This window comes from Paraburkholderia edwinii, assembly GCF_019428685.1.
Classification (GTDB): Bacteria; Pseudomonadota; Gammaproteobacteria; order Burkholderiales; family Burkholderiaceae; genus Paraburkholderia; species Paraburkholderia edwinii.
The window spans coordinates 1,323,291-1,553,976 of record NZ_CP080095.1; the positions used below are offsets into that span (position 1 = coordinate 1,323,291).

Consider the following 230,686-nt stretch of genomic DNA (forward strand, 5'->3'; position numbering starts at 1 on the left):
GTCGTGAAGTCGGAGATCGATTGAAACCCGCGATCGTGGCCTTCTGCTGCCTTGCCTCTGCAATCCGGCAACTGAGTGCGCGATAAATTTTCTTCATTGCCCGCGATGTCCGACACCGCTCGAATCCGTATCTGGGACTGGTGGGTGCGAGTCACGCACTGGGTCATCGCGGGCATCGTGATCTGGAATCTGTTCGGCCCGACCGATCCGTTGCATCGCAAGCTCGGCTATGCGGCTGCTGCATTGGTCGGTGTGCGTATCGTATGGGGCATGATCGGCACACGTTACGCGCGCTTTTCTGCGTGGTGGCCTACCCGTTCGCGTCTGCTTGCGTATCTGCGCTCGCTTGCGTCAGGCAAGCCTTCGCGTCATCTGTCGCACAATCCGCTTGGCGCGTTGATGGCGCTGATGCTGTGGGTACTCGTAATCGCGCTGGCCTTGACGGGGTGGCTGATGCGGCTCGATGCGTTCTGGGGCGAAGACTGGCCTCAGGAAATTCACACGCTGCTCGCGGTCGCACTCGAAGTGTGCGTGTGTGTTCATATCGCCGCGACGATCGTGATGAGCGTCTGGACGCGCGAAAATCTGATTGCCGCGATGTTGACCGGCTACAAGCGCACGGACAAGAGTACCGACAAGTGCACTGACACGCGCAGCGACGCGCGCCATGACGAAGGGCGGTGAAGTTGGCGAAGGCAGCATGGCGCGTGTTGTGTTTGCAGCCTTCGCTTGCTACTCCTCTACGTGCCGCTGAGCGTGCTGCTCAGCGCCTTGCACTGCGTGGTTGCTTCCTTGCCTTGCGTTACTGGCCTGAACTACCCGGCGCGACGCCGCCATAACCGCCCGCGGCATTGTTCATTTGCGCGGCATTCGACGCTTCGATGCGGCGTTGAGTGGCTTGCAGATGGTTCGGATAGGTCACCTTTTCGCCGTTATAGCCGGCAGCCTCCAGTTGTGCGAGTTCCGCATTGACCTGCGCGCGCGTCACTCGTGACGACTGTGCATGCGCGCCGAACGAAACGAATACGAGCGCCGATGCGCAGACAGCAGCGAGACGGATGTTCTTCATCAAGTTCTCCTTTCCTCAAAGCAGTTGCTGATACAACGATAACGAGGGACCGGCCTTCGTCATTGCCTATGCCCGCGAACGGACATCGCGTCGACGATAGCGCGGCCTCTTTGACAACACTTCAAGGAACGAATGCTTCCCATCGAATCGCACTCGCTTCGCGGGCCGCATCATGCGCGGGTCGTGCGCGAAACCACGTTGACCGGAGCGAAAGTCATGACAACGCGTCCCCGTATTCGTGAGTGCAAATTTGATCTGGCGCAAACAGATGCGATTCGGTAACGATCGGTCATCACATCGTTCTACACATCGTAAAGGGGCTGCCGTAAACCGAAGGGAACGGGTTCATTCCGTGGCGCGCGACCTTTCGCTGCGCTTTCTTTCCTGAGGTTTTTTATGTTCAGAAATATCACGATCCGTATCCGTCTCGCGCTTGCGATGGGATTTCTCGGCTTGCTGATGATCGTCGGCGCAATCCTCGGCGTGGTTGGTATCGCAATGAGCAACAGCGACCAGAAAGAGCTCTATACGGATCAGCTTGCGTCGGCGACTGCGCTCGGCAAATACGATTTTTACGTTGCGCGCGGCCGTCTCGTGCTCGATCGCATCGCCGCGCAGCCCGATAGCCCTGACGTCGCGAATCTGCAGCAGCGCGCGAAAGAGCAGTTCGATGTCGCCGACAAGGCGTGGCAGACTTATCGCGCGCTTCCCGCCGGCGCCGACGAAGCGCGCCTCAGCGATGAAGTCGAAGCGAAGCGTGCCGAAGCGATGTCGGGACCGGTCGCGCAGGTGTATGCGGCGATCGACCGGCACGATACGGCGGCTTTAAGCGAACTGATTTCGCACAAGATGACCGCGCCGTTCAATGAAGTGACCGACCGCACCGCGCAACTCGAAGCGATGCAGGCCGAACAGGCGCGTGCGCTTTACGAGGCCGCGCAAAAACGCTTCGACGCGATTCTCGTGATTGCGGCCGCCGGTCTCGCTGTCGGTCTCGCCATGGCGGTGTTCGCGTGGTACACGCTGCAGAAGTCGATCGCGGGGCCGCTTGGCGATGCGTTGCGTCACTTCCGGCATATCGCCGATGGCGACCTGAGCCATCGCATCGAAGTGCGTTCGCGCGACGAGATGGGCCGTCTGATGGAAGGGCTGCAGTCGATGCAGACGCGGCTCACCGAGACGATCACCGTGGTGCGCGACAGCGCGCAGTCGATCGCTACCGCAACCAAACAGATCTCGGCCGGCAATATCGATCTGTCGCAACGCACCGAAGAACAGGCCGCGTCGCTCGGTGAAACCGCGTCGAGCATGACCGAACTGACGTCGACGGTGCGCCAGAACACCGAGAACGCGCGTCAGGCGACAAATCTCGCGCGCGAGGCGACGAGCGTCGCGCAGACGGGCAGCGAGGTGATCTCGCAGGTCGTGTCGACGATGGGCGAGATCAACGGCAGCTCACGGCAGATCGCCGACATCATCGGTGTGATCGAAGGCATTGCGTTCCAGACCAATATTCTCGCGCTGAACGCGGCCGTCGAGGCGGCGCGCGCGGGCGAGGAAGGGCGCGGCTTCGCGGTCGTGGCGGGTGAAGTGCGCACGCTTGCTCAGCGCAGCGGCGCCGCGGCCAAGGAGATCAAGGCGTTGATCGACAAGTCGGTCGAGCGCGTCGGCAACGGCACCGAGCTGGTCGGCCGCGCGGGCAGAACGATGGACGAAATCAATGAGGCCGTGCGGCGCGTGTCTGAAATTACCGTTGAGATTTCGGCGGCTTCGGAAGAGCAGAGCGACGGGATCGAGCAGGTCACGCAGGCCGTGACGCAAATGGATTCGGTCACGCAGCAGAATGCGGCGCTTGTTGAAGAGGCGGCGGCCGCCGCGGCGTCGTTGCGCGAACAGGCGGAGCGGATGAACGGCGTGGTCAGTGTGTTCAGGACCGGCGCGCAGTCGCGGGCGTTCTGATATGAAAAGGGCCGCTGCTTATGAGGCAGCGGCCCTTCGTATCAGTATCAGGTTCTGAATCTTGCGTCGCCGCGAAGATTCCGTTGTTACCACCCGGTGCGGACCCTGCCGCGCCGCTTCAGCTTACCGCTCGGCTTCCGCGCTCATTGCGCGCTCGCCGATCGACTCGTGAATGCTTTCAAGGTAACGCTGTGCATCGAGCGCGGCCATGCAGCCCGTGCCCGCGCTCGTGATCGCCTGACGATAGACGTGGTCCTGCACGTCGCCAGCGGCGAACACGCCCGGCACGCTCGTCGCGGTCGCGTTGCCTTGCAGCCCGCACTTCGTGATGATGTAGCCGTTCTTCATCTCGAGCTGCCCTTCGAAGATGTCGGTGTTCGGCTTGTGGCCGATCGCCACGAACAGGCCCTGCAGTGCGATGTCGGTCGTCTCGCCCGTTTGCGCGTGCTTGATGCGCACGGCGTTCACGCCGCCGTCGTCGCCCTTCACCTCGTCGAGCGTATGGTTCCATTTGATTTCGACGACGCCTTCCTTCTCCTTCTCGAGCAGGCGGTCGATCAGGATCGGCTCGGCGCGGAACTTGTCGCGGCGGTGGATCACGGTGACCTTGTTCGCGATGCCGGAAAGGTACAGCGCTTCTTCCACCGCGGTGTTGCCGCCGCCGACCACGGCGACGTGCTGCTGCTTGTAGAAGAACCCGTCGCACGTCGCGCACGCGGACACGCCGCGGCCCATGAACAGCTCTTCGGACGGCAGACCCAGATACTGCGCCGATGCGCCGGTCGCGATAATCAGCGCATCGCACGTGTACTCGCCCGAATCGCCGATCAGACGGATCGGCTTTTCATTGAGCTTCGCCGTATGGATATGGTCGAAGATGATCTCGGTGTTGAAACGCTCGGCGTGTTCGAGGAAGCGCTGCATCAGCTCCGGACCCTGCACGCCGTTCGGATCGGCCGGCCAGTTTTCGACGTCGGTCGTGGTCATGAGCTGCCCGCCTTGCGCGAGACCCGTGACGAGCACCGGCGACAGGTTGGCCCGCGCCGCATAGACCGCGGCCGTGTAGCCGGCCGGGCCGGAACCGAGAATCAGGACCTTTGCGTGTTTTGTCGTGGATGCTGGCATGATCGAAATCCGTAAAAAGCGTTCGGCCCGCGGGTGCAAGGCCGTTATCACCACTGTTGCGCAGTAGATAGGAACCAAACCGGCATTATAAAGGTCGCCAGGTTTGCCCGCCTCATCACGCTTTGCAATCGGCGTGATAGGGCGGCGGCCGGGCAAATGCGCTGTTGCGTGCGTTCATGCGACGCGAATCCTTTCAGAGCGGGCACAAAGCGGGTAAAAACGGCACAAAGCGGGCACAAGGTGTTGTCCGTTACCGTCACTTACAGCCTCGCGCGCGGCAGTGCGTTTACAATAGCCCTCGATCAACGACCGGCGGCCCAAGCGGCGCGCGAGCGCGGCCTGAGAGGGTTCATCGAGAGGACTCACTGAGAGGGCTCACTGAGCGGACGCATTGAGAGTGGCTCACTGAGCCGACTCAATACGAGAGTTCAATGCGCGAAGACTCGAGCGCAAGAATTTGAGCACGGCACGCCGGGCACCGGTCGCACACGCTAAGGATCAATGGCAAAAGCTACCTATTCCGCGAACGCGCAGGCATTGCCTCACCGGATGTCGCGCCTCTTCACCGAAATCCGCTGGATTCTGCAGGTTGCGCTCGGCGTTTTCCTGCTGATGGCTCTCGTCAGCTACAGCCGGCACGATCCGAGCTGGACGCATGCGGCGCAGGTCGACCGCATCGCGAACTGGGCCGGCCGCGTCGGCGCCTGGACTTCCGACATCCTGCTGCTGCTGTTCGGCATGTCCGCCTACTGGTGGGTCGTGCTGCTTGCGCGGCGCATCTCGGCGAACTATCGCCGTATCACCCGCAACGAAACCATCGACGAAGACGCACCGCGCGACCACACCTGGCTCGCCGAAGCGGGCGCGTTCGTGCTCGTTCTGCTGGCCTGCGACGGCATCGAAGCATTGCGCATGTGGTCGCTCAAGGTGCAACTGCCGCGTGCGCCGGGCGGCGTGGTCGGCGAGGCGGTGGCGCGCGCGGTGTCGCATGCGCTCGGCTTCACGGGCGGCACACTGGCACTGCTGATCGTGCTTGCAATCGGCTTGTCGCTGTATTTCCGCTTCTCGTGGCTTTCGGTGGCCGAGCGCGTCGGCGAATCGATCATTTCCGCGGTCACGCTCGCGAAGTTGCGCCGCGAGGCGGTGCGCGACCGCAAGGCCGGTGAAGCCGCCGCGGTGAAGCGCGAGGGCAAGGTCGAGCAGAGCCGCGTGAAGATCGAGGAGCACGAGCCGGTCACGATCGTGCCACCGGTGATCACGCCCGAGAAGTCCGTGCGTGTCGAAAAGGAACGGCAGGTGCCGCTTTTCACCGATCTGCCCGGCGACTCGACGCTGCCGCCGATCGCGTTGCTCGACCCGGCGTCCGCGACCCAGGAAACCATTTCGGCCGACACGCTCGAGTTCACGTCGCGCCTGATCGAAAAGAAGCTCAAGGATTTCGGCGTCGACGTGAGCGTGGTCGCCGCGTATCCGGGGCCGGTCGTCACACGCTACGAAATCGAGCCCGCGACGGGCGTGAAGGGCAGCCAGATCGTCAATCTCGCAAAGGACCTGGCGCGCTCGTTGTCGCTGGTGTCGATTCGCGTGGTCGAGACGATTCCCGGCAAGAACTTCATGGCGCTCGAGCTACCGAACCAGCGCCGCCAGACGGTGCGTCTGTCCGAAATTCTCGGCTCGGCCGTTTATGCGGACGCGGCCTCGCCGCTCACAATGGGCCTCGGCAAGGACATCGGCGGCAATTCGGTCTGCGCCGATCTGGCGAAGATGCCGCACCTGCTGGTAGCCGGCACGACCGGCTCGGGCAAGTCGGTCGGTATCAACGCAATGATTCTGTCGCTGCTCTACAAGGCGAGCGCCGACCAGGTCCGCATGATCCTGATCGATCCGAAGATGCTCGAAATGAGCGTCTACGAGGGCATTCCGCATCTGCTGTGTCCGGTGGTGACCGATATGCGGCAGGCGGGGCATGCGCTCAACTGGACCGTCGCCGAGATGGAGCGCCGCTACAAGTTGATGAGCAAGCTCGGCGTGCGTAACCTCGCCGGCTACAACAACAAGATCGACGAAGCGACGAAGCGCGAAGAAAAGATCCCGAATCCGTTCAGCCTCACGCCTGACGATCCGGACCCGCTGTCGCGGCTGCCGCATATCGTCGTCGTGATCGACGAACTGGCCGATCTGATGATGGTGGTCGGCAAGAAGGTCGAAGAGCTGATCGCGCGAATCGCGCAGAAGGCGCGCGCGGCCGGCATCCATCTGATTCTCGCGACGCAGCGTCCGTCGGTCGACGTGATCACGGGCCTGATCAAGGCCAACGTGCCGACGCGGATGGCGTTCCAGGTGTCGTCGAAAATCGACTCGCGCACGATTCTCGACCAGCAGGGCGCCGAATCGCTGCTCGGCATGGGCGACATGCTGTATCTGCCGCCGGGCAGCGGCTTGCCGATTCGCGTGCACGGCGCGTTCGTGTCCGACGACGAAGTCCATCGCGTCGTCGACAAGCTCAAGGAGCAGGGCGAGCCGAACTATATCGAGGGCATTCTCGAAGGCGGCGTGTCGGGCGAGGGCGACGAGGGCTCGGCGGAAGGCGCGGGCGGCGGCGCCGGTGGTGGTGAAGCGGATCCTCTTTACGACCAGGCGGTCGAAATCGTCATCAAGAATCGCCGCGCGTCCATTTCGCTCGTGCAGCGCCATCTGCGGATCGGTTATAACCGTGCCGCGCGGCTGCTCGAACAGATGGAGCAGTCAGGGCTCGTATCGGCGATGTCGTCGAACGGCAACCGCGAAATTCTTGTGCCGGCGCGCGAGGCCGAATGAGCGCCGCTTGAACGCCGCTGGAACTCCCCTTGAGCGGCGCGGGTTCTTCACATGAGCGTCGCCTGTTTGTGGCCACTTACATTCGGTCGGCGGCGATGCGAGCCGCGCTTCCTGTTTATCCACGGAGAGAAATCGATGCAGCATTACGTCGGCGGGCTTGACGCCCGCTTCGGTGATTCCCGCGCGCGCGGCAACTTTGCGCGCGCGTTTGTGCGCCGTGCCGGCCGCGTCATGGCGAGCGTCGCGGCTTGCGCGACGCTCTTCGTCGCGTCGCACGCGTTCGCCAGCGGCACCGACCAGTTGAAGCAGTTCGTCTCGCAGGTTCATTCCGCGCGCGGCGACTTCGTGCAGACGGAAGTGCGCGTGCCGAGCAACGCGAAGGGCGCAAGCGGCACGCTGTCGACGCAGGGCATGAAGGGCAACACCGTGTCGAGCGGCACGTTCTCGTTCGCGCGTCCCGGCAAGTTCATCTGGCAGTATCAGAAGCCGTATGAACAGCTGCTGCAGGCCGACGGCGACAAGCTCTATGTCTACGACAAGGACCTGAACCAGGTGACGGTGCGCACGCTCGGCGGCGCGCTCGGCGCGAGTCCGGCGGCGATCCTGTTCGGCAGCAACGATCTCGAGCAGAACTTCACGTTGAAGGATGCTGGGGTGAAAGCGGGTATCGACTGGCTCGAACTGGTGCCAAAATCGAAAGATACGCAGTTCCAGCGCATCGGCATCGGCTTTCGCGACGGGAATCTCGAAGCGATGGAGCTGCACGACGTGTTCGGAAATGTGACGCTGCTGAAGTTCTCGAATATTCAGAAGAATCCATCGCTGCCGGCCGATGCGTTCAAGTTCACGGTGCCGAAAGGGGCGGACGTGATCAACGGCTAGGTTGATCGGCTGCGGCGACCGGATTCATCCCGCCACTGCTCATGGGTGAACCGCGATGAACAAGTCGTCCTTTGTCTCCCCGGACCTGTCGTCCGAACGCCCGCAGCCGCTCTCGGGCAACGTGATGCCCCGATGCGGCGGCATCACCACGATGATGCGTTTGCCTAATGCGGGCTCTCCGCAAGGGCTCGACGCGTGTTTCGTCGGCGTGCCGTTCGATCTCGGCACGTCGAACCGCACCGGCGCGCGCTTCGGGCCGCGCCAGATCCGCAGCGAATCGGTGCTGCTGCGGCCATACAACATGGCCACCCGCGCCGCGCCGTTCGATTCGCTGCGAGTCGCCGACATCGGCGACGTCGCGATCAACCCCTACAACCTGCACGATTCGATCGCACGCATCGAAACCGCTTACGACGAAATCCTCGCGCACGGCGTCAAGCCGGTCACGCTCGGCGGCGACCATACGATCGCGCTGCCGATCCTGCGCGCGATGCATCGACAGCACGGCAAGCTCGCGCTGATTCACGTCGACGCGCACGCGGACGTCAACGACACGATGATGGGCGAGAAGATCGCGCACGGCACGCCGTTCAGGCGCGCCGTCGAAGAGGGTTTGCTCGACTGCGAGCGGGTCGTGCAGATCGGCCTGCGCGGCACCGGCTATGCAGCCGAAGACTTCGACTGGTGCCGCGACCAAGGTTTCGAGGTGGTGCAGGCGGAAGCCTGCTGGAACCAGTCGCTCGCGCCGCTGATGGCACGCGTGCGCGAACGGATCGGCGCTGCGCCGGTGTATATCACCTTCGATATCGACGGGATCGACCCGGCCTTTGCGCCCGGCACCGGCACGCCGGAGATCGCGGGGTTGACCGTGCCCCAGGCGCTCGAGATTATTCGCGGCGCGCGTGGGCTCAATGTGGTCGGCGCGGATCTCGTCGAAGTCGCGCCGCCGTACGACCCATTCGGCACGACGGCGCTGCTGGGTGCGAATCTCGCGTTTGAATTGCTGTGCGTGCTGCCCGGCGTTGAGTATCGGGCGGCGCGCGGGCGCTGATATGCGGCTGAAGCTTGCATGCCGTGCAAATCCATCGCCGGACAAAAATATTCGGCCGCTTCAATTATCCGCGTGTGCAAAGAGAAGCTCACTCGATAATCAGATGTCCGCGCCCCGCCGCAAGTCGTGCGGCAACCTGCTGCTCTGGTCAAAATTACTTACCCTATAAACGGGGCGCGACCCGATCGGCACTCCCCGCAAACGACGATCCTTTCATCCATAATGTGGTTCGACAAAAATATAAAAAACTAAAAGTATTAGAAAGTTATTCAGACCTTCACGCCGGCCGCTCCTGCAATTAAACATATCAATTACGAACACCTGAGCAGGCGGGTATTAAACAACCCCTTGACGATGGGCGCGCTTGCGAGCGCGCCTTTCGCATGCCTATTTGGGCCTGTTCTTCGCCGCGGGTATTCAACGGATGAAAGAACCGAGTTCCCATCGTCAGCACTACCATCAGCTCGATGCGCTACGCGGCGTCGCTGCGCTGTCGGTAGTGGTGAGTCATTTCGCCCTGGTTGGCCCGCTCGAGTGGGCCTCCCAGTCGCCTTTTCGCGTCAATTCTTTGGGTCATCAGGCAGTTATTCTCTTTTTTATATTGAGTGGTTTCGTTTTGACTTTGCAGTTGCGCTCCAGCCGAAGTATTTCGTATAGAGATTTCCTGGTCAAACGGATTTGCCGGATTTATTTGCCGTATCTGGTGGTGCTGGTCGCGACTTTCTCGATCGTGAACGCGATCGATGTAAAGCCGATCAAATGGCTGGGCGGCTGGGGTAATGAGGTGTGGAGTGGTCCGTTCACCGGCACGGAGATCGCGGATCACTTGCTCTTTATCGGGAAATACCGCGCAGGGCAGATGATTCCCGTTATCTGGACGCTGATCTACGAACTCCGGATTTCGATTGTCATGCCGCTTGTCGTCGCGTGGGTTGCGCGGGTCTCGGCGCGTACATCTATTACCGTCGCGCTGTGCGTTTCGATCGTGTCGTTCGTGCTGATTTACCTCGAAGGCGACGATCCGCAAGGCGCGAATTTCGGCGGCGACTGGCCGATGACGCTGCACTACCTCGGCATGTTTGTCGTTGGCGCGGTGCTCGCCGTGCATCGTGCGGCGTGGCGCCAGTGGCTGATGAAAACAGGCGGTCTGCGGCCGGTGATGGTGGTCTCGCTGCTGCTGTATTTTCTGTCGCGCGCGGCGCTGTCGATGAAGCTGGGTCCGGCCGGCCCGTTTCTGTACGACTGGCTCGTTGCCGCGGGTTCAGCGGGACTGATCTGCTCGTCGCTCGTGTCGGCGCGCTTTGCGTCGATACTCGAGAAGCGTCCGTTCGCGTTTCTCGGCCAGATCTCATACAGCCTGTACCTCACGCATACGATCGTGCTGTTGACGGTGATTCATCTGATGCCGTCTGCCGGCACCATGTGGCGCGCGATTCTGACCGCGGCCGTGCTCGAGATTCCGGTCGCGACCGCCATGTATCTTCTGATCGAGCGCCGTACGATCATGCTCGGCCAATTCCTGACCGCGCGTCGAAGTTCGAGCGCGGCGCGCGCCAATCAGACGTATTGAGAGGCCGACTCAAGGGGCGCCGGCTGGTCGGGTCAGGGGGGGCGTCAAAGGCGTCGAGGGAGCCCGTCGAGAGGGCCCGCCGAGCGGGCCCGCGAGTTACGCGTACGCCTGCCGACGCGTCGACACGAACGCCAGATAGCACAATGCGCCGATCGCAAGCGCCGGTAGCGTCGCCCCCAGGTTCGGCAGCCACTGGTTGATCGCCTGGTATGCGGCGATGCCGATCGCCCACGCGACGAATGCGCTCACGTGCCAGCCCGCGGAGTAGCCATAGCGGCCCTGCGTATCGGCGAGCGCGGCGGTATCGACACGGCGCTTGCGTACGATGAAGTGGTCGACGAGCACGACGCCGAAGAGCGGTGCGAACACCGAGCCGATCAGCAGCAGAAAGTTCTGGTACTTCGCCATCGGCACGGCGAGCGCGATCAGGGTGCACAGCGCTCCGAACGCGGCTGACAGCCAGGGCACGCTCGAGCGCGTCCAGAACGTGCCGGTCGATACCGCCGCCGAGTGAATATCGGCGAACGCGTTGTCGGTTTCGTCGATCAGCACGAGCAGCAGCGCGAGACCGCCGCCCGCCTGCGCAAGCGCCGTGGTGAGCAGCGCGTCGCCGCCGCCTGCCGCGAGTCCGTACACGGCGCCTAGCGCATAGAACCAGACATTCGCAATGCCGTAACCGAGCAGCGTGCCGCGGAACGTCTCGCCGGGCCGCCGGCCGAAGCGCGTGTAGTCGGCGATTAGCGGCAGCCATGACAGCGGCATCGCGACGACGAGATCGAGCGCGACGCCGGCTGGCATCTCGCCTGTGCCCGGACGATGCATCAGTGCGCCGAGGTCGTGCTGGGCGAGCACGGCCCAGGTCAGCCAGCCGGCGCCCGCGAGCAGCAGCCAGATGCCCCATGTGCGCAGAAAGCGCCGCACGAACGAGAGCGGGCCGCTGATCGCGAGCAGCGTCGCGAGCACGCCGAAGATGACGGTCCACACGAGCGGCATCGACAGGCCGAACGCCTGCTTTGCGAGCGCGTCGGCGGAATCGCGCATTACGATCACCTCGAACGAGCCCCATCCGACCAGCTGGATCGCGTTCAGCACGGCGGGAACCGAGGCGCCGCGCACGCCGAGCGTCGGCCGCAGCGACGACATTGCAGCGAGACCCGTATCGGTGCCGATGACGCCCGCGAGCGCAAGCAACACGACGCCGATCGCGGTGCCGATTGCGATCACCGCTAGCGCATGCGGCAGCGAGAGGCCGGGCACCAGCAGCGCGCCGGCCTGCGCGACGAGCAGGCCGATGCCGAGCGAGAACCACAGCGCGAATGCGTCGCCGGTGCGGAACGCTCGGCGGGCTTCGGGCACGGGTGAAAGCGGCGCGTAGGCGGAGCCGGTGTCAGTGTCGCCGGCAAGCGGTTCTTGAGCCATTGGATGTCGATCCTCCTGTCTTTATTTATTCCGATGTTCCGGTGCAAACCCGGCGCCTGGCTCTGTGGCGCCGCCGCTTTGCGCGCGGCCGGCGAGCCTGTGCCGGAAAGGCGAGATTATCGCAAACAGGATAGCGGAGGAACGTTTCGCAGAACTGTAGCTCGCAGGGCAGGCGAGTGAAGTTCAGCGTCTCGGCTCGTGCTTGTGCTGGAGCTGCTCGATTTTGTCCTGCTCATCGCTGAGGCGTTTCCATACCGAATCCGAAACGCGAAAGTAGCCCTTATCGGCGGATGCCGGCGACGTTGGGTTCACCGTACTGTATGTCGCATGACCGGTCTTCGGATCGATATCGGCACTCCACACAGGCGTACCGTCCAGCTTACGGATTTCGAGCCGATCGGGGCTGATTGCCGTCGCGTAATACCCGTCCCTGAACAGCCATGCCGCGTTGTTTTGCGATAGTGCTTTCGCGATGCTGCCTGCGCTCGCGCCTGACGAGCCGCTCGCGTCGCGAGGCGCGGACTGCGTCAGATGGTCCCGCAGCACGGAGGACATGTCAACCGCAGGCGCGCCGGGAAGATGCGTGATGAAGTTCGTCGCGCCTTGCGGAAGCGCCACGTCCGGATCCTGTTCGAACTCGTAGAGCTGGGTACGGTTGGCCACGTTGCTATCCGTATAGGTATAGAGGTTCGTGACAGGCAACGACGCACGCTGTCCGCGGCTATCGAGCACGTCCCAGTTCGAATACTGATCCTGCGGAATCGCGCTGACGTAGGCGGTTTTGTCCATGCCACCGTCCGTCAGGTATTTGCCGTCCTCCTTGTGTTTCAGATAGACGCCGACGCGTTCGAACACGCCGTTTGTATTGTTGGGATCGGACGGAATCGAACTCAGATAGGCGTAGCCCTTGCTGTCGATGCGCAGGACCTTGCTTGCGTCGCTTGCGAGATGGAAGCGCCCGTCATCGCCGATTGCGAAGCTGTCTTTCGCAGCCTCGCCATACGACGATGCAATCCCTGAATAGATGTACCCATCGGGCGTGTACGCATAGAGGCGCGTGTTCGTGCCGCTTGCCTCTGAGCGCAGTTTCAATGGGCCGCGATAGTCGAGCCCTTGTGCTTGCCGATCAGTCAGATCATGGATCTTCGACAGGGCCCGGTGATAGAACTCCGCATTGGACTGGGCCGGATCCTGCTTCGGGCCATACACTTGCTTGTTCTCGAACGGGTATGCCGTGGCAAAGGGCCGATGCGTGTCGTCGCTCCATGCCGGGCTGCCGACCGGAAAGTTCGCGAGTTGCGCCTGAGCGCGGGCCATGCTTGTGCGGTCGTATACGTCCCATCGGTAAGCGGCATTGGGCACATAAGGGCCCGCCTTGCCATCCTTCACCTCCCGGTAGCCGCGGATCTGCGTCCAGTCGATCCTGCGCATCGCGGCCACTTCGCGGTCTTTTTCTGAGCGCGCGTGGCTGCCGAGGCTCGCATTGACGTCCACCATATTCGGCGACGGTGCGATGTCGTAGATGTACTGGCTTTCGCTGCCGCGCCTGGTGTGCCCTAGCGCCGTATCGAGATCGCGGAACGTGGCGAGGTAGCCGCCGCGGTCGAGCTGGCCGTTTGCGACGTCGAAATTGTGCACATCGAGATTGACCTCGCGCAAGCCAATGTCGCCGGTGTCGAAGCCACCGCTTTTTTTAAGTTGCGCGGGGGAGATTGCCGATGGGCGATACAGTGCATGCGGCTGAAGATCGAGGTTCGCGTCACTTGAAGGGCTGCGCCTGAGATCAGTGTGCTGGCCCATCCAGATCGAGCCCGCCGGCGGGAGCGGATTGAAGTCGGGTTCCGGAGGAAGGCCGGGCTGGGCCGGCACGAGCGGCCGCCCGCCGGTCGCACCGTACTGCGCCTCGATGTCGGGCAGCGTATCGGCGAAGGAGGCGCTCGGCACGGCCGAAATACGCCTTGCTGCGTTGTTGAGCAGAAACGATGTGTCTGCCCATGTGAACCGGTCGTGCGGACCGTAGCCGTCGCGACAATAGCGGCTCAGCGCGCCGGCCATATCGTTAAAGCTGTTGTATTCGAAGGCGCCGTAGTTCGGGTCGTAAAGCTGATAATGGTCGGTCGAATAGTCGTCGGTTTGATGCATTCTTTGCACCAGGAGCGTATGGCCGTCGCCGTGCTCATATTGAAGGGATAGCTCGGCGAAATCGACCTGTTCACGTGTCAGACTTCCATTCTCGAAACCTAGAACGGGTGAGCCGAACCCCTCCCCGAGGCTTGCTGTGAGCTGCTCGGCATTCAGATCATTGTGCCCGGGCATTCTCACGTAGCCGGCAGGGGCGGATCTTGTTCTCTGGGTCTCCTGGAGATACTGGGACATATGCAGCGCGCCGTCCCTCGTTTGCCGGTTTGCAAAGAGCGCTGCCATGTTTCCCGTGGCGCCGATCAGGTCGGAAGCCGTGCCTGACGAGATTCGCTCCAACGCATAGGCAGACAGCCCCGCGCATCGACCCGCAAGGGCGCCTGGCTTCTGTGCCAGTGTCGACAGATATTCATAGTCGATGCCATTCTTTCGCGTAGCGCCCTGCGACAGCGCGGCAAATGCCGGGTCTTGCAAGGCCCTGGGGTCGGTGAGCAACGGGGGCGGGGGCGTGGTTGGAGCCTGTCGCTTTGTGATCTTGTGATCTTCCGGGGTCTTGATGGACGCTTCATGAAGCGTCCGGCCAGTACGATCGGACGATGTCGCGGCGCCTGAGGTGCGACGCGCTTCGGAGGGCTTACGCGCGGCAGGCCTCGGCGGGTATGGGCCTTGTTGAGGTTGCGTGGTTTCGTTGTTATCGGGTGCGAGCGGTGCGGCGAGGTAGTCTCGATGGTTTGCGGTAATCGATGTCATTTGCCTCTGCGATAAAAAAACCGCATGTGTGGTGGAAACAGTTAGGAATCAGAACATAGCGTGATGCCCCATGGGTAATGAACCGATAGTCGCTTGATGCTTGCATGACGGGACCGCATCGCTGGCGGCAAGTGGCTGTCATAATGCCGGAACGATGAGACTGTCCCGAGGTTGCCGCGATGCAAGCTGCGCGGCCTGCGCCGCGCGAAAGCCTCGAATTACACCCGGATCGCCATGTTCGAAGAAACCCGTGCCAACGTTCCGCTCGCCGAGCGCCTGCGGCCTCGCACCATCGATGAAGTGATCGGCCAGAAGCATCTGCTGGGGCCGAACAAACCGCTGCGCGTCGCCTTCGAATCCGGCGAAGCGCACTCGATGATTCTCTGGGGGCCGCCCGGCGTCGGCAAGACGACGCTCGCGCGCCTGATGGCCGACGCGTTTCACGCGGAGTTTATTGCGCTGTCCGCCGTGCTGTCGGGCGTCAAGGATATTCGCGAAGCCGTCGAGATCGCGCAGGTGCATCGCGCGCATGGGCGGCAGACGCTTGTGTTCGTCGACGAAGTGCATCGCTTTAACAAGAGCCAGCAGGATGCATTCTTGCCGCACGTCGAATCGGGCCTCTTCGTGTTCGTTGGCGCGACGACCGAGAATCCTTCGTTCGAGGTGAACAGCGCGTTGCTGTCGCGCGCGGCGGTGTATGTGCTGAAGAGCCTCGACGCGGACGAATTGCGCGAGCTGCTCGAACGCGCACAGCATGAGCTCGGTGGCCTCACGTTTACCGACGAAGCGCGCGACGCGTTGATCGGTTCCGCCGACGGCGATGGGCGCAAGCTTCTGAACAACCTCGAGATCGTCGCGCGGGCGGCGGCGCAGCAGAAGACCACGGACATCGACGGCGCGCTGCTCGGCAGCGCGCTCGCCGAAAACCTGCGCCGCTTCGACAAGGGCGGCGATGCGTTCTACGACCAGATCAGCGCGCTCCACAAGTCGGTGCGCGGCAGCAACCCCGATGGGGCGCTGTACTGGTTCTGCCGGATGCTCGACGGCGGCGCGGACCCGCGCTATCTCGCGCGCCGCATCGTGCGGATGGCGTGGGAAGACATCGGTCTCGCCGACCCGCGCGCGGGGCGCATCGCGCTCGACGCCGCCGAGACCTACGAGCGCCTCGGTACGCCGGAAGGCGAACTCGCGCTCGCGCAGGCGATCATTTATATGGCGGTCGCGCCGAAGTCGAATGCGGGCTATATGGCGTACAACGAGGCGCGTGCGTTCGTGGGCAAGGACCAGTCGCGCACGGTGCCGGTGCACTTGCGCAACGCACCGACGAAGCTGATGAAGGAACTCGGCTACGGTCACGAGTACCGCTACGCGCACGACGAGCCGGATGCGTACGCGGCCGGCGAGACGTATCTGCCGGACGGCATGCGCGAGCCGCACTGGTATCGGCCGACGCCGCGCGGTCTCGAAGGCAAGATCGGCGAGAAGCTCGCGCGGCTCGCGGAACTCGACGACGCGTGGCGCAGCGAGCACAAGCCGAAAAAGAGCTGAGGCCGGCACCGGGCGACCGGCGGTGCTCGCGGGCAGCGGGCGGGCACCGGCCACGCACCGGCCGTACGTGCCGGTGCGCTAGAATCGCAGCTTCACACAACGAATTTCCCCCTTGTCATGCTCGACATCCAGTTGCTGCGCAAAGATCTCGACGGCGTTGCGAAACGTCTCGCCGACCGCGGCTATGCCCTCGACGTCGCGGCGTTCTCCGCGCTCGAAGCGGAACGCCGCGCCATCCAGACCCGCACCGAAGAATTGCAGGCGCGCCGCAACAGTCTGTCCAAACAGATCGGCGCAATGAAAGGACGCGGCGAGGACACGTCGGCCGTGATGGCCGACGTGAGCGGTCTCGGCGACGAGATGAAGGCGTCCGCGGTGCAACTCGACGTGATCCAGACTCGCTTGTCGGATCTGCTGCTCGGCGTGCCGAACCTGCCGCACGAAAGCGTGCCGATCGGCAACGACGAATCGGGCAATGTCGAGGTGCGCCGCTGGGGCGCGCCGCGCCAGTTCGATTTCGAGGTCAAGGACCACGTCGATGTCGGCACGCCGCTCGGCCTCGATTTCGAAACCGGCGCGAAGCTCGCGGGCGCGCGCTTCACGATGCTGCGCGGCCAGATTGCGCGGCTGCATCGCGCGCTTGCGCAGTTCATGATCGACACGCACACGCAGCAGCACGGGTACACGGAAATCTACACGCCTTACATCGTGAACCCGGAGATTCTGTACGGCACCGGCCAGCTGCCGAAGTTCGCAGACGATATGTTCCGCGTCGAAAAGGGCGGCGGCGAGAGCACGGTCACGCAGTACCTGATTTCGACGTCGGAGATATCGCTGACCAACACGGTGCGCGAAAGCATCGTCGACGCGAACGCGCTGCCGATCAGGCTGACCGCCCATTCGCCGTGCTTCCGCTCGGAGGCGGGCGCATATGGCCGCGACACGCGCGGACTGATTCGCCAGCATCAGTTCGACAAGGTCGAGATGGTGCAGATCGTCGAGCCGCAGACATCGTATGACGCGCTCGAGCAGATGGTCGTACATGCCGAAACGATTCTGCAGAAGCTCGAACTGCCGTATCGCGTGATTACGCTGTGTACCGGCGATATGGGTTTCTCGGCGACGAAAACGTACGACCTCGAAGTGTGGCTGCCTGCGCAGAATACCTTTCGCGAGATTTCGAGCTGCTCGAATACCGAGGCCTTCCAGGCGCGCCGGATGCAGGCGCGCTTCCGCAATGCGCAGGGCAAGCCCGAACTCGTGCACACGCTGAACGGTTCGGGCCTCGCGGTCGGCCGCACGCTTGTCGCGGTGCTGGAGAACTTCCAGAACGCCGATGGTTCGGTGACGGTGCCGGCTGCGTTGCGGCCGTATCTGGGTGGCCTCGAGCGGTTGGAGGTGCCTGCGGCGGCAGGGGCAGCTGGCTAATCAGTGGACTGATACGGCAGCTTCTACCGGCCTTGCATCGTGCTCTTGTGCGCGATGTAAAAAGGGCTTGGAAACCGCATCCACCTGTTCTATAATCTTCGCTTCGCCAAGCAGCGACCCGCTTGGTGAGGCGGCTGGTGAAGCGTCCAAGTAGCTCTCAGGTATTGGCTTGAAGCGCTGCAAAGGCCGCTTCGAGCTTCCGCAGAATCCAAGGAAAGGTGGCAGAGAGGTCGAATGCGCCGGACTCGAAATCCGGTGTACGGTTATACCGTACCGTGGGTTCGAATCCCACCCTTTCCGCCAGGTATTAAAGTGAAGGCCCGTAAGTTAATGACTTACGGGCCTTTGTCTTTTCCAGTCGCTTATTTGGCCCGTCGCCGAGATCCGCTCAGCACAATTCCACCACCCGTTCATGCGTGGGGTTGTTGAAGAACAGGCGTCTCTCGGCCAGATAGGGCGCTGCAATCTGATACGCCGAACCTGTCCCATGCTCATGATGTGCCCACACGATGCTGGCCAGGATGTCGACGAATTGCAGCGGCAGGCTGTCCTTGCTTTCCCACGGCGTGGTTTGCAGCACAGTGTCGCCAATCGACGCGAGTTCCGTTGCAAGGTAGTCGTGCAGTCCATTCCTGTATTCAGCTTTCATCGACCGCGCATCCGGAATAAAGCTGACTGACTCGTAATCGCACATCAGGTCGAGAAGCAGGCACTTGACCAGATAGTTATATAAACCATTAGGATTGCGACGAAACGCTTCGTTCACGCTTCTCTTCCTGACCGTAATGGCAAGGAAGCGTATGTCGGGATGCTTTCTACGTACGTCGCACAGTGCCATTGCGAAGCGTTCACGCTCGCCGCTCGAAAGCGCGATGGACTTCAACTCGTTTTTCGCCGCGCGTCCGCGTTTCTTGTAAAGGCCTCGAACAACCCGATTGAGTACAGGCTCCTGGCCGTCTGGAATGACGGCGGCAGCCAGTGTGAAGCATTGGCTCGAGCCACCGTGGAGATACGGTTTGTTCAGCTTCCAGCCAAGACATCCACTTTCATCGAGATAGATCGTTACGCCCATAGGCTCGCAAGAAAAAATAGCCTCCCCGAATGGGGAGGCTATCGGATAGTGCGATACCCGGACCTGACGTACAGAACAGGTACGCTCACGGTTGCAGGCGCCAATTTTTCGCAGGCTACCCGGGCATATTTGAATCGCAACGCCGCTACACATTCAGTCTGCCATCGAGCGTCGCGCAGAGCAATCGTCGAGTGCAAAAAAAGTCACTGCAGAAGCGTGGCGACTCCTTCGTAGATCAGAAATCTCCCTCGAAACCCGTGTCTAATTTCCGTAATTCTTATGGATCAATCTATTGATTAGATTTGCTTAGATATTTCCTAAGATCCATTTGAAAATTCCGAACACCTTGGCGGTCACCACACACAGCGCCCAACTGCTGCTTCGACTCAAAGCCGCTTGCCCGACCCGAGGGTAATTTTCTTCAATACACACGCTTCGCCTCCCTATAACCTCTCGCCCGTGTCCCGATCGGACACACACGAGACCGCCGCAAAGGCAACAACAGTCTTCATCGGCAGCCTGACGGACCGGGCAGTGAGGCAACACAAGCTGTTCGAGGTCCCGGCCCAATGACATCGAGGCTTTGCCGGTGCAGGACCCAAACAAGGGAAGCTCAGCATGAGTCAACAGGAAATTCGATCAAGTCAGCATGCTGTTGAAGGACGGCGCTATCTGATTCCCGAAACGGAATATGGATACGACCATCCCGAAGTGATCTTCTGGACCCGTCACTTTATGAGCGAAGCCGAGAAACGCAACGTCTTCACCAATATCAAGACTGCGTTGCTCGATCGGAGATCGCATGGCGCCGCCCAAACGCTGGCCACCGCCTGGTACGATTTCACACGCTATGTGCCCACCTTTCTTACACGCGCCGTCGCCCAAAGCGGCGATCCGGAGCGTCAGCATCATCTGATTCAGATCGCGTACGACGAACTCGGTGGCCGCAACAAGGAGTTCATCCACTCGCGACTTTTCCTCAAGGCGATCGATGAGATCGGCGTGAAGGTCGTGGCCAGTGATTCAGGCGCATCGATTCGCGACGTCATTCAGGTACTCGACGCGACGCTCGCGCACACGGATAGCGAAGCCGGCATTATCGGCTTGCTGTTGAGCTTCGAAATCATCGCGGAAGAGAACATCGAGACGCTATTCGATGGCCTGTGCTACAGCGACGCCTGCAATGAGGCGCTGTCCGACTCGGCCTTCTTCAGGGTGCATCGCGCGGACGAAACCGAGCATATCCGGCATTCCGTGGCCAACTTCCTGCGGTTCTGCAATACGCAAGTCGAGCGCGAGGCGTTCAAGCAGTCGTTTGACCAGGGCATCGATTATTGGCGCCGATTCTGGGATCAGTGTGCGCGCCTGATTCATCTCGAGTCGAACTTGCGCACGTGCACGTGACGTATCCGTCCATCGATTGATAAAGAACAACACAAAAGGACACGTGCATGAAAACAGTCGTATTTATCGAAACGAATTTCAGCGGTCTCGATGCGATCGCCTGGTGCAAACAGCGCGGCTATCGGTCGGTGCTGGTGACCGACAATTTCGAGCGCTTCAGGAAGTGGTTTCCAGCGTCATCGCTCGCAAGGCTCGATCTCGTCGACAAGATTATCCATGTAGCGAACTCGAACGACCTCGAACTGGTGTCGAAGGCGCTCAGGAACGAAGTCGATTCGATCGACGCGTTGCTGACGTTCGCGGAAATCCGCACGCATATCGCGGCGCGTTTGTGCCGCGAGTTCGGTTTGCGAGGGGCGAATCCCGATGCAATCGAACTCGCACAGGATAAATACCGCTTCCGCCGAACGCTGCTCGCGAAAGGAGCAGACAGCGTGCGATGCAGAAAGATCGATAGCATTGAATTGCTGCCGGCGTTGCTGGCCGAGCCGGAAAGCGCGCCTGATTTCCCCTGCTTCGTGAAGCCCGTGCAGGGTCATTCGAGCATCGGTGCGATGGTCTGCCGTGGCCATTCGGATGTCGGCTCCGTGCTGCAGTCGTTGCGCCAAATCAACGAAGACTGGATCTCGCCGGCATTCGTCGTCGAAGACTATCTGGAAGGCGAACTCGTCAGCGCGGAAATCCTGACCACGGGCGCGGGGCAGCACCAGATCGTCGGTATCGCGGATCGCGATGTCGTAAACGGGTCCGTTGAAATCGGCGCTTCGTTTCCGTTTGTCGACGCTCACCGCGAAGCCGTCGAGCGAAAGGCTTGTGCGGCACTCGATGCGATCGGTTACGACTTCGGCGCGAGCCACGTCGAATTGATCGTTACGCGGGACGGGCCGCATCTGGTTGAAGTCAACACGCGCGTCGGCGGCAGCGGCCATTCGGTCATGCTGGATCTCGCGACATCACGGTCGATTGTCGGCGACTGCATCGAACTGTGCCTGGGCACGCTCGACATTGATTCGGGATCCGACGCCATTGGCGAAGCAGGCGGCCGAACGGGCGATGGAGCAGCCGCACGCCCCCCAATCGCTCGCGAACCGCAGCAACGCCTGTATCAGCCGCGCCGCGGGGCCGCATGGAAGTGCTTCGTCAGCACGACGCGTGGCAAGGTCGTCGCCATGCCTGCGATCGATGCGATCCGGGCGCAGCCCGGCGTGCACGAAGTCTGGCTGCATCGCGAGCCAGGCGACCCGGTGGTCGACGCGAACTCGAACTTCAGCTGGATCGCGCAGGTGATGTGCACCGGACGCGACCAGCACGAAGCCAAGCTGAACGCCGCGCGAGCCGTCGATTTCATCGCGACCCAAACAACCATCGCGTCGATCGGCTAGAGGCGGACGCAATGATCAAGCTCGATCGCGCCAGAGCCAACCTGTTGCTCAGCACTGCGGCATTCACCGTGTCATCGGCCGGATCGGTGCTGCTGCATATCGTGCTGGCCGTTTCCATCTATGCGAAGACCGGCTCCGGCCTGATGACGTCGGTCTTCATTTCGCTGCAATGGCTGCCGGCGATGCTCGTGGTGCTCGTTCGCAGCGACTGGAACGACGGCGTGGATCCGCGCGTGCGATGGTTCCGCCTCGAACTGGTCTCGGCGGCGCTGACCGTGCCCATCGCATCGATTCCCGATTCGGCTGGGTACGGGCCGATTATCGCGATTCTGCTTGTGCGCGGACTCGTGGACCAGGTGAACCGCATCAACAAGACCGTCGCGACGCGTGTGCTGTTCCCTCGTGCCAAAGCGACACACTACGCGTCGTTTCTGCAGTCGGGCTATCACGTCGGGATTGGATTTGCCGCTATCGCCGGCGTGCTCGTCGCCGATCGGCTCGAGGTTCGCGCCGTGGCGCTGCTCGATGCGATGACTTTCCTTGCGGCAGCCGGGCTCGTGTGGTTTACGCGCTGCATCGAGACGCGCGCGGAAGTGCCCCGCACCGCGCCTCAATCGCTCGTCGCACGCCTTGCCGAATATCGCAACGTGCTTGCCGGCGATCGGCGTCTTCTCGTCTGCGCGCTATTGCCGCCGCTGACCGCCACCTTCTTCCAGGGCACTTACAGCGTGTTGCAACCGATCTTTCCGGTGCAGCGCTTCGGCCTCGGTCCGGCGGCGGTGTCGATGTCCTATGTGCTCGCCAGCATAGGCATCGTTGCGGGCTCGGCGAGCTTCTCGTTCTTCTGCAGAAGAACGCGGCTGTTTGAGCAGCCGTTTGTGAAAGTGCGTCGACTGGCCGTCGCCTTGTCCGCGCTCGCCGCGCTGCTCTACGTCGGCACCGTCTGCGGCATGAGCGCTGTCACGAGTGGTGCGCTGTTCCTCGCGATGGTGGTCGTTTTCGAATTCCTGTGGATGATGGGTTACAGCGGCATGGTCGCGCTTGCGCCGAATGGTCGCCTCGGCTCGGTATTCGGCATCTCGTTCGCGCTCGGCTGTTTTCTTGCGAGCCTGCAGGCTGGGCTGGTCGGTGCGCTGATCGATCGCTTCGATGGCCGCTTCGTCGAACTGGTCAGCCTGTTGATGATGCTTTATCTGACGGTCGTCATATTTATCGCGTCGAGCGACCGGCAAACGGCGCGCGCTGTCTGAGCACACTTCGGCAATCAATGGAGAGACGAATATGGGTAACTGGATTCGCCGTCAGCTATGCGAATTAACCGAGTCAAATCTTGACTTGCTGCTGGACTTCAGAATTCCGGGAATTATCGTCGAGGGCTTTGTGCGACCCGATATCTGCGCGCAGGTCGCGGCACGCCTGCGCGAGCTGGAATTCGGCGATTACGCGCATCTGAACGATATTCCCGTGCATCACGTGGGCGTATGCCACAACCAGTGGGCGCACGACGACAAGTCCGTGTATTTCCGCAAGACGCAGGATGCGCAAGCGGCAATCGGACGCGTATATGAAGGCATCGGCGTCGATCCGGTGTGCATGGTTGCCGACGCCATCGCGGCGCGCGCGAACCGGCAAGTCGGTGTATTCGACGAACCGGGTTATGGCAAGTATTTCGCCGGCGCATTCCGGCGATTTCGTGGCCACGGACGTCTGCACGTCGACCATGCACCGAGCCATATCCGTCAGCCATGGGCCGTTACCCAGATCCAGCGGCAACTGACCTGGAACATCTATTACTGCATGCAGGGTCTCGGCGGCGAACTCGTGATCTACGACACCATTCATACGCCGCACAACGAGCGGTTCAAGGTACCAGGCGAATATTACTTTCCGTATGAGGTGCTCGAACGCGACGACCGCTTGCGTATCAAGCCTGCGGTCGGCGATCTGATCATTTTCAACACGCAGAACTTCCACGAAATTTTCGGCACGCCCGACGGAGAGCGCATCTCGCAGACGTCGTTTATCGGACTCAAGCAGGATGGTAGCCTGGGGTTGTGGTCATGACGGCCTATGTAGCCACGCGTATTTCCAGGCTGGCGCACGGCGTCGTGCGTGCCGGTTGTCTGCTTTTCGCGGCGAGCGTCAGCGGCTCAGCGGCGTATGCCGCGCCGGACGATACGCTCGTCTACTGTTCGGAGGGCAGTCCCGAATCGTTGAATCCGCAACTGATGCTGTCGGGCACGGCACGCAATGCGACTGCCACGACGATCTACGACCGGCTCGTGGACTTTCGCCCCGGCACCACGGAAATCGTGCCCGCACTCGCTGAAAGCTGGACGATCTCGGCCGACCAGAAAACGTATCTGTTCCGCTTGCGGCGCGGCGTGAAGTTTCACGGAACGGGGTTCTTCAAGCCAACACGCGATTTCAATGCCGACGACGTTGTGTTCTCGTTGAACCGGCAATGGAGAACCGATCATCCGTATCACAGGATGGGCGGCGGCAGCTATCAGTACTTCCAGGGTATGGGCATGGACAAGCTGATCGTGTCTGTCGAACGCGTCGACGCGCACTCGGTGCGCATCGTGCTGTCGCGACCGGACGCGCCATTCCTTGCGGACCTTGCGATGCCGTTCATGTCGATTCTGTCGGCCGAATACGGCGCGAAACTGCTCGAGCAAGGGCGCCCCGAAGACATCGACACCGAGCCCATCGGCACCGGTCCGTACGCGTTTCGCAGCTACGTCAAAGACAGCATGATCCGCTACGACGCGAATCCCCTGTACTGGCGTGGCGCGCCCGACATCGCGCATCTGGTGTTCGTGATCACGCCCAATGCGAGCGTGCGCGTGCAGAAGGTGCGGCGCGGCGAATGCCAGATCGCGGTCGCGCCGCCGCCAGCGGCGCTGCCCGCCATCCGCCAGGACAAGAGCCTCGTCTTGCGGGAGCAGGAGGGCCTCAACATCGGCTACCTCGCGATGAACACCGAAAAGCCGCCATTCAACAATGTGCTCGTACGCCGCGCAGTCGCACATGCGTTGAACCGTCAGGCCTATGTCGACGCGATTTTCCACGGCAATGCAAGACCCGCCATCAATCCGTATCCGCCAACGCTCTGGTCGTACACGGACCGCGTGCGCACCTATCCGCACGATCCGGCGAAGGCGCGTGCGCTACTCCGCGAAGCGGGCTACAGCGGCGGTTTCAGTGCAACGTTGTGGACCTTGCCGGTGAGTCGTCCGTACAACCCGAACGGTCGCACGATGGGCGAGATGATGCAGGCAGACCTCGCGCGTGTCGGCATCAAGGTCGAACTGGTCACCTACGACTGGCCGACCTATCTGAACAAGGTCAGGCGCGGTGAACACGACATGGCGCAACTGGGCTGGTCCGGCGATAACGGCGACCCCGACAACTTTCTCTACACGCTCTTTAGTTGCGACGCGGTGACCCGCGGTTCGAATAACGCGCGCTACTGCAGGACCGATTTCAACCGGCTGATCACGGACGCGCGCGCGACCTCCGACGTCAAGGCGCGCAGCGATCTCTACGCGCGCGCGCTCGCGATGCTGGCCGACGACGAACCGGTCGTGCCGCTGGTTCACTCGACCGTGTTCCGGCTCATGACCACGAGGGTTGCGGGCTATGTGATGAATCCGTTCGATATCGATTACTTCGCCGGCCTGACGCTAAAAGACTGAAAGACTGAAGACCGAAAGACTCTTGAACCACGCGACGGGAGAGACTCGAATGACCCTGTTCATCGCCATGTGCGTGTTTTCGCTGACGATGTCGATTTCCCCAGGACCGGTGAACATGGTGATCGTGTCGTCGGGGGCCAGCCACGGCTTCCGGCGCACGATACCGTTCGTCTCGGGCGCGACGATCGGCTTTACGCTGCTGCTGGTCGTGGTCGGCTTCTGGCTCATGCAGTTCGTGAGCGCGTATCCGGTTTTTCTGATGTATCTCGAACTGGTCGGCGCGGCGTTTATCGTGTACGTCGGGTACAAGATCGCATCGGCGTCGCCGGAAATCAGCGTCGCGCAGCAACGCACGCCGACCTTCGTCGAAGGCTTTCTGCTGCAATGGCTGAACCCGAAAGCGTGGATCGCTTGCGCATCGGGCGCGGCGCTGTTCTCGAGCACGCATGCCACGCTGGTCGCGTTTGTCAGCGTGTACTTCCTGATCTGCTATCTATCGCTCGCGGCATGGGCGGTATTGGGCGACCGTGTCGCCGTGTTGCTGCATAGCCGCCTGCGCATTCGTATCTTCAACCTGACGATGGGCGGCATGCTGATCGCGACGGCGGGCTATCTGATCTACGCGCAGGTCATGCGTCAGATGACGTAACCGGTGCCGTGTCCGGCATCTCATGTACGCCGGCGATACTGTCCCGGTGTGGCCGCCATGAATTGCCGGAACACACGCTGCAAATGCGCCTGATCGGAGAACCCCGCTTCGATCGCGACTTCGGCGATCGTTCGTCCGCGGCGCAGTTGCGTGCGGCAGTAGTCGATACGGCGGTTGATCAGATACATGTGCGGTGTCATCCCATAGCAGCGCTTGAACGCGCGAATCAGATAGGATGCCGACAATTCCGCCGCCGCACAGATCTCGTCGAGCTTCAGTGTGCGCGTGCAGTTTTCGCGAATATATTCGGCGGCGCGAGCCAGCTTGTAGTTGTGCTCGCTATTGGATTCGGGCACCGGATTCAGCCTGCGTTGCAGTTCGGCGAAGAAGGTCAGCAGGGCGCAGTGCTTGCGCAGCGGATCGACCGCGCCAGTTGTGAGCACCGTGTGAAGCTGGTTCAGTCCGCGGTACAGCTCGCCGCACGCGGTCAAGGCCGTCGAGAACATACGGAAATCGACCGACTTGCTGACACCGAGCTCGTGCTGCAGTCCGGCAAGCCACGGTACATCCACGTAAAGCATCCGGTACGACCAGGGCTCGCGGCCGAGCGGATTGCATGCATGCACGTCGCCGGGATTGATCACGACGACGCTTCCCACACCGATCGGCTCGCGCAAACGCTCGTTGATGTACGTGCACGCGCCATGCGTGATCACCCCGATCGAAAACGTCTCGTGCGTATGTTTCGCATAACAGACGTGACTGCCGTCATGCACCGCGCGCGCTTCGATGAACGGGAACGCGTCGTCGCGCCAGAAGCGCGGGACCATCGCATCGTGCAACGTTGAAGTGTCGACATTCTCTTTCATTCCAATGCATCACAAGGTTCGGATGTCATATCGAGCGGCGCCCGCCGCTTCTCTTCGATGAATCGCATCGATGATTCTCGCCGTTGATTTCCGTCGTTGACGTTTGTCATCAATTCCGCCGGGATCCGGCAACCGCTTAACGGTCGGGTACGTATTCTGCTACTCGCGGTCGCATAATGGGTGAATCTTGCGATGCCGTCTATGGCTGAATCCGGCATAAGATACGCATCATCCGCATACTTCCGATATTTCGATTCAATCAAGCCGCCCACTGGAAATTCAAACAGACAGTCCCATGGCAACCCGCGACAGGAAACCTGCATTAGTCGTCGCCGGCGACAAACACCAGATGCCGTCAGAACCACCCCCAATGGATGACGGAACATACAAGGCGCTCGTCGAAGGGAACGACCATTGCGCGCTTGCGATCCTCGATCGCGACGGCGTCGTGATCGGCTGGAATGTCGCCGCCGAGCGCTTGACGGGCCATACGCGCGCCGACGTGGCGGGACGTCATCTGTCGTTTCTGTACGCGGGCGCCGCGGCCGACGGCGGCCTTTCCGCGGAGGCGCTGGCGCGCCGCGATCTGCAGGGTGCTGCCTATCAGGGGCGTATCGAAGGCGAGCGCCGGTTGCGCCGCAACGACGGGACGCCGATCCATACCGGCGTGTCGATCAGTTCGGTGTCGCGCGAGGCCGGTGCGCTGGCCGGCTTCAACTGCCTGTTCACCGCGCGCGTCAACGACGTCGCGGGCGACGCGCTGCTAATCGATGCCAGTTCCGAGCGTTTCGCGCAGATTGTCCAGGACATCCAGGATTACGCGATCTTCATGCTCGATCGCGGCGGCCACGTGATGAGCTGGAATGCGGGGGCGCAGCATATCAAGGGTTACCGGCCCGACGAAATCATCGGACGGCACTTCTCGACTTTCTATTCGGCGGAAGACAAGGCAGCCGGCAAGCCCGAGCGCGAACTCGTGCTGGTCGAGCAGTACGGCCGCATCGAAGACGAAGGCTGGCGCATCCGCAAGGACGGCACGAAGTTCTGGGCCAATGTCGTGATCACCGCGCTGCGCGGCGCGGACGGACGCCTGCGCGGCTTTGCGAAGGTGACGCGCGACTTGACCGCGCGGCGCGCCGAAGAAGAAAAGCTGCGCCAGAGCGAAGAGCGCTTTCGCCTGATGGTCGAGTCGGTCAAGGATTATGCGATCTTCATGCTCGACGCGGACGGCAAGGTCGCGACCTGGAACGCGGGCGCGATGCAGATCAAGGGCTACCGGCGCGACGAGATCCTCGGCCGGCCGATCTCGGTGTTCTATAGCGCTGACGATAACGCCGCACTGAAGCCGCAGCGCGAGCTCGAGATTGCAGCCAAATTCGGCCGCATCGAGGACGAAGGCTGGCGCGTGCGCAAGGACGGCTCGATGTTCTGGGCCAATGTCGTGATTACCGCGGTGCGCGACAGCACCGGGCGGCTGCTCGGCTTCGCGAAGGTCACGCGCGACATGAGCGAACGCAAGCGCCTCGAAGAACTCGAGGTGTCGAGCCGCCGCATGAGCGAATTTCTCGCGACGCTGGCGCATGAACTGCGTAATCCGCTTGCGCCGGTGCGCAACGCGGTCAGCGCGATGCAGCTCGCGCCGAATACCGATCCGCTGCTGCGCCAATGCCGCGACGTGATCGACCGGCAGATCAACCATCTGACGCGCCTTGTCGACGATCTGCTCGACATCGGGCGCATCACGACCGGCAAGATCGAATTGCGCACGGCGGCGATCGAGATGCAGGAAGTGGTCGCGCGCAGCGTCGAAGCCGCGCGGCCGTTTACCGACGGGCGCGGACAGACCATCAAGGTCGTGATGCCGGCCACGCCGCTCATGGTGCGCGGCGATCTGACCCGGCTCGTGCAGGTGTTGCAGAACCTGTTGAACAACGCATCGAAGTTTTCGCCGAACGGCACGCAGATCTCGATTCACGTTGGAACCGAACGCCGCGCGGTTGTCGTGCGCGTGAAAGACCAGGGGCGCGGCATTCCCGAGCACGCGCTCAATTCGATCTTCGATCTGTTCATGCAGGAGGGGCACGCGCAGAACCCGACCGACACGGGCCTCGGCATCGGACTCACGTTATGCCGCTCGCTCGTCGAACTGCATGGCGGTGCGATTCAGGCCGCCAGCGCCGGGCGTGGGCAGGGCAGCACGTTCACCGTGCGGCTGCCGCTCGCGGCCGGCTCCGGCCCGGATCATGACGACGCGTTGCCGTCCGTCGCGCCGGGCGCGGACCGTACGGCGCTACGCGTGCTCGTGGTCGACGATAACCGCGATTCCGCCGATAGTCTGGCCGTGCTGCTCGAGATGAAAGGACACGAGGCACGCGTCGCGTACGACGGCGAAAGCGCGCTCGCCACGGCGAAGATATATCTGCCGCAACTCGTGCTGACCGATCTCGCGATGCCGAATGTCGATGGTTTCGGCCTGCTGCGCGAATTGCGCTCGAACCCGATGCTGTCGCTCACGCGTATCGTCGCGATGTCCGGTTTTGGCCAGTCGAGCGACCGTGAACAATCGCTTGCGGCAGGCTTCGATGCGCATCTCGTGAAACCGCTCGAAATGTCTGTGCTCAATGAGTTGCTCGAGAGCGTGTCGCGCCCTTCTTCGAATCGCTAATCGGACATATTCGATGCCGAATTAAGAATCCTCCGTTAAATAGCAAGGCTATTTAAGAATAAATGCGATTAATTCGGGGCCGCGATACGCGCCGCCGCGCATTAATCTGGGAAACTTTGTAATCGTCAGGCATTAAGGCCAAGAATCGCTTTACTATCGCCCTGTTTCTGCCTAGCATTAAGTTGCAATTTTTCCCTGAACAATTCGAATAGCGAAGTAAATGCCTACGCTGTCGCCTTGTGCGGCGTTGCACATTCTTGCGATTGCGCTGCACTGCGCACGCATCGGTCGAAATTCCACAGTTCCCAGTTAAGCGCAATCAGAACACGTTGTTGAAGTCGTCAGTGGTTCAAGCGATCGACGCATCGAGCAGTTGCCGGCAGCAACTGCATTGCTCCGGGCTCCGGCCGCCGTCATGCGTGTGCCGTCATGCGTCATCAGGCAGGCAAATCAGGTTGTCTTGTGCGAGCGTCGACGAGGTACGTAAGCCATGAACATCGCCATCTTTGCCGTCGCGAATGCGGTATCGCGTCTCAACCGGTTGCTGGGCACGCTGCTGGCCTCGTCCCGGGCTCTGCTGTTGCATCCACTGGCGCCTGCGCACGCAGGCACGCCGCTCGATGGAGCGGCGTCGCTCATTCATCTGTCATCGATCACCGGCCTCGAGCGGGAACCGCGAGCGGGAACCAGCGGCAATGCACGCCCCATCGTGCAGCGGACCGGGCGATTCGCGAAGGCGTGGCGCGCGATCTTCCGACGCGTTTCGGGAAAGGTTGCGCCCGATATGGCCGATGACTTTGCCGCGCTCGAACACGCACCGGTCGCAGCGTTCGTCGTCGACGCCGAGCGTCGGATCCTGCGCGCGAACGCGCAGGCCGAGCGGCTGTTCCAGTACCAGCGTGGCGATCTCGCTGGCCTCGCGGCGGAGTCGCTGGTTCCACATCTGCTCAGTGCCGCGCGCGAACGGCCGGACGCGCCGCGCGCGGCGGTGCAACCGTGTATGCAAGCGCTCATGCAACCCTCTGTGCAACCGGCCGCGCGTACCCGCGAAATGCGCGCGAAACGCCGCGACGGCAGCGAGTTTCCGGTGGAGATCGCGACCGGCACGCTGCGTTACGGCGGCCATGACGCGACGCTAGCGTTCGTCACCGACCGCACCGAGCGCTACGAACTGAGGCACGACCGCCAGGAGCTCGCGCATCTGACGCGCGTGTCGACACTCGGCGAACTGGCCGGCTCGCTAGCGCACGAACTGAATCAGCCGTTGACGGCGATCCTGAGCAACGTGCAGGCCGCGCAACGCTTTATCGATCTCGATCCGCCCGAGCTCATCGAAGTGCGCGAAATCCTCAAGGACATCGTCGACGACAGTCGCCGCGCGAGCGAAGTGATTCGCCGCATTCGCGCGTTCGTGAAGAAGGACGAACTGCAACTCGTGCGGCTCGATGTCGGCGACGTATTGCGCGATGTCGTGCAACTCGTGCGCAGCGACGCGATCGTGCGCGGCGTGCATCTGTCGGTCGACATCGACGACGATCTGCCGCCGGTGCGCGGCGACAAGATCCAGCTGCAGCAGGTCGTGCTGAATCTGCTCGTCAATGCGTTCGACGCGATGCGTGGTTGCGATGCGCTCGAACGCACCGTCAGCGCATTCGCGGGACTCGATCGCGACGGCAATGTGCGCATTGCGATTCGCGACTGTGGAGAAGGGATCGCCGCGGATCGGCTCGAGCGCATCTTCAAGCCGTTCGTTACGTCGAAAGCGCAGGGGCTTGGCCTCGGTCTGTCGATCAGCCGCTCGATCGTCGACATGCATCGCGGCCGCTTATGGGCTGAAAACAATACCAACAAAGGCATGACGTTCTACGTCGTGCTGCCGCCATGGAGCGGGCCGGAAACGGCGCGACAATCATGATATTCAACGAATGCAATGTGACGGGCGCACGTGATGCGATGGTCTATGTCGTCGACGACGAAGCGAGTGTGCGCCGCGCCCTGACCCGACTCATCCGGTCGGCCGGTTATCGCGTCGATGCGTATGGATCGGCTTGCGAGTTTCTCGCGCAGGCGCTGTCGTGCGCGCGTGACGAGCGCCGCCAGGCCGACGAGGTTCCGGCCTGCATCGTGCTCGATGTACAGATGCCCGATCTGAGCGGGCTTGAGTTGCAGCGCGAACTGCCCGCGTCATTGCCGACCGTCTTCCTCACGGGGCACGGCGATATCGCCATGACGGTCGGCGCGCTCAAGGCCGGCGCCGCCGATTTTCTGACCAAGCCCGTGTGCGACGTCGACCTGCTGCGCGCGATCGACGAGGCGCTCGTGCGGTCCGCCGATGCGCTGCGAAGTCTGCGCGAGTTGCGCGACTTGAAGAGCCGCGTCGAACGCCTGACGCCTCGCGAACGCGAAGTGATGGAGCTCGTCGTCATGGGTCGCCTCAACAAGCAGGTGGCCTGCGAACTCGGCACCGTCGAGAAGACGGTTAAGGCGCATCGCGCGCGCGTGATGCAGAAGATGGAAGTCAACTCGCTCGCGGAACTCGTGCGCGTGGCCGACAAGGTTGCCCGCGCCGGCGCCACGTTCAATCAGTCTTCGCACGACTAAACGCCTGCTTCACCGCCGGCCCTCGCCGCGCTCCACGCAATCCGGCCGGCCCGGCCGCCATCGAAAACCGCCCGGCGCCGTACGGGACCAAGGTCCAATACCGCTCGCGCACGCCGTCTCATAGTCTATTGCAGGGAACGCATTTGCAGACGTCGCATGCGCGTTGCCGGTCACCGGACTATTCAAAATGGGCGCTGCCAAACCATTCGTTGTAGTGGTTGACGACGATGCATCGGTGGGCCGGGCGATCAAACGATTGTTGCGCTCTGTCGGGATCGTGGCCGACACGTTTGCGAGCGGCGATGAATTTCTGGACATGTTGTCGTCCATGCCCTCGTATCGTCCCGATTGCGTGATTCTCGATGTGCAGATGCCCGGTTCGAACGGACTCGAGGTCCAGCGGCGGCTGGCCGGTCATGCTGTGCCTGTCATTTTCATCACCGCGCACGACGACGCCGGCGTGCGCGACGAAGCGCTTGCCGCGGGCGCTGTCGCGTATCTGCGCAAGCCGTTCAACGACGCGCTTTTCATCCGCACCGTCTGCGCGGCGCTCGATATCGAGGTGCCGCGCTGACGGGCCGCATGCCCTTCATCGCTCACGCACCGTACACGCGCAAACACAGGCACAAGCAAAAGCCATGGAAGCTATTGGACCAAGGTCCAATTGTCTTCGAAGAGGGCGACTTCCAATATTGACAGCATCGGAACTTGCCCCCTTTGGGACGGCAGGCGTCAAGGCATGCCCGCGCCGCGCGTAAGCGCCGAGGCGTAACGGCGACGCAGACAGATTATCGATTGAGGATTTGCAAACATGGAACCAGCAACGCGGATCGCGCCTTTGCTGGCCGCCTCCGTGCTCGCGCTTACCGCGATCGCGGTGGCGCTGCCGGCAGCGGCTCAGCAGCCGATCATCTATCCCGCAAAGGGGCAAAGCGCACAGCAGCAGGCAAGCGATATGGGGCAGTGCCAGGCATGGGCTAAACAGAACACCGGTGTCGATCCGGCCGCCATGGCGCAACACGCGGCGAATCAGCCGCCGGCGCAGCAGCCGAGCGGTGGGCGCGTGCGCGGCGCGGCAGGCGGCGCGGCGGTGGGCGCCGCAGTCGGTGCGATCGCCGGCGATGCGGGCAAGGGCGCCGCGATCGGCGCGGCGGGCGGTGCGGTCGGCGGCGGCATGCGCCAGCGCCGTCAGGCCCAGTCACAGCAGCAGCAACAGCAGGCAACGCAACAGCAGGCATCGCAGGAACTCGCGACTTACAACCGGGCACTGTCGGCATGCATGTCCGGGCGCGGCTACACCATTCAGTGACGTTCCGCGTGTCAGTCGATGAGCGTGGCGATCAGACGGAGCAAACATAATGAATCGATCGTTTGAGCGCGATGTGCCGGTGCCGCACGCCGTGTCGAGGGTCCGGCGTGCAAGCTGGTGGTTGCCGTTTGCCGCGGCCGTCGTGCTGCTGGGCGGCTGCAAGAAGGCGCCGCCCGAGGCGCAGCGGCCACCCGTCGACGTGACCATCGTCACCGTCGAGCAGAAGGCGACACCCGTCGATTTCGACTTCACCGCACAAACGGAAAGCTCGCGCGAAGTGGAAATCCGCGCACGCGTCGAGGGCTTCCTCGACAAGCGCATGTACACCGAAGGCGCGCTCGTGAAGGCGGGCCAGACGATGTTCATCATGGACCGCAAACCGTTTGAGGCCGCCTTGCAGACGGCCAAGGGCGAGCTTGCGCAGCAGCAGGCGCGCCTCACGGTCACGAAGGCGAACCTCGCGCGCGTGGTGCCGCTTGCCGCGCAAAACGCGTTGAGCAAGAAAGACCTCGACGACGCGGTCGGCAACGAGAAGGAAGCGGAGGCCGCGGTGATCGCGGCGAAGGGGCAGGTGCAGACCGCCGAGCTGAACCTCAGCTATACGATCATCAAATCGCCGTTGCTCGGCCTGTCGAGCTATGCGCGCCAGCAGGAAGGCAGCTATGTGACGCCGACTCAGGGAGGCTTGCTGACCTACGTGTATCAGCTCGATCCGATGTGGGTGAACTTCAGCATCTCCGAAAACGAGCTGTTGCGCTATCGCGAGCAGATCGCCAAAGGGCAATTGCGCTTTCCGCCGCAGAACAGATTTGACGTGACGGTGATCCTTGCCGATGGCTCGATGTACCCGCAGCAAGGACATATCGATTTCACGAACCCTGCGTTCAGCTCGGAGACCGGCACGTTCCTCGTGCGTGCGGTGTTTGCGAACCCGAATGGCACCTTGCGTCCGGGGCAGTTCGTGCGCGCGCGCGTGTCGGGCGCGGTTCGGCCGGATGCGATTCTCGTGCCGCAGCGCGCGGTGCTGCAGGGATCGAAGAGCCACTTTGTGTGGGTACTCGATAAAGAATCGAAGCCGCACCAGCGGGTGGTCGACGTCGGCGACTGGCACGGCACCGGCTGGTTCATCACGCAAGGCTTGCGCCCGGGCGAGCGCGTCATCGTCGACGGCGCGATTCGCGTGAACGCCGATTCGCGCATCAAGGTGACGGGAACCGCGGCACCGAGCGATCTGCCCGCATCGGCGCCGGTTCAGCAGGACGCCAACGCGCCAAAGCCGGCGGCGAGCGAGCCCGCGTCGGCCGCCGGGGCGAGTGTGTTGCCGCATGAGCGACGGCATGCGGTGCCCGATGTTCAACTCGCACAGCGGCGCGACGAGGAAGGCGCGGGCGACGGCGCGAACTTCGGTGCGAACACCCACGCGCACCCAGGCGCGAGCGGCCGTGCTGGCAACAGCGTGACCAGGTGAGCGAGCCGAGCCGATGAACATCTCCCACTTCTGCATCGACCGGCCGATTTTCGCATCGGTCATATCGATCATCATCACGCTCGGCGGCGCGCTGACGATGCTTGCGCTGCCGATTGCCCAATACCCGGACATCACGCCGCCGCAAATCACCGTCACCGCGACCTATCCGGGCGCGAGCGCGGACGTGGTCGCCAACAACGTCGCCGCGCCGATCGAGCAGCAGGTCAACGGCGCCGACAACATGATCTACATGAGCTCGTCGAGTTCGTCGACGGGCAACCTGACGATCAACGCGTATTTCCAGATCGGCACGAACCCGGAACTCGCGCAGGTCGACGTGCAGAACCGTGTGAATCTCGCCTTGCCGCAATTGCCGCAGTCGGTGCAGGCGCAGGGCGTGTCGGTGCAGAAGAAGTCGCAGGCGTTCATGATGGTGATCGCGATCTATTCGCCGACCGAGCGCTACGATTCGACCTATATCGCGAACTACGCAAACATCTACGTGCTCGATGCGTTAAAGCGCATTCCCGGCGCGAATCAGTCGAGCATCTTCGGCACCCCCGACTACGCAATGCGGATCTGGCTGCGGCCGGACCGGATGGCGCAACTGGGTATCACCGCGTCGGACGTGCAGAACGCGGTTGCAAACCAGAACCAGCAGTTCGCGGTCGGCCGCCTCGGTCAGTCGCCGACCGGCAACGCGGTCGAGCAGTCGTTCGCGGTCACGACCACCGGGCGCCTCACCGAACCGTCCGAGTTCGAGAACATCATCATCCGCGCGCAGAGCGGCGGCGCCGCCATCGTGCGGTTGAGGGACATCGGCCGCGCGGAACTCGGGCAAAAGGATTATTCGATCCGCAGCAAGTTCCAGGGCAAGCCCGCGACGGTGATCGCCGTCTATCAGCAGCCGGGCGCGAATGCACTCGACGTGTCGAACGCGGTGCGCAAGACGCTCGAGGAGATGAAGAAGACGTTCCCCGAAGGGATCGACTACAAGATCGCGATGGACACGACCGAGTTCACGCGCGCGTCGATCACCGACGTGGTTCATACGTTCTTCGAAGCGGTCATTCTCGTTGTGATTGTGGTGTTCGTGTTTCTGCAGAATCTGCGTGCGACGCTGATTCCCGTGCTCGCGGTGCCGGTGTCGATCGTCGGCACCTTCATGGGGATGGCCGCGCTCGGTTTCTCGATCAACATGCTGACGTTATTCGGCATGGTGCTCGCGATCGGTATCGTCGTCGACGATGCGATCGTCGTGATCGAAAACGTCGAGCGCAATATGACCGTGCTCAAGCTCGATCCGAAGACCGCCGCGAAGCAAGCGATGGACGAGGTGGCGGGCCCGGTTGTCGCGATCGTGCTCGTGCTGTGCGCGGTGTTCGTCCCGGTTGCGTTTATCGGCGGCATTACCGGGCAGATGTACAAGCAGTTCGCCATTACGATTGCGATCTCGGTGGTGATCTCCGGCCTCGTCGCACTGACCTTGTCGCCGGCGCTCGCCGCGTTGCTGCTCAAGCCGCATCATGGTGAGAAGCGCGGCTTTTTCCGCTGGTTCGAAAGGCAGTTCGCGCGGATGACAGCCGGTTATACGCGCGCGGTGCGGCTCATGATCAAGCGCTTCGCCATCGGCCTTCTGATTTTCGCCGGCATGATCGCGCTCGCCGTATGGATGATGCGCACCGTCCCTGGCGCATTTCTGCCGCCTGAAGACCAGGGCTATCTGCTCGGCGCGGTCATCATGCCCGATGCGGCGAGTCTCGATCGCACCGGCGAAGTGTCGCAGCACGTGACCGACTACTTCATGAAAGAGCCGGCAGTCGACAGCGTGACCATCGTCGACGGTTATAGCCTGCTCGACAGCCAGACAAAGAACAATGCGTCGACCTTCTTCATCGGCTTCAAGTCTTTCGACGAGCGCTATTCGTCGGCGAACATCCGCACGCAGAATGCGCGCGCGGTGCTCGTCAACGCGTACAAGGCGCTGTCGCAGGTGAAGGAAGGGATTATCGTGCCTCTCAATCCGCCGGCAATTCCAGGCCTCGGCACGACCGGCGGCACTGAAGTGTGGATCCAGAGCAAGGGCGATGCGACGGTCGCGCAGTATGCGGCGGTGGTCAACGAGTTCCTCGAGAAGGCGAAGCAGCGCCCCGAGCTGTCCGGCGTCACCTCGACGTTCAATGCGTCTTCGCAGCAATTGCTCGTGAACGTCGACCGCGACAAGGCCGTCACGCTCGGCGTGCCTGTCGAAGCCGTCTACAGCGCCATGCAGACGATGTTCGGCTCGCTCTATGTGTCGCAGTTCAATCGCAACAGCCGGTTGTGGCAGGTCATTCTGCAGGCCGAGCCGCAATATCGCCTGAAGCCGGAAGATCTGACGCAGGTGTTCGTGCGCAGCAATACCAACAACATGGTGCCGTTGAAGTCCGTGGTCACCTACAAGTACGTGACCGGCCCCGATCTGATCACGCGCTTTAACAACTATCCGGCCGTCAAGATCACGACGAACGCGGCGCCCGGCTACAGCTCGGGCCAGGTGATTCAGACGCTCGAGGAAATCGGCGCGCAGATGCCGGAAGGCTATGCGCTCGCATGGAGCGGCGAGGCGTACGAAGCGAAGCAGGCGGGCGGCACGTCGGGGCTCGTGTTCGTGTTCGGCCTCGTGATGGTGTTCCTGATCCTCGCCGCGCAGTACGAAAAGTGGAACCTGCCGGTCGGCGTGCTGATGGCGGTGCCGTTCGCGATCTTCGGTGCGCTGCTTGCGATTATGCTGCGCGGACTAAACAACGACGTGTACTTCCAGATCGGCCTGACGATGCTGGTCGCGCTTGCCGCGAAGAACGCGATTCTGATCTTCGAGTTCGCCGTGTTGAACCGGCAGTCCGGCAAGTCGGTGTTCGATGCAACGATGCTCGCCGCCGAAGAGCGTCTGCGCCCGATCGTGATGACCTCGCTCGCGTTCATTCTCGGGTGCGTGCCGCTCGCGATCGCCACCGGCGCATCGGCGAACAGCCGGCATTCGATCGGCACCGGCGTGATCGGCGGGATGCTCGGCGCGACGGCGATCGCGGTGTTCTTTATCCCGATGTTCTTCTACGTGCTGGAGACGTGGTCCGACAAGCGCAAGGCGAAGAAGACCACGGGTTCGGCAGGCGACGGACCGTCGACGCCGACTTCAGGGTCGGGACCGGCACAGGGTCCAGGCGCGGGCCCAAGCTCAGGCCCAGGCCCGGCCCCGGGCGGACCGCATGTGACGCCGTCCGCACGTCGCGAGGATGAATGACATGCGACACTCGCTACGCTCACTTGTCGCGGCATCCGTGCTTGCATTCACGCTGTCGGGGTGTCTGCTCGGGCCGAACTATCAGCGGCCGGCGATCGACACCCCGGCGACGTTCCGCTTCCAGGAAGGCGAAGCCGAAGACCTCGCGAATACCGAATGGTGGAAGCAGTTCAACGATCCGGTGCTCAACGACCTGATCGCCACGGCGCTTGCCGACAACAAGGATGTGAAGGTTGCCGCCGCGCGCGTCGACCAGTTTCTCGGCCAGTTCTGGAGCACGCGCTCGGCGCTGCTGCCGCAAGTCGGCGCGGGCTTCGATGCGTCGCGCCAGCGCGTCTCGCAGATCGGGCCGACGCCGATATTCTCGAACGGAGCGGTCTTCAACAACTTCGAGGCGCAACTCAACGCGTCATGGGAAATCGATCTGTTCGGACGCAACCGGCGCCTGACCGAATCGGCGCGCGCCAGCCTGCTGTCGACCGAGGAAGGGCGGCGCGGGACGATCCTGACGCTGGTATCGTCGGTCGCGTCGTCGTATATCGCGCTGCTGAGTTTCGATCGCCAGCTCGAGATCGCGAAGGCGACCACGCAAAGCCGCGCGGAATCGGTCCACGTGTTCCAGCTGCGCTTCGATGCCGGCGAGGTATCGCAAATGGAACTCGCGCAGAGCCAGTCCGAATATGAAGCGTCGGCCGCGGTGATTCCGCAGGTGGAAGCGGAGATTGCCCAGCAGGAAGACGCGCTGTCGGTGCTGCTTGGCCACAACCCCGGACCGATCCTGCGTGGCCACGATCTCGCGACGCTCGGCACGCCCGCGGTGCCGGCGGGCCTGCCGTCCGACCTGCTGCAGCGCCGTCCGGATCTGCGCCAGGCCGAGCAGGACCTGGTCGCGGCCAATGCGCTGATCGGCGCCGCGCGCGCCTTGTACTTTCCGCAGATTTCGCTGACCGGTTTGCTCGGCACGCAGAGCAGCCAGATCTCGAACCTTTTCACCGGACCGTCCAAACTGTGGTCGTTTGCCGGGACGGTCACCCAGCCGATCTTCACCGGCGGCAATATCGCGGGGCAGGTGAAGCAGGCCGAGGCCCAGCAGCAACAAGCGCTGTACACGTATCAGAAGGCGATCCAGACCGCGTTCCAGGAAGTGGACGACGCGCTGATCTCATCGCAGAAGCTGCGCGAGCAGTTCCTCACGCAAGGGCGCCAGGTCGACGCGCTGCGCACGTACTCGCGCATGGCGCGGCTGCGCTACGAAGGCGGCTATACGAGCTACATCGAAGTGCTCGATGCGGAGCGCAGCCTGTTCAACGCGGAACTGAGCCAAACGCAGACGCAGCAGGCCGTGCTGACGGCATACGTGTCGCTGTACAAGGCGATGGGCGGCGGCTGGGTCATCGATGCGGAAAACATGACGACGCAACAGTCGTCGCGCACCGACGCGCAGCCCGCGCCCGGCGATACACCGGCGGAGAACGTCAAATGAGTTCCGCACACGGCATGCTGGAAGGCACGGACCCGGGGTCCGGCGGCGCCGCAGGCTCCGGCGCCGTCGAGGGCGTGATCGCGTGTCACGAGTGCGACCTGCTGCAGCGTGAACGGCCGTTGCCCGTCAATGGCGTGCTGCGCTGTTGCCGTTGCCACGCGGCGCTGTACCGGCGTCAGACGGGCGGCCTCGACCGCTCGCTCGCGTACGCGCTGGCGGCGCTTGCGCTGTTCGTGCTCGCGAACGCATTCCCGATCGTCGGTCTGTCGGTCAACGGCGATCTCGTCGAGACCACGCTATTCGGCTCGGTTTACGTGCTGTATCGCGACGGCATGTGGCCGCTCGCCGTGCTGATCTTCGTGACGACGCTGCTGATGCCGATGCTGCAGGCGGCCGGCATCGTCTGGCTGTTGCTGCCGTTGCGGCTCGGCCGCCGGCCGTATCGCGCCGAATCCGTGTTCCGGATGCTGCATGTCGCGCAGTCGTGGGGCATGACCGAGGTGCTGATTCTCGGCCTGCTCGTCGCGCTCGTGAAGCTCGCGCATATCGCGAGCGTCGTCCCCGATACCGCGTTGTGGTCGTTCGGCGCGCTGATGCTGCTGCTCGCCGCGGCCGCCGCCGCATTCGATCCGCGCGATCTGTGGGCGCGGCTCGAAGGGCCGCCCGATGTCGCGCTGCATGGCGGGGGGGGCGCGGGTGGCTCTGCAGGTGGATCTGCGGGCGCGTCTTCAGGTGGCTCTGCAGATACGTCTGCCACGGCCACGCCCGCGCATTTGCCGGCATCGGCATCGTTCCCCGCGCGCACCGCTGCCGGTTGTCTGCGCTGCGTGTGCCACGACTGCGGCCTGCTGTCCGCGCCGCTTGCCGACGCGCATCAGCACGACTTGCGCTGCACGCGTTGCGGCAGCCGCCTGCATCTGCGCAAGCCGAACAGCCTCGCGCGCACATGGGCGCTCCTGCTGGCCGCGCTGGTGCTGTATCTACCGGCGAACCTGCTGCCCGTGATGCACACGAGCTCGCTGTTCGGCGCGCAGAAGGACACGATCATGAGCGGCGTCGTCTACCTGTGGACGTCCGGTTCGTGGCCGCTCGCGGCGCTCGTGTTTATCGCCAGCATCGCCGTGCCGATGCTGAAAATTCTCGCGATCGGCTTTCTCGCCGCTTCGGCGAACCTGCGTTCGCGCTGGCAGCCGGTGCAACGTGCGCGCATCTACCGGATCGTCGAACTGGTCGGCCGCTGGTCGATGCTCGACATCTACGTGATCGCAATCCTCACCGCACTCGTGCAGTTCAATGCGCTCGCGACGATTACCGCGGGCCCCGCAGCGATCGCATTCGGCGCAGTCGTCGTATTGACGATGTTTGCCGCGATGTCGTTCGACCCGCGGCTTACCTGGGATGCAAGGCAAACCACACATGGCACGTCCTCCTGATTCTCCACCGCCCGGGCTGCCCGACGCGGTCCCTGTTACGCGTTCGCGCTGGCGTGTCCAGTGGATCTGGATCGTGCCGGTGGTCGCGGTGCTGATCGGCGTCTGGCTTGCCGCGCAGGCGATCCTGCAGCAAGGCCCGACCATCACGATCAGCTTCAAGACCGGCGACGGACTCGAAGCCGGCAAGACAAAGATCAAGTTCAAGGATGTCGACATCGGCGTCGTGAAGAGCGTCGCGCTGTCGCCAGACTATTCGCGCGTGATCGCGACGGCCGAACTCTCGCGCGACGCGTCGAAGATGCTGGTCGACGATACGCGCTTCTGGGTCGTGCGCCCGCGCGTGTCGGGCGGCACCGTGTCCGGTATCGGCACGCTGCTTTCCGGCGCGTATATCGGCACGGATATCGGCGTGTCGAAGCGCGAGCGGCACGACTACACCGGTCTTGAAACGCCGCCCGTCATCGCGAGCGACGTGCCGGGCCGCGAGTACGTGCTGAAGAGCGAGGACCTCGGCTCGATCGCGATCGGCACGCCGATCTTTTTCCGCCGCCTGCAGGTCGGGCAGGTCACGTCGTACGAACTGGATAAGAACGGCAAGGCCATCACGATGCGGGTGTTCATCAATGCGCCGTACGACAAATTTGTCGTCGCTGATACGCGCTTCTGGCACGCGAGCGGCGTGGATGTCTCGCTGAACACCGAAGGCGTGAAGGTCAATACGCAGTCACTCGTGTCGATTCTGGTCGGCGGCCTTGCGTTCCAGACGCCGCCGGGCGCGCGCGACGACGAACCGCAGGCGCCCGCGAAGACGACCTTCGAACTCTTCAGCGACCGTGCCGAAGCGATGAAGATGCACGATCGCATCGTTGAAACCTACGCGTTCAATTTCAAGGAGTCGGTGCGCGGGCTCGTGGTCGGTGCGCCGGTCGAATTCCGCGGCATTCCGATCGGCGAGGTGGTGGCGATCCACACGCGTTTCGATCCGGTCACGAAGCAGTTCAGCATTCCGGTGACCATCAGGCTTTATCCGGAGCGCTTCACGTCGCGGCTGGAAAACGAACCGCGCGGCGGCAGGCTGTCGCGCTCGCCGCAGGAGATGGCCGATTTCCTCGTGTCGCGCGGCATGCGCGGTCAGCTGAAGACGGGCAGCCTGATTACCGGCCAGCTGTATATCGCGCTCGATTTCTTCCCGAACGCGCCCAAGGCGCAGGTGGACTGGGAACGCAGCCCGCCCGAGCTGCCGACCGTGTCGAGCGGGCTGCAGTCGCTGCAGGACTCGATTACCAATCTGATCGAGCGCATGAACAAGATCCCGTTCGAGGCGATCGGCAATAACGCGAAGCAGACGCTTGCGCGCGCCGATGTGCTGTTGAAGAACCTCGATACGCAACTGGTGCCGCAGGCGCGCGACACGCTGACGGCGGCGCGCACGACGCTCGATTCGGCCAATACCGCGTTGCAGCCCGATTCGGCGCTGCAGCAGGACACGGCCGATGCGATTCGCGAGCTGTCGCGTACGGCCGCGTCGCTGCGCGCGCTCGCGGAATATCTCGAACGGCATCCGGAGGCGTTGATCCGGGGCAAACCGGAGGACAAAAAGTGATGCGTTCGATGCACGTGAGAAGTGATGTCCGAGCACCGGCGCGCACTCGTGCGGCGCGGCTGTTGCTCGCGGCGTGTGCCGTACCCGTTGTGCTCTGCCTGTTCGCCGGTTGCAAATCGCCGAATTCGTCGTTCTATACGCTGAGTCCCGATGCCTCGCTGCGGACGACCGGCGCCCCGATGCAGACCGCAGTCGTGGTCGGTCCGGTGACGGTGCCGGAACTCGTCGACCGGCCGCAGATGGTCACGCGCGTGTCCGACAACGAAGTCGCGCTCAACGAATTCGCGCGCTGGGGCGAGCCGTTGAAAAGCGGCATCGCGCGTACGATCGCGGCCGACCTCGAACTGCTGCTCGGCAGCGCGGAGGTCTCGGTGGCCGGGCAGGCGGCGCTCGTGCGCGAAGCTTCGCGTGTGCGCGTCGACATCGTGCGCTTCGATGCGGTGCCCGGCGACGCGGCCACAGTCGACGCGCAATGGGTCGTGCGCGTGCCGGGCAAGCCTTTGCCCGTCTCAGGCCGTACCGTTGCGCGCGAGCCCGTCCCAACCGCCAGCAACGACGCGCTCGTCGCCGCGTATAGCCGCGCGCTGGCGACGGTCAGCCGCGACATCGCGGCGGCGATTCGCAGCGCATCGCCATCATGACGCGCGGGGCGCATGCCAGTTGCTGATGCATGTGTGCCCCGCGGTCGTCGCCAGTCGTCCCGAAGCGGTCCGCAAGTGACCCGAAAGCGCGGTTCCGGAGTGGTTCCTGAGCGGTTCCTGAGCAGTCACCGAGCGGTCACTGAGCGGTCCCGCAGCGCGGTCCAGAGCGCCCGAAAGCGCCGTCCCATGTCGTCCCACACGCGTCCCCATGAAAAGCCTGCTTTTACATGTCCTGGTGTTCCTTGGCGCTGCGCTCGTCGTCGTGCCGATGTCGATCCGGCTCGGCTTCGGCTCGGTGCTCGGCTATCTGCTCGCCGGCGTGCTGATCGGTCCGTCCGTGATGAAACTCGTGACCAACGTCGACGCGATCCTGCACTTCTCGGAGCTCGGCATCGTGCTGATGATGTTCGTGATCGGCCTCGAGATGCATGTCGGGCGCCTGTGGGCATTGCGGCGCACGATCTTCGGCTATGGCGGCATGCAGATGGCGCTGTGCGCGGGGCTCCTGACGGCGATTTTTCTCCTGTTCGGCTCGCACTGGCAGATTGCCTTGACGGCCGGCCTCGCGCTGGCGCTGTCGTCGACGGCAATGGCGCTGTCCGAACTCGAGCAGCGCGGGCAGATGGCTACGCTCGCCGGCGAGGCCGCATTCGGCATCCTGCTGTTTCAGGATCTCGCCGCGATCCCGCTCGTTGCGCTGCTGCCGCTTCTGAGCCCGATCGATACCGGCGCGAGCGCGACGGACAACTGGATCGCGGTCGGCAAGGCGCTCGCGATGCTTGCCGCGGTGGTGCTGGTCGGCCGCATCGCGCTGCGGCGCGGCCTGCGCATCGTGTCGCGTACCGGCGCGCCGGAAATCTTCACGGCGTTTGCGCTGCTGTGGGTGATCGGCGTCGCGATGCTGTTCCACACCGTGCATCTGTCGACGTCGCTCGGCGCATTTCTCGCCGGCGTGCTGCTCGCCGACTCGGGCTATCAACAGCAGGTCGAGCGCGATATCGCGCCGTTCAAGGGGCTGCTGCTCGGACTGTTTTTTATCGCGATCGGGATGTCGATCGACTTCAACGTGCTCGTGCACGATACGCGGCGCGTGCTGATCGTCGTTGCCGCGGTGGTCGGCATCAAGGCCGCGGCGTTGTGGCTGCTCGCGCCGCGCTTTAATGTGCCGCGCGAACAGCGCGCATACTTCGCGCTGCTGCTCTCGCAAGGCGGCGAGTTCGCGTTCGTCGTGATGGCGTCGGCGCTGGCCGTGCGCGTCGTCGAGCCGCGCGCATCGGCGATCGTGACGCTCGCGGTCGTGCTGTCGATGATCACGACGCCGCTGCTATTGCTGCCGTTGCGGCGGCTGATGGCGCCGGCGACAGGTGATGACGTGAGCCGCGCGGTGAACGCTGCGGTGAGCTCTGCAGTGGCTCCCGTAGCGAGTCCTGCAGTGAGCCCTGCAGTGAGCCCCGTAGCGAGTCCTGCAGCGAGTCCTGCAGCAAGCCCCGCAGTTAGCCCCGCCGCCAATCCCGCTTCGGCTCCCGCCACAAGCGCCATTTCAAGCCCGGAAGCGGCCGCGCACGCGTCCCCGGCGGTGCCGGCAGAGGGCAAGAACAGCCCGCGAAACAGCTCCTGAACCAGCATCGCCAACGGGGCCTGCATCAACCGCTGATAGCCCCGGCGCGCCCGGCCGAAAAATGCGTCGTCAAGAGACTCGGTACAATGGCTGGTCGTTAACCGGGTGCCGCGCCACGCGACGCGTGCCGCACACCGCACCGTTTTTGCGCACATGGCCATTACCTACAAGACTCCTGATGACATCGCGAAGCTGCGTATCGCCGGCCGGCTCGCTGCCGACGTGCTCGTGATGATCGGCGAACACGTGAAGCCGGGCGTATCGACCGACGAGCTCGATACGCTGTGCCGCGATTTCATCGTCAACACGCAGCAGGCGATTGCCGCGAACATCGGCTACATGGGTTTTCCGAAAACCATTTGCACGTCGGTCAACTCGGTCGTCTGCCATGGCATTCCGCACCGTAATGAGGTTCTGAAGGACGGCGACATCATCAATATCGACGTTGCCGTGATCAAGGACGGCTACTTCGGCGATACGAGCCGCATGTACACGGTCGGCGAGCCGAGCCGCGTCGCGCAGCAACTGATCGACACCACCTATGAGGCGATGCTCGCGGGCATTCGTCAGGTGAAGCCCGGCGCCACGCTCGGCGATGTCGGCAGCGCCATCCAGAAGGTTGCGCAACGCGACGGCTTTTCGATCGTGCGCGACTACTGCGGGCACGGCATCGGCAAGGTCTATCACGAAGACCCGCAGGTGCTCCATTACGGCCAGCCGGGGCAGGGGCTGCGCCTGAAGCCGGGCATGGTGTTTACGATCGAGCCGATGGTCAATGCGGGCCGCGCCGGCACCGTCGTGATGCGCGACGGCTGGACCGTGGTCACCAAGGACAAATCGTTGTCCGCGCAATGGGAGCATATGATCTCCGTCACCGACGACGGCTTCGAGCTGCTCACACCGTGGCCCGACGGCACCGGCCGCTACGAATCGCCGTGAAGGCGGCTTGCCCGCGATGTCTAAAATAAGGATTTGACTCGCCCGGCGCTTCAGTTAGGCTATACCGCCAAGCGGAAAGGGTCAGGTCGAAGCCAGGACATCACTTCGTGCCGATTTGCACGTGCCGGCTTGTAGATACCGGCTCTAACGTGCGGATACGGCAGGGTCGGGTGGGTTTGGGTTTTATACTGCTTCAAGGCTGCGTGCTGTTCGCGCGCCTCGATTCAGACCGGGGTTCAGGCGTGCCGCGCCCGGTTTTATGCTTTCAGATCCGGGGTCTACCTCTCCAATGAGTCCGTCACTCACCGTTGCGCGCATTACCGCCGACCAGGGCGATGTGTTTCGCGAGCTCCGTACCGCATCGTTACGGGAGGCGCCCTACGCGTTCGGCGCCACGCTCGAGGAAGCGTTATCCGCGGATGCCGCCACGTTCGACGCCAAAGCCGCGCTCAACGCGGCGTCCATCACGACCACGACTTTCATTCTTTACACCGAAGGCCATCCGGCAGGCGTGATCGACGCGTGTTTCGACGATACGCCCGCGCGCCGCGCATTCGTGAGCGAACTGTGGGTCGCGCCCGCGGTGCGTCATCTGCGCGGCGGCGAACTGCTCGTCAATACCGCGAGCGAGTGGCTCGCGCGCGGCGGCGCGGCGGAAGTCTATGCGTGGATCGCCGATAGCAATCGCAATGCAATGCGCTTTTACGAGCGGCTCGGCTTCGGCCCCACCGGCGACCATCGCCCGACCGCACGCGCGCAGGACCAGTGGGAATCCCAACTGGTGCGACATGTGACACCTCTGCCGGTGCCGCCGGCGGGGTGAGCAGGGCGTGGCGCCGCCAGGCGGCGCGCCATGGCCTATGCGTTTGCGCGGGGCTTGCTACGCGCCTCGTGTATTCATCTTATCCGTCGAGCTTATTCGTTATTGCGTGCCATCACGGCGATCGCAGCAATTGCGCCAATCACGCGTGTCCGTGCGTTTTACCCACATTGCTTCGCCCATTGCGCTGTCTGTGGTGAAAAGTTCGGGCGAAAAAGTTCGACGCGCGCCAGGACCCCTGTAAAATACGCAAAATTTTTTGCCGAACGCTATGTCGCCCAGGAAATCGCCTTTTTTCGAATTGCGCAGCGGTGCGGTGGACACGCTTCTGTTCGTGGTCAAAACCACCGACCTCGGCGAAATGCGCGCCGAACTCACGCGCCGCTTCGAGGCGACCCCCGAATTCTTCGCCAATGATGTTGTCGCGATCGACGTGCGCCGCCTCGCCGAAAACGAGCGTGTGCCGCTCGCCGATATCGCCGCGCTGCTCGACAGCGTGCGCATGCGCCCGATCGGCGTGGTTGCCGATGCGGCGCAGCACGTATGGGTGAGCGAGGCCAATCTGCCCCTGCTTGAAGCGCGTGACCGCCGGCCGGGTGCGAAGACAGCCGCGGGCGAAGAGGACGCGCAGGCGGCCGGTAAAGCGGCTGCGACGGGCTCCGGGCCGGTGGCGGATGATTCCACCGCAGCCTCGCCGGCAAGCCAGCCTGCGGCTTCAGCGGCAGCGAGCGCGCCCGCCGAACCGGTGCTGACGGGCGCATCGGGCACGTCGTCGCAAACCATGGTCGTCGACAAGCCGTTGCGTTCGGGGCAGCGGATTTACGCGAAGGGCGACCTCGTCGTGCTCGGTCTCGTGAGCCACGGCGCGGAAATCATCGCGGAAGGCAACATTCATATCTATGCACCGCTGCGCGGCCGCGCGCTCGCCGGCGTGCACGGCAATCACGATGCGCGCATTTTCTGCACCTGCCTCGAGCCGGAGCTGATTTCGATTGCGGGCATCTACCGCACGACCGAAAACCCGTTGCCGGCCGACGTGCAGGGCAAAGCGGTGCAGATCTGGCTCGACGAAGAAAAGCTGGTGATCGAACCGCTGCGGCTCACATAAGGTGCGCCGCGGTGTGCAGCATGCATGCACCGCATGAGCAACCGGATGCCGGAATATCAATTCACGAAATCGACGGATACAAGGTAAAGGCCAATGGCAAAAATCATTGTGGTGACTTCGGGCAAGGGTGGCGTAGGCAAGACGACCACGAGCGCGAGCTTCTCGTCGGGCCTCGCGTTACGCGGCCACAAGACCGCCGTGATCGACTTCGACGTCGGCCTGCGCAATCTCGACCTCATCATGGGCTGCGAGCGCCGCGTCGTGTATGACCTGATCAACGTGATCCAGGGCGAAGCGAACCTGAACCAGGCGCTGATCAAGGATAAAAAGCTCGAGAATCTCTACATCCTGCCGGCTTCGCAGACGCGCGATAAAGACGCGCTGACCATGGAAGGCGTAGAGAAGGTGATCAACGACCTCATCGCGATGGACTTCGAGTACATCGTGTGCGACTCGCCGGCCGGCATCGAATCGGGCGCGCTGCTCGCGATGCACTTCGCCGACGAAGCGCTGATCGTGACGAACCCGGAAGTGTCGTCGGTGCGCGACTCGGACCGCATTCTCGGCATTCTGTCGTCGAAGACCAAGCGCGCGATCGAAAGCAAGGAGCCGATCAAGGAGCATCTGCTGATCACGCGTTATAACCCCAAGCGCGTTAGCGAAGGCGAAATGCTGTCGCTGTCGGACATCCAGGAGATTCTGCGCATCGATCTGATCGGCGTGATTCCCGAGTCGGAGGCCGTGCTGCATGCGTCGAACCAGGGCTTGCCGGCGGTACACCTCGACGGCACGGACGTTGCGGAATCGTATAAGGACGTCGTGTCGCGCTTCCTCGGCGAACAGAAGTCGCTTCGCTTTACCGATTACCAGAAGCCAGGCCTGCTGCAGCGCCTCTTCGGCACCAAGTAAGGGAGCGCACGTATGTCGATTCTTTCGTTTTTGCTGGGCGAGAAAAAGAAATCCGCGTCGGTAGCGAAGGAACGCCTGCAGTTGATCATTGCGCACGAACGTGCTGGCGGCCATGCCCCCGCTGATTATCTGCCGGCGTTGCAACGCGAACTCGTTGCTGTGATTTCGAAGTACGTCAAAATCTCCGACGACGATATCCGCGTCAATCTCGAACGTCACGACGACCTCGAAGTGCTCGAGGTCAAGATCGAGATTCCTCAGGCCTGACGCGCGGAACCTGATCGCAGCTTGCGGCGCGGGCTTGCCGCAAGCAGGCGATCGTATCGGGCCGCGCATCGCATCGCATCGCTTATCGCACCGCTTATCGGGCCGTGCCTTTCACCGCTTATCGTGCTGCTTACGGCGGATCGCCGTTTAGCGGCGCGAGGTATCGGCGCCCTCGTCTTCGCGCGTGTCGGTGCCTGTTGGGTTCGCATCATTCGGGCGCGCATCCGTCGCTGCGCCGCCGTCGCCTGATCCTTCATCTGCGTTCGAATTCTCCGCCGGCACCACGCGCTCGAGCGGCTCCGGCACATGCTGCGCGGGCGCCGCGCCCCCGGCGGCGGCAGGCGGCGACGGCGGCACCATATAACGTCGCGCGAGCGTCTCGTAGAGCGGCGGCGTGAAGAAAGCCGACACGCGGCTCGAGACCAGCGCGGTCGCCATCAGCGAAATCACGAGCGCGTGCCCGTTGATCATCTCGACGACGATCACGAACGCCGTGATCGGCGATTGCGTGACCGCGGCCATATAGCCGACCATCGCGAGCGCGATCAGCATCTGCAGCTGCATGCCGTGAAACACCGTATGCAACACGTTGCCGAAGCCCGCGCCGATCGACAGCGACGGCGCGAAGATGCCGCCCGGAATGCCGGGCAGGTACGAGCCTACCATCGACACCATCTTCAGCAGCGGATAGAACATCGACAATTGCTCGCGGCCGTCGAGCAGCCCGCGCGCTTCCGCGTAGCCGCTGCCGAACGTGGTGCCGCCTGAGATCAGGCCGACCACGGCGATCAGGAGCCCGCACAGCGCTGCGAACATCACCGGACGCTCGGCATTGAGCCTGACGAGCGGTGCGGGCAGCCAGCGCGACGTGTTGAGCAGCAGCCAGCCGAAGATACCGCCCGCGATACCGGTTACCACCGCAGTAACCAGCACCGCGAGCGCAAGCGTATCGGGAAAATGCGCGCCGACCTCGATGGTGCCGAAGTACGTGTAGTTGCCGTTGAGCCCGAGCGCGATCACGCCGGCGATGATGATCGCCGTGATCAGCACGCCGCTCGCGCGCGCTTCGAAGCTGCGCGTGAGCTCTTCGATCGCGAACACGATGCCGGCGAGCGGCGTGTTGAACGCCGCGGATAGGCCCGCGGCGGCGCCCGCGAGCACGAGCTGGCGCTCGATCATCGCCGTCGAGCGCGGGTAAAGGCGCCGCAGGTTGAACATCAGCGCCGCGCCGACCTGCACGGTCGGACCTTCGCGCCCGATCGTGAAGCCGCCGAGAATGCCGAGGAACGATACGAGCACCTTGCCGAACAGAATGCGCAGCGTGAGGAGCCGCGCGCCTGTCTCGGCCGGCCGCGTATGCAGCGTGGCGATCACCTGCGGGATGCCGCTGCCTTCGGCGCCGCGAAAGAAGCGTCGCGTGAGCCATGCGGCTACCGCGGCGATCGCGGGTGTGATGAAGAGCGGTAGCCACGGGCGTTCATGCTGCTGCTCGAGAAAGGTGTTGTAGCCCCAGTCGATGAGCCGTGCGTAGTAGACAGCTGCGAGGCCGACCGCGATCGCGCCGAGCCAGAAGATGCCGTACTGGCGCCAGAGTCGTTTCGTACGCCGGACGATGTTCGACGACAATGGGATGGATGTCCTCAGCATGGCGTAGGCAAAAGTGCGCAAACAACGCGCGCGGTGGCGACGCGTGAATTATAACGGCGCACGATGCGCAATGTATCCTTGAAAGCCCGCTGAAATGCGATGGCTTGCGGATGTGCGTTGCACGAACGCGCATTGCGCGCTGGGTTTCCGGACGCGCAGCCGTGTGCCGCCGCCCTGCGTGCACGGGTCGGCTAAACTGCCGGGAGTGGGCGCGTGCCTGATCGGGCACGCGTTTACACGAACACTCTCGCGATCGGCAAGGTGACGCAACGCGACGCATCGCATTCGCGTGCCAGGGCCGACGGCCGACATCAGTGGCCGACGTCAGTGGCCGGTATCGGTCGATATATCGCCGCGAGAAAATGGGTCATCGATGAAGCGAATTCTCGTCATCAAGGTCACGTCACTCGGTGACGTCATCCAGGCGCAGGCGGTCGTGGCGGACCTCAAGCGCGCGTTTCCCGGCGTGGCCGTCGACTGGGCTTGCGACGACGCACACGCGGAAGTCGCGCGCTGGAATGAGAGCGTCGACCGCGTGTTGTGCGCGCCGCTGCGCCGCTTCAAGAAGGCACGGCGCTGGGCCGACTTCAAGGCGATTGCCGCCTCGATCGCCGAATTGCGCGCGTATCGCTACGACGTGGTGCTGGACATTCACGGCGTCTACAAGAGCGCGATTATCGCGTTTCTGACGCGCTCGAAAGTGCGCTACGGCTATCACTCGAAGAATCTCGGCGAGCAGGGTGCCGCGTTTGCCTACACGCGCCGCTTTGTGCGGCGGAACGATGTCAATGCATGGCAGGGCATGCGCGATACGGTTGCAGACGCGCTCGGTTATAAAGCCGAAGGCCCGGCGGTCTATCACCTGCGTATTCCACCGGCCGCGCAGCCCGTTGTCGATGCGGGTGGCAAACCGATCGCGGTGCTGTTCCACGCCACGTCGAAAGACGACAAGAAATGGCCGATCGCGTCGTGGGTCGCGGTGGCCGGCGATCTCGTGCGGCGCGGTTTTTGTGTTGTGTTGCCGTGGGGTTCGGAAGGCGAGCGCAAGGAAGCGGAGCAGATCGTTGCCGAGGTGCCGCAGGCGCAGGTTCTGCCGCAGCTGAGCGTAACCGGTATTGCGCAACTGGTCGATGCATCGGCTTTCGTCATCGGTGTCGATACCGGCTTCGTGCATCTCGCCCACGCGCTCGGCAAACGCACGGTCATGATCTTTATCGCGACGTCGCCGACGCACTTCGGCAACGAGGCGCCGTATCGCTCGACGTCGATTGGCGACGGTCGTTCGGTGCCGCCGGTCGAACGCGCAATCGAGGCGATCGACTATGTGCACAGCATTCCGCCTGCGGAAGGCGGCGCGCCGGGCAACACGCCGGTGCGCCCCATCGCCGCGTCCTGAACTTCTCCAGCCTTTTCAATCCGCGCACGCCAGGAAAGTGCACGCGAGGAAAGTGCTCGCCCGGAAAGAAAAAGAGGCGTAGCGCCCAGTCGCCCGATTCGATGGGCGCCTGAACCGCTACGCCTCGAGAACGCTCGCGCTGCTCACGCGGGCGGAGAGGAAACACTGCAATGAACAAACAATCAGGCACTGCAGTGATAGAGACTGCGCCGCGTGCGCAGAGTTCCATCGGACACGCTCGCGCACCCCTACGCCCATCGGCGCGCGATCAACGCGTCGAACTTCGATTACACGCTTGTTAAAACTGTCGCTTTTAATTGAGCCGGAAGCGGCGCCGTTGGCCAGGTCGCAAGCGCCATCGTTGGCTCGTGAGCCGCGCCGGCGCGTGAATGGCGAGCTTCAGCGCGCATCTTTACCGCAAGGCGCGCTTCGCGCCGCATCGACCGTGTAACAGATACTCCAAGGCTGCTTACAAATTGCAACGGTCCCCGTTCAGGCGTTCGTGTTCAATCGGAAGCATTCGAGACGCACTCGAATAACGACACTGACTCGATGGGAGAACGCTGTGAAACGTGAAGTGAAGCGCTTGATTGCGATGCTGATTGCAGGTGCGTTGCTGGCCACCGGATTGGGAGGGTGCATCGTAGTGCCGTACGACGGCGGCGGCGGATATCACCATCACGGGTACTACTACCGGTGATGCAGTTCATCGCGTGGCCGGCGTGAGGACCGACAGGGAGGCGGCATCGTGCCGGCCGCTGTCGCGATGACTGGTCCCGGGCGCAAGACAGCGCGCCCGGGTTTTTTCTTCGCTTTACATCAATCGCGCATCGCGCGTCTCACGCATGCAGAGCACGCCGAACAGGCTGACGAGCGCGGCCACCGACACATAGCCGCCGACCCACGAGAGACCGCCGTGCGCGGCAAGCAACTGCGCGATATACGGCGCGACCGACGCGCCGAGTATGCCGCCCAGGTTGTACGACACACCGGCGCCGGTGTAGCGCACGTTGGTGGGAAACAGTTCGGGCAGCAGCGCGCCCATCGGCGCGAACGTGACGCCCATCAGGAACAGCTCGATGATCAGGAACAGTTGCACGAGCGGCGTCGAGCCGCTGCCGAGCAGCGGTTCCATTGCGAAACCCGATGCGACCGCAACGAGAATGCCGACGATCAGCACGGGCTTGCGGCCGAAGCGATCGCTCGCCCAGGCGGACAGCGGCGTCGCGAGCGCCATGAACACGACCGCGACGCACAGCATGCCGAGAAAGCCCGGACGCGTAAAGTGCAGCGCCGACACCCCATACGACAGCGAGAACACGCTTGAGATATAGAACAGCGTGTAGCAGACGACCATCGCGAGCGAGCCGAGCAGCGTCGGCCACCAGTAGCGCGAGAGCAGCGTCGCAACCGGCACGCGCACGCGCTCCTGGCGCTCGATCGCCGCGCGAAACGCGGGCGTTTCCGCGATCTTCAGCCGGACATAGAGGCCGAGCGCGACGAGCACCGCGCTGACGATAAACGGCACGCGCCAGCCCCAGCTGCGAAACTGTTCGTCGGAGAGCGTCAGCGCGAGGCCGAAGAACAGCCCGTTGGAGGCGAGGAAGCCGACCGACGGACCCAGTTGCGGGAACATGCCGAACCAGCCGCGCTTGCCGGCCGGCGCATTTTCAGTGGCAAGCAGCGCCGCGCCGCCCCATTCGCCGCCGAGACCGATGCCCTGGCCGAAGCGCAGCACGCACAACAGGATTGGCGCGAGGCTGCCGATCGCATCGTAGCCGGGCACGAAGCCGATCAGCGTGGTCGACACACCCATAACGAGCAGCGACGCGACGAGCGTCGACTTGCGGCCGATGCGGTCGCCGAAGTGGCCGAACAGGAACGAGCCGATCGGCCGCGCGATAAACGCGATGCCGAACGTGACGAAGGCGGATAGCGCCTGCGCCGTTGCCGACCCATGCGGGAAGAACACCGGTCCGATCACGAGTGCCGCGGCGGTCGCGTACACATAGAAATCGTAGAACTCGATCGCGGTGCCGATGAAGCTCGCGAAGATGATGCGCGCGGTGCTTTGTGGCTGCCCGACGTTCGGGCCTGCGCTTGAAATCGGCGCTGAAGACATGCGTAAAACTCCGTATCGATGGTGCGACCGCGTGCAGGCGTGTTCGACGTATGGATCGCACGATACGCGCGCTGCCGGCCGTGGTCGGCGCACCTTTGTTGGATTGACATACCGGGTTGAGGCGGCTTGCGACGTGTGGTCTGCCACAGGTGGCCGCGATGCCTGTGCGGCATACCTGTCGGACTACTGCCGGTTCGGGCAGCCGCCAGACGATGCAAGGCGGACGGGCGAACGCGCGGATAACGCGGCACGCGGCGACCGGGCTATTCGGCGCGGGCGGATGGCCGCGCGGCGAAAGCGGTACCGGAAGTCTCCGGCAGGGAGTGCTCAAATTATATCGACAGCACAGCACGGCGACATTAAAGAGCGGATTTCGTTTGGCTTTCCTTTGTTTGCCGCCTGTTTGTTCTGCGCTTTTTTGTTCGTTTGTCTTTGGCGCGTCAGTCAAGGGTTTGCGCTTGCGGCGAGGCAAAGGTGCGTAACTGGAATTTGCCGTTATCGTTGAAGAGCCAGTCTTCGAACAACTCGAGGTGGCCTGCGCGGTCGAGCAGTTTCGCGGGCGGTTGCGGCAGCGGGGCGGAGCGGCGCAGCGTCGTGAGCGCGGTGCTTTCCGCTTCGTCGTCGCCGTTCGTGCGATACACGGACGACGCGACGATCTGCCCGCGACTGTCGACGACGAACGTCACGACGACGAGCGAGCGCAGCATCGCCTGCGGGGTGCCTTGCAGCACATAGGAGGGGTTACGCTCCATGATGCGCCTTGCGACCGCGCCGCGATACTGGTCGAGCGTCGCGCTGTTGATTGCCGCGAGCGGTACTGTTGTGACCGGCCGTTCTGCAGGGGTAAGCGTACACGCGCACGCGAACAGCGAAAGCAGCAATGCGGTGACGCGTGCGGCCGGAAATGCGCGTGGAACGGACGAGCGGTAACCGGTAAGGATTGCTCGACGGTCGTGATTGCGATCGGGCATCTTCGATCTCTGCTGTGACGGGGAGTCGCTAACAGCGATCGTAGGTCAAGCGCACTGCAATGCAATCGATGTTCGTACGGATGCGAGGGGCAACGAACGGTTGCGTCGCGTGATGCGCGGATGGTGCGTGGTGCGTCGTGGCGCGCCGCTTATGCGTGAGCGATGCGCAGCGCGGTTTCTCGCGTGAACGAGCGCGTTAGTGCCGGCCGCCGCCTCCACCACCGTGCCAGCCGCTGCCGCCACCGCCATGCCATCCGCCTCCGCCGCCACCATGCCAACCACCGCCGTGCCAGCCGCCGCCGTGCCAGCCGCCGCCGTGACCGTGCCAGTAGCCGCCGTAGTATCCGCGTCCGTAGTAGCCACGCCCGTAGTAGCCGCGCCCGTAGTAGCAACAGTTGCCGCCCCAGAAGCCGATGCTGACGCTTCCGAACGCGGGATAGGGATAGGGGTAGGCGTACGGGTAGAAGCCCGGGCCGTATGCATAGGGATACGCGTACGGGTAGGTGTAGGCGTAACCCGGATCGTACGGGTACGAGTCGTAGGGGCCGTACGGATAGCCGTAGTAATAGCCGGGGGCGGCGACGCAACCCGTCAGGATCGCGGCCACGGCCCCCGCAATGAGAGCAGTTTTGAGCATTGCAGCCTCCTTCCTTCTGATTGAGAAAGGCGATGCAAGGAAGGGATACGTCAATTGTATCGACGCTTCACCGATGTTGCTTCGTCGCCTGCAGCACGGCTTGCGTGTGCTCGCCGAGCGCCGCGACGCGCAGCGCGGGCTTGCCCGGTTCGTGTGCGAAGCGGATCGGGGTATTCAGATGACGATGTCCGTCGGCATCGGTCAGCAGCATGCCGCGCGCCTCGGCATGCGGGTGCCGCAGCGCCTCGCTGTAGTCGAGTACCGGCATGGCAGGCATGCCGCGGGCGGCAAGCCAGGCGAGCCAGTCATCGAGCGTGCGCTCGCGCAGGCGCTGCGTCAGAAACTCGCGCAGCGGGTTTTGCGCCGCGCCTGGTTTGCCGAGCGCGATGTCGATCAGATGGTGCTCGGCGAGCACCGCTTCGACTTCAGCCGACGACACATTCATACCGCCCGTCACGACCATGTCTTTCGCGCGGTCGACGGCGAACAGATAGCCGTCCGGGTCGAGATAGCCGACGTCGCCGGTGTGGACCCATTCGCCGCGCAGCGTTTTCGCCGTGTCGTCGGGACGATTCAGGTAGCCGGAGAAATTGCTTGGCGAACGCACGGTGATTTCGCCCGGCTCACCTGCCGGCAGCGGCGTGCCGTCCTGCAGGCTGCGGATGCAGATTTATGCGTAGCGCGCGGGGCGGCCGACCGATGCAAGTCGGCGCTCGGCATCGGCGTTGGAGAGCGCCGCGCGATGATCTTCGGGCATCAGGTACGAGACGAGGCCGCCCATTTCGCCGCCGCCGAAGCCCTGGTAGAAGTCGCAGGAGAAGCGTTCGAGCACGCGCCGGATCGTGCGCGGCGGCATCTTCGAGCCGGTATAGCCGACGAGTTGCAGCGAGCTGGTCGCGTAGCTGTTTTGCGCGAGTTCGTCGGCGAGTCGGCTTAGCATCGTCGGCACGCCGCACGCATGCGCGACGCCGTGCTGTTCGATCTTGCGCAGTGCCGCTTGGGGATTGAACTCGGGCAGCATCACGTTGCCTACGCCATGACGCGCGGCTGCGAGCGCCATCCAGATGCCGGCGCCGGAAAAGAGCGGCAGCATCTGCAGAAACGGGCCGTGCGTGGGCACGGGAATTTGCGCGAGGAAGTTATCGATGCTCGAAAGAATCTGCCGGTGCGTGCCGAGGCAGCCCTTCGGCGCCGCCGTTGTGCCGCTCGTGTAGCGGATCATGCGGATATCGTCGGGCGCGATCGATACGTCCGGTGCGTGCGGCGCGCCGTTACCGATGAGGTCGCGGTACGCGAGCCAACCCGGCACGAGCGAGTCGTTGCCGCGCACGACGATGCGCACGCCGGGGCGCGTGATCACTTCGTGCAGGCGGTCGATGAATTCCGCATCGACGATCAGTGCGGCGGGCTGGGAATCGTCGAGCAGCACGCCGATCTCGGCAGCCGTGAGTCCGTAGTTGACCGGCACCGACATAAGGCCCGCCTTCGACAGCGCGAAGATTGTCTCGATCGCGGCGGCGCCGTTGCGGATGATTGTCGCGACGCGCGTGCCTTTGCTCAGGCCGAGCGCGGCGAGCGCGTTGGCGAGCCGGTTGGTGTCGGTGTTCAGTTGACGCCACGCGATGCTGTGCTCGTCCTCGATGAGCGCGATCGAGTCCGGAATTAATTCTGCATTCCGAATGACCAGGTCGCCAACTCGCAGATGAGTCATTGGCCTATCTCCTTCATTTTGTGTCTCATGCTGATCATGAAGGGCTTCATGTTATATCCGGTCGTATATAACGAGAATCAAATTATTCGTGTGGGTTTATCGTGGTCGTTGAACAATGAGACGACGGGGAGTATCGTTTTGCGAACTGCGCGGATCTGCCGATATCGTTTCGATGGCAGTCGCCCTCGACTTGCTATTGATAGCTCATGGTGAAGGTGGCTTTTGCATTGGCCGTCCCCGGGTTGATTGTGCCGGTGCGAATGTAATTCGCTTTCAGCGGCACTGAAAACAGTCCGCCAGCGGTTGGGGATGCTGATACGAAAATCTGATTTGGATTTCCCGCTGCAGCGGTGTCGGCGCCGAAGGCAACGGGGGTTCCGGCAAACGCAATCTGATATCCGATTCCTTTAGCGGTGGAATCGGACGTCAGCGAAAGTGTTGTGCTTCGATTGGCGGGCGTTGTGACGTCAGTTAGCGTGACTGCGACTCGCACACCGGCGTCGCAATTCAGTGAAAGGCTGAACGGCGTTGCGCCTGAGGTCGTGCCCACCGAAGGCAGGTCCTTCGTGTTGGCTTGCGGCATCGTTACCTGCATCGCCGAATCATTGACGGAGCAGGCAATATTGCCAAAACTCCCGTTTGCTGCCCCGCTGAACACATTGCCCCACAGGCTCGATCCGCTCTGGTTGTTGAGGGTATTAGTCGCAGACAGCGACGGCATCGTTGTCAAGGATCCAGAAGCAACAGCGCCGGTCTTAACGAAGGTTGCGGCAACACCAAGCACGTAGTTATAACCCGGCGAGGCTGCCGCGACCAACTGGTGACATGTCACTGCCGTGGACGCTTTTGAAACAGTGGCGGGCAAGTTCCTGCATGCCGTTCCTGCGCCGTTGGAAATCGTGAAGCGCACACCGATTCCGGGCACATTAGTCGGGTAGATGTCGCTATAGCCGGAAACAAGCGTTGACGGGGATGCTGCGAATGCGACAAAGATGTCGCGATCACAGCAGGGGTCTCCTTGACAATGAAATGCCAACGAAGTCGAGTAGGCAGGGGTGGAGGTTCCTATTGGCGCATCACGACCAAAGGTCGTTGTGGCGACGGCCGGCGCATAATTGGTAATACTCGTGACGTCGCAGGAAATGATCGTTGCCTGCACGGGTTTCGCCGCAAGCAAAATGAACAACGACAATACCAACGCCAAGACACTATTGAACGAATGTTTACGGATTCTCTGCAAAGGAAAGTGCATCATTTGTGTTCCCTCCCGCGGACAATCTCAAAAGGCATTAATACTGTAGAGCGTCGCCCCCCAATTATGAAGGCAGGCGTGACGTTTATCGCGGTTCAGGTGATGGGCCCGATGATGGGCTGGAAAAGACAAAAGCCCGCAAGTCGATGACTGTACGGGCTTCTGTGTTCGTGTCTGGCGGAGGGCGTGGGATTCGAACCCACGAAGGCCGTAAAGCCTTGCCGGTTTTCAAGACCGGTGCATTCAACCGCTCTGCCAGCCCTCCGAGCCCGAAATTGTAACCTGAAACGGCAGCCCCGCCTCAGAACATCGTATGCCTATTGCGATTCTTTAAGAAACAACGCTTGCAAATCATTCAGAAAGGCCTGGCCGAGCGGCGTCGGCGCGATCTTTTCATAGTCGCGCGTGATCAGCTTGCGACGCTCCGCTTCCTGCAGCGCCGGTTCGATCGACGTCATCGGCAAGCCGGTGCGCTCGATAAAGCGGTGCACCGGAAAGCCTTCGACCAGCCGCAGCGCATTGAGCATGAATTCGAACGGCAGGTCGCGCGGACCGACTTCGTGTTCTTCCTGTACCGCGTGGCCGGCTTTGGCTTCTTCGATAAACGTTGTCGGATGTTTGTAGCGCATCTGACGCAGGATCCGGTTCGGGAATGACAGCTTCGTATGCGCGCCCGCGCCGATGCCGAGATAGTCGCCGAAACGCCAGTAGTTCAGATTGTGCTTGCTCTGCCGATGCGGCTTCGCATACGCGGATACCTCGTAGTGCTCGTAACCCGCGGCGGCCGTACGCTCGTGGATCCAGTCCTGCATGTCGGCGGACGAATCGTCGTCGGGCAGCGGCGGCGGAAACTTCGCGAACAGCGTGTTCGGTTCGAGTGTCAGGTGGTACAGCGACAGATGCGGCGGCGCATACGAGAGCGCCGTTTCGACGTCGGCCTGGCATTCGGCGAGCGTTTGCTGCGGCAGCGCGAACATCAGGTCGAGATTGAAATTGTCGAACGTGTGCGCGGCGACTTCGACCGCATGGCGCGCCTGCGCTGCATCATGAATGCGGCCGAGCGCTTTCAGATGCGTTTCGTTGAAGCTCTGAATGCCCACCGACAAGCGGTTCACGCCGCTCGCGCGAAACTGCGCGAACTTCGCCGCTTCGAACGTGCCCGGATTCGCTTCTAGCGTGATTTCGGCATCGGCGTCGAGCGGCAGCAGCGCGCGCACGTCGGACAGCAGCCGGTCGAGCCCAGGCGCAGACAGCAGGCTCGGCGTCCCGCCGCCGATAAACACCGTATGCACCTGGCGGCCCCAGACGAGCGGCAACGCCTGTTCGAGATCGGCGCGCAGCGCGTCGAGATAATCGTTTTCCGGAAAGCGGTCGCCCTTCCATTCGTGCGAGTTGAAGTCGCAGTACGGACACTTGCGCACGCACCACGGGAAGTGCACGTAAAGCGCAAGCGGCGGCAGCGACGTCAGGCGGATGCTGCCCGGCGCGTTGAATGCCTGGATCACGCGGCCGCCGGTCGATGCTGCAGTGGCGCTCACGCGTCCTCCTTAAGCCGCGCGAGCAACTGCTGCAACGCAATCGCGCGATGGCTCGTCGCGTTTTTCACCGACGGTTCGAGTTCGGCCGCTGTCGCGTTCAGCGCCGGAATGAAGAAGTGAGGATCGTAGCCGAAGCCGTGCGCGCCGCGCGGTGTGTCGAGAATCTCGCCTTGCCAGCGGCCTTCGGCAATCAGCGGCTCGGGGTCGTCTGCAGCGCGCACGAGCACGAGCACGCAGAAGTAATACGCGCGGCGGTCCGTCACGTCAGCGAGTTGTGCGACGAGGCGCGCATTGTTCGCGGCGTCGCTTTTCTCGCCGCCCGCGAGCTGCGCGTAACGCGCCGAATAGACGCCGGGCGCGCCGCGCAACGCGCGCACGCACAGGCCGGAATCGTCGGCGAGCGCCGGCAGGCCGGTCAGCTTCGCCGCATGGCGCGCCTTCGCGAGCGCGTTTTCGACAAACGTCTGATGAGGCTCTTCCGCTTCGGGCACGTTGAGCGTGCCTTGCGCGATCAGTTCGATACCGGCCGCATCGAGCAGCGCGGCGAATTCGCGCAGCTTGCCCGCGTTGTTCGAGGCGAGCACCACCTTGCCGAGCGACGGCTTTACCGCATCCGCATTGACGCCGCCGCCGTCGGCTGTCCGACCATCATTCACCGGTAATCTCCAAAGCTTCCTTCTGCTTCGCGATCAGCGTTTCGATGCCGCTTTGCGCGAGATCGAGCAGCGCATTCATTTCGTCGCGCGTAAACGGCTCGCCTTCCGCTGTGCCCTGGATTTCGACGAAACCGCCGTCGCCCGTCATCACGACATTCATATCGGTGTCGCACTGCGAGTCTTCGTCGTAGTCGAGATCGAGCACCGGCAGGCCGTCGAACACGCCCACCGAAATCGCCGCGACGTAGTCGGTAATCGGCGACTGTTCGATGCGGCCCGTCGCGAGCAGCTTCGCCACGGCGTCGTGCGCCGCGACGAACGCGCCCGTGATGCTTGCGGTGCGCGTGCCGCCATCGGCCTGGATCACGTCGCAGTCGATATGGAGCGTGCGCGGGCCGAGGCGCTCGAGGTCGAACACCGAGCGCAGCGCGCGGCCGATCAGGCGCTGGATCTCCTGCGTGCGGCCGGTCTGCTTGCCGCGCGCCGCTTCACGGTCGCTGCGCGTATGCGTGGCACGCGGCAGCATGCCGTATTCCGCGGTCAGCCACCCCTGGCCGCGGTCGCGCAGAAACGCCGGCACCTGTTCGGCGATGCTCGCCGTGCAGATCACCTTCGTGTCGCCGAATTCGATCAGGACGGAGCCTTCGGCATGCTTCGTGTAGTGGCGCGTGATGCGCACCTGGCGCAGCTGATCGGCGCGGCGGCCGCTCGGGCGGGTCGTGGTGTCGTTCATCGTGGTCGTCGTCGGGAAGGGGTGGAAGGGATCGGGCTCAGCTAGGCGGGTTCGGGAAAAGAAGGCGCCCGGCAAAGCTCAATTTTAGCGCCGATCGCCTGACTGGCCGCTAAGGCGCGTCCGGCGGGCTCTTTCGCCAAAAATGGGATAATGCGCGTTCCCCGCCCCGCGTCTCGTACACGCCGGGCGACCCGCATCCCGGGCGGTGCGCATCGACGCACGCCCCCTTCGCGAGACGAACGATGATCTACAGCATGACTGGCTATGCGAGCGCCACGCGCGAGCTCGCCGCGATTACCGGCAATGGCGGCGTCAGCGTGTCCGTCGAACTGCGCACGGTGAACTCGCGCTTTCTCGATCTGAACTTCCGGATGCCCGAAGATGTGCGTGTCTGCGAGCCGACGTTGCGCGAAATGCTGATGACGAAGCTTTCGCGCGGCAAGGTCGATATTCGCGTCAATCTGCAGCGCAGCGAGCAGACGGCGAGCGCGGGCGCGCTGAACCCCGATGCGCTCGACCAGCTGGCCGGCCTGGAGCGCGCCGTGCTCGAAGCATTTCCGCAGGCCGGACGCCTGCGCACCGGCGAAATTCTGCGCTGGCCCGGCGTGCTCGCCGAAAGCGGCGTGTCGCCCGAGGTGCTGCGCGACGCGGTGCTCGATTCCGGCAAGCAGGCGATTGCCGAGCTGATCGACGTGCGTGCGCGCGAAGGCGCGCAGCTTGCCACGATGCTGCTCGCGAACGTCACCGAAATGGAGTCGATCGTGGCGAAGATCACGCCGCTCGTGCCGGAACTGATTTCGAAGCATCAGCAGAAGATCGTCGAGCGCCTGCAGGAAGCGCTCGGTATCGCAGCGCCCGATAGCGCCGCGACAATCGTGTCGCGCGAGGAAATCGCCGAACGGATTCGCCAGGAAGTGACGATGTACGGCATTCGCATCGATATCGCCGAAGAGCTGTCGCGGCTCACCGCGCATCTGAACGAGACGCGGCACGTCATCCAGAAGGGCGGCAAGGTCGGCAAGCGCCTCGACTTCATGATGCAGGAGCTGAACCGCGAAGCGAATACGCTCGGTTCGAAGGCCGCGGCGAAGGAACTCGCCGATTCGTCGATGACGTTGAAGCTGCTGATCGAGCAGATGCGCGAGCAGGTGCAGAATCTGGAATAAGCCGACGGTCTCGCATTGACCGGAAGCGCAAGAAAAGCGGCTTAAAAAGCAGGTAAAAAAGAAGGTTTAACGCAGCAGGAGTGACGGGCATGACCGACCACACACGCGAAAGCAGCGCACCGCGCAGTCCCTATGCGCGCGCTTATCCGGGCAACCTGTTTATGGTTGTCGCACCGTCCGGCGCGGGCAAATCGACGCTCGTCAACGCGCTGCTCGCGGGCGATCCGGCGATCCGTCTGTCGATTTCGTACACGACGCGCCCGCCGCGTCCGAAAGAGCAGGACGGCGAGCACTATCACTTCACGAGCGTCGAAGACTTTCTCGCGCGCCATGCCGCGGGCGAGTTTCTCGAGAGCGCGGAAGTGCACGGCAACTATTACGCGACCTCGCGGTTGTGGATCGAAGAGCAGATGACGATCGGCAACGACGTGCTGCTCGAAATCGACTGGCAAGGCGCGCAGCAGGTGAAGCGTCAGTTTCACAACGCCGTTGAGATTTTCATCCTGCCGCCGTCGCTCGAGGCGCTCGAAGATCGCTTGAAAAAGCGCGGCCAGGACGAGCCGAACGTCATTACGCGGCGGCTGCTCGCGGCGGGCGGCGAGATGGCGCATGCGGCCGAAGCGGAATATGTCGTGATCAATGAGAATTTCGATCGCGCGCTCGCCGATTTGCAGTGCCTCGTTGCTGCAACGCGGCTGCGATTCGCATCGCAGTACGCACGGCATACGAACCTGTTCGTGCAGCTCGGCATCCACTTGCCGCACGCGGGCTGACTGGGCGTCAGTTCGAACACATAAGGTAGAATAAGCAACAACCAGAGAAGGAATCACCATGGCCCGCATTACCGTCGAAGACTGTCTGAAACAGATCCCGAATCGTTTCGAGCTGGCGCTCGCTGCAACCTACCGCGCGCGTCAGCTCGCACAAGGCCACACGCCGAAGATCGAAAGCCGCGACAAGCCCACCGTTGTCGCGCTGCGTGAAATCGCGGCTGGCCAGGTCGGCGTCGAAATGCTGAAGAAGGTGCCGGTTTAAACAGGCGCCTTCATTCACTGTCGAACGTCATGTAACTTGAACTCACGCGTGCGGACCTTGCGCATTGCCTGTTTCGCTTGGCGTCCATCAACCCGGTCAGGAGGCGGACATGAGCTCGAACCCCTCGTCCTCCATGTCGGACGTCGCATCCCACGCGGATGACGGGCACGAAGGCGAAGCGCCTTCGTCCGCACGCAAGTACATCGATGCGGTCCTCGAACAATCGTTTCGCCATCTGTTCGGGCCGACCGCCACGCCGGAGCAGCCGCGCCGGCACGACGTCGTCTCAATCGCCAAGCTGACCGCCGCGCTTTCGGCTTATCTTTCGCCGGAAGACATCAAGGCGGTCAAGGCGGCGTTCCACTTCAGCGACGAAGCCCACCTCGGGCAATACCGTCAAAGCGGCGAACCCTACATCACGCATCCCGTTGCGGTCGCGGAAATCTGCGCCGGCTGGAAGCTCGACGCGCAGTCGATCATGGCCGCGCTGCTGCACGACGTGATGGAAGACCAGGGCGTGACCAAGGCCGAACTCGCCGAACGGTTCGGCGCGAAGGTGGCGGAACTCGTCGACGGGTTGTCGAAGCTGGACAAGATGGAGTTTCGCAATCGCGAGGAAGCGCAGGCGGAGAACTTCCGCAAGATGCTGCTCGCGATGGCGCGCGATGTGCGCGTGATCCTCGTCAAGCTCGCGGACCGGCTGCACAACATGCGCACGCTCGGCGCGGTGCCGCCTGAAAAGCGTCGGCGGGTCGCGCGTGAAACGCTCGATATCTACGCGCCGATCGCGCATCGGCTCGGTTTGAACAATACGTATCGCGAGCTGCAGGACCTGAGCTTCGCGAACTTCAATCCGCATCGGTACGCGACGCTCGAGAAAGCCGTGAAGGCGGCGCGCGGCAACCGGCGCGAAGTGGTCGGCAAGATTCTCGAATCGGTGCAGCGCGCCCTGTGCGATGCGAAGCTCGATGCGGAAGTGACGGGCCGCGAGAAAACCATCTTCAGTATCTACAAGAAGATGCGCGACAAGCAGCTGTCGTTCTCGCAGGTGCTCGATGTGTACGGATTCCGCGTGGTCGTCGAAAGTCCGCTCGAGTGCTATACGTGTATCGGCGCGCTGCATGCGCTCTATAAGCCGGTACCGGGCAAGTTCAAGGATTACATCGCGATTCCGAAGGTCAACGGCTATCAGTCGCTGCATACCACGCTGGTCGGACCGTTCGGCGCGCCGATCGAATTCCAGGTGCGCACGCGCAAGATGCATGAGATCGCCGAGGCGGGCGTCGCCGCGCATTGGCTGTACAAGAACGGCGGCGCGGATCTCAACGATGTGCAGAAGCGCGCGCACCAGTGGCTGAAGTCGCTGCTCGATATTCAAAGCGAAGTCGGCGATTCGAGCGAATTCCTCGAGCACGTCAAGATCGATCTGTTCCCGGATGCGGTCTATGTATTCACGCCGAAGTCGAAGATCATGGCGCTGCCGCGCGGCGCGACCGCGCTCGACTTCGCGTATTCGATCCACAGCGACCTCGGCAATCAGTGCGTCGCGGTGAAGATCAACAATGAGCTGCTGCCGCTGCGTACCGAGTTGAAGAGCGGGGACATCGTCGAGGTGATCACCGCGCCGTATTCGAAGCCGAACCCGGCATGGCTCGGGTTTGTGCGTACCGGCAAGGCGCGCACCGCGATTCGCCATTATCTGAAGACGATGCGGTTGAACGAGTCCGTGCAGCTGGGCGAGCGGCTCGTCGATCAGTCGTTGAAGGGCTACGGGCTGTCGCTTGCCGATGTCACGCCCGAGGCTTGGGAAAAGCTCGTGCAGTGGACCGGCAACAAGAACCGCCAGGAAATCTTCGCCGACATCGGCTTGGGTCGGCGCGTGGCCGCCGTTATGGCCAAGCGCATCGAAGTGCTGATGAGCGGTCACGACGGCGACGAAGACGGTCATGGGCGTGGCGAGCATGGTGCGACGTCGAATGCGCCGCCGGTCGTCATTACGGGTACCGAAGGGATGTCGGTGCAGCTCTCCGCGTGCTGCCGGCCGATTCCGGGCGACAACATCATGGGCTATATCGGTATCGGCCTCGGTATGGCGATTCACACCACCGACTGCCGCGTCGCTCAACGCATTCATCGGCGCGATCCGGGCCGCTGGATCGACGTCGCGTGGGCGCCGCAGCCGGGACGGCTGTTCGACGTCGCGGTCAAGGTGCTCGTGAAGAACACGAAGGGCGTGTTTGCGCGCGTCGCGGCGGATATCACGTCGGCTGACGCGAATATCGTCCATATCGCGATGGACGAAGATCAATCGCAGGAATCGACCGTGCTGCGCTTCGTGATTCAGGTCAGCGACCGCGTGCATCTCGCCAATGTGATGCGGCGCGTGCGGACCAATCTCGATGTGATGCGCATCGCACGCGAACGGCCGAGCGAGGATGGCGGCCATCATCGCCATGATGGCGGCATGCGGATCGACCGCGAGCGCGCGGATTACTGAGTCACCTGCCTGGGAGCACCGTGTATCGGGCGCGTCCCTCTTCGGGCGCGCCCTTTGCTGCGTTTCGATGGAGCAAGCGTGTGTTATCGGGAGCGAATCCAATGAAGGTAGCGGATCTGACCGGCCTGTCGCTCGACTACTGGGTCGCGCGTAGCCTGCATGACTTTGTGCGCGAAATTCACTTCACCGACAGCGGCCGCACCGTATCGATTCGCGGCAACGATCGCGGGCGGCCGTGGGACGGCCGCTTCACGCCATCGACGTCATGGGACGCCGCATCGGTCGTTCTCGAGCGCGCGCGGCGGATCGAAGTGCGCGAGCGCCTGCGCAACGGCGCCGTCCATTGTGTGGCGGAATTCGATGGAGAGCGCGACGATGCGGGAGGCAGTAGCGATGAGCACGCCGCAGAAGGGCGCGGCGAGTCGCTGCGCATCGCATTGCTAAGGGCGTTTGTTGCGAGCCGCTTCGGCGACACCGTCGACGACGTGCTGCGGCAGTCTCAAGCGTTGTTTGGCGCGCGAGCGGAGCCGGTCGGCGAGCAGACGGCGATGAACGTCGTCGCGGATCCGCCGGCGCCCGATGGACGGATCGGCGATATCAAGTCCGTGCCGCGCTAGGCTTGCGGCCCAAAACAAAAAGGCCTTCCGTACGGAATACGGAAGGCCCTTCGAAGATGGCGCGGCTGGCAGGATTCGAACCCACGACCCCTTGGTTCGTAGCCAAGTACTCTATCCAACTGAGCTACAGCCGCACGCAAGACGGTACTACTTACATTGTTGGGACCAGCATATTGACCCGGCAACCACGAGACAGCTAATGCAGCGGGATCAAATGAAAGGGCCTTCCCGGAGGAAGGCCCTCGAATAAGTGGCGCGGCTGGCAGGATTCGAACCCACGACCCCTTGGTTCGTAGCCAAGTACTCTATCCAACTGAGCTACAGCCGCACGCAGAAACGGGATTATAGCAAAGCTGGCAGAAAAGGGAAGCAGCATTCGGCGATTTGTCCCAATGCCGCGATCGTGTAGGCTTGAGAGTCAGTCGGGCGTCAGGCGATCGATGTCCACGCATTAATGTTTCAGTTTCGGCTGTATAGGCCAGTATTGGCAGATCATCATGAATAAGGCTTTCGTCAAAGAATCGAGCGACGACAACGACGACGATCTCGACGTCGCACAACCGGACGTTCCCGCGGGAGCGAAAAACTACATCACGCCGGCGGGCCATCGCAGGCTGCGTACGGAGCTGCTGCATCTGATCGATGAAGAGCGGCCCGAAGTCGTGAAGCTTGTTTCGTGGGCGGCGTCGAATGGCGACCGTTCGGAAAACGGCGACTATATCTACGGCAAGCGTCGGCTGCGGGAAATCGACCGGCGCATCCGCTTTCTCACCAAACGCCTCGACCTCGCAGAAGTGGTCAACAGCAGCACGCAGGAGAATACCGAACAGGTGTTCTTTGGCGCGACCGTCGAATATGCGACCGGCGACGGCGAAGCGCATACCGTGAAGATCGTCGGTATCGACGAGGTCGATCTGGACCATGGGCACGTCAGCTGGATTTCGCCGATCGCGCGCGCGCTATTGAAGGCGAAAATCGGCGATCAGGTCACGCTGTATACGCCGGCGGGTCCGGAGCCGATCGATGTGCTCGACGTGCAGTATCCGTCTGCCGAGGAAGAAGCGGCGGACTAGCCTCTCGAGGGGGCGGCGATAACCCACCAACAGGAGCGTCAGAAAAAACGACGGTAGCAATAAAAAAAGGCGCCGCAAGCGGCGCCTTCAATACTGCAGATACTGCTCTGTTCTTGATCGCTTGTCTTAGAAGCGGTGACGGATACCGCCGGTCACAGCAACCTGGTTGTTCGTCGCCGACGGCGCGCTCAGGCCGTTGATGATCGGGTGAACAATCGCGTTGTCGTTGGTCGTCACGTACTCAGCCTGCAGGTACACGTCCGTACGCTTCGACAGCGCGTAGTCCGTTTGCAGGTTGACCTGGTTGAAGTGCGGGTTCGTTGCTGCGAGGCTCGCCTTCGTGTACGTGTACGAACCGGCGATGCTCAGTGCCGGCGTCAGAGCGTAACGTGCATTGGCTTCGAAGTTCTGGAAGTGCGCGCTGTCCGGAGCACCGAAGGTCTGGCTGCCGCCGCCCGAGCCGAAGCCGGCCAGGTCTTGCAGATTGGTCTGCGTGTACACAATGCCGAACGTTGCCGGTCCGAGCGTGTAGTTGGCACCCGCGCCCCACGTCTGCTGACGCGTAGCGAAGAACGTGTTGTCGAGCGTGACCGCGCCGCTGCTGTTGATCGTGCCCTGGCTGACTGCGCCGGCGCTGTTGTTCAGTTGCAAATAGCCAGCGCCAAAGTTGAAGCCCGCGAAGCTGTACGATGCGCCCGCGCTGTACACGCGGTTGTTCGCGAAGCCATCAGCCTGATTCGAGAAGCCGTACAACGCGCCGAACTTGAAGCCGGCGTAGTTCACGCTCGTGAACTTGACCGAGTTGTTCACGCGGAACGAGTTGTTCAGGTTGTCGTTGTCGAACGGGTGGGCGAACTGCGTACCGCCGTATTGCGTGCCCGTCAGAGCCAGCGGAGCGACGAAGTCGACCATGCTGTCATATTGACGGCCGAGGGTCACGGCGCCGAACTGGTCGCTCGCGAGACCGACGAACGCCTGGCGACCGAACAGACGGCTACCTTGCTTGAGCGTGCCGTCGTTGATGCCGAAGCCGTTTTCCAACGTGAAGATTGCCTTCAGGCCGCCACCGAGGTCCTCAGCGCCGCGCAGACCCCAACGGCTGCCGTTGATCGAGCCCGTCGTTTCCTGCACGTTGCTGTGGCCCCGCTGATTGTTGGTATAGGTGATGCCGGCGTCGATCAAGCCGTACAGCGTAACGCTGCTCTGCGCGTGAGCCGCAGTAGCAAACACGCCCGTCAGGGCGGCGACCATGAGTGTCTTTTTCATCTTTGTAACTCCGAGAACAGGATGGGTTTTGGAAACCCAGGCTTTTAAGAAAACCATTCACGCGAGGCGCTGCGAGAGGCGGAGTTCGCGCAAAAACACGCTGACCAGGGCGCGTTCGTTTTCCGGTAGGCAAAGTGTAGAGATGCTGATCGCCGCGTGACCGTTCCAGTTTCTGCAATAATGTATTACGAGATGGGAAATGATCGCGACTGGGCCGCGCAGCCTTACTGGCAAAGGGCTTACACGCATTCGGGATGACCCTGGGGCATGTGTCAGCGACGTTGCGTTGTGTAATTGCTACGTCAAATGATGCGGAAAAACAACAAATATTCCAGCAAAGGTCTGATTATTGCCGAACCAGAAATGATTGTTTGTGAGCCGCGCGGCTAATCCGGTTTAAAGAGGGCGCTATACTGAATTTTCTGCTTTCCGAAGCAGACTTTTTCGTTGACGAAAAAGATCTCCAAACTTTGTCAGCGCGACTTTACCGTCGCGCTTTTTTTTGCCCGCTTTTTGCCCGTCACTTATGTTCGGGCAGCTAAACATCCAGCTACGCGCGCCGCGTCACCGTAGTGGCTGCCCATTCCGGCGCCGGTGCCACGCTCCAATCTTCCATCACGTAATGTCGTGCGTCCATCGGGGAAGACAGCAGGTTCTGCCAGTGGTCGCCGTGCCAGACGGGATCGAACGATAGCGCCGCGGGCGCCGCGGCAGGCCGGCTTCTGGCCGAGAATTTTTCGGATTGATCGGTGAGCGGCGCGGAGAAACAGGCCGTGAAGCCGACTGTGAAGCGGCGAATGAAAGATAGCAGCATGGCAACCTCCCTCAATCTACTGCTGTGAACCATCATGTAATGCGGCACCACGCCGGACAACCCGTAAAAACACTTACGAAAACTCACGTTTTGTTACATGTCGGCATAATTTCCTTGCTTCGCGCCAATAACGGTAAAAACGGCGCTATCACTTATTCCTCTATTTAAAAGAAATGCACGGATGCATCGCGCATTCGTCGAACGATAATCGGACGCTGGTAAACCATTGCTTGACGATTCACTGCATTAGCACGTATAAATGCCAAGCCGATATCGAATCGAGTTCGGTTCGGTGAATTGACTGTCGTCTCAAAACAAATTCGAGGAAATGGATATGGAAACCGGTGTCGTCAAATGGTTTAACGATGCTAAGGGCTTTGGCTTTATCACTTCTGATGCGGGTGGCGATGATCTCTTCGCTCACTTCTCCGAAATCCGCGCGGAGGGGTTCAAGTCGCTGAAAGAGAACCAGCGTGTCTCTTTCGACGTCAAGACCGGCCCGAAGGGCAAGCAAGCTGCGAACATCCAGCCGCTGTAACGGCATCGTAGAATCCCGACGCCTGACGCAAGCCCTCGCATTGGCGAGGGCTTTTTGTTTGCGTAGCCGGAAAGCAATATCCGCCGATATTCAATTTAAAAGCATTTGATAGATTGGCCTGAAATATATCGATGATTATCAGATTTATCTCAAAAGAATAAATCGGGGATTCAGAAGTCACACGTATAAATTGATCTGGATCAATGCCCGCGTGATCGCGTGGCGTGCCGCCGAGGCCGCGCGGACGCGAAACTTTCGGGCAGGCCGCACGCGTGATAGTGCATACTTGGGCGGACCTCACTGCACCCTTATTGCACCTCCCCGCACCTTAAACCTGTTCTCATTCATGTCTGAAGCGTTCCTCGCGGTACCGGCGCCGGCCGCGCTCGATGTGCCGATCGCGTTTGTCGATCTCGAAACGACCGGCGGCTCGACCGGCGTGCATCGGATTACCGAAGTCGGCGTCGTCGAAATCGGCGCGCAGGGCATTTCGCGCTGGAGCACGCTGGTCGATCCGCGGCAGCCGATCCCGCCGTTTATCCAGCAACTGACCGGCATTACCGACGCGATGGTGCGCGGCGCGCCGACCTTCGATGCCATTGCGCCCGAACTCTTTGCGCGACTCGACGGCAAACTGTTCGTCGCGCACAACGCGAGCTTCGATCGGGGCTTTTTGCACAGCGAATTCGAGCGTGTTGGACTCGCGTTCAATCCCGACGTGCTGTGCACGGTGCGGCTGTCGCGCGCGCTTTTCCCGGCCGAAAAGCGCCACGGACTCGACGCGCTCGTCGAGCGGCATGCGCTTGTGCCGTCGGACCGGCACCGCGCGCTGGCCGATGCGGATCTGCTCTGGCAGTTCTGGCAGCGCCTGCACGACCTTGTCCCGCTTGACGCGCTGCGTGCGCAGATTGACCGCACGATGCGGCGCTACCGGCTGGTCGGCGATCTCACCGAGGATTCGCTCGAAGCGGCGCCCGCGGGCTGCGGTGTCTATATGTTCTACGGGGAAGACGACGTTCCGCTGTTCGTGGGCCGCAGCGTGCGGGTCCGTCAGCGGATTCGCGCGCATCTGACGGGTGAACGGCGTTCGTCGAAAGACCAGCGGCTCGCGCAACTGGTGCGGCGCGTCGACTGGCGCGCGACGGGCGGAGAGCTCGGCGCGTTGCTCGCCGAGGCGCAATGGATTGCCGCGCTGCGTCCGAGTCACAACCGGTTGCCGCGCACGTCGAGAAGCGATCCGAGCGATGCGCCATGGCCGTTCGGCGGCGCGATCGTCTTTGAAGAGAGTGGGGCGAGCGGAAAACACGCTGGAGAAGCGCAGCCCGCGTTTCATGTCGTGGACCGCTGGTGCTATCTGGGCCATGCGCCATCGGCGACGGAAGCCCATAGGTTGCTTGCAGGGGAGACACCCACACCGCGAGGGTTCGAGCTGTCGACGTACCGGATTCTGCAGACGCATCTTGCGCGCGGTTTGCGCGTGATGCCGGTCGAGTTGCCGCAGTCGTTGCAGGTGTCGAGGGCGCCGGAGTCGACTCAGTCGCCCGATCTGGCCGCGCCACCCGTCCAGTCGACGGTCAGCGAGCCCACATTCATCGCCGCGAACGCCGGCTAGCCCGTCGCGCCGACTCCGCCCGACTCGCAGACATGCCCGAGCGCGCGGTTGAGCGCTTCCGTTTGCGTCGCGTCATAACGCGTAAGCGATTTCCAGTTGGCAACGCCCTGGGCGACCCGCGTCGGGCAATCGGGCGCGGCGCGAAGCGCTTCTACCCGCCCGAGCGCGGCGATCATCGATTGCGTGAGTCGGTCCAGTTGCGGGCGCGTGCGCGTCGCGAGATCGGGCGCCGGTCCTTCGGGCGGCCGCAGTTTGCGCCACTGTTCAAAGAGTGCGTTCTGGACGTCCTTGCTCGCGTCGATCTGATCCTGGAAGAATTCGCGGGCGAACTCGGGGTCGACGCCCGCCGCCTGCGCGCGTTTCGCAACCTCGGCGAGTAGCGCGGCTTCGCGGCGCTCGTCGGTAATCGGGCGGTGATTGATCCACTTCCATTGCGCAACGGGTTCGGCCAACGCCAGCCGCTGCGAGACGAGCGAAATCAGGTTGGTGAGCGAGGTGTCGTCGGAATCGGCGCGGGCCGCAGCGGGCGCGAGCGCCAAAGCGAATCCGACCGTCAGCGCCGATACGAGCGCGCACAGCACGCGGAGTCTGGCGGGGGCGCCGGGCGCAGCACCGCGCCACGCAGTCGCTCGCCGACGTCCACGTGCGAAAAATCGGGCGATATCGAACGCGCGCAGCCCAACCCGCCACGGCTTCAGCGCGGTATCACCCGTTACGATGTCCCCGTTCGTCGTTACTTCGGTTCGCACGACTTGCGTTGTTCGTCGAAAAACGCCCGCACGTGCTCCGGCAGTTCTGCCCCGAGAAATTCGACGCCCGCGGGTTCCGGATCCGGACTAAACACCTTGTCGGGGGTCGGAATCTTCGGCGGTTTCGTGTCCATGAACTTTCTCCTTTACGAATCGATTATCTGCCTCAGTCCCCGTTTGCCACCAGTGCGGTTCACCGGAAAACCAGCGTTTCGCCACTTTCCTGTTGCTTTAACGGCACACTGGTTCCGCGGTTGAAGATGCGTGAATAGAATTTATGGATTGTCCTTAATACTTCCTCGGGACCACTTCGAGACCACTTCAGGTCCACTTCGACGTCGGGTCCCGCGTTAAGTCCCACCTCAAGTCCAGTTTCAGATCCCGCTTCAAGTACCCGCTGTTCGTGCCCTTGCTATACTGCGCGCTCACTTTTGCCAGGTAGCGATGAAACGTTCGACACGCTGGATCGGCCTCGTATGGCTGGCGTTAGTACTTAACGTGCTGTCGCCGGTCATCGGTTATGCGCGCGTCGCAAGCGCGCGCGGTCCGCTCACGGTCGAACTGTGTCACGCAGCCGGCGCGCAGCAAGTCCGCATCGGCGCTGACGACGATGCGTCGAAGACGCATCCCGTCGTCGCGCACTGCGTGTACTGCCCCGGCTTCGCCGCGAACTTCACCCTCGGCGCAAGCCTGCCAGCTGTATCCAGCCCGGTGCGCGCGTTCGCTCACGTGCGAACGTTCGAACCGCAAACCGTATTGGTGCGCCGCAGCGTCCGCGTCGCCCAGCCTCGCGCCCCACCTGAAACGCTGATCTGAAGCAACCGTCGCTTGCCGCGCGCCACCGTGCCTCGGCGCGACTGCCTGCGTTCGTCCGCCCGGCCATCTGCCGCGCTGCCGTCCACTCGCGTCATCCGGCACTTGTCGTGACGCAAGCGTGCGGCGTAAGTCAAAGCGCCGCGGCGACCCGATCACGATTTCAGGACTCTTATGCGCACCGTCTTCGCTGCGCCGCCTGCGCACCGGCCGTTTCCGGTTGCCTGCATGGCCGCGCTCGCTGTGCCCTCCGCCTTTGCCTCTGTCTCGGCCGATCCGGACCCGACTGACATCCATCCGCCCGACGCGCGCGTGCCGCTTTATGGCGCAGCGTCTCCTATCACCATAACGACGAATTCGGACAGTTCGTTGACGGCCGCACAGACAACACAGACCGTCACTCTCACCGCCGCACGCGCGCATGTCGCGTTCGTCGCGACGATCGGTCGCAAGCGGAGCACCGCACGCAACTTCGTCGCGGCTGAAGACGCGTTGAAGTACGCATCGAGCCTTCCTATACGTAAACGCTTCACCTGCGATTGCAATTCCGTTTTCGCGGCACGCAGCTTCACAGCATCGCAAACCTTGGACGAACTCGGCTACACAGACCGCCTTCCACTGTCGAATCCGCACGGTTTGAGCGTTGTGTGTTTGCCGCGTGGGTCGTCGGCATTGCCGATGTCGCGCACGTCGCCGATGTCCTGGATGCCGCCTCGCGATATCGAGCACGTCGAAGTGCCGTCCGGGACGGTCTTCGCGCCGTGCACCGGCAACGCGACCGGCTCGAGCGTGCGGATTGCGACAGCACACAAGCCTCGAAGGCTCGACGCCTCGCCCGACACGCAATTTTTCCGGCGGCATTACGACGCTCCTTATGGTTTTGCGAAGACACCCGGCGGCGCTAATCAAGCGGTGCGTGTCGGAAACCCGATCGCGCGGTTCGCGTATCAGCCGACGCTCGACGGCCGTCTCGAGAGCAACTCCCGGCAGTCGCAATATGTGAGCCCGAACAGTTCGTACACCGCGAAGCCGTTCGCCGCGGCGGTGCCTGTGCCGGGAGCCGGGACTGATGTGCGACCGAACGCGGAGCCGCGCGTCATCGTCGATGCAAGGACGCTCGCGCGCACGCATCAGCCGAATCAAGTCGCCCGGATGGGCCGTGCAGCGATCATCGGGCGCCTTCGGGCAAGACCGGCGCTCGATCGTTGGAGCAACCGCCATGGGTATCGCAGCCAGGAATTTCGGAGCGATATCGCAGGTGATGGCGTCTATACGGGCGACGTGAAATCTGGCGGCAGCAATGACACGATCGCGTGGACTACGTCCGCGCCGCAAATCGATGGAGAACTCAAATGGTCGCTATGAAAAAAGCGTTCGTGACGCTTGCGGCGTGCCTGACGTTATGCGCGTCGGCATTCGCAGATGCGCACACCCCGGCGAGCGATGCCGCCGGAGACGGCGCGCAGCCGATGATGCATATGGACATGTCAGGCAGCAGCCCAACGATGACCGGCATGCAGGAGACGAAGGTCCCGAAGACGCCGCTCGCAACCGGCGCGGCGTTCGATGCAAAGCACCGGTTGTGGGTCGCGTGGGTGGAAGGGGAGCATGTGGTCGTCGCGCATTCCGACGATCGCGGTCGTTCGTTATCCGCGCCGGTGATCGTCAACGCGATGCCGGAGCCGATCTACACGAGCGCCGAGAACCGCCCGAAGATCGCAACGAGCCCCGATGCGCGTACCGTTTATGTGACCTGGTCGATGCCGCTCGATCAGCCGTACACGGGCATGGTCCGCTTTTCGCGCTCGACCGATGGCGGCGCGACATGGACCGTGCCGGTTACCGTGCATCGCGACCGCCAGGCGATCACGCATCGGTTCGATTCTCTGATCGTCGACGGGCAAGGGCGCGTCTTCGTCGCGTGGATCGACCGGCGCGACAAGGCGGCGGCGAAGCGCGACGGCAAGCCGTATGACGGCCTCGCGATCTACTACGCGGTATCGAACGACGCCGGCCAGTCGTTCGCGCCGGAGCGCAAGATCGCCGACCACACGTGCGAGTGCTGCAAGATCGCGCTTGCACTCGACAACGAAGGCCGCGTGCAGGCAATGTGGCGCGACGTGTTCCCCGGCCAGATTCGCGATCACGCGCTCGCTGTATTGCCCGCGGATGCCGGTCAACCCGTTGTGCCCGTGCGCGCGACGTTTTCGAACTGGCATGTCGAAGCGTGCCCTGAGCACGGCCCGTCGCTCGCGATCTCGCGCGACGGCGTGCGTCATATGGCGTGGTTCAGCGTCGTCGATGGACGCCCCGACGTCTACTATTCGCGACTCTCGGCAGACGGCAAGCCGCTTGGCACGCCGTGGGCCTTCGGCACGGCGGGCAAGGACGAGCAAGCGTCACACGCGGCGCTGCTCGAAAACAGCGGCACGCTGTGGCTCGCATGGAAAGACTTCGACGGCGACACGATGCGCATTCAGGTGCGCCGCTCCGATGACGAAGGTCAGCACTGGAGCGCGCCGCGCGCGCTTGCGCAAACGGCCGGCGGCAGCGACAACCCGCAACTGATCGAAGATGCGGGACGCGTTTATCTGTCGTGGCGCACGCAGAACGACGGCTACATGCTGTTGCCTGCCGACGGGGAGAAATAAATGAAACGGTTGATCGCGTTGATGACGGCGCTGTTGTGTTTCGCGCTTGGCGCGCCGCCCGTGCATGCCGACGCGGCGAATTTGCAACCGCTCGTTGCCGCGGATGTCGGCCGCGTGCTTGCGCCGGAACCGGGTAAGGCGCAGATCGTCGAGATCTGGTCGCTCGATTGCAGCTACTGTCGCGAGAACGTCGCGCGCATCATGCAATGGCAACGGAACCATCGTGACGTGCGTGTGACGATGATCGCGATGGATGCGCTAGATGACAATGCCGAGGCGCTTGCGCAAGCATTGGCGACGATGCATCTGTCGCCGCAGGTCGCGCAATACGCGAATGCGGAAGCGATACCGGAGAAGCTGCGCCGCGCACTCGATTCAACCTGGCACGGTGAACTGCCGCGCACGGTGCTGATCGATGCGAGCGGCACGCGGCAATCGCATAGTGGGTTGCTGGCGCCGGGCGTTTTGGATCAGTGGCGAGGGGAGTAGAGACGTTCAGAAAGCAAAAAGCCCAGTCGCGATGACTGGGCTAAGTGCTTGAATCTGTTGGTGCCGGAAAGAGGAATCGAACCCCCGACCTTCGCATTACGAATGCGCTGCTCTACCGTCTGAGCTATTCCGGCATCAGGAGAACCGCGATTATAGGGACTTCTTTATCGGCTTGGCAAGCCCCGCACTTATTTTTTTCTTTCCAGATGGTAACGGGTCACGCGGTCGACTTCGTTCTTCGAGCCGAGGAACACCGCGACGCGTTCGTGCAGATGCCCCGGCGTGATGTCGAGAATGCGCTGTTCGCCATTCGTCGCGGCGCCACCGGCCTGCTCGACGATAAACGACATCGGATTCGCCTCGTACATGAGCCGCAGCTTGCCGGGACGATCGGGCGTGCGTTTGTCGGCCGGATACATGAAGATGCCGCCGCGGCTCAGGATGCGATGCACGTCCGCCACCATCGACGCGATCCAGCGCATGTTGAAGTCCGCCTGGCGAGGACCTTCCTTGCCGGCGTTCAATTCGTTGACATACTGCTGCACCGGCTCGTGCCAGTGGCGCGAGTTCGACGCATTGATCGCATATTCGCGCGTGTCGACCGGAATGCGCATGTCGCTTTGGGTAAGCACCCACGAGCCCAGTTCGCGATCGAGCGTAAAGCAGTTCACGCCATTGCCGGTGGTCAGCACGAGCACCGTTTGCGGGCCGTACACGGCGTAGCCGGCCGCGACCTGCTGCGTGCCCGGTTGCAGGAACGACTGTTCGGTGGGCTGTTGGCCGTCGGGGCAGCGCAGCACCGAGAAGATCGTGCCGATCGACACGTTCACGTCGATGTTCGAAGAGCCGTCGAGCGGATCGAACACGAGCAGATATTCGCCGCGCGGGTAGTTAGCCGGAATGGGGAAAAACTGCTCCATTTCCTCGGAGGCCATGCCGGCCAGATTGCCGCCCCATTCGTTGGCTTCGAGCAGAATTTCGTTCGACAGGATGTCGAGCTTTTTCTGCACTTCACCTTGCACGTTTTCGCTGCCGGCGGTTCCGAGCGCATCGCCGAGCGCGCCTTTGCTGACGTGATAGCTGATCGCCTTGCACGCGCGTGCAACGACTTCGATCAAAAGACGCAGATCCGCGGGCAGATTGTTGTTTTCGCGTTGCTGCTCGATCAGGTACTTCGTGAGAGTGGTGCGACGTGGCAGTGCCATTGCAGTGCTCCGGGAGGCTCAGGAATGCATCGATTTTACCCGCTCGCCTGCCGGATTCCGCATAAAGAAAATGTGAAAGCCGTGGCGCTTCGGTTGCGGATGGGGTTTCAGGTGCGGCTCAAGCGTGGATCAAGTGTGGTTCAAGCGCGGTTCAGGCGCAATTGCAAGCGCGGTTGAAGCGAGTTGCGCAGTCAGGCCTTGCGTGAAGCCCCGCCGCCCGCGCTATTGCCGACGCGCCGGGCCGCACTCGCCGCGAGCGCGGCGGCGCGCGCATTGGCGGGCTGCGCTTTCGGCGGCTTCGGGCGCTCGCGCGGCGGCAGCGGCTCGACTTCGCGTTCGATCTGCGCGCCAGACTCCGCGGTGGTGACGCGCAGATCGTACGCGATCTGCAGGTTCATCCAGAACAGCGCGCTGGTGCCGAAATAGCGTGCAAGACGCAATGCCGTTTCCGGCGAGACCGCGCGCTTGCCGCGCACGACGTCGTTGATGCGCGGCGCCGGCACACGCAGCGCAAGCGCGAGCGCGTTCACCGACATGCCGCGCGGATCGAGAAACTCCGCGCGCAGCACTTCACCGGGATGGACCGCGGTGATCCGCTCGCCGGTCGCGATATCCGAGAAATCCGTGCTTGCGAGTTCGGAACGTTTGATGACCATACAGGCCTCCCTTTGAATCAGTGGTAGTCGACGATTTCGACATTGAGCGCTTCGCCTTCGGAGAAGTAGAAGCAGATTCGCCATTGCTCGTTGATGCGGATGCTCCACTGGCCGCTGCGCTCGCCCTGCAACGCTTCGAGCCGGTTGCCGGGCGGCAGGAGCAGGTCGGACGGCGAGGTTGCCGCGTCGATCATTTGCAGTTTGCGATGCGCGATGGACTGAATGTGGACAGGCAGTGTACGGGCGAAGCCGCCCGAAAAAACGAGCGCAGTTGCCTTGTCGCCAAATGATGAAATCATAGGTATCGTATAACGCACGGCGTTAAATGTAAAGTGTTGTCCGAGTGCGTTTACTTTGACGACTGCGCGCGACTCTGAACAGTCGTCCGAATGGCCAACGGTCAGGTACTGCAGACAAAAAGCGCAAACAAAAAAGCCGGCACGCTGTGCCGGCTTCGTACTACAGAGGAAGTGCGGATTCTGTCAGCCGAGCGCCTTCTCGACGATCTCGCGCACATCGCGCGACTTCACCTGCGCGGTAACCTTTTCGAGCGCGCGGCGCATCTGTTCGCGCAACGCGGGCGTGAAGCGGCGCCACAATTCGAGCGTGCGCGCGAGGCGCGCCGCGACCTGCGGATTGAGCGCATCGAGTGCGATTACCTGCTCGGCCCAGAATGCGTAACCGGAGCCGTCTTCCGCGTGGAATTGCGCGGGGTTCGCGCCGCAGAAACTGAAGATCAGCGAGCGCGCGCGATTCGGGTTCTTCAGATTGAACGCGGGATGCGTCATAAGCCGGCGCACGATATCGATGACCGGCCGCTGCGGCGTGCCACGCTGCGTCGCCTGCAACGCGAACCACTTGTCGATGACGAGCGGCTCCTTTTCGAAGCGGCGATAGAAGTCGTCGAGCGCATGCTGCGCGTCGCCGGCGCCAGTACCGGATGCGGCCGCGGTCAGCAGCGCGGACAGCGCCGCGGCGCGATCGGTCATGTTATTCGCCGACGCATATTGCGCGGACGCAAGCCGCACCGCGTCGCTCGTATCGTCGAGCTCGGCGAGATATGCGAGCGCGAGGTTCTTCAGACCGCGGCGGCCCGCATCTTCGGGCGTGGCTTGATACGCGCCCGGCGTCTGATGTTTGTCGTAGATCGCGAGCCAGTCGCGCTTGAGCGCGTTTGCGAGGCGCTGACGCAGGAACTGGCGCGCGCGATGCACGGCAGCCGGGTTCGATTCGTCCATCTGTTCGGCGAGGTACGCCTCGGACGGCAACATCAGCGCAAGCTCGCGGAATGCCGGCGACAGCGTTGCGTCGTTCAGCACACGCGCAAACGCGCTGACGACTGCATCGTCGAGCTGCAGCGGCTTGCCGTTCGCCGCGTGGTCGGCGAGCGTCAGCAGTTCGCGCGTCGCGAGGCGCTGGCCGGCTTCCCAGCGGTTGAACGGATCGCTGTCGTGCGCAAGCAGGAACGCAAGTTCATCGCCGCTGTAGTCGTATTCGACGATAACCGGCGCCGAGAAATTGCGCAGCAGCGACGGCAGCGGCTTTTCGGCGACGTCGACGAAGGTGAAGGTCTGTTCGCTGTCGGTGAATTCGAGCACGCGCGTGGTTGCGGCCGGGGCTTGCGCTTCGCCTTCTAGACGCAGCGGCAGGTCTTTGCCGTCCGCGCCGATCAGGCCGATCGCGAATGGAATCAGCAGCGGGCCTTTCTGTGTCTCGCGCGCGGCCTGCGAACTCTCGCCGTAACCTTGTTTGAGCGTCACGCGGTAACGGCGCTGCGCGGCATCGTAGGCAGTGGAGACCGTCACGCGCGGCGTGCCGGCCTGGCTGTACCAGCGCTCGAATTGCGCGAGGTCGCGGCCATTCGCATCGGCCATCGCCATGCGGAAATCGTCGCAGGTGACCGCATGCCCATCGTGCCGCTTGAAGTACAGATCCATGCCACGCCTGAAGCCGTCGCGGCCGAACAGCGTCTGATACATGCGCACAACTTCCGAGCCTTTCTCATAGACGGTCATCGTGTAGAAGTTGTTGATTTCGACATAGCTCTCGGGCCGCACCGGGTGCGCCATCGGGCCTGCGTCTTCGGCGAACTGCATCTGCCGCAGCACGCGCACGTCTTCGATGCGCTTCGTCGCGCGCGCAGCCTCGTCTCCACCGTTCTTGCTGTTTTGCTGGTGAGCGCCGGCCGCCATATCGGCCGAAAATTCCTGATCGCGAAATACCGTCAGACCTTCTTTCAGGCTCAGCTGGAACCAGTCGCGGCAGGTCACGCGGTTGCCGGTCCAGTTGTGGAAATACTCATGGCCGACCACCGCTTCGATATTCGCGAAGTCGGTATCGGTTGCCGTTTCCGGGTTCGCGAGCACGTACTTCGTGTTGAAGATGTTGAGGCCTTTGTTTTCCATCGCGCCCATGTTGAAGTCGCTGACCGCGACAATCATGAAGCGGTCGAGATCGAGTTCGAGCCCGAAGCGCCGTTCGTCCCAGCGAATCGAATGGATCAGCGAATCCATCGCGTGCCGCGTCTTGTCGAGATCGTGCGGTTCGACCCAGACCTGCAGCAGTTTTTCCTTGCCGGAACCGGATGTGACGCGTTCCTCGAGCGCGACCAGCTTGCCGGCGACGAGCGCGAACAGATAGCTCGGTTTCCTGAACGGGTCTTCCCAGCGCGCGAAGTGGCGGCCGTCCGGCAGGTCGCCCTGTTCGAGCAGATTGCCGTTCGACAGCAGCACCGGATAAGCGTCTTTATCGGCACGCAGCGTGACGGTGTAGGTGGCCATCACATCGGGACGGTCGAGAAACCACGTGATACGGCGAAAGCCTTCCGCCTCGCACTGCGTGAAGAAGTTGCCGCTCGATACGTAGAGCCCCGAGAGGGTGGTGTTTTCCGCCGGATTGCAGGTGCCGACGAGCGTCAGTTCGAACGCATCGGGCACGTTCTCGACCGTGAGGCCATGCTCGTGCACCCGCACCGCGGCATGGGGCTTGCCGTCGATGGCGGCGCTGACGAAGTCGAGCTGTTCGCCCATCAGTTCGAGGTGCGTCTCGCGTACGGCGTTCGACGCTGCGTCCGGATTGCGGCGCAGACGCATCGTGTTCCTGATGGTCGTGCGTTCGGGCGCAAGATCGAACTCGAGGGCGACGGTATCGATGAGAAAGGCAGGCGCCGTGTAATCGGCGCGGCGGATGACGGGGGGCGTAGCGGTATCGGCCATGATGGGTAGAAAATGAGAGTCTCGAAGCCGGCTTGCGCGATGCGCGAACCGGGCTGGTCGGATCATTTTAAAAGCAAACTAAAACCCTGGGCGAAGCCCGGGTGCCCGCCGTCCGGCGCGGGCATTTCAGCGTGTGCCGCGCGGCATGCACCCGGCTTGTGCGCGGCCTGTGCCCGGCTTGTGCGAGATGGTCGGCACCGCACGAACAGGCGATTCACGAGGCCTCTCACGCTCGAACTTTTCATGCGATGACAGGGTCAGCGTATTATCAGGGCCGCTTGCGCGGCGTGCGCGGGCGACGACAGCGAAAGAAAGGAAATACGATGAAGCTCGATCGAAGGACCCGTTCATGGGGACGCCACGCCGGGCTGATGTTCGCCGCACTGGCGATGCTGCTGGCGGGCTGCACGTCTTATGTGACGACGCAGGTCACCGCGTTCTCGAACTGGGACGGCGGCAGCGACGCGACACGCACCTACGCATTCCAGCGCACCACTTCGCAAGCGAACAGCCTCGAAGACTCGACGTACGAACAGGTGGTCGCGAACGAACTGGCGACGCATGCGTTCAGGCAGGTCGACATGGACAGGGCGCATTACCTCGTTGCCATTGCGTACGGGACGCGCTCGGATATGGCCGTGTCGTCGGCGCCGGCTTATTACTATGACCCGTGGCCGGGTCCGTACTACTGGGGCCGGCCGTATGGCTGGGGCGGCGGGCCATGGGGGCCATGGGGACCTTACGGCGGCGGTTATGTGACGCAAAGCTACCCCGTGTTTACACACACGCTCGGCATTCGTATCACCGACCGTGCGAGCGGCAAGGAAGTCTATAACGTGACCGCGCGCAGCTCGGGCGACGAAGCGTCGCTCGTCTACGCGATGCCGTTTCTTGCGCGCAGTGCGATGGCCGATTTCCCGCTCGGCAACGGCGTGGTGCGTACGGTGAAGCTGCCGGTCGATGGGCAGGGCGGCGCGCCGAACGAAGTCGCGGCCGGCGCCGCGGCGCCCGCCGCGCCGGCTTCGGGCGCGAAGGCGGTGCAGTAAATGTTAAAGCGGTGTGACTGCGAAAGCGTGGGGCTTTCGCAGTAACGTTTGCTGGGGCTGCCGCTCAAATCCCCACGCCGCACAGCGCGAGCGCGCCAAGTACAACGAACATCACCGCGGCAATACCATGCACGAGTTTCGTCGGCAGCCTGTGCGCGAAGCGGTCGCCTAGCAGGATCGCCGGCACATTCGCGATCATCATGCCGAGCGTCGTGCCCGCGACGACCCCGAAAAAATCATGAAAGCGTGCGGCAAGCGCAACCGTGGCGAGCTGTGTCTTGTCGCCCATCTCCGCGAGAAAAAACGTGACGACGGTCGCGCCGAACACGCCGAGGTGCGTGCGGTTCGTTTTCGCCTCCTCTTCGCTGAGCTTGTCGGGTACGAGAATCCATAAACCCATGCCGATAAACGACGCGGCGAGCGCCCAGCGCATCACCGTCGGCGTGACGAGCGAGCCTAACCATGCGCCGAGCGCGCCCGCGCCGGCGTGATTGATCAAGGTCGCCGCGAGCACGCCGAAGATGATCGGCACCGGCTTGCGATAGCGGGCGGCGAGAACGAGCGAGAGAAGTTGTGTCTTGTCGCCGATTTCGGCGAGCGCGACCGCACCGGTCGAGATGAGAAAAGCCTGATCCACGTTTTTCTAATTTCCTCGGGCCGGATGTGAGCGAGCGACGACCCATGACGCGCCGGGCCCTATCACGGCGCGCTATGGATCATCGGTCTCGCCAGGCCAAAGGCTGCGTCTGCCATGGCCACGCGGGCCAAGTTTGTTGACAGACGCCCCCGCGAGCGATGTGCGGTGCGCGCTTTCATGAAACTGAAAGCATGGCGCATGACATCGAGCGGGGCGGCTACTCCCCAATGAGCGGCAAATTATAACACGCGTCCTTGCGCGTCCAGCCCGCTTTGTCGTTACTTTTTTCGTCTGCCGGGCTGAATCGTCTATTTCATTGCACATTACATCCTTCTGACGCGTCTTCAGTTCAACAGGCGTGTCGGAATCCTGAATGCGTTTGCTCGAGCGATTTCGATGCGTATTGAATGTTCGGCTGAATTGACAATTAACCGGACGCACCTGGCATACCGAAAAAAAACCGCAAAAAAACTCGCGAAAAAAGCGCCGCTAAAGCAAGCGCGGCGCGCTTCACGCGTCGCGTGTGCGAGACGGATAGGGGTTCGTCCTGGTTTTGGGCTGATTTATCCAAAAATGTTGCGTATCATTCGCCGGTCGCGGGCGACCGCGGCAGGGAGCAGTTCGAAGGCCTTAGCGCCCTGTACTAAATAAATAGCGGCCGGTGCCGTTATAACTCGCTAAACAGGAAAAAACTGGACCCCTGAACAGCGAATGCCCTCGAAGAAGGGCGCTTGTGCGGCATGTCTCGCGCAAAGCCTCCTTCTACGCACCGGCCACCCCGTATGCGCGTACACCGATATGCCCAATCTGCACTGGACCATTCCGGTCGCTCGCTGGTCTTCCTGGCCTGTCAATGCAGCCAAAGCCCCCGATCTGAGCTTTATCGAGCCGATCGTGCGGCGCCGTCTGAGCAGTCTGTCGCGCGTTGCGCTGAAGGTCGCGCACGACTGCGCCGCGGATCGCGCAGCGGTGCGCGTGCTGTTTGCGTCGCGGCACGGCGAGTTGCGACGGACTACGGAAATTCTGCATGCGATAACAGCGGGCGAGCCCGTTTCGCCAACGGCGTTCAGCCTGTCGGTACTGAATGCGATGACGGGCATATTCGGCATCGCGCGCGGCGACCGGAGCGCGGCGGGCGCGGTGTCGGCGGGTGCCGCCACGCTCGGCTATGCGCTTCTCGAGGCGCATGCGCAGTACGAGGCAGATCCGTCGGCGCCGGTCCTGATGATCTACGCGGACGAGCCCGCGGATGCCGCGTACGGCGCGATCGAAGACGAAGTGCAGGGCGGCGCGCTCGCCGTGTTGCTGGACGCGTCGACCGCACTCGGGCGCCTCGAATGCTCGGCATCGGGCGCAGGCAAAGATGCAGGCAAAGAGACAGGCGAACGCGCACGCGAACCGGGTGCCGCCGCGTTCGCCACACAAAGCGAGGCACTGCTGCAGTGTCTCGAGGGACGCACCGCATCGCGGTGGCAAAGCGGCTCCGCGATATGGGAGTGGAACTGGCATGACGGCGAAGCTTGACTACTACTGGCGGCTCTTTGCCACTGGCATGAGCTTCGTGGCGTTCGGCCTGTGCGGGCTCGCTTTTTCGCTGCTGATGTTTCCGCTCGCGTCGCTATGGCCGTATCGCGCCTCGCGTCAACGCGCCGTGGCCGAACTGATTCACGTGTTCTTTCGCGCGCTCGTGTGGGTGCTGCGCATCGTTGGCGTGATGAAGCTCGACGTGGCCGGCGTCGAGGCCTTGCGCGCACGGCGGCCGGCGATCGTCGTCGCGAATCACCCGACGTGGCTCGACGTGATGGTGCTGCTGTCGCTCACGCCGCGCGCGTGCTGCGTCGTGAAGAGCACGCATTGGGGCAACCCATGTTTCTGGGGCATCGTGCGCGCGGCCTCGTATGTGAGCAATGCGGACCCGGTCGAACTCGTCGAAGCCGGTGCCCGCCAGCTCGCCGACGGCTACACGATGATCATTTTTCCCGAAGGCACGCGCAGCCCCGCGCCGAACCGCATGCATGCATTCTCACGCGGGTTCGCGCATATGGCGATCGGCACGCGTGCGCCGATCCTGCCGGTGCTGATGGACTGCGATCCGCCGGCGTTTACGAAAGGCATGCGCTGGTACAACGTCCCGCCGCGTGCGTTTCATATGCGCGTCAACGTGCTCGCGCCGATCGGCAGCGACGTCTTCACCGCACCGGATATGCCGCCGGCGCTCGCGGCACGCCGCATGACGAGCGCAATCGAAGCCCACATTACCCAGCATCTGTTCGACTATGGATTCTTTAAAGCTTGAGATCAAACAGCTTCTGATCGAGGCGCTCGATCTGGAAGACCTGACGCCCGCCGATATCGACGACGATGCGCCGCTGTTCGCCACCGACGGCGTCGGCCTCGACTCGATCGACGCACTCGAGATCGGCATCGTGCTGCGCAAGCATTACCAGCTCACGATCGCCGCCAACGACGAAAGCACCCGCGAGCACTTCCGTTCGATCAGCACGCTCGCGGCGCTGGTCGCAAGTCAGCGCGAACCGGCCGATGCCGCCGACAGCACAATAAAGAAGGGGGAATAGAACGTGACCGACGCAGAAATCCTCGCGCGCATTCGCGCGATCTTCAAGGAGAACTTCGCCATCGATCCCGAACGCGTGACGCCCGAGGCGCACCTGTTCGAGGAACTCGACCTCGATAGTATCGACGCCGTCGATCTGGCGATCAAGCTGCAGGAAATGACGGGCCGTCGCATCAAGCCGGAAGAGTTCAAGTCGGTGCGCACGGTGGGCGATGTGATCGTTGCGGTCGAATCGCTGCTCGCGGCGCAGGGCTGATGCAGCAGGATCCGTCGCATGGACCGGCCGCTACGGGCGCCGCGCGCCGCGTGACGGCGCGCGTGATGAACGTCGCGGCGAAACTCGCTTATCCGGTCGTGATTCTGTTCGCGTGGCACTCGCGTGCGCCGCGCTACGTCGGCTGCATGCTGTTCGGCCTGCTTTGCGTGCAGCAGATCGCGCGCCGCGGCGCGCTCGCCGCGACGCTCAAGCGCATCTCGGCCGTCGAATGGAGCGTGGCGGCATTGCTCGGCTGCGGCTCCGCGGTCATCGTCGCGACCAATAGCGAACTGCTGCTGCGCCTCTACCCGAGTCTCGTAAACCTCGGCTTGCTGATCGCGTTCGGCGCGACGCTCGTGCGCGGGCCGTCGATGGTCGAGAAATTTGCGCGGCTGCGCAAGCCGGATCTGAGCGAACCGGCGATTCGCTATACGCGTCACGTGACTCAGGTGTGGTGTGCGTTCTTCGTGCTGAACGGCGCGTTTTCGCTCTATACGGCGCTGTGCTGGCCGCGCGATGCGTGGTCGCTCTATAACGGCGCGATTGCGTATGGATTGATCGGCCTGTTGTTCGCCGGCGAGATCGTGTGGCGTTATCTCGTCGTGTTGCCGCGCGTGGCGCGTGCTGAACCGTCGGCACGCTCGGAGGCCGCATGATCGCGCTGCACGATCTGCTGCGCGGCCGGCGTGCGGCGCATACGCCGGTTTGCCGCGACGTATCGCGAGGCGACGCGCAAGATCAGGCGCAAGGACAGACGCAAGGACAGACGCAAGATCGCGTGCAAGGCCACTCTTCAAGCGCCTCAAAAACCGCCACGACGATCGACCACGCCGCATTTTGCGCGCGCGTCGCTGCGATCGCGGCGCATGTCGATAAGCAGCAGGGCACGCGCTGCGCGCTGTGCATCGACGACACCTACGACTTCGCCTGCGCGCTCTTCGCGATCCTCGCGTGCGGCAAGGAGCCGGTGATTCCCGCTAGCGCGACGCCAGGCTATCTGGCCGACCTTGCCGGCGCGTACGACTCGGTCCTGACCGACGCATCGGTGCAGGCGCTCGCCCGCGAGACTTCGCTGATGTCCGATCCCGCGTCTTCCGCCGAACGCGCCGGTCGATACACACATATCGATCCGCACGCGCCGCTCACGCTGTACACATCCGGCAGTAGCGGCACGCCGAAGCCGATTCGTAAAACGCTCGCGCAGTTCGATGCCGAAGTGCGCACGCTCGAAAACCAGTGGCGCGATCTCGCAGGCACTGCGACGGTCGTCGCGAGCGTGCCGCATCGGCATATCTACGGTTTGCTGTTTCGCGTGCTGTGGCCGCTGGCGGCCGGCCGGCCGTTCGATCGAACGGCGGTGAACGAGCCGCAGCAATTGCAGACGCGCATCGATGCGTACGGGGCGACGGTCGTCGTTTCCGCACCCGCGCAGTTGTCGCGCTGGCCCGCATTACCCGGCTTCGCGACGCTCGCGCCGGTGCCGCGCGCGTTCTTTTCGTCGGGCGGACCGCTTGCCGAAGAGGCCGCGCGCGAGTACGCGGCCGCGTTCGGCGGCGCGTCGCCGGTGGAAATCTACGGCAGCACCGAGACGGGCGGCATCGGCTGGCGCTGCCAGAGCGCATCGACGGCGTGGCAGCCGCTGGTCGGCATCGACACGCGGCGCGGCGTGGATGGGGCGCTCGAACTGCGCTCGCCGCATCTCGGTCACGACGACTGGCATCGCACCGACGACGCCGTGTCGTTCGATGCAAACGGCCGCTTTACGCTGCAAGGTCGGCTCGACCGCATCGTGAAGCTCGACGGCAAGCGCGTGTCGTTGCCCGAACTCGAAGCGCGCCTGATGCTGCACCCCTATGTCGCGCAGGCCGCGACGGTGCCGCTCGCCGGTGTATCGCGCGAGCGCATCGGCGCCGTGATCGCGTTGAGCGAGACGGGCAGTGCGGCGCTGCGCGCGAGCGGCCGCATTGCGCTCGCGAAGACGCTGCATCGTCATCTCGCGACGTATTTCGACACCGTCGTGTTGCCGCGCCGCTGGCGTTTCAGGATCGCGCTGCCTTACGACGCGCGCGGCAAACTGCCCGCCACCACGCTTGCGCAAGCGTTCGGACCGCGCCCGGAAGGCGTCGAAGTGCTGGCGGAAGCGCGCGACGGCAACGAACTGCACTACGAACTGCGCGTGCCGCCGTCGCTCGTCCATTTCGACGGCCACTTCCCCGGCGTGCCGATTCTGCCGGGCGTCGTGCAGCTCGACTGGGCGATCCGCCTCGCGTCCGAACACGTGCCCGGCGTGGACGGCCTCGCGTCGATCGACCGGCTCAAATTCACGGCGCCCGTGCGCCCCGGCGCGCTGCTCGCGCTGACGCTCGCGCACGACGCGCCGCGGCGGCGCGTGCAGTTCTCTTACCGGCTCGGGGAACGCGATTGCGCGTCGGGCGTGATCGTCTATCGGGAGTCCACGTGAATTTCGCCGCCTGCATCGTGGTGCCGATATACAACCACAAGGACGCGATCGGCGAAACGCTCGCGAAGCTCGCGGTCCACGGGCTGCCGATCTTTCTCGTCGACGACGGCAGCGATGCCGCGACGCGCGAAGTGCTCAATGCGCTGCACGACCGGTACGCCCCGCAACTGACGCTGCTGCGGCGGCCGAAGAACGGCGGCAAGGGTGCGGCCGTGATGGACGGACTGCGCGCCGCGCGGGTCGCCGGCTACACGCATGCGCTGCAGATCGACGCCGATGGGCAGCACGATGCAGCCGATGTGCCGCGTTTTATCGAAGCCGCGCGCGCCGCGCCCGCGGCTGTCGTGATCGGCCGTCCGGTCTACGACGCGAGCGTGCCGAAGGCGCGTTTGTACGGCCGCTATCTGACGCACGTGTGGGTGTGGATCGAAACGCTGTCGCTGACGATCGGCGATTCGATGTGCGGCTTCCGGCTCTATCCGCTTGCGGCCGCGTGCGCGCTGCTCGACGAGGTCGCGCTGCCGGAGCGCATGGACTTCGACATCGAGATCCTCGTGCGTTTGTACTGGCGGCATATCGCGTTTCGCACGCTCGACACTCGCGTCACGTACGCGCAGGACGGCGTGTCGCATTTCGATGTGCTGTGGGACAACGTGCGCATCTCGCGCAGCCACACGCGCCTCGTGTGCGGGATGCTCTGGCGCTTGCCGGTGCTGCTCGCGCACAAGCTGATGCCGCGCGACGCGGGCGTGCCGGTTGTGGAAAACGACGCGGTAAGCGGGGCTGCGAACGGCCCTGCAATCGGCCTCGAAGACAGGCCTGAAAACGCGGCGGCGGCCGGCGCCAAACACAGCGCGCCGCACAGCGGCCGCCCGAATGCCACCGCATCCACCGCATCCACGGCGTCCACCGCGTCCACGCAAGCGCCGGTCAACCCTCATCACTGGTCGCGTATTGCCGAACGCGGCAGCCGTCTCGGCATGCAAACCCTTGCGCTCAGTTGCCGGCTGTTCGGTCTGCGTGTGACGGGCTGGCTACTGCATCCGATCGTCGCGTACTTCCTGCTGACGGGCCGCGCCGCGCGGAGTGCCTCGCGCACGTATTTCACGCGACTCGCGAACGCCGCGCAAAACGATGCAGCCGAAGCGACGCGCGCTGAAAAAGCGAACATCGCAAGCGACAAAACGCGCGACGAGACAGCAAGCAACACAAGCGGCGACGCAACGCACAGCAGCAACGCAATACAAAACCCCCGTATGCCGCGCCCCGGCTGGCCCAGCGCATACCGGCAGATGTACGCCTTCGCGCAAGCCGGCCTGCACAAGCTTGCCGCATGGTCCGGCCGCGTCAACATCGACGCAATCGCCTTCGACGATCCGTCCGCATTCGAAGCGCTGGCCGCGAGCGGCCGCGGCGCGCTCGTCATCGGCGCGCATCTCGGCAATCTGGAAATGATGCGCGCGCTCGCCATACGCGGCGCATACGTGAAGATCACCGCGATCGTCTACACCGAACACGCGCGGCGCTTCAACAATGTGCTGGCCGGCGCGAACAGCCAGTTCGCGCAGCGCCTTGTCGAAGTCAGCGACTTCGGTCCGCAGACGTCGATGATGATGCAGGAGCGCATCGACGCGGGCGAACTGCTCGTGATTGTCGGCGACCGCGTGCCGGCGAGCGAATCGGGCCGCACGATCGACGCGCAGTTTCTCGGTGCGACCGCGCCGTTCGCGCAAGGGCCGTACGTGCTCGCGCATGCGCTCGGCTGCCCGGTCTACCTGTTTTTCTGCCTGAAGGAAGCGCGCGCAAGCTATCGCGTCTACTTCGAGCCGTTCGCCGAACGCATCGAACTGCCGCGCGGCGAGCGGCTTGCGCATCTGGCCGCATGGGCGCAACGCTATGCGGCGCGGCTCGAGTACTACTGCCGCAAAGCGCCTTACCAGTGGTTCAACTTTTACGATTTCTGGGCGCGTCCCGCGAAGGCGACGCCCGCACAAGACCGCTTCGTGCGCGTGTCCGCGCGAAGCAACGGGGGAGCGAATGGCCGAGCATGACCTGAGCGGCGACGCACGCACGATCGATGCGCGCGCAACCATCAAGCAGCGCGCCGCACAACAGCCGGTCGTCATCGGCGGCCGGCGGATGGCAATCGAAGACGTCGTGGCGATCGCGCAGCGGCGCGCGCCCGTCGCCTTGAGCGCCGACCCGGCGTGGCGCGCGCGTATCGAACGCGGCGCGGAATTCCTGCGCCGGCATCTGGCGGCAGGCGCGACCGTGTACGGCGTCAATACCGGTTACGGCGAGGCCTGCGTCGTCGACGTGCCGATGGATCTCGTCAACGCATTGCCGCTGCAGCTCACGCGCTATCACGGCTGCGGCATGGGCGCGTATCTCGACGATGCGCAAACGCTTGCGGTCATCGCCGCGCGGCTCAACTCACTCGCGTATGGCCTGTCGGGCGTGCGGCCGATTCTGCTCGAGCGCCTCGCCGATCTGATCAATCACCGGATTCTGCCGCGCATTCCGTCGGAGGGCTCGGTCGGCGCGAGCGGCGACCTGACGCCGTTGTCGTATGTTGCCGCTGCGATCGTCGGCGAACGCGACGTGATGTTCAACGACGCGCTGCGCGAGGCGCGCGGCGTGTGGACCGAACTCGACCGCGCGCCGCTCACACTCGCCCCGAAGGAAGGCCTCGCGCTGATGAACGGCACGGCGGTGATGACAGGCCTTGCGTGCCTCGCGTTCGCGCGCGCCGACCATCTGACGCGTATCGCGACGCGCCTGACGGCGTTGTCGACGGTTGCGCTCGACGGACGCGCCGCGCATTTCGACGCGCTGATTTTCGAGGCGAAGCCGCATGCGGGCCAGGCCGAAGCGGCCGCATGGATTCGCGCGGACCTCGCCGGCCGCGACGATACGCCGGGCCACCGTCTGCAGGACCGCTATTCGATCCGCTGTGCACCGCATGTGATCGGCGTGGCGCGCGACGCGTTGTCATGGGTGCGGCGCGACGTCGAAAACGAACTGAACAGCGCAAACGACAATCCGCTCGTCGATCCCGACAGCGAGCGCGTGCTGCACGGCGGCAACTTCTACGGCGGCCATATCGCGTTCGCGATGGACTCGCTGAAGACGGCGGTCGCCAATCTCGCGGACCTGATGGACCGCCAGCTTGCGCTGCTGGTCGACGAGAAGTTCAACAACGGCTTGCCGCGCAATCTGTCCGGCGCGACGTCGTCGCGTGCGCCGATCAATCACGGCTTCAAGGCGGTGCAGATTTCGTCGTCCGCATGGACGGCCGAAGCATTGAAGCTGACGATGCCCGCGAGCGTGTTCTCGCGTTCGACCGAATCGCACAATCAGGACAAGGTCAGCATGGGCACGATCGCCGCGCGCGACTGCCTGCGCGTGATCGAGCTAACGGAGCAGGTCGCGGCCGCGCATACGCTCGCGGCCGTGCAGGCCTTGCGGCTGCGCGTGCGCGACGCTGCTGCGACGCTCGTGCCCACGCCGCTCGCGAGCTTCGCGGACCGCGTCAATGCGCAATCGCCGTTCGTCGACGAGGACCGCGCGCTCGAAATGGACCTGCGTGCGCTGACTGCGCAAATCGCCGATGGCGCGCTGGTCGATGCATTCGCCGACGTGCGCGTCGGCGTGCCCCGCGAGGAGAAAACCGATGCAGATGCACGAACTCGCTAATTCCGCGCCGGTCCTTGCGGCAAGCGGATTCGTCGAAGTGCCGTTTCACGACGTCGACGCCATGAACGTCTGCTGGCACGGCAACTATCTGAAGTACTTCGAGATCGGCCGCGCGGCTTTGTTGCGCGCATTCGACTACGACTACCGCGAGATGCAGGCGTCCGGTTATTTGTGGCCGATCGTCGAGGCGCATCTGAAGTATGTGCGGCCGGCCACCTACGGGCAGCAGCTCGAGGTGCGGGCCGAACTGCTCGAGTACCAGAACCGTTTGAAGATCGGCTACACGATCGTCGATCGCGCGTCCGGCACGCGCCTCACGAAGGGCTACACGATTCAGGTCGCGGTCGATGCCGCGTCGCAGGAATTGCAGTTCGAGTCGCCGCTGGTCGTATTCGAGAAACTGGAGCGTGTATGGAAAGCTTGAATCTGAAACGATACCGGCGCGTGCGCGCGATGGTGACGGGGACCGTGACGGTCGTTGCGGCGCTGACCTTGTCCGTGGGTGCAGCGGGCCTTCTGTTGCGCTGCGTGGACGCGGTGGCGGCGTCGCCTGCAGCGGCGAATGCAGCTTCGGCTTCGGCTGCAGCGGTGGCGGGCAATCCTGGACTCGTCGCATCGATCGCATCCGAGCTCGGCCATATGAACGGCGTACGCGCCCAATTCACGCAGACACAGACGCTTTCCGCCATGCGCGAGCCGCTCGTGAACACGGGCTCGCTGCTGTTTTTCCGCGCGCGTGGCGTGATCTGGCGCATCGATACGCCGTATAAAACGACCTACGTCATCGACGATGCCGGCGTCAGCGAAGTCAACCCGAACGGTCAGCACCTGAAGACCGACGGCGCGCCGCGCACAGGGGGCGGGGCGCAGGGCGTCGCCCAGGTCTCGCGGATGATGCGCTCGATGTTCGGCGGAGATCTCTCGGCGCTATACGCGCAGTTCGACGTCGACGCGCGCGGCACGCCCGAGCAATGGCAAATGCTGCTCAAGCCTAACCAGCCGCAGCTCGCGCAGGCGATCAAATCCTTGCAGATGAGCGGCGGCGCGTATTTGCAGCACGTGCGCATCACGCTGGCGAACGGCGATGTGACGCAACTCGACTTCACGCGCAGCAGCGCCGTCGACGCACTGACGCCGGCCGAGCGCGCGCTCTTTGGAGCGTCGTCGTAATGGAACTCACGCAGCAACGGCTCGTGCGGCAGCGCTGGGGCATCCGGGCCGTCTGGCTCGTGCTCGCGCTCGTCGCGGTGCTGTATTGCGCGTGGCGTTTCACCGGGCCGTCGCCGTTGCAAACGAACCTGCTCGAACTGCTTCCGCAGACCGAAGCCGATCCGGTCGCCGAGCAAGCGGTCGACGCCCTCGCGGCCGCGCTAGGCGACCGCACCGTCTACGTCGTGACCGCGAACGACGGCGACCACGCGAAAGCGGCCGCGAAATCGCTGGCGGCGACGCTCTCGTCGAGCGGCGCATTCCGCACGGTGACCGCACAACTGCCGCCGTTCGACCTGTCGCAGATCAGCGGTCTCTATCTGCCTTACCGTTTCGGGTTGCTGACGGCCGCGGACCGCGCGTCGCTCGCCGATCCTTCGATGCCGCTGCGCGACGCGCTGCTGCGGCGCCTGTATAACCCCGTGCACGGCGCATTCGCGACGCCGCTCGCGGACGATCCGTTCGGCTGGCTCGAACACTGGCTCGCCGCCTTGCCGCTCGCGACGTCGAACCTCGGCATCGAAGACGGCCTGCTCGTCGCGCACCGCGGCGCGGCGACCAGCGTGCTGGTGGTCGCAACGCTGCCGGGCTCGGCCTACGATGCACCGCTCGAACAGGCGGTGCTGCACGCGAGCGAGCGCGGCGAGAAGCAGCTTAAGACACAGTTTCCCGACGTGACGCTCGCCCGCACCGGCGCCGTGTTTTACGCCCAGGCCGCGCGCGCCGCAGCGGAGCGCGAGGTGCATCTGATCGGCGCGACGTCCGCGTTCGGCATTGCCTTGCTGATGCTGTGGGTGTTCCGCTCGCCGCGCTTTCTCGTGCTCGCTTTTCTGTCGACCGCGCTTGGCATTGTCTGTGCGCTCGCGGCAACGATGCTGCTGTTCGGCAAGCTGCATCTCGTCACGCTCGTGTTCGGCGCGAGTCTGATCGGCGAGGCAGTCGATTACTCGATTCAGTACTTTGTCGTGGCGCTCGGTGGGTCGGGCGATCGCGACGGCCGTCATGCAGGTAGCGAATCCACGCGCTTCGATGCGCAGCGCGCCGCGCGGGCGGTGCGTCCGGCACTGACCGTTGCGCTGACCACGAGTCTGCTCGGCTATGCGATTCTCGCGTGCGTGCCGTTTCCGGCGCTGCGGCAGATTGCGTGCTTTGCGATCGTCGGCATTTGTGCGGCGTTCGCTTCGGTGCTGACGCTGCTGCCTGCGTTGATGCCGCGGATGCAGCGGCGTTGGGCTGGTCAATCGAATCAATCGACGAGCCAAGCGACGAACCAAGCGACGGGCCAGTCGAGCCAGTCGAGCCAGTCGCGACAAACGGGCCAAAAAAGCTACGCAAGCGGGGCATCGCTTAAAACCCGCCGCAATTCGCGCACACTATTCGATGCAGCAGGGCGGCTGCTCACGCACTGGCACGCGTTACTGAATGGCCGCCGCGCATGGATCGTCGCCGCACTGCTGCTGGTCGCGGCGGCACCGGGCTGGCTGCTTCTGTCGAGCGACGACGATATCCATCTGCTGATCAATCGCGATCCATCGCTGGCGAGGCAGGAAAACGCCATCCGCACCGCGATCGGTATCGACAACACCGCGCAGTTCTTCGTCGTGCGCGGCGAAACGCCCGAGATCGCGCTGCAGCGCGCGGAAACGCTCGGCGCGCGGCTCGATGCGCTAAGCGGCGCGTCGTCGGCGGAGGGCTGGCAGTCGGTGACGTCGTTCGTGCCGTCGGCCAAGCGCCAGGTGGACGATCGCGCACTGCTCGCGAAGCGCGTCTTCGACAACCCCGCCGCGTTGCGCGCGACGCTCGTCAGCGCGGGCTTTCGCGACGATGTCGCCGATGCATGGCTCGCGGCGTATCGGCAGCCGGCGAGTCCCGCTCCGCTCACGATCGACCGCTGGCTTGCCGCGCCGTGGTCGCGGCCGTTCCGTCATCTATGGCTCAACACCGCCGACACCGGGTCACGCGGCTACGCGGCGCTCGTCATTCCGCAGCGGGTGAATGCCGGCAATCTGCCGGCGCTGCTTGCCGCGGCGCATGCGGTGCCCGGCGCTGTGTTCGTCGACAAGGCGGCCAGCGTGTCGAAGCTGTTCGGCGCGTATCGCGTCGATAGCGCGCTGTGGCTCGCCGGCGCACTGGTGCTCGTGCTCGCGCTGTCGATGTTCCGTTATGGGTCGCGCGGGGGCATCGAGGTGACGATGCCGGTGCTGCTGGCGGTAGCGCTGACGCTCGCGGCATTCGGCTACGCGCATATTCCGCTCAATCTGTTCAACTGCCTTGCGTTGATGCTCGTGCTCGGCGTCGGCTCGAATTACGCGGTGTTCCTGCGCGAGGGCTGCATGCGCGCGGGCGCCGATCTCGGCGCGGTCTGGACGGGCGTGCTGCTGTCGGCCGCCACCACGCTGCTGTCGTTCGGCATGCTCGGCGCGAGCGCGATGCCCGCGCTGCACAGCTTCGGCACGACGCTCGCGCTCGGCATTGCGGTCGCGGTGCTGCTTGCGCCGATCGGCATGCCGTCGAATTTACGGAGGACCGCATGAGCGCTTCGCTGAGCATTCCGAAGGCGCAAAAATCGAAACAAGCGGTCTATCTGCACGCGCTCGGCATGGTCAACGCGCTCGGCGACCATGTCGACACGATTGCAGCCGCGCTCGCCGCTGGACACGCGCCGGGTATGACCACGCTTGCCACGGGCATCGGCGACGCATTCGTCGGCCGCGTGATCGCCGCGCTCGACATCGTGCCGCCAGCATCGCTCGAGCCCTATGACTGCCGCAACAACCGCTTGCTGCTCGCCGCGCTCGCGCAGATTGCGCCGCACGTCGACGCGGCGCGCGAACGCTACGGCGCTGACCGGATCGGCGTCGTGCTCGGTACGAGCACATCGGGCATCGACGCGGCCGAAGCGGCGTTCGCGCACCGGGCACAGGCGGGCGCGATGCCGGCAGGCTTCGATTACCGGCAGACGGAAATCGGCGCGGCGGCGCCGTTCGCCGCCGCGGCGCTCGGCATCGACGGCCCCGCATTCACGGTGTCCACCGCTTGTACATCGAGCGCGAAGGCGTTCGTCTCCGCGCGCCGCCTGCTGCAGTTGCAACTGTGCGACGCAGTGGTGGTCGGCGGCGTCGATTCGCTGTGCGAGCTGACTGTGCAAGGCTTCGCATCGCTCGAATCGACGAGTACGACGCGTACCAATCCGATGAGCGTCAACCGTTGCGGGATCAACGTCGGCGAAGGGGCGGCCGTGTTTCTGATGAGCCGCGATGAAGGTCCGGTCGCACTCATCGGCTGCGGCGAATCGAGCGACGCGCATCACATTTCCGCGCCGGACCCGCAAGGCGTGGGCGGTGAACTGGCGTTGCGCGCGGCGCTCGACGACGCCGGACTCGCGCCGTCGGCGATCGGTTATGTGAACCTGCATGCCACGGCGACGCGCAAGAACGACGAAATGGAATCGCAGCTGATGGCGCGCGTGTTCGCCGGCGGCGTCGCGGCAAGCGGCACGAAGCCGTACACGGGCCATCAGCTCGGCGCGGCCGGCGCGACCGAACTCGGCTTCGCGTGGCTCACGCTCGCGCGCGAACGCATGGCCTTGCCGCGTCACTGCTGGGACGGACAGCCCGATCCCGCGTTGCCGAGGCTGGACCTCGTCGAAGACGAACGGTATTTGCCGCGCGGCGTTGGCATGCGCTATGTGATGAGCAATTCGTTTGCGTTCGGCGGCAGCAATTGCAGCCTGATTCTCGCGGGCTGAACGGGACGATAAAAGGGCAATAAAAGGGACGACAAAGGGCGCAAAAAAGCCATGAGCGAAGCGATCAACGAAACGATAAGCGAGACACGAGGCGAAGCGGGCGCATCGCTTGCCGCGTCCGTCCGCATCGAAGCGAAAGCGGAAGCAGAAGCGGAGGTCTTCGAGCCGATCGAGGTCATCCTGCCGCATCGCGGCTCGATGCTGCTCGTCGACCGCGTGAGCGCATGCAGCGACGACACGCTGACCGCACACGCGACCGTCCATGCCGACGCCTGGTACGCCAATGCCGACGGCGCGATGCCCGCGTGGATCGGCATCGAGCTGATGGCGCAGGCGATTGCCGCGCACGTCTCGCTGCTCGCGATGCGCGCGGGCGGCCGCGCGCGGCCCGGCGTGCTGCTCGGCTCGCGCAGCTACGAAGCATGCGTGCCGGCTTTTGCGCGCGATGCGCAACTGCGCATCGACGCCAAGGAAGTGCTGCGCAGCACCGAAGGACACGGCGCGTACGAATGCACGATTGAGCACGACGGCACGCGTTGCGCGCAAGCCGTGATCAAGGTGTACCAGCCGACCGATTTTCAGTCATTCATCGAGGGGATTTCCGGATCATGAGCCGGCGCGTTCTCATTACCGGCGCAAGCCGCGGCATCGGCCGCGCGATTGCGTATCAACTGGCCGCGGACGGATTCGCGGTCACCGTCGGCTGCCGCACAGGCCGCAGCGAAGCCGAAGCCGTGACGGCCGGCATCGCGGCGCAGGGCGGCTCCGCGCGCGTGCTGCAGTTCGATGTGCGCGAGCGCGCCGCCTGCCGCGAGGTGCTCGAAGCCGATGTGGCCGCGCACGGCGCGTACTACGGCATCGTCTGCAGCGCCGGCGTGACGCGCGACGCTGCGTTTCCGGCGCTGACCGACGAAGACTGGGACGTCGTGATCGAAACCGGGCTCGACGCGTTCTACAACGTCGTGCATCCGCTGACGATGCCGATGGTGCGCGCGAAGCAGGGCGGCCGCATCGTCACGATCGCGTCGGTGTCGGGCGTGATCGGCAATCGCGGCCAGGTCAACTACAGCGCCGCGAAGGCGGGTCTGATCGGCGCGACGAAGGCGCTCGCGGTCGAGCTCGCGTCGCGTGCGATCACGGTGAATTGCGTGGCGCCGGGGCTGATCGAAACCGGCATGCTCGACGAGGTGCCGGTCGAACATGCGCTGAAGACCGTGCCAATGAACCGCGTCGGCCAGCCGGCCGAAGTCGCGGCGGCGGTCAGTTTCCTGATGTCGGATGCGGCTTCGTATGTGACGCGTCAGGTGATCGGCGTCAACGGCGGGATGATCTGATGAAGCGCGTCGTCATTACCGGTATGAGCGGCGTGACCGCATTCGGCAGCCGCTGGGACGACATCGAAGCGGCCTTGAAACGCGGCCGCAACGCCGTGCGGCGGATCGCCGAATGGGAACGCTTCGAGTCGCTGCATACGCGTCTCGCGTGCCCGCTGCCTGAGTTTTCCGTGCCCGCGCATTATCCGCGCAAGAAGACGCGCGCGATGGGTCCGGTTTCGGTCTATGCGGTGCGCGCGAGCGAACTCGCGCTCGCCGATGCGGGCCTCGCCGACGATGCGTCGATTGCCGATGGCCGCATGGGGGTCGCCTACGGTTCGTCGTCGGGTTCGGTCGAACCGATACGCGCGTTCGGCACGATGCTCGAAACGGGCTCGATGGCGGATGTGACGTCGAACAGCTACGTGCAGATGATGCCGCATACGACGGCCGTCAATGTGAGCCTCTTCTGGGATCTGAAAGGGCGCATCGTGCCGACTTCGTCGGCGTGCGTATCGGGCAGCCAGGCGATCGGCTATGCGTACGAAACGATCGCGACCGGCAAGGCCAGTCTGATGCTCGCGGGCGGCGCGGAAGAGCTGTCGGGGCCGGCCGTGGCCGTGTTCGACACGCTTTACGCGACCAGCACGCGCAACGACGAAGCGCACCTGACACCGCGTCCGTTCGATGCGGCGCGCGACGGGCTCGTGGTCGGCGAAGGCGCGGCAACGCTCGTGCTCGAGGAATACGAGCACGCGCTGGCCCGCGGCGCGCGCATTCATGCGGAACTCGTGGGCTTCGGCTGCAATTCCGACGGCGCGCATATGACGCAGCCGAACGCACCGACGATGGCGCGCGCGATGCAGCTCGCACTCGACGACGCGCAATTGAATCGCGATGCGATTGCCTACGTGAACGCGCACGGCACGGCGACCGATCGCGGCGACGTCGCGGAAAGCGCGGCGACCGCGCAGATTTTCGGCGAACGCATGCCGATCAGTTCGTTGAAGAGCTACGTCGGCCATACGCTTGGCGCGTGCGGCGCGCTCGAGGCATGGTGGACGATCGAGATGATGAACCGTAACTGGTTCGCGCCGACGCTGAACCTCACGCAGGTCGACCCGGCCTGCGCGCCGCTCGACTACATCACGGGCGAAGGCCGCGAGATCGATGCCGAATACGTGATGAGCAATAACTTCGCGTTCGGCGGGATCAATACGTCGCTGATCTTCAGGCGCGTTCGATGAGTGCTGCCGTAGAACGCCGGCTCGCGCACGAACGCCGCTCCGCGCGCGTCGTCGTGACCGGCATGGGCATCGTGTCGTGTCTCGGCAATACGCTCGCGCAGGTGTCGGCCGCGTTGCGCGACGGCAAGAGCGGCATCGTGCGCGTCGACGCGTGGCGCGAGCGCGGCTTCGCGAGCCAGGTGGCCGGCGTGGCGAGCGTGGAGCACGAGCCGCCGTTCGATCGCAAGCTCGAGCGCTTTATGGGCGACACCGCGCGCTTCGCGTGCCACGCGGTGAAGAAGGCACTCGACGACGCGGCATTGCCCGCGCACGCGCTGCATTCGCCGCGTGCGGGCGCTGTGATCGGCTCGGGTGTCGGCACGATGTCGGCGTACGACGCGGCGATGGCGATTGCGCATACGCGTGGTGTCGACAAGGTGCCGCCGTACACGGTGCCGCAAGCGATGAGCAGCACCGCGTCAGCCAATGTCGCACAGGTATTCGGCGTTGAAGGGGTGGCCTATTCGCCGTCGTCGGCGTGCACGACTTCGGCGCTTGCGATCGGGCAGGCGCTGCAGCTGATCCGCAGCGGCGCGCAGGACATCGTGCTCGCGGGCGGCAGCGAATGCCTGCACGACAACATGACGCTGATGTTCGATGCGATGCACGCGCTGTCGCGCCGCTCGAACGATGCGCCGCAGCAGGCGTCGCGCCCGTACGACGTCGCGCGCGACGGCTTTGTGATCGCATCGGGTGGTGGTGTGCTCGTGCTCGAATCGCTCGATCATGCGCTGGCGCGCGGTGCGCGGATTTATGCCGAGCTGACGGGCTTTGGACAATGCACGGACGGCGCGGGGATGGTGACGCCGCACGCGCACGGCATTGCGCGCGCGATTCGAAGCGCGCTTGCGGATGCCGATGCTGGTGCTGGCGCCGATTCTGCGGCTCGAATCGGTTCGCCCGACTACGTGAACACACACGGACCGTCGACGCCGTCAGGCGACGTCGAAGAAGTGCGGGCGATGCAAGACGTGTGGGGCACGGACGTGCCGCCGTTTTCGTCGACGAAGGGTTTCACGGGGCATCCGCTTGGCGCGTGCGGTGCGCACGAGGCGATCTACGCGCTGCTGATGATGCGCGACCGGTTTATCGCGGGCAACGCGCCGATCGATGACGCGGACCCCTGCATCGAGGGGATGCCGCTCGTGCGCGCGACGCGCGACGCGGTGCTCGAGCGTGTGATGTCGGTGTCGTTCGGGTTCGGCGGCAGTTGCGCGAGCCTGATCTTCGATGCCTGGAAGAAAGCCTGAAAGCAGCAATGAAGCAGCAATGAAGCAGCAAAGCGATTGATTTTTTACAACGAGGTCAAAAACAATGAGAGTCAAAAGCATAACGGCGGCGCTGGCTATCGTCGCCTTCACACAGGCCGGCTGCGCAACGCATGTCCAGTCGTTGCCGCTGCAACCGGTGACGAACCCGAGCACGTCGCAGCATGACGATGTCGCGCTCTACTTTGGCAAGGCCACCCATCCGGAAGTGAAGCGCACGCTCGGCGAACGCACGCAATCCGCGCGCATCGCACGCCGTACCGACGGCCCGGAGTCGTGCAATCAGGCGCTCAACGACGCGTTGCAGAAACTGCGCAGCTACGCGAGAGATCACCATGCGAACGCGGTGATCAATATCTCGACACGCTTTCACAGCACCGAAACCGAATCCGATACCGTGTACACGTGCGGCCTTAGCACGAGCTCGGCATCCATCAACGTGCGCGGCGATGTTGTCGTGCTCGAGTCGAAGTGAAACCCATCGGGGAGAGTGTCATGCAACACGAATTGAAAAAGCAGTTGAAACATGCACTGGTTCTTGCCGCAGTGGCCGGCGTCTGCGCAGCGGGCACGATGTCGCAGGCCTATGCGCGCGATACGGTCGAAACCTTTTCGATCGACGCGGCATTGAAAAGCGAGCCCGGCAAGGTGGGCGACGACGTCGCGTTGTACTTCGCGGGGCAGCGTCATCCGTCGGTGGCGAAGACGATGGGCGAATTCGCGACCAACAAGAAGACCAACGCGTTCGGCAAGAGCGATGAAGCCGCCTGCCAGCGTGTGTTCCTCTCGGCGGTGCTCGAGTTGCAGGAGCGCGCGCGTAAGGAAGGCGGTAACGCGGTGATCAATATCAAGAGCAACTACAAGGGCGAGCTGCACGAGAGCGCGACCGATTTCACCTGCGGCGCGGGCGCGGTTGTGGCCGGTGTCGCGCTGAAAGGCGACGTCGTGACGCTCAGGAAGTAACGCGGGCGGCCGGGGTATGCCGCCACGCGTGATGCGCTCGTCGCGCCTCGTTAAGCGATCTTGATTAGCGGTCGTGGTAAGCGCTCTTAATAAGCGCTCTTGACCGCCGCGACGTTGACGAGCGTTTCCCTGCGCTTGCCGGGCTGCGGACGATGCAGCCCGAGCCGCTCGAAGAGTCCGAAGTCCTTCGCGCGGCTCCACCACAGGTAAGGCAGCGACACGTTGCGTTCGCCGAATGTGAAGCCGCCGCTGCGAATCATCTCGAGGTAACCGTCCGCGCTTTTCTGTACATGCATCGGATGACGAAACAGCAGGCGGATCACCCACGACTTGATATACGCATCGGTCGATTCGGCGAACAGCAGCACACCGCCCGGCTTCAGCACGCGATGGAATTCGGCGAGCGTGCGCTCCTGCTCGACGAGGTGATGGAAGGTCTGATGGCAGAACACGATGTCGGCGCTTTCGTTGGGCGCCGGCAGTGCCGCGCAGTCGCCGTGCAGCAGTTCGATATGCGTGGCGGGATGGTGATCGCGGCACGCGTGGGCGGCAGCCGCCGCGAGCTTGAGCGACGGCTCATGAAAATCGATGCCGAGTATGCGCGACGGATTAAACGTTTGCGCGAGCAGACGAAACGAAATGCCTTGTCCGCAACCGGCATCGATGATGACCGGATGCTCGGGCAACGGTGTGTCGATCAGCCGTTTCAGATCGTTGATGGCAACGCGCAGCACATGGTGTTCCCACGTATGGGTACGCAGAAACCAGACGCCGAACGCCGATTCGGGCACGTACTGCACGCTGGAAGTGTCGGACGACAACATTGGATTCCCCGTGGTCGGTCTGATTGTGAGTTTGAGTTGTGCGAGTGCGCGTCATTGTAATCGCGGCGCCCGCCGGGCGTCGCGGCAGATCGTTGCGAACGCAGCGAAAATTTGACGAAAGAAGAGAAGAACGATGAACCAAGGGAACTCAAAAGAAGTCGTCACCGACGTCGCGATTATCGGTGCCGGTCCTTCAGGGGCGGTCGCAGCCGCGTTGCTGCGCAAGGCGGGCCATTCGGTGCTGGTGCTCGAGCGTGAGCACTTTCCGCGCTTTTCGATCGGGGAGAGCCTGCTGCCGCAAAGCATGGCGTATCTCGAAGAGGCGGGCATGCTGCAAGCCGTGGTCGAAGCGGGCTTCCAGTTCAAGAACGGCGCGCATTTCGTGCACGGCGAACGCGTTTCGGCGTTCGATTTCCGCGACAAGCACTCGGCGGGCTGGGGCACGACGTATCAGGTCGAACGCGCGACCTTCGACGATATCCTGATCCGCTGCGCGATGCAGCAGGGCGCCGAAGTGCGCTTCGGCCATACGGTGCTTGCGATGCAGACCGGCGACGCGCCCGTGCTCGAGGTCAAGGATGAGGCCGGCGATGCGTATCGGGTGTGCGCACGCTTCGTGCTCGACGCGAGCGGCTTTGGCCGCGTGCTACCGCGTCTTCTGAATCTCGAAGCGCCGACGCGCATGCCGACGCGCGCGGCGATCTTTACGCATGCACGCGATCTGAATCCGCCCGGCGTCTACGATCGCAACAAGATTCTCGTCGCCGTGCATCCTGAGCATCGCGATGTCTGGTACTGGATGATTCCGCTGGCGGGCGGACGGGTGTCGGTCGGCTGCGTGGCCGAGGCGAGCTTTCTCGATGTGCCGGAAGCGGAGCGCGAAGCGAAGCTGCGCGCACTCGTGCGCGCCGAGCCGACGTTTGCGGCATTGGTCGGCGATGCGCCGTTCCTGATGCCGGTGCGCCGCATCGGTGGCTATGCGGCGAACGTCGAGCGCCTGCACGGCCTCGGCTACGCGCTGCTCGGCAACGCGGGCGAGTTTCTCGATCCGGTGTTTTCATCGGGCGTGACGATCGCGCTACGCTCGGCGCATCTCGCGGTTCACACGCTGGCGAAGCAGCTGAACGGTGCAACCATCGATTGGTCTACCGCTTACGACCGGCCGTTGCGCAAAGGTATCGACACGTTCCGCGCGTTTGTCGAGCGCTGGTACACGGGCGAATTGCAGGACATCATCTTCTACGAAGATCAGACGCCGTCGATTCGCCGCATGATCAGCGCGGTGCTGGCCGGCTATGCGTGGGATGAAACGAACCCGTACGTGGCGGAGCCGGTGCGGCGTCTTGGCACCTTGCATCAGACGGTGCTTGCCATGGCGGGCGAGTAGCGCGGCCAACCCGCGGCCAACCCGCGGCTGGCCTCTGGCGCCGGCCCGCGGGCTCAATGCTTACGCCGCGATCCGCGTTTTTCTCGCCACATGCTCGCGCGGCGTATCGCGGCGGTGCACGCGTTGTCCTGCCGCATACGTTTCGAACACCGCGCGATCGTCGCCTAGCAGCGCGAACGCGAACAGCAGCTCTTCGAGCGTGTTACTGCGCGACGTGCGGCGCGCGAGCAGCGGCGTCGCTTGCGGATCGAGCACGACGAAGTCCGCTTCGGTGCGCGGCTTCAGCGTGCCGACCTGTTCCGCGAGATCGAGCGCCTCGGCCGCACCCGCGGTCGCGAGCCAGAACATGCGCGTCGCGCTCAGGTAGTAGCCGGAAAGGGCCGCCACCTTGTGCGCTTCGTTCATCGTCTGCAGCATCGAAAACGAGGTGCCGCCGCCGACGTCGGTCGCAAGCGCGAGCGGCATACCGGTTGCGTCGGCCTTCGCGAAGTCGAACAGGCCGCTGCCGAGGAACAGGTTCGACGTCGGGCAGTGCGCCGCGATCGCGCCCGTGTCGGCCATCCGCTTGCGATCCGTATCGTCGAGGTAGATGCAGTGGCCGTACACGGCGCGACGGCGCAACAGCCCATAGTGGTCGTAGACGTCGAGATAGCTGCGGTGACCCGGAAACAGCTCGGCGACCCATTTCACTTCATCGGTGTTTTCCGCGACGTGACTTTGAATAAATACGTCCGGATACTGGCGCGCGAGTTCGCCGCACGCACGCATCTGCTCGTCGGTCGAGGTCGGCGCGAAGCGCGGCGTGAGCGCGTACATCTGGCGGCCCTTGTTGTGCCAGCGGCCTATCAGCTCCGCGCTGTCGTCGTAGCCCGATTGCGCGGTATCGCGCAGGAACTCGGGGCAGTGGCGGTCCATCAGCACCTTGCCGGCCGCCATGCGCAGATTGCGCGCATGGCTTTCCTCAAAGAGCGCGTCCGCCGAATCCTTGTGCACCGTGCAGTAGACCAGCGCGGTCGTCGTGCCGCACGCGAGCAGTTCATCGACGAAAAAGCGCGCGGTGTCGCGTGCGATCGCGGGGTCTTCGAAGCCGCGTTCGGTCGGAAACGTGTAGGTGTCGAGCCACGGCAGCAGGCCCGGCGCCGGCGACGCGATCATGTCGGTCTGCGGGAAGTGGATATGCGTATCGATAAAGCCCGGCACGATCAGCTTGTCGCGCATCTCGTGCACGGGCGTGCCGGGCGCGAGTTGCGGCGCCGTCGACGCGTAAGCGCCCGCCGCGACCACATGGCCGTCTTCGACGATCAGCAGGCCGTCTTCATCGAAGACCGCCGCGTTGGACGATTGCGCGGGATCGCCGTTGAACGTCAGCAGTTGTGCGCGAAAAGCCGATTGAGTCATGACAGGACGTGTCTCCGGAATGTAGGGATGCGGGGATGCGTGTTCACGGGTCGCGGAATGGATGCGTCTATCGCGCGGGCGCCGCGTGCCAGTGCGCATCGAGCTGCGCGATCAACGCGTCGCGCTCTTGCGGCGTAACGAACGACGCGTCGAAGCCGTTGCGGATAATCGTGTAGATCTCGTCGTCGGTGAGCTTGAGCGCCTCGATCGTCGCGCGGTAGTTTTCGTTCACATAGCCGCCGAAATAAGCGGGGTCGTCCGAATTTACGGTGACCGCAACGCCGTGATCGAGCAGACGCTTGAGCGTGTGCTTCGTCATATCGTCGAACACGCAGAGCTTGATGTTCGACAGCGGACAGACCGTGAGCGCGACGCGCGCATCCGCGAGGCGCGTGACGAGCGCCGGGTCTTCAATACACCGCACGCCGTGATCGACGCGATCGACGTTCAGCAGATCGAGCGCTTCATAGATGTACGACGGCGGCCCTTCTTCGCCCGCATGCGCGACGAGCTTGAGCCCTTTGGCACGCGCTTTTGCAAACACACGCTCGAACTTCGACGGCGGATGACCGCGTTCCGACGAATCGAGCCCGACACCGATGAGCCGGTGCGAGTACTGATCGAATAGCGGCAGCGCGGCGTCGAAGGTGGCGAGCGCATCGTCTTCGGACAGATGGCGCAGGAAGCACAGAATCAGCTTGCTCGACATGCCGCGGCGTTCCGCTTCCGCGAGCGCGCGTTCGATGCCGGCCACCACGGTGGCGATCGGCACGCCACGTTCGGTATGCGTCTGCGGATCGAAGAAAATCTCCGCATGCACGACATGATCGGCGAGCGCGCGCTCGACGTACGCCCTCGTCATATCGTAGAAGTCTTCTTCCTTGAGCAGCACGCTCGCGCCGGCGTAGTAGATGTCGAGAAACGACTGCAGATCGGTGAATGCATACGCGGCGCGCAGCGCGTCGATCGAGTCATAAGCGAGCTTGACGCCGTTGCGTTGCGCGAGCCGGAAAATCAGCTCGGGCTCGAGCGACCCTTCGATATGGATGTGCAATTCGGCTTTCGGTGCGCGCGCAACCTTTTCGGCGAGCGGTGTGCGTGGGGGGGTGGTTGTCGTCATTGTGTGGCCCTTGGTGGGTTTTCTGGTTGATTTGAATCCGGTCAGACGGTGGTTTGCGCGGACGCGGCATGCGCGTTCGCTTCGACCGCACGCAACACCTGCGCCGCGGCCGAGATGGCAATGATTTCAGGCGATTTGTCTTCGATGCCCTCTACCCCGAGCGGGCACTGCATGCGCGCGATACGCGCCGGATCGAGTCCGCGCGCGGCGAGCCGATGCTCGAACTGCTTGCGCTTCGAATGCGAGCCGATCATGCCGAAGAACGCAAAGTCGCCGCGCTGCAAAATGCGCTCGGCGAGCGCAAGGTCGCGCTGATGGTCGTGCGTCATGACGATGAAGTAGGTATTCGGCGCCGCGTGGTCGACGGCTTCGTCGGGCGCGTCGTTCGCGTCGATCGTCACGTTGTCGGCCTGCAGCGTGTCGGGCGCGGGGAATTGCGCGTCGCGTTCGTCGACCCAGCGCACGTGGCACGGCAGCGTGCCGAGCACGCGCACGAGCGCGGCGCCGACGTGACCGGCGCCGAACAGCACGACCGCGAAGTCGCGCGGCGCGATGGTTTCGGTGAGCAGCGCGCTGCTGTCGTCGAAGCCCGCGCCGTCCCACAGCAGGCAATCGGCGCTTTCGACGCCGGGCTCCGGGTCCGACAGCATGACCGCATCGGGCGCGGGGCCGAACGACACGCTGCGCACGGTCGACTGGCCCGCCGCGACGCGCTTCGCGAGCGACGTGACCCAGCCGAGATCGCCGACGTCGAGGCGCTCGAACGCGAGCACGACCGCGCCGCCGCAGCATTGCCCGAGGCTTGGGCCCAGCGCGAAGCGTTCGAGGCGGCGCGTATGCGGCATGCGCATGCCGTCGCGCAGCACCTGACGCGCGGTCTCGATCGCCTTCCATTCGAGATGACCGCCGCCGATCGTATGTTTTGCGGCTTCGCGCGTGACGATCATCTTCGTGCCGGCTTCGCGCGGCGCCGAGCCCTCGGCGCGCGCGACCGTGACGAGCACGACGGCGTCGCCGTGCGCGAGCAGGTGTTGCAGGTCGGTAAGCCACGCATGCATTCGGCTCTTCTCCATGCGAAGCCGCGGCAGGTGCGGCCGCGGCGGTTGATCAGGTCGAAGCGGACGTTGTTGCTGGCGCCGCTTCTGTGTTCGATTTTCCGACGGGCTCGCCGTTTGGACGTTGGCCCGGCAAGATCGTTGCGTTCGCATTCAATGCGTCGAGCGCATCGAGGATCGCCTCGGGTGTGGCGGGGGCGCGCAGTGGTGGGGCACGGCGTACGGTGTGCATCGTGTCGTGCGCTGCATCGGCCACTGTTGCTGCGATCGCATCGCGAATCGCAAGCAGCACCGAAAACGCCAGCAACAGCGGCGGCTCGCCGACCGCCTTCGAGCGAAATACCGTCGGCTCCGCATTGTCGTTGCGATAGAGGCGCACATTGAATGCCGCGGGCGTATCGCTGACCGCCGGAATCTTGTATGTCGACGGCGCATGCGTCATCAGGCGTCCGTCGCGATTCCACCAGAGCTCCTCGGTCGTGAGCCAGCCCATGCCCTGAATAAAGCCGCCCTCGATCTGGCCGATATCGATCGCCGGATTGATCGAGCGGCCCGCGTCATGCAGCAGGTCCGCGCGCAGCAGCTTCCATTCGCCGGTCAGCGTATCGATGACCACCTCCGATACCGCCGCGCCGTAGGCAAAGTAGTAGAACGGATGGCCGGTCAGCGTCTTCGAATCCCAGTGCACCTTTGGCGTCGCGTAGAAGCCGTCGGACCACAGCTGCACGCGCGCGAGATACGCCGCGTTGACGAGCTGCGCGAACGGTATCGACGCGCCATTCGATTGCACTTCGCCGCGCGCAAATGTCACGTTCCGCGCCTCGCCGCCGAGCAGGGTTACCGCGACTGCGGCGAGGCGCTCGCGTATCTTGCGCGCCGCGTCTTCGGCGGCCTTGCCGTTGATGTCGCTGCCGGTCGAGGCGGCCGTCGCTGATGTATTCGCGACCTTCGACGTGTCGGTCGCCGTCGCGCGAACCTGCGACAGCGCGAGGCCGAACTCGTTGGCCACCACCTGCGCGACCTTCGTGTTGAGTCCCTGGCCCATTTCGGTGCCGCCATGATTGACGAGCACGGAGCCGTCCTTGTAGACGTGCACGAGCGCGCCGGCCTGATTGAGAAACGGCACGTTAAACGAAATACCGAACTTGACCGGCGTCAGCGCAATGCCGCGCTTGAGCACCGGGCTCTGCGCATTCGCTTCGACGAGCGCCGCGCGCCGCGCGCGATAGTCGCTCGATGCGACGAGCTCGTCGACGAGCGGCTCGACGATATTGTCTTCGACGCGCTGTCCGTACGGCGTGATATCGCGCTCGCCGATGCCGTAGAAATTGGCGCGGCGCACGTCGAGCGGATCGAGCCCGAGTTCATGGGCGATATCGTCGAGCAGCACTTCCATCACAAGCGCGCCTTGCGGTCCGCCGAAGCCGCGAAACGCGGTGTTCGACTGCGTGTTGGTCTTGCATGCCAGCGAGACGATCTCGACGTCGGACAGGTAGTACGCGTTATCGAAGTGGCACAGCGCACGTGTCGCGACCGCGCCCGACAGGTCCGCCGAAAAGCCCGCGCGCAGCGCGATGTCGACGCGCGCGCCGAGGATGCGGCCGGTATCGTCGAAGCCCGCTTCGTATTCGTAGACCGCGTCGTGGCGCTTGCCGGTGATCATGAAGTCGTCGTCGCGATCGGCGCGCAGCTTGATCGGGCGATGCAGCTTGTAGGCGGCGAGCGCCGCGATGCACGCGAAAATGGCCGATTGCGATTCCTTGCCGCCGAAGCCGCCGCCCATGCGCCGGCATTCGCAGACCACGCTATGCGCGGGCCAGCCGAGCATATGCGCGACGACGAGTTGCATTTCGGTCGGATGCTGCGTCGAGCTATAGACGAGCATGCCGTCCATCTCTTTCGGCAGCGCGTAGGCGATCTGTCCTTCGAGATAAAACTGTTCCTGGCCGCCGACCTCGAAGGTGCCCGTGAGCCGGTGCGGCGCGGCTGCGATTTTTTCGGCGGGGGCGCCGCGCTTCAGATGCAGCGGCGGCAGCACGAACTGCTTTTTCGCTTTCGCCTCGGCGGCGGTGAGGACCGCTTCGAGCGGTTCGTAGCGCACGACGTCGTCACTCTTCGCGAGCGCGGCCGCGCGGCGCGCAAGGTCATGGCTCGTGGCGATCACGACGAACACCGGCTGGCCGAGGAACAGCACTTCGCCGTCGGCAAGGATCGGGTCGTCGTGGACGACGGGGCCGCAGTTGTTTTCGCCGGGAATGTCGTCGGCGGTGAACACGGCGACGACGCCGGGCGCGTTTTTCACCGCGTCGAGATCGAGCGACACGATGCGTGCGTGCGCGTGGCGCGACAGCCCGAGCGCGGCGTGCAAGGTGCCGTGCAGTTCGGGGATGTCGTCGGTGTAGGTCGCTTCGCCGCTGACGTGCAGCGCGGCGGATTCGTGTGGCAGCGGTACGCCGATCGCGGTGTCGCTGGCGCTGGAAGCGCGAGTATCGGTGTCGCGGCTTGCGGTGGCGAGTGGAGCCTGGGTTTGCGGGATGACCTGCGCGGCCGGTGCGGCATGTTCTGCGGTAGGTTTCGCAGGTGTGGCGCCCGGCGCGGCGTGTTCCGGAGCAGCGCTCTCAGGTGCGACATCTTGTGCGACGAACGGAACGGATCGCTGGTTCATCACAGAACCTCCTTCGTCGCTGCCGTCGCGTTTGCGTTCGCGTCCATCTGCGCGCCGTACGCGAACGCGCTGACGTCGACGAGCGGTAGAGGCGCATCGTCGCGCGTTTCCAGATGGAAGCGCCACAACGCATTGCGCGCGACCTTGAGCCGGTAGGCGCTCGATGCGCGCATATCGGTGAGCGGCTGGTAGTCGGTCGCGAGCGCCTCCATGGCGCGGCGCGCGGTCGCTTCGTCCCACGCGGCGCCGGTCAGCGCGGCTTCGGCGTGATGTGCGCGCTGCGGTGTCGCGGCCATGCCGCCGAATGCGATGCGCGCCTGTGCGATCACGCCGTTCTCGATGTGCAGCGCGAAGGCGCCGCATACCGCGGAGATATCCTGGTCGTAGCGCTTCGACACCTTGTAGGTGCGAAAGCGCAGGTGGGTCGCGGGGCGCGGCACGCGGATCGCTGCGACGAATTCTCCCGCCGCGAGCGCGGTTTTCTGGTAGCCGGTATAAAACGCGTCGAGCGGCAGCGTTCGGATGGTCGACTCGCGGCGCAACACGGCCTGCGCATCGAGCGCGAGCAGCGCAGGCATCGAATCGCCGATCGGCGAGCCGTTCGCGACGTTGCCGCCGAGCGTGCCCGCATGGCGGATCGGCAACGATGCGAAGCGTGCCCACAGTTCCGCGAGTTCCGGATAGTCGACGGCGAGTGCCGCATAGGCCGCTTCGAGTGATGCGGCGGCACCGATCGTCAGCGTTTGCGCATCGCGTTCGATCGTCTTCAATTCGGCGACGTTGCCGATAAACAGCACATCGCCGAGCTCGCGAAACTGCTTGGTTACCCATAAGCCGACGTCGGTGCTGCCCGCGACGATGCGCGCGTGCGGATGCCGCGCGCGTAGTTCGGCGAAGGCGTCGACGGTGAGCGGCGCGTAAAACGCGGGCGTGCCGAAGTCGGCGCCGCGTGCGTCAGGGCCTGTGTATTCGAAGGTCTCGTCGCGTCTGATCGACTCGAGTGTGCGCGTGAGCGCGGCGCGGTCGAGGGCGATCCGCGGATAGTCGAACATTTTTTGGGCCGCCTCGACGATCGGCCGGTAACCGGTGCAGCGGCACAGGTTGCCCGAGAGGGCCGCGTTGATTTCGTCGCGCGTCGGCAAGCCGGCGTCGGCGGGCTGATTTTCGTAGAGCGCCCACATCGACATCACGAAGCCCGGCGTGCAGAACCCGCATTGCGAGCCGTGACAGTCGAGCATGGCCTGCTGGACCGGATGCAGTGCGCCGTCGGCGGCGCGCAGGTCCTCGACGGTGAACAGCGCGCGGCCGTCGAGCGTCGGCAGGAACTGGATGCAGGCGTTGACGGCCTTCAGCTCGAGCGCGCCATGCGCATTGAGTTCGCCGATCACTACCGTGCACGCGCCGCAGTCGCCTTCTGCGCAGCCTTCCTTCGTGCCGGTGCAGCGCAGGTCCTCGCGCAGATGCTGGAGCACCGTGCGGGTTGCGGGCACGTCGCGCACCTCGTGCACGGCGCCCTGGCGGTAGAAGCGGATGGTGTGCTTTGTCATGGCAAAAACGGAAAGACATTGCGGACCGGGCGCGCGTTACGCATGGGCCCGCATCGGCCGGGCTCGCGCACGTAGATCGCCATCCTTGTTGCGAAGATAGCACCACCTTGTCCCGAAAATATTCCCCGGCGGTGATGAAGGCTATTCACATGCGGCCATGCACGACGGGTGAAGGTTCCCGCAAGCGTTCACGAGCCACGGCGGAAATTGCGCGGAGCCGCGCCGTGCAAGGCTGTGCGGCCAGTATGCGAAAGGCCGGGGGCGCCCGGCGCGGGACAGGCGCACGGCCAGGTGTTTACGCGAACACGGTGGCGTTTTTGCGCATTAAAGAAAGATGGCTGTCTCGCGCGGAGGTCGCTGGCGCCGCCTTGCAAGCGCAACTCGGCAAGGGCGACTCGACATGAAGCTCGCTGTCGGGGCGGCGCAACAGCGGCGGTCAGCGAGGTAGCGAGCGCTGTCTGCCGGCTGCGCGGGTCTGGTCGTCGAGCGCAACGGTCGCTGAACAGCCGCGCGCGGGCAGGCAGCTGCCGTGCGGCGTGTTTAACCGGCGCGCCGGTGGCGCCACAGGCTGATCGCAAGCGCGAGAAACGCGAGCACGAAGCCGATCAGCGACCAGCCGGGCAGCGAAATGCCGAAGATCGGCGGATACGCCGTTTCGCATAGCCCCGCGACCTTGAACACCGAGGGCAGCCAGTGCGCGGGCGGCAAGCCGTCGACGATCGGCTGCAGTGCGTCGAACCCGCAGCTGAAGTTCGGATGCGCCTGGATATAGACGTGCCGTGCGGCCGTCACCACGCCGCCCGCGGCCGACAGCAGCGCGAGCAGCTCGAGCAGGCGCACGCCGCGCCAGCCGCGCAGGCGCGCGCCGAGGAACGCGAAGATCGCGATCAGCAAATAGAAATAGCGCTGGATGATGCACAGCGGGCACGGGTCCTGATGCTCGACGAACTGCAGATACAGTGCGCCGCCCACCAGCGCGACGCAGATCAGGGCAAGCAGGACCAACAGGTTGCGCTCGCGGCGCAGCAGGGCATTGTCGTTGTACATGGGTCGGTGGCGTTGCGTGGATCCCGGCTTGGAATCGGATCGGAAACCCGATGGGAAACCGGGACGGGTGCCGCGATTCTAGCGCGAACACGGTGACGCTCGCCGATCCGCGGGGCGGCCATCCGCGGACTGGCCACGGGCACCGCGCCGCGCGCCCGCCGTCAGCGAATCGTATTCAGCACCGCCTCGACTCCACGCCCCAGCGCGAGCAGCGCGTCGTCGGCATACGGCGCGCCGGCGAGCATCAGACCGACCGGCGCCGAGCCACGCGGATGGCACGGCAGCGACAACGCGCATGTGTCGAGGAAGTTGAACGCGCTCGGGTTGCGCAGAATGCGCCCGTTGATGCTGAAGAACGACTCGTCGTTGCGCATCGCATCGGCGACGCGCGGCGGCACCATCGGCGTGGTCGGCGCGACCAGCGCGTCGAAGCGCTGCCACAGCGTGCGCGCCTCGGCGATCATCGCGGCCCGTTCGGCGAGCAGGTCGAGGTAGTCGGCGGCGCTCGCGGCCTCGCCTTTCATGATTCTGAACAGCACGCGCGGGTCGTATGCGTCGCGATGCCTGTCGAGCAGCGGCCGGTGCCACGCATACGCCTCGATCGACGAAAATCCGATCCGGTTGATCTCAGGCAGGCGATCGAGCGCCGCGAAGCGCACCTCCGAGACGATCGCGCCAGCCGCCTCGAGATGCTTGAGCGCGGTGTCGATTGCCGCTTCGACTTCGGCGTCGAGACCTTCGTTGACATAGTTCGTCAGCACGCCGAGCCGTACGCCCTCAAGCGGCCGCGCGGCCGGAACGACGGGCTCGAGCCCCGCGAGCATCCGGTCGACCAGCGCGCAGCAGGCGACCGACACGCCGATCGGGCCGAACGAATCGAGCGTCGTGGAGAGCGGCACGCCGCCTTCGCGCGGAATGCGCGCAGCGGTCGGCTTGAAGCCGGTCAGTCCGCAGAACGAGGCGGGCACGCGGATCGAACCGCCTGTGTCGGTGCCGAGCGCGACGGCCGCCATGCCGTCCGCAACCGACGCCGCCGCGCCCGACGACGAGCCGCCCGATACGCGTTCGTCGCCTTTCACGTCGCGCCGGTACGGCGACAGCGGGTTGCCGAAGTGCGGGTTGAGGCCGACCGCCGAAAACGCGAACTCGCTCATATTCGTGCGGCCGACCAGCACGGCGCCCGCGCGCCTGAGGCGCGCGACGCTGACCGCGTCCGCATGCGCGGGCGGCGCATCGGCGAGCACGCGGGAGCCCGCGCGCGTGCGCTGGCCTTCGATGTCGAACAGGTCCTTGATCGAGACCGGGATGCCCGCGAGCGGCGACAGCACGGTGCCGGCCGCGCGCAGCCGGTCATGCGCATCGGCGGCGGCGCGCGCGCCTGCCGCGTCGACGTCGACGAATACGGTCGCGCCCTGGCCCGCCGGGTCGGCGATGCGGTCGAGCGCGGTTTCGATCAGCGCACGGCTCGTCGTGCGGCCGGCGGCGAGATCGGCGGCGAGTTGGGCGAGCGGCGGGAAGGGTGTGAATTCGGTGGTCATGGCGGAAAGCGCAGGTGAGGATGGCGATGGAGGTCTGAACGGCCTCTATTGTGACCTGTCCATTAATGCGGCCGCAGTGTCGTCGGCAAACCGTCGAAGTTCATCGGCGATCAGTCGCGGTTGATAGTTTGTGCGATACCATCGCAACTAAAGTTTACTTTCTGTAAGGATTGCGGCTATGCATCACGGTATCGGCTTCATTCAGGATCTGGCGGTCGTGATGGCGTTCGCCGGCGTCGTCACCGTACTGTTCCATCGCCTGAAGCAGCCGGTGGTGCTCGGCTATATCGCGGCCGGCGTGATCATTGGTCCTTATACGCCGCCGTTCCAGCTGATTAACGATCAGCAGACCATTCAGACGCTCGGGGAACTGGGTGTCGTGTTCCTGATGTTTTCGCTCGGGCTCGAGTTCAGCCTGCGCAAGCTGTTTCGTGTCGGCGCGACCGCGATCGTCGCCGCGCTTTCCGAAATCGTGCTGATGTTGTGGATTGGTTACGAGATCGGCCGCGCATTCGGCTGGGGGACGATGGATGCGCTTTTTCTCGGCGCGATTCTCGCGATCTCGTCGACAACCATTATCGTGAAGGCGCTCTCCGAGCTCGGCCTGAAACGCGAACGCTTTGCGCAACTGGTGTTCGGCATTCTGATCGTCGAAGACATTCTCGGCATTGCGATGCTCGTGCTGCTGTCGGGCATCGCGCAGACCGGCGAGCTTTCGGCGGGTGTGGCGCTCGTCACGCTCGGCAAGCTGCTGCTCTTTATGACGGTGTCGCTTGTGATCGGCATTCTGGTCGTGCCGCGCGCGCTCAATTATGTGGCGCGCTCGAAAAGCGACGAGATGTTGCTCGTGTCGGTGCTCGGCTTCTGCTTCGCGTTTTGCCTGCTCGTGGTCAAGCTCGATTACAGCATCGCGCTCGGCGCGTTTCTGATCGGCGCGATCATGGCCGAGTCGCGCCATCTGCATCGAATCGAGCATCTGATCATGCCGCTGCGCGACGCGTTTTCCGCGATCTTTTTCGTGACGATCGGGCTCATGCTGAACCCGGCCGTGCTGGTCGATTACGCATGGCCGATCGCGGTGATCACGGTCGCGGTGATCGTCGGCAAGATCGTGTCGTGCGGGCTCGGCACCTTTCTCGCGGGCAAGGACGGGCGCACGGCGATGCGCGTCGGCATGACGGTGTCGCAGATCGGCGAGTTCTCTTTCATCATTGCGTCGCTGGGCCTCACGCTCAAGGTGACGAGCGCATTTCTGTATCCGATCGCGGTGGCGGTGTCGGCGCTGACGACGCTTTTCACACCGTATCTGATTCGCGCCGCCGACCCGGTGTCGCGGCGCCTCGGCGAGGCGATGCCGCGCGCGGTTACCAACGTATTCGGACTGTATGGCCAGTGGCTCGGCAGCCTCGGGCCGACGAACGGCGAACCCACGGTCTTTAGCCTGACGCGCCGGATTGTTTTGCAGATCTCGGTCAATCTCGCGCTCGTCGTTGCGATCTTTCTCGGTGCGTCCTATGGCGCGCCGTACGCGAGCAAACTGCTCGCGGGCTGGGTGCCGTCCGAGGCGATCCAGCGCGTCGTGCTGTGGAGCGCGGCGCTGATCGTATCGATGCCGTTTCTCGTCGCCGTCTACCGGAAGACCAAGTCGCTTGCCTTGCTGCTGGCCGAAGTCAGCGTGCAGCCGGCGAAGGCCGGGCGTCTGACGCGCGCGCTGCGTTATGCGATTTCGGACCTCGTGCCGGTGGCGTCGATGGTCGGCGTGTTCCTGCTCGTCGCCGCGCTGTCGGGCACGATTCTGCCGCCGACCGGGTTGCTGATCGCCGTGCTGGTCTGCGCGGCATTGCTCGTCACTGCGCTTTGGCGCTGGTTCGTGCGCATTCACGCAACGATGCAGATCGCGCTGCGCGAGACACTCGATGAGCAGCCCGATCCATGATCTTGCAACCGGCCTTGCTCTCAGGTTGCGATGGGCGGGTCGCTTGGCTTCGAGTTTCGTCCCGATTCATCGCACGCGGGGGCGCAGCGCCGTGACTCGATGTAACGTTGTGTGAACATCAGTGTGAGCGGATGTGACTAATTGTGTGCCGGTTTGCCCGTCATCGAACGCTGGCGGATAATTGAACCCTGTTCATTCGTTCGCGCGTAAAGGCGCGCCTGACAAATCGTCATGAGCGAAAACAAGCCAGATAACGCCGGACCGTCCGGTACGCCATCCACTGCCGCTTCGGCATCCGCGCCGGAAAGCAGCGCTGCACAGGCGGCTGGATCTAAGTCCGCTGAAGCGAAGCCGGGTATGTACCCAGGTTCGCAGCCCGCTTCTCAACCAGCTTCTCAACCAGCTTCTCAACCAGGTTCGCAAGCCGGTTCGAAGCCCGAAGCAACGACGGCAGCGGCCACTCCGCCGGCGGCCAAAGAAGCCGCCGCTACCGATTCCCCTGAAAGCGCATCGAATATCACGCCTGAAGGCGTGGCTCCGGCCGGGTCTGCGCCTTCGTCGTCTACAGGCACGCCGCGGCATGCTGACGCGTCTGCGGATACACATGGCGAGAACGCGCAGCGGAAGGGCGAGATGTATCAGGGACGTGCCGCCGCTAACGCGTCGAGCTCGGCGAACGTCGAGCGGCCTGCCCCGATGCGCGGGCAACGGTCGGCGTTTGCCGCTGAAGAGCCGAAGCCCTCGGTGAGTCCGCAGGTCACTTCTCCGATTGGCGCATCGGCGAGTCCCGACACGAAAGCGCAACTGACTCCGCAGTCCTCGGCACGTGATGCCACTGCGGCCGCGGCGGCCGCTGCGGCCGCCGATGCCGCCAGTGTGCAGGCGGCCGCGGCCGCATCGAGTGCTCAGGTTGCCGCCGAGGCGGCCGCCGCGAGCAACGCGGTGCGCGAAGACGGCGCGCCGGGCACGCCGCCGCCCGGATTCGGCGCGGCGCCCGATTTCGGCGCCTATCATCCGCCGCCGCCGGGCTCGATTCCGCCGAACCAGCCTGCGTATCTGAAGCGCAGCGACTCTGCGTGGTCGGTGTTCGGCCGCGTGCTCGCGGCGCGGGCGCGCCAGATTTTCGACCGCGCGGGGCAGCGCATTACGCAGCGCACGCTGCGTATCGGCGTGTCGGCGCGGCTCTTCCATCCGGAACCCGGCGCGCGAGGGCTGCGCGGCAAGACGCTGCAGTATCTCGAGGAGTCGATTGCACATTGGGTAATGTCGCGCGACGTGCTGGTCTTTATGATTCCGACCGTCGGCCATCAGGGCATGCTGCACCCGAGCAATATCCGTTTGCGCGACTACGCGAAGAATCTCGACGGGCTGCTGCTGCAAGGCGGCGCCGACGTATCGCCGCAGTCGTATGCGGAAGCGGGGACGCGCCCCGAATGGCCCGGCGACCGCGTGCGCGACATGTACGAGCTCGAGCTGCTGCACGAGTTTGTCGAATCGGGCAAGCCCGTGCTCGGCGTGTGCCGTGGCTGCCAGCTGATCAACGTCGCGTTCGGCGGCACGCTTTACCAGGATATCGCGACCGATGTGCCGACGGCCGGTATCCACGTGAACGAACAATACGACCAGCACCGGCACGCCGTGCATTTCCCGGACGGTTCGACGCTTGCGAATATGTTCCCTGGACGGCGCGAAGCGATCGTCAACTCGATTCACCACCAGGCGGTGAACATACTCGGGCGCGACCTCAATATCGAGGCGGTGTCGGCCGAGGACGGCATCATCGAGGCGGTGCGCTATCGGCGCGCGCCGTTTGTGGTTGGGGTGCAGTGGCACCCGGAGTTTCACCGCGCGGGCGGCGCCGAGCTACTCGATTGCACGCCGCTGCTCGATACGTTCTTGCGCGTTGCGCGCGAGACGCGCTTCTGATTGTTTCTGCGGCACGCGCGGCCGGCAGGTGGTCGCGCGCACGTGCTGATGTTGCGTTCACCGTTGCGTCGCCGTTGAGTGGGAGGCTGCTTCGTTGTGGCCTTCCTAACGCCTTGTTTTATCTCAATTTAAAGTTCCGAGTTACCTCGTCGTTTCACTGCCAATCCGCGCGATAATCCGCAGCTGTTTCTGGAATCGCATGGAGTATGCAGTGAAGAAGTACCCCTTATCAGTTCGGCGCATCGTGCTGCTCGCAGCCGGCTGCGTGTTGTTGCACGGTGGCGGTGTGCGGGCCGCGGCCGCGGTGCAGGCGGAGCCTGCGGGCTCGGGCGCAAGCAACCTCGAGAACGCCTTGTTGCCGCTTGCTGCCCCCGCTCCGGCTCCGACTCCGGCTCCGGCTCCGGCTCCGGTAATTGCGCGTCCGCCTCCTGCCGGGCAGGCCGCGGTCGGCGTGGCGGCGAACTCCGTTGACTCCAGCACACAGGGCGACGTCGCCGAATTGACGCGGCTTATTCAGGGCGCGTCGCTGAACGAATTGCGTACGACGTACAACGGCGGATACGGCGCTTCGCTCTTTTTCTATTCGCGCGAACTGACGTACTACGTCGCGTTGTTTCAGGACAAGCATTTCTGGCGCGTGATCAAGCTGCAGGACGATGCGCGCGCCGAGGACATCTACGCGAGCTTCGCGCGTCAGACGCAGCAACTCGCCGAGGTCGACATTCGCCGCACGAAGCTGCAGGCGCAAAAAGCGTTTCTCGAACGGATGATCGGCGTCTCGGAAGATCGCGCAAAACGGCTGCAGGCGGATCTGAACGTCGCGCGGGATCAGCAGGCGAAAGTGTCCGAGTATCAGCGTCAGGCGCAGGATGATGCGGTCACGCTGCGCGACGGAAAGGACAGGGCGCGCTCGCAGCTGCGTCAACTGCAGCAGCAGATTCAACAGCTGCAGCAGCAAACCGAAGCGGGGTTGCCTGCGGCTCGCTAGTCGGCACATCGATACGATGCGTCGAAATGCAAACGGCCCGGTACGCGTTGCGTATCGGGCCGTTTGCTTTGGGGTTTGAGAAAGCGCGTATGTGAGCGCTATGCGGGTTTGGTTTGCGTGCGCGCGAGGCCGGAAAAGCCGGACGCTTCGGAAGGCGCTTAGCGGGAGAAAAGCTCCGGCACTTCGGTCACACGACGCTGCGACATGCGGCCCATCCACGATGAGTCGTTTGCGTCCGCGTTGCTGCGCTGCGCAGTTTGCGCACGTTGCGGCGTTGCGGCGTTCGCCGTGGTCGTGCCGTATGTGCTGTATGTGCGGGCTGACGTCGTCATGGATTCGTATTCGCTATCCACGCTCGCAGACGGCGCAAACGGCGAGTATTCGCCCGCAGCCGACGGCTTCGCTTGTGTCGATGCCGAACGGCTCACCGTTGATGCGGCCGACGATGCAGCATGCCTGGCAGTCCAGGTTGGGGCTGCCGCAATCGCAGTCGAGGTAGCGGACGTGTTACTGCTGCGACGCGCGGTAACCGGTGCGGCATCGCGTGACGCGATTTCGGGCGGCTTTGCTGCGACCGGTGCGACCGATGTTCTGGTTGCCGGTGAGGCTGCGAGCGGCTCCTGGTTCTGGACCGTTGCGGCCTGCGTTACGCGGGCCTCGCTGTGGGTGGCCGTATTGAGATCCACCGACGACTTATTGTCCGGTTTCGCGTCGGACTTCTGATTGCCGCTCGCAACCGTCACTGTCTTCGACGGTTCGGCTTGCTGCGCTACGCGCGACGATGTCGGTGGATTCGCCGCCGGCGCCGCATCGTTTGCATGCTCCCGATGCGGATGATCGAGCACGATCCACGCAAGCATCGCCGCGCCGCCGATTGCCACTGCGCTGCCGAGTTTCAGATTCGACGTGCGATGCGGCGCACGCGCGACGGGCCGGACGCCGGCGCTCGCGCTTGCAGCCGCAGCCGTAACTGCAGCCGCGGCGAACGCGCCCGCAGCGCCCACGGTTTGCGACGAAGCCTGCGCCGCAGCCGCCGCGCTTTCTTGCTGCGACAAAGCATCGGCCGTCATCGCAATCGCGGCGGCGGAGCCAGCTTCGGCCTGCGCCGTGAGCGGCTCCCAGCTGCACATCGAGCGAATCGCCTGCGACGACAGGCAGAACGTGCGCAACATCGCCGCATAAAGCGCCTTCAGTTCGACACGCAAGCTGATGTTAGGCGGAAGCAGCGCCCATTCGCGTCCGTGCGCCTGGGAAAGTGGACCAAGCGGACGCAGCGGCGGCAGCGCTACCGCGCCTTCGACCAGCGTGAAAGGGATATTCGTCGACATTGCTCGGCAAGCCTCCATCTGAGAAGAGATGCGTGGCCGTGCAGGGGAAGGACAAGCGCTGGCTGGACACGCGTGCCGGCTTTTTGGGATCGACTGTGTCTCAAAAAAACCGACGAGTGGCGTGATGATGCCGTGGCAGCCTGGTGCGCTCGATCAGACGAGTCCTAAAACGGGTGCGGAAGGCGATGCCTGCTGTGCTTTGGCGCCGCGCCGCTGTTACCGCGTGGCGTCGTCAAGTCGATACAGATACCGAAGCATCGTGATATCGGCGCCGCCGACGCGATCGGGCTCGGCGCCGGACAGACGCCAGCCGCGCCGTTCATAGAAGCGGATCGCGCCGGCGTTGCCCTCGAGCACATACAGGCACAGCTGCGTTTCGCCGTGCTCGCGCGCCCAGTCCTCGACCGCGTGCATCAGCAGGCTGCCGGCGCCAATGCGCTGCTGCGCGGGCAGCGCATGGAGATTGTCGAGCAGCGCGCCCCACGGCGAACCGGGCTGGCGTTCGACGCAGGCGAACGCGATCGGCTGGGCGCCGCGTTCGGCGATCAGGACGAGGCGCCGCTCCGCGCCGGGCGCTGCCATGCGTGCATGCCAGTAGGTCGCGCGTTCGCGAACCACTTCGCCTTCGAGGAACGCTTCCGGCAGCAGTCCGCGGTAAGACGCCTGCCAGCTTGCCGCGTGAATCGACGCAATCAGATCGGCGTCGGCCGCACTTGCCGCGCGCAACGAAAGTGAAGAGGTGGAGTGCATCGAGGCGGGATCGGGCGGAAGTTTGTAATGAATTCGACGACGAAGGTGCTCGGGGCGCAGACGCGCTTGAAACGATTTTATGGGCCGCGCCGCGGCGCCGCCAGCTTCGCGTACGTCCGGCCCAAGGCCCAAGCATCGGACCGACGCTGCACTGCGTGAGCGCGGAGCACTGGCCGACCGCCGCTCCGTCGCGAGCACGCGCCCGCAGACCCCTGCCGCTACGCGTCGTCGCGCAGGGCGAGCGCGACCGCCGCGACGACTTCGTCCCACGCGCCGGGCCGCGGTTGCCGGATAAGCCGCGCGCCCGGATACCACGGGCTGCGCGCGTCGCCGGCGAACCAGCGCCAGTCTGCCGAGAACGGCAGCATCAACCACAGCGGCTTGCGCAGTGCGCCCGTCAGATGCGCAATCGACGTATCGACCGACACGACCGCATCGAGCCGCTCGACCACTGCTGCCGTATCGGCGAAATCGCCGATACGATCGCCGAAGCAGTGAATCGACTTTGCGCGCGGATGCGCCGCGAGCGCCGCGCGTTCGGCGTCGCTGAGTTCGGGCTGCAGTACGATCCAGTCGATGCCGTCGAGCGCGAATAGCGGCTCGAGCGCCGCGAGCGGCATGGCGCGGTTTTCCTGCTTCTGGATGCGGCCCGACCAGGCGAGACCGATCTTGCGCTTTGCGTGGCCGCCGAGCGAACCGCGCCATTTGCGCCGGTACGCAGGCGTTGCGGCAAGGTAGGGCGTGCGTGCGGGAATCGTATCGAAGGTCGTGCCGAGCGCGAGCGGCAGGCTCAACAGCGGAATCTGCAGATCGGCGCGCGGCCGCGGCGTGCCTTGTGCGATCAGCTGGACACCCCATTGCCGCGCGGCGGGCGCAATCAACGGCACCAGTTGCGGCTGCACTTCGAGCACGACGCGCTCGGTGCGCGCGGCGGCAAGCGGGACGAAGCGCACGAACTGCAGCGTGTCGCCGAAACCCTGTTCCGCGTGGACGAAAAGCGTGCGCGTGTCGGCGGGCTCGCCGCGCCAGCGTGGCAGCATGGGGCCGCCCGGTTGCACGGAAGATTCGAGCCGCCATTCGTACTCGGGCAGACCGCGCTCGAAATTGCCGAGCGTCAGATGCGTGACCGCGCGATGCAGATGCGCGAGGCCAAGATCGGGCCGCAGCCGCAGCGCTTCGTCGAATGCGCGCAGTGCCGCGGCGTACGCGCCGAGCGCCTGATGCGCGGTGCCGAGGCCGAGCCACGCGAGCGCGAACTTCGGGTCGAAACCGATCGCGCGTTCGAAGCGCGGCAGCGCATCGACATGCCGCCCCGACGCGGCAAGCGCGTTGCCAAGGCCGAATAGCGCCGGCGGCAGATGCGGCTGCAGCGCGAGTACGGCTTCGAACGCGGCGGCCGCCTCGTCGAAACGCCCGGTCGCATGCAGCGTATTGCCGAGATTGAAGTGCGCCGCAACGAAGCGCGGTTCGACCGCGAGCGCCGCGCGAAACTGCGCGATCGCCTGCGCGGTTTCGTCGAGCGCATTGAACGCCATGCCGAGATTGTTGTGCGCGCCCGCATGGCCGGGCCGCAATTCGAGCGCGCGGCGGAACGAGTCGATCGCTTCTTCGTGCTGGCCCAGCGCGTGCAACGCGTTGCCGAGATTGTTGTGCGACGACGGGTCGTCGGGCTGCAGGTCGAGCGAGCGGCGAAACGCATCGGCCGCGTCTTCGTGGCGGCCGGCTGCCGCATACGCATTGCCGAGGTTGTAGTGCGCCATCGGAAACGACGGGGCAAGCGTCAGAGCATTGCGAAAGCGCTCGATCGCATCGTCGAGCTGGCCGAGCGCCTTGAGTGCGTTGCCGAGATTCAGTTGCAGCGCGGCATCTTGCGGGCGCAGGTCGGCGGCGCGCCTGACGAGCGCGGCGGCTTCAGCGTGTTGTCCTTGCTGGTGGCGCAGCACGCCGAGCAGATGCAATGCGTCGACGTGAACGGGATCGCCTTCGAGCGTCGCGCGGTAACCTTCTTCGGCGTCGTCCAGGCGGCCGTCACGATGCGCCGCGAACGCGCGGTCGAAAACTGGTTGCATGACGGGTGAAACGGTTTGTGCAGGCAAATGGCGCATTTTCCCACACTCGGAATGCGTCCCCGCAATTGACCGACGATACTGTTGCATGTAACATATGAATGTGTGTTCATATGTTGTGGCATTTTATTGTTATTACCTTTGGTTTTCTTTCTGTCCGGGACTGTGAGTCATGCCTGCCACGCCTGTTATATCGAGCGCGCCAGTCGATCCGCCGCTTTCTTCCGATGAACGCGTGGTGCCGGTTGCCGACCTGTTCCGGCTCCTTGGCGATCCCACGCGCTTGCGCATCGTGCTCGCGTGCGTGAACGAGCCGCGCGCGGTGGGGGCGATCGCCGAATCGCTGGGCCTGTCGCAGTCGCTCGTCAGCCATCACCTGCGGCTGTTGCGCGCGGCGCGCGTGGTGCGCGCCGAACGGGCGGGCAAGCAGGTCTTCTATGTTGCCGCGGACCGGCATATCAGCGGTATGCTCGCCGACATGCTGGAGCACGTGGCCGAACCGATGTCCGATCTTCCACGGGACGAGCGATGAAATACGACCCCAGTTCCCGGCAGCGCGATGCCTTGCGCAACGGTCCCAATGCCGCGGCGCGCGACGTGCATCGTCATGACGGGACGTGCGATCACGGGTCGCACGAGCATGCGCCGCATGGTCGGCTTTCCAGCGGCGAGGTGCAGCAGCACCCTGGCGACGAAGGCGGCGACAGCCATGAGCGCGACGGTCACGCGCACGGCGACGGCCACGCGCACGGTAATGCTGACGGCCACGAGCATGCGCACGATGGCGATTCCCACGGCAAGCCGGCGCCTACCCACAGCCACGCCTCGCACGGTCACGCCTCGCACGGTCACGCCTCGCACAGCCACGGCGATGGCTCACACGACCACAGTCACAGCCACAGCCACGGCCACGGCCACCATCACCACGCCCCCGTTGAAGGCCATGGCCGCGCTTTCGCGCTTGCGGTCGCGCTGAACGTCAGCATCGTCGTCGTGCAGGCGATCTACGGCGTGCTCGCGCATTCGACGGCGCTGCTCGCCGACGCGGGCCACAATCTCTCGGACGTGCTCGGTCTGCTGCTCGCGTGGGGCGCGATCTGGCTCGCGAAACGCCGGCCGTCCGCGCGCTATACGTTCGGCCTCGGCAGTTCGTCGATCCTTGCCTCGCTCGCGAACGCGGGGCTGCTGCTGTTCGCGTGCGGAGTGATCGTCGCGGAGGCGATCGGGCGGCTGTTCAATCCGGCGCCGGTCGCAGGGTTCGATGTGTTCGTCGTCGCGACGGTCGGCATGATCGTCAACGGTTTTTCCGCGTGGCTCTTCATGCGCGGCCAGAAGGAAGACCTGAATATCCGCGGCGCCTTCATGCATATGGTGGCGGATGCGGCGGTGTCGGCGGCCGTGGCGGTCAGCGGTCTCATCATTCTCGGCACGGGCTGGACGTGGCTCGACCCGGTGATGAGCATCATCGTCGTCCTGGTGATCGTGTATGGCACGTGGGGGTTGCTGCGCGACTCGCTGTCGATGGCATTGAATGCGGTGCCGCCCGGCGTCGACCTGCAGCGCATTCGCGACTACCTCGCCACGCAGCCGGGCGTAACCGACGTGCACGACCTGCACGTGTGGGCGCTGTCGACGACCGGCAACGCGCTGTCCGCCCATCTCGTGATGCCGTCGGGGCACCCGGGCGACCAAGCCGTCGACTGCATCGTCGCGGTGCTGCGCGACGAGTTCCAGATGCATCACGCGACGCTGCAGGTCGATATGGGAACGACCGAACATCGCTGCACGCTCGATCATCCGCCGCACACGAACGGTTGACGCGTGCTTGCGCGCGCGCCTTTACGCGCTTTGTCCGGGCACCGCGCATTTGGGCGCCTGATTCGCGCCTGGGCTGCGCTCCCGCTCCTCACTTGACACCACCTTGCGCGGCCGCGCTCCGCGGCAATCGTCGCCGAAAACTGCGCGCCCGCGACGCGTCGCACGTGAAGACGGCGGCGTACACTAGGCGGCATGTTGATTTCCGGAGGTCTGCATGACCGCCGCTTTCTTCGACATGCCACCGGTGCTGATCGTCGGCGCGGGTCCCACGGGCCTCGCCGCGGCGATGAGTCTTGCCCGCGCGCGCATTCCCGTGCGTCTGATCGACAAAGCCGCGCGCCCCGATCCGCATTCGCGCGCGATCGGCATTCAGGCGCGCACGCTCGAACTGCTTGAACAGCATCGGCTAATCGAGCCGTTTCTCGAGCTCGGGCATCGCGCGCGAGCCGCGAATCTGTATTCGAACGGGCAGCGCCTCACGCGGCTCGATTTCGATCCGCTGCAAACGCGTTACCCGTACATGCTGTTTCTCGATCAGGCGGTGACCGAGCGTCTGCTGACCGAGCATCTCGCGACGCTCGGCGTCGAGATCGAACGCGGCGTCGAGCTCGCGATGTTTTCGCAGGGCTCGGCCGGTATCAATGCGACGCTGCAACGCTCGAACGGCCATACGGAGACGCTGCATCCGTCATACATGATCGCCGCCGACGGTGCGCATAGCGCCATCCGTCACCGGCTCGGGATGAACTTCGCGGGCAAGACGTTCGAGCAGACGTTCCTGCTGGCCGATCTGATGGCCGATACCGATTGGCCCGACGACGAGTTCCACATCTTCGCGTCTGGCGACGGGCTCGCTGCGCTGTTTCCGATGGGCAAGGGCCGTTACCGTTTGATTGCCGATCATCCGGCGCTCGATGGCCCGGCTGATGTCGCAACCGATGGCCATGGCAAGGCCTCGCACGTGCCGGGCGCAGCCGCGGCGGGCGACCCGGAGTCGACGATGGCGGCGCATGCGTCGTCCGACGCGCATGCATCCGCTGCGCATGGCGCCGCATCGCCAGCATCGGCACACGGCTCTGCACAAACGGAATCGCCCCTGTCGCTGCGGCCCGGTGATCCGCGACCGCATTCCGTGCAGGCGGCGCCCGATTCTGCCAATCCGTCGGCAAGGCCGCACACGCAAAACGCCGCGCCCGCACCGTCGCTCGATGCATGCCGCATCCTCGCGGCAGCGCGCGTTCATCATCCGCTTGCGTTGACCGATCTGAAGTGGTCCGGTTACTTCCATCTGAATAGCCGGATGGTCGAGCAGTTGCGCGTCAACCGCGTGTTTCTCGCCGGCGATTCAGCGCATGTGCATAGCCCCGCGGGCGCGCAAGGGATGAACACCGGCATTCAGGAGGCGTTCAACCTCGGCTGGAAGATCGCGCGCGTGCTAAGCGGCGGCGCACCGCAGCGCTTGCTCGATACGTATCACCTCGAGCGTCATCCGATCGAGCGCGAAGTGCTGCGGCAATCGAGTTTCATCACGCATATGGCCGAGGCCGATCATGGGCCGCTCAAGCTGTTGCGCGACCGCGTGATGCCGGTGCTCGCCTCGCTTGGGCCGCTGCGCGACGCGGCGCGCTTGCAGATCAGCGAGCTCGCGATCCAGTACCGGCGCAGTCCGCTGACGCTCGAACGCGTGCTCGACGGCGGCCCGCGCGCGGGCGAGCGCGCGCCCGATGCGCTCGTGCATGTCGTCGATGGGCCGCTGGGCCGGGCGCCGGGCACCGGTTGCGTGTTCGATCTGCATGATCCGGCGTTTTTCTCGCTGTTCGTGCTTGTCGCGCCCGAGACCGTTGACGATGTGCCGCACGATAAACCGGAACCCGCGCTGCGTCGCAAGCCCTCGCGCGCGGCGGACATCGACCGCTTTATCGCGGACGTCGACGCGCTGCTGCCGGGCGCGGTGCGGATCTGGCGCGTGACCGATGCGGTCGGCGAGGGCGGGCCCTTGCTGGCCGACGCGTATGGACGCACGCGGCCGTGTTTCTATCTGGTGCGGCCTGATGGCTACGTGTGCGCGCGCGGCCGCGTGTCGTCCGATCTGCACGGCTTGCTGCGGCACTGCGAGGCATGGTTTGCGAAGGGCGCTGAGCCGGAGCCGCCCACGCCGCTGACCTGAGCGATCCGCACGCCGAAACAAAAAACAAAGGCCGCCCGATGCACAGGGCGGCCTTTTCGTGCCGGGGCGCTTGCGAAGCAGCAAGCGCCCGATGGCGCGCTTACGCTGCAGCCGGCGCCGCCGGCATCAACTTCTCGCGAAAGCGCGTCACCGATTCGCGCGTGAACGGTGTCATCTCTTCGGCGCGGCCTTCGTCGAGCGCGATAAACAACTGGCGCCGCATGCGCGGTTCCCAGAAGCGGCGAATGTGATCGGCGACGCCGGCCATCGCTTCTTCGTGATCCGGCATCGACTCGAAGAAGTCGCCGATGCGGTTCGCCATATCGATCAGGTTACTTTCGTCCATGGCTTACCTCACTTACCTGACGTTGCGGCCAGCTCGCGCTTTCTGAGCAGATCGAGCTGCTCGCTATTGAAGCGCGAGTAGTCCTTCTGCCATTTCGACGGCTGCTCGACGGGCATCACCTGCACCGCGGTCACCTTGTACTCCGGACAGTTGGTTGCCCAGTCGGAGCTGTCGGTGGTGATCACGTTCGCGCCCGATTCGGGGAAGTGGAACGTCGTGTACACGACGCCCGGCTGCATCCGCTCGGTGACCTTCGCGCGCAGCACGGTCTGGCCCGAGCGCGATTCGATGCCGACCCAGTCGTCCATCTTGATGCCGCGTTCTTCGGCGTCGTGCGGATGGATCTCGAGGCGGTCTTCTTCGTGCCAGCGCGAGTTCTCGGTACGGCGCGTCTGCGCGCCGACGTTGTACTGCGACAGGATGCGGCCCGTGGTCAGGATCAGCGGGTACTTCTGCGTGACCTTTTCCGGCGATGCGACGAACTTCGTGATGACGAACTTGCCCTTGCCGCGCACGAACTCGCCGATGTGCATGGTCGGCGTCCCGTTCGGCGCGTCCTCATTACACGGCCACTGGATGCTGCCCAGCTGGTCGATCTTCGCGAACGACACGCCATGGAACGTCGGCGTGAGGCGCGCGATTTCGTCCATGATTTCGGACGGATGGTTGTAATCCATCTCGTAGCCGAGCGCGCGGGCCAGCAGGATCGTTACTTCCCAGTCCGAATAGCCGGCGATCGGCGGCATCACCTTGCGCACGCGCGAGATACGGCGTTCCGCGTTCGTGAACGTGCCGTCCTTTTCGAGGAAGGTCGAACCCGGCAGCAGCACGTGCGCATACTTCGCGGTTTCGTTCAGGAAGATGTCCTGCACGACGATACATTCCATCGACTCCAGTGCCGCGCCCACGTGCTGCGTATTCGGGTCGGACTGGACGATGTCTTCGCCCTGGCAGTAGAGGCCCTTGAACGTCCCGTGCAGCGCTGCATCGAACATGTTCGGAATGCGCAGGCCCGGTTCCGGTTGCAGCTCGACGTTCCATGCTTCTTCGAACAGCGCGCGCGTGATCGGATCGCTGATATGGCGGTAGCCCGGCAGCTCGTGCGGGAACGAGCCCATGTCGCACGAACCTTGCACGTTGTTCTGGCCGCGCAGCGGATTGACGCCGACGCCTTCACGGCCGACGTTGCCGGTCGCCATCGCGAGGTTCGCGATGCCGATCACCATGGTCGAACCTTGTGCGTGTTCGGTCACGCCGAGACCGTAGTAGATCGCCGCGTTGCCGCCCGTCGCATAGAGGCGCGCTGCTTCGCGCACCTGGTCGGCGGGCACGCCCGTGACGCTGGCCGTCGCTTCCGGCGAATTTTCCGGCAGCGAGACGAAATCGCGCCACTGCTGGAACGCACGCGTTTCGCAACGCTCGGCAATGAACTGCTCCTGCAGCAGGCCTTCGGTGACGATCACGTGCGCGAGCGCGTTGACGATCGCGACGTTCGTGCCCGGACGCAGCTGCAGGTGATACGACGCCTTTACGTGCGGCGTATCGACGATATCGATCTTGCGCGGGTCGACCACGATCAGCTTGGCGCCTTCACGCACGCGGCGCTTCAGACGCGAGCCGAACACCGGGTGGCCATCGGTCGGGTTCGCACCGATCACGACAATTACATCGGCCTTGCCGACCGACGCGAAGGTCTGCGTGCCGGCCGATTCGCCGAGCGTCGTCTTGAGGCCGTAGCCGGTCGGCGAGTGGCACACACGTGCGCAGGTGTCGACGTTGTTGTTGCCGAACGCGGCGCGCACGAGCTTCTGCACGAGATACGTTTCTTCGTTCGTGCAACGCGACGACGTGATGCCGCCGATCGAGTCGCGGCCGTACTTGTCCTGGATCTGGCGGAAGCGCGTCGCGGCATACGTCAGCGCTTCGTCCCAGCTGACTTCGCGCCACGGATCGCTGATCTTTTCGCGGATCATCGGCTTCGTGATGCGGTCCTTGTGCGTCGCATAGCCCCACGCGAAACGGCCCTTCACGCAGGCATGGCCTTCGTTCGCTTCGCCGTTCTTGTACGGCACCATGCGCACGACCTGGTTGCCCTTCATCTCGGCCTTGAACGAGCAGCCGACGCCGCAGTACGCGCAAGTCGTAATCGCGGAATGCTCGGCCTGGCCCAGCATCACGACGGTCTTTTCCTGCAGCGTCGCAGTCGGGCAGGCGGCCACGCACGCGCCGCACGACACGCACTCCGATTCCATGAACGGCTGGTTTTCGCTCGCCGCGACGCGCGATTCGAAACCGCGGCCGGCGATCGTCAGCGCAAACGTGCCTTGCGTCTCTTCGCACGCGCGCACGCAGCGGTTACAGACGATGCACTTCGACGGGTCGTACGTGAAGTACGGGTTCGACTCGTCTTTCTTGTCCTTCAGGTGATTGTCGCCGTCAAAACCGTAGCGCACTTCGCGCAGACCCGTGACGCCGGCCATGTCCTGCAGTTCGCAGTCGCCGTTGGCGGGGCAGGTCAGGCAGTCGAGCGGGTGATCGGAGATGTAGAGCTCCATCACGTTGCGGCGCAGCGACTGCAGGCGATCGGTTTGCGTGCGCACCTTCATGCCGGCTTCGACCGGCGTCGTGCACGATGCCGGATAGCCGCGCCGGCCTTCGATTTCGACGAGGCAAAGACGGCACGAGCCGAACGGCTCGAGCGAATCGGTCGCGCACAGCTTCGGCACGTTGACGCCGGCTTCGATCGCCGCGCGCATCACGGACGTGCCCGCAGGCACCGTGATGGACTCGCCATCGATCTCGAGCGTGACGTCGACATCGGCGTGGCGCAGGGGCGTGCCGAAGTCGGTGTCGTCGAACGGCACGCGGTTTTCGGCCGCGCGCTGCATCGCCTGCGACTTGCAGCTGCAATTACCGGAGCCGCAGCCGCCGGCGGTGGGGTTGAGCACATCGGACATGTTGGGCTCCTGGGTCAAGCTGCCGCTTTCGGCGCGGTCGTGGCGAGACCGAAGTCTTCGGGGAAATGGTCGAGCGCGGAGACGACCGGGAAGGGCGTCATGCCGCCCATCGCGCACAGCGAACCGGACACCATCGTGTCGCAGAGGTCGCGCAGCAGTTGCACCTGCTTCGTCGACGTGTCGCCGTTGCGGATCCGCTGGATCACTTCGACGCCGCGCGTCGAACCGATCCGGCACGGTGTGCACTTGCCGCACGATTCGAGCGCGCAGAAGTGCATCGCGTATTGCGCGAGGTCGGCGAGGTTGGAGGTGTCGTCGTGAATCACGAGACCGCCGTGGCCGACCACGGCGCCGACCTTCGCGTATTCCTCATAGTCGAGCGGGATGTCCCACTGGCTTTCCGGCAGATACGTGCCGAGCGGGCCGCCCACCTGTACTGCGCGCGCCGGACGGCCGCTTGCGGTGCCGCCGCCGTAGTCGAACATCAGTTCGCGCAGCGTGCAGCCGAACGCGAGTTCGACGAGGCCACCTTGCTTCACATTGCCGGCAATCTGGAACGGCAGCGTGCCGCGCGAGCGGCCCATGCCGAAGTTCTTGTAGAACGCGGCGCCCTTCGCGAAGATGATCGGCACCGTCGCCAGCGTGATCACGTTGTTGATCACGGTCGGCTTGCCGAACAGACCGGCGAGTGCAGGCAGCGGCGGCTTCGCGCGCACGATGCCGCGCTTGCCTTCGAGCGATTCGAGCAGCGCCGTTTCCTCGCCGCACACATAGGCGCCGGCGCCTTTCGCGACGAACAGTTCGAAGCGGTGCTGCGAGCCGAGCACGCTGTCGCCGAGCCAGCCGGCCGCGCGCGCTTTTTCGATCGCGGCCTCGAGCGTCGTGATCGAATGCGGGTACTCGCTGCGCACATAGATATGGCCGACGGTCGCACCGGTCACGATGCCCGCGATGATCATGCCTTCGATCAGCACATACGGGTCGCTTTCCATCACGAGGCGGTCGGAGAACGTGCCCGAGTCGCCTTCGTCCGCATTGCAGACGATGTATTTCTGATCGGCCTTCGCGCCCAGCACGGTGCGCCATTTGATGCCGGCCGGGAACGCTGCGCCGCCGCGGCCGCGCAGGCCCGATTCGATCAGCGCTTCGCAGGCGGCCGCGCCTTCCATCGCCAGCGCGTTTTTCAGGCCTTCGATGCCGCCGTGCGCGACGTAGTCGTCGGTCGACAGCGGGTCGGTGATGCCGATGCGCGCGAACGTCAGGCGCTGCTGTTTCTTCAGATACGGGATTTCTTCGACGAGACCGACGTGCGTCGCATGCGCCTTGCCTTCGACGAAGCCGGCATCGAACAGCGCGGCGACATCGCTCGCTTCGACGTTCGCGTAGCCGACGCGGCCAGCGGGCGTTTCGACTTCGACGAGCGGTTCGAGATAGAGCAGACCGCGCGAACCGTTGCGGATCAGCTCGACCGGAACGCCGCGCTTGGCGGCTTCAGCGGTGATAGCAGCGGCGAGCTTGTCGGCGCCGAGCGCGAGTGCGGAAGAATCGCAGGGAACGTAGATACGCGTCATGCCGGTTGCTCCACTTGTTTCATCGCGGCGGCGAGCAGCATGTCGAACTTCTGCGGCGTGACCTTCGCGTGCAGTTCGCCGTTGATCATCATCGCCGGCGACAGCGCGCATTGACCGAGACAGTAGACCGATTCGAGCTCCACCGCGCTATCGTCGTGCGCGTGCTTCTGCGCATCGTGCTTGTGCGCGTCGAAATGGCAACCGGTGCGTCCTTCGATGTGCTTCGCAAGCGCCTCGGTGCCCATGCTGCGGCACGCTTCCGCGCGGCACAGCTGCACCGTGACCGGCGCGGCCGGCTGCTGGCGGAAGTGGTGGTAGTAGGTGATCACGCCGTGCACTTCGGCGCGCGACAGATTCATGGTGCGCGCGAGCGGCGCGACCGCGGCCGGCGGCACAAAGCCGACGTCGTCCTGAATCGCGTGCAGCACGGCCACGAGCGACATGCCCGGCCGTGCGTGACGCTGCACCAGATCTTCCGGCGCGATAGCGGTGGATGGTTCCACTGTGGGGGCTCCTCCAAAGTCAGATATGCACTTGTCATTCATAAAGTGTGCATCTATGCTTTGTTTGTTCAGTATGGATAGAGCGAACGATAGGCGTGTGAACTGCCTTTCGCAATAGGAACTAACGCGGCATATATGATCCGAATTGAATGTGAGGCGCAGCTGATTGTGCGCGACCAGGAAGGCCGAAGCACCAGCCTGACTGACGTCGTGCCGCTTCTGGCGCTTGTGGCGGAGACAGGCAGCATTGCGCAGGCGGCGGCCCTTAAGGGTTTGTCCTACCGTCATGCGTGGGGATTGCTGCGCAGCATCGAAACGCATCTCGGCGGCACGCTGATCGAAAAGGAGCGCGGACGCGGCTCCGTGCTGTCGGAGCTCGGCCATGCGGTGCTGCGCGGGCAGCGTCTGTGCGGCGAGCGGCTTGACGGCAATATGCAGGCGCTCGCCAGCGAAGTCGCCAGCGAATTGAACCGATGGCTGACGCCGCCGCGCGACGACGTGCGGATCCATGCTTCGCATGGCTATGCGGTTGCGGCGCTTGTCACGGCACTGGTCGCGGACGACGTATCGCTTGACATCAAGTATCGCGACAGTGCGGAAGCGATCGTCGCGCTCGCGCGCGGCGACTGCGACCTGGCCGGCTTTCATATGCCGCGCGGCGAGTTTCGCGAGGCCTTCAGCGAGAAGTACCGGCAGTGGCTCGATCCGATGCGTCACGTGCTGGTTCACCTGACGCGCCGCAAACAGGGGCTCTTTCTGGCGAAAGGCAATCCTAAGAAAATCGCGGGCCTCGCCGATCTGGCGCGCGAGGATATCCGCTTCGTCAACCGGCAGCCGGGGTCCGGCACGCGCATGCTGCTCGATCTCGCGTTGCGGCAGATCGGTGTCGATCCCGATCGTGTCAACGGCTATGCGTCGACCGAACTGACGCACTCGGCGATCGCGGCGTTCGTCGCGAGCGGGATGGCGGACATCGGCTTCGGCGTCGAGCCGGCCGCGCATCACTTCGGGCTCGACTTCGTGCCGGTCGTCGATGAGGACTATTACTTCGCGTGCGAGCGCGCGCGGCTCGAGCGCCTGCCGCTGGCGGCGGTCATCGAGGTGCTGCGCGGCGATGCGTTCCGGCAGCGCGTCGCGCAACTCGACGGCTACGATCCGCAGGAGTGCGGCAAGCTGGTCGAGCTCGATCAGGGGCTGACGAGCAGTGCCGTGGATGCGCAGGCGTGAGGGGAGGGATGCGCGATGGTACGTGTGCGGCAGTGGGCGGTTGAGGCCGCATGCGAACCTGGATGCAACTCCCAATATGCGACGGTGCGGAAGTAAGAGCGCGTAACAGCTGGATGTGGATCGGATGCGACCGGAAGGTGCGTCTGGCGGCACTTTGCGCTAATCTTTACAACTTCGTATTCCACGTCGTGCGCGGTTTATACGCCGCGCTGAGCCCACTATGAAATATCTGATTCAGACCATCGTTGCCGCCGCCTCGGCGGGCGCATTGCTCGCGACCGTTTCCGTCGCTTTCGCACAGAATTCGCCGGGCGTACCGGGCGGCATCCTGAATGACGATTTCCATTTCAAGGAACATCCGCAGATGCAATTCGCGGCGTCGGCGCCGACGAAGAAGTACCAGCGCGGCGCGCCGTCGGCACTGCGCAAACGCGGCGACAACGGCGACCCGGACGGCTGTAACCTGAAGTGCCCGGACGACCCGCAGTAAGCTGCGCCGCCGCCGGCATTCGGTCCGGCGGCGCCTCCTCTGATCTCAGCGTTGTATTACGGCTTCGCGATGTGCCATACGTCGCGGAAATTGTCGCCGGTCGTGTCACCGGGCTTCTTGTCGTCGGCGAAGCGATACAGCGGGTGACCCTTATAGACCCACTGCGGGACGCCGTCGGCGTTCTTGATGATCGTCCAGTCGCCTGTCGCCTTGTCGCCCGCGGCCGGCTGCGCGGCCGGCCACTTCTTCGAGCATGCGCCGCTGCAAGCGCTTTGGCCGGGCGTTGTGTCCTTGTCGAACGTGTACAGCGTGTACCCCTCTGAATCGACGAAGCGGCCATCTACTGCCTTCGGCACCTCGGCGAACGCCGTTTGCGAGAGTGCGACTGCGGCGATGAGAAGAAGAGTCTTGCGCATGATGCTGCTCCTGTTTTGAACGTTGTGTGCTGGAGTGTATGCATTGAACTACAAGCACGCGCTGGTTTTGCGGCGACGTGCGGGCAATAAACGAACGGTGGCGTGTGATTATTCCGGCCACCTCTCACTATAGTTCCCGATTAGCCGAGGGTTGAACCGTTGCGCATCATCTGCACGAGCGGAGTGTGATTGCCGGACGCTTCAGCCTGGTAGCCCTTATCGGTCCGGGAAAATTCTGCAGTTCATCAAGGTATTTTTGAATACCGTTAAATGACGCTAAACAGGATTTATTGCGATAAAAGCGGAGCTTATGATGGATACGGATCGTCATTACAGAAGTATTTTTGACGAGCCGAATTGATCTCAATCCATATTGGCGAGTATTTGAAATGCAGAAAATCGATCGTAACCAGCTCGTAAAATCCAGCGTTGCAGGCGGTTCCAACAAGGGCGGTACTTATTCGACGATGTTCGTCAACAATAACAATGTGATCCCGATCATCATGCGCCGCTAAGTATCGCGCTGCATCGAGGCGATGTGAAAACGGCCCCGAGAGGGGCCGTTTTGTCTGAATACCTAGGACGCCTGGGCGGCGCATGTTTTGTATCGCGTGCCGGAGACCAGAGAAACACACGCAAAAAAGACATACGAGAAAATTGTGGTGGAGACGGCGGGAATCGAACCCGCGTCCAGAAGCGCTCTACGACCAGTTCTACATGTTTAGTTCTGTCATTTGATTTAACCGGCGTGACGCGGACGAACACGCTGCACGACGGCGATTCACTAGATTTTCGACCCGGGCGTCGTGACGCCACCAAGGCTTAACTGACGTAAATGACCTCTGGCGGTATTGCTACCGGTCTTGCGACGCTAGCCCGTCAGTGAGCTAGGCAGAGGACGGCGGCCCTTAGGCTGCCAGTGCGAACGTATCGTCGTTTGCAGTTACGTTTTTCCCATTGATTAACGAGGTGACGGGTCCTCGACATGCCCTGACCGCTTCACAACCCCTGTCGAAACCAGGTCGCCCCCACGGTGGAGAAACCCACAACTGCGGGTCAGCAGCAATTTTACAATAGCCGGGGTGTCACGTCACCGACATATCGTCGCTCGAAGCGTCGCGGCAAATCTTTCCGGCAAATCGTTCCGTTGGTTCTGCCGATTTGCCACGGCGCTCGCGCCCGCTGGTTGTACTGCCAGGCTAGGCCTAGCTGATATCGCGCAACAGCTTCTGCAGTTCCGCCGGCGTCTGAACCACGTGTTTCGCGTGCCATTGCGTCGGCGGCAGGTCGGCGCCGCAATAACCATAGGCGGCGGCAACGGTGATCATGCCCGCGGCAAAACCCGCTTGCACATCGCGCAGATCGTCGCCGACATAGACGATACGCTCGGGCTGCAGATTCAGCTCTTTCGCGGCATGCAGCAGAGGCGCGGGATGCGGCTTCGAATGCGGCGTGGTATCGCCGCTGACCACGCAGCCCGCGCGCGTGTCGAGCCCCAGTTGCGCGACGAGCGGCTCGGTGAGCCGCGTCACCTTGTTCGTCACGATGCCCCAGCGTACGCCGCGCTCGTCGAGTTCATCGAGCAACTCGCTGATGCCGGGGAAGAGCGTGGTTTCGATGCAGAGATCGGCTTCGTAGTTGGCGAGAAACTCCTCGCGCATCGAGGCGAATTCGTGATCGGCCGGACCGACGCCGAAACCGCCTGCCAGCAGACCGCGCGCGCCGGCCGAAGCAAGCGGTCGCAGCTGCTCGAGCGGCACCATCTCGAGCCCGCGATCGACGCGCATCTTGTTGACCGCGGCGGCGAGGTCGGGAGCAGTGTCGGCAAGCGTGCCGTCGAGGTCGAACAGGATGCCCTGGCAAAGGCCGAGCGACGTGTCGTCGTCTTCGCGTTGCGGCAGAGGAGTGGGATCGCTCATGAAGGTGCGGGGCAGAAGTTGATCAGGCGTCGCGGCGGCAGGCGAGCATGTAGTTGACGCTCGTGTCCGTGGCCAACGCGAAGCGCTTGCCGATCGGGTGATAGACGACGCCCTTGATTTCGACCGTGGTCAGGCCCGCGGCACGCACGAAGCCGGCCAGTTCGGAAGGACGGATAAAGCGCGCGTAGTCGTGCGTGCCACGTGGCAGCATCCGCGCGATGTACTCGGCGCCGATCACCGCGAACAGATACGACTTCACGTTGCGGTTCAGCGTCGAGAAGAACACCCAGCCGCCCGGCTTCACGAGCGTCTTGCAGGCAGCGACGATTTGCGAGGGGTCCGGCACGTGTTCGAGCATTTCCATGCAGGTCACGACGTCGAAGCTCGCCGGATCGCGTGCAGCCAGCGCTTCCGCGGCGATTTCTTCGTATTCGACGTTTACGCCGCTTTCGAGGCTGTGCAGATCGGCAACGCCGAGCGCTTCGTGTGACAGGTCGATGCCCTTCGCCGATGCGCCAAGGTTGGCCATCGATTCCGTCAGAATGCCGCCGCCGCAGCCGATGTCGAGCACGCGTTTGCCGCCGAGGCGCGCGTGCTCGTCGATCCAGCCAAGCCGCACCGGGTTCAGTTCGTGAAGGGGTTTGAATTCGGCATTAGGGTCCCACCACCGGTGCGCGAGATCGCTGAATTTCTGCAGTTCGTGGGGATCGGCATTGGTCATGTTCATGCGGCCTTGATGGCGGATGAGCAGGGCAACGAGGTCGAGCCCTGAGTATACAGGTCACCGCCAGGCGCGGCAAAAGCGCGGCCGGCACGCCGCTGGCCGCGTAGGACAGCGGCTATATGCGGTCGAGCGGACTTCGGTCTGGTTGCGGTGAGCTTCACGGTGGATAAAAAAAGCCCCGCCATGGCGGGGCTTTGATACTGCGGTATTTTGACGCTTACTGCTTCGAAGTACCGACAACTTCGACTTCCACGCGGCGATCCGGTGCGAGGCAGGCGATAAGTTGCTTGCGGTTCTTCTGGTTGCAACCGTGCGTGACCGGGTCGCGCTTGCCCTTGCCTTCCGTGTAGATACGGTTGGCTTCGATGCCCTTGCTGACGAGGTATGCCTTCACAGCTTGAGCACGACGCAGCGACAGACGGTCGTTGTACTTGTCGGAACCGATGCGGTCGGTGTAGCCCGTTGCGACGACCACTTCGAGGTTCAGGCCCTGGATCTTCGCTGCGAGGTCATCCAGCTTTTCCTTGCCGGCCGGCTTCAGGACAGCCTTGTCGAAGTCGAACAGCGTGTCAGCCTGATACGTAATCTTCTGGCTCGTGATGGCCGGAGCGACCGGTGCCGGTGCCGGCGGGGTCGGAGCCTGTGCGACGAGTGCGCCGTCGCACTTTGCGTTAGCCGTTGCCGGCGTCCAGAACGCGTCGCGCCAGCAAAGCTCGTTCGTGCCGTTCATCCACACGTATTCGCCGGTGCCGTTCACCCAGTTATCGTTCACTGCCTGTCGCGAGGCCGGCACCGATTGCGCCGACGCCGATGCAGCCATTACTGCGGTAGCTGCAATGAACGCGAGCTTTGAAAGTTTATTCATATTTCTCCTCTCGAAATTGAGATTACCGCAGGTTTACTGCGAGCCTGTTGACTGTAGACACGTCATACATTGCTCGGAGTATAACATCGGTGCGGAACAAAAGACGCGCTGACTAGACTTCGAGCAGTGTCTAACTTTGTGCGTTGGCATTTTGCCATATCGTTCCCTTCCGACGATAAAAAAATCCCTCCCCTATATCCAGCCTCGTTCGAATGTGGTGCATGCGCAACAGAAGCCGCACGGGGCCTGGCGCGGCATCAGACGGGAGCAGGAAACGGGCCTGGGGGACCAAAAAACGAGCTTGCAAACACACTGCAAATGCGACGCCAGGAGCCGCTGGCTTGCGATCCGCTAATAGGTATACGCAGAGGCCTCCGCGGGTCGGCAGGCGCGGATGCGCCGCATGATAGAATCGCGTGATGCGCTGAGATCGCAGCGCCGCCGCGGGGCGCAATCTTTCGGCTTCATTCCGGAATCTTTGCCAAACGTTACCGGTTAACTACCTGCCGGGTGTTCCGGATATTCCCGGGCGCCTCGACAGAAATGTGAACTCCGGGCGTGAGGCGGGGAACGTGAAGCGGGAAACATGAAACCGGAACGGGAACGATGGTCAGCGAACTTTACCGCCGGCCCGAACCCATTGCACCGCAAGTGCAAGTAAACGAAACGGACAATGGATCAATTCGCCAAAGAGACTCTGCCAATCTCCCTCGAGGAGGAAATGCGCCGCTCGTACATCGAGTACGCGATGAGCGTGATCGTGGGGCGCGCACTTCCCGATGTCCGCGACGGACTGAAGCCGGTGCACCGCCGCGTGCTCTTCGCGATGCACGAGCTGAACAACGACTGGAACCGCGCGTACAAGAAGTCGGCGCGTATTGTCGGCGACGTCATCGGTAAATATCACCCCCACGGCGATACCGCGGTCTACGACACGATCGTCCGGATGGCGCAGGATTTCTCGCTGCGCTACATGCTCGTCGACGGGCAGGGCAATTTCGGTTCGGTCGACGGCGACAACGCCGCGGCGATGCGGTACACCGAAATCCGTATGGCGAAGATCGGCCACGAGCTGCTCGCCGACATCGATAAGGAAACCGTCGATTTCCAGCCGAACTACGACGGTAGCGAAAACGAGCCGGCCATTCTGCCGGCGCGCATCCCGAATCTGCTGATCAACGGCTCGTCCGGCATCGCGGTCGGGATGGCCACCAATATCCCGCCGCACAACCTCAACGAAATCGTCGATGCCTGCCTGCATCTGCTGAAGAACCCGGAAGCGACGATCGACGAGCTGATCGAGATCGTGCCGGCGCCGGACTTCCCGACGGCCGGCATCATTTACGGTGTCTCGGGCGTGCGCGACGGCTATCGCACGGGCCGTGGCCGCGTCGTGATGCGCGCGCTCACGCATTTCGAGGAAATCGACCGCGGTCAGCGCATGGCGATTATCGTCGACGAGCTGCCGTATCAGGTGAACAAGCGGTCGCTCCTCGAGCGCATCGCCGAGCTCGTCAACGAGAAGAAGCTCGAAGGCATTTCCGACATTCGCGACGAGTCCGACAAGAGCGGCATGCGCGTCGTGATCGAGCTGAAGCGCGGCGAAGTGCCCGAGGTCATTCTCAATAATCTGTACAAGGCGACGCAGCTGCAGGATACGTTCGGCATGAACATGGTCGCGCTCGTCGACGGCCAGCCGAAGCTGCTGAACCTGAAGGAAATGCTCACGCATTTCCTGGCGCATCGCCGCGAAGTGCTGACGCGGCGCACGATCTACGAACTGCGTAAGGCGCGCGAACGCGGCCACGTGCTCGAAGGTCTGGCGGTCGCGCTCGCGAACATCGACGAGTTCATCAACATCATCAAGGCCGCGCCGACGCCGCCGATCGCGAAGCAGGAGTTGATGGCCCGCTCGTGGGATTCGTCGCTCGTTCGCGAGATGCTGCAGCGCGCGGAAACCGAAAACGCGTCAGCAGGCGGCCGCGAGGCTTACCGTCCGGAAGGGCTGAACCCGACGTTCGGCATGCAGGGCGACGGGCTGTACCGGCTGTCGGATACGCAGGCGCAGGAAATCCTGCAGATGCGGCTGCAACGCCTCACGGGTCTCGAGCAGGACAAGATCATCGGCGAGTATCGCGAGGTGATGGCGCAGATCGCCGATCTGCTCGACATCCTCGCGAGGCCGGAGCGCATTGCGGCGATTATCGTCGACGAACTTACGTCGATCAGGAGCGAATTCGGTGACGCGCGCCGCTCGAAGATCGAGATGAACGCCACCGAGCTGAACACCGAAGACCTGATCACGCCGCAGGACATGGTCGTCACGATGTCGCACGCCGGGTACGTGAAATCGCAGCCGTTGTCGGAATATCGCGCCCAGAAGCGCGGAGGTCGCGGCAAACAGGCGACGTCGATGAAGGAAGACGACTGGATCGACTCGCTCTTCATCGCGAACACGCACGACCACATCCTGTGCTTCTCGAACCGCGGCCGCGTCTACTGGGTGAAGGTTTATGAAGTGCCGCAGGGCTCGCGCAATTCGCGCGGCCGGCCGATCGTCAATATGTTCCCGCTGCAGGAAGGCGAGAAGATCACGGTCGTGCTGCCGGTCAAGGAGTTTTCGGCCGACAAGTACGTGTTCATGGCGACCGCACTCGGCACGGTCAAGAAAACGCCGCTCGAGCAGTTCAGCCGTCCGCTGCGCAAGGGTATTATCGCGGTCGGCCTCGACGACGGCGACTACCTGATCGGCGCGGCAATCACGGACGGCGAGCACGACGTGATGCTGTTCTCCGATTCGGGCAAGGCGGTGCGCTTCGACGAAAACGATGTCCGGCCGATGGGTCGCGAAGCGCGCGGCGTACGCGGCATGCAACTTGACGAAGGGCAGCGGGTCATCGCCCTCCTCGTTGCGGGCGATGAAACGGAGTCGGTGCTGACCGCGACCGAGAATGGGTACGGCAAGCGTACGCCGATCACCGAGTACACGCGCCATGGCCGCGGCACGAAGGGCATGATTGCGATCCAGACGTCGGAGCGTAACGGCAAGGTGGTCGCCGCGACGCTGGTCGATCCGGAAGCGCAGATCATGTTGATCACCGATACCGGCGTGTTGATCCGCACGCGTGTGTCGGAGATCCGTGAAATGGGCCGTGCGACGCAAGGTGTTACACTCATCAGCCTTGATGAGGGCACGAAGCTGTCGGGTCTGCAGCATATCGCCGAGGCGGAAGCAGACGTAGACGGCGACGCTGACGGTACGAACGGCGGCGTGGCCGGCAGCGCGGCGAACGGCGAAGCCGACGAAGGCGGCGGCAACGGCGATGACGGTTCAGACGACGGCAGCGTATCAAGCTAAACCCGGAAGCTGAACACGGAAGCTAAACCCGGAGCCAAGCCGCGGAACCGACCTGCACATTTGGGTGGGGCCGCGGCTGAACTTGAACTACCGGCCGAGCTGCGAGTCGACCCCCCGGTCTGGCCTGCACGGATGCTTTCCTCGTAACGAGTATGAACCGCACGGGCGTGAGCCCGCGCATCGGATGGGCCGATGCGCGATCCGCGCGGCGGGCATGTAACCCATTTCTTTCAGGGAGTAGTGATGCAAAAACGATTCAAACTGTGGATGATGCTGGCCGCTTTCGTGCCGACCTTCGCGATGGCGCAGGCGCTGCAGAATCAGCAGCCGGCACCGGGCGCAGCCGCTCCCGCAGCGCCGGCAGCCGCGCCGATCGATCCGGCCAAGCAGGCCGCGATCAAGAACCTGCTTGACGCAATCGACGCGCAAAAGCTCGTCGGTGCGATCGGCAACAGCGCGCAGATGCAGGCGAAGCAGCTCGTGCCGGCCATCCTGTCGGACGCGCTGTCTGAAAACAAGACGATGACGGACAAGCAGAAGCAGGCATCGGTGCCGACGCTGCAGAAGAATGCTGTGCCGAAGCTTGTCGACTCCGCAGGCCAGGTGTTCGCGACGGACTCGTTCCGCCAGGACGCGATGCAGGCGCAGTACGACGCGTACGCGAAGTACTACACGACGGCTGAAATCAACGACCTGACCGCGTTCTACAAGAGCCCGACGGGCCGCAAGTTCATCCAGGTGCAAGACCAGGTGGGCCGCGACGTCGTGAACGGTCTGATGCAGAAGTACATGCCGCAATCGATCAAGGCAACGCGCGATCAGGCGGACAAGGAAGTCGCATCGGTTTCCTCGGCCAAGCCGGGCGCCAAGTAAGCCCAGGCGAGCTTATTGGGCTCATAGGCTCAGCTGACGCCGCCGCCGGAATGGCGGGTTCCCGGCGTCGATGCGATAATGGCCGTTTGCGCGAGCGCGCAGACGGCCATTCTCTTTTTGGGCGCGAATCCGGTCTTTTATGCTCCGCGCGCCTGCTTCCGGAACTCTCACGATGCGCGTCTTCAATTTCTCCGCCGGCCCTGCCGCCTTGCCCGAAGAAGTGCTGCGTCAAGCGGCCGACGAAATGCTCGACTGGCACGGCAGCGGCATGAGCGTGATGGAAATGAGCCATCGCGGCAAAGAGTTCATGGCGATCCACGACGAGGCGCTTGCCGATCTGCACGAGTTGCTCGCGATTCCGTCGAGCCATCAGATCCTGTTGCTGCAGGGTGGTGGTATTGGCGAAAACGCGATCGTGCCGATGAACCTGTTCGGCACGAAGCCGCGCGCCGATTTTGTGATCACCGGTTCGTGGTCGCAAAAGTCGCAGAAGGAAGCGAGCAAGTACGGCAGCGCGCACATTGCGGCGAGCGGCCAGACAGCGGACGGCTTCACGCGTGCGCCGGCGCGCGCCGAATGGCAGTTGTCCGACGATCCCGCTTACGTGCATCTGTGCACGAACGAAACGATCCACGGTGTCGAGACGTTCGACATTCCCGATCTCGGCGATATTCCGCTCGTCGCCGATGCGTCGTCGCATATCCTGTCGCGCCCGATGGACGTCGCGAAGTACGGCGTGCTGTTCGGCGGCGCGCAGAAGAATATCGGCATCGCGGGCGTGACGGTCGTGATCGTCCGCGAGGATCTGCTCGATCGCGCGATGCCGATCTGTCCGTCGGCGTTCGAATGGAAGACGGTCGCGCTCAACAATTCGATGTACAACACGCCGCCCACCTACGCGATCTATATCGCCGGGCTCGTGTTCAAGTGGTTGAAGAAGCTCGGCGGCTTGCCCGCGATCGAAGCGCGCAATGTCGAAAAAGCGAAGTTGCTGTACGACACGATCGACACCAGCAGCTTCTATCTGAACAAGGTCGAACGTGGCGCGCGGTCGCGGATGAACGTACCGTTCTTCCTCGCCGACGAATCGCGCAACGAAGCATTCCTGGCCGGCGCTAAAGCGCGCGGGCTGGTGCAGCTGAAGGGCCACAAGTCCGTCGGCGGCATGCGGGCGTCAATCTACAACGCGGTGCCGCTCGAAGGCGTCAAGGCGCTGGTCGAGTACATGAAAGAGTTTGAACGGAAGGGCGCGTGACCGAAACTCCGGTTTTCGCGCACGCATGGGACGATACAGCCGTGGCAAGTCACTAGCATGGACGACGAACTTAACTCACGACTCAAACCGCTGCGCGAGCGCATCGATGCGCTCGACGCGCAGTTGATCGCGCTGCTCAATCAGCGCGCCGCGGTCGCGCTCGAAGTGGGCGAGGTCAAAAAGCATTTCAACGCACCAGTGTTCCGCCCGGAACGCGAGCAGCAGGTCATCGCGCGGTTGCAGGAGATGAGCGACGGACCGCTCGGCGGCGAGCATATCAGTGCCATCTGGCGCGAGATCATGGCCGCGAGCCGCGCGCTCGAAAAGAACATTCAGGTCGCGTTTCTCGGGCCGGTCGGCACGTACAGCGAGCAGGCGATGCACGAGTACTTCGGTCAGTCGATCGAAGGGCTCGCGTGTCCGTCGATCGACGAGGTGTTCCGCTCCGTTGAAGCGGGCGCCGCGGAATTCGGCGCCGTGCCGATCGAGAATTCGACCGAAGGGGCGGTGTCGCGCACGCTCGATCTGCTGCTCGAAACGCAGCTGCTGATCGGCGGCGAACTCGCGCTGCCGATCCATCACAACCTGATGACGCAAAGCGGCGATCTGACCGGCATCAAGCGCGTGTGTGCGCATCCGCAGGCGCTCGCGCAATGTCAGCGCTGGCTGGCCACGCATGCTCCGCATCTCGAGCGCCAGTCCGTGTCGAGCAACGCGGAAGGCGCGCGGCTTGCGGCGGCGGACCCGACGGTCGCGGCGATCGCCGGCGACCGCGCGGCGACGCAATACGGCCTGCAGATCGCGTACTCGCTGATCCAGGACGACCCGCACAACCGCACGCGCTTCGTGATGATCGGCAAGCAGCCGACTGGGCCGAGCGGCTACGACAAGACGTCGCTGATCGTGTCGGTGGCGAACGAGCCGGGCGCGATGTTCAAGCTGCTCGAGCCGCTCGCGCGCCACGGCGTGTCGATGACGCGATTCGAGTCGCGCCCGGCGCGCGTCGGCACGTGGGAGTACTACTTCTATATCGATCTCGAAGGCCATCGCGACGATCCGTCGGTTTCGGCGGCGCTTATCGAGCTCGATCAGAAAGCGGCGTTCCTGAAGATTCTGGGCTCGTATCCGCGCGCACGCTAGACGGCTCACGACTCATCGTTCGAGCGCGCGAAAGCGGCAAGGCGAGGCAAACGCCGATTCGCGCGCTGACGTATCTGCCAGGCTCGGATCACCAATACGGGCGCCGGCAGATCAGCAACATCGGGAAGGCGCCCACGCTGCGCCTCCCCCTTCATACAGATAGTCGACTCGTCGACCCGGAGATACCACATGACTACGACCTACGGCCCTTCTTACGTGCGCGCGATTGCACCTTACGTCGCCGGCAAGCCGATTTCGGAAGTCGCGCGTCAGTTCGGTCTCGACGAAGCCCGTATCGTCAAGCTCGCGTCGAATGAAAATCCGCTCGGCATGCCGGAGTCAGCGCAGCGCGCGATGGCGCAGGCGGCGAGCGAACTCGGCCGTTACCCCGATTCGAATGCGTTCGAATTGAAAGAAGCGCTGTCTGCGTATTACGGCGTGCCGGCCGAATGGGTCACGCTCGGCAACGGCAGCAACGACATTCTCGAACTCGCCGCGCATGCATTCGTCGAGAAGAGCCAGTCGGTCGTGTACTCGCAGTACTCGTTCGCGGTCTATGCGCTGGCGACGCAAGGCCTTGGCGCGCGCGCGATCGTCGTGCCGGCCGTCAAATACGGCCACGATCTGGATGCGATGCTCGCGGCGATTGCCGACGATACGCGCCTCGTGTTCGTCGCGAACCCGAACAACCCGACTGGCACCTTCGTCGACGGTCCGACGCTCGAGGCGTTCCTCGACAAGGTGCCGCGCCATGTGGTGGTCGTGCTCGACGAGGCTTACACGGAATACCTGTCGGCGGAGAACCGTTATGACTCGATCGGATGGGTGCGCCGTTATCCGAACCTGCTCGTATCGCGCACGTTCTCGAAGGCATTCGGCCTCGCGGGCTTGCGTGTCGGTTTTGCGATCGCGCAGCCTGAGCTGACCGATCTGCTAAATCGCCTGCGCCAGCCTTTCAACGTGAATACGCTTGCGCAGGCCGCCGCTGTCGCGGCGCTCAACGACAAGCCGTTCCTCGAAAAGAGCGCGGCGCTCAACGCACAGGGTTACCGGCGCCTCACCGAGGCTTTCGACAAGCTCGGCCTCGAGTACGTGCCGTCGCATGGCAATTTCGTGCTCGTGCGGGTCGGCAAGGACGACAGCGCCGGCGATCGCGTCAATCTGGAACTGCTGAAGCAGGGCGTGATCGTGCGTCCGGTCGGGAGCTACGGTTTGCCGCAATGGCTGCGCGTGACGGTCGGCCTTCCGGAAGAAAACGAAGCATTTCTCGCGGCGCTCGAAAAGACGCTTGCTTCCGTCTGAGCGATTGACTCCGATCCGCGCGCCGGCTGTCCCGGACATCTATCTCGACATCGACGGCGCGCTTTTTATCTGACCTCAAGTGGCTGCGTTCTCTTTTGACAAACTGGTAATTTTTGGCGTCGGCCTGATCGGCGGATCGCTGGCGCGTGCGCTACGCGAGCGCGGCGCGGCGGGCGGTGAATCAGGCGGTAAAGCGGTCGGCAACGCGGGCAGTAACGCAGGCGGCGGTGCGCGCAAGGTGATCGGCGTAGGCCGCACCACAGCGTCGAGCGCACGCGCGCTCGAGCTCGGCGTGATCGACGGCGCTGCCGCGCTCGACGACGACCGCGCGCTCGCCGATGCGCTTGCCGGCGCCGATGTGGTGCTGCTTGCCGCGCCGGTCGCGCAGACGCAGCCGCTGCTTGAGCGCATCGCGCCCTTCCTCGACGCGAGGACGATCGTCACCGATGCGGGCAGCACGAAAGCAGATGTCGTCGCGGCGGCGCGCGTGGCGCTCGGTGCGCGCATCGCGCAGTTCGTGCCTGGGCATCCGATCGCGGGCCGCGAAGCGAGCGGCGTCGAAGCGGCCTTGCCCGATCTTTATGTCGACCGTAACGTAGTGCTGTGTCCGCTGCCGGAAAACGCAAAGGCGTCGGTCGAACGCATTGCCGATATGTGGCGCGCGACGGGCGCGACCGTGCATGAAATGGCGCCGCCGCAGCACGATCGCGTGCTGGCGTCGGTGAGCCACCTGCCGCACGTGCTCGCGTTCGCGTACGTCGAGCAGATCCTGCAATCGCGAGACGCCGCGCTGCGCTTCGCGTTTGCGTCGGGCGGCTTTCGCGATTTCACGCGCATCGCCGCGTCGAGCCCGGAAATGTGGCGCGACATCTGCGTGGCGAACCGCGATGCGTTGCTAGAGGAAATCGACAGCTACACTGCGGTTCTGGCCGCATTGCGCGCGGCGATCGAAGCCGGCGACGGCGCGTCGCTCGAAACGGTGTTCGCGCGCTCGCGCGCGGCGCGCGCGGACTGGCAGCACCGCGCGGCACAGCCGGCGGCCGCGAACGGCGGCGAATCATCGAAATAGGCGGCGCAACAAGCAGCCAGCCAGCCGTCGAAGCGAGTAGTCGGAATGAGCTGTCGAAGCGGGCGCTGAATCAGCGTCGAAATAACAGAAAACTGGGACCACCCATCATGGAACACCTCGATCTCGGACCGTTTTCCCGTGCGTCCGGCACGATCCGTTTGCCCGGCTCGAAGAGCATTTCGAATCGCGTGCTGCTGCTCGCGGCGCTGGCCGAGGGCGATACGACGATCACGAATCTGCTCGACTCGGACGACACGCGCGTGATGATCGCCGCGCTCGAAAAGCTCGGCGTGAAGTTGAAGCGCGACGGCGACGTGTGCGTCGTGACCGGCACGCGCGGCGCGTTCACCGCGAGAAACGCGGACCTCTTTCTGGGCAACGCGGGCACCGCGGTTCGTCCGCTGACGGCCGCGCTTGCGGTGAACGGCGGCGATTACCGCGTGCACGGCGTGCCGCGCATGCATGAGCGGCCGATAGGCGACCTCGTCGACGGCTTGCGGCAAATCGGCGCGAAGATCGAATACGAGGAGAACGAAGGGTATCCGCCGCTGCGTATCCGCCCGGCGCAGATTGCCGTCGACGCGCCGATTCGCGTGCGCGGCGACGTGTCGAGCCAATTCCTGACGGCGCTGCTTATGGCCTTGCCGCTCGTGCGCACCGAAAGCGGTGTGACCGTGGTGGAAATCGACGGCGAACTGATCTCGAAGCCGTATATCGAGATCACGATGAAGCTGATGGCGCGCTTCGGCATCGAGGTTCAGCGCGACGGCTGGCATCGTTTCACGGTGCCGGCGGGCGGGCGCTACCAGTCGCCGGGCACGATCATGGTCGAAGGCGATGCGTCGTCGGCGTCGTATTTTCTGGCCGCCGGCGTGCTCGGCGGCGGGCCATTGCGCGTGGAAGGCGTCGGGCGCGCGAGCATCCAGGGAGACATCGGTTTCGCCGAAGCGCTGAACCGCATGGGCGCGAACGTGCTGATGGGCGAGGACTGGATCGAAGTGCGCGGCGTCGGCCGCGACGACGGCAAGCTCGAGCCGATCGACATGGACTTCAACCTGATTCCGGATGCCGCGATGACCATCGCAGTCGCGGCGCTCTTCGCCGACGGCGCGACGACGTTGCGCAATATCGCCAGCTGGCGCGTCAAGGAAACCGACCGGCTTGCCGCGATGGCGACCGAATTGCGCAAGGTCGGCGCGGCGATCACGGAAGGCGACGATTACCTCGTCGTCGTGCCCCCCACGAAACTGACCCCCAACGCCGCCATCGATACCTATGACGATCACCGCATGGCGATGTGCTTTTCGCTCGTGAGCCTCGGCGGCGTGCCGGTGCGGATCAACGACCCAAAGTGCGTCGCGAAGACTTTTCCCGATTATTTTGAGCGCTTTACCGCGCTCGCCCAGCCATAACTTCGCGATAATTTTGCCGGGGCATCGTGGTCCCACACGAACTGACGCGCGACTACTATTACATTAGATGAAACCGACCCGTCCCTTTCACCAGACGCCCGTCATTACGATCGACGGCCCGACTGCCTCCGGAAAAGGCACCGTGGCCGCCCTGGTTGCCGCCCAGCTCGGCTTCCACCTGCTCGATAGCGGCGCGCTGTATCGACTCGCCGCGCTCGCGAGCATCCGTTACACCATCGCGCCGGACGACGCCGATTCGCTTGCAAAACTGATCGACGATCTCCACATCACGTTCCGCGAAGGCATTGCGCAGCTCGACGGCGTCGACGTCTCGACCGAGATTCGAGCCGAAGAAATCGGCAATCGCGCCTCGGCGATCGCGATTCACGCGCCCGTGCGAGCCGCGCTGGTCGCGCGGCAGCGCGCGTTTCGCAAGGTGCCCGGGCTGGTCGCGGACGGCCGCGATATGGGCACCGTGATCTTCCCCGATGCGGGTCTGAAAGTGTTTCTGACGGCAAGCGTCGAGGCGCGCGCTGCGCGCCGGCATAAGCAATTGATCCAAAAAGGTTTTTCTGCTAATATGGATGACTTGCTTCGGGATTTGCGCGAACGCGACGAGCGCGACAGCAAGCGTACCGCCGCGCCGCTCAAGCCTGCAGCGGATGCCAAGCTCCTCGATACCTCCACGCTGTCGATCGACGAAGCTGTCGATCAGGTGGTGCAGTGGTATCAATCGGATGTCAAAGCCTAGGTCAGGGCTCAAAAATGGACCGGCAGCAACCCGCAGTAACCTGTACCAAGCAGTTGGTGTTCCGCTCGCACGGCGGAACGTGTGTTAACCCCTTAACCCCGTGTGGCCTTCGGTTTTGCCGCAGTTGCCAGTTATTTGCCGGATCTCGCTAGCAAGACCGGCCGGGCGCCGAAAAAGCCATACCAATTCAGATTTTTATGTCCGACCTGCAAACCTCTACCCCGAATACCGAATCTTTTGCGGCTCTGTTCGAAGAGTCGCTGACCAAGCAGGACATGCGCGCCGGCGAAGTGATCTCCGCCGAAGTCGTGCGTGTCGACCACAACTTCGTGGTCGTCAACGCTGGTCTCAAGTCCGAAGCCTACATCCCGCTCGAAGAGTTCCTGAATGACGCGGGCGAGGTAGAAGTGCAGGCGGGCGACTTCGTTTCCGTCGCGATCGACGCGCTCGAAAACGGCTATGGCGACACGATCCTGTCGCGCGACAAGGCCAAGCGTCTCGCATCGTGGCTGTCGCTGGAAAAAGCGCTCGACAACAACGAACTCGTGACCGGCACGATCACGGGCAAGGTCAAGGGCGGCATGACCGTGATGGTCAACGGCATCCGCGCGTTCCTGCCGGGTTCGCTCGTCGACACGCGTCCGGTCAAGGACACGACGCCGTACGAAGGCAAGACGCTCGAATTCCGCGTCATCAAGCTCGATCGCAAGCGTAACAACGTCGTGCTGTCGCGCCGTGCCGTTATCGAAGCGACGCAAGGCGAAGAGCGCGCGAAGCTGCTCGAAACACTGAAGGAAGGCGCGATCGTCGAAGGCGTGGTCAAGAACATCACCGATTACGGCGCGTTCGTGGACCTCGGCGGTATCGACGGCCTGCTGCACATCACCGACATCGCATGGCGTCGCGTGCGTCACCCGAGCGAAGTGCTGTCGGTTGGCCAGGAAGTCACCGCGAAGATCCTCAAGTTCGACCAGGAAAAGAACCGCGTTTCGCTCGGTATCAAGCAACTGGGCGACGATCCGTGGGAAGGCATTTCGCGCCGTTACCCGTCGGGCACGCGTCTGTTCGGCAAGGTCACGAACATCACCGACTACGGCGCGTTCGTCGAAGTGGAATCGGGCATCGAAGGCCTCGTCCACGTGTCGGAAATGGACTGGACCAACAAGAACGTTGCACCGTCGAAGGTTGTGCAGCTGGGCGACGAAGTCGAAGTCATGGTCCTCGAGATCGACGAAGACCGCCGCCGTATCAGCCTCGGCATGAAGCAGTGCAAGCCGAATCCGTGGGACGACTTCAGCCGTAACTTCAAGAAGGGCGACAAGATCCAGGGCGCCATCAAGTCGATCACCGACTTCGGCGTCTTTATCGGTCTGCCTGGCGGCATCGACGGTCTGGTTCACCTGTCGGATCTGTCGTGGAGCGAAAGCGGCGAAGAAGCGGTTCGCAAGTACAAGAAGGGCGACGAAGTGGAAGCGGTCGTGCTCGGCATCGACGTCGAGAAGGAACGCATTTCGCTCGGCATCAAGCAGCTCGAAGGCGACCCGTTCAGCAACTTCGTTGCGATGAACGACAAGGGTTCGACCGTCGACGGCGTGGTGAAGACGGTCGACGCGAAGGGCGCGGTTGTCACGCTCAGCGCGGAAGTCGAAGGCTACCTGCGTGCTTCGGAAATCGCACAAGACCGCGTCGAAGATGCGCGCAACGTGCTGAAGGAAGGCGACAAGGTCAACGCGATGATCATCAACATCGATCGCAAGTCGCGTGGCATCAACCTGTCGATCAAGGCGAAGGATTCGGCCGAACAGCAGGAAGCGATGCGCGGCCTGCAGGCTGAGAACAGCGCGGCGGCAAGCGGTACGACGAACCTCGGCGCGCTCCTGAAGGCCAAGCTCGACGGCCAGAACCAGTAAGCCTTAAGAGGTCTGCTGCAGAATGACCAAATCGGAATTGGTCGCCCAACTGGCCACGCGATTTCCGCAACTTGTTCTAAAAGATGCGGATTTCGCGGTGAAGACGATGCTCGATGCGATGTCGGAGGCCTTGGCCAACGGCCATCGCATCGAAATTCGCGGCTTCGGCAGCTTCGGCCTCAATCGCCGTCCGTCGCGAGTCGGGCGCAATCCGAAGTCGGGCGAAAAAGTGCTGGTACCCGAGAAGTACGTACCGCACTTCAAGCCCGGCAAGGAATTGCGGGAACGGGTCGACCGGCGTGCCGGCGAACCGTTGAAGGCCGGCGCGGCTGACGTGTCGGACGACGATCAGTAAGTTGCCTTGGCACGGCCAACAGGCAAAGACCAGAAAGCGCCCTACGGCGCTTTTTTTTCGCCCGCGCGATTTATCCCTGTATTGATGAGCTTTTCGCGCGTTCTTCGCGTGCGGCTTCGCTCGGCCCCCGCCGCGGCGACAGCAAGACTGACATCCCGATTTCCCCGTCCGTGCAAGCTTGCGCGCATAGGCAGGGGCTTCAATTACAATACGGGGCACTTCGGCGCGGGCAAACACCGTGGCGCGATGCGTCATCAAGCCGGCGTCCTTCCCGCAACCGCCGTCAAGAGATACATAAATGAAATTTATCGTCTGGTTGATCCGCGTGCTGGTGTTCGTGCTGCTGCTGGTGCTCGCACTGTCCAACACGCAGCCTGCCACGCTGAATTTCCTCGCCGGTTATGCATGGCAAGCGCCGTTGATTCTGATCGGGCTGGCCTTCTTTGGTGTCGGCCTGGTGGCAGGGCTGGTCTCGGCGTTGCCGGGCGTGTTCCGGTTGCGGCTCGAAAACGGCCGACTCAAGCGCGAGCTGCGCGTCGCGCGTGAAGCGCCGGTCGTCGTCGAAGAGCCGCCGCTGCCGCCGCTGATTTAAGCATTCCCGCGTTGCGCCTGAACCCAGGCGCAACTTACGCATTTTGCGCATTTCCGCTCATATCGCATGGATCTGGACTTCTGGTGGCTGCTCGTCATTCCTGTCGCATTCGCGTTCGGCTGGGTGGCCGCGCGTTATGACCTCAAGGCGCTGTTGTCCGAAAGCGCGAACCTGCCGCGTTCGTATTTCCGCGGCCTGAACTTTCTGCTGAACGAACAGCCGGACCAGGCGATCGATGCGTTTATCGAAGTCGTCAAGCTCGATCCGGAGACGATCGAACTGCATTTCGCGCTCGGCAACCTGTTCCGGCGCCGCGGCGAGACGGACCGAGCGATTCGCGTGCATCAGAATCTGCTGAACCGTTCCGATCTGCCGGTCGCCGAACGCGATCATGCGTTGTACGAACTCGGCCAGGACTTCCTGAAGGCGGGCTTGCTCGACCGTGCCGAGGAAACCTTCCGGATGCTCGAGACCGGCGATCGTGCGCTCGGCGCACAGCGCGCACTGCTCACGATCTACGAGATCGAAAAGGACTGGCTCAAGTCGATCGAAACCGCGGAGCGGCTTGAAACGATGGGCGCCGAACCGCTGGGCAAGGAGATTGCGCAATTCCACTGCGAACTCGCGCAGGAAGCGCTGCAGCAGAAAAAGCCCGACGAAGCGAAACGCCAGCTCGACCTCGCGTTGCGCGCGAATCCGCAGAACGTGCGCGCGACGATCCTGTTCGGCGACGTCGCCGCGGCGGCCGGCGCGCACGAGAAGGCGATCGGGGAATGGCGGCGGGTCGAGGAGCAGAATTCCGCGTACCTGCCGCTCGTCGCGGAGAAGGTAATGAAGGGTTACGAAGCGCTGGGCCGCCAGGAAGAGGGCGCCGATGTGCTGACGCAGTGGGTCGACGATTACCCGTCGAACGATCTGCTCGACGTCGGCTACCAGTACGTCGCGGCGTTGCGCGGACTCGATGCCGCGCATACGCTGGCGCGCACGCAGATGCAGAAATCGCCGAACCTCGCCGGCATGACGCGGTTGCTCGAAGCGCAGCAGGCGAAGGCCGAAGAGCCGCGCCGCAGCGAACTCGAGCTGATGCGCACGCTGATCCGCCAGCGCACCAAAAATCTGCCACGGTATACGTGCCAGAATTGCGGCTTCCGGGCACGGCTTTTCTACTGGCAGTGTCCGGGCTGCAGCGGCTGGGAGACGTACGCGCCGCGCCGCGTCGAGCCGATTACGGCATCGAGCTGAGCGCTGAGAAGAACCACAAGAACAACACAACTAACCACGCGGGAACCAGCACCCGGCGCATAGCCGGGCGCCGTCACCGGACCCTACTACCGGACTCGGAAAGCGTATGAAAGTCACCATCATCGGCACGGGTTACGTCGGCCTCGTCACAGGCGCGTGTCTGGCGGAAATCGGCAACGACGTGTTCTGCCTCGACGTCGATCCGCGCAAGATCGACATCCTGAACAGCGGTGGCGTGCCGATCCACGAACCGGGTTTGCAGGAGATCATCGCGCGCACGCGCGCGGCCGGGCGCATCACGTTTTCGACCGATGTCGAAGCGAGCGTGCGGCATGGCGACATCCAGTTCATCGCGGTCGGCACGCCGCCCGACGAGGACGGCTCGGCGGATCTGCAATACGTGCTCGAAGCGGCGCGTAACATCGGCCGCTATATGACCGGCTTCAAGGTGATCGTCGACAAATCGACGGTACCGGTCGGCACCGCGGCGCGCGTACGCGAAGTGGTCGGCGAGCAGCTGGCCGCGCGCGGTCTCGGCGGCGGCCTGCAGCATGCGTTCTCGATCGTTTCAAACCCGGAATTCCTGAAGGAAGGCGCGGCCGTCGAAGACTTTATGCGCCCCGACCGCATCGTGATCGGCAGCGACGACGACGTGCCCGGTGAAAAGGCGCGCGAGCTGATGAAGCGCCTTTACGCGCCGTTCAACCGCAACCACGAACGCACGATGTACATGGACGTGCGCTCGGCCGAATTCACGAAATACGCGGCCAACGCGATGCTCGCCACGCGCATCTCGTTCATGAACGAGATGGCGAATCTCGCCGAACGCGTCGGCGCCGACATCGACGCGGTGCGGCGCGGCATCGGCTCGGATCCGCGCATCGGCTACCACTTCCTGTATGCGGGGGTCGGCTACGGCGGCTCGTGCTTCCCGAAAGACGTGCAGGCGCTGGTCCGCACCGGCAGCGAGTCGGGCCACAATCTGCGCATTCTCGAAGCGGTCGAGGAAGTGAACCACGAGCAGAAGGAAGTGCTCGTGCGCAAGATCACGCAGTCGCTCGGCGACGATCTCTCGGGCCGCACGTTCGCGGTCTGGGGTCTCGCGTTCAAGCCGAACACCGACGATATGCGCGAAGCGCCGAGCCGCCGCCTGATCGCGGCGCTGCTCGGACGCGGCGCGACGGTGCGCGCGTACGATCCGGTCGCGATCGACGAAGCGCGCCGCGTGTTCGCGATCGACCTGCACGACACGCCCGAATTGCAGGCGCGCCTGCAATTCGTCGGCACCCAGGACGAAGCGCTGACCGGCGCGGATGCGCTGATCGTCGTGACCGAGTGGAAGGAGTTCAAGAGCCCGGATTTCGCGCATCTGAAATCGGCTTTGAAATCGCCGTTGATCTTCGACGGCCGCAACCTGTACGAACCGGCGGCGATGACCGAACTTGGCATCGACTACCACTCGATTGGACGTCCCTATGTCGCAGCAACCGAATTTACAACCGACGGCGGCGGCCGTGCCTGATTCGATCCTCGAGACGGCGACGCCGGTGCCCGAGGCCGGCATCGTGCCGCGCGAGCGGCTCGCGCATGCGCGTGTGCTCATCGTTGGCGATGTGATGCTCGACCGCTACTGGTTCGGCGATGTGAACCGCATCTCGCCTGAAGCGCCGGTGCCGGTCGTGCATGTGCAGCGTCAGGAAGATCGCCTCGGCGGCGCGGCGAACGTCGCGCGCAACGTGGCGGCGCTCGGCGCGAAGGCGGGCCTCCTGTGCGTGGTCGGACACGACGAGCCTGGCGAGCGCATCGTGCAACTGCTCGGCGACAGCGGCGTCGATCCGCATCTCGAGCGCGATCCCGCCTTGCCGACCACCATCAAATTGCGCGTGCTGTCGCGCCAGCAGCAGTTGCTGCGCGTCGACTTCGAGAACCTGCCCGCGCACGAAGCGCTGCTTGCGGGCCTCGCGCGCTTCGATTCGCTGCTGCCTGCCCACGACGTGATCCTGATGTCGGACTACGCGAAAGGCGGCTTGACGCACGTGACGAAGATGATGGAAAAAGCGCGCGCGGCGGGCAAGTCCGTGCTCGTCGACCCGAAGGGCGACGAGTGGGAACGCTATCGCGGCGCGACGCTGATCACGCCGAACCGCGCGGAACTGCGCGAGGTGGTCGGTAGCTGGAAGTCGGAAGCGGACCTGCTGGCGCGCGTTACGAGGCTGCGCACCGAGCTCGACATTGCTGCGCTGCTGCTTACGCGTTCCGAAGAGGGCATGACGCTGTTCTCGAACGACGGCGTGCTGCACGCCTCGGCCGTGGCACGCGAAGTGTATGATGTGTCGGGCGCGGGCGATACCGTGATCGCGACGCTCGCGGTGATGCTCGGTGCGGGTTTGCCGCTCGCCGAAGCCGTGTCGCTCGCGAATCGCGCAGCGGGCATCGTGGTCGGCAAGCTCGGCACCGCAACCGTCGACTACGACGAACTCTTTCACCCGCACTGATGTGCCGCGCCGCCGCTGCTTTGCGCATCTTGCCGTCGCGGCTTGCAGCTACCACCGCGTCGCCTGATGCCGCATCGAACGTGATTGCTTGCCGCCGCGGCGCGTGCCGGTACGCGATCAGCGCAAGCGGCATCATCGGCGCAGGCGGCTCATCACATGTGCTCTCATCCACTCCCATCAGGCAGGGACGACCATGACTCTCATCGTCACCGGCGCGGCCGGCTTTATCGGCAGCAATATCGTCAAGGCGCTTAACGAGCGCGGCGAACACCGGATCATCGCCGTCGATAACCTGACGCGTGCAGACAAATTTAAGAATCTCGTCGACTGCGAGATCGACGACTATCTCGACAAGACCGAATTCATCGAACGCTTCGCGCGCGGCGATTTCGGCAAGGTGCGCGCGGTGTTCCACGAAGGCGCGTGCTCCGACACGATGGAGCACAACGGCCGCTACATGATGGACAACAACTTCCGCTACAGCCGCGCCGTGCTCGACGCGTGCCTCGCGCAAGGCGTTCAGTTCCTCTATGCATCGTCGGCGGCGACATACGGCGGGTCGGACCGGTTTGTCGAAGACCGCGAGTTCGAGCGGCCGCTCAACGTGTACGGCTACTCGAAGTTCCTGTTCGATCAGGTGATTCGCCGCGTGTTGCCGACGGCAAAGACGCAGATCGCGGGCTTTCGCTACTTCAACGTGTACGGGCCGCGCGAGTCGCACAAGGAACGCATGGCCTCGGTCGCGTTCCACAACTTCAACCAGTTTCGCGCGGAAGGCAAGGTCAAGCTCTTCGGCGAATACAACGGTTATGCGGCCGGCCAGCAGACGCGCGACTTCGTTTCGGTCGAAGACGTTGCCAAGGTCAACCTGTTCTTCTTCGATCACCCGGAGAAGTCGGGCATTTTCAATCTCGGCACCGGCCGTGCGCAGCCGTTCAACGATATCGCGTCGACGGTCGTCAACACGCTGCGCGTGCTGAAGCACGAACCGGCGTTGTCGCTTGCCGAGCAGGTGCAGCGCGGGCTGATTGAGTACGTGCCGTTCCCCGACGCGTTGCGCGGCAAATATCAGTGCTTCACGCAGGCAGACTTGACGAAGCTGCGCGCGGCCGGCTACGACGCGCCGTTTCTGACCGTGCAGGAAGGCGTCGATCGTTACGTGCGCTGGCTATTCGGCCAGGTGTAAATCTTTCGCAGACCTCCCTAAACTAGCGCCAGCGGTTGGCGATCTTCACCGGCCGCTGTTGAAGACTGTTGAATCAGTCGCGTCAGTTGAGTCTTTGTTTCAGGGAGGTTTTCATGCTTAGAAAAATTCTGGTTACCGCGGCGATGCTCGCCGCATTCGGTCAGCAGGCGTATGCGGTCGTCGACGTCAATACGGCCAATGAGGACGCGCTGCGCACCATCAAAGGCATCGGTCCGGCGAAAGCCAAGTCGATTCTCGACGAGCGCGAAGCGCACGGGCCGTTCAAGGACGGCCCCGATCTCGCGAAGCGCGTCAAGGGCATGGGCGGCCACACCGTCGAGCGTCTCCAGGCGGAGGGACTCGCGGTCGGCGCTAGCGCACCGGCTGTCGCTGCTTCTGGCGCGCAGAATGCGGCTGCTGCAAACACGAAGGCCCCGCCTGCCGGCAAGACCGACACGGCTGTCGTCGTGAAGAAGTAGCCATCCGCCGGGTACGCGTGCGGCAGCGCCGCACGCGTACCCGCAAAGCTTGATCACACGTGCTTTTCTGGTTGGAGAGACATCGTCGGCTCCTTCAGCCGTCATTTCAGATGACTGGCTCCCGCGGCGTGAATGCAATGTCCTGGGTTGCAATGCCCGGGGTTGCCCTAGGGTTACCCTCGCGTTGCAACGCATCCGCCGCGGGCTTTTTGCGTCGTTAAGCGGCGATCTCTGCCGCGCCGGGTCTCCACATGCACAGCATGGCCAGGCGGCAGGCAAAAGCAGCGTGGTTTAGAATCGATCCATTCAGGAACAGACGCGCACGATCCGTACGCAACCGATATGACTTACAAAACGATTGAAGACACGATCGGCAACACGCCGCTCGTACAACTCGTGCGAGTCGTCGACGACGAAATCCGCGGCCGCAACAACGTCGTGCTCGGCAAGCTCGAAGGCAATAATCCGGCGGGCTCGGTGAAGGACCGGCCGGCGCTCTCAATGATCAAGAAAGCCGAACAGCGCGGCCGTATCAAACCCGGCGACACACTGATCGAAGCCACAAGCGGCAATACCGGCATTGCGCTTGCGATGGCCGCCGCGGTGCGCGGCTACAAGATGCTGCTGATCATGCCCGAAGACCTGTCGCTCGAACGCCGCCAGAGCATGAGCGCGTACGGCGCGGAAATACTGTTGACACCGGTAACGGGCGGCATGGAATATGCGCGCGACCTTGCGGAACAGATGCAGCGCGAAGGCAAGGGCATCATCCTCGATCAGTTCGGTAACCCCGACAATCCGCTTGCGCACTACGAAACGACAGGTCCTGAAATCTGGCGCGATACCGAAGGGCGCATCACGCACTTCGTGTCCGCCATGGGCACGACGGGCACGATCATGGGCACGTCGCAGTATCTGAAAGAACAAAACTCGCAGATCGAAATAATCGGCGCGCAGCCGGAAGAGGGTTCGCGTATTCCGGGTATTCGCAAATGGCCGGAAGCGTATCTGCCGAAGATTTTCGATCGCAGCCGCGTCGATCGCGTCGAGAATGTGAGTCAGGCTGCATCGGAAACGATGGCACGCCGGCTCGCATCGGTCGAAGGCATCTTTTGCGGCATCTCGTCGGGCGGCGCGTGCGAAGTCGCGTTGCGGATTGCGCGGCAGGTCGAGAATGCAACGATCGTGTTTATCGTCTGCGATCGCGGCGATCGTTATCTGTCGACGGGTGTGTTTCCGGCTTGATTGAGGCGGTAGTGAGGCGTTGGCCTCCTCGCTAGCGGACGGGCAGGCTAGTCGATAAGCAAAAGGCGCCGGGCGGCGAATCCGCCGCCCGGCGCCTTTTGTTGCTTTCTGTTCTGTGTATTCGGCGTCAGCGAACGAGCCCGATTGCACTGCGCTACCGAACACCCGCTGCGCGACAACTTATTGCATCGCAGGCGCCGCCGCACCGCCACCATTCACCCCGTTCGTGCTATCGGTGCCGGTGCCATTCGTGCCATTCACACCATTCGCGCCCGCCGCTCCATTCACACCGTTCGTGCCATTCGCACCACCGGCATTGATCCCACCCGTTGCGGCCACCTGCGCCTTGACCCGCTGACCCAGCTGATAAACCGCCAGCGCATAGAAGAAGCTGCGGTTATAGCGCGTCAGCACGTAGAAGTTCTTGAGCCCGAGCACATACTCGGTCGGCCGGCCCGGCGACGGCAGATCGACGACCGTCACCGGCGTTCCCGCTTCGGACGCGGGATTGAACGACGGCTCGTTCATCAGCATGCCGGCGCGCAGCAGCTGCTCGAGCGACCAGTGCGGCTCAGGCTGCCCGTTTGCCGCAGCCTGCGCAATGCCGAGACTGCCGGCGTCCGATCCGATATTCCATACGACGGGCCGCCCGGTCTCCCAACCGTTCTGCTTCAGATAGTTCGCGACGCTGCCGATCGCATCGGCCGCGCTGGTGCGCAGATCGATTGTGCCGTCGCCGTCGTAGTCGACCGCATATTGAATGATGCTGCTGGGCAGGAACTGCGGAATGCCGATCGCGCCCGTGTACGAGCCGAGCACCGAATTCGGCTCGATCTGCGAGTCGCGCGTCCAGACGAGGAAGTCCGCGAGATTCTTGCGGAAAGTCACTTCGCGTTCGGCGCGATTCGGCGTGTTCGGGTAGTCGAACGTCAGCGTCGTCAGCGCGTCGAGCACGCGGAAGTTGCCCATATAGCGGCCGTAAATCGTCTCGACACCGATAATCCCGACGACGATTTCCGGCGGCACGCCGAACTGCTCGTATGCGCGCTGCAGTGTCGCCTGATTCGCGCGCCAGAACTTCACGCCCGCGTTGATGCGGACGGTGTCGAGAAAGCGCCCCTGATACGCGCGCCAGTTTTTGACGGCCGGCGTCGGCGCGGGCGTGACGAGCTTGACCGCAGTAGCCGAATAGCTGACTCGCGCAAAGAGGTCGTGCAGCATGCTCGCGTCGAAGTCGTAGCGCGCGACCATGTCGTTGATAAACGAATCGACGTCGGCGTTGTTCGCGTAGCGCTGCGGGATGATCTCTTCCTCGAACGTCTGGCCTTGCTGCACCGGCTGTTGCGGCTGCGCTTGCGCGACCACGATCCGCGACGTCTGCTGCTTCTGCTGCACGCTCGGGCTCGCGCTTGCCGCCGTCGTCTGCGCCGCCGCCGGGCCTGCTGCCGCGAACATGCACGATGCGACGATGGACAGTGCGGCGGCTATGGCGGTGGTGCGTAGCCGTGATCGTGCGGGCAGAGCGAAGGCGGGCAAGGCGGGCAAGTCGGGGCGAAAGGTCATGGGGTCGACGTGTGCGATGCGGATGTGACGGGTGAGTGACGAAGCGTGCCGATTTGCGCGCTGATTTTGCACGCTAATACGCACGCGGATTGGCACGAATGAGTACGAAAGCGATCCGGCGCAGTATACCCGACGATGGTGGGCCAAAATGATGCAGGAACATTGCAGCGCGCGGCGATGCGTGAGATTTCGCTGCTTTTCAGGTTGATGGCCACGGGCTGCAGCGGGTCGCGGGCGGCCCGCTCGCGCGCTGTGGTAACTTGACGATGACAAATGTGTCAAACCCGGTGTCAAACCCGGTAACAAGCCGGGGCAACAAGCCGCGGTGACAAACCCCGGCGACACCCTCCCGCGACGACTGACGTCTACACCATGGCAACCGGTTTCTACTCCCACGCGGACTGTCTGCGGCATGAGATGGGGCACTGGCATCCCGAGTGTCCGGCGCGCCTGCAGGCAATCGAAGATCAGCTGATCGCAGGCCGTATCGACGCCTTGATCGAGCGCGAATCGCCGCCGCTTGCCGATGAAGCGGATTTGCTGCGCGTTCACACGCAAGCGCACGTCGATCATATCCGCCACGCTTCGCCTCACGAAGGCTACGCGGTGATCGACCCCGACACCTCGATGAACCCGCATTCGCTGCAAGCTGCGTTGCGCGCGGCGGGCGCAGCGGTCGCCGCGACCGACGCGGTCATCGCCGGCCGCTTCGACAACGCGTTCTGCAGCGTGCGGCCGCCGGGCCACCACGCGGAACCGGCGCGCGCGATGGGCTTCTGCTTCTTTAACAATGTCGCGATCGCGGCCCGTCATGCGCTCGACGTGCATGGGCTCGAGCGCGTCGCGATCGTCGACTTCGACGTGCATCACGGCAACGGCACCGAAGCGGCCTTCGCAGGCGACCCGCGTGTGCTGATGTGCAGCATCTTTCAGCATCCGTTCTATCCGTACAGCGGCGCCGAGAACCAGCCGGCGAATATGGTCAACGTGCCGATCGCCGCACGCTCGAAAGGCGACGTCGTGCGCGAGGCCGTCGATCTGCTGTGGCTGCCGCGGCTGCATGAGTTCAAGCCACAGATGCTGTTCATCTCCGCGGGGTTCGATGCGCACCGCGAAGACGATCTCGGCAACCTCGGGCTCGTCGAAGCCGACTACACGTGGCTTACCGAACAGATTCGCCATATCGCGGACCGGTATGCGAAAGGGCGTATCGTCAGTTGCCTCGAAGGCGGGTATAACCTGTCGGCGTTGGGCCGCAGTGTCGTCGCGCATGTGAAGGCGCTGGCCGGCCTGTAAGGTCCACACGCGCCCCGCTGCGGGAAACATCCGCAATATAAGAGCACCGACCCGCGCGCCATCGGAAGAGACATAAGAGCGCCGACCCCCGCGCCATCGGAACAGACCCAAGGAGACGCACATGAGTGCACAGCCGCAGCCTCATTCGCTTGCTCATCTGGAACGTCAGCCGGAACACGAGAACGAGCCCGACCGCGGCTCACTCGTCGAGGTCGAGCACGACGCATACGGCACGCCCGGCGTCGTGCGTCTGACGCTGAACCGGCCCGCTGTATTCAACGCGTTATCCGAAGCGCTGCTCGACGAACTGCACGCGCGGCTCGCCGCGCTCGAACAATCCGACGCACGCGTCGTGGTGCTGGCCGGCGCGGGCCGCGCGTTCTGCGCGGGCCACGATCTGAAGGAGATGCGCGCGGCGCCTTCGCTCGACTACTATCAGCGGCTCTTCGCACGTTGCACGAAGACGATGTTGGCGATCCGCCGCCTGCCGCAGCCCGTGATCGCGCGTGTGCACGGCATCGCAACGGCGGCCGGCTGTCAGCTGGTCGCGATGTGCGACCTCGCCGTGGCGGCCGACACGGCGCGCTTCGCGACATCGGGTGTCAACGTCGGCCTGTTCTGCGCGACGCCGTCGGTGGCGCTGTCGCGCAACGTCTCGCCGAAGGCCGCGCTCGACATGCTGCTGACCGGCGAGTTCATCGACGCGCTGGCCGCGAAGCAACAGGGCCTCGTCAATCGCGTCGCGCCGCTTGACGGGCTCGATGCCGAAATCGCCGCGCTCGCCGCAAGCATCTGCGCCAAGCCGCGCGATGCGGTGAGCGTCGGCAAGTCGCTCTTCTACCGTCAGCTCGAAATGGGCGTCGAGGCCGCGTACCAGCTCGCCGGCCAGACGATGGCCTGCAACATGATGATGGACTCGGCGCTCGAAGGCGTGCAGGCCTTTGTCGACAAGCGACCGCCCGATTGGCGCCGCTAGCTCGCGCGCTAGCCCGCCGCGCCGCCACGGTAAGGTGGGCGCCAAATTCCCTGCGGTTATGAAAAAATCGAAAACGATTATTAAAGAGCATGACGCCCATGCGGTAAAATCGCGCGTCTAATCCGAAATAGAAGCAGCGGCGGAGATTGCCCGTAGCGACGCGCAAAACGCTCGCCGGCAATAGTCCGCCGTTTTTTTCATGATCGAACTTCGCAATATTTCGCAGCGCTTTGCCGGCCCACGAGGCCCGATCGACGCGCTGCATAACGTCAATCTGTCGATACCGTCGGGCGAGGTATTCGGCATCATCGGCCGCAGCGGCGCCGGCAAGAGCACGCTGGTGCGCACCATCAATCTGCTCACGAGGCCGACCGAAGGCAATGTCGTGGTCGGCGGCCGCGATCTGACGACGATGTCCGCGGGCGAGCTGCGCGAAGCGCGCCGCGAGATCGGCATGATCTTCCAGCACTTCAACCTGCTGTCGTCGCGCACGGTCTTCGACAACGTTGCGCTGCCGCTCGAGCTGGCGGGCCTGAAGCGCGCCGAGATCGAAGCGGCCGTGCTGCCGCTGCTCGATCTCGTGGGTCTTTCCGCGCAGAAGGACCGCTATCCGTCGCAGATCAGCGGCGGGCAGAAGCAGCGTGTCGGCATTGCGCGCGCGCTTGCGAGCAAGCCGAAGGTGCTGCTGTCCGACGAAGCGACCTCCGCGCTCGACCCCGAAACCACGCGCGCCATTCTCGATCTGCTCAAACGCATCAATCGCGAACTCGGCCTGACGGTCGTGATGATCACGCACCAGATGGACGTCATCAAGCAGGTCTGCGACCGCGTGGCCGTGCTCGATGCGGGCCGCGTCGTCGAGCAGGGCAAGGTTATCGACGTGTTCCTGCAGCCGCATCACGAGGTGACGCGCGCGCTGATCGGCGACGTGATCGCGCAGGAATTGCCGCCCGCGATGAAGGCGCGCGTCGCTGACCGGCTGCAGAAGGGCAGCGGTCATCTGCTGCGGCTTGCGTTCAGCGGCTCGGGCGTCGATCAGCCGATCCTGTCGGAGACGATCCGCCGCTACGAACTGGACTTCAACATCCTGCATGGCCAGATCGACGAGATCCAGGGCCAGGCATTCGGTTCGCTCGCGGTGCTCGCGGGCGGCCAGCCCGCGAAGGTGGCCGAAGCGATCGCGTTCCTGCGCGAACAGCATGTCGTGGTCGAGGAGATGGCGTATGTCGAGTGACATGATCGATATGTTCGTGCAGTCGTTCTGGGAGACGCTCGTGATGGTCGGCATCTCCGGAGTAGTCGGCGCGCTCGTCGGTTTGCCGCTCGGCGTGCTGCTCTATCTGACCGATCGCGACGGCGTGTTGCAGAATCTGCCGTTCAACCGCGTGATCGGCGTGATCATCAACGCGGTGCGCTCGACGCCGTTCATCATCCTGCTGGTCGCGGTCATTCCTTTCACGCGGCTGGTCGTCGGTTCGTCGATCGGTACCGCAGCCGCCGTCGTGCCGCTGACGATTGCCGCCGCGCCGTTTATCGCGCGGCTTGTCGAAACGGCGCTGCGTGAAGTCGATCGCGGCCTGATCGAAGCGGCGCAGGCGATGGGCGCGACGACGAGCCAGATCGTCTTCAAGGTGCTGCTGCCGGAATCGCTGCCCGGCGTGGTCGCGGGGCTGACGATCACGTTTATTTCGCTCGTCGGCTATTCGGCGATGGCCGGCGCGATCGGCGGCGGCGGGCTGGGCGATCTCGGCATCCGCTACGGGTATCAGCGCTTTTTGCCCGAAGTGATGCTCGTGGTCGTCGTGATCCTGATCGTCTTCGTGCAGCTTGTGCAGTCGTTCGGCGACTGGCTCGTGCGGCGGCTGAGCCACAAGTAGGCACGCGCCGGCCGCGCGCCGCGAATTAGAGGCGCGGGTCGAACGCATGTCTGGCGCGCCGCGTATTTTTGAGATTAAATGGTTTGAATAGTACGACCGTTCGCTATTGACGTCGCCTTCGACGGCGAACGCAGTCCCCGCGAAATCCGATCACGCGTGGTGCGGCCTTACCCGCATGCGGGCCGGGCGCCTGGGGGCTGTCGTTATAATGTCCGTCAGGTTGACGTATTCGTAACTTTGGAGCGTGTGAATGAAAATTCTGGTGCCAGTCAAACGAGTGGTCGATTACAACGTGAAGGTGCGCGTGAAATCGGACAACACGGGCGTGGACATTGCGAACGTGAAGATGTCGATGAATCCGTTCGACGAAATCGCTGTGGAAGAAGCGGTGCGTCTGAAAGAAGCCGGTGTCGCGACTGAGGTGATCGCGGTGTCGGCCGGCGTGACCCAGTGCCAGGAGACGCTGCGCACGGCGCTGGCGATCGGTGCGGATCGCGCGATCCTGATCGAGTCCGGCGAAGACCTGCAGCCACTGGCCGTGGCCAAACTGCTCAAGGCGCTGGTCGACAGGGAAAAGCCCGAACTCGTCATCCTCGGCAAGCAGGCCATCGACGACGACTCGAACCAGACCGGCCAGATGCTCGCCGCGCTCGCGGATCTGCCGCAGGCCACGTTCGCCTCGAAAGTGACGGTCGCCGACGGCAAGGCGACGGTCGCGCGTGAAGTCGACGGCGGTGCGGAAACGCTGACGCTTAAGCTGCCTGCGGTAGTGACCACGGATCTTCGCCTGAACGAGCCGCGCTATGTGACGCTGCCCAACATCATGAAGGCGAAGAAGAAGCCGCTCGAAACGCTGAAGCCCGAAGACCTCGGCGTCGACGTCAAGCCGCGTCTGAAGACGCTGAAGGTGACCGAGCCGGCGGGCCGCAGCGCCGGCGTGAAGGTGCCGAATGTAGCCACGCTGGTCGAGAAGCTGAAGAACGAAGCCAAGGTGCTGTAAGCGCGCACGGAGACACAGGAAATGACGACTCTGGTAATTGCTGAACATGACAACGCGGCGCTCAAGGCAGCGACGCTCAACACCGTTGCCGCTGCGCAAAAGATCGGCGGCGACGTTCACCTGCTGGTGGCAGGTCACAACGCACAGGGCGCAGCAGACGCTGCGTCGAAAGTCGCAGGCGTAGCCAAGGTCCTGCTCGCCGACGCGCCGCAACTGGCCGAAGGTCTCGCGGAAAACATCGAAGCGACGGTCCTCGCGATCGCGAAGAACTATACGCACATCGTTGCGCCCGCAACGGCCTACGGCAAGAACATCGCGCCGCGCATCGCGGCAAAGCTCGACGTCGCGCAGATCAGCGACATCACCGCTGTAGATAGCCCCGACACGTTCGAGCGCCCGATCTACGCCGGCAACGCCATCGCGATCGTGCAGTCGGAAGACCCGGTCAAGGTCATCACGGTGCGCGCGACGGGCTTCGACCCGGTTGCCGCGGAAGGCGGCAGCGCGCCGGTCGAAAAGATCGAAGCCGCAGCGGATCGCGGCATCTCGCAGTTCGTGAACCGCGAAGTGACCAAGCTCGATCGCCCGGAACTGACGAGCGCGACGATCATCGTATCCGGCGGCCGGGGTCTCGGCAGCGGCGAAAACTACACGAAGGTGCTCGAGCCGCTCGCGGACAAACTCGGCGCGGCCATGGGCGCCTCGCGCGCTGCCGTCGACGCGGGCTATGTGCCGAACGACTATCAGGTCGGCCAGACCGGCAAGATCGTCGCGCCACAACTGTATGTGGCCGTCGGCATCTCAGGCGCGATCCAGCACCTCGCCGGCATGAAGGATTCGAAGGTGATCGTCGCGATCAACAAGGATCCCGAAGCGCCGATCTTCAGCGTCGCCGATTACGGTCTGGTCGGCGATCTGTTCACGCTCGTGCCCGAACTCGTGAACGAGCTCGGCTGATGAGCGGCGAACCGCAAACGCTGGCGTCGCGGCTGTGAGGTCGAGGCGTCAGGCGAAGCGAAGGGGCGCGAGGATCATCGATCCGGCGCCCCTTTTTTATCGTGCAGGGAGGAGGCAGACATGAGCTACACGGCACCCGTCAACGACATGCTGTTCGTGATGAAGGAACTGGCCGGACTCGACGACATCGCAGCATTGCCCGGCTATGAAGATGCGAACGCCGACACCGCGCAGGCAGTGCTCGACGAATCGGCGAAGTTCTGCGGCGAAGTGCTCGCGCCGCTCAATGTCGAAGGCGACCGCAATCCGAGCACATGGCGCGACGGCAAGGTCACAACGACGCCCGGTTTTAGCGATGCCTTCCGCCATTTCACGGCCGGCGGCTGGCAAAGCCTCCAGCATCCGCCCGAATACGAAGGCCAGGGCCTGCCGAAGCTGATCGCGACGCCTTGCCTCGAAATGCTGAACGCGTCGAACCTGTCGTTCGCGCTGTGTCCGATGCTGACCGACGGCGCCATCGAAGCGCTGCTGACGGCGGGTAGCGAAGAACAGAAACAGGCCTACGTGCCGAAGCTGCTGTCGGGCGTCTGGACCGGCACGATGAATCTCACGGAACCGCAGGCTGGCTCCGATCTCGCGCTCGTGCGCACGCGCGCCGAGCCGCAGGCGGACGGCAGCTACAAGCTGTTCGGCACGAAGATCTTCATTACGTGGGGCGAGCACGATATGGCGGACAACATCGTCCACCTCGTGCTGGCTCGCACGCCTGATGCGCCAGCCGGCGTGAAGGGCATTTCGCTATTCATCGTGCCGAAGTTCGTCGGCGGCGCGCGCAACGATGTGCATTGCGTATCGATCGAGCACAAGCTCGGCATCAAGGCGAGCCCGACGGCTGTTCTGCAATTCGGCGACCACGGCGGTGCCACCGGCTATCTGATCGGCGAAGAAAATCGCGGCCTCGAGTACATGTTCATCATGATGAACGCCGCGCGTTTCGCGGTTGGCGTGCAGGGCATCGCGATCTCGGACCGCGCGTATCAGAAGGCCGTCGCGTATGCGAAGGAGCGTGTGCAGAGCCGCCCGGTCGACGGCTCGTCGAAAGAGCCGGTCGCGATCATCGAGCATCCGGACGTGCGCCGCATGCTGTCGACGATGCGCGCGCTGACCGAAGCGTCGCGCGCGCTCGCTTACGTCGCGGCGGCGCATTGCGATCTTGCGCGCCGTCACCCCGATGCGGCGACGCGCGCTGGACACCAGGCGGTCTACGAATATCTCGTGCCGATCGTGAAGGGCTGGAGCACGGAACTGTCGCTCGACGTGACGAGCCTCGGCGTGCAGGTGCACGGCGGCATGGGCTTTATCGAAGAGACGGGCGCCGCGCAGTACTACCGCGACGCGCGCATTCTGCCGATCTACGAAGGCACGACCGCGATTCAGGCGAACGATCTGGTCGGCCGCAAGACGCTGCGCGATAACGGCGTGGTCGCGCAGCAACTGCTCGCGCAGATCGCGCAGACCGTCGATGCGCTTGTCGCGCAGCGCGGCGGCGCGTTCGAATCGATGCGTCAGCAACTATCTCATGCGCACCATGCGCTGCAGGCCTCGGTGAACTTCGTGGTCTGGAATGCGAAGAACGATCCGAACGCGGTGTTTGCGGGCAGCGTGCCGTATCTGAAGCTCGCGGGCATCGTGCTCGGCGGCTGGCAGATGGCGCGCGCGATGCTCGCCGCCGCGCGCAAGCGCGACGAAGATCCGTCGTTCTACGACGCGAAGATCGCCACCGCGCAGTTCTATGCCGAGCATGTGCTGCCGCAGGCCGCGGCGCTCGAAACGTCGATCGTCAGCGCGCGAGGCGGCGAGGGCGTGCTGGGGTTATCGGCGGATCAGTTCTGAGTGTCGTGAGCTGAACGCGGGGTCGTGCAGTACGAGCCCGCGTCCGACGTCATGCCGCCGGTGGGCAGCGCGCTCTGTGGTGGCGCGGCGAACGTTCGCCCGACGCGCAGGCCGCTGATCCCTTCGCCTGGCTTCGTATAGCGCGCGTGCTGGCGCCGTAGCGATGGAAACGAAAAGGGGGCGTTCGTTTGAACGCCCCCTGAACTTTTAGCGACTGCTTCTGCTTTGTGACTGCTTACGCGTTGGCACTGCTTATGCGTACGCCGGACGCGGCGTGCTGCCGAATTCGCGATCGTAGCGATGCACGGACAAATCGTGCGACTGGATCGCGGGCTTGCGGCCCGAGATCAGATCGGCGAGCAGTTGGCCCGAGCCGCACGACATCGTCCAGCCGAGCGTGCCGTGCCCCGTGTTCGTGAACAGGTTCGAAATCGGCGTGCGGCCGACGATCGGCGTGCCGTCCGGCGTCATCGGGCGCAGTCCCGTCCAGAACGTCGCCTTCGACGTATCGCCGCCGCCGGGGAACAGGTCGTTCACGCACATTTCGAGCGTTTCGCGGCGCGCTTCCTTGAGCTGCTTGTTAAAGCCGACGATCTCGGCCATGCCGCCGACGCGGATCCGGTCGTCGAAACGCGTGATCGCGATCTTGTACGTTTCGTCGAGCACGGTCGACACCGGCGCCGCTGCCGGATTCACGACCGGCGCCGTGATCGAATAGCCCTTGAGCGGATAGACCGGAATCTTGATCAGGTTCGCGAGGAACTGCGTCGAATACGATCCGAGCGCAACGACGAAAGCGTCCGCGCGCACGGTTTGCGCGCCGCATTTCACGCCGCCGATGCGGCCGCCGTCCATCAGCAGCGCGTCGATCGGCGTATTGAAGCGAAAGCGCACGCCGATCTGTTCGGCAAGCGCGGCAAGGCGCGTGGTGAACAGCTGGCAATCGCCGGTCTCGTCGCCGGGCAGGCGCAGGCCGCCGGTCAGCTTGTGCGCGGTCGCTGCAAGCGCCGGTTCGGCGCGCGCGAGATCGGCGGGCATCAGCAATTCGTACGCGACATTCGCTTCCTTGAGCACCGCGACGTCTTTGGCCGCGCCATCGAGTTGCTGCTGCGTGCGGAACAGCTGCAGTGTGCCGCCCGTGCGGCCTTCGTAGTGGATGCCGGTCTCGGCGCGCAGCGCCTGCAGGCAGTCGCGGCTGTATTCAGCAAGGCGCACCATGCGCGACTTGTTGATCGCATAGCGCTCGGACGTGCAGTTGCGCAGCATCTGCCACATCCATTGCAGCTGGAATTGCGAGCCGTCCAGACGGATGGCGAGCGGCGCGTGCTTCTGGAACATCCACTTGACGGCCTTCAGCGGCACACCGGGTGCAGCCCACGGCGACGCGTAGCCGGGCGAAATCTGCCCCGCGTTGGCGAAGCTCGTTTCGAGCGCCGGGCCGGCTTCGCGATCGATCACGGTGACCTCGTGGCCCGCGCGGGCGAGATAATAAGCACTCGTCACGCCGACGACGCCGCTGCCTAAGACGACTACACGCATTGCTCGACTCCCAGTAGTTTCGGGGCACGCCGCGTCTTAGTACCGTGTGTCGATTCGCTGACGTGCGCCCGATATTCAGGCTGACAGCGGATTAACGGGGTGATGTGCGGAATGTCCAGTGTTAACCGCTATACTATTGAGGTTGACGTAGGTTTTGTTATCGTATTTTTTCAAATTTCAGTAATAAACAGAGATTCCGAGAGACCCCAGCGATGAGAACGCAGCGTCAGCCGATCCGTGCGCTCGACAAGATCGATCGCAAGATTCTCAAGGTGCTGCAACTGGACGGCCGCATCGCGATGAAAGACCTCGCCGAACAGGTGGGGTTGTCGGTCACGCCTTGCATCGAGCGCGTCAAGCGCATGGAGCGCGACGCCGTCATCACGGGCTATTTCGCGCGCGTGAATCCGGCCGAACTGGGCGCGGCGCTGCTCGTGTTCGTCGAAATCACACTCGACCACAAAAGCGGCAACATGTTCGACCAGTTCCGGCGCGAGGTGCAGAAGATCCCGGAAGTACTCGAATGCCATCTGGTGTCGGGCGACTTCGACTATCTGATCAAGGCGCGCATCGGCGAAATGGCCGACTACCGGAAACTGCTCGGCGATATCCTGCTACAGCTACCCGGGGCGGTGCAGTCGAAAAGCTATGTGGTGATGGAGGAGATCAAGGAGACGCTGACGATCGCTGTCGGCGATTGACTGGTTTCTTGTGACTTGATGGCGCGCGTTTGCGGTCTTGTTTGCGGTCTCGACAAACGGCGTAAACACTGTATATTTATACAGGTGTTTTGCCGCTTTCAGTGTATGCCGTGAACGACGCCGACCCCGATTTTTCTCACGCTGGTTCCCGCGATCCTGCTCGTGCGCCCTCGCGCGCTTTGTCTCCCGATGTGTCGGCCGATGCGTCGTACGATCCGGACCGCGAGTATCCCGTTGCGCCGCCTGTGCCGCGCAAGGGCCGCGGCGCGGTGACGAACCTGCAGGGCCGCTACGAAGTTGACCAGCGCGAGGCCGTCGACGACGGCTGGACCGAATACGCGGAGCCCGGTGAGGAAGGTGAAAGCCCTGCGCTGCGCACTCAGGTGTTCGAGGAGCACGCGAAAAGCATCCTCACGCACAACGCGTCGCCGGATATTCCGTTCAGCGTGTCGCTCAATCCGTACCGCGGCTGCGAGCACGGCTGCATCTATTGCTTCGCGCGCCCGACGCACGCGTATCTGGGCCTGTCGCCGGGACTCGATTTCGAGAGCCGGATCTACGCGAAAGTCAATGCGCCGGAGCTGCTCGCACGCGAGCTGTCGAAGAAGAACTACGTGCCGGAGCCGATCGCGCTAGGCGTCAATACCGACGCGTGGCAACCGGTCGAGCGCGATTTGCGGTTGACGCGCCGCGTGATCGAGGTGCTGCACGACCGTCATCATCCGTTTGCGGCCATTACGAAGTCGTCGCTGATCGAGCGCGAACTCGATCTGCTCGTGCCGATGGCCGAACGCGGGCAGGTGATGGCCGCGATCACGATCACGACGCTCGACGCCGATATCGCGCGCACGCTCGAGCCGCGCGCGGCCACGCCGTCGCGGCGTCTGCGCACGATCCGCACGCTGTCCGAGGCGGGCGTGCCGGTCGGCGTCAGCATCGCGCCGGTCATTCCGTTCGTCACCGAACCCGATATGGAGCGCGTGCTCGAAGCGTGCGTCGAAGCGGGCGCGACCAGCGCGAGCTACATCGTGTTGCGCCTGCCGTGGGAAGTCGCGCCGTTATTCAAGGACTGGCTGGCCGCGCATTTCCCGGACCGCGCGGATCGGGTAATGAGCCGTGTGCGCGATATGCGCGGCGGCAAGGACTACGATTCGTCGTTCGCGCACCGGATGAAGGGCGAGGGACTATGGGCGGATCTGCTGAAGCAGCGGTTCGCGAAGGCGACGCGGCGGTTGGGGTTGAATGCGCGGCAGCACGGCATTCTCGATATGTCGCAGTTTCGGCGCGTCGAGCCGCCGCCGAAGCCGGCGGCGGATGACAAGCAGCTCGATCTGTTTTAGGCGATGGCGGTCGTCGCGGCCGTCACGTCCGTGGCGGCTTTGGAGGCTACGGCTCGAGGACTATTGCGAAATCGACTTCGCCGCCTCGATCTGCGACTCGAAGTAAGTCTGAAACGTCACCGCGAGGCCCGTCATCAGCAGAAACGCGCCGATCAGCAGCGAAAAGATCACGACGAAGATCACGGTCCAGCCGGACTCGCTGTCGCGCCCGGTGTGCGCATTGAACTGCGCGTCCCATTTCTCGTCGGGGCGCAGCCCATAGACGATCGCCGCCAGAAATGCCGCAAGCAGCGAGATCGTGCCCGGTACGACGAGCGCCCAGCCGAGGATCGACGCACGTTCGGTCGCCATCAGCAGCAGGAAGCCCGGCACGCCGATCAGCGTGCCGACGATATGCGCCCAGCCGAACACGTCGCGCGCGCCATACAGATAGAAACGGTGCGCGCCGAGCGAGCCGAAGAAGAACGCGAGTGCGGCAGTCAGGGTTTTGGAACGAAAACGCGCGGGATGCGAAGCGGCAGTCGACATGAAAGTAGGCGGCAAGGTAACGGGCGGCGCAGTCCGGTATCAGATAAGGAGGGGGTGAGCGCCGACGCGCATTCTACGCTGTGACGCCTCGTGCCCGTCAGGTGGCGTGGTGACGCGGGCCGGGCTGGATTGCGCCGACCTGGGCGGCCGGGCGTACGTGCGGCGTCTCCGCCGCTGTTGTTCAGATGTTTTGACGCGCCCGGCGAAGGCCTCGCCGGCACGCCGGCCGTCGATCGCGTTGTAATTTCACACCGGCCAATCCCGTGGCGCGCTCAGTTTATGCCGGTAAGTGTTTGTTATGGCTTTGCTTTCCGGCTATAATCTCGCGTTTCAGTAGTTCCGAACCCGGTTTTCAAGGACTTTAAGTATGGTCATCATCCGCTTGGCTCGTGGCGGCTCGAAGAAGCGCCCGTTCTACAACATCGTCGCTACCGACTCGCGTAACCGCCGTGACGGCCGTTTCATCGAGCGCATCGGTTTCTACAACCCGGTCGCGACCAAGGGCGAAGCGCTGCGCATCGCGCAAGACCGCCTGACCCACTGGCAAAGCGTTGGCGCGCAACTGTCGGAAACGGTTCAGCGTCTCGTGAAGGAAGCGCAAAAGGCGCAACCGGCTGCTTAATTGTGGCAAAAGCGCGTGGCAAAAGCGTGTGGCAAATGCGGTGGCAACTGAGGTGGCAGCGAGAAGTAGTGAGCATCGGCCGCCTGCCGCGCGTGCTGCGAGGGCAGTCCGGTGCTTCCGTTTTACGGGTGTCAGTCAGGAGGTCCGCTGATGTCCGCGCGTGATTCAGGCAGTTCCGGTCGCGCGAAAGCGTCATCTGGCGCGTCGTTTGGGGTGTTTGCCCGCAAGCCTGCCAAGCCGGGTGCGGGAAGAGGCGGCGCGAACAGCGCCGCGGCGCCCGAGCCGGTTGAACAGCAGCAGGCCATGCAGGCGGAGTCGGCCGAAAGCTGGCCGGACGACGCGATCGAAGTCGGCGCCATCGTCGACGCTTACGGTCTCAAAGGCTGGGTCAAGCTGGCCGCGCATGCGGGTGGCGGTCAGGGCGGCGACGCGTTGCTCAACGCCCGGCGCTGGTGGCTGCTGAAGGCGCCGCAACATGGTCAGCTGCGAGGCAATGCGCAGGCGCAGGACCGCAAGTCCGCGCCGGTCAAGCAGTCGAAAGTGCATGGCGACAGCATCGTCGCTGAGCTGGGCGGCCTCGCGGGTCGCGACGAAGCACTGCTGTTGCGCGGCTACCGTGTGTACGTGCGCCGCAGCGACTTCCCGGCGCTCGAAGCAGACGAGTACTACTGGGTCGACCTGCTCGGCCTCGATGTCGTCAACGAGGCGGGCGTCGAACTGGGCAAGGTGGCCGACATGATCGACAACGGCGCGCAGGCGGTGTTGCGCATCGAATATCCGGCCACCGGCAAAGACGGCAAGCCGGCCACCGGCGAGCGGCTCATTCCGTTTGTCGGTGTCTATGTGAAGACGGTGGATCAGGCGGCGAAGCGCATCATCGTCGACTGGGAAGCCGATTACTGAATGATTCGCTGAAGGGGAGAGCGATGCAGTTCGACGTCGTCACGCTCTTTCCGGACATGTTTCGCGCGCTGACCGATTGGGGCATCACGAGCCGCGCGGTGAAGCAGCAGCGCTTCGGGTTGCGTACGTGGAATCCGCGCGATTTCACGACCGACAACTACCGCACGGTCGATGATCGTCCGTACGGCGGCGGCCCTGGCATGGTTATGCTGGCCAGACCGCTCGAAGACGCGATCGGCGCGGCAAAAGCGGCCCAGGCAGAACAAGGCATTACCGGCTCGCGCGTCGTCATGATGTCGCCGCAAGGCAAGACGCTCGATCACGGCAGCGTGATGCGCTTCGCGGCGCAACCGGGCCTGATTATGCTGTGCGGCCGGTATGAAGCGATCGATCAGCGGCTGATCGAACGCTGCGTCGACGAAGAAGTGAGCCTCGGCGACTTCGTGCTGTCAGGCGGTGAGCTTCCCGCGATGGCCTTGATGGACGCCGTGGTGCGGCAGTTGCCGGGCGTGCTCAACGATGCGCAGTCGGCGGTGCAGGACAGCTTCGTCGACGGTTTGCTCGACTGCCCGCACTACACGCGGCCCGAGGAATATCAGGGCGTGCGGGTGCCCGATGTGCTGCTCGGCGGCCATCATGCGGAAATCGAGCTCTGGCGCCGACGCGAAGCGCTGCGCAATACGCTCGAAAAGCGGCCCGATCTGGTTGATCGGGCGCGTACGAACAGGTTGTTGAGCCGTGCCGATGAGGCATGGCTCGCAAGTCTCGCGAAAGAAGCGTCGAAGGCCTGATTGCGGTTCGGTAGCGCGGTTCGGTAGAATCCGCAGCAGGGTCGGCGGCGCAAGTCGCGAGACATAGGCGGGGCCGTTCATGCGTGAGCGGTTCCAGTGGTGAACCCATCCTCTATCGGGGCCGTAGCCGAACGTAGCAGCAACATCGCGCGTGAGGCAGGTACGAACGCCGACAAGATGGCATAAGGAGTTAATCGTGAATCTGATTGAAAAACTCGAGCAGGAAGAAATCGAGCGCGCGCTCGCCGGCAAGACCATTCCCGAATTCGCCCCCGGCGATACGGTGATCGTCAACGTGAACGTCGTCGAAGGTAACCGCAAGCGCGTTCAGGCGTATGAAGGCGTCGTGATCGCGAAGCGTAACCGTGGTCTGAACTCGTCGTTCATCGTCCGCAAGATCTCGTCGGGCGAAGGCGTCGAGCGTACGTTCCAGACGTACTCGCCGCTGCTCGCGAGCATCGTCGTGAAGCGTCGCGGTGACGTGCGTCGCGCAAAGCTGTACTACCTGCGCGAGCGTTCGGGCAAGTCGGCGCGGATCAAGGAAAAGCTGGTGTCGAAAGACCGCGCTGCCCAGGAGTAAAAGCTGTAAGAAAAAAGCACCCACCCCGGGTGCTTTTTTCTTGAGTGGTTCAAAATAGCGAGGTATCCAATTTTTACCCGCTACCGGGGTTGCCATTGTCCCGTCCCGTCCGTCCTCCTCGTCCGGTCTTCGAGCCCGAGTCCCTGCCTGTCGAATCGACGGGTGCCGATCTGCCTGCGGTAACACCTGAACGCCTGAGCGCGGACGGCCTGCGCGCGCGCTTCGAACAGCAGCTGCGCTGGGAGGCCGAGCCTCGCGAAGTGCTCTGGCGCGACGATATCGACCCGCGCGTCGCCGCTGTGCTGATTCCGCTAGTCGTGCGCGACGCGGGCCTGACCGTGTTGCTCACGCAGCGCGCGGACCATCTGAGCGACCACGCAGGTCAAGTGAGCTTTCCAGGCGGCCGCCACGAGCCGACCGATGCCAATACCATTGCGACCGCGTTGCGCGAGGCGCAGGAAGAAGTGAGCCTCGACCCGCAACGCGTCGAAGTGCTGGGCGCGCTGCCCGACTATCTGACCAGCACCGGCTTTCGCGTGACGCCGGTAGTCGGCCTGGTGCACCCGCCGTTCACAGTGCATGCCGATACGCTCGAGGTGGCCGATATCTTCGAAGTGCCGCTCGCGTTCCTGATGAATCCGGCGAACCACGAGGTGCGCGTGTTGCGTTGGGAGCAGGGCGAGCGTCGCTTTTTTGCAATGCCTTATCCGCGCGCCGATCGAAGCGAGACCGGAGGTCATTACTTCATCTGGGGTGCAACGGCCGGCATGTTGCGCAATTTCTATCGCTTCCTCGCCGCCTGACGGCTGCCACGCGCGCAGGCGCGCGCGATGCGTATCGTGTCGCGTTGTCGCTTTGTAATCGCAGCTGATCGTTCATATCCGACCCTGTGCTATCTTACTGATCGAACGCAAAGGTCCGATGTAAGACCCGGGGAACCCGGCAAAATCGCAATAACTCGAAAAGCACGGCGCATCGCATGACTTTTTTTTCCGTATTGCTGGCTCTGATTCTCGAACAGGTCCGTGCGCTGTCGCCGAGCAATCCGATCGCGTCACTGCTTCAATACCACGCGGAATCGACCGCGCATGGCTTCGATGCCGGCAAGGAAAGACATGGCGTGCTCGCATGGCTCGTGGTCGTGCTGCCCTGGACGCTCGCGGTCGGCCTTGTCTATTTCGTGCTGTATCAGATTCACTTTGCACTGGCATTCCTGTGGAACGTCGTGATCGTCTACTTCACGCTCGGTTTCCGCCAGTTCAGCCACTATTTCACCGATATCCATCTCGCGCTCAATAACGACGACGTGCCGCGCGCCCGCGAGATTCTCAACGAATGGACCGGCATCGACACCGTCGATATGCCGGTCAGCGAGATCGTGCGCCATACGCTGATTCACGCCGTGGTTGCATCGCATCGGCATGTGTTTGGCGTGTTCTTCTGGTTCCTCGTGCCGATCGGCCCGGCGGGTGCTGTGCTGTATCGCGTTGCCGAGTACCTTGCGCGCGCGTGGTCGCAGCCGGTCGAGGAGCGCACGGCCGCTTTCTCGACGTTTGCGCAGCGCGCGTTCTTCGTGATCGACTGGATCCCGGCGCGGTTGACGTCGCTGGGCTTCGCGATTGTGGGCAATTTCGAGGATGCGATCTACGCGTGGCGCAATCATGCGCGGCAATGGCCCGATCCGAACGACGGCGTGCTGCTCGCGGCCGGCAGCGGTGCGCTCGGTGCGCGCCTGTCGGGTCCGCTGGCGGAGATTTCGAGCCTCGATGCGCTCGCGACCGGCGATGGCGGTCCGATGCTGGTCGGTGACGACTGCACGCCGCGCACGCTGCAATCGGCGGTGGGCCTCGTCTGGCGCGCGGTCATCCTGTGGATGATCCTGTTGCTGATGCTGACGATCGCGGTCTGGTTGTCCTGAATCTGCGAGCCCTCAACGCTGCGGGCTGGGATTAAAGCGCGGGCGGCGGTCGCCGGCCCAAGCCCGGAGCCCTCGACGCTGCGAATCGCGATTAACGCGCGGCCGCGGTTCGAGCCGCCGCACGACTCAGCGGCGCAGACACAAGCCCCATCGCCGCCACAGCCAGACCTCACCCATCCAGCGGATTACGCGGCGTCCCGCACTGCCAGCACACCGTGAACTGCGGCTCGAGCATTTCGCCGCAATGACCGCATCGCCATCCGGGCGTCCCGGCCGCCGGCCCGCGCAAGGCCGCCTCGATCAATCGTCTTGCCAGCGCTTCGTCGCGTTCGTCGACGAGCCACAACTCGGGCGCGCACTGATCGGCCGGGATATCGCCTAACGCGCCGTTCAGATAGCGGTTATGCAGTTCACAGACGATACCGGCGGTCGCAAGCAGATTGACCCAATGCTGGCCGATCAGCAGACTCGGTGCGCGCAGCAGTCTGATCATCGGTCAGCGCACCACCTGGCTTGCCTCGTGCACGAGCTGCGCATAGAGCGCGTGACGCTCGCGCGCGATGCGGCCGTCCGCGACCGCTTCGAGAACCGCGCAACCCGGTTCGTGCAGATGATGGCAGTTGTAGAACCGACAGTTCGCGAGCAGCGGCCGGAATTCGGGAAACGCGCGCTCAAGCGTGCCTTCGGTCAAATGATGGAGGCCGAACTCCTGGAAGCCGGGCGAGTCGATCAGCGCGCCGTCGCCATGATCGTGGTCAGACTCCTGAGCGGGAGCCGATAGCGGATAAAGCCGCGTGAACGTCGTCGTATGCCGGCCGCTATTGAGTGCGGTCGAAATCTCGCGCGTCGCGGCTTCGGCATCGGGCACGATCAGGTTCACGAGCGTCGATTTCCCCATGCCGGACTGGCCGAGCAGCAGCGTCGCGTGGCCGTGCAGGTGCTCGATCAGCGTGGCGTGCGCCGCGTCGGGCTGCGTCCTGATCGACATTTCGAGCACCGTGTAGCCGAGCGTGCGATACCGCGCGAGACGTTGCCGCGCAAGCGGCAGCGCCGCCTCGACGTCGGTCTTGTTCAGCACGATGAGCGGCTTCAGCTCGTTTGCTTCAGCCGCGACCAGCGCGCGGCCGAGCAGGTCTTCGCTGAAATGCGGTTCGGTCGCGAGCACGATCAGCAACTGATCGAGGTTCGCGGCAAAGAGCTTCGACTTGTACTGATCGGACCGGTACAGCAGATTGCGGCGCTCGCCGATCTCGACAATCACGCCCTGGTCCGCCGACGTCATCTCATAGACGACGTGATCGCCGACCGCCACCTCGCTGCGCTTGCCGCGCGGAAAGCATTGGAGCATCGCACCGCCACCCGACGGCGCGACGAGGTAATGGCGCCCGTGCGCGGCGATCACAAGCCCGCGCGCGCGACCCGCGGCGCGCGCGTCCGCCGCGCTTGCCGGGCTCGCTGTGCCTTTAGCGCCGCGTCTGGCCGGACGGCCGCTCATGCGTGCTGCAGCAGCCGGTCGATCCGCTGCGAAGCGGGCGGATGCGAGTAATAGAACGCGGTGTATAGCGGATCGGGCGTCAGCGTCGACGCGTTGTCCTCGTACAGCTTGACGAGCGCGCTGACGAGGTCCTTCGCATCGGTCTGCGAGGCCGCGAACGCATCGGCTTCGAACTCGTGCTTGCGCGAGCTCAGGCTGCCAAGCGGCGTAACGAAGAACAGGAATACCGGCACCGCGAGGAAGAACAGCACGAGCGCGAGCCCATCGTTGCTGCCCGACAGCGATGGCCGCACACCGAGCCCTTCGTAGAACCAGACGCGCTGCGACAGCCAGCCGAGCAGCGCGAGCATCGCGAGGCTCAGCGCGAATGTGACGACCATCCGCTTGATCACGTGGCGGCGCTTGAAGTGCCCCAGCTCGTGCGCGAGCACCGCCTCGATCTCGCTGCCTGAGAGGCGCGCGAGCAGCGTATCGAAGAACACGATGCGCTTGGCCGCGCCGAAGCCCGTGAAGTACGCATTGCCGTGCGCGGAGCGACGGCTGCCGTCCATTACAAAAAGGCCTTTGGCGGCGAACCCGCAGCGCTTCATCAGCGCTTCGATGCGGCTTTTCAGCGCTTCGTCCTTCAGCGGTTCGAACTTGTTGAAGATCGGCGCGATGAGGGTGGGATACAGCACGAGCACGAGCATCTGGAACACCACCCAGACAATCCACGTCCACAGCCACCATAGGCTGCCCGCCTGATCCATCAACCACAGCACGATGAACAGCAGCGGCAGACCGAACGCGGCGCCGAGCAGCACGCCTTTCACGCGGTCGGCGAAAAAGATGCGCTTGGTCATGCGGTTAAACCCGAAGCGCTCTTCGACACTGAATTGCCGGTAGTAATCGAACGGCAGGTCGATGATGCCGGTAATCGCGATGACCGCCCCGACGAGCACGATCTGGCCGATAAAGCCGCGCCCGAGCCAGTTCGAGATGCCGAAATCGAGCGCCTGCACGCCGCCTAACAGCGTGAGGGCGATCAGCACGGCCGCGCCGACGACGATCTCGGCCATCGTCAGCCGCGTGCGCTCAACGGTGTAATCGGCGGCGCGCTGATGCGCGGTCAGCGGAATCTTCGCGGCGAACTGCGGCGGCACATCGGCGCGGTGCGCGGCGACGAAGCGGATCTGTCGCGACGCAAGCCACAGCTTCGTCACGACCATCGCCAGAACGGCGATCACGAACAGAATGGAGAAGTACACAATGGGCATCCGGAAGTCCGTGGTAACTATGCGACAATTATAGGGTTGTTCGTGCCAGCGGGCGCCTTCCACACGGAGCCGGATAGGCCAAACAGACCTGACAGACCAAACAGGCCGCGGACCCTATCCACCATACAGGCCATCCCGCCGGATTCTCACCTGAGCCCATCTCCCATGACCGACATCATCGACCCCGCCGCCGCACCGCTTGCTCTGCCTGCGCGCAGCGACATGAACCTTATCTGGCTCGATATGGAAATGACCGGACTCGATCCGGACAACGACCGCATCATCGAAATCGCGGTCGTCGTGACGAATTCGCAGCTCGACAAGGTGGTCGAAGGGCCGGTTCTCGCGATCCATCAAAGCGACGAAACCCTCAACAAGATGGACGAGTGGAACCGCAATACGCACGGCCGTTCGGGCCTGATCGACCGCGTGCGCGCATCGTCCGTCGATGAAGCCGCCGCCACCGCGCAGATTCGCGCGTTTCTCGGCGAATACGTGCCGCCCGGCAAATCGCCGATGTGCGGCAACTCGATCTGCCAGGACCGCCGCTTCATGGCGCGCTGGATGCCGGAACTCGAAGCGTTCTTCCATTACCGGAATCTCGACGTCAGCACGCTGAAAGAACTGTGCCGGCGCTGGCAGCCCGCGATCTACAAAGGGTTTCAGAAGCGCGCAATGCATACCGCGCTCGCCGATATCCACGAATCGATCGACGAATTGCGCTACTACCGCCAGCATTTCCTGATTCCGGAAGCGAGTGCGCCGGTAACGGACGCGCCGGCGAAGTAAGTCGAAGTCACTCCAGTCACACCGCCATCTCGCGCGACAGGCGCGCTGCGAAAAGCAGCCAGCGCCTTTATCTTCGCTTTACCTTCACCTTCACCTTCAGCGCGGCGCGCGCACCGCGTTCTTCGGCCGGAACGCCGCGACCACCGCCGCATTCGTCTCGATGTACGGCCCGCCGATCAGATCGATGCAGTAGGGTACCGCGGCAAAAATACCGGGCACCTTCACCTTGCCGTCGGCGTCTCGCAAACCCTCGAGCGTCTCCCGGATCGACTTCGGCTGCCCCGGCAGATTGACGATCAGCGCCGCGCGCGCGGGCGTCTCGCGGATCACCGCGACCTGCCGCGACAGGATCGCGGTCGGCACGAAGTTGAGGCTGATCTGCCGCATCTGTTCGCCGAAACCCGGCATTTCCTTCGTTCCCGCCGCGAGCGTCGCTTCGGGCGTCACATCGCGGCGCGCTGGTCCGGTGCCGCCGGTCGTCAGCACGAGGTCGCAGCCGGCTGAGTCGACGAGCTCGATCAGGGTCGACGTGATGGTCGGCGCGTCGTCCTGGATCAGGCGCGTGACGCTGCGCCACGGCGACGTCAGCGCCCCGCCGAGCCATTCTTCGAGCGACGGAATGCCTTTGTCCTCGTAGACGCCGGTGCTTGCGCGGTCGCTGATCGAAACGAGGCCGACGATCAGCTCGTCCGGGTGACTGCGGTTGTGGCCAACTGAAGGGTTAACTGCAGGATTAACTGCGGGAGTCGTCATCGTCGTCTTCCTCGACGTCGGAATCGCTATCGGTGTCGCCGTCGGCGCCGCTATGGCCGGCCATCTTCACGCCGCCCGCGAGCTTGACCCACTGGAACAGCTCGCGGAAGTAGCGCGGCGGCTTGCCAAGCTGCGCTTCCTTGCGTGCGTTGCGGATCAGCGTGCGGCCTTCCTGCGGGTCCGCGGCAGGATGCCGGCGGATAAATTCGGTGAGCGCGGCGTCGTCGGCGAGCAGCGCCTCGCGCGTGCGTTCGATCCAGTGCAGCTTCGCGGTCTCGGCGCGGTTCGCGCCGTTGTAGGTATCGAGCGCGGTGCGCAGGGCGGCGGTTTCTTCGTCGGAAAGCGAGCGCATCACTCGTCCGACGTATTGAATCTGGCGGCGCTTGCCTTCGTGGTCGGTGATGCGGCGCGCCGCGCGCACCGCTTCGTCGAGCGCTTCGGGCATCGGCATGCGTTTGAGCGCATCTTTCGGCAGTTCGACGAGCGCGACGCCCAGTGTCTGCAGCGCGTGCATCTCGCGCTTCAGTTGCGATTTGCTGGGGCGGTCGTAGCCGTGGTCGTCGTCGGCGGCGGCCGCGTCCGACATAGGTTGAATACGGGTTTTGCGTGTCATGCCCGATATTGTAACGTGCGAGTTTCGGCGCACCTGCATGGAAACTGCGTGGAAACTGCGCGGGACCTTCAGCAAAGCCCAGGTGAGTCCGCGCGGACCTTGTTATGATCGCGTGATGCGCGCTGACATGTATCCGTAACACGGCAAGCGTTGGTGCTGGCAACTGCGCCTGGCGACCGCGCGGCAACCACGCCCGGCAAGCTTGCCGGGCAACCGCGGCCGGTAGAGCGGCCAGTAGCCGCAGCAGTTTTCCGCCGCAGTTATACGCGCAGTTACACGCAGCAGTTACACGCGGCAGCACACACGCGATACCATGCGCAACCCAGCGCGTCACCGCCACGCGGGCTTAAGCCCGGCGCGAGCGCGGTACGCCAACCGAGGACGGCAATCACAATGGCAGCAGATATCGAAACCGAAGCCCGGCAGCGTTATTTTCCGCATACCCAGGACGAGCTGAAGCAGATCGCGTCGGACATTCTTCGCCACGCGAAGTCGATCGGCGCAAGCGATGCGGCGACCGAAATTTCCGAAGGCGATGGGCTGTCCGTCTCGGTGCGGCGCGGCGAAGTCGAAACGATCGAGCACAACCGCGACAAGATGGTCGGCGTGACGGTGTTTATCGGCAACAAGCGCGGCAACGCGAGTACGTCCGACTTTTCGCCGGAAGCGCTGAAAGACACGGTCACGGCTGCGTACAACATCGCGCGCTTCACGGCCGAGGACGACTGCGCGGGTCTCGCCGAAGACGAGCTGCTCGAAAAGGCGCCGCAAGACCTCGATCTGTATCACCCGTGGAATCTGTCGGCCGACGAAGCAGTCGAGATCGCGCGCCGCGCCGAAGACGCCGCATTCGCAACGGACGCGCAAATCCGCAATTCCGAAGGCGCGAGCGTCTCGGCGCAGCATTCGCAATTCGTGCTCGGCACGTCGCGTGGCTTCCTCGCCGGCTATCCGTATTCGCGACACTACGTCGCCTGTGCGCCGATCGCGGGCAGCGGGCGCAACATGCAGCGCGACGACTGGTATACGTCGAAGCGCAGCGCAACCGAACTGGCGGAACCGGAAGCCGTCGGCCGCTATGCCGCCGAACGCGCGCTCGCGCGCATCGGCGCGCGCGGCCTCGATACGCGCAAGGTGCCGGTGCTGTTCGAAGCGCCGCTCGCCGCGGGCCTGCTCGGCGCCTTCGTGCAAGCCACGAGCGGCGGCGCGCTCTATCGCAAGACGACGTTTCTCGTCGACAGCCTCGGCAAGCCGGTGTTCGCGCCGCACATCCAGGTCGTCGAAGATCCGCATGTGCCGCGCGCGATGGGCAGCGCGCCGTTCGACGAAGAGGGCGTACGCACGCGTCAGCGTTCGGTCGTGAAAGATGGCGTGGTGGAAGGCTATTTCCTGTCCACGTATTCGGCGCGCAAGCTCGGTATGCCGACCACCGGCAATGCAGGCGGCTCGCACAACATCTCGCTGAAGAGCTCGCTCACGCAGCCCGACGACGATTTCGAAGCGATGCTGAAGAAGCTCGGCACGGGCCTGCTGCTGACCGAGCTGATGGGGCAGGGCGTCAACTACGTGACCGGCGATTATTCGCGCGGCGCGTCGGGCTTCTGGGTCGAGAACGGCAAGATCCAGTATCCGGTCGAAGAGATTACCGTGGCGAGCACGCTGCAGGAGATGTTCCGGCATATCGTCGCGATCGGCGCCGACACGATCGTGCGCGGCACGAAGCACACGGGCTCGGTGCTGATCGAGCGGATGACGATCGCGGGACAGTGAAGGCGCCGCGGCCACGGGCCGTGGCAGGCGGCTGAATCGCGCTCCGAGTCGCACTGAGTTGCGCAGAAAGTTCGACCCGAAGCAGTCCGCTCAGGACAATCAATCGCCACGCCGCGCGCAAGCGCCGCGTGGCGATTTAATTTTTAGCGCGGGTTTTTGCGTCGATAAGTGACGAACGCGTAGTCGAACTCGTTCGGCGGATTCGCGCGATGCGCCTCGCGCGTCACTTCTTCCCATTCGCGCGGGTCGGGTGCCGGAAACGTCGTATCGCCTTCGAAGTCGTCGGAAATTTCCGTGACGATCAGTTTGTGCGCCTCACGCAAGCCATCCTCGTAAAGCTGCGCGCCGCCGATCAGAAACGCTTCGGGCGCCTGATCCTGCGCGGCGAGTTCGAGCGCCGCCGCAAGGCTCGTGACCGTATCGCAGCCGTCGTAGCGACGCGTCGCATCGCGCGACACGACGATATTGCGGCGGCCCGGCAGCACGCGGCCAATCGATTCATGGGTCTTGCGGCCCATGACGATCGGCGCGCCCATGGTCGTGCGCTTGAAAAACGCGAGGTCTTCGGGAAGCCGCCAGGGCAGTTGGTTATCGCGGCCGATCACGCCGTTACGGGCGCGAGCGACGATCAGGGTCAGCGTCGTCATGAGAAAGGCGGGAGAATCGGTTCGCAGCGATTCTACCCGACGCGCGCGGAAGCGCCTTGCCGTTTTACTTTCGAGCGGCGCAGCGAAACGCGCCTTCATTCGCGCACATCGCTTTCCCCCGGAAACACGCCCTTGTCGTCGCCGTTCGTCGAGTCGCGCAAGCCATGCGAACCCATCAGCCGATACAACGTGACGCGCGAAATACCGAGGTCCGCCGCCGCCTCGTTCAAACGATGCCGATGCCTGAGCAGTGCCGATTCGATCGCGCGCTTCTCCGCTGCCTCGCGCGCCTGCGCAAGCGACATCGTCTGTTGCGCGCTGTAGTTGGCCAGATCGAGGTCCTCGGCCGAAATCAGCTTCGTCTCGGCCATCACGATCGCGCGCCGCACGCGGTTGATCAGCTCGCGCACATTGCCGGGCCAGTTGTAGTTGTACATCGCCTCGATCGCGGACGGCGTGAAGCCGCGAATCTTGCGCGCGCTGTCGGACTTGAACTTGTGCAGGATGTGATGCGCGAGAATTTCGATGTCCTTGCCGCGTGCGCGCAGCGGCGGTTCGTCGACGCGCAGCACGCACAGGCGGTGAAACAGGTCCGCGCGGAAGCGTCCTTCGCGCATCGCGTCTTCGAGGTCCACGTGCGTCGCCGAAATGATGCGCACGTCGACGGCAATCGATTCGTGGCCGCCGAGCCGCTCGATCTTGCCTTCCTGCAGGAAACGCAACAGGCTTGCCTGGCTTTCCATCGGCAGGTCGCCGATTTCGTCGAGAAACAGCGTGCCGCCATTGGCCGCTTCGACGCGCCCGATCTTGCGCTGATTCGCGCCGGTAAACGCGCCGCGCTCGTAGCCGAACAGTTCGGACTGCAACAGGTGATGCGGAATCGCGCCGCAGTTGATCGCCACGAACGGCGCATTGCGGCGCGGCGAACGTTCGTGAATCGCCACCGCGGTCAACTCCTTGCCGGTGCCCGATTCGCCGGAGATAAACACCGGTGCGTCGGTGTTCGCGACCTTGCGGATCGTGCGGAACAAGGCCTGCATCGCATCGCAGGTGCCGACCATCTCGTCGTCTTCGTGCGCGACATCGGCGGGCACGTCGGCGTCGTGTAGCGTGACCATGCCGAACGCGTGGCCGACCAGATAGTCGATCGTTGCGTGGGCAACCGGCATTTTCACGTAGTCGAAACAGTAGTGGCGGATCAGGCGCCGTACCTCGGGGTCCGCGAGGCGCTCCGGATTCGCGAGCGCGATCCAGCCGACCTGCTGCTGACGCAGGCTCGCTTCGAGCGTGGCAAGATCGCGCAGCGGGAAGTTCGCCATATCGACGATGCCCGCGCATACGGCTTCGGGCTTCAGCAGGCGGCTGATTTCGTGCGCGGAGCGCGCGGTCAGCACCGACCAGCCGCGGCTTTTCAGATGCGCGACGAGCGTCTCGTCGGGCGTGCGCGTGAGGTAGAGCAGCGTGCGGTCGTTGCGCGCGCGCTTACCGGTGGTATCGGCTGTACTCGCGTCCTGTACGACCGGCGCAACCGGTGCAAGCGGCGCGACCGGCGCGCCCGTCGACGGCAACGGAGTGCGCGAGGCCGAAACAGGCGGGCCGCCCGACGCGATGGTTGGCACGGAAGTCAGATGAGAGGGTTCACGCACGATCAGCCTCGTCTCGATGACACATCAAAAAGTGTAGGGAAGGCGCAATCCGACCACAAAGTTCGGCGCGTCCGGCGTCATGCCGATCGACACCGTGCCGTTGATCGTCAGGTGCTTGTTGACTACGTGGTTCAAACCGAAATTGAGCACGGCCGCTGTCGTTTCGCTGCCGGGCACGTCCTGGTAGCTCCCGCCCGGCGCCTTCGTCTTCGACGACGGCTCGAGTGCGAGCGTGTACGAGATGCTCGCCGAGTCCTTGTCCGAAAACGCGAGCGCGACACCGCCGCCGATCTGCACGATGTCGCCGAGCTTTACGGTCGCCGGTTCGGTTTGCCCCTGTACCGAAGAGATATCCGCGAATGAACGCGCGACGTTATACGTGTACGAGAGACTGCCGAACAGCACGATCGGGTCATACGTCTTCAGTACCGACAAACCGGCCGTTATATTCCAGAAGCCTGTACCGGTCGGCAGTTCCGACGGCGCGACGAGGTTCGTGTTGTCGGGCGTCAGTTGCACGACCTTGATGCCGAACGGCGACGTGCCGGTCGGCGCTTTCACGCGCAGGCTGCCGACTACGTCGGGAATGCTGTTGGTCTCCTTGACCATCTGATAGTAGATGCCGAAGTTGACGTCGCCGATCGCGTGCGAGTTGACCGACGCATCCGATAGCGTGCTCGCCGCGCCGCCCGCGCCGCCGACGATAAACGAGCTGTGGCGATAGATGTACGGCACGTCGACGTCGACGCTGATGCGGTCGGTCAGGCCATAGCGGACGTCGAGATCCGACATCACCTGATGTGACTTCGTTTGGCCGAGGTTGATGTTGCCGAGGAAGATTGCATCGAGCGCAAGGAAGCCCGACAGCTGCAACTGGCGGCGGTCGTAGTACGTGTCGCTGATGCCCCAGTCGAGTGTGAGCTTGTGGTCGAAGAGCGGCGCATGCTCGCGCTGCACGACGGCTTCTTCCGACTGCGTGCGCACCGGTTCCGCGGCTTTCTGCGTCGTGCCGATCGCGCCTTCAGGTGCGACCGGCGCACCGGGCGCGGTAGAACCCGTTGCGGTCGATCCTTCGGGCGCAGGCGGATTGACCGGCACGCCGGTCGCCGTGCTGCTGCCCTGGCCCCCGGGGATAGGCGCGCCCGGCGTCACCTGCGCAAGCGGCGGCAACGGCATCGGCAAGCCGTCGGCGCCCGGTTGTTCGGCCACCGCAGTCGAGCCGCGCGCGCCGTATCCCGGCGCGCCGCGGCCGCGCTGCGTCATTTCAATATTTGTCACTTGACGCTCGAGCGATTGAATCTGCCGCTGCTGCTCGTCGACGACGCGCATCAGCTGATTGAGCCGCTCTTCCATCGATTGATTTGCAATGGCCTGAGCGGCCGCCCCCTGTGCCCATGCAAACATCACTGCTGCTGCCGGAATGGCCGCGAGAGCAAAGCGCGGCCTTCTGGTCTTTATATCGGCAATCATGTTGTTATTCCCCCGGTCAAGCTGGCCACGCGTCGCTGTTGTCATGCATCGCGTGAGCCTTGTCCCCTGTCTTTCGTTACAGCCTTGTGTCATGCGGTGCGGGTGGCGGCCCGCCGCTTATCTCCCCGTTATTTCTCCCCGTTGTTTCTTCCCGCCTTGCTTTGCTGCCGGTCTCCTGCCTGGCCTGCTGCTGCACATCGCACGTTATTCGATGCATGACGCGGTGTGCATTGCGTTGTGTTGCACTTCGCTTTGTCATACTTCGTTCTGCCATACTTCGTTTCGCGACATGTCGTCTTGCATCACGGTCTTTGCATCACCGCCTTGCATTGATCGCGTTCTGCAGCGCCTGCAGCACGCCGGCCTGGCGCAGCGACGCCGACGACATCTGCGCGGTCTGCAATTGCAACTGCAACTGGTTCGCGACCTGCTGGTTGTTGCCGGCGATCTGCAGCATCTGCCCAATCGATCCGGCCTGGCCACCGCCCGGCGCGATCGTTTGCGTCGCGATGCCGGCAGGCGTCTGCAGCGCGACGCTCACGCCGCCGTTGCCAAACGTGATGCCTGCCCTGATCGTGCCGTTCGCATTCGATGCATTGGCGCTCGTCGCGCCGTTGCCGCCTGCCGAGGCCAGCGCGTTGCCGGTGAAATCGATCTGCGCCGCGTTCATGCCGATGTTGCTGTTGCCCGCCACCTGCGTAACCTGAGAAACGCCGTTTATCGCGATACGCTGGCCGCCGCTAACCTGCGCCGATGGATCGGCACCGCTATTGCGCCCGTTGCCGTTCACGACGTGCGCCGTCGAATTGACCGTTGCGCTCATCTGGTTCGCCGCGTTTTGCACGACCGCAAGCGAGCCTTGTGCGATCGCGCTGCCGCCGTTCGGCAAATTCCATTGCGACAGCAGGTTCAGCACGAAGCCGGAGATCATCTGCCCGTTCGCGAACTTGCCGGTCTGGCCTGCGAGTACGTCGTCGCTAACGGGCTGCCATCGGATCGTCTCGATACCGCCGTCGTGTGCCGATAAAAACGCAGGCATCGGCGCGGCCCCGCCTGTATCCGCCGCATACGCAGTGCCTGCGGCCCCGAGCGCGACCGTTGCGATCGTTGCAAACAGCGCGCGGTTTGTGGTTGAAAGTTCGCGCTTCATGATGGGCTCAGAAGAGCTCGGCCCGTGTCAGGCCGTATTCGACAAAAGGCGTCGTGGCGCCGCCGGTCGCGAGCGCACCCGCGCGCAGCTTCAACGCCAGCGACTCGTTGTCCTGCAACAGCGGCGAATCCTCCCTGAATGGTTTGCCGACCACGGCGAACACGAGCCCGTTCCACGTCTTCGAGAAATCCTCTTCGAGGAGGATCCGGTTGCCGAGCGCCGGGTCCGCGATAAAAACGCGGCCGTTCTCTGCATGTTTGACGATCACGAAATGCTCATAGCCGTCGATGTTCATCAACACCATCACGGGGACCTGCAGGTGATACAACGCGTCCGTATTGACCCGGAACCCTCTGCCGCGCAGCCCGATCGTCTCGACGAACTTCTTCATGTCGAGCATCGAAAAGCCGTTCTTGACCACGATGTCCGGCGACGAGAAAACCATCATCCGGCGGATCAGTTCCGTCTCGGGGATATCGATGCCGTAGCCGTATTTGAGGAGCGTCGCGAGCGCGGCTGCGCCGCAGCTGTAATCGAACTGCTGGCTCACGATATGGCTGTAGCGGATGTCCCTCATCGAGCGAACCGTTTTGGTCAGCGGAATACCTGCGAGGGTAGACGTATCGACGCTGGCTTGTGCGTGGGCTGTCGCACACAAAGTGCAACAACAGAACGCAAAGGCGAGCGGCAACGCCGGGAAGCGAACAAACCCGGACATGGTGGTCTCCTGCGGCGAGTCGATGGGAGTTAGCGCTTCAGCGCCTACTCCGTTCCTGCGCCGATTGCTTCTACGGCAACCGGCGCAGCCCCTCTGATGGCTTACTACATGGCTTTTTCAGCCCTCTTTACGATGCGTTGCCATACAACACATCTGGCAACGCATCGCGCAGTCCAACATCCTAGTGACCGCTATTCAGCGCAGCGATCGCCAGGCCGTTGTGCTGCAGATTGCCCGCACCGCCCGCGATATTCACGCCGATGTTGCCGGACGCGCCCGCGAGAGCATTGGCGCCGAGCATCGCGGTGCCCTGGAACTGCCCGCGCACCGCCATGTTCGCGGTTTGCGAGTTTTCGTCCGTGGCCACCATCGCCGTCGTCATCGCAGTGCCGGCATTGGTCGTCGTTACCGCGCCGGCAAGGCTGTTGTTCTGCACGTTGCCGATACCCGATGCGACGTTCACACCGACATTGCCTGTTACGTGCGACAGCGAACCGTCGCCGACCGATGCGTTCAGATTGAAGTTATTGATCTTCGCGCTGCCGCCCGACCCCTGCGAGTTGAAGATCTGTGCGTTGCCGAACACATTGCCGACGTCGACCGACGCGAGCGCGACATCATTGCTCTGCGCGTTGTCGATGCCTTCCGCGATGTTGATGCCGAGGTTGCCTGAGACGCCCGACGCCGCATTGCTGCCGGTGCCGGCGTTGAGCGTGCCGGGCGCCTGCGTGTTGACGTACTGCGTCACCGAGCCGGTGGTCTTTTCGTCGACCGTCTTGAGCGTGTCGTTCACGTTATAGCCCCAGCTCTTCGATGCCGACGAAGACGTCGAGAACGACGAGGAACCCGAGTGCGATTCCGAACTCGACTTCGAGTCGTTGTGCGCAAACGTGACCGTCGCGCTCGCCGACTTGTTGCCCGAACCGCTATTCGACGCTTGCGCCGACCAGCTCTGCGATGCGTTCTTGTGCTGGCTTTCGGTGTCGCTGTGGCTCGTGTTCAGATGGCCGGACGCGTTGGCGTTATACGAGTCCGACGCGCTCGACATATGGTTCTTGTCGTATGAGCCGTTCGCGTGAGCCTGCGAGTTTTCGGAAACGCTGGTCGAATGCTCTTTTGAGCCTCCCCAGTTTTTGCCGTGCGAACTGTAGCTGGTCGAAGCGGACGCACCTTGCGAGAACTTGCCGTTGAAGCTGCCCGACTGAGAACTCGAGTGCTTGCTGTTGTCGCCAAGCGAAATCCCGGCGTCGAACGACGACGCGCTGTTGCTTGCGTGACCGCTGTCGCTCGACTGGTGATATTCGCTCGACGCGCTTGCCTTTGCCTGGTTTGCGTACGCATAGTTGCTCGATGTGCTGACGGTTGTCGTTGAATTGGCCTTGTGCTCGCTCGACGACATATGCGACGACGCATGACTTTCGCTGGTCGAGAACGAGCTGTTGGCCCATACGGTGTTGGTGCCCGTACCGACCACGCTATTTGTTGCATTGTTGACACGCGTGGTTAGCGCGCCGCGCATATAGCTTTGCGCCTGAGGGGCGAGCGAGGCATGGACATAGACGTTCTGCGTGTTGTGGACGACGGCGCCCGCGGTGCTCGAAACGGATACGCAGCCGAACAGGCGCACGAATCCTTCGATACCGATCTGCTCGCCGACCATCGTCGCATTGAACAGGTACGGGTTCTTCAGCTGTCCTGCGAACACGCTGCCGGATGCCGCGGCCAGGACCGCTGCCGCAATCAGGGTGCGCTTGAGTTTCATGATCTCGCTCCGATACTTATTGGTCAGTTAGAAAAGAGTGCCCGCCGGGGGACGGAGCACAAAACTGTTCGCCGTGGCATTACCGGCTCCGGCAGTCTGGTTGATCTGCACGATGCCATTGACGTTTCTGAAGGCTTCGTTGGAGATGGTTGCCTCCCTCGCGTCGTGAACCCCGTTCGCTCGCGCCAGACCACCGCCATTCGGGACCGCTGCGGACAGCACGCTGTCCGAAACGGTCTCGACTCCGATCGCAGCAGTGCCGAGTTGCACACTGTTGCGCTGGAGATTGCCCGCGCCCGCGGACTGGTTCACCAGTACGGCGCCGGATGTATTCGAAAACGCGTTGCCCGCAATTGATGCGCGCGCGCTCGTGACCTGCGCGTTGGCGCTTGCGCTTTGCACGCTCGTGTTGTTGTTGGCGGCTGCGCCGTCGGTCGAGATCGTCAGCTGGTTGGCCTGCGCGTTGTTGATGCCCGCGGCTTCGTTGACGGTGATCGCGCCTGTCGCGCCAACCGCCGCGCCGGTTGCGATGCCCGCCTCGCCGCTGATGCGCGCGAGTGCTTGCGCATGCGCTAGCTGTGTCGTGCAGGTGAACGTTGCGGCGACTCCGGCGACCGCGAGGGCGGCATACGCCGCGCGGGCGATCTTCATCGTGATGGCGATACCTGCGTGGCGCGCGTTCATTTGAGGCCTCCCAGCGCGCCGCCAAGCGTGCTCGACAGCGGCGCGAGCGCGCCCGTCACCGACGACGAAATCGTGCCGCCGATGCCGGCTGCCGGCTGGCCGATACTGCTCGCACCGAGCGCGACGTTATTGCCGGTCGTATTGCCGGAGAGAATGCGCGCGACCGCTTGCATGCCGGTGCCAGCGAGCACGCCTGCCGAGCTCAGACCGGTTGAGCCGCGCGCGTTGGTCAGATCGGAATCCGACGCGAGCTGCGCCATCGTGGGGTTGAAGCTGTTTGCGGGGAAGGTGGTCGCGCTAGATAGTACGGGTTCCTGATTTCTTGGGATCGAAACAAACGCATTGCGCGGTGCGACTTCGCGTTCGAGCACGATGTCGCCGGGATTCGCGATCTGCTGGGCGTGCGCGGCGCACGTGATGAAGGCGGCGCATGCGCCTGTCAGTGCAATGGCCAGTAGTGCCGGCCGTGCAAACCGAGGCGTGCCGCGTGAAGGGCGCACCGATATGTTCAGCGATGCCTTCACCGTTGCATTAAGCGACGCGTTCATGAGTACCCCGACAGCGTATTGTTCAGTTCAGCCCTGTGATGCGGTCTCGCTCGCGCATGTTTCTCGCGCAGTTCTTTCACCTACTTCTATTCCGTCAGCGCTACTTCGTTTGTTGCGTTTTTGTTGCGTCTTCAGGTGCGTCGTCGATCGTCTGTTGATGCGCCCGCGGTCAGTTTCGAATCGTTTCCCACTCGCTTCCCGCTTTTGTTTCCGTCTTATTTCCTCAGATAACTCGCGGCATTGCTTTGCGCCGTACGCGCCGCATCGACCGGAACCGGCAGCGGTGCGGGCGGTGCGATTTCGTCCCACAGCGTGACCGACGAGCCGCGCAGCAGGTCCGGCGTGGCCGCGACCATCGTGAGTCCGCTCGCGCCGCCGCGTTGCCGCGCAAGAATCTGATCATCGAGTGGGATGTCGTTCATCGAAACGACATCGGCGGGCGTGTTCAATACCTGTGTTGACGCAACGTCGTGGGTATCGGTAGCCTGGGGATCGGCAGTCCCGGCACCCGCCGTTTCCGGCGCCGTCGCCGCTGCGGGCGTCGTGTCCGCGAGGGCGGCGGCGCCGGCGTCGGAGGATGCCGACGTAGCGGATTCCTGAGCGAATGCGGTGGAGGACAGGGTGAAGACCAGTGTGCCTGCTACGAGCGTTGCACTGAGTGCGAGTGTTGCACCGTGCATCGCGACGCCGGCAAGCGAGCGTAGGGACGCCGCTCGAATACGCCGGCCGAAGAGGCCGGCCGCGGTGTGGCGATCGCATGAAACGCCGCGGGAAACGTGTCGCATGATGTGTCTCCTTGGTGCGGCTCATTTAGCGAAACATATGCCATATCGAGCATTCCGTTGATGCATCGGGCTTACGTGTAAAGGGATGGCTATGCGGATTCGGAAATCGCCTGAAAACGTTTCAGCGTTGATACGACACCGTGAAATAGTGCGATTTGGACGATTGTTTGCTCGCGCAACGATTTTTTGCGGCGGATAAAGTATGGTGAATGCGAGTATTGGTTTTATTCAGAAAGAACTTACCGTCTGGTCATTGGCGCACGGTCAGCCTTACCTTATCAAGGGTTGCTGAATTAATTTGCATATTTGTTTTTCGAAGCGCCGTACGTATAGTAAGCTCTCGACTACAGCACACGTTTTAAAAAAGCCCATTCGTGGGCCGTTCAATACAAGCGCCGTTTTTCGGGGATCAGCTGTCCGTACGGAATGGAATGGCCGTTCGGTTTTCGTTGTATTGCGAATCCCGATTCGAATAGACGTATCTGAGGAATGCGAGAATAGCGGTTCAGGTACGTGCGTCATCCTTAACGTTCGTTGACGAGAGGATCTGAATAATGGAATCCGCAACGCGGCAACTGATTTACGTTTCACGCGATCCCAGTGCTGACCTCAACGCGCGCTTTCATGAGCGGGGCTGGCACGTTGAAGTAGTCGGCTCGGCGCGCGATGCACGCCGTGCGGTGCGTGCCGGTACTGCAGCCGGCGGTCTGCTCGATCTTTCCAGTTGTTTCCAGCAGCACGAAATCGCTGCATTCGAATCCTGTCTGACCATGCCCAACGTCGGCTGGGTTGCAGCCACGGCGCCGGGTCAATTGCAGGACGCGGCGCTGCGGCGTCTCGTGCGCGATTACTGTTTCGACTACGTAACGGTCCCTTATTCAGGTGACCGCATCGTCGATTCCGTAGGCCACGCCTACGGGATGATCTCGCTTGGCGAGACCGCATCGAATGACGCGACGCAAACGTCGGGCACCGAAGGCGAAATGGTCGGCTCGTGCGATGCGATGCTCGCGCTATTTCGCTCGATCCGCAAAGTTGCGATGACCGATGCGCCGGTGTTTATCTCGGGCGAATCGGGCACCGGCAAGGAACTCACGGCGGTTGCCATTCACGAGCGCTCGGCGCGCCGCAATGCGCCGTTCGTTGCGATCAACTGCGGCGCGATTCCGCCGCATCTGCTGCAATCCGAACTATTCGGCTACGAGCGCGGCGCGTTTACCGGCGCGAATCAGCGCAAGATCGGGCGCGTCGAAGCAGCCAACGGCGGCACGCTGTTTCTCGACGAAATCGGCGATCTGCCGCTCGAAAGCCAGGCTAGCCTGCTGCGCTTTTTGCAGGAGCGCAAAGTCGAGCGTCTCGGCGGTCACGGTTCGATCGAGGTCGACGTGCGCATCATCTCGGCGACGCACGTCGATATGAACAGCGCAATGATCGAAGGGCGTTTCCGTTCGGATCTGTATCACCGCTTGTGCGTGCTGCAAATCGACGAGCCGCCGCTACGCGCGCGCGGCAAGGATATCGAGCTGCTTGCGCGGCATATGCTCGAACGTTTCAGAAAAGACGCGAGCCGCCGCCTGCGCGGCTTTGCGCCCGATGCGATCGCGGCGTTGCATAACTACAGCTGGCCCGGCAACGTGCGCGAACTGATCAACCGTGTGCGGCGCGCGATCGTGATGTCCGAAGGGCGCGCGATTACCGCGCGCGACCTCGAACTGTCCGAGTATGTCGAGATCGTGCCTGTGTCGCTCGCGCAGGCACGCGAAGCGGCCGAACGTCAGGCGATCGAACTCGCGCTACTGCGCCATCGCGGACGTCTTGGCGATGCCGCGCAGGAACTCGGCATTTCGCGCGTCACGCTTTACCGGCTCTTGTGCTCGCACGGCATGCGGCATATGGAAAGCGAACAGATGACGCCGCATACGGAAATGCCGTCGTCGGTTCAGCATCTCTGATCTGAGTTTGGGCTCAACCTGCTCAGCGCCATGCTGAGTGGGCGATGCCGTGCGTTTGGCAAAGCTGCATAGTCTGGTTATCCAGTAAATACTCAGGTCCGGGCCCGACAGGCAGCGAGTTCCAACCATAGCGGTGTGCCTGCTTCTAGCAGCCGCCGTTTCACGAACCGCATCGCGCGTTCAGCACATCTCCCAAGCTTGTTAGAATCCCGGTTTCCCGTCGTCACGCGACGTCGCGGCGCTGCCTGTTCGACAGTGGCGCCATGCTGAAGGAACCCCGAATGAAACAGTATCTCGACCTCGTCCGTACGATTCTCGACACCGGCAGCTGGCAGGAGAATCGCACTGGCATCCGCACGATCAGCATGCCGGGGGCGATGTTGCGCTTCGATCTGCAGCAGGGTTTTCCGGCCGTCACGACGAAGAAGCTCGCGTTCAAGTCGGCGATCGGCGAGCTGGTCGGCTTTCTGCGCGCATCGCGCAGCGCCGCGCAGTTTCGCTCGCTCGGCTGCAAGGTATGGGATGCGAACGCGAACGAAAACCCGCAATGGCTCGCCAATCCGTACCGCGAAGGCCTCGACGACCTCGGCGCCGTGTATGGCGTGCAATGGCGCGAATGGCCCGCGTACAAGGTGCTCGACGCGACCGCAAGCGCGCAGCTCGAGGACGCGGCCGCACGTGGTTTCCAGCCGGTGACCGAATTCGAAGAGGGCGGCAGCCGCAAGGTGCTGCTATACAAGGCGATCGACCAGTTGCGTCAGTGCCTCGATACGATCATGCGCAACCCGGCGGACCGCCGGATTCTGTTTCATGCGTGGAATCCGGCGGTGCTCGACGAGATCGCGCTGCCCGCGTGCCATCTGCTGTATCAGTTCCTGCCGAACGTGACGCGCCGCGAGATTTCGCTGTGCCTGTACATTCGCAGCAACGATGTGGGCCTCGGCACGCCGTTCAATCTGACCGAAGGCGCGGCGCTGCTGCACCTCGTCGGCCGGCTGACGGGCTATACGCCGCGCTGGTTCACGTATTTCATCGGCGACGCGCATATCTACGAGAACCAGCTCGATATGCTGCAGCAGCAACTGACGCGCGAGCCGTATCCGAGTCCGCGTCTCGAGATTAGCGAGCGTGTGCCCGAGTACGCGAAGACCGGCGTGTTCGAGCCGCAGTGGCTCGATAAGATCGAGCCGTCGGATTTCTCGCTGGTCGGGTATCAGCACCATGAGCCGTTGACAGCGCCGATGGCGATTTGAGGCTTGTGAAAGGCGCGGAGCGCGGATTGGCCGGGCGCGGTTGTCGCTGGCTAACTTTCTGAAGCGCGAGGATTAATCGACAAGGCCCGCCGCATGTGCATTGCGGCGGGCCTTGTTCGTTTGTGGTGAGACAAGACGACGGCGGCGCGGGCGAAGTGTCGATGTCGAGTGCGCGGTCAAGGCGCGAGGCACGGGTGTGAGCCGCTCACCCCAACCGTCGGTCCCAACCATCGGTGCCGCGACACGGCGCTAGCTATCACCCATGGCGATGGTCATCACGCCCACCGCCCGTCGCGCGCTGCTCCTGATGTTGCTGGGGCTGAGGCTGCGGTCGCGGTTGCTGTACCGGTTGTGGCCGAGGCTGCGGCTGTGGGTGAAACTCAGGCCTTGGCTGTTGCACCTGCTGCGGCCGCTGCTGCTGAGCCGGCTGCGGGTGGAATTCAGGCCGCGGCTGCTGAACCTGCTGCTGCGGCCTCGGCTGCTGCATTGGTTGCTGATGGAACTCCGGCCGCGCTTGCTGCTGGGGTTGCTGCGCCTGCTGTACCTGTTGCGGCCGCATCGGCTGCGGCTGAGCTTGCGGCGGGCGAGACTCCGGCTGCTGCACGTGCTGCGGTACCTGCGGCTGTCCCTGGACCGGCTGACGCGGCGCGTTCGCCTGCGGGTTGAAGCCGGGCCGCAGCTGTTGTCCGGACGTCTGCTGCGCTTGCGGCTGTCCCTGTCCCTGCTGTGGCCGGCCAGCGCCTTGCGCGAACGGCTGGTCCGGCCGGCCGCCACGCGGCTGTTGTCCCATCGGCGTATGCGGCTGCGTCCATGCAGGCTCCTGGCGCTGGCCTTGCGGCGCGTTCCCCAGCTGCTGCGGACCGGGACCCCCACGAACACCAGGCGTACCGCCGCCCGCGAATTGCGGTGGCCGCGGCACGCCGTTGCCCGGCCGCGCCTGTGCATTCGATTGCTGCGGCGCGCCGGCACCTGCCTGCGCCGGCATCGGCTGACGACCCTGGCCAGGCGCGCCGCCCGCGAACGGCTGCGGATGCGCCACGCCGTTCGGCTGGCCGCCGGGTTGTCCGCTCAACTGACCACCGGGTCGGCCGTTCTGCTGGCCGTTGAACTGGCCATTAAGCTGGCCATGAGCCTCTCCACCCGGCTGTCGACCATTCGGCTCCCCTCGACCCCCACCATTCGCAAAATCCGCTTGCGGCGGCATCCCGGGCCGCTGCGCTGCGCCTGCCGGCCGGCCTTGCACCGCGCCCGGCCCGCGCACCGCGACGAGCCGCACGTTAGCCTGCGGACCGCCCGCCGCGCCGATCCGGCGTCCGCCGAAATTCGCGGGCACCGACGTATGCACGACCGGATTGCCCGCGCCCGCCACACGTCCGCCGCCATGCGCGAACTGTTGCGCGAGATGGTCGCGGTACGCCGGCGGCACATCCGGACGGCGCGTCGCCACGACTGGCCGGCCGGCCGCCGCCGCGGGCGGCCGGAACGCCGCGTTGCGCATGCCCGGCCCGAAGCTTTGCCGCACCGGTGCGATGCCCGGCGCGCCCGCATTGAAGCGCGCGTTATGCCACTGCCGCGGATCGACCTTCTGCGCGAAGCGATTGACCGGCTGCCCATGCACGAACGCCGTCGCGGGCACGCACGTAATCGCATGCGGCGCGCGGTAGTTGATGTACGTGTTGCGGATGTTCGTGATGTGGTTGTGCACGTAGATCGGCCGGTTCACGCGGTCGTAGTAACGCGGGCTCCAGCCATGCCCCCAATGCGGATGCCACGGCTCGCCCGGGCCGAGCGCAAACCACGCGAGCCCGGCCGTCGCGACGCCGCCGACCGCAAGGCTCACGCCCCAGTCGACCCCACCGGGCCCGCCGTCGCCGACGAACGCGACGAGCGCCGGCGCATAGACCGGCGGTTCGCTGACGACTTCCCCCGGTACCCACGCCCACGAATTGCCGATATACGCCCAGCGCCCGTAGTGATACGGCGCAAAGCCCCACGGCGCGTCGTCGACCCAGGTCCAGCCCCACGGCGCCTGCCAGACCCAGTGGCCATCCTGGTACGGTGCCCAGCCGGCCGGCATCTGGTTCGGCGTCCACACCGCGCCGTATTGCGGGTTCTGGCTCCACGTGCCGTTGGCATCGAGATCCTGATAGCCGGGCACGTCGCGTGACACATAGCGCGCCGATACCGACTGGTCTTCCGCGGCATCGCGGCTCGCCGCCCACTGGTCGAGTGCGTCGGGCGCGGGCGCGCCGTTGCTTGCGACCTGCTGCAGGTTGGTGCCGGAAAAGCGGATCTGCTGGCCGGCGGCGACCGGCAACTGTCCGCCGTCGCCGTACACGGTCGCACTGCCGCTGCGCACCGTGACGGTGGTCTCGCTGCCATCGGGCGCGACGTCGACGCGATAGTCGCCGGGGCCGCTGATGCCGAGCGCGAGATTCGGCGTATCGATCTCATACGACGTGCCGGCAGGTAGTTCGCGCACGCGCGTCGACAGCGTGCCTTGCGCGACCTTCAGCTGCGTGCTGGCGTCGTCGAGATTGAGGATATCGACGTTCGTCGATTCGCCGACGCGCACCGCCGTCGAGCCGATATGCAGCTCCGAGCGCGCGCCCTTGTCGTTCCACAGCTGGTCGCCGGTCGTGAGCGGCCGGTTGACCTGCGCGTACGACCAGTCGGTCGCGCCGGCCGGCTCGGTGGTCACGGTGCCGGCCATGTAGTTCAGGCGCGCGACGCGGCCCGGCGGATCGGCGTCCTGGGCGTCCGCGGGTTGTGCGGAAGGCGGCGCGGCCTGCTCGGCGCCGTCCGGGGGCGGGGCTTCCTGCGCGTACGCGCGGGGCGTGCCCGACGTGACGAACAGCGCGGCGGCGACCGCTGCAATCACGGTCGCGATGGCGGGCGAAGCGGGGCGGCGCCGGGTGCCGATCAGCGGCGCACGCGCACTTGTGCAGCCAGCGGCTTCGTTAGCTTCATCTGGGCGTTCCGTGTGCGCAGTACGGTAATTCGAAGAACCGGGTGTGTGTGTTTTCATTGGTTGTGACTCCGTCGGGTGCCTCGCGAGACGGCACCGTGTGAAGCCACTGTACCCGCGGCGCGTATTTCAAGACGCGCTCATTTGTAAGTCATCCCGCCCTCGCTGTAACAAGACGTGTCGTGCGACGCGCAGCCGCTTCGCACCGGGCCAGCGGCGCAGCGCTCGCGTACGGCTCGCGTGGGGCTCGCATGAGGCTTCGCATTATGCGCCGCGCAAAAAGTCGTCGAAATGACGGTGGCCGGCGGGCGTGACGCGCAGCACGCGTGGCCGCTCGGTGCGCTCGACGAAGCCTTGCGACGACCACGCGTCGAGCAGCGCCGCGCCGAGCGCGCCGCCGACGTGCGGACGGCGTTCGCTCCAGTCCGGGCACGTGCACGCGAAGCGGCGGCGCCGCGTGCGCTGGCTCGCGACGTCGATGCCCCAGCCGGCCAGTTGCTCGGCGCCGGCCGGCGTCGCATCGAGCCGGTCGCCTTCGAGCGTGAGCAGCCCGTCGCCGACGAGCCGTTCATAGACGCGCACCGCCAGTTCGCCGGCCATATGGTCGTAGCAGGTGCGCGCATAGCGCATATCGACGGGCACGGTGCGCGCGGGGCGCGGCGTCGGCCGCTGCGGCGCGGCGGCCTGGGCGAGGTTCATCAGCGCTTCGATCGACGCCGCGATATCGGCCGACGCGATCCGGTAGTAGCGATGCCGTCCGCGCACTTCGAGCGCGAGCAGACCGCCGTCGGCGAGGCGGGCGAGGTGGGCGCTGGCCGCCGACGGCGACAGGCCCGCGATCAGCGTCAATTCGCCCGCGGGACGCGCGCTGCCGTCCATCAGCGCCCACAGCATCGCGGCGCGGCCGGGATCGGCGAGCAGCGCGCCGATGCGGCTCAGGCCGGGGAATTGGCCGGTTGCTTCGGTAAGCGGGTTGATCATCGGGAGGTCCTCGTTTGTTCGTCGGTTGCTCGCCGGTTGAGGCGGACGATGTATGGCGGTCGGTGCCGGGAGGGGTGCACCGGCCATGGCTCTACTGTAGTCCTCGCTCGCATTCGACGTTTCAGGCTCGAACGAAATGTCGGATGTCGCGGTCCGCGTAGCGTGAGCCGCGTGGGTCGGGCCGCATGGGTCGGGCCGCACAGGTCGCCCTGAGCAGGGCGCAACGCCGAGCCGGACGGCCCGGGGCAACTCCCGCGTCACTCCCGGTCGCGATCCGCGCCGCTTTGGCTCGTTCCGCGCCCGATAACGCGGCCAGGCTAAAATCGAAGACGCGTTTTATCCGGGAAACACAATCCGATGAAAATCATTCTTGCCGCTTGCGCGGTCATCGCCGTGCTGTCGTGCGCCGCTTGCGCGCAAGGCGGTGCGAGCACGCCGGTCGGCTCGTCCGGCAGCAGTATCGAGATGTACGGCACGATCGACGAAGGTGTGTCGGTACGGAAATAATGCGTGCCGCAGTTTGCCGCTCCTGATGCGGGCCCCGGGCTTGAGGCCTGGTTTGAGGTCCAATTCCCGCCGCGCTCGTATAATCGGCTCCTTTCAATTTTCAGATCGACCGGAGTCAAGATGAGCACCCCTTCCGCCGCGCCGCTGGATCGTTCGGAGACGACCTTCCGCTTTCTCGCCGAACCGACATCGGTCAACTTCGGCGGCAAGGTGCATGGCGGCGCGCTGATGAAATGGATCGACGAAACTGCGTACGCATGCGCCGCGGTCTGGTCGGCGCGCTATTGCGTGACGGTCAGCGTCGGCAATATCCGTTTTCGCCGGCCGATTCATGTCGGCAACCTCGTCGAACTGCGCGCGCGCGTCGTCGCGACCGGGCGCACGAGCATGCATATCCACGTGTCGGTATGCGCCGGCGATCCGAAGGGCGGCGAGCTGATGCAGACCACCGACTGTCTCGTCGTGATGGTCGCCGTCAACGAGAACGGCAATCCGCTGCCGGTGCCGCCTTTCGTACCGGTCACCGACGAGCAGCAGCGTCTTGCGAAGTACGCGATGGATGTGAAGGCGGCGCTCGACGCGATCGTCGAACTCAAACCCGAAGAGGTCGCGCAGGGAAAAGTTTGAGGTTCAGGCGAGGCGCCAGCCGGCCTGACGTCCCGCCTCGCATCTGACATCTGACGCAGTGCCGGCAATGCGCGTAAGCCGCGCGCCGGACACTGCGTTGCACTCCGGCAGTGAAGCAATGAAGCAGCGAGCCTTGCTAGCCGGCTCGCTCAGCCCTTCGTATGGCCGACCATCTCGTGCGGCCGCACCCACTCGTCGAACTGCTGCTCGGTCAGATGACCGAGCGCAAGCGCGGCGGCCTTCAGTGTCGTGCCGTCCTTGTGCGCCTTCTTCGCGATCTGCGCGGCCTTGTCGTAGCCGATGTGCGGATTGAGCGCCGTCACGAGCATCAGCGATTCATTGAGCAGCGTATCGATGCGTGCATGATTCGGCTCGATGCCGACCGCGCAGTTATCGTTGAAGCTCAGCGCGCCGTCCGCGAGCAGGCGGACCGATTGCAGCACGTTGTGCGCGATCATCGGCCGGAACACGTTGAGCTCGAAGTTGCCGCTCGCGCCGCCCACATTCACGGCGACGTCGTTGCCGAACACCTGGCAGCACAGCATCGTCATCGCTTCGGATTGCGTCGGGTTCACCTTGCCCGGCATGATCGAGCTGCCCGGCTCGTTTTCCGGAATCGACAGTTCGCCGAGACCGCAGCGCGGGCCGCTGGCAAGCCAGCGGATATCGTTCGCGATCTTCATCAGGCTCGCGGCAACGGTCTTCAATGCGCCGTGCGCGAACACAAGCGCGTCGGCCGCGGCCATCACCTCGAACTTGTTCGGCGCCGACACGAACGGCAGGCCCGTCAGCTTGCCGATCGTCGCCGCGACCTGATCGGCGAATTGCGGATGCGCGTTCAGGCCCGTGCCGACCGCGGTGCCGCCCTGCGCGAGCTGATAGAGGTGCGGTAGCGTCGATTCGACATGACGCATGCCCTGATCGAGCTGTGCGACATAGCCCGAGAATTCCTGGCCGAGCGTGAGCGGCGTCGCGTCCTGCAAGTGCGTGCGGCCGATCTTCACGACGTCGGCGAACGCCTTCGCCTTGCTGTCGAGCGTGTCGCGCAGCGTCTTCAGCGCAGGCAGCAGATGCTTGACGATGCCGACCGCCGCCGCGATATGCATCGCCGTCGGAAACACGTCGTTCGACGACTGGCCGCGGTTCACATCGTCATTCGGATGCACGAGGCGCGCTTCGCCGCGCTGGCCGCCGAGCAGCTCGCTCGCGCGGTTCGCGATCACCTCGTTGAGGTTCATATTGGTCTGCGTGCCCGAGCCGGTTTGCCAGACCGCCAGCGGAAATTCACCGGCGTGCTTGCCTTCCATGATTTCGTCGGCCGCATGGACGATCGCCTTTGCCTTGTTCGCATCGAGCACGCCGAGACCGAGATTGACTTCGGCCGCCGCGCGCTTGATCACCGCGAGCGCATGGATCAGCTCCGGCGATTGCTTCTCGGTCGAGATCTTGAAGTTCTGCAGCGAGCGCTGCGTCTGCGCACCCCATAGGCGATCGTTCGGCACCGCAATCTCGCCGAACGTATCGCGTTCCATCCGTACATCTTCGGTCATGATTTCACTCCGCTTGAAGGTTGGACGACGGCGCGCGGCGGGCGCACGGCGTCAAAGCTGGTCGTCGACTGGCAGGAACAAGAATAAACCTGTCAGCACGTTCCGGTAGAAACCGGCGTTCGGGTCCACGTCGTAGGTGACCGTATGGCCGTCTTCCTCGTCGGTCCAGACGAGGTGATACGGCGTCTCGGGGCCGCGGAAAAAGAAGCGCGACGGATCGGCGAGCGTCACGTGATAGCTCGACTGCGGTCCGGTCACGCGATCGAACAGCGTTGCGACCTGTTCCGCGAGCGGCGCGCTGTGAATCACGAGCCCGAGTTCGGTGTTCAGATGCGCGGAGCGCGGGTCGAGATTCATCGAGCCGATCACGAGCGTCTTGCGATCGAACACCAGTGTTTTCGCGTGCAGACTCGCGCGCGACTGCGAGCCGAACATGCCGGTGCGCGAGCCTTGCTCCTGCACAGGCTTGAATTCGTAGAGCTCGACGCCGGCCCTGAGCAGCGGATCGCGATACGGGCTATAGCCCGCTTGCACCGCGACGGCATCGGTGGCGGCAAGCGAATTGGTCAGCACCTTCACCTTGACGCCGCGCGCGGTGAGGCCGGCGAGCGCCTTGACGCCCGCGTCGTGCGGCACGAAATACGGCGACGTGATCAACACTTCCTGCTGCGCCTCGTTGACGAGTTCGGCGATGCGCGCGATCACGGGGCTTTGATACTGGTCCTCCGGCAAGCGGACTTTCGCCGGCGAATCGGCGTTGAATTCCGCCGGCGCCCACGTGAGGCCGAGCTCGTCTTTCTGGATTTGCGAGGCGAGCGGTGTCGCGTTCAACGGCTTTGCGTCGTACGGGTCCGCGTTCTGATGCCAATGCGCGCGCAATGCGTCGCGCGTCTCATCGAGCTGCTTCGGGTCGAACGTCTGCTTGTTGAGCGCACGCAGCGGATACGCGCTGCTGTCGTTCCAGTATTCGTCGAAGCTGGTGGAGATCTTTGCGGTGATCGGACCTGCGGCGAGCACATCGATATCGCGGAACTGCAGCGTCGGGCTCGCGCTGAAATACTCGTCGCCAAGATTACGGCCGCCGACAATCGCAAGCTCGTTGTCCGCGATCATCGCCTTGTTGTGCATGCGCCGCGTGAAGCTGCCGATCTGCGTGAAGAAATTTTCGGTGCGCTGATAGAGGCTGCCCTGCGCGCTGCCGAACGGGTTGAACACGCGGATCTCGATGTTCGGATGCGTGTTCAGCGACGCCATGACGTCGTCGAGATCCTTGAAGTTCAGATCGTCGACCAGCATGCGCACGCGTACGCCGTGGTCCGCTGCATAGAGCGCGGCGGCGAGCAGCAGCTTGCCGGTCGTGTCCTCGTTGGCGATGTAGTACTGCATGTCGAGCGTTTTCGTCGCGGCGCGCGCGAGCGCGATGCGCATCTGCAGCGCTTCGGTGCCGCTCGATAGCACGCGAAAGCCCGACTGGCCCGGATGCGCCGCTTCGGGCGCGGCAAGCGCGGCGCCGAGCGGCGTGGACGTCGATTGCGGCATGGCGTGCGAGACCGGCTGGTCGAACGACGACGCAGGCGGACGCGTCGCGCAGCCGCTCATCGCAACCGCAGTGGCCGCGGCCGTTGCGGCGATGAACGTGGCACGGGCCAGCGTCAGCGATGTTGCGCGCGCGAGGCGCAACGTGGAAAGCGTACGAATTACCGGAGCAAGAACGGACAGGACCTGCGATGCGTTGCATGGCGCAACTTTGCGACTTTGACGATCGTACGACGGCACGCTCACCCTCCCGGCTTTTTTACTTCGCGCTGACGACTCGCGACGAGGCGTCACGTTGGGAAGGCCATTCTAAGGGGAATCGGCGAAGTGGGTCGGGAAGATGGCAAGCGTTGTGCAGGCGGTTGAGGCCGGTGCGCGGCGCGGCGCTTTGCGTCGGCGAAGGCGCGGGGGAAGCGTCGATCAAAGCGTGCGGGAGACGCTTCCGCCATGTCACGGAAAGGCTCGTTGATGTGAACGGCGTTTCGCGAAGGGATGCTTCGCTTAAATGCACACGCGCTTATGACCGAGCCCGCGTCGTGATTGACGAAGCGCTGTCGCGCGGCAGGCGAGGGTCAAGCGGTGGCGTTGTGCCGCCTGCGTCTCAATTGACACAGGCGTCGGCACCGGCGTGGTGAAATCAGCTACGTTCGCGCTCGAGCGCAGCCGCGCGCCCGGTTTGCATCGTCGTTTGCGATTGATGAGTGCCGCGCGTCGGCCGTCCCGCCCAGAAGCCCGCGAGCAACGAACCCGAAAGGTTGTGCCACACCGAAAAGAGTGCGCCAGGCAGCGCCGCGATCGGTGCGAAATACAGTTTGCCGAGCGTCGCCGCAAGACCGGAGTTCTGCATGCCCACTTCGATCGCAAGCGTGCGGCAAACCGCTTCGTCGAAGCCGAGCAGGCGACCGCCCCAGTAACCGCCGAGCAGACCGATGCCGTTGTGCAGCACCACGCCGAGCGCAACCGTGAGACCCACCGACGCGATGCTCGGCTGCGTGCCGCCGACCACGGCCGCGATGATCAGCAGGATCGACACCATCGATATGAGCGGCAGCACCGGCTCGATGCGGCGCACGAGCTTGCCGAACAGGTGATTGACGACAAGGCCGATCACGATCGGCAACGCGACGATCTGCAGGATGCTCATCAGCATGCCGCGCACGTCAACGACGATCGACGCATCGACGTAAAGGCGCGTGAGCAGCGGCGTCGCGAACACGCCGACGAGTGTCGACAACGCGCTGATCGTGACCGACAACGCGACGTCGCCGCGCGCGAGATAGATCATCACGTTCGATGCGGTGCCGCTCGCGACGCTGCCGACCAGCACCATGCCCGCGGTCAGATCGGGCGGCATGAGCAGCATCTTCGCGATTGCCCATGCGGCCAGCGGCATCACGAGATAGTGCAGCACGATGCCGGCAACGACGGGCGCGGGCCGCGTGAAGACGCGCTGAAAATCGGCGACCGACAGCGTGACGCCCATCGACAGCATGATCAGCGTGAGCAGCGCGGTGACGTGCGGCGCAATGCCGGCGACCGAAGCGGGCGCGAAGTACGCCGCGAGCGAGACCAGCACGGCCCACAGTGGAAAGAGACGGGTAACGCGGGAAAGCATCGAGGCGGTCCTGTTGTTATCGGTGTGTGCGGTGGTGATGTGCTCGCGTTGACAAAACGCGAGCGCGGTTGTGGTTACTACGCCTGCACGGCCGCGACATGCCGCGCGCTTATGCGGTGAAAACGCAACGTCATCAGGATTGCGACGCTCGCAAGCCCTGCGGCGAGTCCCCACCACAGGCCGCGCGCGCCGAAGCCGAAGTGAAACGCGAGCACGTATCCGGTCGGAAAGCCGATGCCCCAGTAGCCGAAGGTCGCGGCGAGCATCGGCACGCGCGTGTCCTTGAGTCCGCGCAGGGCGCCGGATCCGACCGTCTGCATGCCGTCGACAATCTGGAAAATCGCCGCGACGCCGAGCAGCGAACTCGCGAGCGCGACCGTGTGCGCATTCGAAGGATCGTCGAGATGCAGATAGAGGCCGACGATCCAGTGCGGTGCGGTCACCATCACGAGCCCCGATAGCGACATGAAGCCGACGCCGAGCCCGAGCGCGACGAAACCCGCATGGCGCGCGGCGAGCGGCACGCCCGCGCCGGACCAGTAGCCGACGCGCACATTCGCGGCCTGGCCGATCGCGAGCGGCACCATGAAGGCCACCGACGCGACGTTGAGCGCGATCTGATGCGCGGCGAGCTGCGCTTCGCCGAACAGACCCACCATCAGGCCCGTCGCGAGAAATAGCAGCGATTCGACGCCGTACGTGATCGCAACCGGCCAGCCGATGCCGAACAGCTCGCCCATCAGCGGCACGTTGGGCCGCGCCGCGCTCACGAAGTGACGATAGCGCGGCCGCAGATGCAGCAGCGCCATCAGCATCAGCGCGGACAGCCAGACAGTGATCGTCGTCGCGACGGCCGAACCAAGAAAGCCCAGACGCGGCAGGTGATACGCGCCGTGAATCAGTCCGTAGTTGAGAAAGCCGTTGAACACCACGCTGCCGACCGAGACCCACAGCAGACGCTTCGCCGCGCCGATCGCCGGCAGGAACGAGCGCATGAGCCCGACGCCGATCAGACTCGCGGGCGCGCCCCAGCGCAGCACCGCGCAGTACTCGCCGATGTGCTCGGCGAGAACGGCCGGCTCGCCGAACGCTTTGAGGATCGGCGCCGCGAACGACAGCAGCACGAAGGCGGGAACGGCAAGCAGGATGGAGAGCACGAAGCCGGTCCAGTAGATATGCGGCACCCGTTCGTCCGCCTGCGCGCCGCGCGCGTGCGAGACGCTGACGCTAACCGACGTCAGCACACCCTGCAGCAGCGTGACGACGACGAAGAACAGGTTCGCGCCGAGGCCTCCCGCCGCGAGCGCATCGGGGCCGAGCGAGCCGAGCAGCACCGTGTCGGTGACGCTCATCGCCATCTGCGACAGCTGCGCGATCGCGAGCGGCGCGGCGAGGCGCGCGGTATCGGCGGCATGGCGCGTGAGCGACGGCGGCCCGGCAAGCGGGCGCGAGAGACCGGATTGGGACATGACGGCAGAGGGGGCGCGGCACCGAATGCGCGGCGCGCGCCGCATGTAATGTTTTTGTTAAAGCGAACAGCTTATTGCGTCGCGCGGCGGCTGTCGATCAGCACGCACGTTGGTGATGCGAAATTTTAGCGATGCTGCGCTCACGCTTCATGGACAGCGATGCGCGTATCGCCGAGCAGCACGACCTGACCCGCGCGGATCTTGCACGTTTTGCGCAGTTCGAGCTGGTCGTCCACTTTCACGGCGCCCGATGCGACGAGCGCTTTCGCGGAGCCGCCGCTGTCCGCGAGACCCGTGAGCTTCAGCAGGTTGTGCAGTTCGACGTAGTCGCCGGTCAGCGTGAAATCGAGGTTGGGCATGGCGGTTGCGAAAAAGGACGACGCATGTCGTCGCGAGACGACGCGGTCGATCAGGAAAAGGTCAGGAAAAGGATTCGCATCATAAGCGAAAGCGTAGGGCACGTCGCCCTGTTGCGGAAAGCGTGTGCGAATTCGTTCCGCGGATCGAAGACGCGATCGCGACCGGATGTTATGCAGTTGTCAGAAAATGAAACCGTCAGTAACAACCGCGTTTGATCATGAACTTCACTCAGAAAAACGCTGTCGGTAGGAAAGCCTGCTGCGTTTTGTATCGGGCTAAACAAAGGCCGAATGCGCGCTATGCGTGACATCCGGCTGACAACCTTCAGAGAGGATCGCCATGACCCAGCTTCGTTCGCTGCTGATCGGCAGCTCCATCGCCGCGCTGGCCACGACCGCCGCCGTCGCGCAGACCTCCAATCCGGGCAACCAGGCCAACCGCGTCTATCAGGTGCCCGCGGCGCCGCAAGTGCCCGACCCGCAAGCGGGACAGGTCGCGCAGCAGAGCGCACCGGCCACTATGGCGCCGAATGCGCCCGCTGGCACGCCGCCGAATGCGCCTGCCACGGCGCCCGCCGCGCAAGGCGTGCAAATGCCCGCGCCGGCGCCTGCCGGCACGCCGCCGAGGCAGACCCTGACCGCGCCCACGCCGCCCGATCCGCTCGTGCAGAAGCGCGACGCCGACGCACGGGCCAACGCCGAATATCGCGATGCGAAAAAGGCGTCGAAGGCGCAGTACAAGGAGCAGGTGAAGAACGCAAAGATCAACCGCGAGGCGGATCGGCGGGGCGCCGCTAACCAGTTGAAGATGGATTCGCAGTCGGGCAACGGCACGCAGGTGCCGGATGACGAGACCAAACATTGATCGAGGCGCTGAACGAAGGGTTAGCTGAAGGGCTCAATGAGGCGCTAACCGTACTTACCGATCACTTTGACTGAAGGAGGGAGAGCAAATGACTAAATCGACGAACCGGTTGCTTGCCGCACTGATCGCGGGCAGCGTGTCGACGTTCGCGTTCGCGCAGACGTCGCACGATCCGGCTACCGAACCGATGACGCACGCCGATAACAAGGCGGCGAAGGAACAGGCGAAGGCCAACAAGAAGGCCGCGGTCGCGCAGGCGAAGGCGGACCGGGAGAAGGCCGATGCGCAGTCGGATGCCGATAAGGCTGCGGCCGATGCGCGGGTAAAGGACGCGAAGAAGCAGGAGTAAGCGGTGATGGTCCGCGGCCGTGTGCAGAAGGCCATAACGCTGCGGCGGCTGCACCATTGACCGGGCACGGGCGGTGGCGGGCTGCAGGTCCGGCATGCGTCGGCGAACGTTGCATCGCTTGTCCGCCCGTGCCGAAAAAAGGGCGCTTGTCGGCGCACATTGTATGGATATACAGTATGCGTCGCCCTGACTCCCATTCCGTTCGCACGCCGTGCCGTCTTCCGCCGCTTCCACGTCTGAATCCTCTTTTGCCGCGCCTGGCGCCGATGCGTCGGGCGCCGACGCGTCGAATGTCCCTGCCTGGCTAGCAAAACTCAACGACGAACAGCGTGCGGCCGTCGAATACGGCGCCGATGACGTGGCGCGCCCGCCCGGCGCCTTGCTCGTCATCGCGGGCGCGGGCTCCGGCAAGACCAGCACGCTCGCGCATCGCGTCGCGCATCTGGTCGCCAAGGGCGCGGACCCGCGCCGCATTCTGCTGCTGACGTTTTCGCGTCGCGCCGCCATCGAAATGACGCGCCGAGTGACGCGCATCGCCGGCGACGCACTCGGAGCGCGTGCGGCGCTTGCGCAAGGCCTGACGTGGTCGGGCACGTTTCACAGCGTCGGCGCGCGTCTGTTGCGCGAATACGCGGACCTGATCGGCCTTGCGCCGACCTTCACGATCAACGATCGCGAAGACTCCGCCGACCTCATGAATCTCGTGCGGCACGAACTCGGCTTTTCGGCGAAAGAACGCCGGTTTCCATCGAAGTCGACGTGTTTTGCAATCTATTCGCGCGTCGTCAACACGGGCGCGTCGCTTGGCGACGCGCTGAACAGCACGTTTCCGTGGTGCCGCGAATGGGAAGCGGACCTGCGTGTGCTGTTTGCCGCGTATGTCGACGCAAAGCAGAAGCAAAGCGTGCTCGACTACGACGATCTGCTGCTCTACTGGTCGCATATGGCCGCGGAGCCGTCGATCGCGGCCGATCTTTCGAGCCGCTTCGATCACGTGCTCGTCGACGAATATCAGGATACGAATCGCCTGCAGGCGTCGATCCTGCTCGCGCTGAAGCCCGACGGCCGTGGGCTGACCGTGGTCGGCGACGACGCGCAGTCTATCTACTCGTTTCGCGGCGCGACGGTGCGCAACATCCTCGATTTTCCGACGCATTTCGATCCGCCCGCGAAGCAGGTCACGCTCGAGCGCAACTACCGTTCGACGCAGCCGATTCTGACTGCGTCGAACGCGGTCATCGGGCTTGCGTCCGAACGTTTTACGAAGAATTTGTGGACCGACAAGGCGTCGGCACAGCGGCCGCGTCTCGTCACGGTGGCCGACGATGCCGCACAGGCGGCCTACGTCGTCGAACAGGTGCTGGCCGCGCGTGAAGCCGGAGTCAAGCTGAAGTCGCAGGCGGTGCTGTTTCGCGCCGCGCACCATAGCGCCGCGCTCGAAATCGAACTGACCCGGCGCAACATCCCGTTCGTCAAGTTCGGTGGGCTCAAGTTTCTCGATTCGGTGCATGTGAAGGACGTGCTTGCGGTGCTGCGCTGGGCGGAAAATCCGCGCGACCGCGTCGCGGGTTTTCGCGTCGTGCAGTTGCTGCCGGGCGTGGGGCCGGCGACGGCGGCGCGGGTGCTGGATGCGGCGGCCGGTGTTCCGGCGGCCGGCGCTCCGGCGGCTGGTGTTCCCGCGGCCGGCGCTCCGGTGGCCGGTGGTCGGGCGGCGTCCGTGGCCGATAACGGTACGGCGGCCACCGCAGATATCGATAACGTTCGCGGCGCGGTAGAGGCGCTCGCCACCTTCACCCCGCCGCCGCGCGCGCTCGAAGACTGGCCGCCGTTCGTCGCGCTCATGTCCACGCTAAACGAACGCACGTCGCAGTGGCCCGCGGAATTCGAGCTGATCCGCCGCTGGTACGAACCGCATCTCGAGCGCAATCACGAAGACGCCATGGTGCGTCACGCGGACCTGCTGCAAATGGAAAGCATCGCCGGCACCTATGCCTCGCGCGAACGCTTTCTGACCGAGTTGACGCTCGATCCGCCCGACGCCACGAGCGGTGAATCCGGCGTGCCGCTACTCGACGAGGACTACCTGATCCTGTCGACCATCCATTCCGCGAAGGGACAGGAGTGGCGCAACGTATTCGTGCTCAACGGCGTCGACGGCTGCATTCCATCGGACCTCGGCACCGGCAGCGACGAGGAAATCGACGAGGAACGGCGTCTGCTCTATGTTGCGATGACGCGCGCGAAGGAAGACCTGCATATCGTCGTGCCGCAGCGCTTCTATGTGCACAACCAGACGCATCTTGGCGACCGGCACGTATGGGCGTCACGCACGCGCTTTATCCCGGTCGATTTGATGCCGCTGTTCGACGCGTATGCATGGCCGCCTGTGCCGGTGGCCGCCGCACCGACCGCGGCAGGGCTTGCCGCGGCCGCGCAGGCGAAGGTGGAGATTGCGGCGAAGCTCAGGAAGATGTGGGAGTGAGCGGGGCCCCGGGCGCGGCCCGGGTGTGGCTCCGAGCGTGCTCGCTCCGGGTGTGGCTGCGAGCGGCGCGCCGAGCATTGTGGCTCCCGGCGGAGCACCGAGCGTAGTGGGCCGCGAGCGGGGAGGCTCCCTCCGGATGTGGCGCCGAGCGGAGCGCCGCGAGTGCCGGGAGTTGCCTCGCGTCTCCTAACCTACCGCGGCTGCCGCTGCTGCTGTTGCTGCGGCGACTGAGGACGCGGCGCCGGCATAAAGAAGTTGCGCAGCCACGCCGCGAGCCGCGTGAACACGTCGTATGGCTCTTCGACGAAAATCTCCGGCTTGAGCAGCCGCAGGTACTCCATGATCTGCTGCGCTTCCTGCTTCTGAAACGACCCGTGCGTGATGCCGAGGCGCAGCAGCCCGCGCAGTTCGCCGAGCTTTTCGCGCGCGGTGCTGCCGAAGCTCGTCTCGCACGCCACCTTCGCTTCGTACACGCGCTGGCGCAGCGATTCCGCGAGCCGCCACGCGGGCGTCTGCATCGACTCTTCAACCGCCTGAATGTCCTGGGCCGCCGATTTGATCTGCGCGGCGAGCGGATCGACCAGGGTCGGGCTGCATTGCGCCTCGTTGACGATCGCCGTTGCCCATTCGCGGCATTGCTTCGCCAGTTCCTCCGGCGTCCATTCGGAGCGCGAGGCGAAGGCAAAGCCGAAGTCTGTCGCCTGCCGCATCAGAATCGCGACAACGTCAGGGAATTCCTTGTCGAGCGTACGTTTCGCCCACGCGTATTGCCCGCCTTGCAGCATCCGCTGCACGGCGTGCTCGGTCAGCGGCACCATGCTGTCGAGCAGCTTCGCGCGCAAAAAGTCCTCGAACGACGGCGTCGCAAACTGCGAGTCGAGTTTCAGCGAGACGCGCACGAACGCGTCGAAATCCTTGCGCAACGAGGCGACAGTCTCGTCCTTCAATGAAAGGGTGATTTGCCCCATGTCATATCCCGTTTAGTCATCCGGCGCGGCATCGCATGCGCGAAAGCGGCTTCTGCCCGCTGCGTAAAAGTTGTGCAACTGCGAGCTGTGCAACTGCGCGATTCAACGATGCGCGACACGGTCGAGGTCGGGCTGCCGGGCACACGCGGGAGCATGGCAGGCTGATGGACCTCGACTGTTTATCGGCGGCGGGATTTGAAACTTGAGGAAATCCGGTTCTGCCTATTTAGGCAACAGCGCTTGCCACACGAAGAACACCGCGAGGCCGACCGCGATGGTCAGCAGCGGGCGTTTCGTCAGCGCGCTGACCGCGACTGCGGCAAGCGCGCCGACCAGTTGCGGGTTGCGCCACGTAAGCTCCGCGCCGCCGCCGTGCGGCGAGACCGCCATCGGCACGATGATGGCGGTCAGCACGGTAACCGGCACGAAGCCGAGCGCGGTGCGCACGAGCGGCGGAAACACGAGCCGGTCGCCGAGCACGAAGACGGTGGCACGAATCATCCATGTAATCACCGCCATGCCAACGATCATCAGCACATCGTTCATCGCGACGCCTCCACGGTGGTGCGCCGCGCTCCGCGCGGCCGCGACAGAAGCACGCCGACCACGACACCGGCGAACACGGCGGCGAGCAGGCCGAGCTTGTACGGCCACGCCTGCCAGAAGAAGGCGAGCGCGCCGGCCGTGACGGCCGCCGCCAGATAGCGCAGCGCGACGAGCTGCGGCACGACGATCGCGATAAACGTCGCGACCATCGCGAAGTCGAGCCCAAGCGATTGCAGGCCCGGAAACGCGGCGCCGAACAGCAGCCCGGCGAGCGTCCAGAGCTGCCAGTTCAAATACATCGACAGGCCCGAGCCGAGGAAGTAGTACGGCCCGACCGAGCCCGGCGGATGCAGCCGGTAGTGCGCCCACGCGACCGCGAACACTTCGTCGGTGAGCAGTCCGCCGAGCGTCCAGCGCCAGCGTGCCGGCAGATGCGCGACGTACGGTGCTAGCGTCGCGCTATAGAGCACATGACGCAGGTTGACGACGAAGGTCGTCGCCCAGATCACGGCGAAGCTCGCATGCCCAGCGACCAGACCGAGCGCGATAAATTGCGCGGAGCCCGCGAACACGATCAGCGACATCAGTTGCCCGTGCCACAGGTGCAGCGGGCCCGATGCGACGAGCGTGCCGAAGATCACGCCGAACGGTGCGGCGCCGATCAGCATCGGGATCGTGTCGCGCGCACCGGCGGTGAATGCGGTGAAGCGGTGAGTGGATGTCAAGCTGGGTTCCTCCGGATGATAAGGCTAGCGCGGAGGGAGGCTTGGGCGCTTGTACGTTCTTGCGGTGTGGTGTTGCGATGCCGAGGGCCAGGGGCTCGCGGCCGGCTCGATGGTGCACGGCGCGTTTGTGCCGATTGGTTTCGCACGCGTAGTGGCCAGGCGACGCGGCCCCGCAGTCAGGCTCAGGCGCCTTGCCAGCGGCCCGGCGGCACGCCGAACATCCGGCGGAAATGTCGCGTGAAGTGGCTCTGGTCGGCGAATCCGCTCGCGGCAGCAACTTCAGTGACGGACACCCCCGCGCGCAACGGTGCAAGCGCGCGCTGCAGACGAATCTGGTTACGCCAAGCGTGCGGCGCGAGGCCCGTAGCGCGCGTGAAGAGACGCGCCGCATGGAACGGCGACAGCGCGACGGCATCGGCCAGTTCCGCGAGTGTCACGGGCGCCGCGAGTTCGCTGCTCAGCAGGTCTTGCATCACACTTACGCGATTGTCGCCGGCCGCTTCTTGCAGTGCGTCGGGGCGCGTGCGGCCGTAGCGGACCAGCAGCGTCGATAGCGCATCGAGCATCGCCGCGTGTGCCGCGAGCGCGTCGCTATTCGCCTCGAGCAGCCGATGCGCATGCGACAGACGCTGCGCGAGGTCGATATCGCGAATCACGCCGGCGTCGAACCATGGCAGCGGTTGCGTGCTGCCCGCAATGTCTTCCGCAAGCTGCTGCAGGTAGTCGACCGGCGCGTACAGCACGCGGTAACGCCAGCCTTCGTCCATCGCGCGCGAACCGGTGTGCAGTTCGCCCGGATTGATGATGGGCACGCTGCCCGCTTCGGCGACGTAGCGCGACCCGCGATACTGATACATTTCCGCGCCCGCTTCGATCACGGGAATCGTGTACGCGTCGTGCCAGTGCGGCGTGAACGTGTGATCGTGGTATTCGGCCGTGAGCAGATCCGCGCCGGGCATGAGCGGCGTGCGCCAGTAACGGGCGGAATCGCGGAAACGGGTGGTGGTCATTGTGTCGGTGCGGCCAGGGTGCGGCGGGGTGCCACTGGAATGCGGCTCGATTCGTCAGGGCTCGATTCGCCAGTTTACCGCGCCGTTCGGACTGCCAGACAGATTGCTTTCATTGACGCGCAGCTCGGGCTCGCGATCGAACCAGGAGCGGCGCGCTTCGGTCATTTCACCGGAATCGTCGTGCCGGCTGGCATCGGCACGGCGCTCACGCTGTTTTTCGCGCTGCCGGTGGCCACGCGGTCGCTGTAGGTCAGATAGACGAGCGTGTTGCGCTTCGCGTCGACTACACGCACGACGTGCAACGTCTTGAAGATCAGCGACATCCGTTCGGTGAACACGTCGGCCTGTTGCTTGAGCGGTCCGCCCGTGAAGCGGATCGCGCCGACCTGGCGGCAGGCGATCGACGCTTCGGTCGGATCTTCGGCGATGCCGAGCGTGCCCTTGATGCCGCCCGTCCGCGCACGCGACACATAGCAGGTGACGCCCTCGACAGCCGGATCGTCGTACGCCTCGACGACGACGCGGTCCGAACCCGTGATATGGAAATTGGTGTTGACGCTTGCGACTTCTTCGGCGTGCGCGAGCGGTGCGGCAAGAAGCGCTGCGCAGATCGTCGCGAGTGCAGTGAAGGCCGCACGGATCGCGCGTGGCGCGCGAAGCAGGGTGGGTTTCATCGGGAGACCGGAGAAAAAAGCCACATCGTATACCAGCGTGGTTTCAGCCGATTTTGTCGGCGGACGGTCCATGTTGTCGTGTCGATCAAAGTTCGTTCTTCGCTCAGGTTATTGGCCTAAGCGCGCTTTCGGCGAGATCGACGAGGTAATGTCCCAAATCCTGCGCGGTGTCAAAGGTGCGTACCTGTCCCGCTTTGACATCTGAAAGTCCGATACGGGCGGCGTCGCGCGGCGCTGAAATACGGGATTTCGTTTCGGCTTTCTCGATCCCCGCCGAGTGCAGCAAGTCCTCGCTTGCGTGCTGGTATCGGCCTGATTCGATCAGACGGGCCACGGCGGCGTAGAGGCGTGACAAGGGGAGCGGATCCATCGGTGTTTTCAGAGACTGAAAAAGCAGAAGGCCCGCACGAATGCGGGCCTTCGATGTTTGGCTCCCCGACCTGGGCTCGAACCAGGGACCTACGGATTAACAGTCCGGCGCTCTACCGACTGAGCTATCGGGGACCTGCACGGGAACCACTACAGAGGCAGAGCCAAAGCAGGGTGAAACTTAAACGACACAAATTCGGTACATAAAAAAGCCCGTCACGGTGAACGGGCCTTGCAATTCTTGGCTCCCCGACCTGGGCTCGAACCAGGGACCTACGGATTAACAGTCCGGCGCTCTACCGACTGAGCTATCGGGGAACAACAAACAGCAGAGAAGCGAAATTGTATGAGGTGCTACGGGGCCTGTCAATAGCGGCGCGCTCGCAACCCGTCATCGCAATCGGGCTTCAATAGGAATCAACGCGGTATCAACGCTCGAGCATCGCGAGCTTTTCCTTCACGTCCTTGAACTCGTCTGCCTCGGGCAGCGGCGCCTTGGTTTTCGTGATGCTCGGCCAGCCTTTGGCCAGATCGGCATTGAGTTCAGTGAAGTGCTGCTGGTCGGCCGGCACATCCTCTTCAGCGTAGATGGCATTCACCGGGCACTCGGCGACGCACACGGCGCAATCGATGCACTCGTCCGGGTCGATCGCGAGGAAGTTGGGACCTTCGCGAAAGCAGTCGACCGGGCACACATCGACACAGTCGGTATAGCGGCACTTGATGCAGCTTTCGGTCACAACGTGAGTCATTCAAACAACTCCTGGATGCGGTAGCGGTATGGGGGATATTGGGGATGGCAAAACGCCAAAAAAGCTATTGTAACGTAACGTCAACGGGCGCATACGGGACAGTTCCCATGCCCTTATACCGTTTCGTGATTAGTTTATGGCCGCAAAGCGGGACCGGCGCCTTCGGGTAACATCCGCCTGCTCGCCCGGTGCCACGCTGCTTTACCTTTGCCGCTTCACGTTTGCTGCTTTACATTCGCCGCTTCACATTCGCCGCTTCACATTCGAATACACTGACCATAGCAATCGTCGTTTATCCGCGGTCTGGCCCGTCACATCATGATCATCTCCTCGCTGCTCGATACCGATCTGTACAAGTTCACGATGATGCAGGTGGTACTGCATCATTTTCCGGCGGCCAGCGTCGAATACGGGTTTCGCTGCCGCACGCCGGATATCGATCTCGTGCCGTATATCGACGAGATTCGCAGCGAGGTGCGCAAGCTCTGCCAGTTGCGCTTTACCGACGGCGAACTCGACTACCTGCGCCGCATGCGGTTTATCAAAGGCGACTTCGTCGAGTTTCTCGCGCTGTTTCATCTGAACGAGAAGTACATCACGATCACCCCGTCCGCGAAGGGCAATGGCGAAATCGACATCGACATTAGCGGGCCGTGGCTGCACACAATCCTTTTCGAAGTGCCGGTGCTCGCGATTGTCAACGAAGTGTATTTCCGCAATACGCAGCAGCAGCCCGATTACCTCGAGGGCCGCGAACGGCTCAAGAGCAAGATCGAGATGCTCGGCGCCAAACCTGAATTCGCCGACTGCAAGATCGCCGACTACGGCACGCGCCGCCGCTTTTCGAAGCAGTGGCACGAGGAAATCCTGCTTACGCTCAAAGACGGCCTCGCCGAGCAGTTCGCGGGCACCAGCAACGTCTACTACGCGATGAAGCATGGCCTCACGCCGCTCGGCACGATGGCGCACGAGTACCTGCAGGCTTGCCAGGCGCTCGGGCCGCGTCTGCGCGATTCGCAGATCTACGGCTTCGAGATGTGGGCCAAGGAATACCGCGGCGACCTCGGCATCGCGCTTTCCGACGTGTACGGCATGCAGGCCTTCCTGCGCGACTTCGACATGTACTTCTGCAAGCTCTTCGACGGCGCTCGCCACGATTCCGGCGACCCGTTCGACTGGGGCGAGCGGCTTCTCAAACACTACGAAGACAATCGCTGCGACCCGCGCACGAAGGTACTCGTATTCTCCGACGCGCTCGACATTCCGAAGGTGCTGCAGCTGTATGAGCGCTTTCGCGGCCGCTGCAAGCTCGCGTTCGGCGTCGGCACGAATCTGACCAACGACCTCGGCTACAAGCCGCTGCAGATCGTGATCAAGATGGTTCGTTGCAACGGCCAGCCGGTGGCGAAGCTCTCGGATTCGCCGGGCAAGAACATGTGCGAAGACAAGGCGTATCTCGCCTATCTGCGCCAGGTGTTCGGCATTCCGCAACCCACGGACGACGACGTGTTCGATAGCGGAAAGTGATCTCGCCGTGATGCTACGCCGCCTTTTGCGGCGTGTGCATTAGCCGGATGGCCGAGTGTTTCGCGCAAGGGCCGGCCGGTATAATCCGCAGGATGTCGCTTCATCGCATCAACCACGATACGGGGACTTCGCTCATGGACACATCCACCGCCCGCCGCAATATCCTCGCGCGCATCCGCGCGGCGCAGGGTCGCGCGCCTGAAACGGCCGCCGGCGAGCTCGAGGCGGTAGAGAGCTACGTCGCAAGCCACCCGCGCGGCCCGCGGCCGCCGTTGCCGGACGATCTCGTCGCGTGCTTCCTCGAGCGTGCGCAGCAGATGGCGAGCACGGTCGACACGGTCGAAACGCTCGCCGATGTTCCGGCCGCCACGTACCGGTATCTGCACGAGCAGGGCCTGCCCGTGCAGGCGATTGCGTGGCAGACGCTGCAGGACATGCAATGGGCGGAAGCGGGTATCACCGTCGAATTCCGCAAGCCCGTCGATTCGGACAAGGTCGGTCTCACCGGTTGCTATTGCGCAGTCGCCGAGACCGGCACCCTGGTGCTGATGTCGGGTGCCGAAACGTATGCGTCGGCGGGTCTGCTGCCCGAAACGCATATCGCCATCGTGCCCGCGTCGCGTATCGTCGGCTATCACGAAGATGTGTTCGATCTCGTGCGCACCGAACGGGGCGGCGAGTTGCCGCGCGCCACGAACTTCGTGTCGGGGCCGTCGCGCACCGCCGATATCGAACAATCGCTGGTGCTCGGCGCGCATGGGCCGTATCGCGTGCATGCGATCGTCGTGCGCGGCGTGTGAGCGTCCGTTTGCCCGCTTTGCTTTCCCGCTTGTTCGCTCCGTTAATTGACGCCGCACGCGCTGCGCGCGTGGCCGCGCCGGCCTTATTTGTACAACCCGTGGTCAAACCCGTTATCAAGCCCTCAGTTAAGCCCGCTGTTAAGCCCTCCATTAAGCCCTCTGTTGAGCCCGTTGCCAGGCGCGTCGCAGCACTGGCCATCGCATTCGCCGCATACCCGCAGCATGCCTTTGCCGCGAGCGTCGACGGCGCCGCGCTATCGGTGTGGTGGGGCCTGCCGTTCGCATGCATGCTGCTGTCGATCGCGGTTTTTCCGCTCGTCGCGTTGTCGTTCTGGCATCGTCACTTCGGCAAGATTTCGGCCGGCTGGGCGCTCGCCCTGCTCGTGCCGTTTGCCGTCGCGTTCGGTCCGGGGGCGGCGTTCGGCACGCTGATGCACGCAGTCTTCGAAGAGTACCTGCCGTTTATCGTGCTGCTTGCCACGCTCTACACCGTCGCGGGCGGTATCTGCATCAACGGCAATCTGCACGGCTCGCCGCGACTCAATACGGGGCTGCTCGCGCTCGGCACGCTGCTCGCCAGCATCATGGGCACGACCGGCGCGGCGATGCTGCTGATTCGCCCGTTGCTGCGCGCGAACGATAACCGCAAGCATGTCGTGCACGTGGTGGTGTTCTTTATTTTTCTGGTCGCGAATGCGGGCGGCTCGCTGTCGCCGTTGGGCGATCCGCCGTTGTTTCTCGGCTTTCTGAACGGCGTGAGCTTTTTCTGGACCACCGTGCATCTCGCGCTGCCGATGCTGTTTGTGTGCGGGGTGCTGCTTGCGGCGTTCTACGCGCTCGATTCGTATTATTTCCGCCAGGGTGGTGGCGCCAGCAAAAGCAGCGGCGAGGTGTACGACCCGTCTCTCGACCCGACGCCCGATTCTCGCTTATTCTTCATCGACGGCAAGATCAACTTCGTGCTGCTCGCGCTGGTCATCGCGCTCGTACTGATGAGCGGCCTGTGGAAGCCCGGCATCACGTTCGATCTGCCCGGCGCGCGCGTCGATCTGCAAAACGTGGTGCGAGACGTGGCGCTTATCGTCATCGCGCTTGCATCGCTTGCGCTTACGCCGCGCTCCGCGCGCGAAGGCAACGCATTCGACTGGGCGCCGATCGAAGAAGTCGCGAAACTGTTCGCTGCCATCTTCGTGACGATCGCGCCGGTCATCATGATGCTGCGCGCGGGAGAAGCGGGCGCGTTCGCGGGCGTCGTGCATCTGGTCAACGATGTCTCGGGCGAACCGCGCAACGCGATGTACTTCTGGGCGACGGGCCTGCTGTCGTCGTTCCTCGACAATGCGCCGACCTACCTCGTGTTCTTCAACCTGGCGGGCGGCGATGCGCAGCACCTGATGAGCGCAGGCGCGTCGACGCTCGCGGCGATCTCGGCCGGCTCGGTGTTTATGGGCGCGAACAGCTATATCGGTAACGCGCCCAACTTCATGGTGAAGGCGATCGCGGAATCGCGCGGTGTGCGGATGCCCGGCTTCTTCGCGTACCTCGCGTGGTCGGGCGCGGTGCTCATACCGGTGTTTATCGCGATGACGTGGTTGTTTTTCTGAAGCGATTCGCAACGCGCTCATGGGCGCATCGTTGAGCAACAGCGTTGGCAATGAACGGCGGCGATGCCGCGCGTTATTCGGAGAATACGGAAATGGCAAAGCAAAAAATCCTCGTCGCGCGTCCGATCTTTCCGGATGTGATCGATCGGCTCAAGCAGCATTTCGAAGTCGACTGGAACAATGGCGACGTGCTCGGCAACGACGAGTTGCTAAAGCGACTCGCCGATAAAGACGGTGCGCTGACGGCCGGCGAGCCGATCGGCGCCGCGACGTTCGCAGCCGCGCCGCGTTTGCGCGTCGTGTCGAATATGGCGGTCGGCTTCAATAACTTCGATATGGCCGCCTTCAACGCGGCGAACGTGCTGGGCACGAACACGCCCGACGTGCTCAACGAAACGACGGCCGATTTCGGCTGGGCGCTGATGATGGCGACCGCGCGGCGCGTCACCGAATCGGAGCACTGGCTGCGCGCGGGCCTTTGGCAGAAGTGGGGCTACGACAGTTTTCTCGGCGCCGATGTCTATGGTTCGACGCTCGGCGTGATTGGCATGGGTCGGATCGGCCAGGCGCTCGCGCGCCGTGCGCGCGGCTTCAACATGCAGGTCATTTACCACAACCGGTCGCGGGTCGCGCCGGAGATCGAAGCCGAGCTGAACGCGCAGTACGTATCGAAGGAGGAGTTGCTGAAGCGCGCCGATCACGTCGTGCTCGTGCTGCCGTACAGCGCCGCAAGCCATCACACGATCGGCGCGGCCGAACTCGCGCAGATGAAGCCGACCGCGACGCTGACCAATATCGCGCGCGGCGGCATCGTCGACGATGCGGCGCTCGCTGAAGCGCTGCGCGCGAAACGGATCGCGGCCGCGGGCCTCGATGTGTTCGAAGGCGAGCCGAGTGTGAATCCGGCGTTGCTCACGGTGCCGAATGTCGTGCTCACGCCGCATATCGCAAGCGCAACCGAATCGACGCGCCGCGCGATGGCCAATCTCGCTGCGGACAATCTGATCGCCGGGCTGGGCGAAGGCCCACGCGCCGGTCAGCCGCCGAATCCGATCAACCCTGACGTGATCGGGAAGGCGCGTTCATGATCACTGCATTACTGGCGGCCGTCGTCGTTCTCGCGGTCGCGCTGGTGATCGCGCTTATCGCGCTGGTTGTTTCGATGCGCGCCGGCGCCCATGCGAGCGACGCGGACCGCTTCGATGAACTGAGCGGCCGCATCGCGTCGAGCGGCGAGGCGCAGGCGCGCGAATTCGAACGCGTCGAACGCGAGCTGCGCAACGACATCACCGAAACGGCGCGCGTATCGCGCACCGAACTCGCCGGCGGCTTCTCGCAGTTCCAGCAGACGCTTGCCGCGCAATTCACGAGCATGACGAGCGTGCAAAGCGGCAAGATCGACGGCTTTGCGCAGCAGCTCGTGAAGCTTACCGAAACGAATGCGCAGCAGCTCGACGCGGTGCGGCAGAGTCTGCAATTGCAGGCGCAGCAGGCGCGCGACGAGCAGGGCAATACGCTCAAGCGCTTCGGCGACACGCTGACGCAGCAGCTTGCGCAAATGACCGAAGCGAACGACCGGCGCTTTGCCGAGGTGCGCGCCACGATCGAGCAACGTCTGAAAGACATCGAAGCGAACAATGCGACGAAGCTCGAAGAGATGCGCCGCACCGTCGACGAAAAACTGCACGCCACGCTCGAGCAGCGTCTGGGCGAATCGTTCAAGCTCGTGTCGGAGCGGCTCGAGCAGGTGCATCGCGGGCTTGGCGAAATGCAGACGCTCGCGGCCGGCGTCGGCGACCTGAAGAAGGTGCTGACCAATGTGAAGACGCGCGGCACGTGGGGCGAAGTGCAGCTCGAAGCCTTGCTCGAGCAGATGCTGACGGCGGACCAGTACGCGAAGAACGTCGCGACGAAGCCGAAGAGCGCGGAGCGCGTCGAGTTCGCGATCCGGCTGCCGGGCAAGCCGTCGGCCGATGGCGCCGCGGAACCGGTCTGGCTGCCGATCGATGCGAAATTCCCGCGCGAAGACTACGAGCGCCTGATCGACGCACAGGAGCGCGCCGACCCGGTTGCGGTCGAAGACGCATCGCGCGCGCTCGAAGCCCGCATTCGCGGCGAGGCGCGCACGATCGCCGAGAAGTACGTCGCGCCGCCGCACACCACCGATTTCGCGCTGCTGTTCCTGCCGACCGAAGGGCTTTACGCGGAAGTGTTGCGCCGGCCGGGGTTGACCGACCTGCTGCAGCGCGACTATCGCGTGACGGTGGCTGGCCCGACTACCTTGACCGCGTTGCTGAACAGCCTGCAGATGGGGTTCCGCACGCTTGCGATCGAGAAGCGCTCGAGCGAAGTGTGGCAGGTGTTGGGCGCGGTGAAGACCGAGTTCGGTCAGTTCGGCGATGTGCTCGCAAAGACCAAGGCGCAACTCGAAACGGTCACGCGCTCGATCGAAAAAGCGGAAGTGCGCACGCGCGCGATGAACCGCAAGCTGCGCGATGTCGAAGCGTTGCCGGGAGAAGAAGCGCGTGAACTGCTTGGCGACGCGTTGTCCGGGTCGGATGCGGACGAGCCTTGAGCGAGCTTTGAACGAGCTTTGAACCTGACGCCGCGTAAGCGCGACGACGCAACCGTCGCGCTTACATCGCGCAGTTATTTTTGCCCCGCACCCGCCGCTAGCTGCTCAAGTGCATCGCCGGTCATCCGCACGATGCGCCAGTCGGGCAGCACGTTCGCGCCCATTCTTTCGTAGAAGTCGATCGCCGGCTGGTTCCAGTCGAGCACCGACCATTCGAAGCGCCCGCACTGCCGCTCGACCGCGATGGCCGCGAGATGCCGCAGCATCGCCGAGCCGAGTCCGCTGCCGCGCTGCGTGGGCTGCACATACAGGTCTTCGAGATACAGGCCGCGGCGGCCGAGGAAGGTCGAGTAGTTATGGAAGTACAGCGCGTAGCCGACGAGGCGTCCGTCGTTCTCCGCGACCAGCGCCTCCGCCGACGGCCGCGCGCCGAACAGCGCGTCGTGCAGATCCGCGTCGGTCGCGATAAACAGATGCGTGAGCTTTTCGTATTCGGCGAGCTCGTACATCAATGCGCGCATCGCGCTGACGTCTGCGGGCGTCGCCGCACGGATCGCCGACGCCATTACGCTTCTTCCGGCACGTCGCTCAACTGGATCTCGATGCCGCCGAAGCGCGACGCGACCCAGTTATACGCGTGACAGGCGATCCACAGCAGAACAAAGCCGAGAATCGCGTTGAGCAGCAGCGCGCTAAAAACGGTGGACAGTTCGACCGAGCCGTAGCGGATAAACGCGACGAGCACGCCGAGCAGCACGATCGGCACGCTGAACGTCAGATAGACGAGGATCAGCGCTTTGGCGGTTTGTCCCGGTGCGATGGACGAGATCTGTTTTTTCATTGAGGTCGTACCCGTGAGTCGCGTAGTGAGCAATGTAGTCAGCCTTGTTTTGGCGCGCGAGCGTGGTTGAAAAATGTAGACGCAAATGCGCGCGTGTCAGATTAAACCGTCGAACAGCATGATCTCGACAGTGTCGCCCGCGTCGACGTCCGGCTGGTCATGCGCGAGCACGATAAAGCAGTTCGCTTCGCTCATCGAGCTCAATACGCCCGAGCCTTGCGAACCGGTGGGGGTGACCTGCCAGCGGCCGTCGGCGGCGCGACGCGCGGTGCCGCGCTGGAATTCGGTGCGGCCGGGACGCTTGCGAATCGATATGGCAGAGGTCGCGTGGAGCATGGGCGCGGGTTGCAACGTAGCGCCTGCCATCGTCAGCAGCGCGTCGCGCACGATCTGATAGAACGTGACCATGACCGCGACCGGATTGCCAGGCAAGCCGAAGAAGAGGGCAGGGTCGCCGGCGCCGGCGCGGCCGCCCGACCAGACGCGGCCGAACGCCATCGGCCGGCCGGGACGCATCGCGAGGCTCCAGAACGCGACATCGCCGAGCGCGCGCGAAAGCTGTTTCGTCAAATCGGCATCGCCGACCGAGACGCCGCCCGACGTCAGAATCACATCGGCGCTTGCGGCCGCGGTCAACAGCGCTTTCTCGAGCGCCGCGGGTTCGTCGCGCACAACACCGAGGTCGATCGCATCGAAGTTCAGACGCCGTAGCATCGCGAGCAGCGTATAGCGGTTGCTGTCGTAGACGCAGCCGGGCTCGAGCGGCTGACCGATCGAGCGCAATTCGTCGCCGGTCGAAAAGAATGCGACGCGCAGCCGGCGGCGCACCGCGACTTCGCCGATGCCGAGCGACGCAAGCAGACCGAGATCGGACGCGCGCAGGATGCGGCCCGCGCGTACCGCGGGCGCGCCGCGCGCGAGATCTTCGCCCGCGCGGCGCCGGTTCGAGCCGGCGCGCAGCGCGGCGGCGGCAAAGCGGATCGATTGTTCATCGCCGGCCTGCACCTGCTCTTGCGGTACGACTGTGTCGCAGCCGGCCGGCATCAATGCGCCGGTCATCACGCGCACACATTGTGTGGCGTCGATCTTTCCCTTGAACGGATGGCCGGCGAGCGCGCGGCCGACCACTGCAAGCGAGATCGATCCGCCGGATTGCGCGGCTGCGCCGAGCGCCGCACCGTCGAAGGCATAACCGTCCATCGCGGAGTTGTCGTACGCCGGCACATCGATCGGCGACACGATATCTTCCGCGAGCACGCGATCGAGCGCGTCGGAGAGCATGACGCGCTCGGCCGCGACGATCGGCGTTGCCCACTGGCGCACGATCGCCTGCGCGGCCGAAACCGGCAAAGCTTGAGGATCGAACTGCGCTACGCAGCCTGAGAGTTCGTTGGACGTGGTCATGAATCGGGAAAGGTCGCGACCGGATGCGGGTCCGGCAGCAGCCGGAAGATCGCGGCAGAGACGGCAGAAAGCGGGCGTCCGCGGCCCTCGGGTTGGTCCTCAGTTTCGTTCGAGGTCGGCCAGTTCTTGCAAAGAATTGACATTGTAAAACGCACGTTCATCGGCAAAAGCGACTTCGACTGTCTTGTGGCGCGCGTACCACGCGCGTACCTTGCGCTCGCCTGCATCGAGAAACGCCGCGAGGTCGTCGGCAAGCGTGGTGCGTATCAGCGCGAAGACCGGGTGTATCGATATCTCGTGCTGCGCGTTGCTCGTGGTGACGGTGGCGATGTCGGCGTGTTCGGCATCGAGCGCGTCGGCGAGGCGCGCGGCGAGGTCGACGGGTAGCGCAGGCGTGTCGCACGGTGCGCTCAGCATATAGCCTGTGCGCGCGGCGCGCAGGCCGGCAAGCAAACCCGCGAGCGGGCCGGGGAAGTCGGGCAGCGTATCGGCGATGACCGTTGCATTAAACGGCGCACCGAGTTTGGCGTAGCGCGGGGCGTTGCGGTTCGCGCTGATCAGCAGCGCGCCGGTTTGAGGCGCCAGACGCTTCAGCACGTGCAGCGCGAGCGGGTCGCCGCGCAACACTTGCAGTCCCTTGTCGACGCCGCCCATGCGCATGCCGCGGCCGCCTGCGAGCAGCAGGCCGGTGATCTGGTCGGTCGGGATCGACATGGGCGCGGTGGAGTGGGTGACGGGGGACGTGGGTGCGGAGTACGGTCGGTCGCGGCGTGACGTGGATGCTGTTGCTTGCGTCGCGCTCCTGGCACTAGCCGCCGATATACGACATCTCGACGCGCCGCTCGGCCGCTTCGGCTTGCCGGGCCGCCTGCGCGCTGCCGCGCAGCTGCGAATAGCGGTCCGCGCGCGCCTCCCAGATGTGGGCGATCGCGGTGGTGATCTCGTCGTCGCTCGAGCCATTGCGCAACAGCGTGCGCAGATCGTGTCCGTTCGACGCGAAAAGGCACAGATACACCTTGCCTTCGGTCGACAGCCGCGCGCGCGTGCAGGTGCCGCAGAACGCGCGCGTGACGCTCGAAATCACGCCAATTTCGCCGCTGCCGTCCGCGTAACCCCAGCGCTGCGCGGTTTCAGCCGCGCTGTGCGCCTCGAGCGGCACGAGCGGAAAGTGCTCACCGATGCGCGCGACGACTTCGGCCGACGGCAGCACTTCGGCCATGTTCCAGCCATTCGACGTGCCGACGTCCATGTACTCGATAAAGCGCAATACCGCGCCGCTGCCTTTGAAATGACGCGCCATCGGCACGATCTCGGTGTCGTTCGTGCCGCGCTTGACGACCATGTTCACCTTCACGGGCGCAAGGCCGATCGATTGCGCGACGTCGATGCCGGCGAGCACATCTTCGACCGCGAAGTCGGCGTCGTTCATCTTGCGAAACAGCGCGTCGTCGAGTGCGTCGAGGCTGACCGTGACGCGCTTCAGGCCCGCGTCCTTGAGGCTTTGCGCCTTGCGCGCGAGCAGCGACCCGTTGGTCGTCAGCGTGAGATCGAGCGGGCGGCCGTCGGGCGTCGACAGGTTCGCGAGGCGCTCGATCAGAAATTCGATGTTTTTGCGCAGCAGCGGTTCGCCGCCGGTCAGCCGGATCTTTTCGACGCCCTGCGCGACAAATAGCCGCGCGACGCGTTCGATTTCCTCGAAGGTCAATAGCGCGCTGTGCGGCAGGAACGGGTAGTCCTTGTCGAACACCGACCGCGGCATGCAGTAGATGCAGCGGAAGTTACAGCGGTCCGTCACCGAAATGCGCAGATCGCGCAGCGGCCGCGACAGCGTATCGCGCAGCTCGCCGCGTGGCGCTTGCGCCGGACCGGAAAATACCGGCACTGCGCTGACATCGGTCAGGGGAATGATGCGTCGGGACATGGTTCGAATATTGAGATCCAAGACTTCATTCTAACGGAACGCTTCTTTTCGCTCGATTCGGGGAATACCTGCTGGTTGTGAAAAAGCCCGCCGATGGGGCGGGCTTGGGGTGCGGCGTCTTGCAGCCGTTTCGCAGCCGGGTGGTGGGCTTTGTCAATGCGGCCCCAACAAGCAGGGCCGCATCAGACGAAGGCCGGCTCCGCGTTACTGCGAGTGCTTTGCCGTTTCGACCTGCTGCATCGGCGCCGTATCGACCGGCGGCAGCGGCTTGCGCTCGCGCGGCGCGCGCGCCGGCGGCACGACTTGCGCGGCGGCCTGCTGGGCGGCGTGAAGCTTGTCGGCGTCGGTGTTCACCCAGACGAGGCCCACGCCTTCGAGCATCGACTGCAACGCTTGCGGCGACGCGCCGGCCGCTGCGTGCGTGCCGTTTGCGCGTGCTGCTGCTTGCGGCGCGGCAGACGGCTGCTCGTGAGCGGCGGCGGTGGCTGGGCTCGGGGCGGCAGCGCTTGCTGCTACCGGCGCCGGCGTCGCGGCCGCGACAGGCGCAGGTTCGGCCGTCGTTTTTGCCGGTTCAGCAGCTTCGAAGCGTTCCGTACGCGGTGCTTCAACTGGCTGCGGAGCCGGTGCGTAGGCTGGTGCATAAGCCGGTGCTGCAGGCTGTTGCACAGCGGGTTCGACGTGAGCCGGCGTGGCTGCCGTGGCCGGTTGCGCATCGGGCTGCGTTACGGCTGCGCTCGACGGTTCGACCGCGGCTTGAACGGCCGGGGCCGGTGCCGGGGTTGCAGTTGCCGGTGCGGCATCAGCGTGTTGCGGCGCTGCGGACGATGCATCGAACGCGACGGCCGGAGCAGCCTCGGGGTGCGAAGCCGGTGCCCGAGCGGGTGCCTGAGCCGGTGCTTGAGCGGGTTGCTGAGCCGGTTGCTGAACAGCTGCATGCGCCGGTGCATAAGCCGCTTCAACCGGCGCCTGAGCCGGCGACGGCTGGAACTGCGTCTGCACTTGCGTCGCTGCCGGCTCGCTGGCGACGGGCGCTTGCTGCCCGGTCACCGGTTCCACGTGCTGAACCGTCGCCGCCTTTTCGGCTGCGAGCGGCGGCGTTTCGTCTGCCGGCTGCAGTTCAGTGATGACATGCGTTTGCGTCGCAACGGCTGCCACGACCACTTCCACCGCCGTCTCCACCGGTTGCTGCGCCTCGTGACGGCCCGCATGTTCCGGCGCCCGCACCGGCGCTTCCGCCGGCACGCTTGCGCCATCGCCTTCCGCTTCGGCGACGTCGGCTGCCGTGTTGACGTTCACGCCTTCCTCTTCGCGCTCACGACGGCCGCCACGACGGCCGCGGCGGCGCCGGCGGCGTTCCTCGCCGTCACGCGCGGCTTCCTGTTCGGTCGGCAGGGCGCCGCCCGTCAGGTTCGCTTCTGCCTGCGCCGCCGTATCCGCGGCTTGCGCTTCGGTCTGGCTCAGCGCGTCGACATTTTCCTGCTGCTGACGACGACGTTCGCCGCGCTCGACACGGTCCGGGCGCTCACGGCGCTCACCACGTTCCTGACGCTCGCCACGTGCGCCGGCTTCCGCCGTATCGGCGCGTTCAGCGGCGCGGTCCTGACCGCGTTCCGCGCGCTCGACGCGGTTCTCGCGCGGCTCGCGGCCTTCACGGCTCTCGCCGCGGTTGTCACCGCGGTTATCACTGCGGTTGTCACGGTTCTCACGCTCGCGGCCCTCACGCGGCTCGCGACCTTCACGGCCTTCGCCCCGACCATCCCGACCCTCGCGTCCTTCACGACCGCCACGCGTCTCACGAGCCTCGCGCGGTTCGCGCTCTTCGCGACGCGGCTGTTGGCCCTGACGGCCGCCGGCCGCCGCGCCTTCACCGCGCGTTACCTTGTCGCGCGCCGCGCCGCCACGGCGATTGCGGTCGCCGCCGCGCTCGCCGCTACGTTCACCCGTGCGTTCGCCACGTTCGGCGCGCTCACCGCGTGCCGGACGTGCTGCTTTTTCAGCCGTGGCCGGCTGTGCGACCGGCGCCGCCGGCTGCATGCCGAACAGGCCCTTGAGCCAGCCGATAAAGCCGCCCGAAGCCGGCGTCACCGCAACCGGCGCCGGCGTGGCCGCCGCCGTGCGCACCGGCGCGCTCGGCGCCGGCTTCTCGG

Annotated in this window: 203 protein-coding genes, 7 tRNA genes, 1 other RNA gene and 1 riboswitch (2 of these 212 only partly in view); of the genes, 122 read left to right on the forward strand and 89 right to left on the reverse strand. The window is 64.0% G+C overall.

Annotated elements, in window-relative coordinates:
* Nucleotides 1-24: the final stretch of a PepSY domain-containing protein gene (locus tag KZJ38_RS05780; RefSeq protein WP_219799191.1), read on the forward strand. 240 nt of this gene lie to the left of the window's left edge; 24 of the gene's 264 nt are visible here — the last part of the coding sequence; its start codon lies beyond the left edge, outside the window; the stop codon is at nt 22-24.
* Nucleotides 25-105: 81 nt separating this feature from the next.
* Entirely contained in the window at nt 106-684 is a 579-nt protein-coding gene (locus KZJ38_RS05785) for a cytochrome b/b6 domain-containing protein (protein WP_219799192.1), read from the forward strand.
* Between the two features lie 118 nt (nt 685-802).
* On the opposite strand, the gene KZJ38_RS05790 is transcribed toward KZJ38_RS05785, so the two are convergent.
* A complete protein-coding gene (locus KZJ38_RS05790; protein ID WP_219799193.1) occupies nt 803-1,069 on the reverse strand; it encodes a DUF4148 domain-containing protein in 267 nt (88 codons plus the stop codon).
* 396 nt (nt 1,070-1,465) lie between these two features.
* On the opposite strand from KZJ38_RS05790, the gene KZJ38_RS36855 reads away from it, so the two are divergent.
* Nucleotides 1,466-3,028, forward strand: a complete 1,563-nt coding sequence (locus KZJ38_RS36855) for a methyl-accepting chemotaxis protein (protein WP_219799194.1) — start codon at nt 1,466-1,468, stop codon at nt 3,026-3,028.
* Between the two features lie 123 nt (nt 3,029-3,151).
* On the opposite strand, the gene trxB is transcribed toward KZJ38_RS36855, so the two are convergent.
* Entirely contained in the window at nt 3,152-4,153 is a 1,002-nt protein-coding gene (gene trxB, locus KZJ38_RS05800; RefSeq protein WP_219799195.1) for a thioredoxin-disulfide reductase, read from the reverse strand.
* A gap of 501 nt (nt 4,154-4,654) precedes the next feature.
* Here trxB and KZJ38_RS05805 point away from each other — a divergent pair.
* The 4 genes from KZJ38_RS05805 to KZJ38_RS05820 all read left to right on the forward strand — a co-directional run bounded on the left by KZJ38_RS05805 (nt 4,655) and on the right by KZJ38_RS05820 (nt 10,473).
* Entirely contained in the window at nt 4,655-6,970 is a 2,316-nt protein-coding gene (locus tag KZJ38_RS05805) for a DNA translocase FtsK (RefSeq protein ID WP_219799196.1), read from the forward strand.
* A 135-nt stretch (nt 6,971-7,105) separates the two neighbouring features.
* A complete protein-coding gene (gene lolA / locus KZJ38_RS05810) occupies nt 7,106-7,852 on the forward strand; it encodes an outer membrane lipoprotein chaperone LolA (protein ID WP_219799197.1) in 747 nt (248 codons plus the stop codon).
* A 55-nt stretch (nt 7,853-7,907) separates the two neighbouring features.
* The gene (speB, locus tag KZJ38_RS05815; RefSeq protein WP_219799198.1) at nt 7,908-8,903 is read left to right on the forward strand and encodes an agmatinase; all 996 of its coding nucleotides are present in this window, start codon (nt 7,908-7,910) and stop codon (nt 8,901-8,903) included.
* Nucleotides 8,904-9,327: 424 nt separating this feature from the next.
* Complete coding sequence (locus KZJ38_RS05820) at nt 9,328-10,473, forward strand: acyltransferase family protein (RefSeq protein ID WP_219799199.1); 1,146 nt, start codon at nt 9,328-9,330, stop codon at nt 10,471-10,473.
* A gap of 96 nt (nt 10,474-10,569) precedes the next feature.
* Here KZJ38_RS05820 and cytX read toward each other — a convergent pair whose 3' ends face one another.
* Together cytX and KZJ38_RS05830 are read right to left on the reverse strand one after the other, a co-directional pair.
* Complete coding sequence (gene cytX / locus KZJ38_RS05825) at nt 10,570-11,892, reverse strand: putative hydroxymethylpyrimidine transporter CytX (protein WP_219799200.1); 1,323 nt, start codon at nt 11,890-11,892, stop codon at nt 10,570-10,572.
* Between the two features lie 183 nt (nt 11,893-12,075).
* Nucleotides 12,076-14,034, reverse strand: a complete 1,959-nt coding sequence (locus KZJ38_RS05830; RefSeq protein ID WP_219799201.1) for an enterotoxin A family protein — start codon at nt 14,032-14,034, stop codon at nt 12,076-12,078.
* Nucleotides 14,035-15,015: 981 nt separating this feature from the next.
* Between KZJ38_RS05830 and KZJ38_RS05835 the strand changes: the two genes are divergently transcribed.
* From KZJ38_RS05835 to KZJ38_RS05845, 3 genes are all read left to right on the forward strand, one after another.
* Nucleotides 15,016-16,329 carry a replication-associated recombination protein A gene (locus KZJ38_RS05835; protein ID WP_219799202.1) on the forward strand — a complete coding sequence of 438 codons (1,314 nt, stop codon included), beginning with the start codon at nt 15,016-15,018 and terminating at the stop codon, nt 16,327-16,329.
* Nucleotides 16,330-16,446: 117 nt separating this feature from the next.
* Nucleotides 16,447-17,757, forward strand: coding sequence for a serine--tRNA ligase (gene serS, locus KZJ38_RS05840; protein WP_219799203.1), 1,311 nt, complete (start codon nt 16,447-16,449; stop codon nt 17,755-17,757).
* Nucleotides 17,758-17,969: 212 nt separating this feature from the next.
* Nucleotides 17,970-18,060 (forward strand) — tRNA-Ser (locus KZJ38_RS05845).
* Nucleotides 18,061-18,145: 85 nt separating this feature from the next.
* On the opposite strand, the gene KZJ38_RS05850 is transcribed toward KZJ38_RS05845, so the two are convergent.
* Entirely contained in the window at nt 18,146-18,829 is a 684-nt protein-coding gene (locus KZJ38_RS05850) for a DUF3800 domain-containing protein (RefSeq protein WP_219799204.1), read from the reverse strand.
* A gap of 618 nt (nt 18,830-19,447) precedes the next feature.
* Between KZJ38_RS05850 and KZJ38_RS05855 the strand changes: the two genes are divergently transcribed.
* Genes KZJ38_RS05855 through KZJ38_RS05880 form a run of 6 tightly spaced genes read left to right on the forward strand, consistent with a single transcriptional unit; the run spans nt 19,448 to nt 25,965 of the window.
* Nucleotides 19,448-20,233, forward strand: coding sequence for an iron-containing redox enzyme family protein (locus KZJ38_RS05855; RefSeq protein WP_219799205.1), 786 nt, complete (start codon nt 19,448-19,450; stop codon nt 20,231-20,233).
* 47 nt (nt 20,234-20,280) lie between these two features.
* Nucleotides 20,281-21,615, forward strand: coding sequence for an ATP-grasp domain-containing protein (locus tag KZJ38_RS05860; RefSeq protein WP_219799206.1), 1,335 nt, complete (start codon nt 20,281-20,283; stop codon nt 21,613-21,615).
* A gap of 11 nt (nt 21,616-21,626) precedes the next feature.
* Nucleotides 21,627-22,865 (forward strand): MFS transporter, encoded by a 1,239-nt coding sequence (locus KZJ38_RS05865; RefSeq protein ID WP_219799207.1) that lies wholly within the window; start codon nt 21,627-21,629, stop codon nt 22,863-22,865.
* A gap of 31 nt (nt 22,866-22,896) precedes the next feature.
* Complete coding sequence (locus tag KZJ38_RS05870) at nt 22,897-23,679, forward strand: 2OG-Fe(II)-dependent halogenase WelO5 family protein (protein ID WP_219799208.1); 783 nt, start codon at nt 22,897-22,899, stop codon at nt 23,677-23,679.
* Entirely contained in the window at nt 23,676-25,316 is a 1,641-nt protein-coding gene (locus KZJ38_RS05875; protein WP_219799209.1) for an ABC transporter substrate-binding protein, read from the forward strand. The genes KZJ38_RS05870 and KZJ38_RS05875 overlap by 4 nt, the downstream gene beginning before the upstream one ends.
* 49 nt (nt 25,317-25,365) lie before the next feature.
* A complete protein-coding gene (locus tag KZJ38_RS05880; protein WP_219799210.1) occupies nt 25,366-25,965 on the forward strand; it encodes a LysE family translocator in 600 nt (199 codons plus the stop codon).
* Between the two features lie 20 nt (nt 25,966-25,985).
* Here KZJ38_RS05880 and KZJ38_RS05885 read toward each other — a convergent pair whose 3' ends face one another.
* The gene (locus KZJ38_RS05885; protein WP_219799211.1) at nt 25,986-26,834 is read right to left on the reverse strand and encodes an AraC family transcriptional regulator; all 849 of its coding nucleotides are present in this window, start codon (nt 26,832-26,834) and stop codon (nt 25,986-25,988) included.
* A gap of 370 nt (nt 26,835-27,204) precedes the next feature.
* On the opposite strand from KZJ38_RS05885, the gene KZJ38_RS05890 reads away from it, so the two are divergent.
* The 14 genes from KZJ38_RS05890 (at nt 27,205) to KZJ38_RS05955 (ending at nt 46,700) form a co-directional block, all read left to right on the forward strand.
* The gene (locus tag KZJ38_RS05890) at nt 27,205-29,499 is read left to right on the forward strand and encodes a PAS domain-containing hybrid sensor histidine kinase/response regulator (protein ID WP_219799212.1); all 2,295 of its coding nucleotides are present in this window, start codon (nt 27,205-27,207) and stop codon (nt 29,497-29,499) included.
* A 490-nt stretch (nt 29,500-29,989) separates the two neighbouring features.
* A complete protein-coding gene (locus KZJ38_RS05895) occupies nt 29,990-31,414 on the forward strand; it encodes a two-component system sensor histidine kinase NtrB (protein ID WP_219799213.1) in 1,425 nt (474 codons plus the stop codon).
* On the forward strand, nt 31,411-32,100 hold the full coding sequence (locus tag KZJ38_RS05900; RefSeq protein ID WP_219799214.1) for a response regulator transcription factor: 690 nt from the start codon (nt 31,411-31,413) through the stop codon (nt 32,098-32,100). The genes KZJ38_RS05895 and KZJ38_RS05900 overlap by 4 nt, the downstream gene beginning before the upstream one ends.
* 187 nt (nt 32,101-32,287) lie before the next feature.
* Nucleotides 32,288-32,674 carry a response regulator transcription factor gene (locus tag KZJ38_RS05905; RefSeq protein WP_219799215.1) on the forward strand — a complete coding sequence of 129 codons (387 nt, stop codon included), beginning with the start codon at nt 32,288-32,290 and terminating at the stop codon, nt 32,672-32,674.
* Nucleotides 32,675-32,911: 237 nt separating this feature from the next.
* Nucleotides 32,912-33,409, forward strand: coding sequence for a YMGG-like glycine zipper-containing protein (locus KZJ38_RS05910; RefSeq protein ID WP_219799216.1), 498 nt, complete (start codon nt 32,912-32,914; stop codon nt 33,407-33,409).
* Between the two features lie 49 nt (nt 33,410-33,458).
* Nucleotides 33,459-34,877: an efflux RND transporter periplasmic adaptor subunit gene (locus tag KZJ38_RS05915; protein WP_219799217.1), complete on the forward strand. Its 1,419-nt coding sequence runs from the start codon at nt 33,459-33,461 to the stop codon at nt 34,875-34,877.
* Nucleotides 34,878-34,890: 13 nt separating this feature from the next.
* Complete coding sequence (locus tag KZJ38_RS05920; protein WP_219799218.1) at nt 34,891-38,160, forward strand: efflux RND transporter permease subunit; 3,270 nt, start codon at nt 34,891-34,893, stop codon at nt 38,158-38,160.
* A 1-nt stretch (nt 38,161) separates the two neighbouring features.
* Complete coding sequence (locus KZJ38_RS05925) at nt 38,162-39,643, forward strand: efflux transporter outer membrane subunit (protein ID WP_219799219.1); 1,482 nt, start codon at nt 38,162-38,164, stop codon at nt 39,641-39,643.
* A 14-nt stretch (nt 39,644-39,657) separates the two neighbouring features.
* A complete protein-coding gene (locus KZJ38_RS05930; protein WP_219800137.1) occupies nt 39,658-41,076 on the forward strand; it encodes a paraquat-inducible protein A in 1,419 nt (472 codons plus the stop codon).
* Complete coding sequence (locus KZJ38_RS05935; RefSeq protein ID WP_219799220.1) at nt 41,060-42,679, forward strand: PqiB family protein; 1,620 nt, start codon at nt 41,060-41,062, stop codon at nt 42,677-42,679. The genes KZJ38_RS05930 and KZJ38_RS05935 overlap by 17 nt, the downstream gene beginning before the upstream one ends.
* 179 nt (nt 42,680-42,858) lie before the next feature.
* Nucleotides 42,859-43,320, forward strand: coding sequence for a PqiC family protein (locus tag KZJ38_RS05940; RefSeq protein WP_425518326.1), 462 nt, complete (start codon nt 42,859-42,861; stop codon nt 43,318-43,320).
* Between the two features lie 208 nt (nt 43,321-43,528).
* Nucleotides 43,529-44,938, forward strand: coding sequence for a monovalent cation:proton antiporter-2 (CPA2) family protein (locus KZJ38_RS05945; protein ID WP_219799222.1), 1,410 nt, complete (start codon nt 43,529-43,531; stop codon nt 44,936-44,938).
* Nucleotides 44,939-45,091: 153 nt separating this feature from the next.
* On the forward strand, nt 45,092-45,877 hold the full coding sequence (map, locus tag KZJ38_RS05950) for a type I methionyl aminopeptidase (protein WP_219799223.1): 786 nt from the start codon (nt 45,092-45,094) through the stop codon (nt 45,875-45,877).
* Nucleotides 45,878-46,166: 289 nt separating this feature from the next.
* Nucleotides 46,167-46,700, forward strand: coding sequence for a GNAT family N-acetyltransferase (locus tag KZJ38_RS05955; protein ID WP_219799224.1), 534 nt, complete (start codon nt 46,167-46,169; stop codon nt 46,698-46,700).
* 99 nt (nt 46,701-46,799) lie between these two features.
* Here KZJ38_RS05955 and KZJ38_RS05960 read toward each other — a convergent pair whose 3' ends face one another.
* A complete protein-coding gene (locus tag KZJ38_RS05960; protein ID WP_219800563.1) occupies nt 46,800-47,021 on the reverse strand; it encodes a hypothetical protein in 222 nt (73 codons plus the stop codon).
* Here KZJ38_RS05960 and minC point away from each other — a divergent pair.
* The 3 genes from minC (at nt 46,969) to minE (ending at nt 48,981) form a co-directional block, all read left to right on the forward strand.
* Nucleotides 46,969-47,805, forward strand: a complete 837-nt coding sequence (gene minC, locus KZJ38_RS05965) for a septum site-determining protein MinC (protein ID WP_219799225.1) — start codon at nt 46,969-46,971, stop codon at nt 47,803-47,805. The two genes, KZJ38_RS05960 and minC, sit on opposite strands and share 53 nt — an antisense overlap.
* 93 nt (nt 47,806-47,898) lie before the next feature.
* A complete protein-coding gene (gene minD / locus KZJ38_RS05970; protein WP_219799226.1) occupies nt 47,899-48,714 on the forward strand; it encodes a septum site-determining protein MinD in 816 nt (271 codons plus the stop codon).
* Nucleotides 48,715-48,726: 12 nt separating this feature from the next.
* Nucleotides 48,727-48,981, forward strand: a complete 255-nt coding sequence (gene minE, locus KZJ38_RS05975) for a cell division topological specificity factor MinE (protein ID WP_219799227.1) — start codon at nt 48,727-48,729, stop codon at nt 48,979-48,981.
* 147 nt (nt 48,982-49,128) lie between these two features.
* Here minE and KZJ38_RS05980 read toward each other — a convergent pair whose 3' ends face one another.
* Nucleotides 49,129-50,628 (reverse strand): chloride channel protein, encoded by a 1,500-nt coding sequence (locus tag KZJ38_RS05980; protein ID WP_219799228.1) that lies wholly within the window; start codon nt 50,626-50,628, stop codon nt 49,129-49,131.
* Between the two features lie 373 nt (nt 50,629-51,001).
* Between KZJ38_RS05980 and waaC the strand changes: the two genes are divergently transcribed.
* The gene (gene waaC / locus KZJ38_RS05985) at nt 51,002-52,024 is read left to right on the forward strand and encodes a lipopolysaccharide heptosyltransferase I (protein ID WP_219799229.1); all 1,023 of its coding nucleotides are present in this window, start codon (nt 51,002-51,004) and stop codon (nt 52,022-52,024) included.
* Between the two features lie 565 nt (nt 52,025-52,589).
* The gene (locus KZJ38_RS36860; protein WP_281425833.1) at nt 52,590-52,724 is read left to right on the forward strand and encodes a hypothetical protein; all 135 of its coding nucleotides are present in this window, start codon (nt 52,590-52,592) and stop codon (nt 52,722-52,724) included.
* 114 nt (nt 52,725-52,838) lie between these two features.
* Here KZJ38_RS36860 and KZJ38_RS05990 read toward each other — a convergent pair whose 3' ends face one another.
* The 10 genes from KZJ38_RS05990 to rph form a co-directional block, all read right to left on the reverse strand.
* A complete protein-coding gene (locus tag KZJ38_RS05990; protein WP_219799230.1) occupies nt 52,839-54,146 on the reverse strand; it encodes an MFS transporter in 1,308 nt (435 codons plus the stop codon).
* A gap of 440 nt (nt 54,147-54,586) precedes the next feature.
* Nucleotides 54,587-55,117 carry an energy transducer TonB family protein gene (locus KZJ38_RS05995; protein ID WP_219799231.1) on the reverse strand — a complete coding sequence of 177 codons (531 nt, stop codon included), beginning with the start codon at nt 55,115-55,117 and terminating at the stop codon, nt 54,587-54,589.
* A gap of 196 nt (nt 55,118-55,313) precedes the next feature.
* The gene (locus KZJ38_RS06000) at nt 55,314-55,754 is read right to left on the reverse strand and encodes a hypothetical protein (RefSeq protein ID WP_219799232.1); all 441 of its coding nucleotides are present in this window, start codon (nt 55,752-55,754) and stop codon (nt 55,314-55,316) included.
* A 67-nt stretch (nt 55,755-55,821) separates the two neighbouring features.
* Nucleotides 55,822-56,361: a CoA transferase gene (locus KZJ38_RS06005; RefSeq protein WP_219799233.1), complete on the reverse strand. Its 540-nt coding sequence runs from the start codon at nt 56,359-56,361 to the stop codon at nt 55,822-55,824.
* 63 nt (nt 56,362-56,424) lie between these two features.
* Entirely contained in the window at nt 56,425-57,465 is a 1,041-nt protein-coding gene (locus KZJ38_RS06010; RefSeq protein ID WP_219799234.1) for a class I adenylate-forming enzyme family protein, read from the reverse strand.
* 193 nt (nt 57,466-57,658) lie between these two features.
* Nucleotides 57,659-58,720, reverse strand: a complete 1,062-nt coding sequence (locus KZJ38_RS06015) for a fimbrial protein (RefSeq protein ID WP_219799235.1) — start codon at nt 58,718-58,720, stop codon at nt 57,659-57,661.
* Nucleotides 58,721-58,892: 172 nt separating this feature from the next.
* Nucleotides 58,893-58,982: transfer RNA gene (locus KZJ38_RS06020), tRNA-Ser, on the reverse strand.
* A 52-nt stretch (nt 58,983-59,034) separates the two neighbouring features.
* On the reverse strand, nt 59,035-60,255 hold the full coding sequence (gene hemW / locus KZJ38_RS06025) for a radical SAM family heme chaperone HemW (protein WP_219799236.1): 1,221 nt from the start codon (nt 60,253-60,255) through the stop codon (nt 59,035-59,037).
* Nucleotides 60,252-60,911, reverse strand: coding sequence for an RdgB/HAM1 family non-canonical purine NTP pyrophosphatase (rdgB, locus tag KZJ38_RS06030; protein ID WP_219799237.1), 660 nt, complete (start codon nt 60,909-60,911; stop codon nt 60,252-60,254). The genes hemW and rdgB overlap by 4 nt, the downstream gene beginning before the upstream one ends.
* Nucleotides 60,904-61,644 carry a ribonuclease PH gene (rph, locus tag KZJ38_RS06035; RefSeq protein WP_219799238.1) on the reverse strand — a complete coding sequence of 247 codons (741 nt, stop codon included), beginning with the start codon at nt 61,642-61,644 and terminating at the stop codon, nt 60,904-60,906. Before rph ends, rdgB begins: the two co-directional genes overlap by 8 nt.
* A gap of 242 nt (nt 61,645-61,886) precedes the next feature.
* Between rph and KZJ38_RS06040 the strand changes: the two genes are divergently transcribed.
* The 5 genes from KZJ38_RS06040 (at nt 61,887) to KZJ38_RS06060 (ending at nt 66,959) form a co-directional block, all read left to right on the forward strand.
* Nucleotides 61,887-62,810, forward strand: a complete 924-nt coding sequence (locus tag KZJ38_RS06040) for a YicC/YloC family endoribonuclease (RefSeq protein ID WP_219799239.1) — start codon at nt 61,887-61,889, stop codon at nt 62,808-62,810.
* A gap of 89 nt (nt 62,811-62,899) precedes the next feature.
* Nucleotides 62,900-63,583, forward strand: coding sequence for a guanylate kinase (gmk, locus tag KZJ38_RS06045; protein ID WP_219799240.1), 684 nt, complete (start codon nt 62,900-62,902; stop codon nt 63,581-63,583).
* Nucleotides 63,584-63,641: 58 nt separating this feature from the next.
* On the forward strand, nt 63,642-63,845 hold the full coding sequence (gene rpoZ, locus KZJ38_RS06050; protein ID WP_006025620.1) for a DNA-directed RNA polymerase subunit omega: 204 nt from the start codon (nt 63,642-63,644) through the stop codon (nt 63,843-63,845).
* A gap of 109 nt (nt 63,846-63,954) precedes the next feature.
* Nucleotides 63,955-66,342 (forward strand): RelA/SpoT family protein, encoded by a 2,388-nt coding sequence (locus tag KZJ38_RS06055; protein WP_219799241.1) that lies wholly within the window; start codon nt 63,955-63,957, stop codon nt 66,340-66,342.
* 101 nt (nt 66,343-66,443) lie between these two features.
* Nucleotides 66,444-66,959: a phage protein NinX family protein gene (locus KZJ38_RS06060; protein WP_219799242.1), complete on the forward strand. Its 516-nt coding sequence runs from the start codon at nt 66,444-66,446 to the stop codon at nt 66,957-66,959.
* A 57-nt stretch (nt 66,960-67,016) separates the two neighbouring features.
* On the opposite strand, the gene KZJ38_RS06065 is transcribed toward KZJ38_RS06060, so the two are convergent.
* Nucleotides 67,017-67,093 (reverse strand) — tRNA-Arg (locus KZJ38_RS06065).
* Between the two features lie 117 nt (nt 67,094-67,210).
* Nucleotides 67,211-67,287: transfer RNA gene (locus KZJ38_RS06070), tRNA-Arg, on the reverse strand.
* A gap of 169 nt (nt 67,288-67,456) precedes the next feature.
* Between KZJ38_RS06070 and greB the strand changes: the two genes are divergently transcribed.
* Nucleotides 67,457-68,032: a transcription elongation factor GreB gene (greB, locus tag KZJ38_RS06075; RefSeq protein WP_219799243.1), complete on the forward strand. Its 576-nt coding sequence runs from the start codon at nt 67,457-67,459 to the stop codon at nt 68,030-68,032.
* A gap of 126 nt (nt 68,033-68,158) precedes the next feature.
* Here greB and KZJ38_RS06080 read toward each other — a convergent pair whose 3' ends face one another.
* Together KZJ38_RS06080 and KZJ38_RS06085 are read right to left on the reverse strand one after the other, a co-directional pair.
* A complete protein-coding gene (locus KZJ38_RS06080) occupies nt 68,159-69,298 on the reverse strand; it encodes a porin (protein ID WP_219799244.1) in 1,140 nt (379 codons plus the stop codon).
* Nucleotides 69,299-69,848: 550 nt separating this feature from the next.
* A complete protein-coding gene (locus KZJ38_RS06085; RefSeq protein WP_219800565.1) occupies nt 69,849-70,112 on the reverse strand; it encodes a hypothetical protein in 264 nt (87 codons plus the stop codon).
* A 334-nt stretch (nt 70,113-70,446) separates the two neighbouring features.
* On the opposite strand from KZJ38_RS06085, the gene KZJ38_RS06090 reads away from it, so the two are divergent.
* A complete protein-coding gene (locus KZJ38_RS06090) occupies nt 70,447-70,650 on the forward strand; it encodes a cold-shock protein (protein ID WP_075158921.1) in 204 nt (67 codons plus the stop codon).
* Between the two features lie 346 nt (nt 70,651-70,996).
* On the forward strand, nt 70,997-72,262 hold the full coding sequence (locus KZJ38_RS06095) for an exonuclease domain-containing protein (RefSeq protein WP_219799245.1): 1,266 nt from the start codon (nt 70,997-70,999) through the stop codon (nt 72,260-72,262).
* Here the strand turns inward: KZJ38_RS06095 and KZJ38_RS06100 are convergent.
* Both KZJ38_RS06100 and KZJ38_RS06105 read right to left on the reverse strand, forming a co-directional pair.
* Nucleotides 72,259-72,843 carry a chorismate mutase gene (locus KZJ38_RS06100; protein ID WP_219800138.1) on the reverse strand — a complete coding sequence of 195 codons (585 nt, stop codon included), beginning with the start codon at nt 72,841-72,843 and terminating at the stop codon, nt 72,259-72,261. The genes KZJ38_RS06095 and KZJ38_RS06100 overlap by 4 nt on opposite strands.
* A 152-nt stretch (nt 72,844-72,995) precedes the next feature.
* Entirely contained in the window at nt 72,996-73,145 is a 150-nt protein-coding gene (locus tag KZJ38_RS06105) for a hypothetical protein (protein WP_166676390.1), read from the reverse strand.
* Between the two features lie 310 nt (nt 73,146-73,455).
* Here KZJ38_RS06105 and KZJ38_RS06110 point away from each other — a divergent pair, with 310 nt between their 5' ends.
* The 4 genes from KZJ38_RS06110 to KZJ38_RS06125 all read left to right on the forward strand — a co-directional run bounded on the left by KZJ38_RS06110 (nt 73,456) and on the right by KZJ38_RS06125 (nt 76,964).
* Nucleotides 73,456-73,827 (forward strand): DUF2946 domain-containing protein, encoded by a 372-nt coding sequence (locus KZJ38_RS06110; protein WP_219799246.1) that lies wholly within the window; start codon nt 73,456-73,458, stop codon nt 73,825-73,827.
* A gap of 171 nt (nt 73,828-73,998) precedes the next feature.
* Entirely contained in the window at nt 73,999-75,189 is a 1,191-nt protein-coding gene (locus KZJ38_RS06115) for a LysR family transcriptional regulator domain-containing protein (protein WP_219799247.1), read from the forward strand.
* Nucleotides 75,177-76,475 (forward strand): sialidase family protein, encoded by a 1,299-nt coding sequence (locus KZJ38_RS06120; protein ID WP_246641655.1) that lies wholly within the window; start codon nt 75,177-75,179, stop codon nt 76,473-76,475. Before KZJ38_RS06115 ends, KZJ38_RS06120 begins: the two co-directional genes overlap by 13 nt.
* Nucleotides 76,476-76,964: a TlpA disulfide reductase family protein gene (locus KZJ38_RS06125; RefSeq protein ID WP_219799248.1), complete on the forward strand. Its 489-nt coding sequence runs from the start codon at nt 76,476-76,478 to the stop codon at nt 76,962-76,964.
* Between the two features lie 58 nt (nt 76,965-77,022).
* Here KZJ38_RS06125 and KZJ38_RS06130 read toward each other — a convergent pair.
* The 5 genes from KZJ38_RS06130 to pepN form a co-directional block, all read right to left on the reverse strand.
* Nucleotides 77,023-77,098, reverse strand: a tRNA-Thr gene (locus tag KZJ38_RS06130).
* A gap of 54 nt (nt 77,099-77,152) precedes the next feature.
* Nucleotides 77,153-78,169 (reverse strand): class 1 fructose-bisphosphatase, encoded by a 1,017-nt coding sequence (locus KZJ38_RS06135; protein WP_219799249.1) that lies wholly within the window; start codon nt 78,167-78,169, stop codon nt 77,153-77,155.
* Between the two features lie 191 nt (nt 78,170-78,360).
* Nucleotides 78,361-78,825, reverse strand: coding sequence for a HigA family addiction module antitoxin (locus KZJ38_RS06140; RefSeq protein WP_219799250.1), 465 nt, complete (start codon nt 78,823-78,825; stop codon nt 78,361-78,363).
* Between the two features lie 17 nt (nt 78,826-78,842).
* Entirely contained in the window at nt 78,843-79,124 is a 282-nt protein-coding gene (locus tag KZJ38_RS06145) for a type II toxin-antitoxin system RelE/ParE family toxin (RefSeq protein ID WP_219799251.1), read from the reverse strand.
* Nucleotides 79,125-79,307: 183 nt separating this feature from the next.
* Entirely contained in the window at nt 79,308-82,040 is a 2,733-nt protein-coding gene (pepN, locus tag KZJ38_RS06150) for an aminopeptidase N (protein WP_219799252.1), read from the reverse strand.
* Nucleotides 82,041-82,363: 323 nt separating this feature from the next.
* Here pepN and KZJ38_RS06155 point away from each other — a divergent pair, with 323 nt between their 5' ends.
* Nucleotides 82,364-83,086 (forward strand): DUF4136 domain-containing protein, encoded by a 723-nt coding sequence (locus tag KZJ38_RS06155; protein WP_219799253.1) that lies wholly within the window; start codon nt 82,364-82,366, stop codon nt 83,084-83,086.
* Between the two features lie 64 nt (nt 83,087-83,150).
* Here the strand turns inward: KZJ38_RS06155 and KZJ38_RS06160 are convergent, their stop codons facing one another.
* Entirely contained in the window at nt 83,151-83,723 is a 573-nt protein-coding gene (locus KZJ38_RS06160) for a TMEM165/GDT1 family protein (protein WP_219799254.1), read from the reverse strand.
* Between the two features lie 12 nt (nt 83,724-83,735).
* Nucleotides 83,736-83,961, reverse strand: a riboswitch (yybP-ykoY riboswitch).
* Nucleotides 83,962-84,521: 560 nt separating this feature from the next.
* On the opposite strand from KZJ38_RS06160, the gene KZJ38_RS06165 reads away from it, so the two are divergent.
* From KZJ38_RS06165 to KZJ38_RS06265, 18 genes are all read left to right on the forward strand, one after another.
* Nucleotides 84,522-85,247: a beta-ketoacyl synthase chain length factor gene (locus KZJ38_RS06165; protein ID WP_219800139.1), complete on the forward strand. Its 726-nt coding sequence runs from the start codon at nt 84,522-84,524 to the stop codon at nt 85,245-85,247.
* A complete protein-coding gene (locus KZJ38_RS06170; RefSeq protein ID WP_219799255.1) occupies nt 85,231-86,019 on the forward strand; it encodes a lysophospholipid acyltransferase family protein in 789 nt (262 codons plus the stop codon). Before KZJ38_RS06165 ends, KZJ38_RS06170 begins: the two co-directional genes overlap by 17 nt.
* Complete coding sequence (locus KZJ38_RS06175) at nt 86,000-86,299, forward strand: phosphopantetheine-binding protein (RefSeq protein ID WP_075157853.1); 300 nt, start codon at nt 86,000-86,002, stop codon at nt 86,297-86,299. The genes KZJ38_RS06170 and KZJ38_RS06175 overlap by 20 nt, the downstream gene beginning before the upstream one ends.
* Nucleotides 86,300-86,302: 3 nt before the next feature.
* The gene (locus tag KZJ38_RS06180; RefSeq protein ID WP_219799256.1) at nt 86,303-86,554 is read left to right on the forward strand and encodes an acyl carrier protein; all 252 of its coding nucleotides are present in this window, start codon (nt 86,303-86,305) and stop codon (nt 86,552-86,554) included.
* Complete coding sequence (locus KZJ38_RS06185) at nt 86,554-87,210, forward strand: COG4648 family protein (protein ID WP_219799257.1); 657 nt, start codon at nt 86,554-86,556, stop codon at nt 87,208-87,210. Before KZJ38_RS06180 ends, KZJ38_RS06185 begins: the two co-directional genes overlap by 1 nt.
* On the forward strand, nt 87,207-89,015 hold the full coding sequence (locus KZJ38_RS06190; RefSeq protein WP_219799258.1) for an ApeI family dehydratase: 1,809 nt from the start codon (nt 87,207-87,209) through the stop codon (nt 89,013-89,015). Before KZJ38_RS06185 ends, KZJ38_RS06190 begins: the two co-directional genes overlap by 4 nt.
* Nucleotides 89,012-91,066 carry a glycosyltransferase family 2 protein gene (locus KZJ38_RS36405; RefSeq protein ID WP_246641656.1) on the forward strand — a complete coding sequence of 685 codons (2,055 nt, stop codon included), beginning with the start codon at nt 89,012-89,014 and terminating at the stop codon, nt 91,064-91,066. Before KZJ38_RS06190 ends, KZJ38_RS36405 begins: the two co-directional genes overlap by 4 nt.
* On the forward strand, nt 91,053-92,711 hold the full coding sequence (locus KZJ38_RS06210) for an HAL/PAL/TAL family ammonia-lyase (RefSeq protein WP_219799259.1): 1,659 nt from the start codon (nt 91,053-91,055) through the stop codon (nt 92,709-92,711). Before KZJ38_RS36405 ends, KZJ38_RS06210 begins: the two co-directional genes overlap by 14 nt.
* Nucleotides 92,689-93,135, forward strand: a complete 447-nt coding sequence (locus KZJ38_RS06215; protein WP_425518328.1) for an acyl-CoA thioesterase — start codon at nt 92,689-92,691, stop codon at nt 93,133-93,135. Before KZJ38_RS06210 ends, KZJ38_RS06215 begins: the two co-directional genes overlap by 23 nt.
* The gene (locus tag KZJ38_RS06220; protein ID WP_219799260.1) at nt 93,123-93,881 is read left to right on the forward strand and encodes a LolA family protein; all 759 of its coding nucleotides are present in this window, start codon (nt 93,123-93,125) and stop codon (nt 93,879-93,881) included. Before KZJ38_RS06215 ends, KZJ38_RS06220 begins: the two co-directional genes overlap by 13 nt.
* The gene (locus KZJ38_RS36410) at nt 93,881-96,454 is read left to right on the forward strand and encodes an MMPL family transporter (protein WP_246641657.1); all 2,574 of its coding nucleotides are present in this window, start codon (nt 93,881-93,883) and stop codon (nt 96,452-96,454) included. Before KZJ38_RS06220 ends, KZJ38_RS36410 begins: the two co-directional genes overlap by 1 nt.
* On the forward strand, nt 96,451-97,668 hold the full coding sequence (locus KZJ38_RS06235; protein WP_219799261.1) for a beta-ketoacyl-[acyl-carrier-protein] synthase family protein: 1,218 nt from the start codon (nt 96,451-96,453) through the stop codon (nt 97,666-97,668). The genes KZJ38_RS36410 and KZJ38_RS06235 overlap by 4 nt, the downstream gene beginning before the upstream one ends.
* Before the next feature lie 51 nt (nt 97,669-97,719).
* Entirely contained in the window at nt 97,720-98,280 is a 561-nt protein-coding gene (locus KZJ38_RS06240; protein ID WP_219799262.1) for a hotdog family protein, read from the forward strand.
* Entirely contained in the window at nt 98,277-99,002 is a 726-nt protein-coding gene (locus tag KZJ38_RS06245; RefSeq protein ID WP_219799263.1) for a 3-ketoacyl-ACP reductase FabG2, read from the forward strand. The genes KZJ38_RS06240 and KZJ38_RS06245 overlap by 4 nt, the downstream gene beginning before the upstream one ends.
* The gene (locus KZJ38_RS06250; protein ID WP_219799264.1) at nt 99,002-100,228 is read left to right on the forward strand and encodes a beta-ketoacyl-ACP synthase; all 1,227 of its coding nucleotides are present in this window, start codon (nt 99,002-99,004) and stop codon (nt 100,226-100,228) included. The genes KZJ38_RS06245 and KZJ38_RS06250 overlap by 1 nt, the downstream gene beginning before the upstream one ends.
* Nucleotides 100,225-101,517 (forward strand): beta-ketoacyl synthase N-terminal-like domain-containing protein, encoded by a 1,293-nt coding sequence (locus KZJ38_RS06255; protein ID WP_219799265.1) that lies wholly within the window; start codon nt 100,225-100,227, stop codon nt 101,515-101,517. The genes KZJ38_RS06250 and KZJ38_RS06255 overlap by 4 nt, the downstream gene beginning before the upstream one ends.
* Before the next feature lie 64 nt (nt 101,518-101,581).
* Nucleotides 101,582-102,010 carry a YbjQ family protein gene (locus tag KZJ38_RS06260; protein WP_219799266.1) on the forward strand — a complete coding sequence of 143 codons (429 nt, stop codon included), beginning with the start codon at nt 101,582-101,584 and terminating at the stop codon, nt 102,008-102,010.
* Nucleotides 102,011-102,108: 98 nt separating this feature from the next.
* Nucleotides 102,109-102,498, forward strand: a complete 390-nt coding sequence (locus KZJ38_RS06265) for an excinuclease ABC subunit A (protein WP_219800141.1) — start codon at nt 102,109-102,111, stop codon at nt 102,496-102,498.
* 86 nt (nt 102,499-102,584) lie between these two features.
* Here the strand turns inward: KZJ38_RS06265 and KZJ38_RS06270 are convergent, their stop codons facing one another.
* Nucleotides 102,585-103,322, reverse strand: coding sequence for a class I SAM-dependent methyltransferase (locus KZJ38_RS06270; protein ID WP_219799267.1), 738 nt, complete (start codon nt 103,320-103,322; stop codon nt 102,585-102,587).
* Between the two features lie 133 nt (nt 103,323-103,455).
* Between KZJ38_RS06270 and KZJ38_RS06275 the strand changes: the two genes are divergently transcribed.
* Nucleotides 103,456-104,709, forward strand: a complete 1,254-nt coding sequence (locus KZJ38_RS06275) for an NAD(P)/FAD-dependent oxidoreductase (RefSeq protein ID WP_219799268.1) — start codon at nt 103,456-103,458, stop codon at nt 104,707-104,709.
* A gap of 60 nt (nt 104,710-104,769) precedes the next feature.
* On the opposite strand, the gene guaD is transcribed toward KZJ38_RS06275, so the two are convergent.
* The 7 genes from guaD to KZJ38_RS06310 all read right to left on the reverse strand — a co-directional run bounded on the left by guaD (nt 104,770) and on the right by KZJ38_RS06310 (nt 115,079).
* A complete protein-coding gene (gene guaD / locus KZJ38_RS06280; protein ID WP_219799269.1) occupies nt 104,770-106,107 on the reverse strand; it encodes a guanine deaminase in 1,338 nt (445 codons plus the stop codon).
* Between the two features lie 67 nt (nt 106,108-106,174).
* The gene (locus KZJ38_RS06285) at nt 106,175-107,227 is read right to left on the reverse strand and encodes an adenosine deaminase (RefSeq protein WP_219799270.1); all 1,053 of its coding nucleotides are present in this window, start codon (nt 107,225-107,227) and stop codon (nt 106,175-106,177) included.
* A 41-nt stretch (nt 107,228-107,268) separates the two neighbouring features.
* On the reverse strand, nt 107,269-108,285 hold the full coding sequence (gene xdhC / locus KZJ38_RS06290) for a xanthine dehydrogenase accessory protein XdhC (protein ID WP_219799271.1): 1,017 nt from the start codon (nt 108,283-108,285) through the stop codon (nt 107,269-107,271).
* A 49-nt stretch (nt 108,286-108,334) separates the two neighbouring features.
* On the reverse strand, nt 108,335-110,947 hold the full coding sequence (gene xdhB / locus KZJ38_RS06295) for a xanthine dehydrogenase molybdopterin binding subunit (protein ID WP_246641658.1): 2,613 nt from the start codon (nt 110,945-110,947) through the stop codon (nt 108,335-108,337).
* On the reverse strand, nt 110,947-112,494 hold the full coding sequence (gene xdhA, locus KZJ38_RS06300) for a xanthine dehydrogenase small subunit (RefSeq protein WP_219799272.1): 1,548 nt from the start codon (nt 112,492-112,494) through the stop codon (nt 110,947-110,949). The genes xdhB and xdhA overlap by 1 nt, the downstream gene beginning before the upstream one ends.
* Nucleotides 112,495-113,034: 540 nt before the next feature.
* Nucleotides 113,035-113,541, reverse strand: a complete 507-nt coding sequence (locus KZJ38_RS06305) for a disulfide bond formation protein B (RefSeq protein ID WP_219799273.1) — start codon at nt 113,539-113,541, stop codon at nt 113,035-113,037.
* A gap of 161 nt (nt 113,542-113,702) precedes the next feature.
* Nucleotides 113,703-115,079, reverse strand: a complete 1,377-nt coding sequence (locus KZJ38_RS06310; protein WP_219799274.1) for an amidase — start codon at nt 115,077-115,079, stop codon at nt 113,703-113,705.
* A gap of 178 nt (nt 115,080-115,257) precedes the next feature.
* On the opposite strand from KZJ38_RS06310, the gene KZJ38_RS06315 reads away from it, so the two are divergent.
* The 3 genes from KZJ38_RS06315 (at nt 115,258) to KZJ38_RS06325 (ending at nt 119,929) form a co-directional block, all read left to right on the forward strand.
* Complete coding sequence (locus tag KZJ38_RS06315; RefSeq protein WP_219799275.1) at nt 115,258-117,015, forward strand: cation:proton antiporter; 1,758 nt, start codon at nt 115,258-115,260, stop codon at nt 117,013-117,015.
* 357 nt (nt 117,016-117,372) lie between these two features.
* Nucleotides 117,373-118,941 (forward strand): gamma-glutamyl-gamma-aminobutyrate hydrolase family protein, encoded by a 1,569-nt coding sequence (locus tag KZJ38_RS06320; RefSeq protein WP_425518329.1) that lies wholly within the window; start codon nt 117,373-117,375, stop codon nt 118,939-118,941.
* A 211-nt stretch (nt 118,942-119,152) separates the two neighbouring features.
* Entirely contained in the window at nt 119,153-119,929 is a 777-nt protein-coding gene (locus KZJ38_RS06325) for a DUF2968 domain-containing protein (protein ID WP_246641659.1), read from the forward strand.
* 158 nt (nt 119,930-120,087) lie between these two features.
* Here the strand turns inward: KZJ38_RS06325 and KZJ38_RS06330 are convergent, their stop codons facing one another.
* The 3 genes from KZJ38_RS06330 to KZJ38_RS06340 all read right to left on the reverse strand — a co-directional run bounded on the left by KZJ38_RS06330 (nt 120,088) and on the right by KZJ38_RS06340 (nt 124,076).
* Nucleotides 120,088-121,257, reverse strand: a complete 1,170-nt coding sequence (locus KZJ38_RS06330) for a hypothetical protein (protein WP_219799278.1) — start codon at nt 121,255-121,257, stop codon at nt 120,088-120,090.
* Between the two features lie 216 nt (nt 121,258-121,473).
* On the reverse strand, nt 121,474-122,007 hold the full coding sequence (locus tag KZJ38_RS06335; protein WP_219799279.1) for a GNAT family N-acetyltransferase: 534 nt from the start codon (nt 122,005-122,007) through the stop codon (nt 121,474-121,476).
* 218 nt (nt 122,008-122,225) lie between these two features.
* Nucleotides 122,226-124,076 (reverse strand): tetratricopeptide repeat protein, encoded by a 1,851-nt coding sequence (locus KZJ38_RS06340; protein WP_219799280.1) that lies wholly within the window; start codon nt 124,074-124,076, stop codon nt 122,226-122,228.
* A 169-nt stretch (nt 124,077-124,245) separates the two neighbouring features.
* Here KZJ38_RS06340 and KZJ38_RS06345 point away from each other — a divergent pair, with 169 nt between their 5' ends.
* The 3 genes from KZJ38_RS06345 to KZJ38_RS36415 all read left to right on the forward strand — a co-directional run bounded on the left by KZJ38_RS06345 (nt 124,246) and on the right by KZJ38_RS36415 (nt 128,058).
* On the forward strand, nt 124,246-124,605 hold the full coding sequence (locus KZJ38_RS06345; protein ID WP_219799281.1) for an ArsR/SmtB family transcription factor: 360 nt from the start codon (nt 124,246-124,248) through the stop codon (nt 124,603-124,605).
* Entirely contained in the window at nt 124,602-125,891 is a 1,290-nt protein-coding gene (locus KZJ38_RS06350; RefSeq protein WP_246641660.1) for a cation diffusion facilitator family transporter, read from the forward strand. Before KZJ38_RS06345 ends, KZJ38_RS06350 begins: the two co-directional genes overlap by 4 nt.
* Before the next feature lie 214 nt (nt 125,892-126,105).
* On the forward strand, nt 126,106-128,058 hold the full coding sequence (locus KZJ38_RS36415; protein ID WP_246641661.1) for an FAD-dependent monooxygenase: 1,953 nt from the start codon (nt 126,106-126,108) through the stop codon (nt 128,056-128,058).
* A 100-nt stretch (nt 128,059-128,158) separates the two neighbouring features.
* On the opposite strand, the gene KZJ38_RS06365 is transcribed toward KZJ38_RS36415, so the two are convergent.
* The 4 genes from KZJ38_RS06365 to KZJ38_RS06380 are packed head-to-tail and all read right to left on the reverse strand — an operon-like array spanning nt 128,159 to nt 133,477.
* Nucleotides 128,159-128,404 carry a formate dehydrogenase subunit delta gene (locus KZJ38_RS06365; RefSeq protein ID WP_219799282.1) on the reverse strand — a complete coding sequence of 82 codons (246 nt, stop codon included), beginning with the start codon at nt 128,402-128,404 and terminating at the stop codon, nt 128,159-128,161.
* Between the two features lie 8 nt (nt 128,405-128,412).
* Nucleotides 128,413-131,361, reverse strand: a complete 2,949-nt coding sequence (fdhF, locus tag KZJ38_RS06370; RefSeq protein WP_219799283.1) for a formate dehydrogenase subunit alpha — start codon at nt 131,359-131,361, stop codon at nt 128,413-128,415.
* 14 nt (nt 131,362-131,375) lie between these two features.
* Nucleotides 131,376-132,932, reverse strand: coding sequence for a formate dehydrogenase beta subunit (locus tag KZJ38_RS06375; protein ID WP_219799284.1), 1,557 nt, complete (start codon nt 132,930-132,932; stop codon nt 131,376-131,378).
* Entirely contained in the window at nt 132,929-133,477 is a 549-nt protein-coding gene (locus tag KZJ38_RS06380) for an NAD(P)H-dependent oxidoreductase subunit E (RefSeq protein ID WP_425518330.1), read from the reverse strand. Before KZJ38_RS06380 ends, KZJ38_RS06375 begins: the two co-directional genes overlap by 4 nt.
* A gap of 93 nt (nt 133,478-133,570) precedes the next feature.
* Here KZJ38_RS06380 and KZJ38_RS06385 point away from each other — a divergent pair, with 93 nt between their 5' ends.
* Entirely contained in the window at nt 133,571-134,662 is a 1,092-nt protein-coding gene (locus tag KZJ38_RS06385) for a substrate-binding domain-containing protein (RefSeq protein WP_219799286.1), read from the forward strand.
* Between the two features lie 220 nt (nt 134,663-134,882).
* A complete protein-coding gene (locus tag KZJ38_RS06390) occupies nt 134,883-135,152 on the forward strand; it encodes a hypothetical protein (protein WP_219799287.1) in 270 nt (89 codons plus the stop codon).
* A 56-nt stretch (nt 135,153-135,208) separates the two neighbouring features.
* On the opposite strand, the gene KZJ38_RS06395 is transcribed toward KZJ38_RS06390, so the two are convergent.
* On the reverse strand, nt 135,209-135,568 hold the full coding sequence (locus KZJ38_RS06395; RefSeq protein WP_219799288.1) for a COG4315 family predicted lipoprotein: 360 nt from the start codon (nt 135,566-135,568) through the stop codon (nt 135,209-135,211).
* A 389-nt stretch (nt 135,569-135,957) separates the two neighbouring features.
* Here KZJ38_RS06395 and KZJ38_RS36865 point away from each other — a divergent pair, with 389 nt between their 5' ends.
* Nucleotides 135,958-136,083: a hypothetical protein gene (locus tag KZJ38_RS36865; RefSeq protein ID WP_281425813.1), complete on the forward strand. Its 126-nt coding sequence runs from the start codon at nt 135,958-135,960 to the stop codon at nt 136,081-136,083.
* Nucleotides 136,084-136,228: 145 nt separating this feature from the next.
* On the opposite strand, the gene ssrA is transcribed toward KZJ38_RS36865, so the two are convergent.
* The 4 genes from ssrA to ompA form a co-directional block, all read right to left on the reverse strand.
* Nucleotides 136,229-136,598, reverse strand: a transfer-messenger RNA (tmRNA) gene (ssrA, locus tag KZJ38_RS06400).
* A gap of 175 nt (nt 136,599-136,773) precedes the next feature.
* Complete coding sequence (locus tag KZJ38_RS06405; RefSeq protein ID WP_219799289.1) at nt 136,774-137,487, reverse strand: HAD family hydrolase; 714 nt, start codon at nt 137,485-137,487, stop codon at nt 136,774-136,776.
* Nucleotides 137,488-137,509: 22 nt separating this feature from the next.
* Nucleotides 137,510-138,208, reverse strand: a complete 699-nt coding sequence (gene ubiG, locus KZJ38_RS06410) for a bifunctional 2-polyprenyl-6-hydroxyphenol methylase/3-demethylubiquinol 3-O-methyltransferase UbiG (protein ID WP_219800145.1) — start codon at nt 138,206-138,208, stop codon at nt 137,510-137,512.
* Between the two features lie 220 nt (nt 138,209-138,428).
* On the reverse strand, nt 138,429-139,076 hold the full coding sequence (gene ompA / locus KZJ38_RS06415) for an outer membrane protein OmpA (protein ID WP_219799290.1): 648 nt from the start codon (nt 139,074-139,076) through the stop codon (nt 138,429-138,431).
* A gap of 673 nt (nt 139,077-139,749) precedes the next feature.
* On the opposite strand from ompA, the gene gyrA reads away from it, so the two are divergent.
* The 17 genes from gyrA to cysM all read left to right on the forward strand — a co-directional run bounded on the left by gyrA (nt 139,750) and on the right by cysM (nt 159,740).
* On the forward strand, nt 139,750-142,434 hold the full coding sequence (gene gyrA / locus KZJ38_RS06420) for a DNA gyrase subunit A (RefSeq protein WP_219799291.1): 2,685 nt from the start codon (nt 139,750-139,752) through the stop codon (nt 142,432-142,434).
* A gap of 243 nt (nt 142,435-142,677) precedes the next feature.
* Nucleotides 142,678-143,307 carry a DUF2059 domain-containing protein gene (locus KZJ38_RS06425; protein WP_219799292.1) on the forward strand — a complete coding sequence of 210 codons (630 nt, stop codon included), beginning with the start codon at nt 142,678-142,680 and terminating at the stop codon, nt 143,305-143,307.
* 172 nt (nt 143,308-143,479) lie between these two features.
* Nucleotides 143,480-144,562 carry a 3-phosphoserine/phosphohydroxythreonine transaminase gene (gene serC / locus KZJ38_RS06430; protein ID WP_219799293.1) on the forward strand — a complete coding sequence of 361 codons (1,083 nt, stop codon included), beginning with the start codon at nt 143,480-143,482 and terminating at the stop codon, nt 144,560-144,562.
* A 57-nt stretch (nt 144,563-144,619) separates the two neighbouring features.
* On the forward strand, nt 144,620-145,702 hold the full coding sequence (gene pheA, locus KZJ38_RS06435; protein WP_219799294.1) for a prephenate dehydratase: 1,083 nt from the start codon (nt 144,620-144,622) through the stop codon (nt 145,700-145,702).
* Nucleotides 145,703-145,891: 189 nt separating this feature from the next.
* Nucleotides 145,892-147,004, forward strand: a complete 1,113-nt coding sequence (gene hisC / locus KZJ38_RS06440) for a histidinol-phosphate transaminase (protein ID WP_219799295.1) — start codon at nt 145,892-145,894, stop codon at nt 147,002-147,004.
* 79 nt (nt 147,005-147,083) lie between these two features.
* On the forward strand, nt 147,084-148,073 hold the full coding sequence (locus tag KZJ38_RS06445) for a prephenate dehydrogenase (RefSeq protein WP_219799296.1): 990 nt from the start codon (nt 147,084-147,086) through the stop codon (nt 148,071-148,073).
* A gap of 107 nt (nt 148,074-148,180) precedes the next feature.
* Nucleotides 148,181-149,485, forward strand: a complete 1,305-nt coding sequence (aroA, locus tag KZJ38_RS06450; protein ID WP_219799297.1) for a 3-phosphoshikimate 1-carboxyvinyltransferase — start codon at nt 148,181-148,183, stop codon at nt 149,483-149,485.
* Nucleotides 149,486-149,552: 67 nt separating this feature from the next.
* A complete protein-coding gene (cmk, locus tag KZJ38_RS06455; protein ID WP_219799298.1) occupies nt 149,553-150,236 on the forward strand; it encodes a (d)CMP kinase in 684 nt (227 codons plus the stop codon).
* A 179-nt stretch (nt 150,237-150,415) separates the two neighbouring features.
* On the forward strand, nt 150,416-152,146 hold the full coding sequence (gene rpsA, locus KZJ38_RS06460; RefSeq protein WP_219800146.1) for a 30S ribosomal protein S1: 1,731 nt from the start codon (nt 150,416-150,418) through the stop codon (nt 152,144-152,146).
* A 22-nt stretch (nt 152,147-152,168) separates the two neighbouring features.
* Nucleotides 152,169-152,501, forward strand: a complete 333-nt coding sequence (locus tag KZJ38_RS06465; RefSeq protein WP_075157810.1) for an integration host factor subunit beta — start codon at nt 152,169-152,171, stop codon at nt 152,499-152,501.
* Nucleotides 152,502-152,799: 298 nt separating this feature from the next.
* Nucleotides 152,800-153,093, forward strand: coding sequence for a LapA family protein (locus KZJ38_RS06470; protein WP_075157809.1), 294 nt, complete (start codon nt 152,800-152,802; stop codon nt 153,091-153,093).
* 66 nt (nt 153,094-153,159) lie between these two features.
* On the forward strand, nt 153,160-154,335 hold the full coding sequence (gene lapB / locus KZJ38_RS06475; protein WP_219799299.1) for a lipopolysaccharide assembly protein LapB: 1,176 nt from the start codon (nt 153,160-153,162) through the stop codon (nt 154,333-154,335).
* Between the two features lie 106 nt (nt 154,336-154,441).
* On the forward strand, nt 154,442-155,857 hold the full coding sequence (locus tag KZJ38_RS06480; protein ID WP_219799300.1) for a UDP-glucose dehydrogenase family protein: 1,416 nt from the start codon (nt 154,442-154,444) through the stop codon (nt 155,855-155,857).
* Complete coding sequence (gene rfaE1, locus KZJ38_RS06485; RefSeq protein ID WP_219799301.1) at nt 155,811-156,830, forward strand: D-glycero-beta-D-manno-heptose-7-phosphate kinase; 1,020 nt, start codon at nt 155,811-155,813, stop codon at nt 156,828-156,830. Before KZJ38_RS06480 ends, rfaE1 begins: the two co-directional genes overlap by 47 nt.
* A gap of 193 nt (nt 156,831-157,023) precedes the next feature.
* Nucleotides 157,024-158,016: an ADP-glyceromanno-heptose 6-epimerase gene (gene rfaD, locus KZJ38_RS06490; protein ID WP_219799302.1), complete on the forward strand. Its 993-nt coding sequence runs from the start codon at nt 157,024-157,026 to the stop codon at nt 158,014-158,016.
* A gap of 113 nt (nt 158,017-158,129) precedes the next feature.
* On the forward strand, nt 158,130-158,495 hold the full coding sequence (locus tag KZJ38_RS06495) for a ComEA family DNA-binding protein (RefSeq protein WP_219799303.1): 366 nt from the start codon (nt 158,130-158,132) through the stop codon (nt 158,493-158,495).
* Nucleotides 158,496-158,837: 342 nt separating this feature from the next.
* Complete coding sequence (gene cysM / locus KZJ38_RS06500; protein WP_219799304.1) at nt 158,838-159,740, forward strand: cysteine synthase CysM; 903 nt, start codon at nt 158,838-158,840, stop codon at nt 159,738-159,740.
* A 180-nt stretch (nt 159,741-159,920) separates the two neighbouring features.
* Here cysM and mltB read toward each other — a convergent pair whose 3' ends face one another.
* Entirely contained in the window at nt 159,921-161,195 is a 1,275-nt protein-coding gene (gene mltB / locus KZJ38_RS06505) for a lytic murein transglycosylase B (protein WP_219800147.1), read from the reverse strand.
* Nucleotides 161,196-161,675: 480 nt separating this feature from the next.
* Between mltB and KZJ38_RS06510 the strand changes: the two genes are divergently transcribed.
* The 7 genes from KZJ38_RS06510 to KZJ38_RS06540 all read left to right on the forward strand — a co-directional run bounded on the left by KZJ38_RS06510 (nt 161,676) and on the right by KZJ38_RS06540 (nt 169,302).
* Nucleotides 161,676-162,599, forward strand: coding sequence for a histone deacetylase family protein (locus KZJ38_RS06510; RefSeq protein WP_219799305.1), 924 nt, complete (start codon nt 161,676-161,678; stop codon nt 162,597-162,599).
* A gap of 121 nt (nt 162,600-162,720) precedes the next feature.
* Nucleotides 162,721-163,575, forward strand: a complete 855-nt coding sequence (locus tag KZJ38_RS06515) for an enoyl-CoA hydratase (RefSeq protein ID WP_219799306.1) — start codon at nt 162,721-162,723, stop codon at nt 163,573-163,575.
* Nucleotides 163,576-163,774: 199 nt separating this feature from the next.
* Nucleotides 163,775-164,809, forward strand: a complete 1,035-nt coding sequence (locus KZJ38_RS06520; protein WP_219799307.1) for a methionine ABC transporter ATP-binding protein — start codon at nt 163,775-163,777, stop codon at nt 164,807-164,809.
* Nucleotides 164,799-165,452, forward strand: coding sequence for a methionine ABC transporter permease (locus KZJ38_RS06525; protein WP_219799308.1), 654 nt, complete (start codon nt 164,799-164,801; stop codon nt 165,450-165,452). Before KZJ38_RS06520 ends, KZJ38_RS06525 begins: the two co-directional genes overlap by 11 nt.
* Before the next feature lie 250 nt (nt 165,453-165,702).
* The gene (locus KZJ38_RS06530) at nt 165,703-166,452 is read left to right on the forward strand and encodes an electron transfer flavoprotein subunit beta/FixA family protein (protein WP_219799309.1); all 750 of its coding nucleotides are present in this window, start codon (nt 165,703-165,705) and stop codon (nt 166,450-166,452) included.
* A 21-nt stretch (nt 166,453-166,473) separates the two neighbouring features.
* Nucleotides 166,474-167,409, forward strand: a complete 936-nt coding sequence (locus KZJ38_RS06535) for an electron transfer flavoprotein subunit alpha/FixB family protein (protein WP_219799310.1) — start codon at nt 166,474-166,476, stop codon at nt 167,407-167,409.
* A gap of 120 nt (nt 167,410-167,529) precedes the next feature.
* Nucleotides 167,530-169,302 carry an acyl-CoA dehydrogenase gene (locus KZJ38_RS06540; protein ID WP_219799311.1) on the forward strand — a complete coding sequence of 591 codons (1,773 nt, stop codon included), beginning with the start codon at nt 167,530-167,532 and terminating at the stop codon, nt 169,300-169,302.
* A 252-nt stretch (nt 169,303-169,554) separates the two neighbouring features.
* Here the strand turns inward: KZJ38_RS06540 and KZJ38_RS06545 are convergent, their stop codons facing one another.
* On the reverse strand, nt 169,555-170,841 hold the full coding sequence (locus KZJ38_RS06545) for a D-amino acid dehydrogenase (protein WP_219799312.1): 1,287 nt from the start codon (nt 170,839-170,841) through the stop codon (nt 169,555-169,557).
* Between the two features lie 212 nt (nt 170,842-171,053).
* Here KZJ38_RS06545 and KZJ38_RS06550 point away from each other — a divergent pair, with 212 nt between their 5' ends.
* The gene (locus tag KZJ38_RS06550) at nt 171,054-171,542 is read left to right on the forward strand and encodes an Lrp/AsnC ligand binding domain-containing protein (RefSeq protein ID WP_219799313.1); all 489 of its coding nucleotides are present in this window, start codon (nt 171,054-171,056) and stop codon (nt 171,540-171,542) included.
* Nucleotides 171,543-171,721: 179 nt separating this feature from the next.
* On the forward strand, nt 171,722-172,882 hold the full coding sequence (locus tag KZJ38_RS06555) for a PA0069 family radical SAM protein (RefSeq protein ID WP_246641662.1): 1,161 nt from the start codon (nt 171,722-171,724) through the stop codon (nt 172,880-172,882).
* 60 nt (nt 172,883-172,942) lie between these two features.
* On the opposite strand, the gene KZJ38_RS06560 is transcribed toward KZJ38_RS06555, so the two are convergent.
* A complete protein-coding gene (locus tag KZJ38_RS06560) occupies nt 172,943-173,410 on the reverse strand; it encodes an NINE protein (protein WP_219799314.1) in 468 nt (155 codons plus the stop codon).
* 367 nt (nt 173,411-173,777) lie between these two features.
* Between KZJ38_RS06560 and rpsP the strand changes: the two genes are divergently transcribed.
* From rpsP to KZJ38_RS06590, 6 genes are all read left to right on the forward strand, one after another.
* The gene (gene rpsP / locus KZJ38_RS06565) at nt 173,778-174,032 is read left to right on the forward strand and encodes a 30S ribosomal protein S16 (protein ID WP_075157794.1); all 255 of its coding nucleotides are present in this window, start codon (nt 173,778-173,780) and stop codon (nt 174,030-174,032) included.
* 150 nt (nt 174,033-174,182) lie between these two features.
* On the forward strand, nt 174,183-174,935 hold the full coding sequence (rimM, locus tag KZJ38_RS06570; RefSeq protein ID WP_219799315.1) for a ribosome maturation factor RimM: 753 nt from the start codon (nt 174,183-174,185) through the stop codon (nt 174,933-174,935).
* Between the two features lie 23 nt (nt 174,936-174,958).
* Nucleotides 174,959-175,726, forward strand: coding sequence for a tRNA (guanosine(37)-N1)-methyltransferase TrmD (gene trmD / locus KZJ38_RS06575; RefSeq protein WP_219799316.1), 768 nt, complete (start codon nt 174,959-174,961; stop codon nt 175,724-175,726).
* 196 nt (nt 175,727-175,922) lie between these two features.
* Nucleotides 175,923-176,306: a 50S ribosomal protein L19 gene (gene rplS, locus KZJ38_RS06580; RefSeq protein WP_219799317.1), complete on the forward strand. Its 384-nt coding sequence runs from the start codon at nt 175,923-175,925 to the stop codon at nt 176,304-176,306.
* A gap of 95 nt (nt 176,307-176,401) precedes the next feature.
* Nucleotides 176,402-177,109 (forward strand): CoA pyrophosphatase, encoded by a 708-nt coding sequence (locus KZJ38_RS06585; RefSeq protein WP_219799318.1) that lies wholly within the window; start codon nt 176,402-176,404, stop codon nt 177,107-177,109.
* A 176-nt stretch (nt 177,110-177,285) separates the two neighbouring features.
* Nucleotides 177,286-178,224, forward strand: coding sequence for a CobD/CbiB family protein (locus KZJ38_RS06590; protein ID WP_219799319.1), 939 nt, complete (start codon nt 177,286-177,288; stop codon nt 178,222-178,224).
* Between the two features lie 169 nt (nt 178,225-178,393).
* On the opposite strand, the gene KZJ38_RS06595 is transcribed toward KZJ38_RS06590, so the two are convergent.
* The 3 genes from KZJ38_RS06595 to KZJ38_RS06605 are packed head-to-tail and all read right to left on the reverse strand — an operon-like array spanning nt 178,394 to nt 180,975.
* Nucleotides 178,394-178,714, reverse strand: coding sequence for a putative signal transducing protein (locus tag KZJ38_RS06595; RefSeq protein WP_219800149.1), 321 nt, complete (start codon nt 178,712-178,714; stop codon nt 178,394-178,396).
* 6 nt (nt 178,715-178,720) lie between these two features.
* Nucleotides 178,721-179,719: a ribosome small subunit-dependent GTPase A gene (gene rsgA / locus KZJ38_RS06600; RefSeq protein WP_219799320.1), complete on the reverse strand. Its 999-nt coding sequence runs from the start codon at nt 179,717-179,719 to the stop codon at nt 178,721-178,723.
* On the reverse strand, nt 179,716-180,975 hold the full coding sequence (locus KZJ38_RS06605) for a M48 family metallopeptidase (RefSeq protein ID WP_219799321.1): 1,260 nt from the start codon (nt 180,973-180,975) through the stop codon (nt 179,716-179,718). The genes rsgA and KZJ38_RS06605 overlap by 4 nt, the downstream gene beginning before the upstream one ends.
* Nucleotides 180,976-181,140: 165 nt before the next feature.
* Here KZJ38_RS06605 and orn point away from each other — a divergent pair, with 165 nt between their 5' ends.
* On the forward strand, nt 181,141-181,764 hold the full coding sequence (gene orn / locus KZJ38_RS06610; RefSeq protein WP_219799322.1) for an oligoribonuclease: 624 nt from the start codon (nt 181,141-181,143) through the stop codon (nt 181,762-181,764).
* A 96-nt stretch (nt 181,765-181,860) separates the two neighbouring features.
* Here the strand turns inward: orn and mog are convergent, their stop codons facing one another.
* Together mog and yjgA are read right to left on the reverse strand one after the other, a co-directional pair.
* Nucleotides 181,861-182,517 (reverse strand): molybdopterin adenylyltransferase, encoded by a 657-nt coding sequence (gene mog / locus KZJ38_RS06615; RefSeq protein WP_219799323.1) that lies wholly within the window; start codon nt 182,515-182,517, stop codon nt 181,861-181,863.
* Nucleotides 182,498-183,130 carry a ribosome biogenesis factor YjgA gene (yjgA, locus tag KZJ38_RS06620; protein ID WP_219799324.1) on the reverse strand — a complete coding sequence of 211 codons (633 nt, stop codon included), beginning with the start codon at nt 183,128-183,130 and terminating at the stop codon, nt 182,498-182,500. Before yjgA ends, mog begins: the two co-directional genes overlap by 20 nt.
* Before the next feature lie 393 nt (nt 183,131-183,523).
* On the opposite strand from yjgA, the gene pmbA reads away from it, so the two are divergent.
* Nucleotides 183,524-184,900: a metalloprotease PmbA gene (gene pmbA, locus KZJ38_RS06625; RefSeq protein WP_219799325.1), complete on the forward strand. Its 1,377-nt coding sequence runs from the start codon at nt 183,524-183,526 to the stop codon at nt 184,898-184,900.
* A 143-nt stretch (nt 184,901-185,043) separates the two neighbouring features.
* Here pmbA and KZJ38_RS06630 read toward each other — a convergent pair whose 3' ends face one another.
* The 9 genes from KZJ38_RS06630 to KZJ38_RS36420 all read right to left on the reverse strand — a co-directional run bounded on the left by KZJ38_RS06630 (nt 185,044) and on the right by KZJ38_RS36420 (nt 194,310).
* Nucleotides 185,044-185,547 carry a dihydrofolate reductase gene (locus KZJ38_RS06630; protein WP_219799326.1) on the reverse strand — a complete coding sequence of 168 codons (504 nt, stop codon included), beginning with the start codon at nt 185,545-185,547 and terminating at the stop codon, nt 185,044-185,046.
* Nucleotides 185,548-185,642: 95 nt separating this feature from the next.
* A complete protein-coding gene (locus KZJ38_RS06635; RefSeq protein WP_219799327.1) occupies nt 185,643-187,193 on the reverse strand; it encodes a sigma-54-dependent transcriptional regulator in 1,551 nt (516 codons plus the stop codon).
* A 24-nt stretch (nt 187,194-187,217) separates the two neighbouring features.
* Entirely contained in the window at nt 187,218-188,663 is a 1,446-nt protein-coding gene (locus KZJ38_RS06640) for a hypothetical protein (protein WP_219799328.1), read from the reverse strand.
* A 316-nt stretch (nt 188,664-188,979) separates the two neighbouring features.
* Nucleotides 188,980-189,813, reverse strand: coding sequence for a peptidase C39 (locus KZJ38_RS06645; protein ID WP_219799329.1), 834 nt, complete (start codon nt 189,811-189,813; stop codon nt 188,980-188,982).
* A 7-nt stretch (nt 189,814-189,820) separates the two neighbouring features.
* Nucleotides 189,821-190,531 (reverse strand): C39 family peptidase, encoded by a 711-nt coding sequence (locus KZJ38_RS06650; protein WP_219799330.1) that lies wholly within the window; start codon nt 190,529-190,531, stop codon nt 189,821-189,823.
* Between the two features lie 181 nt (nt 190,532-190,712).
* The gene (locus KZJ38_RS06655; RefSeq protein WP_219799331.1) at nt 190,713-192,293 is read right to left on the reverse strand and encodes a serine-rich family protein; all 1,581 of its coding nucleotides are present in this window, start codon (nt 192,291-192,293) and stop codon (nt 190,713-190,715) included.
* A 27-nt stretch (nt 192,294-192,320) separates the two neighbouring features.
* The gene (locus KZJ38_RS06660; RefSeq protein WP_246641663.1) at nt 192,321-192,977 is read right to left on the reverse strand and encodes a hypothetical protein; all 657 of its coding nucleotides are present in this window, start codon (nt 192,975-192,977) and stop codon (nt 192,321-192,323) included.
* Nucleotides 192,974-193,525 carry a hypothetical protein gene (locus KZJ38_RS06665; protein WP_246641664.1) on the reverse strand — a complete coding sequence of 184 codons (552 nt, stop codon included), beginning with the start codon at nt 193,523-193,525 and terminating at the stop codon, nt 192,974-192,976. Before KZJ38_RS06665 ends, KZJ38_RS06660 begins: the two co-directional genes overlap by 4 nt.
* A 215-nt stretch (nt 193,526-193,740) precedes the next feature.
* A complete protein-coding gene (locus KZJ38_RS36420) occupies nt 193,741-194,310 on the reverse strand; it encodes a hypothetical protein (protein WP_246641665.1) in 570 nt (189 codons plus the stop codon).
* A 554-nt stretch (nt 194,311-194,864) separates the two neighbouring features.
* Here KZJ38_RS36420 and KZJ38_RS06675 point away from each other — a divergent pair.
* Together KZJ38_RS06675 and KZJ38_RS06680 are read left to right on the forward strand one after the other, a co-directional pair.
* Nucleotides 194,865-196,262 carry a sigma-54 dependent transcriptional regulator gene (locus KZJ38_RS06675; RefSeq protein ID WP_219799332.1) on the forward strand — a complete coding sequence of 466 codons (1,398 nt, stop codon included), beginning with the start codon at nt 194,865-194,867 and terminating at the stop codon, nt 196,260-196,262.
* A gap of 281 nt (nt 196,263-196,543) precedes the next feature.
* On the forward strand, nt 196,544-197,515 hold the full coding sequence (locus KZJ38_RS06680) for a thymidylate synthase (protein ID WP_219799333.1): 972 nt from the start codon (nt 196,544-196,546) through the stop codon (nt 197,513-197,515).
* Nucleotides 197,516-197,771: 256 nt separating this feature from the next.
* Here KZJ38_RS06680 and KZJ38_RS06685 read toward each other — a convergent pair whose 3' ends face one another.
* Nucleotides 197,772-200,543 carry a DUF6600 domain-containing protein gene (locus tag KZJ38_RS06685; protein ID WP_246641666.1) on the reverse strand — a complete coding sequence of 924 codons (2,772 nt, stop codon included), beginning with the start codon at nt 200,541-200,543 and terminating at the stop codon, nt 197,772-197,774.
* A gap of 204 nt (nt 200,544-200,747) precedes the next feature.
* Nucleotides 200,748-201,464, reverse strand: a complete 717-nt coding sequence (locus KZJ38_RS06690) for an ArsR/SmtB family transcription factor (RefSeq protein WP_219799334.1) — start codon at nt 201,462-201,464, stop codon at nt 200,748-200,750.
* A 357-nt stretch (nt 201,465-201,821) separates the two neighbouring features.
* Here KZJ38_RS06690 and KZJ38_RS06695 point away from each other — a divergent pair, with 357 nt between their 5' ends.
* Nucleotides 201,822-201,971: a hypothetical protein gene (locus tag KZJ38_RS06695; protein WP_219799335.1), complete on the forward strand. Its 150-nt coding sequence runs from the start codon at nt 201,822-201,824 to the stop codon at nt 201,969-201,971.
* Between the two features lie 120 nt (nt 201,972-202,091).
* Nucleotides 202,092-202,598, forward strand: a complete 507-nt coding sequence (locus KZJ38_RS06700) for an acyl-CoA thioesterase (RefSeq protein WP_219799336.1) — start codon at nt 202,092-202,094, stop codon at nt 202,596-202,598.
* Nucleotides 202,599-202,747: 149 nt separating this feature from the next.
* On the opposite strand, the gene fumC is transcribed toward KZJ38_RS06700, so the two are convergent.
* The 5 genes from fumC to KZJ38_RS06725 form a co-directional block, all read right to left on the reverse strand.
* On the reverse strand, nt 202,748-204,148 hold the full coding sequence (fumC, locus tag KZJ38_RS06705; protein WP_219799337.1) for a class II fumarate hydratase: 1,401 nt from the start codon (nt 204,146-204,148) through the stop codon (nt 202,748-202,750).
* A gap of 51 nt (nt 204,149-204,199) precedes the next feature.
* Nucleotides 204,200-205,747 (reverse strand): phospholipase D family protein, encoded by a 1,548-nt coding sequence (locus KZJ38_RS06710; RefSeq protein ID WP_219800153.1) that lies wholly within the window; start codon nt 205,745-205,747, stop codon nt 204,200-204,202.
* Between the two features lie 574 nt (nt 205,748-206,321).
* The gene (gene panS, locus KZJ38_RS06715; protein WP_219799338.1) at nt 206,322-207,299 is read right to left on the reverse strand and encodes a ketopantoate/pantoate/pantothenate transporter PanS; all 978 of its coding nucleotides are present in this window, start codon (nt 207,297-207,299) and stop codon (nt 206,322-206,324) included.
* 77 nt (nt 207,300-207,376) lie between these two features.
* Nucleotides 207,377-208,768, reverse strand: a complete 1,392-nt coding sequence (locus tag KZJ38_RS06720) for an MATE family efflux transporter (RefSeq protein ID WP_219799339.1) — start codon at nt 208,766-208,768, stop codon at nt 207,377-207,379.
* A 140-nt stretch (nt 208,769-208,908) separates the two neighbouring features.
* A complete protein-coding gene (locus KZJ38_RS06725) occupies nt 208,909-209,127 on the reverse strand; it encodes an RNA-binding S4 domain-containing protein (RefSeq protein WP_219799340.1) in 219 nt (72 codons plus the stop codon).
* A 340-nt stretch (nt 209,128-209,467) separates the two neighbouring features.
* Between KZJ38_RS06725 and KZJ38_RS06730 the strand changes: the two genes are divergently transcribed.
* From KZJ38_RS06730 to KZJ38_RS06740, 3 genes are all read left to right on the forward strand, one after another.
* Nucleotides 209,468-209,992 (forward strand): hypothetical protein, encoded by a 525-nt coding sequence (locus tag KZJ38_RS06730; protein ID WP_219799341.1) that lies wholly within the window; start codon nt 209,468-209,470, stop codon nt 209,990-209,992.
* Between the two features lie 88 nt (nt 209,993-210,080).
* Complete coding sequence (locus KZJ38_RS06735; RefSeq protein ID WP_219799342.1) at nt 210,081-210,341, forward strand: hypothetical protein; 261 nt, start codon at nt 210,081-210,083, stop codon at nt 210,339-210,341.
* Nucleotides 210,342-210,552: 211 nt separating this feature from the next.
* Nucleotides 210,553-212,823 (forward strand): ATP-dependent helicase, encoded by a 2,271-nt coding sequence (locus KZJ38_RS06740; protein ID WP_219799343.1) that lies wholly within the window; start codon nt 210,553-210,555, stop codon nt 212,821-212,823.
* A 191-nt stretch (nt 212,824-213,014) separates the two neighbouring features.
* On the opposite strand, the gene KZJ38_RS06745 is transcribed toward KZJ38_RS06740, so the two are convergent.
* The 9 genes from KZJ38_RS06745 to fdxA all read right to left on the reverse strand — a co-directional run bounded on the left by KZJ38_RS06745 (nt 213,015) and on the right by fdxA (nt 217,867).
* Nucleotides 213,015-213,791, reverse strand: coding sequence for a DUF4088 family protein (locus tag KZJ38_RS06745; protein ID WP_219799344.1), 777 nt, complete (start codon nt 213,789-213,791; stop codon nt 213,015-213,017).
* A gap of 222 nt (nt 213,792-214,013) precedes the next feature.
* A complete protein-coding gene (locus KZJ38_RS06750) occupies nt 214,014-214,337 on the reverse strand; it encodes an AzlD domain-containing protein (RefSeq protein ID WP_219799345.1) in 324 nt (107 codons plus the stop codon).
* On the reverse strand, nt 214,334-215,005 hold the full coding sequence (locus tag KZJ38_RS06755; protein WP_246641738.1) for an AzlC family ABC transporter permease: 672 nt from the start codon (nt 215,003-215,005) through the stop codon (nt 214,334-214,336). The genes KZJ38_RS06750 and KZJ38_RS06755 overlap by 4 nt, the downstream gene beginning before the upstream one ends.
* Before the next feature lie 239 nt (nt 215,006-215,244).
* Nucleotides 215,245-216,072: a helix-turn-helix transcriptional regulator gene (locus KZJ38_RS06760; RefSeq protein ID WP_219799347.1), complete on the reverse strand. Its 828-nt coding sequence runs from the start codon at nt 216,070-216,072 to the stop codon at nt 215,245-215,247.
* A 161-nt stretch (nt 216,073-216,233) separates the two neighbouring features.
* Nucleotides 216,234-216,746 carry a CreA family protein gene (locus KZJ38_RS06765; protein ID WP_246641667.1) on the reverse strand — a complete coding sequence of 171 codons (513 nt, stop codon included), beginning with the start codon at nt 216,744-216,746 and terminating at the stop codon, nt 216,234-216,236.
* A 103-nt stretch (nt 216,747-216,849) separates the two neighbouring features.
* Entirely contained in the window at nt 216,850-217,116 is a 267-nt protein-coding gene (locus tag KZJ38_RS06770; protein WP_219799348.1) for a hypothetical protein, read from the reverse strand.
* A 58-nt stretch (nt 217,117-217,174) separates the two neighbouring features.
* Nucleotides 217,175-217,250: transfer RNA gene (locus KZJ38_RS06775), tRNA-Asn, on the reverse strand.
* 107 nt (nt 217,251-217,357) lie between these two features.
* Nucleotides 217,358-217,433: transfer RNA gene (locus KZJ38_RS06780), tRNA-Asn, on the reverse strand.
* A 110-nt stretch (nt 217,434-217,543) separates the two neighbouring features.
* Nucleotides 217,544-217,867: a ferredoxin FdxA gene (gene fdxA, locus KZJ38_RS06785; RefSeq protein ID WP_219799349.1), complete on the reverse strand. Its 324-nt coding sequence runs from the start codon at nt 217,865-217,867 to the stop codon at nt 217,544-217,546.
* Nucleotides 217,868-218,185: 318 nt separating this feature from the next.
* On the opposite strand from fdxA, the gene pncB reads away from it, so the two are divergent.
* From pncB to KZJ38_RS06810, 5 genes are all read left to right on the forward strand, one after another.
* Complete coding sequence (gene pncB / locus KZJ38_RS06790; RefSeq protein ID WP_219799350.1) at nt 218,186-219,394, forward strand: nicotinate phosphoribosyltransferase; 1,209 nt, start codon at nt 218,186-218,188, stop codon at nt 219,392-219,394.
* Nucleotides 219,395-219,528: 134 nt separating this feature from the next.
* Complete coding sequence (locus tag KZJ38_RS06795; RefSeq protein WP_219799351.1) at nt 219,529-220,194, forward strand: LutC/YkgG family protein; 666 nt, start codon at nt 219,529-219,531, stop codon at nt 220,192-220,194.
* Nucleotides 220,195-220,385: 191 nt separating this feature from the next.
* A complete protein-coding gene (locus KZJ38_RS06800; protein WP_219800155.1) occupies nt 220,386-221,798 on the forward strand; it encodes a sodium:proton antiporter in 1,413 nt (470 codons plus the stop codon).
* Between the two features lie 92 nt (nt 221,799-221,890).
* Nucleotides 221,891-222,886 (forward strand): 2-hydroxyacid dehydrogenase, encoded by a 996-nt coding sequence (locus KZJ38_RS06805; RefSeq protein WP_219799352.1) that lies wholly within the window; start codon nt 221,891-221,893, stop codon nt 222,884-222,886.
* Nucleotides 222,883-224,373: a DNA recombination protein RmuC gene (locus KZJ38_RS06810; RefSeq protein WP_219799353.1), complete on the forward strand. Its 1,491-nt coding sequence runs from the start codon at nt 222,883-222,885 to the stop codon at nt 224,371-224,373. Before KZJ38_RS06805 ends, KZJ38_RS06810 begins: the two co-directional genes overlap by 4 nt.
* Before the next feature lie 74 nt (nt 224,374-224,447).
* Here the strand turns inward: KZJ38_RS06810 and KZJ38_RS06815 are convergent, their stop codons facing one another.
* From KZJ38_RS06815 to KZJ38_RS06840, 6 genes are all read right to left on the reverse strand, one after another.
* Complete coding sequence (locus KZJ38_RS06815) at nt 224,448-224,939, reverse strand: GNAT family N-acetyltransferase (RefSeq protein WP_219799354.1); 492 nt, start codon at nt 224,937-224,939, stop codon at nt 224,448-224,450.
* Entirely contained in the window at nt 224,939-225,214 is a 276-nt protein-coding gene (locus KZJ38_RS06820; protein WP_075157757.1) for a hypothetical protein, read from the reverse strand. The genes KZJ38_RS06815 and KZJ38_RS06820 overlap by 1 nt, the downstream gene beginning before the upstream one ends.
* A 96-nt stretch (nt 225,215-225,310) precedes the next feature.
* The gene (gene moeA / locus KZJ38_RS06825; RefSeq protein ID WP_219799355.1) at nt 225,311-226,618 is read right to left on the reverse strand and encodes a molybdopterin molybdotransferase MoeA; all 1,308 of its coding nucleotides are present in this window, start codon (nt 226,616-226,618) and stop codon (nt 225,311-225,313) included.
* Nucleotides 226,619-226,717: 99 nt separating this feature from the next.
* Complete coding sequence (gene mobA / locus KZJ38_RS06830) at nt 226,718-227,332, reverse strand: molybdenum cofactor guanylyltransferase MobA (RefSeq protein ID WP_219799356.1); 615 nt, start codon at nt 227,330-227,332, stop codon at nt 226,718-226,720.
* Between the two features lie 94 nt (nt 227,333-227,426).
* Nucleotides 227,427-228,539 (reverse strand): GTP 3',8-cyclase MoaA, encoded by a 1,113-nt coding sequence (moaA, locus tag KZJ38_RS06835; protein ID WP_219799357.1) that lies wholly within the window; start codon nt 228,537-228,539, stop codon nt 227,427-227,429.
* 204 nt (nt 228,540-228,743) lie between these two features.
* Nucleotides 228,744-230,686: the 3' portion of an Rne/Rng family ribonuclease gene (locus tag KZJ38_RS06840; protein ID WP_219799358.1), read on the reverse strand. It continues 1,612 nt past the right edge of the window; only the last 1,943 of its 3,555 coding nucleotides appear in the window; its start codon lies beyond the right edge, outside the window — the gene reads right to left on this strand; the stop codon is at nt 228,744-228,746.

Coding starts and splice junctions, on each gene's coding strand:
- KZJ38_RS05900 (WP_219799214.1), top strand. CDS start 31,411: ATGATATTCAACGAATGCAATGTGACGGGCGCACGTGATGCGATGGTC.
- KZJ38_RS06815 (WP_219799354.1), bottom strand. CDS start 224,939: ATGGCGTCGGCGATCCGTGCGGCGACGCCCGCAGACGTCAGCGCGATG.
- KZJ38_RS06215 (WP_425518328.1), top strand. CDS start 92,689: ATGCAGATGCACGAACTCGCTAATTCCGCGCCGGTCCTTGCGGCAAGC.
- KZJ38_RS06540 (WP_219799311.1), top strand. CDS start 167,530: ATGAGCTACACGGCACCCGTCAACGACATGCTGTTCGTGATGAAGGAA.
- KZJ38_RS06515 (WP_219799306.1), top strand. CDS start 162,721: ATGAGTGCACAGCCGCAGCCTCATTCGCTTGCTCATCTGGAACGTCAG.
- KZJ38_RS05890 (WP_219799212.1), top strand. CDS start 27,205: ATGGATGACGGAACATACAAGGCGCTCGTCGAAGGGAACGACCATTGC.
- orn (WP_219799322.1), top strand. CDS start 181,141: ATGACCGACATCATCGACCCCGCCGCCGCACCGCTTGCTCTGCCTGCG.
- KZJ38_RS06110 (WP_219799246.1), top strand. CDS start 73,456: ATGAAACGTTCGACACGCTGGATCGGCCTCGTATGGCTGGCGTTAGTA.
- pepN (WP_219799252.1), bottom strand. CDS start 82,040: ATGGCCGATACCGCTACGCCCCCCGTCATCCGCCGCGCCGATTACACG.
- KZJ38_RS36420 (WP_246641665.1), bottom strand. CDS start 194,310: ATGCGACACGTTTCCCGCGGCGTTTCATGCGATCGCCACACCGCGGCC.
- KZJ38_RS05995 (WP_219799231.1), bottom strand. CDS start 55,117: ATGCCCGATCGCAATCACGACCGTCGAGCAATCCTTACCGGTTACCGC.
- KZJ38_RS06380 (WP_425518330.1), bottom strand. CDS start 133,477: ATGAATGACAAGTGCATATCTGACTTTGGAGGAGCCCCCACAGTGGAA.
- KZJ38_RS05905 (WP_219799215.1), top strand. CDS start 32,288: ATGGGCGCTGCCAAACCATTCGTTGTAGTGGTTGACGACGATGCATCG.
- KZJ38_RS06425 (WP_219799292.1), top strand. CDS start 142,678: ATGCAAAAACGATTCAAACTGTGGATGATGCTGGCCGCTTTCGTGCCG.
- KZJ38_RS06090 (WP_075158921.1), top strand. CDS start 70,447: ATGGAAACCGGTGTCGTCAAATGGTTTAACGATGCTAAGGGCTTTGGC.
- KZJ38_RS05990 (WP_219799230.1), bottom strand. CDS start 54,146: ATGTCTTCAGCGCCGATTTCAAGCGCAGGCCCGAACGTCGGGCAGCCA.
- KZJ38_RS06655 (WP_219799331.1), bottom strand. CDS start 192,293: ATGAAACTCAAGCGCACCCTGATTGCGGCAGCGGTCCTGGCCGCGGCA.
- KZJ38_RS05835 (WP_219799202.1), top strand. CDS start 15,016: ATGTTCGAAGAAACCCGTGCCAACGTTCCGCTCGCCGAGCGCCTGCGG.
- KZJ38_RS06510 (WP_219799305.1), top strand. CDS start 161,676: ATGGCAACCGGTTTCTACTCCCACGCGGACTGTCTGCGGCATGAGATG.
- pheA (WP_219799294.1), top strand. CDS start 144,620: ATGGACGACGAACTTAACTCACGACTCAAACCGCTGCGCGAGCGCATC.
- KZJ38_RS06690 (WP_219799334.1), bottom strand. CDS start 201,464: ATGATCAACCCGCTTACCGAAGCAACCGGCCAATTCCCCGGCCTGAGC.
- moaA (WP_219799357.1), bottom strand. CDS start 228,539: ATGTCCCGACGCATCATTCCCCTGACCGATGTCAGCGCAGTGCCGGTA.
- rsgA (WP_219799320.1), bottom strand. CDS start 179,719: ATGAGCGGCCGTCCGGCCAGACGCGGCGCTAAAGGCACAGCGAGCCCG.
- KZJ38_RS06120 (WP_246641655.1), top strand. CDS start 75,177: ATGGTCGCTATGAAAAAAGCGTTCGTGACGCTTGCGGCGTGCCTGACG.
- KZJ38_RS06185 (WP_219799257.1), top strand. CDS start 86,554: ATGCAGCAGGATCCGTCGCATGGACCGGCCGCTACGGGCGCCGCGCGC.
- KZJ38_RS06155 (WP_219799253.1), top strand. CDS start 82,364: ATGAAGCTCGATCGAAGGACCCGTTCATGGGGACGCCACGCCGGGCTG.
- KZJ38_RS06115 (WP_219799247.1), top strand. CDS start 73,999: ATGCGCACCGTCTTCGCTGCGCCGCCTGCGCACCGGCCGTTTCCGGTT.
- KZJ38_RS06750 (WP_219799345.1), bottom strand. CDS start 214,337: ATGAACGATGTGCTGATGATCGTTGGCATGGCGGTGATTACATGGATG.
- KZJ38_RS06330 (WP_219799278.1), bottom strand. CDS start 121,257: ATGTCGACGAATATCCCTTTCACGCTGGTCGAAGGCGCGGTAGCGCTG.
- fdhF (WP_219799283.1), bottom strand. CDS start 131,361: ATGTCCGATGTGCTCAACCCCACCGCCGGCGGCTGCGGCTCCGGTAAT.
- KZJ38_RS05910 (WP_219799216.1), top strand. CDS start 32,912: ATGGAACCAGCAACGCGGATCGCGCCTTTGCTGGCCGCCTCCGTGCTC.
- yjgA (WP_219799324.1), bottom strand. CDS start 183,130: ATGACACGCAAAACCCGTATTCAACCTATGTCGGACGCGGCCGCCGCC.
- KZJ38_RS06125 (WP_219799248.1), top strand. CDS start 76,476: ATGAAACGGTTGATCGCGTTGATGACGGCGCTGTTGTGTTTCGCGCTT.
- KZJ38_RS06725 (WP_219799340.1), bottom strand. CDS start 209,127: ATGCCCAACCTCGATTTCACGCTGACCGGCGACTACGTCGAACTGCAC.
- fumC (WP_219799337.1), bottom strand. CDS start 204,148: ATGACCGAAGATGTACGGATGGAACGCGATACGTTCGGCGAGATTGCG.
- KZJ38_RS05885 (WP_219799211.1), bottom strand. CDS start 26,834: ATGAAAGAGAATGTCGACACTTCAACGTTGCACGATGCGATGGTCCCG.
- KZJ38_RS36855 (WP_219799194.1), top strand. CDS start 1,466: ATGTTCAGAAATATCACGATCCGTATCCGTCTCGCGCTTGCGATGGGA.
- KZJ38_RS06010 (WP_219799234.1), bottom strand. CDS start 57,465: ATGACTCATCTGCGAGTTGGCGACCTGGTCATTCGGAATGCAGAATTA.
- KZJ38_RS05895 (WP_219799213.1), top strand. CDS start 29,990: ATGAACATCGCCATCTTTGCCGTCGCGAATGCGGTATCGCGTCTCAAC.
- KZJ38_RS06545 (WP_219799312.1), bottom strand. CDS start 170,841: ATGCGTGTAGTCGTCTTAGGCAGCGGCGTCGTCGGCGTGACGAGTGCT.
- KZJ38_RS06060 (WP_219799242.1), top strand. CDS start 66,444: ATGAAGGTAGCGGATCTGACCGGCCTGTCGCTCGACTACTGGGTCGCG.
- KZJ38_RS06395 (WP_219799288.1), bottom strand. CDS start 135,568: ATGCGCAAGACTCTTCTTCTCATCGCCGCAGTCGCACTCTCGCAAACG.
- KZJ38_RS06320 (WP_425518329.1), top strand. CDS start 117,373: ATGTACCCAGGTTCGCAGCCCGCTTCTCAACCAGCTTCTCAACCAGCT.
- xdhA (WP_219799272.1), bottom strand. CDS start 112,494: ATGACAAAGCACACCATCCGCTTCTACCGCCAGGGCGCCGTGCACGAG.
- KZJ38_RS06285 (WP_219799270.1), bottom strand. CDS start 107,227: ATGACGACAACCACCCCCCCACGCACACCGCTCGCCGAAAAGGTTGCG.
- KZJ38_RS05805 (WP_219799196.1), top strand. CDS start 4,655: ATGGCAAAAGCTACCTATTCCGCGAACGCGCAGGCATTGCCTCACCGG.
- KZJ38_RS05790 (WP_219799193.1), bottom strand. CDS start 1,069: ATGAAGAACATCCGTCTCGCTGCTGTCTGCGCATCGGCGCTCGTATTC.
- mltB (WP_219800147.1), bottom strand. CDS start 161,195: ATGTTCGCGGCAGCAGGCCCGGCGGCGGCGCAGACGACGGCGGCAAGC.
- rfaE1 (WP_219799301.1), top strand. CDS start 155,811: ATGTCGCAGCAACCGAATTTACAACCGACGGCGGCGGCCGTGCCTGAT.
- KZJ38_RS05940 (WP_425518326.1), top strand. CDS start 42,859: ATGCAGACCGCAGTCGTGGTCGGTCCGGTGACGGTGCCGGAACTCGTC.
- rfaD (WP_219799302.1), top strand. CDS start 157,024: ATGACTCTCATCGTCACCGGCGCGGCCGGCTTTATCGGCAGCAATATC.
- KZJ38_RS06720 (WP_219799339.1), bottom strand. CDS start 208,768: ATGTCCCAATCCGGTCTCTCGCGCCCGCTTGCCGGGCCGCCGTCGCTC.
- aroA (WP_219799297.1), top strand. CDS start 148,181: ATGGAACACCTCGATCTCGGACCGTTTTCCCGTGCGTCCGGCACGATC.
- KZJ38_RS36865 (WP_281425813.1), top strand. CDS start 135,958: ATGCAGAAAATCGATCGTAACCAGCTCGTAAAATCCAGCGTTGCAGGC.
- KZJ38_RS06310 (WP_219799274.1), bottom strand. CDS start 115,079: ATGACCACCGAATTCACACCCTTCCCGCCGCTCGCCCAACTCGCCGCC.
- KZJ38_RS05785 (WP_219799192.1), top strand. CDS start 106: ATGTCCGACACCGCTCGAATCCGTATCTGGGACTGGTGGGTGCGAGTC.
- map (WP_219799223.1), top strand. CDS start 45,092: ATGGCCATTACCTACAAGACTCCTGATGACATCGCGAAGCTGCGTATC.
- KZJ38_RS06095 (WP_219799245.1), top strand. CDS start 70,997: ATGTCTGAAGCGTTCCTCGCGGTACCGGCGCCGGCCGCGCTCGATGTG.
- KZJ38_RS05915 (WP_219799217.1), top strand. CDS start 33,459: ATGAATCGATCGTTTGAGCGCGATGTGCCGGTGCCGCACGCCGTGTCG.
- KZJ38_RS36410 (WP_246641657.1), top strand. CDS start 93,881: ATGGAACTCACGCAGCAACGGCTCGTGCGGCAGCGCTGGGGCATCCGG.
- KZJ38_RS06760 (WP_219799347.1), bottom strand. CDS start 216,072: ATGACCACCACCCGTTTCCGCGATTCCGCCCGTTACTGGCGCACGCCG.
- xdhC (WP_219799271.1), bottom strand. CDS start 108,285: ATGCATGCGTGGCTTACCGACCTGCAACACCTGCTCGCGCACGGCGAC.
- KZJ38_RS06340 (WP_219799280.1), bottom strand. CDS start 124,076: ATGCAACCAGTTTTCGACCGCGCGTTCGCGGCGCATCGTGACGGCCGC.
- minC (WP_219799225.1), top strand. CDS start 46,969: ATGTCGCCCAGGAAATCGCCTTTTTTCGAATTGCGCAGCGGTGCGGTG.
- gmk (WP_219799240.1), top strand. CDS start 62,900: ATGACCGACCACACACGCGAAAGCAGCGCACCGCGCAGTCCCTATGCG.
- rimM (WP_219799315.1), top strand. CDS start 174,183: ATGTCCGCGCGTGATTCAGGCAGTTCCGGTCGCGCGAAAGCGTCATCT.
- KZJ38_RS06745 (WP_219799344.1), bottom strand. CDS start 213,791: ATGGGGCAAATCACCCTTTCATTGAAGGACGAGACTGTCGCCTCGTTG.
- KZJ38_RS06145 (WP_219799251.1), bottom strand. CDS start 79,124: ATGATTTCATCATTTGGCGACAAGGCAACTGCGCTCGTTTTTTCGGGC.
- KZJ38_RS06390 (WP_219799287.1), top strand. CDS start 134,883: ATGAAATATCTGATTCAGACCATCGTTGCCGCCGCCTCGGCGGGCGCA.
- minD (WP_219799226.1), top strand. CDS start 47,899: ATGGCAAAAATCATTGTGGTGACTTCGGGCAAGGGTGGCGTAGGCAAG.
- KZJ38_RS05955 (WP_219799224.1), top strand. CDS start 46,167: ATGAGTCCGTCACTCACCGTTGCGCGCATTACCGCCGACCAGGGCGAT.
- ompA (WP_219799290.1), bottom strand. CDS start 139,076: ATGAATAAACTTTCAAAGCTCGCGTTCATTGCAGCTACCGCAGTAATG.
- KZJ38_RS06240 (WP_219799262.1), top strand. CDS start 97,720: ATGAGCGAAGCGATCAACGAAACGATAAGCGAGACACGAGGCGAAGCG.
- KZJ38_RS06345 (WP_219799281.1), top strand. CDS start 124,246: ATGCCTGCCACGCCTGTTATATCGAGCGCGCCAGTCGATCCGCCGCTT.
- speB (WP_219799198.1), top strand. CDS start 7,908: ATGAACAAGTCGTCCTTTGTCTCCCCGGACCTGTCGTCCGAACGCCCG.
- KZJ38_RS06700 (WP_219799336.1), top strand. CDS start 202,092: ATGAGCACCCCTTCCGCCGCGCCGCTGGATCGTTCGGAGACGACCTTC.
- KZJ38_RS06245 (WP_219799263.1), top strand. CDS start 98,277: ATGAGCCGGCGCGTTCTCATTACCGGCGCAAGCCGCGGCATCGGCCGC.
- trmD (WP_219799316.1), top strand. CDS start 174,959: ATGCAGTTCGACGTCGTCACGCTCTTTCCGGACATGTTTCGCGCGCTG.
- minE (WP_219799227.1), top strand. CDS start 48,727: ATGTCGATTCTTTCGTTTTTGCTGGGCGAGAAAAAGAAATCCGCGTCG.
- mobA (WP_219799356.1), bottom strand. CDS start 227,332: ATGTCGATCCCGACCGACCAGATCACCGGCCTGCTGCTCGCAGGCGGC.
- KZJ38_RS06640 (WP_219799328.1), bottom strand. CDS start 188,663: ATGATTGCCGATATAAAGACCAGAAGGCCGCGCTTTGCTCTCGCGGCC.
- KZJ38_RS05935 (WP_219799220.1), top strand. CDS start 41,060: ATGGCACGTCCTCCTGATTCTCCACCGCCCGGGCTGCCCGACGCGGTC.
- cysM (WP_219799304.1), top strand. CDS start 158,838: ATGACTTACAAAACGATTGAAGACACGATCGGCAACACGCCGCTCGTA.
- KZJ38_RS06560 (WP_219799314.1), bottom strand. CDS start 173,410: ATGTCGACTGCCGCTTCGCATCCCGCGCGTTTTCGTTCCAAAACCCTG.
- KZJ38_RS06315 (WP_219799275.1), top strand. CDS start 115,258: ATGCATCACGGTATCGGCTTCATTCAGGATCTGGCGGTCGTGATGGCG.
- KZJ38_RS05855 (WP_219799205.1), top strand. CDS start 19,448: ATGAGTCAACAGGAAATTCGATCAAGTCAGCATGCTGTTGAAGGACGG.
- KZJ38_RS06165 (WP_219800139.1), top strand. CDS start 84,522: ATGCCCAATCTGCACTGGACCATTCCGGTCGCTCGCTGGTCTTCCTGG.
- KZJ38_RS06605 (WP_219799321.1), bottom strand. CDS start 180,975: ATGCCCATTGTGTACTTCTCCATTCTGTTCGTGATCGCCGTTCTGGCG.
- KZJ38_RS06105 (WP_166676390.1), bottom strand. CDS start 73,145: ATGGACACGAAACCGCCGAAGATTCCGACCCCCGACAAGGTGTTTAGT.
- KZJ38_RS05875 (WP_219799209.1), top strand. CDS start 23,676: ATGACGGCCTATGTAGCCACGCGTATTTCCAGGCTGGCGCACGGCGTC.
- KZJ38_RS06710 (WP_219800153.1), bottom strand. CDS start 205,747: ATGAGCGGCTGCGCGACGCGTCCGCCTGCGTCGTCGTTCGACCAGCCG.
- trxB (WP_219799195.1), bottom strand. CDS start 4,153: ATGCCAGCATCCACGACAAAACACGCAAAGGTCCTGATTCTCGGTTCC.
- KZJ38_RS06530 (WP_219799309.1), top strand. CDS start 165,703: ATGAAAATTCTGGTGCCAGTCAAACGAGTGGTCGATTACAACGTGAAG.
- KZJ38_RS06805 (WP_219799352.1), top strand. CDS start 221,891: ATGGCAAAGCAAAAAATCCTCGTCGCGCGTCCGATCTTTCCGGATGTG.
- xdhB (WP_246641658.1), bottom strand. CDS start 110,947: ATGAACCAGCGATCCGTTCCGTTCGTCGCACAAGATGTCGCACCTGAG.
- KZJ38_RS05860 (WP_219799206.1), top strand. CDS start 20,281: ATGAAAACAGTCGTATTTATCGAAACGAATTTCAGCGGTCTCGATGCG.
- KZJ38_RS06385 (WP_219799286.1), top strand. CDS start 133,571: ATGATCCGAATTGAATGTGAGGCGCAGCTGATTGTGCGCGACCAGGAA.
- KZJ38_RS06350 (WP_246641660.1), top strand. CDS start 124,602: ATGAAATACGACCCCAGTTCCCGGCAGCGCGATGCCTTGCGCAACGGT.
- pncB (WP_219799350.1), top strand. CDS start 218,186: ATGATCATCTCCTCGCTGCTCGATACCGATCTGTACAAGTTCACGATG.
- serC (WP_219799293.1), top strand. CDS start 143,480: ATGCGCGTCTTCAATTTCTCCGCCGGCCCTGCCGCCTTGCCCGAAGAA.
- KZJ38_RS06770 (WP_219799348.1), bottom strand. CDS start 217,116: ATGGATCCGCTCCCCTTGTCACGCCTCTACGCCGCCGTGGCCCGTCTG.
- KZJ38_RS06765 (WP_246641667.1), bottom strand. CDS start 216,746: ATGAAACCCACCCTGCTTCGCGCGCCACGCGCGATCCGTGCGGCCTTC.
- KZJ38_RS06140 (WP_219799250.1), bottom strand. CDS start 78,825: ATGGTCATCAAACGTTCCGAACTCGCAAGCACGGATTTCTCGGATATC.
- KZJ38_RS06470 (WP_075157809.1), top strand. CDS start 152,800: ATGAAATTTATCGTCTGGTTGATCCGCGTGCTGGTGTTCGTGCTGCTG.
- KZJ38_RS06270 (WP_219799267.1), bottom strand. CDS start 103,322: ATGTTGTCGTCCGACACTTCCAGCGTGCAGTACGTGCCCGAATCGGCG.
- KZJ38_RS06170 (WP_219799255.1), top strand. CDS start 85,231: ATGACGGCGAAGCTTGACTACTACTGGCGGCTCTTTGCCACTGGCATG.
- KZJ38_RS06730 (WP_219799341.1), top strand. CDS start 209,468: ATGACCCAGCTTCGTTCGCTGCTGATCGGCAGCTCCATCGCCGCGCTG.
- KZJ38_RS06220 (WP_219799260.1), top strand. CDS start 93,123: ATGGAAAGCTTGAATCTGAAACGATACCGGCGCGTGCGCGCGATGGTG.
- moeA (WP_219799355.1), bottom strand. CDS start 226,618: ATGACCACGTCCAACGAACTCTCAGGCTGCGTAGCGCAGTTCGATCCT.
- KZJ38_RS06495 (WP_219799303.1), top strand. CDS start 158,130: ATGCTTAGAAAAATTCTGGTTACCGCGGCGATGCTCGCCGCATTCGGT.
- KZJ38_RS06680 (WP_219799333.1), top strand. CDS start 196,544: ATGAAACAGTATCTCGACCTCGTCCGTACGATTCTCGACACCGGCAGC.
- panS (WP_219799338.1), bottom strand. CDS start 207,299: ATGCTTTCCCGCGTTACCCGTCTCTTTCCACTGTGGGCCGTGCTGGTC.
- KZJ38_RS06250 (WP_219799264.1), top strand. CDS start 99,002: ATGAAGCGCGTCGTCATTACCGGTATGAGCGGCGTGACCGCATTCGGC.
- greB (WP_219799243.1), top strand. CDS start 67,457: ATGAATAAGGCTTTCGTCAAAGAATCGAGCGACGACAACGACGACGAT.
- KZJ38_RS06480 (WP_219799300.1), top strand. CDS start 154,442: ATGAAAGTCACCATCATCGGCACGGGTTACGTCGGCCTCGTCACAGGC.
- serS (WP_219799203.1), top strand. CDS start 16,447: ATGCTCGACATCCAGTTGCTGCGCAAAGATCTCGACGGCGTTGCGAAA.
- KZJ38_RS06735 (WP_219799342.1), top strand. CDS start 210,081: ATGACTAAATCGACGAACCGGTTGCTTGCCGCACTGATCGCGGGCAGC.
- KZJ38_RS06080 (WP_219799244.1), bottom strand. CDS start 69,298: ATGAAAAAGACACTCATGGTCGCCGCCCTGACGGGCGTGTTTGCTACT.
- KZJ38_RS06255 (WP_219799265.1), top strand. CDS start 100,225: ATGAGTGCTGCCGTAGAACGCCGGCTCGCGCACGAACGCCGCTCCGCG.
- KZJ38_RS05820 (WP_219799199.1), top strand. CDS start 9,328: ATGAAAGAACCGAGTTCCCATCGTCAGCACTACCATCAGCTCGATGCG.
- KZJ38_RS06795 (WP_219799351.1), top strand. CDS start 219,529: ATGGACACATCCACCGCCCGCCGCAATATCCTCGCGCGCATCCGCGCG.
- KZJ38_RS06000 (WP_219799232.1), bottom strand. CDS start 55,754: ATGCTCAAAACTGCTCTCATTGCGGGGGCCGTGGCCGCGATCCTGACG.
- KZJ38_RS06550 (WP_219799313.1), top strand. CDS start 171,054: ATGAGAACGCAGCGTCAGCCGATCCGTGCGCTCGACAAGATCGATCGC.
- KZJ38_RS05980 (WP_219799228.1), bottom strand. CDS start 50,628: ATGCTGAGGACATCCATCCCATTGTCGTCGAACATCGTCCGGCGTACG.
- KZJ38_RS06660 (WP_246641663.1), bottom strand. CDS start 192,977: ATGAACGCGCGCCACGCAGGTATCGCCATCACGATGAAGATCGCCCGC.
- KZJ38_RS05865 (WP_219799207.1), top strand. CDS start 21,627: ATGATCAAGCTCGATCGCGCCAGAGCCAACCTGTTGCTCAGCACTGCG.
- KZJ38_RS06085 (WP_219800565.1), bottom strand. CDS start 70,112: ATGCTGCTATCTTTCATTCGCCGCTTCACAGTCGGCTTCACGGCCTGT.
- KZJ38_RS06590 (WP_219799319.1), top strand. CDS start 177,286: ATGACTTTTTTTTCCGTATTGCTGGCTCTGATTCTCGAACAGGTCCGT.
- KZJ38_RS06695 (WP_219799335.1), top strand. CDS start 201,822: ATGAAAATCATTCTTGCCGCTTGCGCGGTCATCGCCGTGCTGTCGTGC.
- KZJ38_RS06520 (WP_219799307.1), top strand. CDS start 163,775: ATGATCGAACTTCGCAATATTTCGCAGCGCTTTGCCGGCCCACGAGGC.
- KZJ38_RS06175 (WP_075157853.1), top strand. CDS start 86,000: ATGGATTCTTTAAAGCTTGAGATCAAACAGCTTCTGATCGAGGCGCTC.
- KZJ38_RS05850 (WP_219799204.1), bottom strand. CDS start 18,829: ATGGGCGTAACGATCTATCTCGATGAAAGTGGATGTCTTGGCTGGAAG.
- KZJ38_RS06630 (WP_219799326.1), bottom strand. CDS start 185,547: ATGACGACGCTGACCCTGATCGTCGCTCGCGCCCGTAACGGCGTGATC.
- KZJ38_RS06810 (WP_219799353.1), top strand. CDS start 222,883: ATGATCACTGCATTACTGGCGGCCGTCGTCGTTCTCGCGGTCGCGCTG.
- KZJ38_RS36415 (WP_246641661.1), top strand. CDS start 126,106: ATGACCGCCGCTTTCTTCGACATGCCACCGGTGCTGATCGTCGGCGCG.
- KZJ38_RS06235 (WP_219799261.1), top strand. CDS start 96,451: ATGAGCGCTTCGCTGAGCATTCCGAAGGCGCAAAAATCGAAACAAGCG.
- KZJ38_RS06335 (WP_219799279.1), bottom strand. CDS start 122,007: ATGCACTCCACCTCTTCACTTTCGTTGCGCGCGGCAAGTGCGGCCGAC.
- KZJ38_RS06375 (WP_219799284.1), bottom strand. CDS start 132,932: ATGACGCGTATCTACGTTCCCTGCGATTCTTCCGCACTCGCGCTCGGC.
- mog (WP_219799323.1), bottom strand. CDS start 182,517: ATGACGACTCCCGCAGTTAATCCTGCAGTTAACCCTTCAGTTGGCCAC.
- KZJ38_RS06755 (WP_246641738.1), bottom strand. CDS start 215,005: ATGCTGATCGGCGCCGCACCGTTCGGCGTGATCTTCGGCACGCTCGTC.
- KZJ38_RS05925 (WP_219799219.1), top strand. CDS start 38,162: ATGCGACACTCGCTACGCTCACTTGTCGCGGCATCCGTGCTTGCATTC.
- KZJ38_RS06190 (WP_219799258.1), top strand. CDS start 87,207: ATGATCGCGCTGCACGATCTGCTGCGCGGCCGGCGTGCGGCGCATACG.
- KZJ38_RS06260 (WP_219799266.1), top strand. CDS start 101,582: ATGAGAGTCAAAAGCATAACGGCGGCGCTGGCTATCGTCGCCTTCACA.
- cmk (WP_219799298.1), top strand. CDS start 149,553: ATGAAACCGACCCGTCCCTTTCACCAGACGCCCGTCATTACGATCGAC.
- KZJ38_RS06675 (WP_219799332.1), top strand. CDS start 194,865: ATGGAATCCGCAACGCGGCAACTGATTTACGTTTCACGCGATCCCAGT.
- KZJ38_RS06135 (WP_219799249.1), bottom strand. CDS start 78,169: ATGGCACTGCCACGTCGCACCACTCTCACGAAGTACCTGATCGAGCAG.
- KZJ38_RS06015 (WP_219799235.1), bottom strand. CDS start 58,720: ATGATGCACTTTCCTTTGCAGAGAATCCGTAAACATTCGTTCAATAGT.
- KZJ38_RS06055 (WP_219799241.1), top strand. CDS start 63,955: ATGAGCTCGAACCCCTCGTCCTCCATGTCGGACGTCGCATCCCACGCG.
- KZJ38_RS05945 (WP_219799222.1), top strand. CDS start 43,529: ATGAAAAGCCTGCTTTTACATGTCCTGGTGTTCCTTGGCGCTGCGCTC.
- KZJ38_RS05880 (WP_219799210.1), top strand. CDS start 25,366: ATGACCCTGTTCATCGCCATGTGCGTGTTTTCGCTGACGATGTCGATT.
- KZJ38_RS06275 (WP_219799268.1), top strand. CDS start 103,456: ATGAACCAAGGGAACTCAAAAGAAGTCGTCACCGACGTCGCGATTATC.
- KZJ38_RS06645 (WP_219799329.1), bottom strand. CDS start 189,813: ATGAAGCGCGAACTTTCAACCACAAACCGCGCGCTGTTTGCAACGATC.
- KZJ38_RS05920 (WP_219799218.1), top strand. CDS start 34,891: ATGAACATCTCCCACTTCTGCATCGACCGGCCGATTTTCGCATCGGTC.
- KZJ38_RS06535 (WP_219799310.1), top strand. CDS start 166,474: ATGACGACTCTGGTAATTGCTGAACATGACAACGCGGCGCTCAAGGCA.
- KZJ38_RS06305 (WP_219799273.1), bottom strand. CDS start 113,541: ATGTACAACGACAATGCCCTGCTGCGCCGCGAGCGCAACCTGTTGGTC.
- fdxA (WP_219799349.1), bottom strand. CDS start 217,867: ATGACTCACGTTGTGACCGAAAGCTGCATCAAGTGCCGCTATACCGAC.
- lapB (WP_219799299.1), top strand. CDS start 153,160: ATGGATCTGGACTTCTGGTGGCTGCTCGTCATTCCTGTCGCATTCGCG.
- pmbA (WP_219799325.1), top strand. CDS start 183,524: ATGGCAGCAGATATCGAAACCGAAGCCCGGCAGCGTTATTTTCCGCAT.
- lolA (WP_219799197.1), top strand. CDS start 7,106: ATGCAGCATTACGTCGGCGGGCTTGACGCCCGCTTCGGTGATTCCCGC.
- KZJ38_RS06040 (WP_219799239.1), top strand. CDS start 61,887: ATGATCTACAGCATGACTGGCTATGCGAGCGCCACGCGCGAGCTCGCC.
- waaC (WP_219799229.1), top strand. CDS start 51,002: ATGAAGCGAATTCTCGTCATCAAGGTCACGTCACTCGGTGACGTCATC.
- KZJ38_RS06365 (WP_219799282.1), bottom strand. CDS start 128,404: ATGGACGAAAGTAACCTGATCGATATGGCGAACCGCATCGGCGACTTC.
- KZJ38_RS06665 (WP_246641664.1), bottom strand. CDS start 193,525: ATGAACGCGTCGCTTAATGCAACGGTGAAGGCATCGCTGAACATATCG.
- KZJ38_RS05870 (WP_219799208.1), top strand. CDS start 22,897: ATGGGTAACTGGATTCGCCGTCAGCTATGCGAATTAACCGAGTCAAAT.
- gyrA (WP_219799291.1), top strand. CDS start 139,750: ATGGATCAATTCGCCAAAGAGACTCTGCCAATCTCCCTCGAGGAGGAA.
- KZJ38_RS06650 (WP_219799330.1), bottom strand. CDS start 190,531: ATGTCCGGGTTTGTTCGCTTCCCGGCGTTGCCGCTCGCCTTTGCGTTC.
- rpsP (WP_075157794.1), top strand. CDS start 173,778: ATGGTCATCATCCGCTTGGCTCGTGGCGGCTCGAAGAAGCGCCCGTTC.
- cytX (WP_219799200.1), bottom strand. CDS start 11,892: ATGGCTCAAGAACCGCTTGCCGGCGACACTGACACCGGCTCCGCCTAC.
- KZJ38_RS06685 (WP_246641666.1), bottom strand. CDS start 200,543: ATGAAAACACACACACCCGGTTCTTCGAATTACCGTACTGCGCACACG.
- KZJ38_RS06525 (WP_219799308.1), top strand. CDS start 164,799: ATGTCGAGTGACATGATCGATATGTTCGTGCAGTCGTTCTGGGAGACG.
- KZJ38_RS06265 (WP_219800141.1), top strand. CDS start 102,109: ATGTCGCAGGCCTATGCGCGCGATACGGTCGAAACCTTTTCGATCGAC.
- KZJ38_RS06405 (WP_219799289.1), bottom strand. CDS start 137,487: ATGAGCGATCCCACTCCTCTGCCGCAACGCGAAGACGACGACACGTCG.
- KZJ38_RS06210 (WP_219799259.1), top strand. CDS start 91,053: ATGGCCGAGCATGACCTGAGCGGCGACGCACGCACGATCGATGCGCGC.
- KZJ38_RS05930 (WP_219800137.1), top strand. CDS start 39,658: ATGCTGGAAGGCACGGACCCGGGGTCCGGCGGCGCCGCAGGCTCCGGC.
- KZJ38_RS06465 (WP_075157810.1), top strand. CDS start 152,169: ATGACCAAATCGGAATTGGTCGCCCAACTGGCCACGCGATTTCCGCAA.
- guaD (WP_219799269.1), bottom strand. CDS start 106,107: ATGACTCAATCGGCTTTTCGCGCACAACTGCTGACGTTCAACGGCGAT.
- ubiG (WP_219800145.1), bottom strand. CDS start 138,208: ATGACCAATGCCGATCCCCACGAACTGCAGAAATTCAGCGATCTCGCG.
- KZJ38_RS06820 (WP_075157757.1), bottom strand. CDS start 225,214: ATGAAAAAACAGATCTCGTCCATCGCACCGGGACAAACCGCCAAAGCG.
- rpoZ (WP_006025620.1), top strand. CDS start 63,642: ATGGCCCGCATTACCGTCGAAGACTGTCTGAAACAGATCCCGAATCGT.
- hisC (WP_219799295.1), top strand. CDS start 145,892: ATGACTACGACCTACGGCCCTTCTTACGTGCGCGCGATTGCACCTTAC.
- KZJ38_RS05830 (WP_219799201.1), bottom strand. CDS start 14,034: ATGCATCAAACCGACGACTATTCGACCGACCATTATCAGCTTTACGAC.
- rph (WP_219799238.1), bottom strand. CDS start 61,644: ATGAACGACACCACGACCCGCCCGAGCGGCCGCCGCGCCGATCAGCTG.